The organism is Streptomyces sp. NPDC006691 (assembly GCF_042869955.1).
Lineage (GTDB): Bacteria > Actinomycetota > Actinomycetes > Streptomycetales > Streptomycetaceae > Streptomyces.
The window spans coordinates 1-224490 of the sequence record NZ_JBIAGW010000010.1; the positions used below are offsets into that span (position 1 = coordinate 1).

Sequence of the window (224490 nt, forward strand, 5' to 3'; positions counted from 1 at the left end):
TTACATTCCGAACCCGGAAGCTAAGCCTTTCAGCGCCGATGGTACTGCAGGGGGGACCCTGTGGGAGAGTAGGACGCCGCCGAACAATTTTTGGGGAAAGCCCCGCATCATGGTCTGTAGAAATATGGATCTGATGCGGGGCTTTTTCGCGTTGTGGCAGTATCGGTTTATGGAACACGTCATACGTCCTGTCCGCGCCGATGAGTGGCGCAAGGTCAAAGAGCTGCGGCTCGCGTCGCTCGCCGATCCTGCGGCCCCGGTCGCGTTTCTCGACACCTTCGAAAGCGCCTCCGCGCAGCCCGATGAGTTCTGGCAGGAGCGGGCCAGGAATGCGCAGAGCCCGTCCGTGCGGCAGTTCGTCGCCGAGGCTCCGGACGGCGCATGGGCCGGCAACGTGGTGGTGATCGTCGAGGCCGAAGGTGCCGATGACGTCTTCGGGAACCGGGTCGCCTCGCCCCAGGCGCATGTCGTCGGTGTCTTCGTACGGCCCGAATACCGTGGCATCGGGCTGACCGAGCGGCTCTTCGCGGCCGCCCTCGAATGGGCCTGGGCCCTGGAGGAGCCGCGGGTGAACCGGGTCCGCCTCTTGGTGCACGAGGACAACCCGCGCGCCCGGGGCTTCTACCGGAAGGCCGGCTTCGTGCCCACGGGGTTCACGGCGGTGCTGACCGATGACGGCGGCCGTGACCTTGAGATGGAGATTCTCCGGCCGTAGCGCCGACTACGTCAGGGCCTCGGTCCAGCGGGCCCGCGCCTGTTCGGGCGAGCGGAGCAGGACCAGGAGCGGGAGGTCCTGGCCCTGACCGGTCGACAGCAGCTCCGGTAGCCGGGGAAGCGGAGCCACGGCCGCGACGTCGTCGAGGACGAGCGTCATTGGTGGGTCGAGGCGACCGTCAGATGACCGTTCGGCCATGCGGCGGCCGCGCTCGACCACGTCTGAGGCGAGTGCCGTCAGGAGCGGCATCGCGGCGGGGTCGGACCGGGGATCCTCGATCGCTTCGCCCACCACATAAAGGGTGCCCCCTTCGTTCGCGAATGATTCCAGAGCGAGCGAATCTGCTCGGTTCGGTGTGCAGGCGTCCCGGATGTGGATCGAGGAGAGGCAGCCCAGGGCCCGGGCCGTCAACTGCTGGGCGATTTCCCGGCGTTCGGGGTAGGCCGTGAGGGCCGATTCCAGGAGGCCCGCGCTGCCGCTCTGCGCCTTGGGGTGCGTACGCAGGATCCGTACGGCCTCGTGGGCGGCCGTTCCCTGGGCCCAGCGGTGCAGTTGCTTCGTCGCTCTGCCGTCGCGGCTCTCCAGGGCGGCCGCGTGCAGCCAGCAGCGCAGCAGGGTCTCCGCGGTGTCCGCCATGGCGGCGTCCATGCGGGCCTGGGGGCGTACGGGCGCGAGGAGGGCGGCGGCCCGTGCCGCGGCGGTGTCCGCGTCCTCGCAGTCGGCGGTCGGGGACCAGTGGAGTCGGGCGGGGGTGTCACAGCGGTGGGTCGGATCGTAGACGTACACGGGGCCGAGCTTGGCCCGGGCGTCCTTGGTCTCTGCCCACAGGGTGGGGTCCGAGGTGACGATGAGGGCTGCGCCCTCCGCGTCCTGGATCGCCTGTAGGGCGCGGGGCCTTCGGGTCTCCGGAGGGCCGAAGTGGAGCCGGGAGTGCGGCTGTTCGGCCCGGGGGGTGGGGAACTGCTCGACCGCGCTCGGCGGGATGGGCACGCTCCAGGCCGGAGGGCTGGGCTCGGGAACCGCGGGTGCCGCCGGCGTGGGGGCGGGCGCGGTGGGCTGCTCGGTGCCGGAGGCCGACGGCTCGGCGGGGCCGCGGGCGGGCACCGGGATCCCGGGGACCGGAGCGACCGGGACGCCGGGGACGGGAGTCGGCGAGGCCTCCACGACGGCAGGTGCCGGGTGGGGGGACCGGGCGGAGGGAGCCACCGCGGGCACCGCGTCCTGTCTCGCTCTCGCTCGTACCGCCCGCCAGCGCGTGAACGTCCCCAGCGTGAAGATGGTCAGGACGATCAGGACCAGGAGTTCACCGATCAGGAGACCCCAGAAGAGACCGTAGCCCGGGAGGGCCGGGGGCGGGGTGTCCGGCCAGGCGGTCGCCAGGTCCTGGGGAGCCGTGACCAGGGATCTCAGGGCCATCGGGCTGTGCGTGAACGATACGCCTGGGGGCCAGGACCCATGGGTGAACAGGCCGGCCAGGCCCGTCGCCGTCCACACCAGGACCGTCAGGCCGAGCAAGAAGGCCAGGAGGCCGACCAGGAGGGAATCGGGGATGCCTCGCTGGTCGCCTCTCGGGGTGCCGGTTCCGCTCACTTCAGGCCACCGTGGACTCGGGGGAGTCGGATGCGGACAGGTGTTGTTCGATCATCGCGGCTCGGCGTTCCGTCTCCGATTCGAGCTGGGAGTCGAGCTCCGAGGCCAGGATGTCGTCCGACGCCGCGGACTCCGTCATCGCGCGGTCGGTGAAGACCAGCGGGCGTTCGCGTTCCGTGATCAGGTGCTTGACCACCTGGACGTTGCCGTTCACGTCCCATACCGCGATGCCCGGGGTGAGGGTCGGGATGATTTCCACCGCCCAGCGCGGCAGGCCGAGGACGCGGCCCGTCGCCCTCGCCTCGTCGGCCTTCTGCGCGTAGATCGTCCTCGTCGACGCCATCTTCAGGATGGCCGCCGCCTCCCTGGCCGCGGCTCCGTCCACGACGTCGCTCAGGTGGTGGACGACCGCCACGAAGGACAGGCCCAGGCGTCGGCCGAACTTCAGCAGGCGCTGGAAGAGCTGTGCCACGAAGGGGCTGTTGATGATGTGCCAGGCCTCCTCGACCAGGAAGATGCGCTTCTTCCGGTCGGGGCGGATCCAGGTGTGCTCCAGCCAGACGCCGACGATGGCCATCAGGATCGGCATCGCGATCGAGTTGCGGTCGATGTGCGAGAGGTCGAAGACGATCAGGGGGGCGTCCAGGTCGATGCCGATCGTCGTCGGGCCGTCGAACATGCCGCGCAGGTCGCCGTCGACCAAGCGGTCGAGGACGAGGGCGACGTCCAGGCCCCAGGCGCGTACGTCCTCTATGTCGACGTTCATCGCCTCGGCCGACTCGGCCTCCGGGTGGCGCAGTTGCTCGACGATGTCGGTCAGGACCGGCTGGCGGTCCGTGATGGTGGTGTTGACGTACGCGTGCGCCACCTTGAGGGCGAAGCCCGAGCGTTCGTCCAGGCCGTGCCCCATCGCCACTTCGATGATCGTTCGGAGCAGGGCGAGCTGGCCGGTCGTGGTGATCGCCGGGTCCAGGGGGTTGAGCCGGATGCCGCCGTCCATCGCGGTCATCGGGTCGAGCCGGATGGGGGTTATCCCCAGCTCGCGCGCGATGAGGTTCCACTCGCCGACGCCGTCCTCGCCCTGTGCGTCGAGGACGACGACCTGGCGGTCGCGGAACCTCAACTGCCGCAGGACGTACGTCTTCTCAAGCGCCGACTTGCCGTTGCCGGACTCGCCGAGCACCAGCCAGTGCGGGGCCGGGAGCTGCTGTCCGTACAGCTGGAAGGGGTCGTAGATGTAGCCCTTGCCGCTGTACACCTCACGCCCGATGATCACGCCGGAGTCGCCGAGGCCGGGGGCGGCCGTCGGCAGGTAGACGGCCTGGGCCTGGCCCGTGGAGGTGCGGACGGGCAGCCGGGTGGTCTCCACCTTGCCGAACAGCAGGGCGGTGAAGGCGTCGGAGACGAGAGACAGCGGATCTCGCATGGCGGGTACTGCCTCTCAACTAGCGGCGGATTCCGGTCGCGAACGGCAGGGTGTTGACGAAGGCCCGGTGGTGCTCGCGGTCGCACCACTCCAGCTTCAGATACGACTTGCCCGCGGAGGCTCTGATGGTCCGCTTGTCGCGGGCGAGGGCCTCCGGCGAACGCGAGGACACCGTGATGTAGCCGACCAGGTTGACGCCGGCGGCGCCGCTCGCGAGGTCCTCGCCGCGCTGGTCGAGACGGCCGTGGGCGGCGATGTCGCGCGGGTCGACGGTGCGGTTCATCTTGGCGGCGCGGGACGCCTCCGCCTCGTCGTTGGTCTTCTCCGTGAGCATGCGCTCGATGGCGACCTCGGTCGGCTCCAGGTCCATGCAGACGGCGACCGTGCGGATCACGTCCGGGGTGTGGACGAGCAGCGGGGCGAGGAAGTTGACGCCGACCGGCGTCATCGGCCACTCCTTCACCCAGGCCGTGGCATGGCACCAGGGCGCGCGTGTCGAGGACTCGCGGGTCTTGGCCTGGAGGTAGGTCGGCTCCACGGCGTCGAGCTCGGCCGGCCAGGCGTTGCGCTTGGTCATGGCCTGGATGTGGTCGATGGGGTGGTCCGGGTCGTACATGGAGTGCACGAGCGAGGCGAGCCGGCTCTGGCCGAGCGGCTGGCGTACGCGGATGTCCGCCTCGGCCAACCGGGCGCAGATGTCGGTGAGTTCACGTGCCATGACGACGGCGAGACCGGCGTCGCGGTCGAGCTTGCGGCCGTGCGGGTTGGCGGCGCGGGCCATCGCGTTGGCCTCGGCGGCCAGTTCACGGCTGTACTGCATGCAGGCCACGAGGTAGGCGCGGTGCTGCTCGCTGGAGGTCGACACCATCGACTGGAGCTGCTCGTAGGAGTCCTGGAGCCAGCCGGGGGCCTTGGTGTCGCCGCGCTGGGCGACGTCCTTGGCGTGCGCGTCGGGGTCGGCGGGCAGGGTGCGGGCCAGCATCTGAAGGCGCGTCACGAAGCCGTCGCCGTTGGCGACGTGCTTGAGCAGCGTGCCGAAGCGGTCGACGAGGGCCTCCTGGTCCTCGCTGTCGCGCAGGCCGACGCCGGGCCCTTCGATCTCGATGGCGGCGGTGACGGTACGCCGGTCCGCGTGCAGCAGGACCGCGATCTCGTCGGGGCCGAAGGGGGCGGCGAGCCAGTTGACGTGGCCGATGCCGGGCGGCGGGCCCACCTCGACCTCGCGCCCGTCGAGGCGTACGCCGGCCTCGGCCGCGCCGGAACGGAAGGCGGTGCCGCGACGGAGCGAGCGCTTGTAACTCCGGTTGATCTCAAACCACTTGTAGAACGTGCGGTGCTTGTACGGCAGGTACACCGCGGCGAGCGCCAGGAACGGGAAGCCCATCAGGAGCACGATCCGCAGCGACAGCACGGGGACGAGGAGCCCGCACATCATGCCGAGGAACGCGCCGCCGATGATCAGTACGATCTCGCCGGTCTCGCGGTTCTTGCCGACGACGGCCGACGGCCGGGCGCGGCCGATCAGATACGTACGGCGGGGCGCGACCGGTTGGGACTGGGTCGTCAACGCCCTCCACCTCCAGTGTTCTTGTTGCCTGCGGTGCCGCCGGAATTACGGCGGTGAGTGTGCGGCGTGCCGGACGTCGGGCCGGAGCCGCTGCGCGGCGGAGGTGCGGCGGAGGGGACAGATCCGCCGCCGACCCCGCCGCCGGAGCCCCGGCTGCTGTGGGCGGCCACGCCACCGGACATGGGGTTGGCGGGGCGGGCCTGGGCGGCGCCGCCCCCCTGGTTGCCCCGGCCGCTGTGGGTCTTGATGCCCTGCGAGACGAGGGCGGCGGGCGAGGAGATGAGGGCGGCGGCCTGGGAGCCGTCGGTGGCCTGCTTGCGGTTGGTGCGGGCCGAGGCGATCTCGTCGCCGAAGCCGGGCACGAACCGGTAGATCATCGCCGAGGCGAAAATGGCGAGCAGGATGATGGCGAGGCCCGAGACGACGGCCGAGAAGGAGTCGGGGCCCTTGCCGGAGGAGAGCGCTCCGGCGAGCCCGAGCACGATCACGATGACGGGTTTCACCATGATCACGGCGATCATGATGCCCGCCCAGCGGCGTACGTGGCCCCACATGTTCTTGTCGACGAGCCCCGCGTAGACGACGGTGCCGAGCAGCGCGCCGACGTACAACAGGGCGGCGCGGATGACCAGTTCGAGGAAGAGGACGCCCGCGGCGAGGATCGAGACGAGGGCGACGACGATCAGCATGATCGGGCCGCCGCCGATGTCCGTGCCCTTCTTGAGCGCGGCCGAGAACGAGCCGAAGAACACGTCCGACTGGTTGCCGGTCGCGTTGGCGATGGCCTCCGTGACGGCGTCCGTCGCCGATACGACGGTGTAGAGGATCAGCGGGGTGAACGCGGAGGCGAGCACGGTCAGCCACAGGAAGCCGACGGCTTCCGAGATCGCCGTCGAGAGCGGCACCCCGCGGATGGCCCGCTTGGCGACGGCCAGGAGCCACAGGACGAGGGTGAGGAAGGTGGCGGCGGCGAAGACGACGGCGTACTGGGTGCGGAAGCTGGGGTTGGTGAAGTCGACGGTCGCGGTCGACTTCACCGCGTCGGAGAGCTTGCCGACGATCCAGGCGGCGGCGTCGGCGCAGCCCTTTGCGAGGGAGGTGAGGGGGTCGGAGGCGGCGCTGCTGTCGCCGGGGGGCGGGGTGGTGCTCTTGCTTCCGCCGGATTGGCAGTACTGCTTGGCGGGCCCGATCAAAAGATCGCAGGGGTTGTTGCTGGCGCTCGGTGAGGGAGTCGGGGTCGGCGTGGGTGCAGGTGTGGGGGCCGCCACGGCTCGGGTCGCGAGCAGTACCGCTGTGGTCTGCACAGTCACGAACAACCCGGCGAGCAATCGGATGCGGGGGCGAGGACTACCTGGCATAGGTGAAGCCTCCGTACTCCTCGACGGCCTTGCTGATGACATCGGCGCTGGACGCAGCGACATCGCCGGGGACTGGGGCCGGCCCATCGACCTGAGTGTCGGTGGCGATCTTCCAGTCGTTGCTGGACCACTTCAGATCGAAGGTCCAGGTCTTCCACGTTGTGCGTACGGGGTCGGTCGAGCCCGGGCCGGACATGCCGATGAGGCCGGTGTACCAGACCGCGACTTTCGCGCTGTCCGCGCTGTAGCTCACCACCTTGGTGCCTACCGGGATGGTGCGGGACACGAATGTGTTGCCCTGAGGCGGATTGCCGTCCGCGTCGAGCCCGAGCTTCTTCAGGAAGTCGGTTGAGTAGGCGCCATCCTGAGGCCCTTTCAGGCCTTCGGCGGCTTCGCTGGTGTAGGTCGAGTCCACGATGCGGTGGCGGCTGTCCTTCTTGAACATGCCGGTGGACCCGAGCACCACGGCGTAGTTCGAGGCTGCCGACTGCGCCCCTTGCTCATCGTGGGCGAACCCAGAAGCGATCCCCCCCTGCTTCCCCGCCACCGGCTTCGTGCCCGTCGCCGCCGTCGGCTCGGCCGCGCCGGGCTTGGCCGGGTTGTCGGGGGTGGTGGCGGAGCCGTCGCCGCCTCTGTTGGCGAAGGCGATCGCGGCCACGAGCAGGACCACGACGCCGACCACCATCACGAGCGAGCGCGAGGTGCGCTGGGGGCGGCGGGCGCCGCCGTAGACGTCGCCGGTCGTCTCGGGCATGCGCGTACGGGTCTGCCGGGTGCCGCCGAGCGTGCTGAAGCGGTCGTCGCCGCGGCCGGGGTCGCCCCCGACGTGGCCCGGCTCGTCGTCGAAACTCATGCCTGCGCCCCCTCGGCCGTGTACGAATCCGCGTAGTACGACGGTAGCCGTGCTGGTTGCCGCGCGGGCGCGGTGTGGTGACTCGACATCAGGGAGACGCAACCTCTGCCGGTGGGCACGACGGACGGGTGGTGTGAGGGGGACGGAAGGGGTGGCGATGCGGCTGACGCGGGGTCAGACGGCCATCCCGTAAACGATGGTGAAGAGCGTGCCCAGGGAGCCGATGATGAAGACTCCGGTCAGGCCGGCCACGATCAGGCCCTTGCCCTGTTCGGCGCTGAAGGTGTCGCGCAGCGCCGTCGCTCCGATCCGCTGCTTGGCCGCACCCCATACCGCGATGCCGAGGCAGAGGAGGATGGCGACCGCCATCACCACCTCCACCATGATGCGGGCCTCGTTGCCGAGCGTCCCGAACGGCCCCCAGTTGGGGGCGATTCCGCCGATGATGGTGGTGATGTCGCCTTTTCCGGCTGCCAGGTACATGTAACTCACCGCCCCTGTCGGGTAGTTCGATGCCCCTGCCCCATGGCATGGGTCAGGTTCTATCTTCGCTGATGAAACCGGCGGAGTAGGACGCCTTGGCGCCTCTCTTTACCCGCCCCCGCACACATGTGCCCGTAGAACCGCCCTGACCTGCGGTGAATCGGCTGTATGCGAAAACGCGTATGGTCACTCTGTGTATCACGCAGGGTGACTCCGGGCAATGACTGTCGTTGTTACACCCTTGGGCCGCTTGTCGTGTCGGAGGCCGACGGCGCAGGTCGGAGCGACGGGCCGTTCATAGAAACTTCTCAGAAAAGGTTCATGGTCGCTCTCAGCCGGGGCAGCGAGAGTCAGAGTGTTCGCAGTCAGCAAGCACGCCCGCCGACCTCCAGGAGACGCACCGTATGAAGCGCACTGGCATCTTCGGGACGAGATTCGCGACCGGTCGCGGAAGGGTCGGCGCGCTGTCCGCCGCGGCCGTGCTCCTCGTCATACCGGCGCTGGGAGCCAGTGACGCGGGGGCGGCCGGCCGGACCGCGACGGCTCCGGCCACCGCCGACAACGCCCGGGTGGGGGCGCTGTTCAAGGGGGGCCTGGACGACGGGCACTACTGCACCGCGTCGGTGGTGCAGAGCTCGGGCCACGACGTCATCGTCACCGCCGCGCACTGCCTGCCCGCGGACGAGTCGGAGGGCGGCAAGGCGGTGTTCGCGCCCGCCTACCGGGACGGTTCCGCGCCGTACGGGACGTGGCCCGTGGAGTCGGTGTACGAGGAGGACAGCTGGACCGAGGACGGCGACCAGGACAGCGATGTCGCCTTCGCGGTCCTCGGGCCGGGCTCGCAGGGGGGCAAGCAGATCGAGGACGTGGTGGGCGCCGCCCCGCTGTTCGCGGGCCGGGCCACCGGGGAGTCCGCGACGCTGACCGGCTACCCGGCCGACACCGAGGTCCCGCAGGTCTGCGCGAACACGGCCGTGGCGTACGGGGACACCCAGCAGCGCATCGAGTGCCCCGACTTCCCGGGCGGCACCAGCGGCAGCCCGTGGGTCGTCGAGGGCGGGGCGGTGGCGGGGGTCATCGGCGGGTACCAGTTCGGCGGGGACGACCCCGACGTCTCCTACAGCATCGTCTTCGGGCCGAAGGTCAAGTCCCTGTTCCAGCTGGCGAACACCGCGGGTATGCCGAAGCCGGCGGCTCCGACCGCGTCCCCGTCCCCGGCCGCGCCGGCCCCGTCCGCGACGCCGGAGGCCAAGGCACCGGCGACCTCCGGGCCCGCCCCCGCGTCCTCCGGCGCCAAGTCCGCCCCCGAGGCGTGGACCGGACAGGTCCTGCGGTTGCTCACCGTCTTGATTCCCTGGAGCTGAGACCGGGGCGTACGGGCTCCGCGACGGTTGGCCGTGGGCCACGGCGAACACTCCCGCGCGGCCTGGACAGTGACGTACCGTCATATGGGCCCGGTGGATCGCGGCGGACCGGTGGATCACGGCCCTGTGGCGCGTCGGGTTCCTGGCCGAATGAGCGAGGGTCCGACACGAGTGCGGGCGAAGTGGCGGTGAACCGCGCCTCGATGGGGGAGGGTTGAGGGGTGCGCAGAGTCTGGGTGGTCGGCGGGATCGGGTTCGGGGTGTGCCTGAGCTTCGTCGCGCTGCTCGTCGTCGGTACGTACTCGGCCGCCGCCGGGCTCGCCTCCCGGGCGGGCGGGGCCGTCGGCCTCGCCAAGGGGGCCGTGCCCGCGCTCTACCAGCCGCTCGTGCAGAAGTGGGGCGACTACTGCCCCAGTCTCAACCCGGCGATGCTCGCCGCTCAGCTCTACTCGGAGAGCGGCTGGAAGACCACCGCCGTCAGCCCGGTCAACGCGCAGGGCATCGCCCAGTTCATGCCCGCCACCTGGGCGAGCCACGGGATCGACGGCAACGGCGACGGCAAACGGGACATCTGGGACCCGGCCGATGCCATTCCGTCAGCGGCGTCCTACGACTGCGAATTGGCCAAATACGTCAAGGACGTGCCCGGCGACGCGAGCGACAACATGCTGGCCGCGTACAACGCGGGCGCGTACGCGGTCATCAAGTACCAGGGCGTTCCGCCGTACAAGGAAACCCAGGGCTATGTGAAGACCATCCGCTCCCTGGAGAAGAGCTTCGCCGCCCCCGTCGGCCGGGTGCAGCCCTCGCAGCAGGCGGCCGGGGCGATCTACTACGCGCAGCAGAAGCTCGGCACGCCTTACCTCTGGGGCGGGGAGGGGACGCCCGAGCAAGGGGGGCGTTTCGACTGTTCGGGGCTTACGCAGGCCGCGTACCAGACCGTCGGGATCACGCTGCCGCGTGTCGCCAACGACCAGTACAACGCCGGCCCGCACCCCGCCCGCAACGAGCTGCTCCCGGGGGACCTGGTGTTCTTCTCGACCGACCTCGGCAACTCCAGGGCCATCCACCACGTGGGGCTCTACGTGGGCGGCGGATACATGATCAACGCCCCGTACACCGGTGCGGTCATCCGCTTCGACAAGATCGACGCGCCCGACTACTTCGGCGCCACCCGCGTCACCAAGGACGGCGCGGCGGCCCTGCCCACTCCCCAACCAGGGGCCTGAACAAGGCCCTTCGATGGCTGGAACTCTCCGTGAAGCCAAGGCCCTGAGCTGGGGCTATTCGTCACTCTTCGATAACGTCGAGGTGATCATTCAGTGGAGAGTGGAACGCGGCCGCCGCAGAAGGCGTTCCCTGGACAGTGACTGATGTACGTACTGACCACGGGGGTTGGTAGCAGGACGGATCAAGGCAAGGGGCCGCAGCATGGCTGGACTCGCATTCGACGGAGCGAATCCCGATGTCAGCCTGCTCTACGACATCAACGGACTCGCCAAGGACGCCCCCTCCTGGCTCGACCGGGCCATGGCCTTCGTCGGGGAGTACGGGATCCTGCTCGGCCTCGTGCTCGTCGTGCTGTGGTGCTGGTGGAGCGTGCGGCGCGCGGCGGACCGGCAGGCGGCGGTCGCGTCCGTCGCCGGGATCGTGTGGGCGCCGCTGGCCGCCGGGATCGCCGTCCTGGTCAACATCCCCATCCGCGGCTTCGTGCAGCGGCCCCGGCCCTTCCTGGACCACAAGGGACTCGACGTCCTGGTCGGCGGCAAGAGCGACTTCTCGTTCGTCAGCGACCACGCCACCCTCGCCATGGCCCTCGGCGCCGGACTGTTCGTCGCCAACCGGAAGTTCGGCCTGATCGCGCTCGGCCTCGCCCTGCTCGAAGGGTTCTGCCGGATCTACATGGGCGTGCACTACCCGACCGACGTCGTCGGCGGGTTCGCGCTCGGCACGGCGGTCACGCTGCTGCTCGCCCCGCTCGCCCAGCTGCTGCTCACCCCGGTCGTCGCGGCCGTCGCCCGCTCGCCGCGGCTCGGCCTCCTGGTGCATTCGCGCAAGGCCCTGACGGTGGTGCCGGCCGCGCCCGGCGGTGCGGTCGAGCACTCGGGGCCCGAGGAGCGCGACCTCGCGGCCTGACGTCCCCCGCCCGGCCCTGCTAGGGCCTGACGTCCCCCGCCCGGCCCTGCTTGTTCAGAGGGCCCGTCAGAGGGCTTGGGGGAAGTCGAAGAGCCGGTCCGGGTCGTACTGCTTCTTCAGCGCGGCCAGGCGCGGCGCGGCCGTGCCGTAGTAGGCCGTGCGCCAGTCGGTGAGCGCGGGGTCCGGGTAGTTCTGGTAGGCCGCGCCCGAGGCGTACGGGCGCATCGCGTCGTGCGTACGCGTCAGCCAGGACTGCTGGGTGGCGCCGGAAGTACCGGGCCGCCACGAGGCGATGTACTGGGCGAGCACCCGTGAGGTGCGGTGCACGAAGGCGGTGGCGCCGGGGTCGACCCGGTTGATCGCGCCGCCGAGCGCGGTGAGCACGACGGTCCCGCCGCCCCCGCCGTCGGCGGCCGGGATATCGGTGAACTCCCGTGCTCCGCTGAGGAGTTGACGTACTCCTGCCGCCGGTATCGCCCGGGTGAAGAAGTCGGACTTCGCAGCGTACGTCTCGCGCTGGAGGACTCCCTGCGGGCTGCGGCCCGGGGTCCGTCCGGGCAGATGGCACTGGGCCTGGCTGAAGGTGGAACACCCGCCGTAGAGCAGCATCGCGTCCTGGAACCCGGTGTGGTGCAGGGACACCGAGGAGGCGGAGGCGCCCGCCCGGTCGGCGAGGCGGTCCAGGGCGTTCTGGAGCTCGCCGTACGAGCCGAGGGAGAACGCGGAGACGGTCAGCGTCGGGTTGCCGCCGCCGGCACCGCCCGCCAGATGGGCGGCGGACCAGATCTCGTCGGCCTGGTCGGGCCCCCACTCCTGCCAGGCCGCGATCACCGCCTGCGCCTGGCGCCAGGGCCAGGTGAGATAGGCGGTGACGCCCTGCGGGGCCTCGTGCGTACGGAAACCGAGCCCGGTGACCACGCCGAAGTTGCCGTTGCCCGCGCCGCGCAGGGCCCAGAACAGATCGGGGTTCTGCTTCTCGCTCGCCGTCAGTTTTCGGCCATCGGCGGTGACGAGGCTCACGGAGGTCAGGCTGTCGCAGGCCAGCCCGTAGGCGCGGGCCGTGACGCCGTGGCCGCCGCCGAGGGTCAGGCCGGAGACGCCGACGGTGGGGCAGGAGCCGCCCGGGATGGTGCGACCGGTCTTGGCGAGGCCGGTGTAGACGTCGAGGAGGCGGGCGCCCGCGCCGATGGTGCCGTCGGCCGACACGGTGTTCAGCCGTGACACGTCGATGACCAGCCGGCCCGTCCCCGAGGACCAGCCGGCGTAGTCGTGGCCGCCGCTGCGGACGGATATCGGGGCGTGGTGGGCGCGGGCGTAGGCGAGGCACTCCTGGACGTCGGCCTCGTGCGCCACGTACGCCACGGCGTCGGGCTTCTGGTCGTCGAAGCGGGTGTTGTAGAGCTGGCGGGCGGCGGCGTAGTCGGCGTCGTCGGGACGGACGAGCTTGCCCTCCAGGGAGTGCGCCAGCGCGTTCCAGTCCGCCGGGGCCGAGGCGCTCGGTGCCGGGGCACGGCTCGCGGTGCCGGCGGGCGGCGGCGGGGCGGTGCCGGTCGGCGCGGGTTCCGGGTGCGCGGTGCTGCCGCAGCCGGAGGTGACGAGGGCGGCGGCGGTGCCGGTGGCGGCGGTCAGGAGGGTGCGGCGGCGCATGGGGGCTCCCGGGGGCGTGGGGGGCGCTGGGCTGGCTCCTTCCCCGGGCCGCCCCTTCCCGAACCGGGGGAAGGGTTCCGGGCCTCGGGCCCTCGGCTCAGCCGGCGGACGGGGTCGGGTTCGGGGAGGGGTGGGATTCGGCGTCCGTGCGGGCTCGGTCGCGGCTCCGGCGGGCCGGGCCCGTCCAGCCGCAGGAGCAACGGGCCACTGCGAAGCTGCCGCGTTCCGTGATGGTGGTCTGGTGGGGCACCTCACCACCGTACTGCGGGCGTGACGGCGGCCGTACCGCGGTCGTTAGGAGTACGGGCTATGCCAAGGGCGTTGGGGGTTCGGCGGCGATGGTGGTGCAACGGCACGGAGCCGGGCGAGCGGGTGCGATCGTGACCGCCGTACTGGTGGGCGGCGCGATCGCGGCGGCGGCCGGATGCGGTGGGAGCACCGCGGAGATGGCGAGCGGTCCCGCACCCGATCCGGCCGCGCTGGTGCGCTCGGCGGCCGACCGCCTGGTGGGGGCAGGCAGTTCACAGGCCACCACCTCCCTGGAGATGGCCACTGGGGGCACCCGGGTCACCATCCGCGGCGAGGGCACCTACGACTTCCGGCACCGGACCGGGCAGTTGACGGTGATGCTGCCCAAGGACGTCAAGGGCGCGGCGGAACAGCGCCCGATCACCGAGGTCCTCGCGCCGGGCGCGCTCTACATGAAGAACCGGGGAGCCGGGGTGCCCGCGGACAAATGGGTACGGGTCGACACGGCCGCGCTGGCCGACGGCAACCTGGTCACGGGCGGCGCCACGGATCCGTACGCGGCCGCCGAACTGCTGCGCGGCGCGCGGGACGTGACGTACGTCGGCGAGGAGAGCCTTGCCGGGGTGAGGGTGCGCCACTACCGGGGGAGCACGGCGCTGCCCGCGAAGGTGGCGAAAGGGTTCTCCACAGCCGTGGTGCCGTTCGACGCGTACTTCGACGAGTCGGGCCGGCTGTGCAAGGTGCGCCAGCAGTTCAGCTACGTCAACCGGGGCCGGCCCGTCGCGGTGGCCTCGACGACGCTCCTCTACGGGTTCGGGGCGGCGGTCGGCGTACGGCTGCCGGAGGCGCGGGACATCTACGACGGGAAGATCCAGCCGTAATCAGCCAGATATGGCCCCCTCAGGTGGGCCGGGGGTGGCGGAAATGGTCCGTCCGTGCCATGCGCGGTCCGTGTCCCCCTCCCTACGCTAGGAAGCCGAGCGGGCGACGGTGGAAGAGCGGAAGAGCGGGAAGAGGTCGAGGAAGAGGTGATGAGCGTGGCTTCGCTTCGCGGTGCGACCGTCCAGGACCACGTGGCCCTCGTCGAGATCGAACTGTGCGGTGAGTTGATGATCGCGGCGTCTGCGGCGGAGGGGGACCGGCTCAGTCCGGACCTCATCGACGAGGTCCTGAACGTCGGCCGCCCGTGCCCGCCCCCACCACCCGGGGCCAGGTCCCGGTAGCCCCTTGGTGCCGGTGCGGTGCCGGTGCGAGTGTGGGTGTCGGTCCGGGTGCCTCGGGGGTGCGGGTGCGCCGGGAGCGGGTGCGCCGGGAGTGCGGGAAGGCTGGGCACTGTTCGTCTGCGGACTCTGCGGACTCTGCGGATCGTGCGGGATTGCTCGCGCAGTTCCCCGCGCCCCTGAACCCCTTTTCGGGCTCGCACCGTGCGTGGCCGTTCGCGCAGTTCCCCGCGCCCCTGGCGGTACCGGTGCCGGCCGGTGCGGGGAACCTCGGCCCGTCATGGGGTCCCCGCCGGCCCTTGAGGCCTTGGGGGAGATGGAGGGCGAGCGCCGTTCAGGTGCGCATCATGCGGGCGATGGCCTTGGTGGCCTCTTCCACCTTCGCGTCGATCTCGTCGCCCCCCTTGACCGCCGCGTCGGCGACGCAGTGCCGCAGGTGCTCCTCCAGGAGCTGGAGCGCGAAGGACTGCAACGCCTTGGTGGACGCGGAGACCTGGGTGAGTATGTCGATGCAGTAGACGTCCTCGTCGACCATGCGCTGGAGGCCGCGGATCTGGCCCTCGATCCGCCGCAGCCGCTTGAGGTGCTCGTCCTTCTGCTGGTGATAGCCGTGCACGCCGCGGTCGTGATCGGTCACAGGGGTCTCGACCGGGGGGCCGGCTGCCTCGGTGGTCGTCATCGCGTCCTCCCGTTGTCTGCCAAGTGGTCTGCCATGTGCCCGGTGGCCTGCCGTGTGCCTGGTGGCCTGCCTTGTGGGGCAAGGGGAGTGATACCCCTCATGGGTATATGGTAACGAATTTCCGGATCCCTGGCGGGGGCCCGTGCTGATCACTGTGCCTGATGGGCGACACTGAAGAACGCCGGTTAGCCGTGGCCGGATGATGCGCCTAGCATCAGCCTGACCGAATCCCAAGCACTCCGAGGACCCCACGTGCGCTTTCGTCTGACCCCCAGGGAGACGAGCTTCTACGACATGTTCTCCGCATCCGCGGACAACATCGTCACGGGCTCGAAGCTCCTCATGGAACTGCTCGGAGCGGATTCCGCGTCCCGGGCCGAGATCGCGGAGCGTATGCGGGCAGCGGAGCACGCGGGGGACGATGCCACCCACGCGATCTTCCACCAGCTGAACTCCTCCTTCATCACGCCGTTCGACCGCGAGGACATCTACAACCTCGCCTCGTGCCTCGACGACATCATGGACTTCATGGAGGAGGCCGTCGACCTGGTCGTCCTCTACAACGTGGAGGAACTGCCCAAGGGCGTCGAGCAGCAGATCGAGGTACTCAACCGGGCGGCCGTGCTGACCGCCGAGGCGATGCCGAACCTGCGGACGATGTCCAATCTGACCGAGTACTGGATCGAGGTCAACCGCCTGGAGAACCAGGCCGACCAGATCCACCGCAAGCTGCTCGCCCACCTCTTCAACGGCAAGTACGACGCCATCGAGGTGCTCAAGCTGAAGCAGATCGTGGACGTACTCGAAGAGGCGGCGGACGCGTTCGAGCACGTGGCGAACACGGTGGAGACCATCGCCGTCAAGGAGTCCTGACCCGGTCATGGACACCTTTGCTTTGATCGTGACCATTGGCGTCGCGCTCGGATTCACGTACACGAACGGCTTTCACGACTCGGCGAACGCCATCGCCACGTCGGTCTCGACGCGGGCGCTGACCCCGCGGGCCGCGCTCGCGATGGCCGCCGTGATGAACCTCGCCGGTGCCTTCCTCGGCAGCGGCGTCGCCAAGACGGTGAGCGAGGGGCTCATCTCCACGCCCGAGGGCAACAAGGGGATGGGGATCCTGTTCGCGGCGCTGGTCGGCGCGATCATCTGGAACCTGGTCACCTGGTACTTCGGGCTGCCGTCCTCGTCGTCGCACGCCCTGTTCGGCGGCATGGTCGGAGCTGCCCTCGCGGGCGGTACGACCGTGTACTGGTCGGGGGTGCTCGACAAGATCGTCATCCCGATGTTCGTCTCACCGGTGGTCGGCCTGGTGGTCGGCTACCTGGTGATGTGCGCGATCCTGTGGATGTTCCGCAAGGCGAACCCGCACAAGGCCAAGCGCGGGTTCCGCATCGCGCAGACCGTCTCGGCGGCCGGCATGGCGCTCGGCCACGGCCTCCAGGACGCGCAGAAGACCATGGGCATCGTGATGATGGCGCTGGTCATCGCCGATGTGCAGGACGCCGGCTCGGAGATCCCGATCTGGGTCAAGATCGCGTGCGCGGCGATGCTGTCGCTCGGTACGTACGCGGGTGGCTGGCGGATCATGCGCACGCTGGGGCGGAAGATCATCGAGCTCGACCCGCCGCAGGGGTTCGCCGCGGAGGCGACGGGGGCGTCGATCATGTTCGGGTCGTCGTTCCTGTTCCAGGCGCCGATCTCCACGACGCATGTGATCACCTCGGCGATCATGGGTGTGGGGGCGACCAAGCGGGTCAACGCGGTGCGGTGGGGGGTCGCGAAGAACATCATTCTGGGGTGGTTCATCACGATGCCCGCGGCGGCGCTGGTCGCTGCGCTGAGCTATCTGCTGGTCCACGTCTTCTTCAGCTAGCCCCGCCTTTGGGCTCTGCCCTGGTCCTGACCCCGCGTTCCGGCTCCGCCGGGGGGCGGGGTTTTGGCGTTGGTGCTGTTGGCGCTGAGCTCCTGGGGCGCTGCCCCGGGCCCCGGGGGTTTGCCCCTCCCCGCCCCTTCCCGCAACCCTCCGGGGGTGGAATGGGGATGAATGGGGCGAATTGGGGTGGGTGGGCTTCCGGGGGTGCGCCCGGGGCCCCGCTTCTTCGGGTGCGGGGCGTGGGTGGCTGGTCGTGCCCACCGCGGTGGGGTCGCGCCGATGGCGTGGCCCCGAGCCCCTGAAAGCCCCTGAACCCCGTTTTTGTCCGCGGACCGTGCTCGCTTCTCGCGCAGTTCCCCGCGCCCCTAAAAGCCTTGGTGCTGGCCCGCATCGGGCATTTCAGCCCGACCATCCTTCCCTAAGCCATCCGGGGGTGAAACGAGGGTGGGTGGGCTTCCGGGGGCTGCGCCCCGGGTCCCGTTTGCGGGTGCGGACCGTGGTCGCTTCTCGCGCAGTTCCCCGCGCCCCTGAAGGCCGCGGTGCTGGCCCGCATCGGGCACTTCAGCCCGTCATGGGGGTCCCCCCTGGCCCTTAAGGCCTTGGGGGAGATTGAGGACGAGCGCCCTTTAGGCGCGACGGGGGTGCAGGGGGCAGAGCCCCCGCCCCCGCCCGGGGTTCGAGGGGCGCAGCCCCTCAAGGGGGTCTGGGGCGCAGCCCCAGGGAGCTGAACCCTTCAACCGGCCGCACGGGCGGGCGGGTGGGCAAACCCCCCGGGGTCTGGGGCGGAGCCCCAGGGAGCTGAACCCTTCAACCGGCCGCACGGGCGGGCGGGGTGGGGGGGCTTCCCCGGGGTCTGGGGCGGAGCCCCAGGGGCCCGGAGCCGACCAACCCCGGGTCACGGGCGGGCGGGTGGGCAAACCCCCCGGCGTAGGGAAAGGGCCCGCCTCCCGCGGGGCGGGAGGCGGGCCGTTCGTCTGGCGGTGGCACCGCCATGCAGCACCGCAGACGGTCGGGGACGGGCCGCGGCCTAGCCGAACCGGCCCGAGATGTAGTCCTCCGTGGCCTGCACGGAAGGGTTGGAGAAGATCCGCTCGGTCTCGTCGATCTCGATCAGCTTGCCGGGCTGCCCGACCGCCGAGAGGTTGAAGAAGGCCGTCCGGTCGGAGACCCGCGCGGCCTGCTGCATGTTGTGCGTCACGATCACGATCGTGAAGCGCTCCTTCAGCTCCCCGATCAGATCCTCGATCGCGAGCGTCGAGATCGGGTCGAGCGCCGAGCAGGGCTCGTCCATGAGCAGCACGTCCGGCTCCACCGCGATCGCCCGCGCGATGCACAGCCGCTGCTGCTGCCCGCCCGACAGACCGGAACCGGGCTTGTTGAGGCGGTCCTTGACCTCGTTCCAGAGGTTCGCGCCCTTGAGGGACTTTTCGACCACGTCGGCCAGCTCGCTCTTCTTGAACGTGCCGTTCAGCCGCAGCCCCGCCGCCACGTTGTCGAAGATCGACATCGTCGGGAACGGGTTGGGACGCTGGAAGACCATGCCGACCGTGCGGCGCACGGCCACCGGGTCGACCGCGGAGCCGTACAGGTTCTCGTCGTCCAGGAGGACCTTGCCCTCGACGCGCCCGCCGGGGGTCACCTCGTGCATGCGGTTCAGGGTGCGCAGGAACGTGGACTTGCCGCAGCCGGAGGGGCCGATGAAGGCGGTCACGGAGCGCGGCTCCACGGTCATCGAGATGTCGTCGATCGCCTTGTGGGCGCCGTAGTAGGCGGAGAGGCCCGATACGTCGATTCGCTTGGCCATGACTTGATCACTGCTTCTTTCGGGATGGCGAGACGGTCGCTGGGTGGCCCCGCCCGGCGGGGCCGAAGGGTGTCGCGTCAGCGACCGGTCTTGGGGGCCTTCCAGCGGGCGATGCCGCGAGCCACCAGATTGAGGATCATGACGAAGGCGATCAGGACCAGGGCGGCGGCCCAGGCGCGGTCGTACGCCGCGTCGCTGCCGACCCGGTACTGCTCCCAGATGTAGAAGGGGAGCGAGGACTGAGCACCCTGGAACGGGTTGGTGTTGATCAGCTGGTTGCCGAAGACCAGCAGCATGATCGGGGCGGTCTCACCGGCGATGCGGGCGATCGCGAGCATGACGCCGGTGGTGATGCCGCCGATCGCGGTCGGCAGGACCACCTTCAGGATCATGCGCCACTTCGGTACGCCGAGGGCGAGGGCGGCCTCGCGCAGCTCGTTCGGTACGAGCTTGAGCATCTCCTCGGTGGAGCGGACCACGACCGGCAGCATCAGGATGGCGAGGGCGAGCGAGCCCATGAAGCCCGAGGGACCCAGGTCGAACATCAGCATCAGGGTCAGGATGAACAGGCCGGCCACGATGGACGGGATGCCCGTCATGACGTCCACGAAGAAGGTCACGGCCTTGGCGAGCGCGCCCTTGCCGTACTCCACCAGGTAGACCGCGGCGAGCAGGCCGAGCGGGGCCGAGATCAGGGTGGCGAGGCCGACCTGCTCCAGGGTGCCGATCAGCGCGTGGTAGACGCCGCCGCCGGTCTCGAAGCCGGGGACGCCGGCCATCGAGTGGGACAGGAAGTATCCGTTGAGGACCTTGGTGCCGCGGCTGATCGTCGTCCACAGCAGGGAGGCCAGCGGGATCACGGCGAGGATGAAGCAGACCCAGACCAGGGAGGTCGCCACCCGGTCCTTGGCCTGCCGCTTGTTCTCGACGGCCGTGGTGACCGCGTACGAGACGAGGATGAAGAGCAGCGCCGCGATCAGGCCCCACTGAACCTTGCTGTGGAGGTCGAAGACGAGGCCGATGCCGACCGCGAGCGCGACGGAGACGACCGCGAAGCCGGCTCCCGCCCAGCGCGGAAGCGAGCGGGCGCTGAGGCTGCCCTTGTGGGGGGCCGGGGTGGCGGGCCGGGCGTCGGATACGGCTACGTGGCTCATGCGGGGCTCCCTTCGGGGGCTGCGGGGCGGAGGGCTCGGGGCTCGGCGAAGCACAGGGCTCGCGGCTCGGCGAGGCGGCGGCCTCGCGGCTCGGCGGGGCTCACGCGTTGGCCCCCGAGTACTCCTTGCGGCGCGCGATGATCATGCGAGCGGCGCCGTTGACCAGCAGCGTCAGCACGAAGAGGACGAGACCGGAGGCGATCAGCGCGTCCCGGCCGAGCTGGTTGGACTCGTCGAACTTCGCGGCGATGTTCTGCGCGAAGGTGCCGCCGCCCGGGTCGAGGACGTGCAGCGACAGGACGTAACTGGGGGACAGGACCGTGGCGACGGCCATCGTCTCGCCGAGCGCGCGGCCCAGGCCCAGCATCGAGGCGGAGATCACGCCCGAGCGGCCGAAAGGCAGGACGGAGAGGCGGATGACTTCCCAGCGGGTCGCGCCGAGGGCCAGGGCGGCCTCCTCGTTCATGCGCGGGACCTGGAGGAAGACCTCGCGGCTGACGCTGGTCACGATCGGCAGGATCATGATCGCGAGCAGGATGCCGACGGTGAACATCGAGCGTGCGACGCCGACTTCGGTCTTCTCGAAGACGTACGTCCAGCCCATGTACTGGTCGAGCCAGTCGTTGAGCCCGCCGAGGTAGGGCACCAGGAACAGGGCGCCCCACACGCCGTAGACGATCGAGGGCACCGCGGCGAGCAGGTCGACCACGTAGGCGAGGGGCGCGGCCAGCTTGCGCGGCGCGTAGTGCGAGATGAACAGGGCGATGCCGACGGCGATCGGAACCGCGATGACCATCGCGATGATCGAGCTGACGACGGTGCCGAAGAGCAGGACCGCGATGCCGAACACCGGCGGGTTGCCGGCCGGGTCCCAGTCGAAGGTGGTCAGGAAGTTGCCCTGGTCCTTCGAGATGGCGATGCCCGCCCGGACACTGAGGAAGATGGCGATGGCCGCCATGACGACCAGCAGGAAGATGCCGGAGCCCCGGGAGAGTCCGAGGAAGATCTTGTCGCCCGCGCGGCCGGTGGACTGCTTGCGGCGCTGCGCGGAAGCGGGAGCGGGTGGTGGCGGTGTGTCGGTTGCTATGGAAGAAGCCATGATCTTTCCGGTCTGTGGGCGGGGACTTGATGGGTCCCCTGGCGGCGGTGCACCGGATGGTGTGCGGCGGGGGCCGGATCGGGGCCCCCGCCCCACCTGAGCCGCCGGGTCTTCGGCCCGGCGGCTCAACTGTGGTTCTAGGAGAGGGAGTTGACCGTCTCAAGAACCTTGGCGTTGATCTCGGCCGGGATCGGGGCGTAGCTGGCGTCGGAGAGCAGCTTCTGGCCGTCCGCGCTGGCGGTGTAGGCCAGGAAGGACTTGACCGCGCCCAGCGTCGCCGGCTTGTTGCCCTTGTCGCAGGCGACCTCGTACGTGACGAGGACCAGCGGGTAGGCGCCGTCGGCCTTGGTCGTGTAGTCGAGCTTCAGGGCCAGGTCCTTGCCGGTGCCCGCGATCTTCGCGGCGGCGATGGCCTTGGAGGCGTTCTCGGCGGTCGCCTTGACCGGGGCAGAGGCGCCGGTGTTGATGTCGACCGTCTTGATGGACTGCGAGGCGGCGTAGGAGAGCTCGAAGTAGCCGATCGCGCCGTTGACCTGCTTGACCTGGGCGGCGACGTCGCCCGAGCCGGAGGCGGCCTGACCGCCGGAGGCGGCCCACTTCTTGGCCGGCGGGTAGGGCCAGTCGGTCTTGGCGGTCGCGGAGAGGTACTTGGTGAGGTTCTCGGTGGTGCCCGAGTCCGTGGAGCGGTGGAAGGCCTGGATCGCGAGGTCGGGGAGCTTGGCGCTCGGGTTGAGCTTGGTGATCGCCTCGTCGTTCCACTTGGTGATCTTGCCGTTGAAGATCTTGGCGATCGTGGAGGCGTCCAGGACCAGGCTGTCGACGCCCTCGACGTGGAAGCCGACCGCGATCGGGCCGCCGACCATCGGCAGGTTGATGCCCTGGCCGCCGGAGCAGACCTTCTTCGAGTCCTCGACCTGCTGCGGGTTGAGCGGCGAGTCGGAGCCGGCGAAGCCGACCGTGCCCTGGGTGAACGCGACGATGCCGTCACCGGAGGAGGACGACTTGTAGTTGACCTGCGCGTCCTTGCAGGCGGCCATGTAGTTCTTGACCCACAGGTCCATGGCGTTCTTCTGCGCGGACGAGCCGGACGCCAGGAGCTGGCCCTTGGCGCCGTCGCACTTCACGCTGGAGGCCGCCCCGGTGGTCTTGTCACCGCTGCCGCCCGTGCTCCCGCCGCCGCTGTTGTTGTCGCTGCCGCACGCCGTGAGGGCCAGGGCGCTGGACACGGCGATGACGCCGAGGGCGGTGGCGCGGAGCCGGTTCTTGCGCTGAAGCTTCACTTTCGGGTGTTCCTTCCGGGAGCCGCCGGTTTCCGTTCGTTGTACGGCGGCGTGCGTTGGATGGGCGGTGAGGGCGGGATGCCGTGCACCGTGTAAGGCCGAAATTAGGCAGAACAGGTGAAGTGGTCGGCGGGGAAGAGTTAACGGAAGGTGAACCGTGGCGGGCAGTGCGGTGCCGACCGTTACCGGTTCGTGTTCAGCAGGCATACGGAACCGCATCCGCGGTGGTCCCGCGCCCGCCCGGAACCGGCCCGGCGCCCCGCCCCGCCCCCACCGGGGCCGGGTTCCGGGCGGATCTCAGGCGGGCCTCAGGCGGACCTCAGGGCGGATCTCAGGCCGAGTGCAGCGCGTCGAGCAGCGCGAGGACCAGCTGGCGGTCGCGCGGGTGGGTCAGGCGGTGATGGGCGGCCGGCGGCGTCAGCCAGAGCAACCGGTCGACCTCGTCGTTCGCGGTGAAGCGCCCCTCGCCCGCCTCGGCGGCCCAGTACTGGACGCGTTTGGGGCGGCCCTGGCCGTCCGTGTAGTGGGCGGTGGGCAGCACCGCGCCCGGCGCGCACGCGAACCCGGTCTCCTCCAGGACCTCGCGCAGCGCGCCGTCCAGCGCGGTCTCGTCCCGCTTCAGCTTGCCTTTGGGGTGCGACCAGTCGTCGTACTTGGGCCGGTGCACGAGGCAGATCTCGATGCCGCCGTCGCCCCAGGGGGAGCGGCGCCACAGGACACATCCCGCGGCGAGGACGGTTCCGTCGGGTGCGGTACTCATGGGGCGGCCGTGGTCGCCGACGCTGCCGTGGTCGCCGGGGCGGCCGTGGACGCCGACGTGGCTGTGGTCGCTGACGCTGCTTGGGTCACCGCCACAGGCTGCCAGATCCGCTGGAAGGCGAAACGCGCGGCCTCCACCTCGTGCCGTTGATCGGCGTGCAGCACGCCGAGCGCGTACGCGGTGGCCGGGGCGATCCGGGGCGTGCGGGCCGCGGCGGACGCGGCCGCGGCGGCCTCGGCCGCGTCCCGGTGCCGGTCCAGGGCGCGGCCCGCGGCCAGCAGCCGCTCGGGTGCCTCGTGCTCGTCGAGCCCGTGGTGCAGTACCTCCTGCGCGTACCGGTGCAGCCGGAGCAGCAGCCGCACCTGGTGCCAGGGGCTGTCCTGGCTTTCGCTCTCCTGGACCAGGGCCTCCGCGTTGTACGGGTGCGCCGCCCGGGCCAGCGGCAGCGCGGCCACCGCCCGGTCCAGCCGGTCCTGGGCCTCCAGGGCCGCGGGCGCGAGCACCTCGCAGGCGTGGGCGGCGGCGGCCGGGGCCAGCGGCACCTCGCTGGCGAGCAGCGCGACCGCGTCCGCCACCGCGTGGAAGCGGGAGGAACCGAGCGCCTGGAGCGCCGACGAGTGGGCCCGGGTTCGGGCCAGGGTGAGCTGCCGGTCGAGCAGGGCGGCCGCGCGGGCCGCGCCCACGGTGAGCGTGCCGGTGTCGCCGCGTGGCGGTGGCACCCGGTGGCCGGACAGCCGGTGCAGGGCGTCCAGGAGCCGGGTGAGCCGGGCCGAGCAGGCGTGCTCGCCCGCCAACGTGCCGGACAGCCAGGCGAGTTCGGCCCGGAGCTGGTCGGCCCAGGCGGTTTCGAGGAGCGGCCGGAAGGTGTGCAGGGTCGCGCTGATGCGGCGGGCCGCGGCACGCAGGGCGTGGGCGGCCTCCTCGGTGGACTGGTTGTCGGGCCCCGCCTCACGGTGGAGGCGCAGGCCGCGCAGGAATTCCGCCGCCTGTTCGTGGAGATAGGGGGCGAGGATCTCGCCCGCCAGCTCCTGTCCGGCCAGGGGGGCGACTCCTGCGGGCCCGGTGGTCCCGGCGGGCCTGGCGATTCCGGCGGTCCCGGCGGTCCCGGTGAATCCGCCGGACCCGCTGGTCCCGGCGACTCCGGCGATTCCGGCGGTGTTCTCAGGGCGTTGCACGCCGGCGCCTCCGGGCGTCTATCAGCATCTCCTGTACGTTCCGCAGCGGCTGGCCCTCGGCGTCGGTCGAGTGCCGGGTCCAGTTCCCGTCGGCGCCCAGGTGCCAGGACGAGGTGCTGTCCGACATCCCGGTCTCCAGGAGCCGGCTCAGGGCCGCGCGGTGGGCCGGGTCGGCGACCCGGACCAGTGCCTCGATGCGTCGGTCGAGGTTGCGGTGCATCATGTCGGCGCTGCCGAACCAGACTTCGGGCTCGCCGCCGTTGCCGAAGGCGAAGACCCGCGAATGTTCCAGGAAGCGGCCGAGGATCGAGCGCACCCGGATGTTCTCCGAGAGCCCGGCGACTCCGGGCCGTATCGCGCAGATGCCGCGGACCCAGACGTCGACCGGTACGCCGGCCTGCGACGCCCGGTAGCAGGCGTCGATGACGGCCTCGTCCACCATCGAGTTGACCTTGATGCGGACGTAGGCGGGGCGCCCGGCGTGCTGGTGGGCGATCTCCTTGTTGATCCGCGAAACCAGGCCGTCCCGCAGGGACTTGGGGGCCACGAGCAGTCGGCGGTAGGTCTCCCTGCGGGAGTATCCGGACAGCCGGTTGAAGAGGTCCGAGAGGTCCGCGCCGACCTGCGGGTCGGCGGTGAGCAGCCCCAGGTCCTCGTACAGCCGGGCCGTCTTGGGGTGGTAGTTGCCGGTGCCGACGTGGCTGTAGCGGCGCAGGGTATCGCCCTCCTGGCGCACCACGAGCGACAGCTTGCAGTGCGTCTTGAGGCCGACGAGCCCGTAGACGACGTGACAGCCGGACTCCTCCAGCTTGCGCGCCCACTTGATGTTGGCCTGCTCGTCGAAGCGCGCCTTGATCTCGACGAGGACGAGCACCTGCTTGCCCGACTCGGCCGCGTCTATCAGCGCGTCCACGATCGGCGAATCGCCCGAAGTCCGGTACAGCGTCTGCTTGATGGCGAGCACGTCCGGGTCGGAGGCGGCCTGCTCCAGGAAGGCCTGCACCGAGGTGGAGAACGAGTCGTAGGGGTGGTGGAGCAGTACGTCCCGCTCGCGCACCGCCGCGAAGATGTCGGGCGCGGAGGCGGACTCGACCTCGGCGAGGTCGCGGTGGGTGCCCGCGACGAACTTGGGGAACTTCAGCTCCGGCCGGTCCAGCGCGGAGATCCCGAACAGACCGGTCAGGTCGAGCAGGCCGGGCAGCGGGTAGACCTCGGCGTCCGAGATCTTCAACTCCCTTACCAGCAGGTCGAGTACGTAGGGGTCGATGGACTCCTCGACCTCCAGGCGCACCGGCGGTCCGAAGCGGCGCCGCATGAGCTCCTTCTCCAGGGCCTGGAGCAGGTTCTCGGCGTCGTCCTCCTCGACTTCGAGGTCCTCGTTGCGCGTCACCCGGAACATGTGGTGCGCGAGCACCTCCATGCCGGGGAACAGCTCCTCCAGGTGCGCGGCGATGACGTCCTCAAGGGGTACGTAGCGCTGCGGCGAGGCCTCCAGGAAGCGGGAGAGCAGCGGCGGTACCTTCACGCGCGCGAAGTGGCGGTGGCCCGAGACCGGGTTGCGCACCACCACGGCGAGGTTGAGCGAGAGCCCCGAGATGTACGGGAAGGGGTGCGCGGGGTCCACGGCCAGCGGGGTCAGGACCGGGAAGATCTGCTGCCGGAACAGGGTGAAGAGCCGGGCCTGCTCCTTCTCGGTGAGGTCCGGCCAGCGGATGAGGTGGATGCCCTCGTCGGCCAGGGCCGGGGCCACGTCCTGCTGGTAGCAAGCGGCGTGCCGGGCCATGAGCTCGCGCGAGCGGGTCCAGATCAGGTCGAGGACCTCGCGGGGCTGGAGGCCCGAGGCGGACCGGGTGGCCACGCCGGTCGCGATGCGGCGCTTGAGTCCGGCCACCCGGACCATGAAGAACTCGTCCAGGTTCGAGGCGAAGATCGCCAGGAAGTTCGCCCGTTCGAGGAGCGGGGTCGCCGGGTCCTCGGCGAGCTCCAGGACGCGCTCGTTGAACGCGAGCCAGCTGCGCTCCCGGTCCAGGAACCGGCCCGAGGGCAGCTCGTCGCCCTCGCTCTCGTCCTCGTAGGCGTCCAGGTCCGCGTCGAGGTCCGGCTCCAGATCGGAGACGGCGGCCGCGAGTGTGTGCGGCCGGTGCGCGGCTATGGAGCCGACGGACGGCTGGGCGGGCTTGAGCGGGACATCGGCGCTGGGCTGCTGGCTCATGTCCCCATTGTTCCGCGCACCTGGGTCCTCCAGCGCGTCGGAGAGCGCGGGAGTGAGGGCCCGGGGGGTTCTGGGCGGGGGAACTGTTCCGTTCCGGGGGACGGGCGCCGGCGGCTTCATTACGCGAGCGTCGCAAGCGCGTCTGAATGGCTGGTTACGGGGACATGACGTGCGGGCAAGCGAACCCGGGCCCCGGGACGTCGGGGCATGCCCGCAACGCGTCTCCTCGGGTGGCCGGACCCCAGGATGCGGCGCTTGCCCGGCCGGGGCAAGCCGTCGTTCCGGCCGGGTCGGTGCCCCCGCTCCGGGCGGTCGGGCCCCAGGGCTGTGGCCGGTCCGGCCCCGGGGCTGTGGTCGATCCGGCCCCGGGCCTGCGGCCGATCCGGCGGCCCGGGGGCGGTGCCCGATCCGGCCTCAGGACTCCGCGCGGTACATCAGGTCCACCTCGTGGGTGGTGAAGCCGAGGCGCTCGTAGACGGTGACCGCCGCCGTGTTGTCGGCGTCGACGTACAGCATCGCGGTGGGCAGGCCCTCGGCCGCGAGGTGGCGCAGGCCGGTCGCGGTCAGGGCCTTGCCGAGGCCGCCGCCCTGGGCGTCCGGCCGGATCCCGACCACGTACACCTCGCCGAGCCGCTCCTCGGCGTGCACCTTCGTCCAGTGGAAGCCGACGAGTTCGCCGTCCTTCTCCGCGAGGAAGAAGCCCTTGGGGTCGAACCACGGCTCGGCCTTGCGGTCGTCGAGGTCGCGCTGGGTGAGCGAGCCCTGCTCGGGGTGGTGTGCGAAGGCCGCCGCGTTGACCGCGAGCCAGGCCGCGTCGTCCTCGCCCGGCGTGAAGGTGCGCACGGTGACGCCCTCGGGCCAGACCGGCTCGCCGATGCCGAGCGGGCTCAACGGCCGCCGCAGCTGGCGCAGTTCGCGGAACAGTGTGAGGCCGAGGACCTGCGCGAGGTGGCGGGCCGCCGGGTGGCCGCCGTGCGCCCACACCCGCAGCCGCTTGCCGCTCGCCCCGAGCAGCGCGCTGCCCAGCGCCCGGCCGTGCCCGTGCCCCCGGTGGGAGGGGTGCACGACGAGCTCGGCGGCGGGCGCCTCGACGGGGTCGACGTCCTCCAACTGCGCGTACCCGGCGAGCACCTCGTCCACGGTCAGCAGGAAGTGCCGCACGCCGGGCCGCCGGCCGCCGCGCAACTGGAGCCGCCCTTGCTCGGAGACCGCCTGCTGCCCGTCGGTACGGGCGGCTTCGGCGAGCAGATCGAGGACGGCCTGCGCCTGGACGGCACTGAGCTCGTCGAGCGTCTGGATGTCGCGGGAGGACGGCGAAGGGGCGGCTGCGTCTGTCATGGATACGAGAGTACGGCGGGGGACCCTACGGGCGGCGTCGCCGGTACGGGGTGGACGTGCCGGGCGGGTGGCGTCGCCGGTACGGGGCGAACGGCAACCAGCTCGTAACCCGCCACCCCCTGTTGCGCTACGCGCGTTGACCCTAGGCTGCGCCGGGACTTCACCGGAAACTCACAGGGGACTCAGAGAACACATGCCAGCGAAACCCCACATGAAGCGTGCCGCCACACGAATGTGGGCGGGGGCCGCCGGACTCGCCACCGTCGGAGCCCTCGTCGCCGCGATGCCCGCGGACGCGCACGAGCGCGGCCACGGACACCACCCGAAGCCGGACCGCACCGTCGACGTGCAACTCCTCTCCTTCAACGACCTGCACGGCAACCTGGAACCCCCGGCCGGCTCGGCGGGCGCGGTGACGGAGCGTCAGGCCGACGGGACCACCAAGTCCGTGCCGGCCGGCGGCATCGAGTACCTCGCCACCTCCCTGCGCACCGCCCGCAAGGGCCACCCGTACTCGATCACCGCGGCCGGCGGCGACATGATCGGCGCGAGCCCGCTGCTCTCCGGGCTGTTCCACGACGAGCCGACCATCGAGGCGCTCAACAAGCTGAAGCTCGACGTCACGGCCGTGGGCAACCACGAGTTCGACGAGGGCGCCACCGAGCTCGCCCGCATGCAGAACGGCGGCTGCCACCCCACCGAGGGCTGCTACGAGAAGGGCAAGAAGTTCCGCGGCGCGGACTTCCCCTACCTCGCGGCCAACGTGACGAACGAGAAGACCGGCAGGCCGATCCTCAAGCCGTACACGGTGTGGGAGAAGAACGGCGTCAAGATCGGCTTCATCGGCGTGACGCTCGAAGGCACCCCGAACGTCGTGACCGCGTCCGGCGTCAAGGGTCTCAAGTTCGCCGACGAGATCGAGACGATCAACAAGTACGCCAAGGAACTCGACCGCCAGGGCGTCAAGTCGATCGTCGCGCTGATCCACGAGGGCGGCATGCCGTCGAGCAACGCCTACAACGACAGCTGTGACAGCCAGGGCCCCGGCAGCGGCATCTCCGGCCCGATCGTGGACATAGCCAAGGGCATCACGCCCAAGGTGGACGCGCTGATCACCGGTCACACCCACCAGGCGTACGTCTGCACCATCCCTGACCCGGCGGGCAATCCGCGCCTGGTGACCTCGGCGGCCTCGTTCGGCAAGCTGTACACGGACACGACGCTGACGTACGACCGCCGCACGAAGGACATCGTGCGCACCGCGCCGAAGTCGCCGAAGCCGTCAACGTCTCTGTCGTTCCCGTCGTTCCCGTCGTTCCCGTCGTTCCCGTCGTCCCCGTCGTCCCCGAAATCGGCGAACCACATCGTCAGCCGGGACCAGGCGAAGGCACCCGACATGACCCAACTGATCGCCCGTTGGGGCAAGTTGGCGGCACCGATCGCCGGCCGTCCGCAGGGCTACATCTCGGCCGACATCAACGGCCGCGGCTCCGACGCCCTTGAGCAGCCCCTCGGCGACCTGATCGCGGACGCACAGCTGGCCGGGCTCTCCGCGCCCGACAAGGGCGGCGCGCAGCTCGCCCTGATGAACCCCGGAGGCATCCGCTCCGACCTCGTGTACAAGGCGAGCGGGAGCGAGGGGGACGGGGTGGTGACGTACGGCGAGGCGTTCACGGTCCAGCCGTTCACCAACATGATGAACGTGGTCGACCTGTCCGGTGCGCAGCTCCTGACGGCGCTCCAGCAGCAGGTCAGCGGGCCGAACGAGGCCTCCCCGAAGATCCTCCAGGTCTCCAGGGGCCTGACCTACACGCTCGACCTGACGAAGTCGGGCGCGGCGCGGGTGCTCGTCGACTCCGTCAAGCTGAACGGGGTGGCGATCGACCCGGCGAAGACGTACCGCGTCGCGATGAACGAGTTCCTGGCGGGCGGGGGTGACGGATTCCCGGCGCTGGTAGGCACGAACAAGCTGGTCGGGGCGTCGGACCTGGATGTCTTCGACGCGTACCTGGCTTCGAACTCTTCGGCTTCGGTGCCGATGGCTCCGCCGGTGGGTGGGCGGATCTCGGTGCTGAAGTAGCCCGTCCGGGCGGGTAGTTGGGGCGGCGGGCGTGAGCGGCCCGCCGCCCCCTTGTTTGCCCCTCCCCGCCCCTTCCCGAAACCCTCCGGGGGTGGAGTGGGGGCGGGTGGAGTCTTTCCGGGGCTGCGCTCCGGGCCCGCTTTTCATTTGCGGATCGTGGGTGGCTGGTCGCGCCCATCGTGGTGGGGCCGTGCCGATGGCGCGGCTCCGAGTCCCTGAAAGCCCCTGCACCCCGTTTTCGTCCGCGGACCGTGCCCGCTTCTCGCGCAGTTCCCCGCGCCCCTAAAGGCCTTGGTGCCGGCCCGCACCAAGGCATTTCAGCCCGTCCGCCTGATCGGTTCTGGCCCGCATCGGGCATTTCAGCCCGTCCGGCGATTGAGGACGAGCGCCCTTTAGGCGCGACGGGGGTGCAGGGGGCGCAGCCCCCTGCGGGGGTCCGAGGGGCGCAGCCCCTCGAAGGGGGTCTGGGGCGCAGCCCCAGGGAGCTGAACCCTTCGGCCCGGCCGCACGGGCGGGTGGGTGGGCAGACCCCCGGGGTCCGGGGCGGAGCCCCAGGGGGTCGGGGGCTCAGGGGGCCTCCGGAGGGGGCGTCGGGGCGCCGGGCAGGGTGACCTTGGCCAGCGTGCCGCCGCCTTCGGCGGGGGCCAGCGAGACCTCACCCCCCGCGTGCCGGATCGTACGGGCCACGATCGAGAGCCCGAGGCCCGAGCCGGGCAGCGCCCGCGCCGAGGGCGAACGCCAGAAGCGCTCGAAGACGTGCGGCAGGTCCTCCGCCGAAATGCCGGGCCCCTGGTCGCGGACGGTCAGGACCCCCCGGTCCAGGACCACCGTGACCGCCCCGTGCGGCGGGCTGAACTTGACCGCGTTGTCCAGCACGTTCACCACCGCCCGCTGCAACGCCGCCGGCTCGGCCCGTACGTACCAGGGCGCCAGTTGAGCCGTGATGGTGAGCTCGGGGCCCCGAAGCCGCGCCCGGTCGAGCGCGATCCGCGTGATGTCGTGCAGGCCCACCACTTCGAGGGGGCCCTCCCGGACCGCGTCCGGACGCGAGAGCTCCTGCAAGTCCCCGATGAGGGCGGCGAGTTCGGACATCTGCGCGGTCACGGACGCCATCAGCGCCTTGCGGTCGGCGGGCGGAATGGCCCGCCCCGTCTCCTCGCTCCGGGCGAGCAGCTCGATGTTGGTGCGCAGCGAGGTCAGCGGCGTACGCAGCTCGTGCCCCGCGTCGGCGATGAGCTGTGCCTGCCGGTCCCGGGAGGTGGCGAGCGCGGCGGTCATCGCGTTGAAGGACCGCGAGAGCCGGGCGATCTCGTCCTCGCCCTCGACGGGGATGCGGACCGTGAGGTCCTCGGTCCGGGCCACGTGCTCGACGGCCCCGGTCAGCTTGTCCACGGGCCGGAGCCCGGTCCGCGCGACCCACAGGCCCGCGGCCCCTGCCGCGAGGACGCCGATCCCGGCGACGGTGAACAGGACCCAGGCCAGCGTCGACAGCGGCTTGTCGACCTCTTTCAGAGGGCGGGAGAGCGAGTACGTGAGGGTGCCGATGGGCGTGCTCGCCAGCGCGGTGTACACCCGGACCGGGCTGCCGTCCGCCGCCCTGGCGTCGTGCCGGGCCCAGGGACTGAGCCCGAGCGCCACGTTGACGTCCTGCTGCTGCACGACGACCGCCTCGGAGCCCCGCCCCACGCACCGCGCGCCGTTGGGCTGCACGACCTGCACGTTGTACGCGCCGGGCCGCTGGTCCGCGCTGGCCTTGGTGGACCCCGAGGTGCACCGCTCCAGCGTCTGGGCCAGATAACCGAGGTCGGGCTGGACGTTGCGCAGCGAGTTGTCCATCTGCTCCTGCAACTGCGCGCGCGTCACGAACCAGCAGGCCACCGCGACCGCCGCCACCGCCACCGCGACAGCCGTCGCGACCAGCATCGCGAGCCGGGAGCGCAGCGGCATCGCGCGGTAGCGGCGCAGCACACGGTTCACACGGTTCACTCCGCGCCGCCGGGCCGGAGCGCGTACCCCACGCCGCGCACCGTGTGCACGAGCCGCGGCTCGCCGCCCGCCTCGGTCTTGCGGCGCAGGTACATCACGTACACGTCGAGGGAGTTGGACGAGGGCTCGAAGTCGAAGCCCCACACCGCCTTGAGGATCTGCTCGCGCGTGAGCACCTGGCGGGGGTGGGCCAGGAACATCTCCAGGAGGGTGAACTCGGTCCGGGTCAGCTCCACCACCCGGTTGCCGCGGGTGACCTCGCGCGTGGACAGGTCCATCCGCAGGTCCGCGAAGCTGAGGACGTTCCCGGCGTCCTGCCCGGCCGCCCCCGCGTCGACGGCGTACGAGCTGCGCCGCAGCAACGCCCGGATGCGGGCGAAGAGTTCGTCCAGCTCGAACGGCTTGACCAGGTAGTCGTCGGCTCCCGCGTCGAGCCCGGTGACGCGGTCGCCCACCGTGTCGCGGGCGGTCAGCATCAGGATCGGGGTGGTCGAGCTGGCCGCACGCAGCCGACGGGCCGCGGTGAGCCCGTCCATCCTCGGCATCTGGATGTCGAGGACGATCAGCTCGGGCTGGTAGGCCTCGGCCTTCGCGAGGGCGTCGAGGCCGTCCACGGCGACCTCGGTGCCGTATCCCTCGAAGGCGAGACTGCGCTGCAGCGCCTCGCGGACGGCGGGCTCGTCGTCGACGATCAGGATGCGCTGCGGTTCGTCCTCGGCGGGGCTCATGGGCGGTTTTCCTTCTGGTGCGTCTTGTCGGCTCGGGACCATCAGCCTCGCATGCGGACGGTGTGGCGCGAGGCGGCTCGCTGCCCCAGGAGGGTCAGTTGCCGCCCCACGCGGTTCTGGGTGCCGCCCGGGCGGCTCAGTAGCTGCCGCCGAAGCCGCCGGAGTTGTCGCTGCCCTGGCTGTTGTCGTTGCCGCCGGTGTCGGCGCCGCCGCTGCCGCCGTTGCGCAGGCTAGACAGGTCGGACTTGACGGTGTTGATCGGGATGGCGAAGCCGAGCCCGACACTGCCGGCCGACGAACCGCTCGCGCTGCTCGAACTCGGCGAGTACATCGCGGAGTTGATGCCGATGATGTTGCCGCTCATGTCGATGAGCGCGCCGCCGGAGTTGCCCGGGTTGAGCGAGGCGTCGGTCTGGAGCGCCTTGTACGTGGTCTTCGACGAGCCGGTGTCGCCGTTGAACTGCTGCCCGCCGAACTCGAACGGCCAGCCGCCCTGACCGCGCCCCTGGCCCTGGCCCTGTCCTTGCCCCTGGCCCTGCCCCTGGTTGCCCTGCTCCTTGGCGACGGTGACATCGCGGTCGAGCGCGGAGACGATGCCGCTGGTGACGGTGCCGGTGAGGCCCTCGGGGGAGCCGATGGCGACGACCTGGTCGCCGACCGCGATCTTGCTGGAGTCGCCGAGGGAGGCGGGCTTGAGGCCGCTCGCCCCGTCCAGCTTGACCAGTGCGAGGTCCTTGTCGGGGTCGGTGCCGACGACCTTCGCGGTGTACGTCTTGCCGTTGCTCAGCTTCACCTTGATGGAGGTCGAGCCGGAGATGACGTGGTTGTTGGTGATGATCTCGCCGTTGGCCGTGACGATCACGCCGGCGCCGGTCGACTCGCCCGAGCCGGACGTCGCGTTGATCTCGACGATGCTCGGCATGACGGCCTTGGCGACGCCGGAGACCGTTCCGTTGGTGCTGTTGGACGCGTTGGTCCCGCTCACCCCGGAGCTGACGCTCGTGCTGTCGTCGCCGACGTAGTGCTCGACGAAGCTCGCGGTGCCGCCGCCTATCGCGGCCGCGATGATGGCGACGGCCGCGATGAGCCCCACCGACCGCTTGGCGCGCCGCGGCTTGGGGGCCGGGGCGCCCGGCTCGCCGGCCGCGAAGTGGGCGGTTGCCGGGTACGGGGGCGGCGGCGGATAGGCGGCCGCGTAGGCCTCTGCCTCTCGCCGGGCGTCGTCCTTGGCCCGCTGCCAGGACTCGTCAGAGTGGTTCGGCTGCTGCTCGGGGTACTCGCCGCTGTGGCGGGGGCTCTCGGTCATGTCTATGACCTTCGCCACGGATGATGAGAGCAGTCTGAGGACGGGGTAAGAAGCCCGGCAGAACCGCGTTTGCCCGAAATAAAGACGCCTGCGCGGCGTCCGTCAACGGCTCGTGGGGCGGGCTAACCGCAGCCGCAGGAACGGCGCACGACGAGCCGCGAGGGGAACTGTTTGAGGCGTTCGCGGCGCGAGCCCGCGACCCGCAGTCCGTCGTCCAGGACCAGGTCCACCGCGGCCCGCGCCATCGCCGGCCGGTCGGAGGCGATCGTGGTCAGCGGCGGGTCGGTCAGGGCCGCTTCCTTGACGTCGTCGAAGCCGGCCACGGCCAGCTCGCCCGGCACGTCGATGCGCAGCTCGCGGGCGGCCCGCAGCACACCGATCGCCTGGTCGTCGGTCGAGCAGAAGATGGCAGGAGGCCGCTGGGGCCCGGCGAGGATCTCCAGGGCCACCTTGTAGGCGTCGTAACGGTTGTACGGGGCCTGGAAGAGGCGGCCTTCGAGCGAGCGGCCGGACTCCAGCATGGCCCGGCGCCAGCCCTCGACGTGGTCGGCCACCGGGTCGCCGACGGCCGGGGTCGACTCGACCCCGCCGAGGCAGGCGACGTACGCGTGGCCGTGTTCGAGCAGGTGGCGGGTGGCGAGCTGGGCGCCGCCGATGTCGTCGGTCACCACCGCCACGTCGTCGATCGCCTCGGGCCGCTCGTGCAGCAGCACCACCCGGGCGTCCCACGCGTCGATCTCGGCCGCGGCCCGCTCGCTGGGACCCTGGCTGACCAGGATCAGACCGGCGACCCGCATGCCGAGGAAGGCCCGCAGATAGTGGACCTCGCGGTCGTCGATGTAGTCGGAGTTGCCGACCAGGACCATTTTTCCGCGCTCGGACGCGGCCTGTTCCACCGCGTGCGCCATCTCCGCGAAGAACGGCTGGCGCGCGTCCGGGACGATCATTCCTATGAGGTCGGTACGCCGCGACGCCATGGCCTGGGCGACCCGGTCGGGCCGGTACCCCAGCTCCTTGATCGCGGCGAGGACACGCTCGCGCGTGGCCGGGGCGACCGGCCGGGGTCCGTTGTTGATGACATAGCTGACGACGGCGGTCGAAGTACCCGCAAGTCGTGCCACGTCGTCCCGCGTCACCTTGGCCACGCGCGGCAGTCTACGCGGGGTGACCCCCCTCTGGGCAGGGCGTATCGCAGGTCGTACCCCAGGTGTGATCTACCGTCCGGGTCACGACTTCGAGGAGCGCGCCGCCGCTTCCTTCGCCTCGGCGGTGGCCGCGTCCACGACCGCCTTCGCCTTGGCGTCCTCGGCGGAGCGCTCGGGCTTCTCCGGGGTCACGAAGCGGTAGCCCACGTTGCGTACGGTGCCGATCAGCGACTCGTGCTCGGGGCCGAGCTTGGCCCGCAGCCTCCGTACGTGGACGTCGACCGTGCGGGTGCCGCCGAAGTAGTCGTAACCCCAGACCTCCTGGAGCAGCTGGGCGCGAGTGAACACCCGGCCCGGGTGCTGGGCGAGGTACTTGAGCAGCTCGAACTCCTTGAAGGTCAGGTCCAGGACCCGCCCCTTCAGCTTCGCGCTGTACGTGGCCTCGTCGACCGAGAGGTCGCCGTTGCGGATCTCCATGGGGGAGTCGTCCGAGACGGCCTGCGCGCGGCCGGTCGCGAGCCGCAGCCGGGCCTCCACCTCGGCGGGGCCCGCGGTGTCGAGCAGGACGTCGTCGATGCCCCAGTCGGCGGTGACGGCGGCCAGCCCGCCCTCGGTGACGACCAGGACCAGCGGACAGCCGGGCCCGGTGGAGCGCAGCAGCTGGCACAGCGACCGCACGTGCGGCAGGTCGCGGCGGCCGTCGATCAGGATGACGTCGGCACCGGGGGTGTCGACGAGGGCCGGGCCCTCGGCGGGGGCGACCCGCACGCTGTGCAGGAGCAGTCCGAGGGCGGGGAGCACCTCCGTCGACGGCTGGAGGGCGTTGGTGAGGAGCAGCAAGGAGCTCATCGGGCTCCACCTGCCCAGGTAGTCCGCTTCGTATCGTGCACGGTTGGCTCGCCCATGACGTCGGTTCCTCCTGCTCGCTGAGAGCTCGGGGGCGTTGCGGCACTGCTTCGTACGTCCTGCGTTCTTCGTTCTTCGATCTCCTGGTCCCCGGCCCGCACGCACGGCCCGAGACCTGTGTGAGCGTTTGTTCACCCGTCCGTAACAACGACCGGGAAACACAAAAGGACCCGGGGGCTTCGGTGCCCGGATCCTCTGCCCAGCAGAATAGCCCACATGAATGCCGAGGCAGATGATCGATTTCACACTTCCGCTGTTTCCTCGATCACTCCCGGCCTCCGGCGCGCAACCCTGTGTACGACCGACGGTGTCCGGATCGAGGCGGTTCACACCCCCTGTGTGCAGGGTCACGTCCCTACCGCGATCGTGGTCGCGCACGGTTTCACGGGCTCGGCCGACCGGCCCGCCGTACGCCGGGCCGCGGGGGTGTTCGCGCAGTACGCGGGCGTGATCACCTTCTCGTTCCGCGGGCACGGCCAGTCCGGCGGCCGCTCGACGGTCGGCGACCGCGAGGTGCTCGACCTGGCGGCGGCCGTCGAGTGGGCGAGATCACTCGGGTACGGACGCGTGGTGACCGTCGGCTTCTCGATGGGCGGATCCGTGGTGCTGCGGCACGCGGCGACCCACCGGGGGAGCGCGGTGGGGCGCACGGAAGCAGTGGCGGCGGTCAGCGCGCCCGCCCGCTGGTACTACCGGGGCACGGCCCCCATGCGGCGGGTGCACTGGCTGATCACCCGGCGCGCGGGCCGGCTGGTCGGCCGCCTCGGCTTCGCCACCCGCATCCACTCCGAGGACTGGGACCCGGTACCGCTCTCGCCCGTCGAGGCCGTCCCGCTGATCGCGCCGACCCCGCTTCTCATCGTCCACGGCGACCGCGACCCGTACTTCCCGGTGGACCATCCGCGGATGCTGGCGGCGGCCGGACCTGCGTGCTTGTGGCTGGAGCCGGGCATGGGGCACGCCGAGAACGCGGCCGGTGACGAGCTGCTCGGGCGGATCGCGGACTGGCTCATCGCCGCTCGGGCCGCCGCGTAGCCCATCATGGAGGGCGACGAAAGGAGCCTGACCATGGCAGCGGGAACCATCCGCTTCTGGGCCGCGGCCAAGTCCGCCGCCGGTGTCGCCGAGGAGCCGTACGCGGCCCGGACGCTGGCCGAAGCCCTCGACGCGGTGCGCGAACGGCACCCCGGAGAGCTCACGCGCGTACTCCAGCGGTGCTCCTTCCTGGTCGACGGTGACCCCGTCGGCAAGCGGAAGCATGAGACCGTACGCCTTGCCGAGGGCGGCACGGTCGAGGTGCTCCCGCCGTTCGCAGGAGGGTGACCCCCACGTCATGAGCGAGCAGTACCCGTACCCGTATCAGCAGCAGCCACAGGCCCAGCCCCCGTACGACCAGTACGACCAGTACGGGCAGCCCGTGCCGGCACAGCCGCAGCCCCAGCCGCCGTTCCCGCAGGAGCCGTACCAGGACCACCAGCAGTACACGCAGACGTGGGAGGGGCAGACCTGGGACACCCAGTACCAGCCCACGATCCCGCCCGTGCAACAGCCGGTGCGCGATGAGCCCGTACAGCAGCAGTCGATGCAGCAGCCGGTGCAGCAGCCGGTCCAGCAGCATCAGCCGGTGGAGCCGTCCCCGCGCCGGGGGCGCCACGCCCAGCCCGTGCAGCCCATGCAGCCCGTGCAGCCCATGAGGCCGGCGCAGCCCGAGCCGTCGTGGGAGGAGCGTCCCGTCGACCCGGCGTACGCGCCGCCGCGGCACGCGGGCGCCGAGGAGACGGCCTACCTGCCGCCCCAGCCCGGCGCGGGGACGGCCTCCGTGCCGCTGCCGCCCGAGATGCCGATGGCCTCCGCGCCCGCTCCGGCCCCGGTCTACGAGCCCGCCACACCCCCGGCCGCCGTGCCGGCCGCCGCACCCGCGTCGGGTCCGGCCTACAGCCCGCCCACCACGGTCGGCAACGCGCGGATCACCGACGCCCAGCGGGCCCGCGCGGAGGGCCGCTCGCCGGTCATCGCGCCCGGCATGCAGCCCGCGGCCCTCACGGCGGTGCTCGGCCTGCTCCTCGCGGTGGCCGCGCCCATCGGCCCGTACGCCCTGGCCGTCCCGCTCGTCGCGCTCCAGGCGGTGACGGCGGCGGGCTGGTTCCGGCTCAACGGGATGTGGCCGGCCCGGCAGGGCATCGCGCTCGCCTTCGCGGGCGCGCTCGTCGCGGACGTGGCCCTGCTGGCTCTCGGCCGCGAGCACGCGCCCGCCGCGATCCTGGGCACGCTCGGCGTCTGGGTGCTGCTCACCCTCGTCCTCCAGCTCCGCTCGCACGCCGACCCCGACGAGCGGATGTACGGCCTGATGGCGACCGTCACCTCGGCGGCCCTCGCGGTCCTGGCGGGCGGCTACCTCGCGGCGCCGCCGCACGCGGTGTCCGTCGGCGCGGCCGCGGTGGCCGTCGCGGTCCTGGCCCGCGCCCTGCCGCTGCCGTCGGCCGTCTCCGTGGCGGTCGCGCTGCTCGCGGCCGCGGGCTCCGGCATCGCGGTGGGCGGACTGACCGGCATCGGCGCGTCCGGCGCGCTCCTCGGCCTCGGGGCCGGCGCCTGCGCGCTGATCGGGCTGCGGGTCGCCTCGTACGACTACCCGTCCCGGTTCGTCCACATGACGGCGGGCGTGGCCCTGCCGCTCACCGCGGCCGTGCCTGTGCTGTATCTCATCGGGCGGGCCGTGGCGTAGGGAACCGCGGCTAGTGTCGTGATCGTCGTTCAGAGGCATCGGCTTTTTCGCTTCTGATCCGACGTTTCTGATCCGACGTTTCTGATCAAAAGGTCGACGGCCGAGTGGCGGCCGAGTGGTGGGGGACACGTAGGCAATGCGCGCACTGCGAATACTTCTGGTCATCGCGATCGTCCTCGGCGGAATCTTCGTCGCCGTGGACCGCATCGCGGTGAACGTCGCCGAGTCGAAGACGGCCGACAAGATCAAGAGCAGCCAGCGGCTCGGCTCGACGCCCGACGTCGACATCAAGGGCTTCCCCTTCCTGACGCAGGTGCTCGGCAAGGAGCTGGACGAGGTCGACGTCTCGCTCTCCGGGGTCACCGCCACGGCCGGGGGCCACTCGGTGAACGTCACCGAGGTGACGGCCGAGCTGTACGCGGTGAAGATCGACAGCTCCTTCTCCTCGGCGGTGGCCGGCCGCGCCGACGGGGCGGCGAACATCTCGTACGCGGACCTCTCCAAGGCCGCGCCCAAGGGGGCGACGGTCGGTTACGCGGGGCCGGAGCGGGCCGCCAAGGGCCAGGTCAAGGTGTCGGGTCCGCTCACGGACCTCATCGAGGGCCAGGGCGTCACGCTGCCGGCGGCGGTGAAGGCGCTGCTCCAGGGGCGTACGGTCTCGGCCTACAGCACGGTCGGTCTGAACGGGGCGGGTTCGGTGCAGCTTCGGGCGGAGTCGCTGCCGACGTTGCCTGTGCCGGGGTTCGATGCGCGGTTGCGCAAGGCGGTCGACTACGACCTGAAGATCGACGGCATGCCGTCGAGCATCAAGCTCAGCAAGGTCACGGCCTCGGAGTCGGGCCTCCGCTTCTCGGGCGAGGGCAAGGAAGTCCGCCTCGCGGGCTGAACTCCCGGGGCTATGCCCCGGGCCTACGGGTTTGCCCCTCCCCGCCCCTTCCCGCAACCCTCCGGGGGTGGAGTGGGGGCGGGTGGGTTGCCGGGGCCCCGGGCTCGCTTTTTGGGTGCGGACCGTGGGTGGCTGGTCGCGCAGTTCCCCGCGCCCCTAAAAGCCTTGGTGCGGGCCGGCACCGGGCATTTCAGTCCGATCCTTCCCCAAGCCCTCCGGGGGTGGAGCGGGGGTGGGTGGGTTTCCGGGGCTGCGCGCCGGGCCTGCTTTTCGGGTGCGGACCGTGGTCGCTTCTCGCGCAGTTCCCCGCGCCCCTGAAGGCCTCGGTGCTGGCCCGCATCGGGCATTTCAGCCCGTCCGGCGTTTGAGGACGAGCGCCCTTAAGGCGCGATACGGGGTCCGGGGCGGAGCCCCGAACCGGGGTGCAGGGGGCGCAGCCCCCTGCGGGGGTTCGAGGGGCGCAGTCCCTCAAAGGGGGTCTGGGGGCGGAGCCCCCAGGGCCCGAACCCATCAACCCCGCCGCACGGGCGGGCGGGTGGGCGGGATGCCCGGGGTCTGGGGCACAGCCCCAGGTGGCCCGGAACCAACCAACCCCGGGTCACGGGCGGGCGGGTGGGCAACCCCCCAAACAACACACGGCCCGCATACTGAGACACCCCCGTCCGCAGGACAGGAGCACGGCCGGGGAAAGCCGGCCGGGGCAGAGCCGGAGGGGGCTTCGCGACCCCGTGCGTATCAGTATGCGGATGATCGAGTCTCAGTATGCGACACACCGGTGACACGCCCCACTCCCCCTCCCTACGATCGGACGCATGAAGCGACAGGCGGACCTCACGAAGCGGCGGGCAGTAGACCTGTGCCGCGTCGCCGCCATGCTCTGTCGCCCCTTCTGAGCGGGACGCTCACACTCCCGCATTCCCCGGGCCCCTCGGCCGTACCCAGGCCCCCAGGCCCACCCCTCGTGCCGCCGTACGCGCCCCGCAGCCGCGCGAAGCCGCCGTCGCCGAGGCCGCGTATCCGCACACCGCACCGCCCCCGCAGACTGCCCCGGAGGAGAAGAACATGAGCCGCAGTGACGTCCTGGTAGACGCCGACTGGGTCGAGGCCCACATCGAGGACCCGAAGGTCGCCATCGTCGAGGTCGACGAGGACACCTCGGCCTACGAGAAGAACCACATCAAGAACGCGATCCGGATCGACTGGACGAAGGACCTCCAGGACCCGGTCCGCCGCGACTTCATCGACCAGGAGGGCTTCGAGAAGCTCCTCTCCGCGAAGGGCATCGCGAACGACACCACCGTCGTCCTGTACGGCGGCAACAACAACTGGTTCGCCTCGTACGCCTTCTGGTACTTCAAGCTCTACGGCCACCAGGACGTGAAGCTCCTCGACGGCGGCCGCAAGAAGTGGGAGCTGGACTCCCGCGACCTCGTGGACGGCGACCAGGTCCCCAGCCGCCCGGCCACCCAGTACAAGGCCAAGCCCCAGGACGCCTCGATCCGCGCCTTCCGCGACGACGTCGTGAACGCGATCGGCTCCAAGAACCTCGTCGACGTGCGCTCGCCCGACGAGTTCTCCGGCAAGCTGCTCGCCCCGGCCCACCTCCCGCAGGAGCAGTCGCAGCGCCCGGGCCACGTCCCGTCCGCGCGCAACATCCCGTGGTCGAAGAACGCCAACGACGACGGCACGTTCAAGTCGGACGACGAGCTCAAGGCCCTGTACGAGGACGAGCAGGTCGACCTCGCGAAGGACACCATCGCGTACTGCCGCATCGGTGAGCGCTCGGCGCTGACCTGGTTCGTGCTGCACGAGCTGCTCGGCCAGGAGAACGTCAAGAACTACGACGGCTCGTGGACCGAGTACGGCTCCCTCGTCGGCGTGCCGATCGAGCTCGGCGCCAACAAGTAACCCGCACAGCCCGCTCAGCCCCCAGACCAGCAGAGACCGTAAGGAAGAACCCATGTGTGGAGCGAAGGCCGGCGGCCCCGACGCCTCGACGATCAAGCCCGGTGAGACCACGATCCAGGGCCAGGTGACCCGCGACGGCGAGCCCGTCACCGGTTACGTGCGCCTGCTGGACTCGACGGGCGAGTTCACCGCCGAGGTCCCGACCTCGGCCACCGGGCAGTTCCGCTTCTACGCGGCCGAGGGCACGTGGACCGTGCGCGCCCTGGTGCCGGGCGGCAGCGCGGACCGTACGGTCGTCGCCCAGACCGGTGGCCTCGCCGAGGTCGCCATCGCCGTCTGACCGACGGCAGCACGCCGTACCGGCCGGAGGGCCGCACCCCGGGGGTTGGACGCCTTGGAATGGGGTGCGGCCCTTCGTGCCGTCCGGCCGCCCGTACCAGGGAGCCGATCCCAGGGCGCCGATCCCAGGGCGCCGATCCCAAGGCGCCCATCCCGTCCGGCCTCTTCCCGTATCCGGCTCGGCTCCCCGGTCGTACGCTGGATGCATGTTGGCCCGACGTCGGCGCGGCTATTTCTGGATGATGGGCGGCTGCATCCTGCTCTTCGTGTCCGCCTGGGGATTCGTGCGCCTGTGGTCGGTCCCGGCGGCGGTCGGGATGTGCGTCGTCGCCATGGTGATCCCGCCCGTCGCGGCGATGGTCGCCAATCGGCGCGGCCCCGACGACCGCTGGTGGGACGACCCCTCGGGCGACCCGAAGTCGGACGAGTGGTGGGACGAGCTGGACGGCAAGAAGCGCCGCCCCTAGCCCCAGGACCGCGCCGGCCTCAGCCCACGGCCGCCGCCCGCTGTCCGCCGCCCCTCATCCGTCAGTACACGAGCGCCTGTACGCCGTCCGCCATGATCTCCTGCACGAAGACCTGCGCCCCCGCGATCCGTACGCCCTCCAGGACGTCCTGCTCCGTGATCTCCCGCCGGGTCGCGCACTGCGTGCACAGCGTGATCCGCCCGCCCGCCTGCACCGATGCGATGAGGTCCGGCAGCGGCGCGGCATGGGGAAGCGTGAATTCGGCGGCCCGGCCCGGCAGGGCGAACCAGGAGGACTCGCCGGTCAGCCAGAGCGAGACCTCGACTCCGCTGGCCACGGCCACCGCCGCCACGGTGAAGGCCTGCGAACACCGCTCGGGCGCGTCGGCACCGGCGGTCACCTTGATCACGAGCTTCTTGTTCGGCATATGCGGAACTGTAATCCGCCGGGTCACGACCTCCCCCCGTGGCCGTGAGTCCCTTGTGTGCCGTGGAGGGGGCACCGGTTGTGTCGTGCAGTACCAGCGGCAGCCGATCCCCTGGACGCCGCTCGCACAGCAGGGACGCGAGGGGCGCGCCACCGGCGGCGTACCTCACAGAGAGGGCCGGCCTCCCACCCATTAGGCTGGGGGCCGGCCCTGACCGCCCCTACACCCGCTCATGCGAGGAGCCCCCCGTGCTTGAGGCTGTTTTCTCCACCCTCCTTGTCCTGGTCTGCGTCGGCGTCCTCGCCTTCGCCGGTCTGACCGTCAAGAAGCTCTACCAGGGTCAGCGCTAACCCCCACCGCAACGAAGAGATCGCAGCCTCATGATCGAGATTCCGTCCGACCTCCACCCCGACCTGGTCCCCCTGGTCTTCCTCCTCGGTACGTGGGAGGGCGCCGGTGTCACCGACTTCCCGGGCGCCGAGAAGGCCAACTTCGGGCAGTCCGTGACCTTCTCCCACGACGGCCGCGACTTCCTGGAGTACGTCTCGCACTCCTGGATCCTGGACGCCGAGGGCAACAAGGTGAAGCCGCTGGAGTCCGAGTCGGGCTACTGGCGCATCGACAAGGACCGCAAGGTCGAGGTCGTCATGGTCCGTGACCAGGGCATCGTCGAGATCTGGTACGGCGAGCTCGCCCACCAGAAGCCGCAGATCGACCTGGTCACCGACGCCGTCGCCCGCACCGCGGCCTCCGGCCCGTACACGGGTGGCAAGCGGCTGTACGGCTACGTGAAGAGCGACCTGATGTGGGTCGGCGAGAAGGCGACCCCCGAGGTCGAGCTCCGCCCCTACATGTCGGCGCACCTGAAGAAGGTCGTCACCCCGGAAGAGGTGGCGGACATGGCCCGTGGCCTCGGCGACCTCCCGGACGACGGCATCGCCTTCTTCAAGTAGAGGCGAGCAGGACCGCAGAGCAGGACCGCAGAGCAGGACCGCAGAGCGGGATCGCACAGCGGGACGCACCGCAGGGCCGCTTTCGAAATCCGGGCTCCCTGCACCACGGGCGGGCGCCGCACTCCCTCCTACACTGGGAGCGTGGTGACCACCGACTGGCAGAGCGACCTCCGCAGGCGCGGGTACCGCCTGACCCCCCAGCGACAGCTCGTCCTGGAGGCCGTCGACGTGCTCGAACACGCGACGCCCGACGACATCCTCACCGAGGTGCGGAAGACGGCGGGCGGCGTGAACATCTCGACCGTGTACCGGACCCTGGAGCTCCTGGAGGAGCTGGGTCTGGTCTCGCACGCCCATCTGGGACACGGCGCCCCCACGTACCACCTGGCCGACCGGCACCACCACATCCACCTGGTGTGCCGGGACTGCACCACGGTGATCGAGGCGGACGTGTCGGAGGCCGCGGACTTCACCGCGAAGCTCCGGAACACCTTCGGCTTCGAGACGGACATGAAGCATTTCGCCATCTTCGGGCGCTGCGCGGACTGCGCAAAGAAGGCTTCAAGCGCCGAGTCGTAGGCTTGCCCGCATGAAGAGCCCTCTGCTGTCCCAGGCCGGCGCCGTCCCCGCCGAAGGGCGCGACGAAGGAGTCGCGGCGCACTACGGCGACCTGTTCCGCGAGCAGCGCGCGCTCGCCGGCGGAACCGGTCTGGTCGACCTCTCGCACCGCGGGGTCGTCACCGTCACCGGCGACGACCGGCTGAGCTGGCTGCACCTGCTGCTCACCCAGCACGTCAGCGAGCTGCCCGCCGGACAGGCCACCGAGGCGCTGGTGCTTTCCGCGAACGGACACGTCGAACACGCCCTGTACCTCGTCGACGACGGCACCACGGTGTGGATCCACGTCGAGCCCGACACCCAGGGCGATCTGATCGCGTACCTGGAGTCGATGAAGTTCTTCTACCGGGTCGAAGTGGCCGACCGCACCGAGGAGTTCGCGGTCGTGCACCTGCCGGCCGGCTCGATCGCCGAGGTGCCGGACGGGGTGGTCGTGCGCGAGACGGCGTACGGCCGTGATCTGTTCCTGCCGCGCGCCGATCTGGAGAAGTACGCGGCGCAGGCGGGCCCGCTCGTCGGGATCCTGGCGTACGAGGCGCTCCGGGTCGAGGCGCAGCGGCCCCGGCTCGGCTTCGAGACCGACCACCGCACGATTCCGCACGAGGTGGGCTGGATCGGCCCGGCCGTGCACCTCCAGAAGGGCTGCTACCGGGGTCAGGAGACGGTCGCCCGTGTCCACAACCTGGGGAAGCCGCCGCGTCGCCTGGTCTTCCTGCACCTGGACGGCAGCGAGGTGCTGCTTCCCGGGCACGGCACTCCGGTGCGGTTGGCGGCCGACGGTGCCGAGGGCCGCCAGCTCGGCTTCATCACGACCTCGGCCCGCCACCACGAGCTGGGTCCGATCGCCCTGGCCCTGGTGAAGCGGAACGTGCCGGTCGACGCGCCCCTCCTGGCGGGGAACACGGCTGCGGCCCAGGAGGTCGTGGTCGAGCCTTAGGCGGCCACGCCGGGTTCCGCTCCCGGTCCGGTCGTGGTCGAGCCGTGGGCCAGGCCGGGTCCCGGGTCTCAGACCTCGATCTGGAGCGTGAACGGGCCGTGGTTGGTGAGGGACACCCGCATGTCCGCGCCGAACCGGCCCGTCTCCACCCGGGCGCCCAGCGCCCGCAGCCGGTCCACCACCTCGTCGACGAGGGGTTCGGCGACCTCGCCGGGGGCGGCCGCGTTCCAGGTGGGGCGGCGGCCCTTGCGGGCGTCCCCGTAGAGGGTGAACTGCGAAATCACCAGCAAGGGCGCATTCACGTCGGAGCAGGACTTCTCGCCCTCAAGGATGCGAACCGACCACAGCTTGCGGGCGAGCTGTGCCGCCTTGTCCGGATCGTCCCCGTGGGTGACCCCGACCAGGACACAGAGGCCCTCGCCCTCGATCTCGCCGACCGTCTCACCGTCCACGACGACCTTCGCGCCGTCGACCCTCTGCACCACCGCTCGCATGCGCCCCAACCTATGCCACCGGCGCGGCCGAATTCCGCGCGGCTGAACGGGTGCAGTGCACCTGCACGTGCCGTACCCGGAGTGGCACGATGCGTACAGGCGGTGCTTCCCCTGGGTCCCCTGGGCCGGGGGAGACCCCATGCACCGGTCGAGGGGACGAAAGAGCATGAGCACATCAGGCGCCGGGCAGCCGTCCGGTCCCGTATCGCTGACCCGGACCAACCCGCGTACCGCCGTGCGACCGCCCGTGCAGCGGGCGGGCGGCACCCTGCCGCCCCAGCGCGACCACGACCTGGCCGCGCTCCGGCTGGTCGAGCTGCGCACGCTGCGCCGCCAGTCGCAGCGCGACGAGGCCGACCTCAGCTACGTCCGACGGCTGCTGCACGGCCGGATCGACATCCTGCGGGCCGAGCTGGCGCGGCGCACCGGGCCGCAGGCGCCGGTGGTGGAGCGGCTCGCCGAGATCCTCACCGACGCGCCGTCCTCGCACCGCGCCTCGGCCCGCCACGTCACGCTGTCGGCGCCGCGCAGCGAGGAGTACCGGCTGCTCGCCGCCGAGATGGACGCCGAGGTCGAGCTGTCGGACCTGGGCGCCCGTACGGACGACGAGCTGCACACCGCCACCGGGCGCCTCATCCGCTACGAGCAGCAGGTCTCGCGGCGTCGCAAGGAGGTCCAGCGCACCGCCGACGATTGCAGTGCGGAGATCGCCCGCAGGTACCGTGATGGGGAAGCACAAGTAGACGATCTGCTCATGTGACCCACCCGCATCGGAAGCGATCCCTCCGGGGCGGGTCACCCGCCCGGAAGGCCGCACCCCATGACCGCCGTGACGTCCCCGATACCCCCGGTCCTCGCCGAAGTCGTACGCTCCGGATTCGTCGAGGGCCATCATCGGGGCTCGCTGGTGGTGCTGGCGGCCGACGGCAGCGTCGAGTTCTCGCTGGGCGACCCGGCCGCGCCCGTCTTCCCCCGCTCGTCCAACAAGCCCATGCAGGCCGCCGCCGTGCTGCGGGCCGGTCTGGAACTGTCCGGCGAGCGCCTGGCCATCGCCGCGGCCAGCCACTCGGGGGAGGGCTTCCACCTCGATCTCGTCCGCAAGATGCTGGCGGAGCACGGCCTCACCCCGGACGACCTCCAGACCCCGCCGGACCTGCCGCTCGACCCCGCCGAGGCCGAGGCGTACCTGGCCGCCGGGCAGGTCCGCGAGCGAATCACCATGAACTGCTCCGGCAAGCACGCGGCCATGCTCGCGGCCTGCAAGCTGAACGGCTGGGACCAGGGCGGCTACCTCGACCCCACCCACCCGTTGCAGCGGCTCGTCCTGGAGTCCGTCGAGTCGGCCGCCGGTGAGCGGGTCGCCTCGGTCGGCACGGACGGCTGTGGGGCGCCGCTCATGGCGATCAGCCTGACCGGCCTCGCACGCGCCTTCCGCACCTTCGCGACGGCGGACGCGGGCACCGTCGAGGGCCGGGTCGCCGCGGCCATGCGCGCCCACCCCGAGTACGTGGCCGGCACCCGGCGGCCCGACACCTGGCTGATGCGCGAGGTGCCCGGCACCCTGTCGAAGATGGGTGCCGAGGCCGTGCAGGCGGTGGCCCTCGCCGACGGCCGGGCGCTCGCCTTCAAGGTCGACGACGGCGCGATCCGCGCGCTCGGCCCGATCCTGGCCCGCGCGCTCCGGCAGCTGGGCGTGGCGGGCCCGGTCGTGGACCGGATCGGCCGGGCGCCGCTGTTCGGCGGGGCCGCGGAGGTCGGCGAAATACGGGCGACATTCTGAGCCCGACCCGCCTAGCCTGGCCGCCATGAGTACTCCGGCCACGCCCGACATCGAGGTCCGTACCGTCGCCGACGACGAGTTCACCGACTGGATGAGGGCGGTCGACGTGGGATTCCTGCGGCCGTCCGCGGCGGACGAGGAGTACGTGAGCGGCCTGAAGGCCAACAGTGATCCGAGCCGGATCCAGGGCGCCTTCGACGCAGGGCGGTGCGTGGCCACGTTCCGCTCCTTCGCGCAGGAGCTGACCGCGGTCGGCGGCGCCGCGCTGCCGGTGAGCGCGGTCAGCGGTGTCACCGTCACGCCCACCCACCGCAGGCGCGGTCTGCTGACGCGGATGATGGCGACCGAGCTGGCGGCGGCCAAGGAGCGCGGCGAGGTCGCGTCCACGCTGATCGCCGCCGAGTACCCGATCTACGGCCGTTACGGGTACGGCCCGGCGTCCCACATCACCGAGTGGGAGATCGACACGAGCCGCGCCGGGCTCGACCCTCGCTGGGCGGCCCCGGCCGGCGGCGGCAGCGTCGAACTCGTGGACATGGCCGAGGCGGCCAAGCTCGGCGCCGAGGTGTTCGAACGTTTTCGGCCGACCCGGCCCGGCGCGATCAGCCGTGACCGGCGCTGGTGGGACCTGAGGACCGGCGTGGCCCGCGGCTACGGCCCCTGGACCGAGCCGTTCTTCGCGGTGTACCGCACCGCCGACGGCGACCCGGCCGGGTTCGTCGCCTACCGCGCCGACGACAAGTGGAGCGATGCCAAGCTGCCGGAGAACACGGCGACGGTGACGGACCTGATCGCCCTCACCCCCGAGGCCGAGCGCGCGCTGTGGCACTACCTGTGCTCCATCGACTGGATCCGCAAGGTGCGCACCGGCCGCCGCGCCCCCGACGACCTGCTGCCGCAGTACCTCCCGAACCCGCGCGCGGCCAGGATCGTCACCCACTCCGACTATCTGTGGCTGCGGCTGCTCGACGTCGCAGGGGTCCTGGAGGCGCGCACCTATGCCGCCGAGGGCGCGGTGGTCCTTGAGGTCGTGGACCCCGCGGGCCTCGCGGCGGGCCGCTTCCTGCTGGAGGCGGACGCGGCGGGTGCCCGCTGCACCACGACCACCCGGGCCGCCGAACTGACCCTGGACGTAAGGGAGTTGGCCTCCTTGTACCTCGGCGACGAGTCGGCGCGGCGGCTGCTCGCGCTCGGCCGGGCGGCCGAGGAGAGCGCGGGGGCGGCGACACGCACGGACGAGCTGTTCCGCACGGCCGGCCGCCCCTGGTGCCCCGACATGTTCTGACCCCCACCCCCGTGGGGGATCGGCACCGTGCGGCATGCGGCATGCGGCATGCGGCGTGCGGCTTGGGTCGCCGGTTACGGCGCGGGGTGTGAGCCGTCCGTCACGGCGTTGGGTGCGGCCCGCCCGTCACGGCTTGAGCAGCACCTTTCCGACCAGGGTGCGGTTCTGGACCGCCCGGTGCGCGTCGGCGGCGCGGGCGAGCGGGAACACCTCGCCGATCACCGGCCGCAGCCGGCCGGCCGCCGCCTCCTGGAGCACCCGGCCGAGCAGCGCGCGGCGGCGCTCCGGCGTCAGCTGTACGTCACCGATGCCGAGCAGGGTGATGCCGCGCCGTTCGGCCTCCGTCGGGTCGACGGCCGCGAACCCGGTGCCGCCGGGGGCGCCGTGTGCGGAGAAACGACCGCCGTCGGCGGTCAACGGGAAGGCCGCCAGGCCGAGTTGGCCGCCGACGCCGTCCAGGACGAGATCGACGCCGCTTTCGCCCAGCGCCGCCCGGGCCCGGCGGTCCCATCCCGAGCCGGCCGCGTCGATCACCTCGTCCGCCCCCAACTCCCGTACCAGCGAGGTCTTTTCGGCCCCGCGTGCCACGCCCACCACCCGGGCGCCGAGCGCGTGGGCGAACTGGACGAGCAGGGTGCCCATGCCACCCGAGGCGCCGGTGATCAGGACGGTCTCGCCCGGCTTGAGCGCGGTGGTGTCGAGGAGCGCGAGGGCGGTGACCCCGTCGTGCACCAGGGAGGCCGCCTCGCGCAGGCCGACGCCGTCGGGCACGGGGGAGAGGTGGGTGGCCGGGACCCTCACGAACTCCGCGTAGGTGTTGTCCGCACCGGACACCGCCACCCGGCGGCCGGCCAGCCCCTCGTCGACACCGGCGCCGACGGCGGTGACCGTGCCGGAGACGCCGCCGCCGGGCACGTAAGGGGGCTTGACGTGGAAGTACTCGCCGAAGGCTCCCGCGCGGATCTGGGTCTGCACGAAGAGGGTGTCGATGTGGTCGACGGCCACCACGGCCTCGCCCTCCCCGGCGACCGGGTCCGGCGCGCTCGCCGTCACCAGTACCTCGGGCCCGCCGAATTCCTTGACCTCTGCCACACGCATGTCGATCACTGCTCCCAGCCTGTTCACCCGTGCCGGTGCGCTGCCCGTGCCGGTGCGCTGCCCGCGCTGCCCGCGCTGCTCGTACGGCGAGTGTTCGACCTCAAGTGCGCTTGAGGTCAAGGACGGACGGCTGGTCGGTCCGTACTCCTGGTCGGCCCGTACTAACGGTGCCGGGATTCCCTTAAAGTGAGGGAAGCGAGGGACAGCGAGAGGCGAGGGAAGAGGGCTCGTCTCCGTCGGGCCCGGAACGGGAGTCACGCGTGGAGGGCAAGGAGCCGGGAACGGTCCGGCCGGGCGGGCGGACGGCCCGGGTACGGGCCGCCGTGCTGCGGGCGGCCGGGGACGCGCTGGTGGAGCACGGCTTCGACCGGCTCGACCTCGCGGATGTCGCGCGCCGGGCGGAGGTGGGCAAGACCACCGTCTACCGGCGCTGGTCCACGACGACGGGTCTGGTCGCCGACCTCCTGGACGACATGGCCGAGCAGTCCTCGCCGCGCGCGGACACCGGCTCGCTCGACGGCGATCTGCGGGCGAACGCCCGGCTCGTCGTCGGGACGCTGACCGACCCGCGGCAGGGTGCCCTGTTCAAGGCGGTGATCGCCGCCGCCACGTGCGACGACCGCGCGGCCGACGCGCTGCGCCGCTTCTACGCGACCCGCATCGAGGAGTGGGCGCCCTGCGTGACACGGGCCGCCGAGCGGGGCGAGGTGCCGCCCGGCACGGATGCCCGTGAGGTGATCCGTGCTGTCTCCGCCCCGCTCTACTACCGCTTCCTGGTGAGCGGCGACCCCCTGGACGAGCCGACCGCGGACCGCGCCGCGCTGGCCGCGGGGGCGGCTGCGCGGGCGGGTGCGTACGGGAGTTGAGGGGGCGGGTTCCTTGGCGGCGCTGGGGGCTGGGGCATCTCCGCCCGCTTGTGCAAGGGCGACGGTCCACCCTGGCCCTTGAGCCCTTGAGCCCTTGAGCCCTTGAGGCCTTGAGCCCTTGAGCCCTTGAGGCCTTGAGGCCTTGAGGCCTTGAGGCCTTGAGGCCTTGAGGCCTTGAGGGCGTTTGAGGACGTGCGCGCCCGTCCGCCCGAGCGCCCAAGCGTCGTCCGGGCGCGAACGGGGTCCGGGGCGGCGTGGAGCCCGGGGCTCAGCGGGGTTTGCCGAACCAGTGGGCGAGCGCCGGTACCAGCGCATCCGGCCCGGCCCAGCACACGTAGCCGTCCGGCCGGATGAGCATCGGCCCGGTGCCGGCGCCCGAGCCCACCCGGTCCACCCCATTCACCGGGTCCACCGGGTTCACCCGGTCCACCCCGTTCACCCGGTCCACCCGGTCCGACCAAGGCCCGGCGATCCTGGCGAACGCGTCGGCCGGATCGAGCAGGACGCCGCGCCCGGACCGCAGCAGCTCGTGCACCCGGGTCGGGCCGAGGTCCAGGTCGGGCGCGGCGTGGCCGACCAGGGGATGGGCCTCGGCGCCCGGCATCGGGTAGCGAACGGCCGTCCCGGACATCAGGCCGGCGAGATGCCGCTGTACGTCCGGGAGTTGGGCCAGGGCCGTGAAGACCTCGCGAGCGGCGAGCACGTCCGGGTCGCGGGTGCCGGCCCAGTCCATGAGGAGGCTCTGCGCCCGGACGTTGCGCAGGACGGCGGCCCCGGCCGGATGCCGTTCCGCGTGGTACGTGTCGAGCAGGTGCTCCGGAGCCCAGCCGTGCACCGCGGCGCCGAGCTTCCAGCCGAGGTTGAACGCATCCTGCATCCCGGTGTTCATGCCCTGTGCGCCGAGCGGAAGGTGGACGTGGGCGGCATCGCCCGCGAGGAACACCCGGCCGTGCCGGTACCGCTCGGCCTGCCGGGACGCGTTGGTGATGCGGCGGGCGTAGCGCAGTTCGAGCAGCCGCACCCCCGTGCCGAAGACGGTGGCGAGGCCGTCACGGACCTCGTCCTCGGTGACCGGTATCTCCCTCGACAGGGACCGGCCGGGACCGCCGAGTACCAGCCGCCGCAGCGGCCGGCCCTGCGCGTCGGTGCCGAGCGGGAACAGCGCCGCCCAGTGCCCGTCCTCGCGCCAGGTGTGCGAGCCGGCCTGATCGGCGCCGCTCAGCCGCACATCGGCGGCGACGATCGTCAACGTGCCGGGCTGCCCCGGGAACGCGTCCCGCAGCAGCGACCGTACGGTGCTGTGGGCGCCGTCGGCCGCCACGAGGTAACGGGCGCGGAGCGCCGAGCCGTCGGTGAAGGACGCGGTGACACCCTCGTGGTCCTGGGCGAGGCCGGACAGCTCGTGGCCCCGCCGGGCGTACAGGCCGCGCTCGGCCAGGTGCCGGTCGAAGAACCCCTCGATCACCACCTGCGGCACCGAACGCCACGGCAGCCGACGCCCGTTGGCGTGGAGCGGGAGCGGGATGCCCGCGAAGTGGCCGGTGGCCACGGGGTGGTCCCCGGTGGCCAATAAGGGCTCCAGGAGCCCTCGCTGGTCGAGCGCCTCCAGCGTGCGGGACTGTACGCCGCCCGCCTTGGACAGGTCGCTGCGCCGGGTCAGCTTGTCGACGAGAACGGTCGACACCCCCGCCGTCAGCAGCTCGTTGGCGAGCGTCATTCCGGTCGGCCCGGCGCCGACGACGAGCACATCGGTATCCATGGAACCTCCTCTGGCTGTGCGATCAGAACAGAGGCAACGCTCCGCCGCCCACCCCACCCGCACCAGAAAGCGGCCCCATCACGCCGGTATCCGACATGCACCGGCCGGTCTGCGGGGGAATCCGACAGCAGGCGCGATCCGGAGTCACGGCCGCGTGGGACAGGGCGGGGGCCCGGAGCCCGGGCCCGCTCGACCTTGGGCAGCCGCCTCTAGGGTGTTCATCGCGCAATGACTCGATCGGTTCGGAGACGCCATGACCATGCCCATACAGATGAAGTTGGTCGCGATAACGCTGGACTGCTCTGATCCGATGGCGCTGGCGGCGTTCTATCAGCAGGCAACCGACCATGAACTGCACCCGAAGTCGGATGCCGACTTCGCGGGCCTCAACGGCGAACACGGCCTCCTCATCGGGTTCCAGCGGGTCGACGACTACCGGGCTCCGAGCTGGCCCGGCCAGATCGTCCCCCAGCAGCTCCATGTCTGCTTCAAGGTCGAGGACTTGGACGCGGCCGAGGCCCGGCTACTGGAGTTGGGCGCGGGCAGGCCGGACCACCAGCCGCACGGCGACAAGGCGCGGGTCCTCACCGATCCGGCCGGGCATCCCTTCTGCATCATCAGAAGCTGATCGAGGGGTTCGAGGGCGCCCCGGTGCCGGTCAAGGTGAGGCAGCGTGAGCGCCACCGCGCCGGCGTGGCCGTCTCGCTCAAATCATCCCGCTCAGGCCGTCCCGCTCAAACCGAGGAGTCGCGCCGGGTGTCCGAGGTCATCCCCATCGGGGCAGCGGCGACCAGCAGCGCGGCGAACGCAAGGGGGGCGACCGACTGGTACCCCATCCAGACTTCGCCCCCGGCGCTGCTGCCCTGCCACGCCATCAGGAGGCCGGCCAGGGCCGTCAACACCCAGCCGGCGTCGTAGGCGATCATGAGCCGCGTGTAGGTGCGCATCGACCGGCTGCGCGTGTATCCGATCTCGAAGCCTCCGCCGATCAGCAGGGCCACACCCGAGACGACCATCAGCCAGGCCGGAGTGCCGAGCAGCCGGCCGAGCGGGGCGGCACCGGCGATGCAGACAGCGGCGAGCACCACCTTGAAGGCGCCATCGGCGATGGCTCCCACGGTCTGACGGGTCACTCGCGGTGCCACGACCTGGGTCATGAGCGTCCCCCTTGAAGTTTGTCCCCCCACCACTTCCATAACGAGATTACGGTAATAATCAACCTATGAGAATGACAAGAGCGGAGGCCAAGGAACGCAACCGCCGTGCCCTGCTGGACGCCGCGTTCCAGGTCGTGTCACGGGACGGATACCGGGCCAAGCTTGAGGAGATCGCCGAACGTGCCGGCTTGACCACCGGCGCCGTCTACTCGCTGTTCGGGAGCAAGAACGGTCTGGTGGTCGCCCTGGTCGCCGACCACCTGCGGCCGTACTACGAGGAGATCGAGCAGGTGGCTCCCGCCGAGCTCGATCTTCTGGAGGCGGTCGACGCCTTCGCCCGGTACTACCGGCGCAGTTGTGACGCCCCGGACGCACTGGCTCGCCTGTCGCTCCAGATCACCTTGCTGGACATGGCTCTGCACGACCCGGAGCTGGGCTCCCGGCTCGCCACGTCGGTCCGGTCGCAGGAGGACCATCTGGCCGCGCTGTTCACCGGAAGGTCGCACAACGGAAGCGTCGTGACGTCGCACCAGGCACAACGCCTGACCACCGCGCTCAGGGCACTCTTCGTCGGCCTCGGCCAGGGGGTCCCCCTCGGTCTCGCCCCAGCGGCCGACGAGCAGTACTTCGTCGACATGGCCCGCGCTCTGGCATCCGGGATGTCTCTCCTCGATCACGGTGCGGGTCCGGATGCATCGTGATGGCCGATCGGGCGAGGCGTGCGACCGGATGCCTCTCGATGCCCTGTGCCATCGGCCCCGAACCTCTTGGGCGAGCCGGTCAGGGTGATGTACGAATCAGCTGTTCTGGGCCCCCGTCGCGATCGAATCGCCGTTGGCCGTGGTGCTGCGATGTGGAAAGCCCCGAACCCGCCCTCACCGCTTCGGATCTGCACGTGGTGATGTGCTGTGTGATGTGCACCTTTACCTGTACGCCGTGCTGAGCTGCACTGTTGATGGGGAGTCGAACCCCCGCGTTGCTCTTGACGCGCCAGGAGTGGGCTGGAAAACCGCCGGCCCTCGGTGTGTGCACGCCTCCGAAGCAGCTACCTGCTCCACATCGTCCCTGCCTGCTGGACTGCTCAGTCCAGCAGATCGACCTCCCAGTTCGTGCGCTGGATCCGCACATCGACCTCGCGGATCTCCCGCGCGAGAACATCCGCCTGAGCGCGCAGTTCCGCGACCGGAAGCGCGGAAAGCATCATCAGTTCGGACCGGAGTTGCCGGCCGTATCCCCGCTCGCCGCTGCCTGCCGCCGCGTCCGCCGCCGCGGTGACCACGGAGTGTCGCAACCGCAGGACGTCCCGGCGCGCAAGAGCGTCGGTGAGCGTGCCGTCGGGACCCATCTCCACGGTGGCGTTGGTCCGGTTGATCCGCCGGATCAACGCTTCCAGAGCGCTCAGCACCTCACCGGCCTCAGCCAGCAACTGGGCGGCATTCTCGGCGGGCGCCTCCCCCTCCTGGTACCGCGCACTGCTGACGACGCGCGCTCGCAGCTGTTCTACACGGCGCGTCGCTTCCGCTCGTTCCGCCAGTGCCTCAGCAAGCTTCACCGTCTCCACCTCCCCCTCCATGAACTCGCACAAGTATACGAGTGCGAACCGGCGCATATGCACGCGGATTTCGCTTCACGGGAGCCCTGACCAGCCACTGGAGCTGGAGTGAGAGCGGACAGCCGCTGCGAGCACCACGAACCGCTGCGAGCACCACGAAGGAGAATCCGGCCATACGAACGAGAACGAGGGGGAACCCGACAGCTTCAGCGCGACAGAACACCGATCGACCAGCCGACCAGCCAGCCGACCAGCCGACCAGCCGGCCGACCGGCTTCGTCGGGACTCCGCCAGGCCGTTCGGGGAACCACGGGGGCTCGGGGCGTCTGCCGAACCCGGACGCGGTCAACGGACTGCTGCCTGCGGCAGACTCTGAGGCGGGGGCGGTGTGGTCGCACCGCTGCCGCTGGGACGACTTGCTCCTACGGGCGTCGGCAGGTGCTGGTCCCGGACCAGCGTGTTCGCACAGGTAGGTGCCGCAAGACCCGCAAGAAAACTCCGAATCCCACCACAACTCATCGCGAAGGATGAACTGATTCACCTGCCGCACCGCCGTGCTGCCGCACTCGCAAGGCGATGCGATCTTCGCGGTCTGACCAGTCACCCGGGCTCACCGACGTTCCACTCCTGAGGCAGATCCTCGCCGCAGAAGACGCATACGAAGTCCTCCTCCCGCACGATGTTGAGCTCCCGGCAGGAGTGGCATTGGCGAAAGACGACCTCGTGCGTGAATCCGGGCGGTCGATGGATCCCGATCCGATCCAGAGCCTTGGCCACGGCGGGCCATGAGCTGATGTCCGGGCAGTAGCCGGTCGACTGGTTGCTGACCTCCTCGACCGCCCACCGGCCGGACTCCTCGCGGAAGCTCATCTCACCGGCGCTCAGGACCTCTCCGCCGCCGGCACACACCACGTGCTCACTGCGGCGCGGAGCCAGTCGCAGCACCCCGTCGCCATCGACGACGAACGTGAACGGCTCGGCCAACTCGTCCAGGGTCAGCGCCGAGACCCACTCGCCGAAGTCTGCCGCCGTGTGGATGCTCCGACCCTCACCACCCGCCCGGACGAGCTCCTTCAGCTCAGCTGGACCCACATACCGATACCTCTGCCCCCGCGTCTCCACGCACACCAACCTAGTGGCTCACACAGCCAGGGCCTGGGGGATTACCGCTCGGCGACTACGGGCGACTGGTGACAGAAATCCCTGCGAAGTGACAGTTATCGCTGCGAGTCACATCAATGCGACGCAGCACCGCCGGCGGAGTGGCGCAGCGCACTATTGCAAGCATCTGCTTGCAATAGTTAGCGCGATGGGTGCACCATCGGGGCATGGCATCGCTCAACGTCGGCAATCTCGGCGAGTATCTGCGCGAGCAGCGGCGCAACGCACAGCTGTCGCTGCGGCAGCTCGCCGATGCCGCCGGGGTGTCCAATCCGTATCTGAGCCAGATCGAGCGCGGGCTGCGCAAGCCGAGCGCGGATATTTTGCAGCAGCTCGCGAAGGCGCTGCGGATCTCCGCCGAGACGCTGTACGTGCAGGCCGGAATTCTCGACGAGCGGTCTCCCGAGGCCGCGGGGACGCGGAGCGTCATTCTCGCCGACCCCTCGCTCAGCGAGCGTCAGAAGCAGGTTCTGCTCCAGATCTACGAGTCCTTCCGCAAGGAGAACGGGCTCGACGCCGACGAAACGGGCACCGAAAGCGCGGCCGACGGCAGCGATGCCGATGGCAGCGATGCCGACGGCAGCGATGCCGACCACCCTCAAGCGAGCAACTGAGCACTGATCCGGGAGGACAGTCATGGCCATCACCGATGACCTGCGCAAGACCCTCACCGACCCCACCCCCCTCTACTTCCTCGCCGGCACGGCGGACATCGCGGGGCAGCAGGCCAAGAAGGTTCCGGCGCTGATCGAGAAGATCCAGGCCGAGGCGCCCGAGCGCATCGAGGCCGTGCGGCGCACCGACCCCAAGGCCGTGCAGGAGAAGGCGACCGCACGGGTCAAGGAGGTGCAGAGCGTCGTCACGACGCGGGCCAACGAGCTCTTCGGGGCCCTCGACGGCGACCTGAAGAAGCTCGGTGAGAACGCCCAGGACCTGGCCCTGCGCGGCGTCGGCGTTCTCGCCGAGTACGCCGTCAAGGCGCGCGAGGGCTACGACTCGGTCGCCGAGCACGGCCAGGAGGTCGTCAAGCAGTGGCGCGGCGAGGCCGCCGACGAGATCGTCGAGATCGCCACCGTGGTCGAGCCCGACGCGGAGACGAAGGACGCGGCTCCGGCCCAGGGCACGGCCCAGGACACGGCCGTGGCCGGCTCGGACGCCGACCAGCCCGCCGCCAAGAAGGCCGCCCCGCGCAAGGCGCCGGTGAAGAAGACCACCGTCAAGTCCGCGGAGTAACGCCTTCCGCGGTGCACGCGCCGGTTCCGCGGGGCATGCGCCGGGTTTCGCGGGGCACGCGCCGGGTTCGCTGGTCGGGCACCGCGTTGGGTACGGGTCGGGCACCTTCAGGGTGTCCGGCCCGTTGAACCAGTACCTTGACCGCGAGGCGTTTTCCACACACATCAGTACTGACTAGGCGGTGCACGGCATGTTGCTCTCGGGATTCAGCCTTTTCACCTCGCTGCTGTCCATCGCGATGCTCGTCATCGCCGTGGTGGCGCTGGTCTTCGCCGTCATCGCCCGCGAGGACGCGTACCGCGCGGCCGAGAAGCAGACCAAGCCGTTCTGGCTGATCATCCTCGGCATCACGGTCGTGGTGAACCTGTTCGTGCCCGTGCTCTTCCTCCAGCTCGCCGGGCTCGTCGCCTCGATCGTGTTCATGGTGGATGTCCGGCCCGCGCTCCGGCAGGTCTCCGGCGGTGGCCGGGGCGGCCGTCGTGGCGGCGGCTCCAGCAGCGACGGTCCGTACGGGCCCTACAACGGCGGCCGGTAGGCGCGGGTAGGCGGATCCCCGCAACGGGCGGTTCCCAGAACCGGCGAGTGGATTTCTCAGGCGCGGCGGCCGTTCCGGTCGCCGCGTTTGCGTTCGAGCAGGACCACGGCCACGTCGTCCGTCAGCTCGCCGCCGTTGAGTTCGCGCGCCCGGGTCACCGCCGCTTCCAGGAGGGCCTCGCCGCGCAGGCCGGACGCCAGCTGGGTGTTGATCATCTCCAGCATCCCGTCCTGGCCGAGCCGCTGGCCGCTGCCCGCGTCGGTGCGGCCCTCGATCAGGCCGTCCGTATACATCAACAGGCCCCATTCCCGGCCCAGTTGAACCTGCCGGCGCGGCCAGCGGGCGCGCGGAAGCAGACCGAGGGCCGGGCCCCCGTTCTCGTACGGGAGCAGCTGCGCCCGGCCGTCCAGGGCGATCAGTGGCGCGGGGTGGCCGGCCAGGCACAGCCCGGCGCTGCGGCCGTCGGGCGCGATGTCGACCGTGCACAGCGTCGCGAATATCTCCTCGCTGTCGCGCTCGTGCTCCAGGACCTCCTGGAGGGTGGAGAGCAGGTCGTCCCCGCACAGCCCGGCGAACGTCAACGCCCGCCAGGCGATGCGGAGTTCGACCCCGAGGGCCGCTTCGTCGGGGCCGTGGCCGCAGACGTCGCCGATCATCGCGTGGACGGTTCCGTCGGGCGTGCGCACCGTGTCGTAGAAGTCGCCGCCGAGCAGCGCCCGGGAGCGGCCGGGGCGGTAGCGGGCCGCGAAGCGCAGGTCCGAGCCTTCGAGCAGCGGCGTCGGCAGGAGGCCGCGCTCCAGGCGGGCGTTCTCCTGGGCCCGCAGCTTCGACTCGGCCAGCTTGTACTGGGCCGTGTCGGCGCGCTTGCGCTCCACCGCGTACCGGATGGCGCGGCTCAGGAGCCTGCCGTCCAGCTCGTCCCGGAACAGATAGTCCTGCGCACCGACCCGCACCGCTTCCGCCGCCCGCTCCGCGTGCCCGGACGGGGTGAGGGCCAGTACGGCGTGGCGCGGCGCGAGGCGGAGCAGATGGCGCAGGGCCGCCAGCTCGTCGTCGGGGTCGCGGCCCGGCAGCGCCAGGTCGAGCAGGATGCAGTGGACGTCGTCGGTGAGCAGTCGCTCGGCCTCGGTGAGGTTGCGGGCGGTACGGATGCGGATCCGGGGGCCCGCCGCGTCCAGCAGTTCGTGCACGGTGAAGGTGCCCGCCGGGTCGTCCTCGATGACCAGCAGGTTGAGCGAGCCGTCGCCGGCGCTGCCCGGCGCGGCCTGAGGGGCGGCTCGCTGGTGCGGTACGGGTACGTGCTGGGATGCGGGCATCGTCGGTTCCGGAATCCTTCCCTCCCCCCGAGGGCGCGGGGGAGCGCCGGTCGGCGCCCCACCAGCCGGGACCCTAGCGCCATCCACGGGCGTGGCGGAATGGCGTTGGGTGGTTCATCACGTCCGACCGGATGGCATATGCCACATGCCTTATTTGTCCGGGCCTCAGGAAGTTGCGCACTGCCCCGGTCGACGGGGCCGGTGTGCCCCGGGTGCCGGTGCGCGGGTGCCCGGCTTGCCCGTGGGGCGTGCCCGTACCGGCGCTCCGCCGTTGCCCGGGCGTGCCCGTCCCGCACGGCCGTCCCGCCCGCACCCTCCCCCCCCCCGCTCCTTTCTCCGCCCCATTTCCCCACTGTTCGTCGGGACTGTTTGTCGGGCGCCTCGCTGTATGTCGGGTCGCACGACTACTTGTCGGGCCTCACGACGCCGAGTATCGGCATGGAGCCCGCGCCCGTGATCGTCACGGTCCGGCCCGGGCGGGGGGAGTGCACGATCGCGCCGTCGCCGATGTACATCCCGACGTGGGTGGCATCGGCGAAGTAGATGACGAGGTCGCCCGGGCGCATGTCCTTGATCGCCACGTGCGGCAGCTGGGCCCACTGCTCCTGCGAGGTGCGCGGGATGGGGTGTCCGGCCGCGAGCCACGCCTGTGAGGTGAGCCCCGAGCAGTCGAAGGTGTCGGGGCCGGCGGCGCCCCAGATGTACTTCTTGCCGATCTGGTCCGTGGCGAACTTCACGGCCTTCTTGCCCTGCTCGCTCGCGCTGCTGTTGATGTCCTTCAGGACGCCCGTGCTCAGCCAGGCCGTCTGCGAGTCGAACTCCTTCTTGCGTTCCAGCTCGGCCAGGCGCTCGCGCTCCTGCTCCTTCAGCTGGGACTGGAGTTTCTCGGCCGCCGCGATCTTCTCCGTTATGTCCTTCTTCGCCGCTTCCTTCTTGACCCGGTTGGCCTCCAGGTTCTTCCACTGGGCGGTGGCGTCCGCGCTGTACGCCGCCAAGTCGGCCTGGGTCTTGTTCAGTTCGCCGAGCAGGCCCTGGGCCGCCTGCTGGCCCTGGCGCAGTGAATCGGCCCCGTCGAGGAAGGTCTCCGGATCGCCGCTGAGCATCATCTGCGCGCCGAGCGGCAGGCCGCCGTTGCGGTACTGCATCCGTGCGGTGGCGCCCGCCTGGTCCTTCAGGCGCTGGATCTTCTCCTGGCCCTTCACGATCTCCTGGGCCAACTGGACGATCCGCGCGGACTGTTGCTTGGTCTTCTCCTCGGCGAGGTTGTACGCGTCGGTGGCCACGGCCGCCTGGCGGTACAGGTCGTCGATCTCCTTGCTCACCTCGTCGAGCGTCTTGGGCGCGCCCGGTGCCGTGGTCGACGGCGTCGGTGCCGGGTCGGCGAACGCCGTGCCCGGCGCGGCCAAAGCGGTCAGGGCGCACACCAAGGCGATCGCGGTCGCCAAACGGCGCTTCTTCGGCACTGAGAACTCCCCCTCCAGTCAACTCCGGCCCCACACCGGAACACCGGGCAACCGCATGTGATTTACCGTCAGTAACATCACACCGATGCCCGCGATGCTGCCACGCCCCCGGCCAAAACGACAGAGGCGCAGGGGCCCCGGACGAGCTCGTCCCCTTCGCGTGCGTCGCCGCCCGGCTCCCATCCGTCTGACGAACCCCGGGCTCCAGGCGTTCCTCGGGCCACGGGAGTTCACTCGTTAGACGACAGCGACAGCGGCAGCGGCAGCGACTGCCCCAGCGACAACGGCCGACGCAGCGACAACGGCCGACGCAGTGACAGCGGCCGACGGAGGGACAGCGGCCGACGCAGTCGCAGCGATGCCGCAGCCGCAGCCGCAGCGATGCCGGGCGCATCGCCCCCCCGCGATGCGGGCCTCAACGGGGCGCGAGCGCCGACCAGTTGACCGTCACTTCGCCCTGCCGCCAGCGCCGGGCGCCGTCCACGACCGGCCAGTCGCCCGCCAGATCCCGTACGGACTTGATCCAGCGCTGGCGCGCGCCGAGCGAGGCGTACGGGGCCGCCGCCGCCCACGCCCGGTCGAAGTCGCGCAGGAAGGCGTGCACCGGCTCGCCCGGCACATTGCGGTGAATCAGCGCCTTGGGCAGGCGTTCTGCCAGGTCGGAGGGGCGGTCCAGGGAGCCGAGCCGGGTTGCGAAGGTCACCGTTCGGGGGCCCGAACGGTCGAGCGCGACCCACACGTGGCGGCGGCCGATCTCGTCGCAGGTGCCCTCGACGAGCAGCCCGTCGGGCGCGAGCCGCTCGCACAGGCGGGCCCAGACCGCGGCCACCTGCGCCTCGTCGTACTGGCGCAGTACGTTCGCCGCGCGGATCAGCAGCGGCGGCTCGGGCAGCGGGACCTCGAAGCCGCCGTGCCGGAAGGTGAGGCCCTCGCGTTCGTACGGCTTGGCCGCGGCGACCCGGGCCGGCTCGATCTCGATGCCCACCACCGAGACGGCGGGGGCCGCGGTCCGCAGGCGCTGGAGCAACTCCACCGCGGTCCAGGGGGCGGCTCCGTACCCGAGGTCGACGGCGACCGGGGTCGACGCGCGGCGCAGCGCCGCCCCGTGCGCGTCCGCGATCCAGCGGTCCATGCGGCGCAGCCGGTTCGGGTTGGTGGTGCCGCGGGTGACGGTGCCGACGGGGCGTTTCGCGGGCGGGGCGGGTGGAGCCATGGGACGAGGGTAGGCGGCGCGAGCGGTGTCTTCGCAGGTCTGGGGCGGCGTACGCGGTGCCTCGCGGGTCCGGACGGAATGCGGAGTGCCCCTCGCGGGTCCGAGGGGCGCGCACGCGGCGATCCAAGGGAGTCGGGGTGGGGGGGCCAGGGCCAGGGCCGGCGGCAGGTACCACGGCCGGGGCAAGCGGCGGTGGTCGCGGCGAGTCCGGGCCTGCGCAAAGCGGTGCCCCGGCGGGTCCGGCAACATTTTGGCAAAGTGGAAATGAAAGAGAGGGTTCCGGTGTTCGGGGCTTTGGAGGGGCGTCCCGCATGCCCGATCCACGTCACAGGCAGTGCCCCGATACGCGTCCCAAGGCAGTGCCCCGAGCCGAGGAGGCCCTCGACGTGAGCCAGTACGTGTCCCGGTTCGCCGGCACCCTGGCGGGGCCGCCCAGGCTCCGGCTGCCCGGCGGCCACCGCAAGCCGCGGCGGGTCGCCATGCTCAGCGTCCACACCTCCCCGCTGCACCAGCCGGGTACGGGCGACGCGGGCGGCATGAACGTGTACATCGTCGAGCTCGCCAAGCGCCTCGCCGCGATCAACATCGAGGTCGAGATCTTCACCCGGGCCACCACGGGCGGGCTCGCCCCCGCCGTGGAGATGTCGCCCGGGGTCCTCGTGCGGCACATCGACGCGGGGCCGTACGAGGGGCTGGCCAAGGAGGAGCTGCCCGCGCAGCTCTGCGCGTTCACGCACGGCGTGATGACGGCCTGGGCGCGGCACCGGCCGGGCTACTACGACCTGGTCCACTCCCACTACTGGCTCTCCGGGCACGTCGGCTGGCTCGCGGCCCAACGCTGGGGCGTGCCGCTCGTGCACGCGATGCACACCATGGCCAAGGTCAAGAACGCGGCGCTCGCCGAGGGCGACACCCCCGAGCCGGCCGCGCGGGTCATCGGCGAGACGCAGATCGTGAACGCGGCGGACCGGCTGATCGCCAATACCGCCGAGGAGGCCGACGAACTCGTCCGCTTCTACGAGGCGGACCCCGGCAAGGTCGCCGTCGTGCACCCCGGGGTGAACCTCGACCGTTTCCGCCCGGCGGACGGACGCACCGCCGCGCGCGACCGGCTCGGGCTGCCGCGGGACGCCTTCGTTCCGCTCTTCGCGGGCCGCATACAGCCCCTCAAGGCGCCGGACATCCTGCTGCGCGCGGCGGCCGAGCTCCTGGACCGAGACCCTTCCCTGCGCTCGCGGATGATCGTGCCGATCGTGGGCGGGCCGTCAGGGAGCGGCCTGGCCAAGCCGGAGGGCCTCCAGAAGCTGGCGGCCAAGCTCGGCGTCAGCGACGTCGTACGGTTCAAGCCGCCGGTCGGCCAGGACCGGCTCGCGGACTGGTTCCGGGCCGCGTCCGTCCTGGTCATGCCCTCGTACAGCGAGTCGTTCGGCCTGGTCGCCATCGAGGCGCAGGCGGCCGGGACGCCGGTGGTCGCGGCCTCGGTCGGCGGGCTTCCGGTGGCGGTACGGGACGGCTCGACGGGCTTCCTCGTGCAGGGCCACGACCCCAAGGACTACGCGACCGCGCTGTACCGCTTCGTCCAGGAGCCCGCGCTGGTGGAGCGTATGGGCGGCGCGGCCGCCCGGCACGCGCAGTCCTTCGGCTGGGGAACGGCCGCGGCGGCGACGGCGGACGTGTACACGGCGGCGATGCAGGCGCACCGGCGGCGGGTGCGCTCGCACGGCTGAGGTCCTCCCGCCGGGCTCGGGGGCTTCGCGTAGGCTCGCGGCATGGCTGACGTGCGGCAGGTCATCGAGGCGGCGCTCAAGGACGCGGAGCTCTCGTGGGAGTCCCCGGAGCCGGGTGCGTACGTGGTGACGCTGCCGGGCACCCGCAAGCTCTCCACGACCTGCTCGCTGCGGGTCGGGGCGCACTCCCTCTCCGTGAACGCGTTCGTGGTGCGGCACCCCGACGAGAACGAGCCGGCCGTGCATCGCTGGCTCCTGGAGCGCAACCTCCGTCTGTACGGGGTGAGTTACGCGGTCGACCGGCTCGGGGACGTGTACCTGGCCGGGAAGGTTCCGCTCGCCGCCGTCACACCGGAGGAGCTCGACCGGCTGCTCGGGGTCGTCCTGGAGGAGGCGGACGGTTCCTTCAACACCCTGCTGGAGATGGGGTTCGCGTCCGCGATTCGGCGGGAGTACGCGTGGCGGGTGGCGCGGGGGGAATCTACGCGGAACCTGGAGGCGTTCGGGCGGGTTACGGGGGAGGCGGGGTAGGGGGTACGCCCACCGGCCCGCCTGTATGCGCAGGGCTGAGGGTGCGGCCCCGGGGCTCCGCCCCAGACCGCCTGAGGAGCTGCGCCCCTCGAACCCCGCGGTGGCTTCGCCCCCTGCACCCCTCCCGGGGCCCCGCTCCAACGCAAGCCCCCTCGGCGCACTCCCCCCTCACACCGCAGAGTCAGCCCGAACCTCAACCGCAACCGCCATCGGCGACGGCGGCGACGACAACGGCTACGACGACGGCGATGCCGCCCCACCCGGCAGGGCATCCACGCCCACCCGCATGTCCGACGCCGGGGCCGACGCCGGGGCCGACGCCGGGGCCGCCGACGCCGGGGCCGCTGCCCCAAGGCCCGCCGCCTCCGCCGACAGGCGTGCCTGACCCGCCGCCCCTGGGCAGGCCGCCTCCGCCCCCTCCGCCGGCAGGCTCCGCATCAGCCCCCAGTACCCCACCGCCGTCACCGTCCCCAGGACCGCGCACGTCCCCCACAGCCACCCGGCCCCGAAGTGGTCGATGACGTAACCCGACAGGAGCGGGGCGACCAGCGCCGCCACCGACCAGGACATCGTGTAGACGCCCTGGTAGCGGCCCCGGCCGTGGGTGGGGGAGAGGCGGACCACCAGGCCCGTCTGCGTGGGGGCGTTGACGATTTCTGCCAGGGTCCAGACGCAGATCGTCAGGGCGTACACCGCGACCGAACCGGCGAACGCCGTCAGGCCGAAGCCGTAGCCGGCGAGCAGCGCCGAGACGACCAGCAGGCGGCGCGGATCGCGGTGCTGGATGTAGCGGGTGACGGGGATCTGGACCGCCACGATCAGGATGCCGTTCACCGCGATGGCCAGACCGAAGTCCGCGCTGGAGAACCCGTCCGTGCCCATCGCGACCGGCAGCCCCACGTAACCCTGCTGGAAGATGAGGGAGATGAGGAAGGACAGGCCGACCACTCCCATGAAGCGGCCGTCGCGCAGCACCGTACCGATGCCGATCTGAGGCTCCGTCACCTTCTCCTCGGCCGTGCGTTGCGGGCGCGACTCGGGCAGCTTGAGGAACACCACGATCGCGCAGACCAGGGTCAATGACGCCTCGCCGAGGAAGCCGGCCAGGTAGCTGTACTGCGCGATGAACCCCGCCGCCATCGACGAGACGGCGAACCCCAGGTTGATCGCCCAGTAGTTGAGGGAGAACGCCCGCACCCGGTCCTCGGGCCGCACGATGTCCGCCATCATCGCCTGCACCGCGGGCCGTGACGCGTTGCTCGCCATCCCGACGAGGAAGGCCACGCCCGCGATCGCCGCCGGGTCCGTCATGAAGCCGAGCAGCGCGACGGAGAAGGCCGTCGCCGTCTGGGCGATGACGAGGGTGGGCCGGCGGCCGAGGCGGTCGGTCATGATGCCGCCGCCGATCGAGGAGACGACCCCGCCGAGCCCGTGCAGCGAGGCCACAAGTCCCGCGTACGAGGCCGAATAGCCCCGGTCCAGGGTGAGGTAGAGCGCCATGAAAGTGGCGACGAAGGCCCCGAGCCGGTTGATCAGCGTGCTGGTCCACAGCCACCAGAATTCTCGGGGCAGCCCCGAGACGGTCTCTCGTGCGGCGCGTCTCAGACTGGCGACGGACATACGGCTTCCCCCGGAACTGTGGCCTGCTGCTGTGGGTGGCGCAACCCTGCTGCTGTAAGTGGTGCAACGGATGCCCGCACGTTACAAGTGGCCCGGTTCCGGGGGCCAGTGAATTGACGGCGTCCGTCAATCGAGACGGGCCCGGGACCTTGGTCCCTGCGCGCGCGAGGGCCCCGGAACGTCGATTAGGCTCGGACGCATGGCCGACGCACCGTACAAGCTGATCCTGCTCCGCCACGGCGAGAGCGAGTGGAACGAGAAGAACCTGTTCACCGGGTGGGTGGACGTCAACCTCACGCCGAAGGGCGAGAAGGAGGCGGCGCGCGGCGGTGAGCTGCTCAAGGACGCCGGCCTGCTCCCCGACGTGCTGCACACCTCCCTCCAGAAGCGTGCCATCCGCACCGCCCAGCTCGCGCTGGAGTCCGCGGACCGCCACTGGATCCCGGTGCACCGCAGCTGGCGCCTGAACGAGCGCCACTACGGCGCGCTCCAGGGCAAGGACAAGGCGCAGACGCTCGCCGAGTTCGGCGAGGAGCAGTTCATGCTGTGGCGCCGCTCGTACGACACCCCGCCGCCCGCCCTTGAGGACGGCACGGAGTTCTCGCAGAGCGACGACGCCCGTTACGCGACGATCCCGCCGGAGCTGCGCCCGCAGACCGAGTGCCTCAAGGACGTCGTCACGCGCATGCTGCCGTACTGGTACGACGGCATCGTCCCGGACCTGCTGGACGGCAAGACCGTCCTGGTCGCCGCCCACGGCAACTCGCTGCGCGCGCTCGTCAAGCACCTCGACGGCATCTCCGACGCCGACATCGCGGGCCTGAACATCCCGACCGGCATCCCGCTGGTGTACGAGCTCGACGCCGACTTCAAGCCGGTCAAGCCGGGCGGCACCTACCTGGACCCGGACGCGGCCGCCGCCGCGATCGAGGCGGTCAAGAACCAGGGCAAGAAGAAGTAGCCCCGGCCCGAGTCCGTTGCCGAGCCCCCTGCCGCCGTTCGACCGGTGACGGGGGGCTCGCGGGTTTCCGGGCCGCGCTCGGCTCCCGGTCACGTTCTGTCATGGCCTCGGCACCCTCCGGTCGCCGTATTCCGACTCCGTGGATAGCCTCGAAAGGTGCATTTCGCCCGAAGTGGTGAACTGCGTTTCACCTGGGGGAGTCCGCCAAGACGGGAGTCCAGATCGTGAACACCACCCTGCGCAACCGCTGTGTCCGTACCTTCGCCGCCGGTGCGCTGTCCGCCGCCCTGCTGACCGCCGGGGCCGCCGGCACCTTCGCCTCGGCCGCCGCCAGCCCCAAGCCGAGCCCGTCCGCGTCCAAGACGACCGGCTCGATCACCGTGAAGGCGTCGTCCACGTCGGTGAAGGCCGGCGACAAGGTGACCTTCACGGGCCGCACCAAGGGCCTGCCCATAGGCACCAAGGTCGTGCTCCAGCACAAGAAGGGCAACAAGTGGACGACCCTCCAGGCCAGCACCGTGGTCAAGCAGGGCAGCAGCTACTCCCTCGACGCCAAGCTCAACGACAAGGGCAAGCAGGATCTGCGGATCAAGTACGACGAGGTCGTCTCGCCGACGGTCACCGTCACCGTGAAGTGACCCCGGCCCCGCCTCCGCCCTCACCTCTGCCCTCGCGGTAAGCAGTAAGCGGTGAGAGCGGTGAGCGGTGAGCGGTGAGCCGTTAGCCGTGAAGGGCCCCGCCCGAAACCGGGCGGGGCCCTTCGACTGCCGGTCCCCGTGGTTCAGCCGCCGCACTGGCAGGGCGCGCCCGACTGGCAGCCGCAGCCGCAGCCGGAGCCGCAGCCGCACGCGCCGATCAGGGGAAGCCGGACCACTTCGACAGGTGTGACGGGTGTTTCCTGACGTGGTTCGGTCGTGGGTGAATCGGCCATGGGTCCCTCCCGGGGGTAGGCAGCCGCAACGAGCCTTCGCCCATTGCATGCCCACTGGGGCGGGCGCATCAACGGCGCATGTGCGCAAGCTTGTTGGGAGGACCCCAGCGGCCGACCGGAGGCCGCAGGCCGCAGGCCGGAGGCCGGAGGCTGGAGGTCGGAGGCCGGAGGTCAGGCCCCTTCGACCTGTGCGGGCGGCTGGAGGTCGTCGGCGTGCTCGCCGGTGACCAGGTAGACCACGCGCTTGGCGACCGACACCGCGTGGTCCGCGAAACGCTCGTAGTAGCGGCCGAGCAGCGTCACGTCGACCGCCGTCTCGATGCCGTGCTTCCAGCGGTCGTCCATCAGGTGCTGGAACAGCGTGCGGTGCAGCAGGTCCATCTCGTCGTCGTCCTGCTCCAGTTGGAGGGCCAGGTCGACGTCCTTGGTGATGATGACCTCGGCCGCCTTGGCCATCAGGCGCTGGGCGAGCTGGCCCATCTCCAGGATGGTGGCGTGCAGGTCGTGCGGTACGGCACGCTCCGGGTAGCGCAGCCGGGTCAGCTTCGCCACGTGCTGGGCGAGGTCGCCCGAGCGCTCCAGGTCGGCGCTCATGCGCAGGGAGGTCACGACGATCCGCAGATCGGTGGCGACCGGCTGCTGGCGGGCCAGCAGGGCTATCGCGCGGGCCTCCAGATCGTGCTGGAGGTCGTCGACCTTCTGGTCGGCCGCGATCACGCTCTCGGCGAGCTTGAGGTCGGCGTCGAGCATGGCCGTGGTGGCGCGCCCGATCGCCGACCCGACAAGGCGGGCCATTTCGACCAGGCCCTCGCCGATCGAGTCCAGTTCCTCGTGGTACGCGTCCCGCATGGGTGTCCCTCTCTACAACGGTCTCCGGGGGGCCGGGGGTGCCTGTGACCCCCACGCTCCCACGTTCCGTCCAGTACGCGTCCGATTCGGCCACAGGAAGTGAACCGTCCCTATCACCTCGGTGAACTCTGGGCGACGAACGTTCGAGCGGCCACCCATTTGGCTGGGAGAGTGTCGGTGGCGCCGCATAACCTGGGTGCATGGACGTGAACGCGGCGGTCGCCGCATTGGCAGCGATCGCCGGGGTGTGCACTGGCGTGATCGCCATGCTGGCGTTCCGCTGGAGCGAGCGCGACCAGGCGCGGCCCACGCGGACATCCCTGCACACCGACGCCGTACTGCCCCCGGGCGTGGACACGGTCCTCTCCGTGCTGCGCTCCTCCGCCGTCGTCCTCGACGAGAGCGACTCGGTGGTCAAGGCCAGCTCGGCGGCCTACGCGCTGGGCCTGGTCAGGGGCGGCAAGCTGGCCGTCGAGCCCATGCTGCACATGGCCCGCGACACCCGGCGCGACGGCGAGATACGGCAGGTCGAGCTCGACCTGCCCCGGCGCGGCACCGGCCGCGGCGAGGCCCTCGCGGTCTCCGCCCGGGTCGCCCCGCTCGGCTCCCGGCTCGTGCTGCTCCTGGTGGAGGACCTCACCGAGGCCCGCCGCATCGAAGCCGTACGGCGTGACTTCGTGGCCAACGTCAGCCATGAGCTCAAGACCCCGACCGGGGCGCTCTCGCTGCTCTCCGAGGCCGTCATGGACGCCTCGGACGACCCCGAGGCGGTCACCCGCTTCGCCGGCCGGATGCAGATCGAGGCGACCCGGCTCACCAACCTGGTCCAGGAGCTCATCGACCTCTCCCGGGTCCAGAACGACGATCCCCTGGAGGACGCCGAGCCGGTCCGCGTCGACGAACTCGTCGCCGAGGCCATAGACCGCTCCCGGCACACCGCGTCCACCAAGCAGATCACCATGGCCGCGGGCGGCACCGCCGACCTGTACGTGTGGGGCAACCGCGGCCAGCTCGCCGCGGCCCTCGGCAACCTGGTCGAGAACGCGGTGAACTACTCGCCGGCCAGGACCCGGGTCGGCATCGCCGGGCGGCGCATCGCCGCGCCCGGTGGGGACCTGATCGAGATCGCCGTGACCGACCAGGGCATCGGCATCTCGGAGAAGGACCGCGAGCGCATCTTCGAGCGCTTCTACCGGGTGGACCCGGCCCGCTCCCGCGCCACCGGAGGTACCGGCCTGGGCCTCGCCATCGTCAAGCACGTGGCCGCCTCGCACGGCGGGGAGGTCACGGTGTGGAGCTCCGAGGGACAGGGCTCCACCTTCACCCTGCGGCTGCCGGAAGCCGGCGCCGTACGCGACCGCGCCTCGGCCGGGCGCGGTCCGGTCACGGTCGACGAGGACGACGACGTCCCGTACGAGACCTTCAGTTCCGCTGTGCCTCATTCACCAGCCATAGTTCCTGCCCCGGAGGTCCTTCCGTGACCCGAGTGCTCGTCGTCGAGGATGAGGAATCCTTCAGCGACGCCCTGTCCTACATGCTCCGCAAGGAGGGCTTCGAGGTCGCGGTGGCGGCCACCGGGCCCGACGGCCTCGACGAGTTCGAGCGCAACGGCGCCGACCTGGTCCTGCTCGACCTGATGCTCCCCGGCCTGCCCGGCACCGAGGTCTGCCGTCAGCTGCGCGGCCGCTCCAACGTCCCGGTCATCATGGTGACGGCGAAGGACAGCGAGATCGACAAGGTCGTGGGCCTGGAAATAGGAGCCGACGACTACGTCACCAAGCCGTTCTCCTCGCGCGAGCTGGTCGCCCGCATCCGCGCGGTGCTGCGCCGCCGCGGCGAGCCCGAGGAGGTCACCCCGGCCGCCCTGGAGGCGGGCCCGGTCCGCATGGACGTCGACCGGCACGTGGTCACCGTCTCCGGCGGCAAGGTCGACCTCCCGCTGAAGGAGTTCGACCTTCTGGAGATGCTCCTTCGCAACGCGGGCCGCGTGCTGACCCGTATGCAGCTCATCGACCGGGTGTGGGGCGCGGACTACGTCGGCGACACCAAGACGCTCGACGTCCACGTCAAGCGCCTGCGCGCCAAGATCGAGCCGGACCCGGGCGCCCCGCGCTACCTGGTCACGGTCCGCGGCCTCGGCTACAAGTTCGAGCCGTAGGCCGACGGCCGGACCAGGACATGAAGGAGGGCGGCCCCGGATCGAATCCGGGGCCGCCCTCCTTCTGCTGCCTGTGACGTGCCGTCTACGACTGGCTGCCTACGACAGGGTCAGTGATCGGTGCCGGTGCTGGCGCCCGTGGTGTGCGAGGGCGAGCCGGAGCCGGCGGGCTTGCCGCTGCTGCCCGCGTTCGGGTTGGCCGAGTTGGACGGCGTACCCGAGGGGCTGCCGGAGGCCTTGCCCGACGGCTCGCCCGAGGGGGTCTCCTTGGGCTTGGGGAGCTCGCTGGGGCCGACACCCTCGAAGTAGCTGGTCGCCGGGACCACGAAGGCGTCCAGGCTCACCGCGCCGGCCTTGCTGAACTGGAAGGTGACCTTCTGCGCGTCGCCGTTCTTGGCGGCCTCGCGGCCGTTGTCGACGACGGCGGAGGCGTTGTTCTTGCCGCCGAGGACGACCGAGCCGTGGCCGGGAATGGTGATCGCGCCGGTGCCCTTGGCGGGGGAGAGCTTGACCGCGGTGCTGCCGATCTGGACGGAGTCCAGGGTCTGCGGGTCGGTGCCGTTGTTGAACAGCGTCGCCGCGACGACGGCCGGGCCTTCGGCGTCGGCCTTCGGCTGGGTGACGACCGTAGCGTTCTGGATCTTGATTTCGCCGACGGTGACATAGGCGTTGTCCGCCTTGACCCCGAGCGTCTGGGCCTTGTTGCCCGCCGCGCAGGCGGAGAGGGAGGCGAGCGAGAACGCGATGGCAGAAGCGGCGAGGGCGCCGCGTCGAAGGCTGCGGCTCACGGCGGCGGCAACTCCTTGGACGTACGAGACGGACTGCTTCGGACGGACTGCGGGTCAGCCGGCCGCGTACCTAAGGGCCGGCTAAGGGTGTGTCAGCGGGCCTAGATTACCGAGCCGTCCCACGCGCCCCGCACCCGACCCGCCCCTACCGGCGACGGGCCCGGAGAAGTCGGGTGGATCATCGGCCGATCTCCGGTGGACGCCCTGCTGATCTCGCGCTTTCGTACGCCGTTCACATATCGGCGAGTGATCAATTCCCCGGCCCGCCACGCATTCCTTACCGAAAATCCACCGAGGCGGTCCGACCCGGCCGTTCGTTGATCAATTCCGGAAAGAATCCCGCACGGCCGAACGGGTGAACGGGCGCCGAACGGAGTAGATGAAGTTCACCGCCCGGACCCGGCAAACCGGGACGTTCGGCCTCCTGGAGGCCCTTCCGGGGGTGGGGAACGCACGCGTTTCGCTGCCCCTTCGCAGCCGCTCCGACCTGCGAATACCGCCTTCCCCGCGCCCCGCGCAGCACGTTCCTGTTGCTGTTGTCAAGCCCCGAGATATGCCCTGACCTGCGAAAACGCCATTCAGAAGAAGCAGTTTCCGTGTTACCCTGGATAGCCACGGAAGGGGTACCTGTCACATGACGTTCAAGGTTGGCGACACCGTGGTCTATCCCCATCACGGGGCCGCGCTGATCGAGGCCATCGAAACTCGTCAGATCAAAGGCGTGGACAAGACCTACTTGGTGCTCAAGGTCGCCCAGGGCGACTTGACTGTGCGCGTGCCCGCGGACAACGCGGAGTTCGTCGGCGTTCGCGATGTAGTTGGTCAGGACGGGCTGGACCGGGTCTTCGAGGTGCTGCGCGCGCCGTACGCGGAGGAGCCCACGAACTGGTCCCGTCGTTACAAGGCAAACCTTGAGAAGCTCGCCTCCGGCGATGTCATCAAGGTCGCCGAAGTAGTGCGTGACCTGTGGCGTCGTGAGCGCGAGCGCGGACTGTCCGCAGGTGAGAAGCGCATGCTCGCCAAGGCGCGCCAGATCCTGGTGAGCGAGCTGGCCCTCGCGGAAAACACCAACGAAGACAAGGCCGAGGCCCTTCTCGACGAGGTTCTCGCGTCCTGACGCCGTAGGGCCCGTCCGCTGGACAGGCCCTTGTTCCGGGGCCGCCGCCCTGGAATGCCCGGCTTTGCCGCGGTGCCCGCTGACCAGCAGTGAACATTGCTGTGTCGCCGGGCGCTGCGGCATGTTCGTATGCCCTCGCCGCGGGCGCCCGCACCCCATCCCCATGTCCCGGTCAACCTCATGCCCCGGTCGCCCTCGGTGCTCGCACTGTGTGTGCCGGACCCGGGCGGCCTGCCTGACCGGTCGTCACGGAAGGGCCGGTCAGGGCGTCGCGCCCGGCACTCCCCCAGGCTCCAGGAGCAGGGGGTACTCCCAGGCCACTACCCATGTCGTTTGAGGACACAAACCTTGTCTGACGAATCGCGCCCTTTCCGCACCGCCGCGGTCATTCCAGCGGCCGGACGCGGTGTGCGGCTCGGCCCGGGCGCCCCCAAGGCGCTCCGCGCGCTGAACGGCACTCCCATGCTCGTGCACGCCGTCCGGGCGATGGCCGCGTCGCGGTCCGTCTCGCTCGTCGTCGTGGTCGCCCCGCCGGACGGCGCGACCGAGGTGAAGAACCTCCTCGCCGAGCACGCCCTGCCGGACCGCACCGACTTCCTCGTGGTGCCCGGCGGCGAGAGCCGCCAGGAGTCCGTGAAGCTCGGCCTCGACGCGCTGCCGCCCGGCTTCGATGTCGTCCTGGTCCATGACGCGGCCCGCCCGCTGGTCCCCGTCGACACGGTCGACGCGGTCATCGAGGCGGTCCGCGACGGCGCCCCCGCCGTGGTGCCCGCCCTCCCGCTCGCCGATACGGTCAAGCAGGTCGAGCCGCGCACCGACGGCTCGCCGGAGCCGGTCGTGGCCACCCCCGAGCGAAGCCGGCTGCGCGCGGTGCAGACCCCGCAGGGCTTCGACCACGCCACGCTCGTGCGCGCCCACGAGAGCGTCACCGAGAACGTCACGGACGACGCGAGCATGATCGAGCAGCTGGGTCTGCCCGTCGTGGTGGTGCCCGGGCACGAAGAGGCGTTCAAGGTGACCCGCCCCCTCGATCTCGTACTCGCCGAGGCCGTACTCGCACGACGGAGGGCCAACGATGGCTTCTGAGACCCCGGCCGGCGCCGCTGCCGACGCCCCTGCTGCCGCCCCCCTGACCCCGCCGCTCCCGCTGGTCGGGATCGGCACCGACGTCCACGCCTTCGAGCGCGGCCGCGAGCTGTGGTGCGCGGGGCTGCTGTGGGAGGGCGAGGAGTACGGCCTGGCCGGGCACTCCGACGGCGATGTCGCCGCCCACGCCGCCTGCGACGCGATCTTCTCGGCGGCCGGCGTCGGCGACCTCGGCGCCCACTTCGGCACCGACCGCCCCGAGTGGTCCGGCGCGTCGGGCGTGCGCCTGCTCGCCGAGGCGGCCCGGATCGTGCGGGCCGAGGGCTACGAGATCGGGAACATCGCGGTGCAGGTCATCGGCGTACGCCCCAAGATCGGCAAGCGGCGCGAGGAGGCGCGGAAGGCGCTGTCGGCCGCCGCCGGGGCCCCCGTGTCGGTGTCCGGCACCACCACGGACGGGCTCGGTCTGACCGGCCGGGCCGAGGGGCTCGCGGCGATCGCCACGGCGATGGTGTACCGGTTGCCGTAGAAACGCGGCGGTCTGGGGTAGGAGAGGAGGCGACGATTCCGACCTCCTCCGGAAGGACCCGCACGTGTCCGTTCAGCTCAGCGACGACCTCAAGGCACTCCTCGACACCCCCGTCTTCGTCAACATCGCCACCATCCAGCCCGACGGAAGCCCCCAGGTGTCCCCGGTCTGGGTGAAGCGCGACGGCGACGACGTACTGATCTCGACGACCGTGGACCGGCGCAAGGAGAAGAACCTGCGCCGGGACCCCCGCGTCACCGTCCTCGTCCAGCCCTTCGACGCCCCGTACACGTACGCCGAGATCCGGGGCACCGCCGAGCTCACCACCGAGGGCGGCCAGGAGCTGATCGACGACCTCGCGATGAAGTACGTGGGCAAGAAGTACCGGGAATTCAACCCGGACTCGGTGCACGACGCCGAGCGGGTGGTCGTCCGGATCACCCCGCGCAAGATCGTCGGAAGCCTCTGAGACCCAACAGTCGCCAAATTGTGTGCCCCGAGGCCCGGAAAGGGTCGCGGGGCACTGGTATTGGGCCACTACCCTGGTGTGGTGACCATTCGCCTGTACGACACCAGCGCCCGGCAGATTCGTGATTTCGTCCCGCTCACGCAGGGCTGTGTCTCGATCTACCTCTGTGGCGCCACCGTCCAGGCGGCCCCGCACATCGGCCACATCCGCTCGGGGCTCAACTTCGACATCATGCGCCGCTGGTTCGAGTACCGCGGCTACGACGTCACGTTCATCCGCAACGTCACGGACATCGACGACAAGATCATCAAGAAGTCGGCCGAGCAGGGCCGCCCCTGGTGGTCGATCGGGTACGAGAACGAGCGCGCGTTCAACGACGGCTACACCGCGCTCGGCTGCCTCGCGCCCACCTACGAGCCGCGCGCGACCGGCCACATCACCGAGATGGTCGAGATGATGCGCGGCCTCATCGAGCGCGGCCACGCCTACGAGGCGGACGGCAGCGTCTACTTCGACGTGCGGTCCTTCCCCGAGTACCTGGCGCTGTCCAACCAGGACATCGACGAGCTGCGCCAGCCCGCCGAGGACGGCATCACCGGCAAGCGCGACCCGCGCGACTTCGCGATGTGGAAGGCCTCCAAGCCGGGCGAGCCCGACTGGGAGACCCCGTGGGGGCGCGGCCGGCCCGGCTGGCACCTGGAGTGCTCGGCGATGGCCCACAAGTACCTGGGCTCCGCCTTCGACATCCACGGCGGCGGCCTCGACCTGATCTTCCCGCACCACGAGAACGAGATCGCCCAGGCCAAGGCCTTCGGTGACGAGTTCGCCAGGTACTGGGTGCACAACGCCTGGGTGACGATGTCCGGCGAGAAGATGTCGAAGTCGCTCGGCAACAGCGTGCTGGTCTCCGAGATGGTCAAGCAGTGGCGCCCGATCGTCCTGCGCTACTACCTGGGCACCCCGCACTACCGGTCGATGATCGAGTACAGCGAGGAGGCCCTGCGCGAGGCCGAGTCGGCGTTCGCGCGCATCGAGGGCTTCATCCAGCGCGTGGTGGAGAAGGCGGGGGGCGTCGTCGAGCCCGCCGCTCAGGTGCCGCTCGCGTTCGCCGAGGCGATGGACGACGACCTGGGCGTGCCCCAGGCCCTCGCGATCGTCCACACCACGGTGCGCCAGGGCAACAGCGCACTGGCCGCCGACGACAAGGAAGCCGCGACCGCGCGCCTCGCCGAGGTCCGCGCCATGCTGGGCGTCCTCGGCCTGGACCCGCTGGACGCGCACTGGGCCGGCGAGACCGACCGGGGCGAGGACCTGCACGGGGCGGTCGACACCCTCGTACGCCTGGTCCTGGAGCAGCGCGAGGCCGCCCGCTCCCGCAAGGACTGGGCGACCGCGGACGCGATCCGCGACCAGCTGACCCAGTCCGGCCTGGTGATCGAGGACAGCCCCAGCGGCCCCCGCTGGACCCTCGGTCCGCGCTGAGCGGCAGCCTGATGTGCCGCCCGGGCGATCGGGCGGCACACTTCATATACGTACGTACACGATCTGCATCCGCATGTGGATCGCGGATTCACTGAGGAAATAGGTAGGTCATGGCCGGGAACAGCCAGCGCAGGAACCGCCGCACGTCCAACAAGAAGGGCGCTACGGTCGGCAGCGGTGGCCAGCGGCGCAAGGGCCTGGAAGGCCGGGGCCCGACGCCGCCCGCCGAGCAGCGCAAGAAGCACAAGAAGAACCGCATCGCGACCGCCAAGGCCAAGCAGGCCGCGACCCGCCGCCCCGCGCCCCGGCGCGGCGGCGCCAAGGGCACGTCCGAGATGGTCGTGGGCCGCAACCCGGTCTTCGAGGCGCTGCGCGACGGTGTCCCGGCGAGCACGCTCTACGTCCAGCAGTACATCGACAACGACGAGCGGGTCCGCGAGGCCCTCCAGCTCGCCGGCGAGCGCGGCAACATCAACCTGATGGAGGCCCCGCGCGTCGAGCTCGACCGCATGACCAACGGGCTCAACCACCAGGGTCTCGTCCTCCAGGTCCCGCCGTACGAGTACGCGGACCCGCAGGACCTGACCGCCCTCGCGTACGACAACGGCGAGGACCCGCTGATCGTCGCGCTCGACGGCGTGACCGACCCGCGCAACCTGGGTGCCATCGTCCGGTCCACCTCCGCCTTCGGCGGCCACGGCGTGGTCGTGCCCGAGCGGCGCGCGGCCGGCATGACGGCGGGTGCCTGGAAGTCGTCCGCGGGCACCGCGGCGCGTACGCCGGTCTCCCGCGTCACCAACCTGACGCGCGCCCTTGAGGCCTACAAGAAGGAAGGCCTCACGATCGTCGGTCTCGCGGCCGACGGCGAGCACACGGTCGAGGACCTGGAGCAGATCGGCGGGCCCGTCGTCATCGTGATCGGCAGCGAGGGCAAGGGACTTGGCCGACTCGTCGGCGAGACCTGCGACTACCGCGTGCGGATCTCGATGCCGGGTGGCGCCGAGTCCCTCAACGCCGGTGTGGCGGCGGGCATCGTGCTCTACGAGGCGGCCCGCCGACGCGCCTGAGCCGGGTGATCTTGACGGGTCTCGGACAGATTCGGACCCGTCAAGCAGTGTCCTAAACACCCGTCACTCGGTTAGATGAGTGTGGACACCAGAACGCCCCGGCCCGGGTTCGACGACCAGCCTGCCCTGAGCATGGCCAAGGTGGACTGCGACCCCGCGCAGGTCATCGTCAACCACGCGAGTTTCAGGGTGCAGCTTGCCCCCAAGTCGCTGCCGAAGCCCGTCATTTCGAGCACCGCGGTGCGCCGCAGGGCGCCCGTGGTGTGGAGCGGGAAGTCGGCGCCGGGGGCGAGCGGACTGCTCCAGGCGGTCCGCGCCACCTCCGTCGGCGGCGGTGGCGCGCGCTACGACACCGGCGCGACGCAGACCATCCCGCGCATCTCCGTCGACGACACGATGCCGACGCCGCTGGTCCCCGGACCCGGCGCCGGGCCGGAGACCGCGCTACTCCCGCAGATGCGCACGCCGTACGGTCAACAGCCCTATGCCCAGGGCGAGTTCGAGGACTTCGACGAGCTCGACGGCGGCGCCGACGACGGCTCGCCCGCCAAGCGGCGCGGCGCCGATCCGGTCCGGCACGCCTACTACCCCGGCCGCCGGATGAACCTCGGCGTCGTGCTGCTCCCGCTGCGCGTCTTCCTCGGCTTCATCTCCGTCTATGCCGGCATGGGCAAGCTGTGCGACCCCGTCTACTTCGACGGCGGCGAGCGCGGCTCGATGGTCAAGTGGCTGAATTCGCTGCACCCTTGGGCGCTCGCCGAGCCCCTGCGCGACTTCGCCCTCTCGCACCCCGTGGGTGCGGGTCTGACCGTCGCCTTCCTCCAAGTCGTCGTCGGCGTACTGACGATGCTCGGGCTGTGGCAGCGAGTGGCCGCCGTGTTCGGCGCGCTCCTGTCGGCGGCCCTGCTCGTCACGGTCAGCTGGCAGACCGTGCGCGCCTATGACGCGCCCGACATCATCTACCTCGCTGCCTGGTCCCCGCTGATCATCGCGGGCGCCCCGGTGTACTCCCTGGACGCCCGCCTGGCGGGCGAGGCCTGGCGCAAGCTCGGCCCGCGCTCCGAACTCTGGGAGCTGCGGCGGCGGGTGCTGCGCCGCGGCCTGGTCATGACGACCGTCGTCATCGGCCTCACCCTGACCACCGGCGCACTGCTCGGCGGCGCGGTCCGCTCCACCACCGTGGTGACCGTGCCGGGCCCCGACGACGACCCGACCAACTACCTGCCCGGCACCCCGCTGCCGAGCGAGACCGGCCCGGCGCTCGCGCCCCGGAACACCCCCAGGGCGGTCAAGCCCTCGCCCAAGGCGAAGAGTTCGGCGAGCCCGTCCCCGAAGGCGTCCAAGAAGCCGAAGGCGCACCAGACGGTCACGGCGGGCACCACCGGGCAGCCGAGCCACTCCGCCGGCACCGGCGGCCATGCCCCCTCCCACCACCGGGGCACCACGCCCCAGGCCCCGGCGGCACCCACCAGCGCGGGTCCGACGTCGTCGGGCGGTACGGGTTCCAGCGGTGGCGGCGGCACCAGCGGCGGAGGCGGCGGCGCCCGCAACCCGATCGGCGGCCTGCTGGGCTGACGCCCCCGACACACAGCAGGGGCCGGACACTTCACGTGTCCGGCCCCTGCGGCGTTCCCGTTCCGTCCGGTTGACGCGACGAACGCTCAACTCCCTTCGCCGGAAAGCTCCTTGGCGGCTTCGGTGAGGTCCTTGACGGTGTCGATGGCGCGCCAGTACGCGCCCTGCGGGAGCGGGAAGCCGGCCAGGCGGCGTTCGCGGGCGAGCCGGGGGAAGGTGGTCCGCTCGTGGTCGCCGACGTCCGGCAGCATCGCGGTGAAGGCCGCGGAGAAGACGTACACGCCCGCGTTGATGAGGTACGGCGAGGGCGGTGACTCGATGAAGTCGGTGATGTGGCCGAAGGCGTCGGTCTCGACGGCGCCCCACGGGATGCGGGGGCGGGCCAGGGCCAGCGTGGCGGTCGCGTCGCGCTCGCCGTGGAAGGAGGCCATCTCGCGGAGCGAGAAGCGCGTCCAGATGTCGCCGTTGGTGGCGTACCAGGGCCGGTCGTGGTGGGGCAGGGAGGCCGCCGCGTACTTGAGGCCGCCGCCCCGGCCCAGCGGCTCGTCCTCGACGACCGTGGTGACGCGCAGCGGCAGATCGGCCTTCGCCAGCCAGTCCTTCAGGACGTCGGCGAGGTGGCCGCAGGAGACCACGGCGTCAGTGACGCCCTCGGCGGCCAGCCAGGCGAGCTGATGGCCGATGATCGGGACCCCGGTGCCCGGGATCTCGACCATCGGCTTGGGGCGGTCGTCGGTGTAGGGCCGGAGCCGTGAGCCCTGGCCGCCCGCCAGAACCACGGCCTGAGTCGGAAAAGTCGCAGTCGTGCTCGCAGTCATGCGGTGAACGATAGGCGTCCCCGCAGCGGGACGTCACCGCTCCTGGGCCACGCCGGAGGCGAAGGAGGTGTCGCAGACGGGGCGGGAGAACGACTGGGCCTTCACGGGGCCGTAGTGCTCCACGGCGGCCCTGCCGAGCGCGCGGGCGATGGACATGCAGTGCTGGGCGAGTGAGGGACGGTGCTCGACCTCGCGCTGGAGGTGGGTCAGCGCGGTGCCGGGGTCCTTCTCCTGGAGTTCGGTCAGGAGCGCGTCGCGCAGCACGTCCTGCGGGGCACGGGACTTGGCGCGTACGGAGACGTTCTCCGAGGAGGCGGTCAGGATCTGCGATTCGTTTCCGGCCCAGTTGACCCGGGTGACCGCGAGCGTCCCGGAGAGGACGAGGACGACGGGCAGGACGAGGGCGAGAGTTCGGCCGATTCGGCGGGCTGTGTGCGTCACGGAGGCGAGCGTAGCGGGGAGTGATGATTTGGCGACATTTAGTCACTCCGTCGGGGGATGGTTCGACGTCGTTTTTCGAATGGCGTGTTGACGAACGCGATTCGAAATGACCGGCGTGCCGGGGTATTTGTCGACAACCGGCTGCGGCCCCGCACTCGCGTGCGGGGCCGCCACAACCGTAGACCCCCTGGTGGCGGCCGCCTCACGGTCTCAGTCTGTAAGGCGCTCGCCCGTAGAGGTGGAGAACACGTGGGTCTCACCCGGACGCGGGACGACGTGAAGCTGTGTGCCCTTGTCCGGCACCGCGCGGCCGTTGACGCGGACCACGAGGTCCTTGGTCTCGCCGCCGACCTCGGCGGAACCGTACACATAGCCGTCGGCGCCGAGTTCCTCGACGACGTTGACGGTGACGGCCAGACCGGCCGGCGCGTCCGCGGCCGCCTTGGTGAGGCCGGTCCCGGCGCCGCCGTTCTGCTCGACGATGTCGAAGTGCTCGGGGCGCACGCCGACGGTGACCGTACGGTCACCGCGGTCGGCGGCCGCGGCCAGCGCCTCACGGCTGACCGGCACCACGCTGTTGCCGAACTTCACACCGCCGTCGGTGATCGGCACCTCGACCAGGTTCATGGCGGGCGAACCGATGAAGCCGGCGACGAAGAGGTTGGCCGGTCGGTCGTACATGTTGCGCGGCGAGTCGATCTGCTGGAGCAGACCGTCCTTGAGGACGGCCACGCGGTCGCCCATCGTCATGGCCTCGACCTGGTCGTGCGTGACGTACACGGTGGTGATGCCGAGCCGGCGCTGGAGCGAGGCGATCTGCGTACGCGTCGAGACGCGGAGCTTGGCGTCGAGGTTGGAGAGCGGCTCGTCCATGAGGAAGACCTGCGGCTCACGCACGATGGCGCGGCCCATCGCGACGCGCTGGCGCTGACCACCGGAGAGCGCCTTCGGCTTGCGGTCCAGGTACTCGCTCAGGTCGAGGATCTTGGCCGCCTCCTCCACCTTCTTCCGGATCTCCGCCTTGTTCACGCCGGCGATCTTCAGGGCGAAGCCCATGTTGTCGGCGACGGTCATGTGCGGGTACAGCGCGTAGTTCTGGAACACCATCGCGATGTCCCGGTCCTTGGGCGGCAGGTGCGTGACGTCACGCTCGCCGATGCGGATCGCTCCGCCGTTGACGTCCTCCAGGCCCGCGAGCATGCGCAGGGAGGTGGACTTTCCGCAGCCGGAGGGACCGACGAGAACGAGGAACTCGCCGTCCTCGATCTCGATCTCAAGCCCGTCGACCGCGGGCTTGGTGGAGCCCGGGTAGATCCGGGTCGCCTTGTCGAACGTGACAGTGGCCATGACTGATGTGTCCCTTCACCGGCAGGAACGTGCCGGACGATCCGAGTAGAGGGAGAAGTGGTTTAGTCCACCTGGGTGGGCTGGGTCAGGACGCTACCCGGGGATGCCCGGCTTGTCAGCAGCCCGGCGCCCACCAAATTCCCGGCCGCACTCCCGCGAGCGTTGGTTACACTTCACGGGTTGCCTCCTTAGCTCAGCTGGCCAGAGCACCGCTCTTGTAAAGCGGGGGTCGTCGGTTCGAACCCGACAGGGGGCTCGTGGGCGAAGGGCCCCAGCCGGTCTCGGCTGGGGCCCTTCGGTGTCCGCCCCTGACGTCAGGCGGCTGGTCGTTCCCGGCTTGTTGCTCCGGGTGGTCGCTTCCGGGCCGGGCGACGGGCGAGCAGCCGGTCCATGTGGCTGATGGCCTCGCGCTGAGCGGCGTGGGTAGATGTCGAGAACGGCTCGACGAATCGCTCGCAGATCTCGTGCAGGTACCGTTACTCGATTGCGGACGGCCGCTGGCCGAGCGTCTCCGTTGGTCTCTGACGAGGGTCGCTGCCCTCCAGGGGCGCCTGGTGGGGGACCGCCAAGCGGTGACCGCGGCTTGTTGCTACGCGAAGAGTGGTCTGCAGGGCCTCGACCAAGGCCGTCGCCAAGCGCTCCAGCGTGGGCCGTTCAGTGTCCTCATCGCTGATCAGCTCCCGCCCGTGGGCTACCAGCTCGGCGGCTGTGTCCAGTTGGTGCGCTTCCACCTCGTCCGCCAAGCGGGACAGGTGGCTTGCGGGATCGTCCGTGCTCAGGAAGCACGGCTTGCCGTCCGGGCCTGGCCAGGGCAGGAGGCGGAGTTCGTCGTGGAGTGTCATCGTTCCGCCGGCCTTCCTGGCGTCGTGCGGTGGGTCGTGAAGAGAGCGTTGGCGCGGTCGCCGGGTAGGACGAGGTGGGCCGCTTCGGCTACGCGGCCCGTGATGTCGGTCGAGACCCGCGTGATCGCCAGGACGGCCAGTGTCGTGCTGAGGCGGAGGGTGGCAGCTTCACTCCGGGTCGGAAGGCGGGCGGCCACTGTCTCCTGAGTGTCGGCGAGTGCTGGGCGCACCTCGGCCAGGGCTGGCTTGACTGACCCCCAACAGGACACCTCCGCTTGCAGGTTGATCGGTGCCAGGTCGCGCGGGACGTAGACGCGGATCAGGCTGTGCGGCGATTCGCCCTCGTAGCCGACACAGAGGAGTTCGGTCAGCGGACTGTGTAGCGGCACCTTCAGGAGCGAGGCCAAGCCGCCTCGCGCCCGCGTCTTGGTCGCCCGCACCGTGACGCGGAGGGTCGCTCTCGGCACGTCCCGGTCGGTTGCCGTGTGGCCGCCGCCGACGTAGGTGAGCTGATGAAGGCGGCGGTGTACGAAGTTGCCCTTTCCGTGGACCTTCTCGATGAACCCTTCGCCCTGGAGAATCGCCAGAGCGTTGCGCAGGGTCGGTGTGCTGACCCCGTAGTGCGCTGCGAGCTGGGTTGCCCAGTTCTTCACGCGGACCCCTCGGCAGGCACGTCCCGGTCGGGCGGAGTGTGGCACGAGCACGTGCAGGCCTCGTAGATCACGGGGATGCCCCCCCGGTGCTGTCTGCGGTACTGCATGCGCACATTCGCCGTGCTGGCCGACCTGACAGGAGCCCGATCGGTATGGGGCTTCGGGAGTTCTCCGCGCGGTACGAGCCCGGAGACGTCGTGGCATCAGCGCACCTCTGCCGAGCGATACGGCGTCCTTGTCAGAGTGCGAACGACGGGCGGCACGGCATGCCGCCGAGCTCGTTGTTCGGGCGCCAATAGATATAGGCGGACGAGGGCTGTCTCCTCTCCGCGCAACACCCCGGTGCGCTTCTGCGGCCGCCGGGGAATGCGAGCCGCCCTGCGATCGCTACCGGCCCGTTGATCGGCCTTTACACAAAGGGCAGTTGAGGGGTGCTGGCGTTGTCTGCACCGCCTTTCTGTGAGCCGCGCGCGGATCTGCGAGGCCGCGCGGCGGATGTGGTTGAACACGATGGTGCTCCTCTCGCTGGTGGCCACTCCCGGGGAGTGGTCCGGCGCCCGGGCAGGCCTGTGTACGGCGGGCGGCTCCGTAACGTGCGGCCGTTCCGGCTGGTGGCCGGAAATCCGGCTCGGTCGGCCTTGACGACCACGCCTGAGGCAACATCTCTAGACAACTCCAGAATGGAGCTCCTGTCTAGAGATGTCAATGTGGATGTCTGGAGGTGTTCAGCGGGCGAGATCGCGGTCACACGCACAGAGCGAGCGCCCAAGCCATGGCCTAGGCTGTCTAGAGAAGAGAGGAAGGCTCCGGACATGGTCAACACCGACGAGGACCGTCGGCCGAAGTACCAGCGGATCGCGGACTCGCTGCGCGATGCGATCCAGTCGGGCGAGTACGGTCCCGGTGATCGACTTCCGGGGGAGAACGAGCTGATGGCCGCGCACAGCGTGGCGCGCATGACGGCTCGACAGGCGTTGAGCGTGCTCCGCGACGAAGGCATCGCCGAGGCCCGCAAGGGCGCAGGCGTGTTCGTCCGGTCCTTCCGCCCTCTCAGACGCCGGGGAATCCAGCGACTTGCCCAGGAGCAGTGGGGCAACGGTCGCTCCATCTGGTCCGTTGACACCGGAGAGCGTGCGCTCGAAGTTGATCAGGTGGCTGTCTCGGAGGAGCCGGTTCCTGCCCGTATCGGTGCCGTCCTGGAGTTGGATGAAGGCGAGGCCGTATGCGTCCGGCGGCGACGCTTCGTCCTGGACGGGAAGCCTGTGCTGCTGGCCACGAGCTACCTGCCGATGTCGGTGGTGGCCGGGTCCGCAATCACCCAGGCGGACACGGGGCCGGGCGGTACTTACGCCAGGCTCGCCGAACTCGGTCGTAAGCCCGTGCACTTCCGCGAAGAGATCCGCTCTCGGATGCCGTCGAAGGATGAGGCGGCGCGGTTGAGCATGGCGTCCGGCACGCCGGTCGTGCTCATCTGCCGCACGGCTTTCGCTGGGGAGGGGCAGCCGGTCGAGGTCAATGAGATGACTCTCGACGCGGCCTCGTACGTCTTGGAGTACGACTTCGATGCCTGATCGGGCAGACCCAGTTCGAGCCCGCCGGGCCACCCCGTAGACCAGAGGCGCCAACGCTGTCCCGTGGCGGGTCCTCCGTTAAGGTGCGGCCATGATCGACAAGGCCCCGGGCTGCACCGAGTGCAGTGAAGACATGAAGTCCGGGGGTTCGTCTTCTGTCTGCGGGAGGATGACGGGCTGCGGGTCTGCCGGTCGCTCTGGAAGTGTCCAGGTCGGCATCTTTGGTGGAGGTGGGCCGACCGGCTGGACGATCCCTGGGAGGTCTGTCCCCTGCCGCAGTTGTTTCGCTGACGTCGACGCGGGCGGCCGGTCGAGTCCTGTTGAGGCGCGAGTGTGCGCTGATCCGGCCGGATCCTGGACAATTGGCCGTAGTTACGGGGTGCGGGGAGAGGGGCAGTCAGCGCATGAGCCGGCGTTCCAGTGGGCTTGTCGGGGTCTGGGCCGAGGCGCAGCGGCAGCAGCAGCGGCAGCGGGAGGCGCAGCAGCGGGCTGTGGTGCAGCAGCAACGGCAGCAGCGGGCGTACGAGCGGGATCTCGCGCGGATGCAGCGCGAGCAGCAGGCGGCGTACCGGCAGGGGCGGGAGGCCGACGCCCGGCTGCGTACGGAGGAACTGGAGCAGCAAGTCGCCGCGCTGGGTGGGCTGTTGGCTGCGGGGTGCCGGGCCGAGCCCTTCCGGGTGGCGGCGCTGACTCGGGTGGAGGCGGTCGCGCCCTTCGAGCCCGGCTCGCTCGCGCAGCCGGTGCCCATGCCCGACCCGGCGCACTACCAGGCTCAGGGCGGCTGGACGGCGGGGCGGCGGGCGCAGGCTCAGCAGGAGGCGCAGGCCAGGTACCAGCACGACTGGCAGGCCGCGCAGGCCGCGGAGGCGCATCGGGTGCGGCAGCTCGCGGAGTACCGGGCGCAGTACGACGCGTGGGCGGCCGGACAGCTCGCGGAGGTTCGCGCGCACAACGCGGGGCTGGCTCAGCTGGTGGATGCGCTGAGGGCCGGCGAACCGGGCGCTGCGGTCGACTACTTCTCGGCCGCGCTGTACGCGTCGGGCGCCTGGCCGGAGGGGTTTCCGCGTCAGGTGGCCGCCGCCTTCGACCGGGGTGCGCGTCAACTCGTACTCGACTGGGAGTTGCCCCCGATCGACGTCGTGCCCGAGGTCAAGTCCGTTCGGTACGTGGCCAGTTCGGATCAGGAGAAGGAGACCGCCCGGCCCGTCACGCAGCGGCGTGCGCTCTACCGGGACGCGCTCGCGCAGTGTGTGCTGCTCGTGCTGCGCGATCTGTTCGCGGCCGATGAGTTCGGGGTGCTCGAATCGGTTGTCCTCAATGGGTTCGTTGATGACGTCGATCCTGCTACCGGGCGGCGTGCGGAGATCTTTCTCGCGGCGGTGAGCGTGCAGCGCGCCGCGTTCGCGCCGCTCAACCTCGGGCAGGTCAGCGCGGTGGACTGCCTGGTGGAGGCATTGCGCGGGCAGCTGTCGGCGCGGCCCGACCAGCGTGCGGCGGTACGTCCCGGGCGGCGGCCCGCCGACGTGGGTACGGGGGTCGTGTCGCACGGGGGCGGCGAGGAACCGGACCTGTTCACGATGGACCCCATCGAGTTCGAGGGGCTCGTCGCCGAGCTGTTCCGCGCGCGGGGGATGCAGGCGCTCACCACGCAGCGCTCCAACGACGGCGGGGTGGACGTCGAAGCGCTCGATCCGGACCCCATCAGCGGCGGCCGCATCATCGTGCAGGTCAAGCGCTACCGCAATACGGTGCCGCCGACCGCGGTGCGGGACCTGTACGGGACGGTGCAGGGGGCCGGGGCCAACAAGGGTGTCCTGGTGACGACTTCGGGGTTCGGGCCGGGGTCGTACGGGTTCGCCGAGGGCAAGCCGCTGACGTTGGTGTCGGGGGCGGAGCTGGTGGATCTGCTGCACCAGCACGGGTTGCGGGGGCGGCTCGGCGAGGGGGCCCCGGCCGGTCCCGGTGCCGCGGGGGCGGCCGGCGTTCCGGGCCCCCGGGCCGCGCGGGACGCGACCGTGCTGGATGTGCCGGTGCCGGGCGGGACTGTGCCGGACGCGGGCGCGGCGGGCGAGGTCGGGGACTTCAACCTCCTTGGCATGGTGTGGGCCGGGGCGGTCGCGGTCGATGTGTGTGCGCTGGTGTGTGCCGGGGCGCGGGTGCTGTCCGAGGATCAGTTCGTGTTCTTCAACAACCCTTCCAACCCGGGGAGTTCGGTGCGGATGGTGCCGGGGGTGGGAGGTGACCGGGCCGCGGTTCGGGTCGCCTTCGACGCGCTGCCCGAGGGGGCGGACCGGTTGGTCCTGGTCGCCGCCGTCGACCCCGAGGCCGCTCCGGGCGGGGATCTGGCGGGGTTCACCTCGGCGGCGATCTGTCTGCGGGACGCGGGTGGGGTTGAGCTGGATCGGTTGCCCGTTGCGGACGGGCGGCCGGGGGAGACGGCGCTGGTGCTGGGGTCGTTTCGGCGGCGGGGTGGGGGTGACTGGGACTTCGTCCCGGGTGGGAAGGGGTATCGGGGTGGGTTGGCGGAGTTGGTGGGGGAGTACGGGGTGGTTGTGGCGTAGGGGGCCTTCCCCACCCCGCCCCTTCCCTAGACCCTCCGGGGGTGAGAGTGGGGGCTGGGCTCGACTTCTGGGGCTGCGCCCCGGACCCCCTGAGGGGCTGCGCCCCTCGGACCCCCGCAGGGGGCTCCGCCCCCTGCACCCCCGTCGGGGCTCCGCCCCGGACCCCGTTCGCGCCTTGAGGGCGCTCGTCCTCAATCTCCCCCAAGGCCTTAAGGGCCGGGGGACCCCCATGACGGGCTGAAATGCCCGATGCGGGCCCGCACCAAGGCTTTTAGGGGCGCGGGGAACCGCGCGCCCAGCCACCCGGGCCGGCCCGAATCAAAGCCGGGTCGGGGGCGCGGGGAACTGCGCGCCCAGCCACGTACCGCCCGCGGACGAAGGCCCCCGGGGCGCGAGCCGCCACGCACCGCCCGCGTGTGCAGACGGACCTGGGGGTGGAGGAACCGTGCAAACAGGGGGCTGGGGCGCGCCCAGGATCGAATTAGTGCCGGCCCGCGATGCGGTCGGCCAGGGTGGCGAGGGGGTCGGTCGCGGGGCGGGGGCGCAGGAGTTCGCGGCGGTCCGCCGAGCGGTAGGCCGCGTACATACCCCGCACCCCCACCCACCGGAACGGCTCCGGCTCCCACGTGCGTACCTTGTGGTTGACCCAGGGGAGGGCCGTCAGGCCGGTGGGGCCGGCCTGGCCGGAGTCCTGGCGCACCAGGTCGCGCAACGTACGCGCCGCCAGGTTCGCCGTGGCCACGCCCGAGCCGACGTAACCGCCGGCCCAGCCGAGCCCCGTCGTACGGTCGAGCGTGACCGAGGCGCACCAGTCGCGCGGGACCCCGAGCACGCCCGACCAGGCGTGGCTGATCCGTACCCCGGCGAGCTGGGGGAAGAAGCGGACCAGGATCTCCCGCAGCGCCTCGACGGTCGCGGGCTGCGTGCGGCCGTCGTTGTCGGTGCGCGAGCCGAACCGGTACGGCACGCCCCGCCCGCCGAGCGCGATCCGGTCGTCCGCGGTGCGCTGCGCGTACATGTACGCGTGCGCCATGTCGCCGAGCGTCTCGCGCCCCGCCCAGCCGATCGCCTCCCACACCTCCGGCCCGAGCGGCTCCGTCGCGATCATCGAGGAGTTCATCGGCAGCCAGGCCCGCCGCTGCCCCTTGAGGGACGCGGTGAAGCCCTCCGTGCAGCGCAGGACGTACGGCGCGCGGACGGTTCCGTACGGGGTGACCGCGTGCCCGGGGCTGATCTCGGTGACCGGCGTCGACTCGTACACCCGCACGCCGAGGTCCTCGACCACCCGGGCCAGGCCCTTGACCAGCTTCACCGGGTGGATGCGCGCTCCGTGCGGGGTCCAGGTCGAACCGACCGCCCCGGCGACCCGGATCCGCTCGGCGGTCTCGCGCGCGCCGAGCAGCACCCGCTCCTTCTCGCCGAAGGCGACCTCGGCGGAGTGGAAGGCCTTCAGGCGTCCCAACTGGGCTGGTGTGTAAGCGACTTCGAGCACGCCGCCGCGGTGGATGTCGGCGTCGATCCCCTCCTCCTCGGCGACCCGCACCACCTCTCCCACCGTGTCGTTCATCGCCTCCTGGAGGCGTACCGCGCTCTCCTGGCCGTGCAGCTTCGCGTAACGGTCGCGGCCCGCGATGCCGTTGTAGAGCCAGCCGCCGTTGCGGCCGGAGGCGCCGTAGCCGCAGAAGCGGGATTCGAGGACCGCGATGTCGAGGAAGGGCGCCGCCTTCTTCAAGTAGTACGCCGTCCACAGGCCGGTGTAGCCGCCGCCGACGATCACCACGTCGGCGGTCGCGTCACCGGGCAGCGGCTCGCGGGGGGTGGGGAGGCCGTCGGTTGCGTACCAGAAGGAGATTCCGCCGTTGATCGCGCTCATGGGGCTTGTTCGTACACCCGCCTCCCGGAACTGTCCACCCATGGAATTCGCAGGTGGCGGGCCCGTTGCGGAATCCGTGGGACCAACGGCGGCGTGGGGCGGGACCTTTGGCGCGAGTGGTGGCGCGGGTGGGTGTTTAGTGTCGAAGGTCAGGTGGTTTTCGCCGGGTTCGTGCCGAAGGGTTGAGTCTTCATGGGTGTACGCAGTTTCCGTCGTGCCGCCGTCGCGGTGGTGGCGGCCACGGCCCTCGGTCTCTCGGCGGCCGCCTGTTCGTCCGGCTCCTCCGGCTCCGGATCGGGCGCGTCCTCGCAGGCCGAGCTGACCGCCAAGTCCTCCCCGGACGCGGCCACGCTGGCGAAACTGCCCGCCCAGGTCGAGGGTGCGGAAATCGTCGTCGGCGATCCGAAGGCGCCGCACACCGTGACGGTGTACGAGGATCCGCGCTGCCCGTTCTGCAAGCACTTCGAGGAGGGCGGCGCCGGAGCGGTCGCCCAGCTCGCGGCCGAGGGCAAGGTCAAGATCCGCTACACGATCGCCTCGTTCCTGGACGGCAACTTCGGTGGCGACGGCTCGAAGCGGGCGGTCAACGCGATGCGGGCGGCGGTCGAGCAGGGCAAGTTCCCCGAGTTCCACGCGGCGGTCTTCGCCAGCCAGCCGGAGAACGAGAGGGACGACGCCTTCACCGCCGACAACCTCCTGAAGATCGCTGACAAGGTGCCGGGACTGCGCGGGGCCGCCTTCGACAAGGCGGTGCGCGAGGACGCGTACAAGGACTTCGTGAGCGCGGCGGAGAAGGCCTTCGAGGACTCGGGCCAGACCAGCAGCCCCGTGGTCCTGATCGACGGCAAGAAGCCGGCCGGTGACGGCCGGGCGCTCTTCGACGCGGACGCGTTCAAGAAGGTGCTTGCCGAGGCGGGCATCTCCTAGCGGGAGCGGGCCTACCACTTGTCCCGTCCCGCGAGCCGCCCACCCGTACCTCCGGGCACGTGCGAGGGTGCCCCGGCCTGGCCGTCGGTGCCGCGCGCCGGCCGGGAGACGGACCGGCGGTAGCGGGCCGTCCGGGGCAGCCCGGACGGTTCGGCGGAGCCGGCCGGAGCGGTCTGGAGCCGGGTCCAGTAGTAGCTGAGCGCGGGCGCCTGCACGCGGGGGTAGAGGTGTCCGTAGCGCTGGAATCCATTGCGCACCGCGTGGGCGCCACGCTCGGTGATGGATACGTGTGGCTGGTCGGCGCGTTGTGGAAGGTGCCTCTGTACGAAGCGTCGCAGGACGAGCGCCTGTACGTCGTTGACGTGTGCGTAACGCTCTGTCCCGCTGAGCGGCATCCCTTCCTGCGTGTCGTGCAGGGCGACCATGAGGCGCCACTGGCGTACGTTCATGGCCTCGGACAGGAAGCGCGTCAGATGCTGCGCGGAGCGCCGGTGGGCGTCGGGAAGCTGCGCGTCGAGCGACTCCGCGCGGGTCCGGGCGCGTGCCGCGGCCCGCGCGCTCTGGGCGAAGGCCATGTCGGCCCTGAGGACCGCTTGTTCGTGCAGAAGCCCGCGGTAGGAGTCGAGTTCGGCGTTGACGAGCCGGCAGGACACGGCGAGGGACCGCTGGAGCAGCGGGGCGATGGCCAGCAGGTGGGGGTCGTCGGCATCGACGACGGCGGGGGTGTGCGTCGTGTGGGCCCGGCCGAAGATCTCGCCCAGGTGGTCGGCGAGCTCGTCCTGGCGGCGGCGTGCCGCCGGATGGGTGCGCAGGGCGCGGTCGACGACGCGCGGGGAGGTGCCGAACACGTCCGGCAGGGCGTTGCGCACGGACCCGTCGTCGCGGGCGGGCAACAGGGCGCTGTGCTCGATGTTCGTGTAGCCGCTGCGACTGATGGACAGGCGGCGAGCCGCCTCGGCGATGGTGAGACCGGCGTCGCACCGCAGCCGGCGGATGCTGGTGCCGGTGGCGTGAGGACGCAGCGCCTTGGGCGGGACGCCGAACAGGTCGGCGATGTCGGCGACCCGCTGGGGGTCGGGCCGGGAGGTCCCGTTCTCGTAGGCCAGGATGCGGCTCTTCGAGGTCCGCAGCGCCTTGGCGAGTGCGGCTGCGCTGAGCAACCTGCCCTCCACACGCCGTGTTTGACGCAGTTCTCTGAGCGCTTCCCCGCTGAAGTCGGCACTACCACGACCCACTGACAACTGCCTCCGCCCGCTCTTCGCCGCAGCCGTCTGCGGTACCGTTTAGACCCAGTTCCGTGTTAGGTCATTCAGTCGGATGGGTGCTTCAATCCCTTTTCGCAGCTCAATCCCTGTTCAGCGGTACCGTTTACGCCTAGATTGGGTTCACGCCGTACGGTCTGAGCGAGAGGCTTGCCTCGTTCGCGGGGAGGCTTGCACGGTTGGGACCTGAGGCTGGGGGCTGTTTCCTCCGGCCCGGTCGGCGTAGCCCGGCGACGAAGACTTACCGAAATGCAAGTGGACCCGTGTCTGGTTGGGAGCCTGAGCACGGGTCCACGGCGGCTACTTCGGTAACTGACGGCGGATGAGGTCCCTGTGCCTCATCCGCCGTTGCTGTGCGTTTCGAGTAGCAGGCGGACGAGCCAGAACAGGCACTCACCCACCATGCGGGCTCGACGCCTACGCAGCGCGCTTCCCGGGTCCGCCTCTTCGTGGACGCACCGCCGTACTTCCCCGCCCTGTGGTGCCGGTGCCGGGACCTCGGGGTCCGGCTCCTGCCCAGGGACGGCGTCGTCCCGGTCGCGCGGCCGCTCGGAGTCAGCCATCGAACCTTGCTCCTTCCTCTTGGGTGCCAGGGCCTTGTGGACCCTTAAGACGCCCACCGGCACTAGGCACAGGGAGGAGCTAGACGAAGACTACCGGGTCTCCAGGGCCCCTCAGGCAACGCCCGGAGAGCCGACCGGGCAACCGTCAAGGGGCTGAACGTCTCAACACGTATGAGTGCAATCGTAGTTACGACGTTACTGGCAGCTAATCTACACAACTGCGCTGTCTGCTCCTTCAGTTCGAAGCCGACGGGCGCCAACCAGCCTCAATCCAGAAGGATTTGTTACCGCCAAGTAGGTAAATGCCGATCGAGCAATTCACAGTGGCGATCATGAAAAGTTCTGTCGCTTAGCGCCTCGGACAGATCATCCGGCGTCCAGATGCGAAGAGTTGGGCGTCGGCGACGCCCCGGGGGGCACGGGCCGCCGCCGGTGCTGTGTGGCGGCGGCACGGCACGGCCGCATACCCGTCCGCGGCGGCCGGATTTGCTCCTGGGACCGCCCTTCGGGGCTTCAGGGTGTTGCGCTGCTGCCGGGCTTTCGGCGGAGCCGGTGGACGACCGTGTGGACGCTGTCGGCCGGGTTCCACGGCGGCCCGCCCTGCCCGCGGGTGAGCGGGTACCAGGCGAGCCCGACGAGCACGGACGCGAAGTGCCCCAGATCCGTGAAGGTGCGGCCGCTCACCAGCGGGGCGCCGTAGATGACGAGTACGCCGAGCAGATAGAGGAAGCGGTACGGATACGCGATCCGGTACGTGAGGACGGCGATGACCCCGGCCAGTGCGTAACTCACGCCCACATCAAGGGTGTTGACGGCCGATTGCGGCGCGTGGCCGTGCCGGATCGCCCACAGCAGGGCGCCCTCGCTGATGAAGGTGGCGGCCACGTGCGTACCGAAGGCCACGAGCAGCCAGCGCGCGGTGCCCAGCCAGCGTTCGGCCTGGGCGTGGAAGACGCTGTAGAGGACGGCGTACGAGAGCCAGGTGCCGCCGTCGATCCAGAACGCGCTCGCGATCAGGACCCGGCGGGGATTGGTCGACAGCTCGTGGATGTTGGTGGACCGCTGCCGCAGGAAGTCCGCCTCGAACTCCGGTGACATGTGGTGCATGGCGATGGTGGTGACGAACAGCGCGGCGAGCCAGAGGTAGGTGCCGGGCGCGCTGCGGATGTACCCACCGATGCGGCGGCCGAGGGAACGCAGCACGTGCCGGGCCGGTCGTGCGCCGGGGGGAAGGGGCCTCATGCCCCGATTCACGCACGGGGGCGGGGCGCGCGGGTGGACCGACATCCCGGGCCGCCGGAGCCGCCACCCGCGACTGGCCGGCTTCGGTGGCCGGCCACCGACATCGCCATCCGTGACTGGCCGGCTTCGGCAGCCGGGCCGCCGGAGCCGGTATGCGGGAGGGTTATCCGGTCCGGGCCGTCGGGGTCGGTCCGCATGACGAAATGGTCGCGCGGGGCGCCGGGCCCGGTGCCTACCCTTCGCCCATGATCCGTAACGCCACAGCCGCCGACGTCCCCGTGATCCACGAGATGATCCGCGAGCTCGCCGAGTACGAGAAGTCCCTGGACGAGGTCCGCGCCACCCCCGACCAGCTGCACGAGGCCCTGTTCGGAGAGCGCCCGGCCGCCTTCGCGCACATCGCCGAGAACGAGTCGGGCGAGCCGATGGGCTTCTCGATCTGGTTCCTGAGCTTCTCGACGTGGCGCGGGGTGCACGGCATCTACCTGGAGGACCTGTACGTACGCCCCGCGGCCCGGGGCGGCGGCCACGGCAAGGCGCTCCTCACCGAACTGGCCCGCATCTGCGTGGCCCGCGGTTACGAGCGCCTGGAGTGGTCGGTCCTGAACTGGAACACCCCGACGATCGACTTCTACGAGGCACTGGGCGCGCGGCCGCAGGACGAGTGGTCGGTGTACCGGCTCACGGACGGGGCGTTGGCGGAGCTGGGGAAGCCGGGGGCGGCTGGGGCGGCGGATGTCCAGGCGTAGCCGCTGACCGTCGCTCACCGGTCGTTGGCTGGTCGATGACCGGTCCACCATGCCGTCCACGCGGCCGGGCTCCGATCCTGTGCCGGGACGGAGCCGTGTCCGGCGGGGCGCGGGCGAGGGGCGGTGGACGTGGACGTGGACGTGGACGTAGCCGGGGCCGGGGCCGGGGCCGGGGACGGGGACAAGGACGGGGAAGCGTTCCGGCCAGCCCGCGTTCTCCTGGGGCAACTCGGGCTCCGGCGGCTCCTGTTCACGGCTTCACGGGGTGTTGCTGCGCCGGCGTGTGGTTCCTCGTTCGTGCGGTCCGGAGCGTCGGCGGTACGGCCCCGGCACCGGGCGCGGTTCCGGTCCCGGAAGGCGTACGGAAACGGGACGGAACGGGCGGCTGGAATGTGACATGTCCAGGGCGCGAATTTATGGAGTGTGCGGTTCCCCCGGTTCCGAGCAGGGGTGATTGTCAGTGCCATGGTCCAGCATGGGGATATGGCAGCGGCACGGAGTGCGAAGAAGACGGCGGCTACGGCGGGTGCCCGCAGGGCGGAGGTGCGACTGCCACCACTGGCGCCGTTCGGCGCGGGTGAACTGGAGCCGGAGGGCGACTATGACGGGCTTGAGTTCAGGGACCTCGACCTGTCGCGCCAGCAGGCGCACAGCTCGCGCTTCCTCGACTGCGGTGTGTACGGATGCGTCCTGGACGATACGCGGCTGACCGGAGCCCGGTTCGTCGACTCGGTGCTCTCCGGGATCCGTGGTGTGGGTACGGATCTGGCGCGGGCCGGCCTGCGCGATGTGGAGGTGCGCGACGTCCGGATGGGCGGGGTGCAGCTGCACGGCTCGGTCCTGGAGCGGGTGCTCGTCCGGGGCGGGAAGATCGACTACCTGAACCTGCGCGAGGCCGAGCTGCGCGATGTCGTCTTCGAGGGCTGCGTGCTCTCCGAGCCGGATTTCGGCGGGGCCTCCCTCGTACGGGTCGAGTTCCACGGGTGCGAGCTGCGCGGGGTGGACTTCACCGGGGCCCGGCTCAAGGACGTCGATCTGCGCGGGGCGACGCTGCTCGACATCGCGCGCGGGGTGGAGCGGCTCGCGGGGGCGGTCATCAGCCCCTCCCAACTCCTGGACCTGGCACCGGCGTTCGCGGCGCAGGTGGGGGTGCGGGTGGAGGCGTGAGCGTGGGTTTCGCTCCCGCGCCCCTTTCGGTCCCGCGTCCCTTTCGCTCTCGCGTGCCCAATGGCTTCCGCTTGCCTTGGACCGGCTCCCTCGGCCCCGGTACCTTCCGTCCTGGTTCCCTCGGCCCGGTTTTTTCAGGGCCGGCCGGGGTCAGTCGGTCCGGGGGAAGCGGGCCTGTAGGTCCCAGACGATCGGGTTCTCACCGAGGCCCTCGTGGAGGTCGGTCAGGTCCGCGATCAGGTCGTGCAGGAAGTCCCTTGTCTCGCGGCGGAGTTCGGTGTGCGAGAAGGTGAGCGGGGGCTCGTCGGCGGGCATCCAGTCCGCCTCGACGTCCACCCAGCCGAAGCGGCGCTCGAACAGCATGCGATCCGTCGACTCGGTGAAGTCGATCTCGGCGTACTGGGGGCGGGCGGCGCGGGAGCCGAGCGGGTCCTTGTCCAGGTTCTCGACGGTGTCGCACAGCGCCCAGGCGAAGTCGAGCACGGGCACCCATCCCCAGGCTGTGGATACCTCGCGGTCCGCCTTGGTGTCGGCGAGGTAGACGTCTCCGCAGAAGAGGTCGTGGCGGAGGGTGTAGACGTCTGCGCGGCTGTAGTCGATCCGGGTGGGGTCGGGGAAGCGGCGGGATAGGGAGTAGCCGATGTCGAGCACGCCTCGATGGTGCCATGGCTTGGGGCGTCTCCCCTTTGCGGCCCCCTGCGGCCCGCGCCCCTGTGGCCCTCCCTTGCGGCCGCCTCACTGTGGCCTGCTGTGCCTGCTGGGTGTCCTTTTCCCTGCCCTGCCCTTTCCCCGGGTTACCTGTGCGGCCCCGCCGCGTGGCCTTCTGGGGGGATCGGCTGCGGGCCGTGGGGGCCGTTCGCGCGGTTCCCCGCGCCCCTGTAGGTGGGCCGGGGGTTGCTGGTCGCGGCCTGATGGGGCAGAGCCGTGGGAGTGGCATGGTTCCGCGCTCTGTGGGGTGGGCCGGAGGATCGGCTGCGGGCTGTGGGGGCCGTTCGCGCGGTTCTCCGCGCCCCTGTAGGTGGGCCGGGGGTTGCTGGTCGCGGTTGCCTGGGGCGGGCCGTGGGAGTGGCACGGTTCCGGCGGGGCCTTATGGGGCCCCGGGCTCGCCCGCGGGCTGGCCGGGGGTGCGCGGGGGTAGGACCCCCGTGTCGCTGGCAGCGCCATCTTCCATTCGGCCGGCGGAGTTTGAGGGCGAGCGCTCTCAAGGCGCGAACCGGGACGGGGGCGGAACTCGCTGTGCGGGTCCGAGGGGCGTAGCCCCTCGGGCACTCCTTCTGGCCTACGGTGGTCGCATGGCGCTTTCGGCGAAGATGATCACGATTGACTGTGCGGAGCCCCGGGACCTCGCCGACTGGTGGGCGGGGGCCCTGGGAGTTGAAGTGGCCCAGGACTTCGGCGAGTTCGTCGTCCTCGCGGCCCAGCCGCTCGTCCTGGGCTTCCAGCGCGTGCCCGAGGAAAAGGTGGGCAAGAACCGCATCCATGTCGACTTCTCCTCCCCGGACCGCAGGGACGAGGTGGATCGGCTGGTGAAGATGGGGGCCACGATCGTCGGCGAGCACACCGCGCCGGGCCTGGCGTGGACCACCCTCCAAGACCCCGCCGGCAACGAATTCTGCGTCTCCGGCTGACCCGTCCCCTGCTGACCCGGCCCGGGTGCCCCGTCCCCCGCTGCCCCGTCCCCCGCTGCCCCGTCCCCCTGCCCCGTTGCCGGCGGATCGGCCGAGGGACATCACGGCGGGGGGGCTAGCCTCCCCGGGAGCTGATCATCCCCGCCAGCAGCACCCGGCGGCCGACCCATTAAGCACCTCGGCCCCCCCCGGCCCCCCGCACGCCCCCGTCAGGGAAGCAGGCGGTGTTCCTTGGCCACGGAAACCGCTCCCGCCCGCGTATCGACGCCGAGCTTCTCGTAGATGCGTCCCAGATGCGTCTTCACCGTCGCCTCGCTGATGAAGAGCGCCCGGGCGATCTCCCGGTTGCCGAGGCCGTTGGCCAGCTGGGCCAGGATGTCGAGCTCGCGCGGGGTCAGGGCGGGGCGGGAGCCGCCCCGCAACTGGCTCATCACCCGGCTCGCCACCGGCGGCGACAGCGCCGTACGCCCCTGCGCCGCCGCCCGGATCGCGGCGAACAACTCCTCGGGGCGCTCCGCCTTCAGGAGGTAACCGGTCGCCCCCGCGGCGATCGCCCGGGTGATGTCCGCGTCCGTGTCGTAGGTCGTCAGGACCAGCACGTGCACCCCGCTCCCCGCGATCCGCCGCGTCGCCTCGACGCCGTCGATGCCCGGCCCCAGCTGGAGGTCCATCAGCACCACGTCCGGCTTCAGCTTCGCCGCAGCGGCCACCGCCTCCTCGCCGGTGCCCGCCTCGCCGACCACCTCGATGTCCGGCTCGCTGCCGATGAGCGCGAGCAGCCCCGCCCGTACCACCGCGTGGTCGTCGCAGAGCAGGATCCGTACGGAAGGAGAACCCGCATCGGGGACGGTCATGGGCGCGGCTCCAAGGGGATCGCGGCGGACAGGACGGTGCCCTCGCCGGGGGAGGACTCGACGGTCAGGGTGCCGCCCAGCTGTAGTACCCGCGCGTACATCGCGGGCAGGCCGTGCCCCCGTACGCCGGGGGAGGGGGCCCGTACGCCGAGGGGGCCGGGCGTGAAGCCCCGGCCGTCGTCCGCGATGTCCAGGACCACTTGGTCGCCCAGGTAGGTGAGGGTCAGCGCCGCCGTCGTCGCGCCCGCATGCTCCCGTACGTTCGCGAGCGCACCCTGGGCGATGCGCAGCAGGGCCGAGCCGACGCGTTCGGGCAGCGCCGCGACCGGCGCCCCGTCGATGTGGCAGCGCACCTCGAACGCCCCCGACTCCGACTGCGACTCCGCCGACTCCCGCGCCGCGAGCGCCCGCAGCGCCTCGTCCAGGCCGCCGCCCTCCGCGAGGTCGGCGGGGGTCAGGTCGTGGACGAACCGGCGGGCCTCGGCAAGGTTGCGTTCCGCGATGGACTCGGCGGTACGGACATGGCGGCGCGCGGCGTCGGCGTCGGTGGCCCACACCCGGTCGGCCGCCTGGAGCAGCATCTGCTGACTGGACAGGCCCTGCGCCAGGGTGTCGTGGATCTCCATGGAGAGCCGCTGGCGCTCCGCGAGCGTGCCTTCGCGGCGTTCGGTGGCGGCGAGCTCGCGGCGCGTACGCAGCAGGTCGTCGATCAACTGCCTTTGCTGCTCGGCCAGTTCACGCTGACGGTCGGCCTGGCGCTGCATCTGGACGAACACGGCGGTCGCGATCGCCGCCACGGCGGGCGGGGCGAGGACGAGGTTCGGGTCGAAGCCGTTGGTGGAGAGCTCGACCTGGGCGATGACCACGAACGCGGTCAGCACCGCGACGAGCACCAGCGCCGCGCGCGGCCGCAGCGTACGCAGACCGGTGTAGAACAGCGGGACCGCGCACCACGCGAAGCTCGGCGCGAGCACCACCAGGACCATCCAGGTGGCCACGACCCCGCCGAGCCAGGCGAGCCGTCGCGGTGTCGGCCGCGAGCCCAGCGCGGGCCCCAGCACGTACAGCAGGGCCAGGGCCGTCGAAAGGGCGATGATCCAGGGGGTGCGCGCGTCCCCGGGATGCCGGATCAGGAAGCGGGCGAGCGAGGCGCCGAGCAGCAGGAAGAACGCCGCGTGCATGACCACCGGAAGCCATCGCTCGGTACCGGGAGGACCGGCCGCGTCGACAGTTGCGCCGGGGGCGTCGACGGCAGCGCGTACCGCGTGCCCGTCGCCGTCGCCGTCGCCGTCGCCGTGGATCATCCGCGTTCCTCCGTCCCGCCTCTCACCTGCCCGTACGCACGAGCCGCCCCCTCATCGTCACCCGCTCCGGCCACCCCCGCATCAACCGATCGGCTGACGGGACCATCCGCCGTACCGCGCCGCGGGAGCAGCCGGTACGCCGAGGGGGACGGGGCCTTCGCGCCGCCAGGATCGAAGCATGAACCTCACCAAGAAGAACAAGAAGCTCGCCCTGTCCGCCACCGCGCTCGCCATCGCCGCCGCCGGCACCTTCGGCGTCGTCACCGCCAACGCGGCCAACGCCACCGGCGCCGCTGCCCCTGCGGCGGCCCCCGCCTCCGGCCAGAACCTCACCACCTCCACCCACCTCACCGTGACCGCCGCCACCAAGGCCGCCCAGGCCGCCCTGAACGCGGCCGTCAAGGAGAACCAGAAGGTCTCCGTCGCCGTGGTCGACCGGGACGGCAACACCCTCGTGACGCTGCGCGGCGACGGCGCGGGCCCGCAGTCGCCGGAGTCGGCCGAGCGCAAGGCGTACACCGCCGTGTCCTGGAACGCGCCCACCTCCGAGCTGGCCAAGCGCCTCGCCCAGACCCCGAACCTGAAGGACATCCCCGGCACCCTGTTCCTCGCGGGCGGCGCCCCCGTCCAGGCGAAGGGTGCTCCGATCGCCGCCGTCGGCGTGGCCGGGGCCCCGAGCGGCGACCTCGACGAGAAGTTCGCACAGGCCGGCGTCGCCGCACTGGGGAAGTAGAACCCCGGGTGGCCCTCGGCCAAGGCCCTCAAGTAAAGCCCTGGTAGCGGAATCACGGCCCCCGGTCGCGGGTGGCCGTGTCGCCCGTAGGATCACAGACGTGGACAAAGGACCGGAGAGGCGGGCACTACCGGCACGGCTCGGGAGCAGCCGAGCACGCCGAACGCACCGCACCCGTCGCACCCGCCTCGCGGCCGTCGCGCTGCTCACCGCCCTCGCCGTCACGTCGTGCAGCGGCGGAGTGACCGGCACCCCGGGCTCCTCCGGCATACGCGACGCGCTCTTCCCCAAGCTCGGCAACGACGGCTATGACGTCCAGCACTACAGCCTGGACCTGGACTACGACTCGGGGAGCGGACGCCTCAAGGGCGGGGCCACCATCGTGGCCAAGGCCGTCAAGGACCTCAGCTCCTTCGACCTCGACTTCGCGGGCATGGACGTGGAGTCGGCCACCGTCGACGACGAGCCGGCCGCCGTCAACCGGGCCGGGGACGAGCTGACCCTGCGTCCCGAGGAAGACCTCACCGAGGGCGAGACGTTCACGGCGTACGTGCGCTACTCGGGCCGGCCCAAGACCATCACGGACCTCGACGGCTCGCAGGAGGGCTGGCTGCGCTCGCCCGGCGGACGCGTCCTCGCGCTCGGCGAACCGACCGGCTCGATGGCCTGGTTCCCGTCCAACAACCACCCGAGCGACAAGGCCACGTACGACATCAAGGTGACGGTGCCCGAGGGTCTCCAGGCCGTGTCCAACGGGGAGTTGGTGTCACGGACCGTCAACAAGGGCCGTGCGACGTTCAGTTGGCGCACGAAGGAGCCCATGGCCACCTATCTGGCGACCGTCGCGATCGGTCCGTACGAGATCGACAAGGGCACGACCAAGTCCGGCATCCCGATCTACAGCGCCATCGACCCCGGGGTGCGCAAGCAGACCGCCGACGTTGTCGCGCAGCTGCCGGACATGCTCGCCTGGGAGGAGAAGCGGTTCGGGCCCTACCCGTTCGCGTCCACCGGAGTGATCGTGGCGCCCGCGAAGGCCTCGGGCTACGCCCTGGAGACGCAGAACCGGCCGGTGCTGCCGCTGGACCACTTCGACGCCAGCACCCTCGTGCACGAACTGGCCCACCAGTGGTTCGGCGACTCCGTCACCCCGGCCGCCTGGCGGGACATGTGGCTGAACGAGGGCTTCGCGCAGTACACGGAGTGGCTGTGGAGCGAGGACCACGGCGGTCCGAGCGCACAGCAGATCTTCGACGGGGAGTACGCCAAGGAGGACGGCGACGAGATCTGGGCGTACCCGCCGGCCAAGCCGCCGACCGCATCCGATGTTTCGGGGCGGCCGGTGTACGTGCGCGGCGCCATGGTGGTCCACAAGATCCGCGAGGCCGTCGGTGAGGACAGGTTCCGCACCCTGGTCCAGGACTGGGTGCGCGTCCACCGCCACGGCAACGCCTCGACGAAGGACTTCACCCGCTTCGTGGACGACGAGGCGGGCCACCCCCTCTCGGCGGTGTGGGACACCTGGCTCTACGGAGACGGAAAGCCCGACACCCCGTAGGGTGCCGGGCCGAACTGCCCGTGGAGGCAGGCGCGTTGGAGCGCTACCTCAAGCGGTTCACTTCACGTTGATGGCGGTCCAGGCGGCGCCCACCGTCTTGTACTCGGTGCTGGTCGTGCCGTACAGGTCGCCCGCCGCCTTCAGGGTCGCGGCGCGCGCGGCCTTGTAGTTGGTGGTCGAGGTCATGTACGTCGAGAGCGCCTTGTACCAGATCTTGTAGGCCTTGACGCGGCCGATCCCGGTGACCTTGGAGCCGTCGTACGTGGGCGAGTTGTAGTTCACCCCGTTGATCGTCTTCGCGCCGCTGCCCTCGGACAGCAGGTAGAAGAAGTGGTTGGCGGGGCCGGACGAGTAGTGCACGTCCTTGTTGCCGACGCCGCTCGACCAGTAGTCGGCCGACGCGCCGTCCTTGCTCGGCTTGTCCATGTAGCGCAGCGGGGTGCCGTTGCCGTTGATGTCGATCTTCTCGCCGATGAGGTAGTCGCCCTTGTCCGAGGCGTTGTTGGCGAAGAACTCGACCGAGGTGCCGAACATGTCGCTGGTCGCCTCGTTGAGGCCGCCGGACTCACCGCTGTAGTTGAGCTTGGCGGTGGCCGCGGTCAGGCCGTGGCTCATCTCGTGGCCGGCCACGTCGAGCGCGGTGAGCGGCTTGTTGTTGCCCTGGCCGTCGCCGTACGTCATGCAGAAGCAGCTGTCGTCCCAGAACGCGTTGACGTACGCGTTGCCGTAGTGGACCCGGGAGTAGGCGGCCTTGCCGTTGCCCGCGATGCCGTTGCGGCCGAGCTCGGTCTTGTAGAAGTCCCACGTCTCGGCCGCACCGTAGTGGGCGTCGACGGCGGCGGTCTCGCGGTTGGACGGCGAGCCGTTGCCCCACGTGTCGGTGGACTTCGTGAAGAGCGTGCCGGTGCCGGAGCTGCCGCCCTTCAGGTCGTACGTCTTGTGACCGCCGCGGGAGGCGTCGGTGAGGCTGTAGGTCGAGCCGCTCTTGGTGGTGCCGAGCGTGACGGTGCCGGAGTACTCGCTGGTCCCGGTGCCGGTCTCGATCTCCTCGTGGGAGTAGAGCTGGGCGCCGGTGGTGGCGTCCGTGACGATGTCGCGGCGGCTCGGCGTGCCGTCCGGCTGGGTGCCGGTGACCGTGCGCTCGTACGCGAGGACGGGCTTGCCGGTGGCGGCCCAGACGACCTTGCGCGAGCCGGTGGGGGCGGCCTTGAGCGAGGTGGTGGTGGCGACGGCTATCTTCGCGTCGGTCGCCTTGTCGACGCCCTTGACGGCGCCGTCCTTCGCGGTGTGCACGACGAGGTCGCCACCGAGGACGGGCAGTCCGTCGAGGGTGCGCTCGTAGCGGGTGTGGACCGTGCCGTCGGCGTCCTTGATGACGTCGCGGACGACGAGCTTTTCCTTGGCGCCGAGCCCGAGATGCTGGGCGGTGGCGGGTGCCGCGTCCTGCGCCGCGCTCAGGGCGGCGGCGCGCTGGGTGGTGGTGAGGTCCAGCGCGGTGGCGCCGGCGGCGCGGTCGGTGGCACCGGCGGTGGAGCCTGCCTGGACGCCGACGACGACCATGGCGGCGGATGCAGCAAGAGCGGCGGCACGCAGAGTGGTTCGCACTCGGTGGTCTCCTTCACTCGTTCCGTGGGGGCGAAGGGGAGCCTGCCAGCCGATGACCACTTCTTGACAGTGACGCGACAACTATTCGACCTGATCGTGTCCGAAAACTGGTGGATGCTGTCCGCTGACCGACTAATTCAAGCCGCGGGTAGGGGAGTTGATGAGGGGGCGCATGTGCTCGGCGCGAGTGCGGAGGCCCCTTCGTCGGGCCCCTGCAAGCGCCGCGCCCGGCATGGGTGCCGCACCCGGCAAAAGGTGTCGAGCCGGGTGAAAGGTATCGAGCCGGGTGAAAGGTGCCCCGTGTGGCAAAGGTGGCCTCGTGCGGAGAAGTCGCGGCCGCGCACGTGAAGTTGCCCCGTACGCGCAGGTGCCCCCGCACGGCATGGGTGGCGTCGCGCACGTGAAGGTGCCCCGTACGCACAGGTGCCCCCGCGCGGCATGGGTGGCGTTGCGCAGGTGAAGGTGCCCCGTACGCACAGGTGCCCCCGCACGGCGTGGGTGGCGTCGCGCAGGTGAAGGTGCCCCGTGCGCGAAAGTGCCCCCGGCTTTCCCCGCCGGGGGCACCTCCGCGTCAACTGGCGCCGGAACGTCAGACGCTGACGCCGAAGTCCTGCGCGATGCCGGCCAGGCCCGAGGCGTAACCCTGGCCCACGGCACGGAACTTCCACTCGGCGCCGTTGCGGTACAGCTCGCCGAAGACCATCGCGGTCTCCGTCGCGGCGTCCTCGCTCAGGTCGTAGCGGGCGATCTCGGCGCCGCCGGCCTGGTTCACGATGCGGATGTAGGCGTTGCGCACCTGGCCGAAGTTCTGCGAGCGCGTCTCGGCGTCGTAGATGGAGACCGGGAAGACGATCTTGTCGACGTCGGCGGGCAGGCCCGCCAGGTTGACGTTGATCGCCTCGTCGTCGCCCTCGCCCTGACCGGTGGTGTTGTCACCGGTGTGGACGATGGTCTGGTCCGGCGTCGACTTGTTGTTGAAGAAGACGAAGTGGCCGTCCGAGTAGACCTTGCCCGTGGCGTTCACCGCGATGGCCGAGGCGTCCAGGTCGAAGTCGGTTCCGGTGGTGGTGCGGACGTCCCAGCCGAGGCCGACCGTGACGGCGGTCAGGCCCGGGGCCTCCTTGGTGAGCGAGACGTTGCCGCCCTTGGACAGGCTTACAGCCATGGGATGTCCCCTTCATCGTGGTGTGCGGGCTTCGAGCCGTCCCGAAGCTACCGTCATCTCCCCTAACGTCGGCAGGGGACCGAGAGGTTCCATCCCGCTTTGCTTTCTTTGCCAAAGGGGCGTCAAGGGCGGTCGAGGCCCGGCGTCCAGGCCTCCTGGCGGGGGACCGGGCGGCCGCCGCAGGGGCCCCGAGGGCCTGCCGACGGCGAAAAGCGCGTGACGAGGTGCCGCGCACCCGGCACCATGGATGTCATGTCCGGGCCCTATTTCATCCGCGGCTCCGTCTCCCTCCCGGAGGCCGAGCTGATCTGGCGTTTCTCCAGGTCGTCAGGGCCCGGCGGCCAGCACGTCAACACCAGCGACTCCCAGGTGGAGCTCCGCTTCGACCTGGCGAAGACCGAGGCGCTGCCGGAGGTCTGGAAGGCCCGCGCCCTGGAACGGCTCGCGAGCCGGCTGGTGGGCGGTGTCGTCTCCGTACGCGCGTCCGAGCACCGCTCGCAGTGGCGCAACCGCGAGACCGCGGCCGTCCGCCTCGCGTCCCTGCTCGCCGAGGCGACCGCCCCGCCGCCCAAGCCGCGCCGGGCCACGAAGATCCCGCGCGGCATCAACGAGCGCCGCCTGCGCGAGAAGAAGGCGCGGGCCCAGACGAAGAAGGGCCGCTCGGGGCGGGACTGGTAGGCGAGCGCCCGGGCCGCCGGTGCGGGTCCCGGGCGGTTGCCGGCGGCCGGTCCGGCCTTGGCGCCGACCACGGGCGCCGGGCATGCGGAGCCGCCTGTCGCGGGTGTACGGAGCCGGCGCCCGCAGGAGTCCGACTGCGGCCCCTATGCCCCCTCGGCGACCAGCGTCACCAGACGCTGCGTATCGGACAGGTCCGGCAGGACCGCGAACGGCCCACAATCGCGCAGCTCGTCCTCGCCGCTGTTCCCCGTCGCCACGGCAATGACCCGCACCCCGTTGGCGCGCCCTGCCTGGACGTCGGCCGGTGTATCGCCGATCAGTACCGTGTCCGCCGCCGAGGCGCCGGAACGTTCCAGGGCGAGCCGTACCAGATCGGCCCGCTCCTCCTCGTCTTCGCCATAAGCGCCGAGCTCCCAGCGAATGTGCCGGTCGAGCCCGAACACGGTCAGCTTGATCTCCGATACGGCTCGTACGTTTCCCGACACCACGGTCTGCGTCACGCCCACCGCGTCAAGGGCCTCGACCGCTGCGGCAGCTCCGGCCAGCGCATGCCCGCGCTCGCGCAGTTCACCCGACCGCACCAGATGCTCGTCTGCCAGGGCCTCGGCGAACGACTCGAACTCCGCTCGCCCGGTGGCCAGTCCGTGCAGCTTTGCGGTCTCCCGGAAGATGACCGGCTCCGTAATTCCGTCGATCTTCGCCTGTTCCCGCATCGGCTGCCCAGTCACGCGCAGGAACGCCGCAGCCGACAGCTCCCGCCCCACCCCACGCGTCGAGATCAACGTGTGGTCGATGTCCCACAACACCAGCCGCATGCCCGGCCTCCCCAACTGCCCGAATCCCACAGGGTATCGAGCCTGTACGTCAACGGTCACAGACAGTGCCCAAAGAGCGTGCGATCCCCTTAGGCTGACGGAACACCCACCATGCCGGGAGGGGACGAGCACGACATGGAGCCACCGAGACTCCCGATCGGTGAGCGGATCGCGTACTACCGCACCACGAAGGGCAACCGCACACAGGCCGCCATCGCCGGCCTGTGCGGCATCAGCGAGCGCTACTTGTCCCTCATCGAGAACGGCGCGCGCGTGCCCTCCGCCGCCGTGCTCGCCCGTCTCGCCGCCGAACTCGGCGTACCCGTCGCCGCCCTCCTCACCGAGCACCCCCCACCCGAACTCTCGGCACCCGTGACCGACGAACCAGCCGTCGCACGCGCACTCATGGGCTACGGCCCGGCCCGTTCCGGCGAGACCGTCGAGCCCGCTGTGCTCCGTGAAAGGGTCGAACAGGCGTGGCGGATCTGGCAGACCTCACCGACGCGCTTCACTGGCATCGCCGCCGTGCTACCCGCCCTCATCGAGGACGTCGAGCACGCGGTGCGCGTCCACCGTGACGGCAACGACCCGGAGACCCGCCGTGCTGCCCTGCGCACCTCCGTCGACCTGTACGGGCTGCTGCGCTCCTACTGCCGCCGCGTTGGCCGCCTCGACCTGTCCCTGATGGTCGCCGATCGGGCCGTCCGCGCCGCCGAAGACGCCGACGACCCGGTTCGCATCGCTGCGGCATCCTGGAACCTCGGCCACGTCCTGCTCTCCGATCCCCGCGACGAAGCTGTCGAAGAGGCCTCGGACATCGCACTCAATGCCGTCAGTCATCTCAATCGCGAGACCAGAACCCCTCGGATCAGCGCCATCCAAGGTGCCCTGGAACTCGTCGCCGTTGTTGCCGCGGCCCGCCGCCACAAGTGGTGGAACGCCCGCGAACGCCTTGCGGAGAAAGCCGTCCCTCTGGCGAGGAAGGCCGGGGAGGGCAACGTGCAGCACACCGTCTTCGGGCCCACGAACGTGGAACTGCACGCCCTCAGTGTCGAGATGCTTGCCGGTGAGTCCGCCGAAGCGCTGCGAGTCGCGGACGAAGTCGACATCGAAGCTCTGCCCAGCCGGGAGCGGCAGTTCACTTTCACCTTGGAGGTCGCTCGCTGCTACGCCATGCGTCGGGACGACGCCGCGGTCCTCGTCCATCTCCTCGCTCTGGAGGAGCTGTCGCCCGAGGATCTCTCACGCAGTCCGACGGCGATCACCCTCATCGCAGAACTGCGCAAGCGGGTACGTCCCACCTATCGCCGCCAGGTCGACAGCCTTGCCGCGCGCCTCCACATGACCTGACCCGAACTCCCGGTTCAGCCGAACTCTCCGTTCGGGTGGCGGGCCTGATCCGCCCTTACCTTCGCTCCATCCCAGTGAAGGAACCGGAGCAGATGATGAACGTGCCCCGCAGAACGGCCCCCACCCAGCCCAACGTGCGAGTCGCCCGACCAATCCTGGTCGGTGACGAGAGCGCCGTCCACACCCCCGGCGGCCCGGCATGAGCACGGCAGACGTACGGGAGGTCACCGCGTGGCTCGCGGGCCCGGAGCCCGGGGCCGTACCGACGCTTCGGGAGTGGGAGCGCAGCCCGGCCGCGGCTCCCGTGATCGCGCTCGGGGCCCGGTTCGAGGCCGTGCGGATCGCCGACGCGGTCGTGCACGCCGCCGTCAGCAGCACCGCGCACGCGACTCTGGCCTGGTTCCTGGCGGAATACCTCCAGGGCGCGGTCATCCGCGGTACGGGCCTGTACTACGCGCTGGTCCCGACCCGGACCGCACGGGACTGGCAGGCCCCGGCGAGCCGTTGCCTGGGCCGGGGGGCCGGGCTGGCGATTCCGCACCCCACCTGTCGGCGGGGGCCGCGTACGCACTGGGTCGTGCCGCCGGAACACGAGGGGGACGTGTGCGATCCCGTCCGGGTCGCCGACCTGGCGCGGGTCGGGCAGGAACGGCTCCTCGCCCGGCCGGCGCCGAGAAGGTGGCCGGCCCCGCACGCCCCGGCCGTGCTCGACGGGGGAGCCGCGTCGTGAAGCAGTGGGACTACGTCGTGTACGAACGCGAGGGCCGCACCGGGCTCATCACCCTCGACCTCGGCGACGACCTGATGAGGGTGGCGTTCCTGCGGCCGCCCCCGTGGGGCCGGTTGCGTGAGGCCACGATCCGGACCGGCGACCTGAGACCCGCCTCGGCCCAGCAGACGGAAGCCGCCCGTGCGGCCGGGCTGACGCCGGAGTCTCAGAGGAGCTTCCTGCCTGGCCGCGGCTGTGGGGATCGCCCGGCGGACCCGGACAGCGGCCGGGTCAGCCCAACTGCCGGTACCGCCCCCGGAAGTACGTGAGCGGGCCGCCCTCCGCGCTGGGCAGGGCCGCCGTCAGGACGCGGCCGATGGCCAGGGTGTGGTCGCCCGCCTCCACGCGCTGCTCGGTGCGGCACTCCAGGGTCGCGAGCGCGCCGCCGACCAGGGGGGCGCCGCTCGTCTCGCCCCGGGTGTACGGGATGTCCTCGAACAGCAGGCGGTCGCTGATCCGGCCCTTCATGGCGAACCGGCCCGCGATGTGCCGCTGGCTCTCGGACAGCAGGGACACCGCCCACAGCGGCTGTTCGGCGAGGAGGTCGTCCATGCGCGAGCCGTTGCGCAGCGAGATGAGGACGAGGGGCGGGTCGAGGGAGACCGAGAGGAAGGCCGTCGCGGTCATGCCGACGTCCTCGCCGCGCGGGCCGTCGTCGGTGTCGTGCGCGGTCACCAGGACGACGCCTGCGGCCAGTCGGGACATCGCGGCACGGAACTCGTCATTGCTCACCCCCACAGGATGCGGGGTTTCCGGAGCAAGTGCGGAAAGGGCGGCGGTCAGGGGTGTCTGCAACACAAGCGGAACGCTAGTCTCCTGCCACCGCGCGGCGCATCGGGCCTTGGGACCAGGCGGGACCTAGGTCCCTGGGCCGAGGCGGATCCGGCCGCGGTGCACTGGTGTGAAGGGGCCGTCGTTCTCGGCCCGTTCTCAGTTTGCGTTCAGGAAAGGTAGGGGGCAAAGACGGAAAGAACGGCCAACCCCCCATCATCTGCTGTGACTTGAGTCACAGAGGGCACTATTTGTTGACCCTGTGTACCGGCTAGACAGCTCGCTGTGATTCAGTGGCTGGACAGTGCACGAAGGAATGCCGATCTGAAGCCAGGAGTTGCTGTCGAGGTCTCGGGGAGAGCGAGCAATGGAGACCGAGTCGGAGCCCTACGTCCGTCTTGCGACCCTGCGGCAGCTGCACCAGGTGGTCGGGGAGCTCAACACGGCCCGCAGCCTCGCGGACACGCTGCAGACCGTTGCGGACGGCGTCATCGCCGGGCTCGGCTACGAGCTGGCCTGTGTCAACCTCGTACGCCCCGACGGTGACCTGGTCGTCGCCGCCTTCGCGGGCAACGCCGCGGCCGAAGCCCTGATCACCGGGCGGGTCGGCTCGCGCCCCTCCTGGGAGCGCCGCCTGTCGATGGGCGAGGACTGGGACGGCCTGCGCTTCATCCCGCACACCGAGGGCTGGGTGCTCCTGGAGGACGACGTACCGCAGTGGTACACCGAGGGCCCCGACCCCCGGTTCGAGGACGAGTGGCACCCGCAGGACCGCCTCTACGCCCCGATGTACTCCGCGGGCGGCACCCAGGAACTCCTCGGCGTCATCTCCGTCGACAAGCCCCGCAACGGCCGCAAGCCCGGCGCCTGGGGGCGGGAAGCCCTCCAGATGTACGCCTCGCAGGCCGCGATTGCGATCAGCAACGCCCGGCTGCGCGCAAACATGCAGCGCGCCCTGGTCCGCCTGGAGCGGGAGCAGCAGGCGCTGCGCGCGAGCGAGGAAAGCTTCCGGCAGGCCTTCGAGTACGCGCCCTCGGGCATGGCCATCGCCGAGATGGGCGGCGACCAGCACGGGCGCCTGCTGCGCACCAACGACGCGCTGTGCCGGCTGCTCGGGCGGCCCGCCTCCGTCATGCGGCGCTACTCCTTCGCCGACCTCGTCCACCCCGAGGACATAGGGACGCTCCTGCGCACCTCCGCCGAGGGCGGCCGGGCCGAACTGCGGCTCGGGCGGCGCGACGGCACCTATGTGTGGGTGTCGCTGCGCAACTCGGTGGTCGCCGACACCGCCGACGGGCCGCGCTTCCTGCTCACCCACGTCGAGGACATCGAGGACCGCAAGCGGCACGAGCTCCAGCTCGCCCACCGCGCCTCGCACGACGCCCTCACCGGCCTGCCCAACAGCGCCGAGCTGCGCGCGCGGCTCTCCGCCCGGCTCTGCCCCCGGCCGCACTCGGTCGGCCCGGCGGCCGCAGCCGAGTCCCTGGACGCGGCCTACGGCCGGCCGCCGGGAGCGGCCGAGGCCGAGGTCCACGGGCACGCCTTCCGCGCCGACGGCTTCGACTTCGAGGCGGTGCCCGGCGGCGGACCGTACGACCACCACGTCCACACCGTGGCCCCCGACAGCGAGATCGACGACGGCGCGAAGGGGCTCGCGGTGCTCTTCTGCGACCTCGACGGCTTCAAGTCGATCAACGACAGGTTCGGCCACCACACCGGCGACGCCGTCCTGATCGAGGTCGCCCGGCGCCTCACCACCGGCGTCCGCGACGGCGACACCGTCGCCCGGCTCGGGGGTGACGAATTCGTCGTCCTCGCCGACGGGCTCGGCGCGGCGGACGCCGCCGACCTGGCGGTTCGGCTCCGCAACGCGATCATTCCGCCCATCCGGGTCGACGGCCGGGCGGTCCGCGTCGGGGCCAGCTTCGGCATCGGCTGGGCCAGCTGCGGGATGTCCGTCGAGGAGGTCCTGCGCTCCGCGGACCAGCGGATGTACATCGAGAAGCGCTCCCGCTCCAAGGTCCACCGCCGCGCGGGCTGACCGCGGCCCGGCCCGGACGGTGTGTGCTCGGGGCCAGATCGGGCAGTGGTCCGTTCGGGGTAGGCTCGGCCGGTCGGCGACGGCTGGCGGACAGTGAGGAGTGACCCCGGATGACGACGCCCGGCAACAACGGCGCGAACACCCCCGAGGACGACGATCCGTTCGGCTACCTCTATGAGGACGGGCAGGCGCAGGGCGCCAACCCGCCTCGCAACGGTGGCGGTTACGGCTACCCGGGTCCGACGGTGGGGCAGCAGCAGCCCGGAGTCCCCAGGACGTCGTACAACCAGGTGCGCACGGTCGGTGAGCGCAAGTACGGCGGCCAGATCCCGCAGCAGCAGTACCAGGGACCCCCGCAGTATCAGGGCCCGCCGCAGCAGGGGGCCGCGCAGCAGTACGGGCAGCCGACCGCGCAGTACGCGGCGCCCGAGAACTACGCCGGCGGCCCGCCCCGGCAGGGCCCGCCCCCGCAGCAGAACGGCGGTGGCGGCCGGGGCCCCAACACCAAGGGCCTGCTGATCGGAGCGGTCGCCGTGGTCGCGGCCGTCGTCATCGGCATCGCGGTGGCGCTGGCCAGCAACGGCGGCGACAAGGACAAGAAGGACAACACCGCCAATCCGGGCAATTCGGCGTCCGGTCAGACCTCGCCCACGCCGAGCGGCGACCCGTCGTCCACGCCCTCCGGCTCGACGGAGCTGCCCAAGGGCGACGCGGCGACGCTCACGCTCGGCGGCTCCGCGCAGGTCGGCACCAACGTGCCGGGCGCCAAGGGCACGGGCGGCGCGTTCGTCGGCAACTTCAACAACGTGGGCGCCTCGGTCACCTGGAAGGCCAAGGTGCCCAAGGCCGGCTCGTACCGGCTGAACCTGCGCTTCGGCGTGCCCGGTACGGACGCGAACGCGACGATAACGCTCAACGGCAAGGCCGAGTCGCGCCCGATCAACATGAAGAACTACGCGCACGCCGCGGCCGGTGACTGGGCCAAGGGCTGGGCGACCACGTACGCGAACGTGACGCTCGCCAAGGGCGACAACGAGATCAAGCTGTCCTGCGAGCAGGGCAACCAGTGCAACGCCAACCTCGATCAGCTCTGGCTGACGGCCGACTGACGGATCGTCAGCTCTGCTGGAACGCTCGGCTCAGGACGCGTGCTCGCTCACGCGCACCGAGCCGAGCGTTTTCTCGTATGTCGCGCGATCGAAATCGCCCGCCGTGGGCGCCGCCACGGTCGCCGCCGACAGGGCCACCGCGCGCGTCAGGCGCCCGGGCCAGTCCAGGCCCTCGACCAGACCCGACAGCAGACCGGCCACCGCCGAATCGCCGGCGCCCGTCGGATTGCCGCGCACCACGGCCGGCGGCGCCGCCTGCCACAGGCCGTCGGGGGAGACGGCGAGCAGTCCATCGGCGCCGAGCGAGGCGACCACCGTGTGCGCCCCGCGCCTGCGCGCGTCCCGCGCCGCCCGCAGCGGCTCGCGCGAACCGGTCAGCTGCGCCAGCTCGTCGGCGTTGGGCTTGACCAGATCGGGCCGGGCCGCGATCCCGCGCCGCAGCGCCTCGCCGCTGGTGTCCAGGAGCACCGGAACCTTCGCGCCGCGGGCCTGGCGCACCAGCTGTGCGTACGCCCCCACCGGCAGACCCGGCGGCAGACTCCCGCACAGCGCCACCGCGTCCGCGCCCTCCAGCAGCCTTCCGTACGTGACGAGGAAGGCCTCCCACTCGGCGGGCGAGACGAGCGGTCCGGGCTCGTTGAGCTGGGTGGTGTCGCCGGTCGCCGCGTCCACCACGGCGATGGTCCGCCGGGTGGCGCCCCCGATGGAGACGAGCTCGTCGACGGGCGCGTCCTTGGCGAGGAGCGCGCGCAGCACCTCGCCGCTCGGGCCGCCCACGAATCCCGTGACGACCGCCTCGTGCCCGAGCGCGGCGAGCACCCGGGCGACGTTGAGGCCCTTGCCGCCGGGGCGCTCCGTGACCTCGTCCACGCGATGGCTCGCGTGCGGTACGAGGGCGGGGACGCGGTAGGTGATGTCCAGTGCGGTGTTCAGCGTGACGGTCAGAATCACCCGGTGATCATGTCAAACGGACGGCGGCAGGCCCAGCCCCCGGACCGGCCGCCGTGCGAAAGACGTGCGGCCGGGGCTCAGCCGAGCTCGGGCTCGACGACCCAACTGCCCTTGTGCAGCACGCCCTTGACGCTGAACTCGGCGTCCAGGACCACCAGGTCGGCGTCCTTGCCGGGCTCCAGCGAGCCGACCTTGCCGTCGAGGCCGAGCAGCCGGGCCGGGTTCGCCGACAGCGCCCGTACGGTGTCCTCGACCGAGATGCCGTCGACCGTCACCGAGCGCTTGAACGCGCGGTCCAGGGTGAGCGTGGAGCCCGCGATCGAGCCGCCTTCCACGAGCCGGGCCACGCCCTCCCTGACCTCGACCTCCAGCGGGCCCAGGTGGTAGAGGCCGTCGCCGAACCCGGCCGCGTCCATCGCGTCGGTGATGAACGCGACGCGGCCCGCGCCCTTGTGGTGGAAGGCGAGCTCCAGGGCCGCGGGGTGCAGGTGCGTGCCGTCGTTGATGAGCTCGACGGTGATCCGGTCGTCCTCCAGGAGCGCCGCGATCGGACCGGGCTCGCGGTGGCCGAGCGGGGGCATCGCGTTGAAGAGGTGGGTGGCCACGGTGGCGCCCGCGTCGATCGCCTCGACGGTCTGCTCGTACGAGGCGTCGGTGTGGCCGATCGCGGCGATGACGCCGTGCTCGGCGAGCAGCCGCACCGAGTCCAGGCCGCCGGGCAGCTCGGTGGCGAGCGTGAACATCTTGGCGGTGCCGCGCGCGGCGTCCATCAGCTTGCGGACCTCGGCCGGGTCCGGGTGGCGCAGCAGGCTCTCGCTGTGCGCGCCCTTGCGGCAGGGCGAGATGAACGGGCCCTCGAAGTGGATGCCGGCCAGATCGCCCTGCTCGACCAGCTCGGAGAGCAGCCCGGCGCGCTGCGCGAGCACGTCCATCTCGCCGGTCACCGTGGAGGCGACGACGGTGGTCGAGCCGTGCAGGCGGTGGGTGTGGACGCCCTTGAGGACGTCCTCGACCGTGCCGTTGGTGAAGGAGGCGCCGCCGCCGCCGTGATTGTGCATGTCGACGAAGCCGGGAACGATCCAGTGGCCCGACAGGTCGAGCGAGGCCGCATCGGCCGGGGCGGCTCCGGCGATCACGGTGCCGTCGACGATCACGCGTCCGTTCTCGACGACCCCGGTCGGGAGGACGACACGGGCGCCGGAGAGAACTTTCGATGCGGCCATCAGGCGGTTACCTCACTGGAGTCGGAGTCGGCACTGGGGTTGGGGTCGGCACTGGGATCGGAGTCGGGGGCCGGGTCGGCGCTCGGTCCGCCGGTGCCGGCGGTCTTGGCGTTCTCAACGGTCCTGGCGGCAGTGGCGGGTCGGGTGGCTTCCGCCACCAGGTCCCAGGCGAGCAGGCCCGCGCCCAGGCACCCGGCGGTGTCCCCGAGGGCCGCGGGGACGATCTCGGGCAGCTTCTGGAACGTCACCCGCTCCTCCACCGCGGCCCGGAGCGGTACGAACAAGGTTTCCCCGGCTTCGGCCAGTCCGCCACCGATGATCAGCACCCGGGGGTCGAGCAGGGTGAGCGCGGTGACCAGACCGTCGGCGAGCGCCTCGATCGCGTCGCGCCACACGGCGATCGCGCGGGGGTCGCCCGACTCGACGGCCTTGGCGCAGTCGGCGGCGTCCGCGGCCGGGTCGCCGCTGGCCTCGGCCCAGGCCAGCGACACCGCGGAGGCCGAGGCGAGGCGCTCAAGACAGCCCCGCTGGCCGCACGGGCAGGCGACGCCGCCGGGGCGTACGACGATGTGGCCGATCTCCCCGGCGAAGCCGTGCGCGCCCGGCTCGACCCGGCCGTCGATGCCGATGGCGCCCGCGATCCCGGTGCCGAGCGGCACGAACAGGAAGCGGTCCGCGCCCCGGCCCGCGCCGACGCGGCCCTCGGCCAGACCGCCGGTGCGCACGTCGTGGCCGAGCGCGACCGGTACCCCGTGCAGCCGCTCGCTGAGCAGCCGCCGCATCGGTACGTCCTGCCAGCCCAGGTTCGCGGAGTACGCGGCGATCCCGTTCTCGGCGTCGACGATGCCGGGCACGGCCACACCGGCCGCCACCGCGCTCTCGCCCAGGTGCTCCTCGCCGTACGCCCGCAGATCCTCGGCGAAGGCGAGGATCGACTCGACCACGGCTTCGGCCCCGCGCTCCCTGCCGGTGGGCCTGCGCGCCTCGTGCAGCAGCCTGGGGGGGCTGGGGGCAGTGTCCCCGGACAGCGCGGTGTCCGCCCCGACCAGGGCGGCTTTCATCCCGGTGCCGCCCACATCCAGGGCGATGACGTGTCTCACGGAGGACAGTCTCGCGCCAACACCCACTAAAGGTCTAGTCCACTCGCCGGAAGAAAGAGAAAGCGCTTTCTGCGCTGAAAGTTTCCCAATGTACTCTTGCTCCGGGCGTTGCGGAAGCGATATGCGACTGGTGTAGACCTCATTCCCCCGTATGAGGGAAAATCGCAGCTCAATACAGGACGTCACGGGGGACCGGCTGGATCCGCCAGGATCACAACGAGGGTGGGATAGCGCGTGCGCAGGCGCTTCTTGGGCTTGACCGCGGCGGTTGCCGCATTCGGTATGACGGCAGTGCTCTCGGGATGTGGCGGGCAGAGCGGGTCCGGTGACGTCACCCTCAAGCTGGTGGCCGCCGACTACGACATAGCCGGCGGCAACACCACGAAGACGTACTGGCACGACGTGGTGGCCGACTTCGAGAAGAAGAACCCGAACATCAAGGTCGACGTCCAGGTCTTCTCCTGGGACGTGGTCGACGCCAAGGTCGCCGAGATGGTGAAGGCGGGCAACGCCCCCGACATCGCGCAGATCGGCGCGTACTCCGACTACGCGGCGAGCGGCAAGCTCTACAGCGTCGACCAGCTGCTCTCGATCCCCGTCGAGGCCAACTTCCTCTCCCCGCTCGCGGACGCGGGCAACGTCAAGCGCGTTCAGTACGGCATGCCGTTCGTGGCCTCCACCCGGCTGCTCTTCTACAACCAGACGCTCTTCGACCAGGCCCACATCAAGGCGCCCACCACCTGGGCCGAGATCGCGTCCGACGCCAAGGCGCTCAAGGCCAAGGGGGTGAAGACCCCCTTCGCGCTGCCGCTCGGCAGCGAGGAGGCACAGGCCGAGACAATGATGTGGATGCTCAGCGGCAACGGCGGCTACACCAACACCGTCGACGGCTACGACATCGACTCGCCCGAGAACATCCAGACCTTCGACTGGCTGAAGACCAACCTGGTCGAGCCCGAACTGACCGGGCCGGTCGCCCCCGCCAAGCTGAACCGGCAGGCCGCGTTCGACGCGTTCGCGAAGGGGGAGGTCGGCATGCTGAACGGCCACCCCTCGCTGATGGAGCAGGCGAAGAAGAAGGGCATCAAGTTCGGCATGGTCCCGCTGCCCGGCCCCAACGGCCAGGCCAAGGCGGCGATGGGTGTCGCCGACTGGATCATGGGCTTCAAGCAGGGCGGGCACCGGGCGCAGATCGGCAAGTTCCTGGACTTCACGTTCTCCGACGACAACGTGCTCAGGTTCGCCGACCAGTACGACCTGCTGCCGTCCACGGTGTCGGCGTCCTCGGCGATGGCGGCGGACGCCAAGCACAAGGAGCTGAAGCCGTTCCTGGCCGCACTGCCGACGTCCGAGCTGCCGCCGGTCGGCAAGACGTCGTGGCCGAAGGTGAGCGAGACGGTGAAGAAGAAGATCGGTACGGCTGTGGCGCCCGGGGGGTCGCCGAAGGCGGTTCTGCAGGACATCGCGAAGGTGGCGCTGGACGCGGAGAACGCCGAATAGCCCTGGCTTCCTCGGGGCCCCCGGCCCCGAACCCCGGGGGGTTTTCCCACCCGCCCGCCCGTGGCTCGGGGTCGGTTGGGTTCCGGCTCCCTGGGGCTGCGCCCCAGACCCCGGGGGTTTGCCCACCCGCCCGCCCGTGCGGCGGGTTGGGTGAGCTGAGCCCTGGGGCTGCGCCCCAGACCCCTGCGGGGGCTCCGCCCCCTGCACCCCCGTTCGCGCCTGGACGGCGCTCGTCCTCAATCTCCCCCAAGGCCTTAAGGGCCAGGGGGACCCCCATGACGGGCTGTAGGTGCCCCAGCACCGGTACGGCCAGGGGCGCGGGGAACTGCGCGAGAAGCGACCGTGGTCCGCAGCCGACAGGGGCCTTTAGGGGCGCGGGGAACTGCGCGAACAACCACCCACGGTGCGAGGACGTAAACGGGTTTAGGGGCGCGGGGAACTGCGCGACCAGCCCCGCACGGCCTGCGGACGAAGCACGAAGGACGCAGACGAGGCCGCGCCTCCGGGGTCCGGGGCGGAGCCCCAGCCACGTCCGCCTCCGGGGTCCGGGGCGGAGCCCCAGCCACGTCCGCCTCCGGGGTCCGGGGCGGAGCCCCAGCCACGTCCGCCTCCGGGGTCCGGGGCAGAGCCCCAGTCACCCGCGCCTCCGGGGCCCGGGGCGGCTACCGTGGGCGGCATGGCAGACGACGACCTGGACGCCCGCGCCCGCGCCGTCCTCCGGATGGAAGCGCAGGCCTGGTCCACACCCGGCGCCAAGGAACGGGCCATCCGCGAGGAGCTCGGGGTGTCGCCCACCCGCTACTACCAGCTCCTCAACGCCCTCCTCGACGACACCCGCGCCCTGTCCCACGACCCGGTCACGGTCAACCGCCTCCGCCGGATCCGCGACGAACAACGCGGGCGGCGCTGACCAGAGCCGAGCCGGACGGGCCGGCGCCGGGCCCCACGCCCCGTTGCGCCACACGTGCCCCCGTCCGCCACCGGCCGGCTCCCCGATAGGGTCACCCGCATGGGAAGCCAACCGGAACCCCTGCCGACCCCCGCCACCCCGTCCGGCCGTGACGGCCTCGCGGCGATCCTCGCGCGGCCCGAGAAGGCCGTCGTGGCCATCGACTTCGACGGCACGCTCGCAGAGATCGTCGCCGACCCCGAGCTGGCCCGGGCCCACCCCGACGCCGTACCCGCGCTCGCCGCGCTCGCCCCGCACGTGGCCTCCGTGGCCGTGATCACCGGCCGCCCGGCCGGTGTGGCCGTCCGCTACGGGGGCTTCGCCGGCGTACCCGGCCTGGAGCACCTGGTGGTCCTGGGCCACTACGGCGCCGAGCGCTGGGACGCGGTCACCGGCACCGTCCACACCCCCGCGCCCCACCCCGGCGTCGCCGCCGCCCGCGCGGAACTCCCCGGGTTCCTGGAATCGCACGGGGCCTGGCGCGGCACGTGGGTGGAGGAGAAGGGCCAGGCCGTGGCCGTCCACACCCGCCGGGCCGCCGACCCCCAGGCCGCCTTCGAAGCCCTGCGCGACCCTCTCGCACAGCTGGCCGCCCGGCACGGCCTGGTCCTCGAACCCGGCCGCATGGTCCTTGAGTTGAGGCCCCCCGGCATGGACAAGGGGGTGGCGCTCGCGGCGTACCTGCGCGAGGTGGGCGCCGAGTCCGTCCTGTACGCGGGCGACGACCTCGGCGACCTCCCCGCCTTCGCCGCCGTCGAGAAGCTCCGTTCGGACGGCACCCCGGGGCTGCTGGTGGCGGCGGACACGGTGATCCCCGAACTGGCCGAGCGGGCCGACCTCTCCCTGAACGGGCCCGCAGCGGTAACGGCGTTCCTGACAGCCCTTGCCCAGCACCTGTAGCCCTGGCCCAGCACCTGTAGCCCGCCGCGCGCCCTCCGGGGTCGAGGGCGGCGCCCAGGCAGGCCCTAGCCCCCCAGCGCCTCCAGCTGGTCCAGGAACCACCGCCGGGGCGGCAGCGCCGTGCCGGCCGCCGCCAACCGCTTCGTGCGCTCGGCCCGTTCCCCCTCCGGCAGGGACAGCGCCGCGTGCAGCGCCGACGCCGTCCCCGTCACGTCGTACGGGTTCACGACCAGCGCGTCGTCCCCCAGCTCCGCCCACGCCCCCGCCTCCCGCGAGAGCACGAGCGCACAGCCCGCGTCGGAGACCACCGGGACTTCCTTCGCGACGAGGTTCATGCCGTCGCGGACGGGATTCACGAGGGCGACGTCCGCGAGCCGGTACGCCGCGAGGGAGCGCGCGAAGTCGTCCTGGACGTGCAGCACGACCGGGGTCCAACCAGGCGTTCCGTAAAGGGAGTTGATCTCCTCGGCGACCCGGGCGACCTCAGCCGTGTAGTCCCGGTACACCGCGAGGTCCTGCCGCGAGGGGTACGCGAACGCGACGTGCACGACGCGCTCGCGCCACTCGGGGTGCGTGTCGAGCAGATGCCGGTAGGCGAGCAGCCCGCGCACGATGTTCTTGGACAGCTCGGTGCGGTCGACCCGCACGATCGTCTTGCGGCCCGCCCCGATCTGCTCGCGCAGGGCCGCCATCCGGTCCTCGACATCGGCCTCGTGCGACCGCTTCCGCAGGAAGTCGCCGTCCGCGCCGAGCGAGTGCACGGCGATCTCCGTCGTACGCTCCTGCCCACCGGACCCACCGGACCCACCGGACCCACCGGACCCACCGGACCCCCCGGCCGCCCCGTGCCGGAAGAAGCGGCGCCCCTGCGCGTCGGGCCCGGACACCTCGCCCGCCTCCGCGGGCAGCACGCCCGCCACCGAGTCCAGGAACGCCGACGCCCACCGCCGGGTGAGGAACCCGAGCCGGTCGGCCCCCAGCATCCCGCGCAGCAGCTGCTCGGCGATGTCGTCGGGCAGCATCCGGAAGTAGTCCACCGGCGCCCACGGCGTGTGCGAGAAGTGGCCGATGCGCAGGTCGGGCCGGAGCTCGCGGAGCATGCCCGGCACCAGCGCCAGGTGGTAGTCCTGCACCAGGACCCGCGCCCCGTCCGCCGCCTCGGCCGCCAGCGCCTCGGCGAAGGCCCGGTTGTACGCCTCGTACGACGCCCACTGCCGCCGGAACTCCGCGTCGAAGACCGGTTCCAGCGGGATCTGGTACAGCATGTGCTGGACGAACCACAGCACCGAGTTAGCGATGCCGTTGTACGCGTCGGCGAACACCTCGGGGTCGATGTCCAGCATCCGGACGCCCTGCTCGCCCACGCCCTGCCGTACGGCCGCGCGGTCGCCCTCGCCGAGCGCGGCACACACCCACACCGAGTCCACGTCGGAGCCGATCGCGCTGAGCCCGGAGACCAGCCCGCCCCCGCCCCGCTTGGATTCGAGGGACCCGTCGTCCTTCAGGGTGTACGAAACGGGGCCTCGGTTGGAGGCGACGAGGACCTGAGCCCGGGGAGTTTCCTGCGCGGTGACCATATTGCGGAACCTAGCCCGCCCCGCATTACCTCAAACACCCGTACGCCCACCCCCATGGGAAGGAACCGGCCACCCCCTCCGCCACCGGGCCCGCTCGTCCTCGGAGAGGGGCCGTGCGGAGGCGGGGGTGGCCGAGCGGAATGCCCGCCGGTAGGCGGACGGGGTGATGTCCAGGGCGGTGCGCATGTGCTGCCGCAGGTTGGCGCCGCTGCCCAGGCCGGCCCGGGCGGCGATGTCGTCGACGGGCAGTTCGGTCGACTCCAGCAGATGGCGGACGTGGGCCAGGCGGGCCGAGGCGAGCCACTCGGCCGGGGAGAGTCCCGTCTCCTGCCGGAAGCGCCTGGTGAAGGTCCGTACGCTCATGTGGCAGTGGGCCGCGAGGTCCTGGAGGGAAAGCCGCCGATCCAGGTGTTCCGTCATCAGCGTCCGCGCCCGGGCCGTCGAGGTGCCCGCGTCCTCCCGGACCGGGTGCTCGACGTACTGCGCCTGCCCTCCGTCCCTCATGGGCGCGACGACGTTGTACCGCGCCACCCGGTTCGCCACGGAACTGCCGTGGTCCTCCCTGACCAGGTGCAGGCACAGGTCGATGGCGGCCGCGCCGCCGGCCGACGTCAGGATCCCGCGATCGGCGATGTAGAGCGGGTCGGTGTCGAGGTCGACCGCGGGGAAGAGCCGCCTGAACTGCTGCGCGTAGCGCCAGTGGGTCGCGGCCCGGCGGTCCTCCAGCAGGCCGGCGGCCGCGAGCACGAACGAGCCGGTGCACAGGGACACCACCCGGGCACGGCGCCGGGCCGCACGGCGCAGCGCTTCGGCGACGGGGGCGGCCACCGTGCCGCCGTCCAGTACCTCCGGGCAGCGGGTGCCGGCGACGATCACCGTGTCGGCGTGCTCCAGCAGGGACAGGTCGCCCTGCGGTGTGACGCCGTACCCGTTCACCGTCGGTACGGGGGAGCCGTCCGGGGTGAGGGTGCGCACCTCGTAGGCCGCCGTGCCCGCGCGGGTCTCGACCGCGGCCAGCATCTGGGCCGGGATGCTCAGGTCGAAGGCCACCACCGGTGCGAGAGCCAGCACGGCCACAAGATGCGGAGTCGCCACAGTCATGGCCCGATAGTTGCACATAGTGACTCTCGGGCCACTTCTGGGCCGCTCGTGATCGGCAGAGACTGAGATCAGTTCCGCACATCAGGCCGGGCAGCACCCGGTCGAACACCCGGAAGGTGCTCATCCAGCCATGACCGTCCCCGCTGTGGATCCCGAGATCCAGACCCTGCTCGACACCGCCGACACCGGCGTCTTCCCCGTCCGTGGCCTGGACGCCGTCCTCGCCGACCCCCAGCGCTACGCCCTGCTGCGCGCACACCCCGACACCCCCGTCGACGACCGGGTCGAGGTGCGAGACCTGTACATCCCCGGCCCCGCAGGGCCACTGCGACTGCGTGTCTACCGCCCGGACACCACCGAGGACCTGCCGATGATCCTCTACATACACGGTGGTGCCTTCACCTACGGATCCCCCGAGGCCGAAGAGGGACGCTCCCTGCGCTACGCCCGCGACGCCCACGCCGTCGTCGTCTCCGTCGACTACCGCCTCGCCCCCGAACACCCCTACCCGGCCGCGGCCGACGACGCCTACGCCGCTCTGACCTGGATCGCCGACAACCCGGCCGAACTCGGCGCGGACCCCACACGCATCGCGCTGGCCGGCGGCAGCGCCGGCGGGAACATCGCCGCCTCCACCGTGCTCCGCGCCCGCGACCAGGCGGGTCCGCACCTGCTCTTCCAGTCCCTGACCTACCCCAGCGTGGACGGCGGTCTCACCACCGCCTCGGCACGGGAGTTCACCGATACCCCGGTCTTCGACCGGGCCGCGCTGGAACGGGCCGTGCGGTACTACGCGAAGGACGGCCACGCCGACCCGTACGCCTTCCCGATCCGCGCCACCGATCTCAGCGGCCTGCCGCCCGCCTACATCGCCGTGGCCGAGATCGACCCGCTGCGCGACGAGGGCCGCGACTACGCCGCCCGCCTGTCCGCCGCCGGCGTCACCACCGAACTCGTCCAGGTCCCCGGCGCCGTCCACGGCTTCGACCTCCTCTTCCCCGGGGCCCGGATCAGCGAACGCAACCTCACCGACCAGGTACGCGCCCTGCGCGAGGCCCTCCACCCCCGAGAGTCCGCCGGGGCCGCGCGCTGACCCGGCCGAAGCCGCGGCCGCCCGGGCCGCGCGGCGGACCACGCCGCCCGGGCCGCGCGGTGGACCACGCCGCCTAGGCCGCGCGGTGGACCGCGTACTCCTCGATCTCCCGCATCGGCGGCCGCTCCTCGGTGTCCACCGCGTATGTCCGCGGTACGAAGCCGTGCTCGCCCCGCTCGAACTGGGTCAGCTCGGGCCGGACGAGATGGCCGCGCGACAGCCGCGACTGCGCGGTGCGGTAGATCGCGGCGGCCATCCGGCCGAGCGCCTGCCCGTCCTGGTGGCGGTGCTTGCGCACGCCCACGTCGACCTGGGCCAGCGCGTCCAGGCCCACCGTGTGCAGCGCGTCCACCAGCAGCGCGAGCTCCACGCCGTACCCGACGGGGAAGGGCAGCCGCTCAAGGAGCGAGCGCCGGGCCGCGTACTCGCCGCCCAACGGCTGGACGATTCCGGCCAGTTGGGGCCAGTGCAGATTGAGCAGCGGGCGCGCCACCAGCTCGGTGACCCGGCCGCCCTGGCCGGCCCCGGTCCCGAAGGGGCGGTCGTACATCGCCTTGACGAACGCCACGTCCGGGTCGGTCAGGAGCGGTCCGACGATGCCGGAGACGAACCCGGCGTCGAAGTCCTTCAGGTCGGCGTCGATGAAGCACACGATGTCGCCGCTGGTCACGAGCAGCGAGCGCCACAGCACCTCGCCCTTGCCGGGCAGCGCCGGGAGGCGGGGCAGGATCGCGTCGCGGTGCACGACCCGGGCGCCGGCCTTCGCCGCGACCTCGGCCGTACGGTCGGTGGAACCGGAGTCGACGACCACCAGCTCGTCGACCAGCGGCACGGCCTCCGTCATCAGCTCGCGCCGGATCGCGGCCACGATCTCACCGACCGTGCCCTCCTCGTCCAAGGCGGGCAGGACCACACTGACCGTGGTCCCCGTGCGGTGCTTCGCGGCCAGGATCCGCTCGATCGGTCGCTCGGCCGCGGCCCAGGAACGCCTGCTCAGCCAGCGTTCCACCTCTTCCAGCACGGCTCCTGGCCTCCTTGTGTGATCCATCTCGCGGTTCGGACGACTATCTCAACCGTCCAGGGCTTCGGTTACAGTCTTGAACAACGCGGATGACCGTCGCATGTCGGGGGTCGTCGTCACGCTGACAATCGAATACCGCTCATCCAGAGGGGCAGAGGGATACGGCCCGTTGAAGCCCCGGCAACCCTCCAGTCGGTTCTCGTCGATCGCGTCGGTCACGACACGGTCCGGACACGAGGCCACCGGCTAGGGAAGGTGCCAAATCCGTCTCATGGCGAAGTTCGTCATGAGGAAGATGAGGAGAAAGGGCCTCCCCTCCATGTCTGCTCAGACTGTTGAAACCCGCACCGCCGTCGACCTCGGTCCGGCATCCGGACTCTCCTGCCGCGAGTGCGGCCAGCGTTTCGAACTCGGGCCGATTTTCGCCTGCGAACTGTGTTTCGGACCGCTCGAAGTGGCCTATGACCTGCCGCTCGGCGACCCCGAGGCGCTGCGCAAGCAGATCGAGGCCGGCCCCGAGAACATCTGGCGTTACGCCCCGCTGCTGCCCGTCCCCGCGGACGTCGCCGACAAGCCGAACCTGAACCCGGGCTTCACCAAGCTCGTCAAGGCCGAGAACCTGGCCCGAGAGCTGGGCGTCGAGCCCGGCAAGCTGTTCGTCAAGGACGACTCCGGCAACCCGACGCACTCCTTCAAGGACCGCGTCGTCGCCCAGGCCCTGGAGGCCGCCCGCGCCTTCGGCTTCACCACGCTCTCCTGCTCCTCCACCGGAAACCTGGCCGGCGCGGTCGGCGCCGCCGCCGCGCGGGCCGGCTTCCGCTCCTGCGTGTTCATCCCGCACGACCTGGAGCAGGGCAAGGTCGTCATGGCCGCGGTGTACGGCGGCGAGCTCGTCGGCATCGAGGGCAACTACGACGACGTGAACCGGTTCTGCTCCGAGCTCATCGGCGACCCGCTGGGCGAGGGCTGGGGCTTCGTCAACGTGAACCTGCGTCCGTACTACGGCGAGGGTTCCAAGACGCTGGCGTACGAGATCTGCGAGCAGCTCGGCTGGCGGCTGCCGGACCAGCTGGTCATCCCGATCGCCTCCGGCTCCCAGCTCACCAAGATCGACAAGGGTCTCCAGGAGCTGATCAAGCTCGGCCTGGTCGAGGACAAGCCGTACAAGATCTTCGGCGCGCAGGCCGAGGGCTGCTCCCCGGTGTCGACCGCCTTCAAGGCCGGTCACGACGTCGTGCGCCCGCAGAAGCCGGACACCATCGCCAAGTCGCTCGCCATCGGCAACCCGGCGGACGGCCCGTACGTCCTGGACATCGCGCGCCGCACCGGCGGTGCCGTGGAGGACGTGAACGACGAGCAGATCGTCGACGCCATCAAGCTGCTCGCCCGCACCGAGGGCATCTTCGCGGAGACCGCGGGCGGTGTGACGGTCGGCGTCACCAAGAAGCTCATCGAGGCCGGCCTCCTCGACCCGTCGCTCACCACGGTCGTGCTCAACACCGGTGACGGGCTCAAGACGCTGGACGCGGTGGCCGCCACGTCCCAGGCGACCGCGACCATCCGCCCGAGCCTGGACGCCTTCCGCGACGCGGGCCTCGCCCACTGAGCCACTGCTGATCGACTAGGAGCACCGAACCATGAGCGTGAACGTCCGCATCCCCACGATCCTGCGCACCTACACCGACGGCAAGGCCGAGGTCGCCGCCGAGGGCACCACCCTCGCCGAGGTCCTCGCCGACCTGGAGAAGAACCACACGGGCATCGCCGCCCGCGTCCTGGACGACCAGGGCAAGCTGCGCCGCTTCGTCAACGTGTACGTCAACGACGACGACGTGCGCTTCGAGCAGGGCCTGGAGACCGCCACCCCCGAGGGCGCCGGCGTCTCGATCATCCCGGCCGTCGCGGGCGGCTGAGCCGCGCCGCGTTTAACCCGAGTCGTACTCGGAGTTGCTCTTGAGTTGCCCCTGAGTTGCCCCCTCCGCACGAGAAGCGGAGGGGGCAATTCAACATGGTTGAGCGGGGTAGAGTTGGGGAAGCCCCTTCGCTTCGAGTGCCAAGTGCATATGAGAACGCGACAACATGGGGTCAAAGTGTGAGAGCCCTTTGCGCAGTAAGTGCGCTTTGTCCGGCCCGACTTGCCCCGGAATGCAGAATAAATGGCATTCCGCTCCCCGTGCGTGCCCGGAATTCTCGTCCGATTGACCTGTTGCAGAGGGCAGTTGGACAGATACATTCAGCCGCGGTCGACGCGTTCCGGCGCACACCCTCTCCTGTCGGAGGGTGCAGGTCTGACCCGGGTCCGCGAAGTGTGGTCCCGTGCAAGGGCCAGTAATAGGGGAGTTAGGCATGGCTCAGGGCACCGTCAAGTGGTTCAACGCGGAGAAGGGGTACGGCTTCATCGCGGTCGACGGTGGTGCGGATGTTTTCGTCCACTACAGCGCGATCCAGATGGACGGTTACCGCACCCTTGAAGAAGGTCAGCGAGTCGAGTTCGAGATCTCGCAGGGCCAGAAGGGTCCGCAGGCGGACATGGTCAAGCTCGCCGTCTGATCTCGGCGCGATCGACCAGCGACGCAAGCAAACTTGAAGGGGGCCACCCGAGAGGGTGGCCCCCTTCGAGCACCCCCGGCCCCGCTGCGGCCCGGCTCCACCGCGGCGAGCGCGAACGGTGGGGTGCTGACTCGCCTACAGGATTGCGGGGGCTGTGGCATGTGCGCGGCATCGCCGCGAGGGCGGCGGGGCGCTGGGTCACCTTCAGGGGCGCGGGGAACTGCGCGAACAGCCACGCACGGTCCGCGGGCGGGAACGGGGTGTTGGGGGCGCGGGGCAGTCATCATGTGCGGTTTCGCCGCGTGGGCGCGAGGTGGCGGGGTGCTGGGTCACCTTCAGGGGCGCGGGGAACTGCGCGATCAGCCACGCACGGTCCGCGGGCGGGAACGGGGTGTTGGGGGCGCGGGGCAGTCATTATGTGCGGTTTCGCCACGTGGGCGCGAGGTGGCGGGGCGCTGGGTCACCTTTAGGGGCGCGGGGCAGGGACATGTGCGGGGCTTCGTCACGGTGGGCGCGAACAACCACGCACGGTCCGCGGCCGAACCGATCCAGCCGGGGCGCGGGGGCGGAGCCCCGCCGGAAACCGGGGCCGGGGGCCCGTGAGGCACCAGTAGGGCACCCCGAAGACCCCGTGCGGCAGCCCGAAGAGAAGGCACCCGGTTCCAGAGACTCGCTTGCACTCGCAGGGGCCGAGTGCTAATCATTGGGCTTAGCACTCTCCCAGTGAGAGTGACAGAACTTGGATCGGGTCAGTGAGGTCCGCAGACCGCGTGGGGCAAGGAACCACAAGGGATGCAGGCCGTCCGTCGCGGGCACCGGCGCGATCCACGAAGAACGCCACCCCTGTCCGGGAGGACCACTTCACATGGCCAAGATCATCGCGTTCGACGAGGAGGCACGGCGCGGTCTCGAGCGCGGGATGAACCAGCTCGCCGACGCCGTCAAGGTCACCCTCGGCCCCAAGGGCCGCAACGTCGTCCTTGAGAAGAAGTGGGGCGCCCCCACGATCACCAACGATGGTGTTTCCATCGCCAAGGAGATCGAGCTTGAGGACCCGTACGAGAAGATCGGCGCCGAGCTGGTCAAGGAAGTCGCCAAGAAGACGGACGACGTCGCCGGTGACGGAACGACCACCGCGACCGTCCTCGCTCAGGCCCTGGTGCGCGAGGGTCTGCGCAACGTCGCCGCCGGCGCCAACCCGATGGCCCTGAAGCGCGGCATCGAGAAGGCCGTCGAGGCCGTCTCCGCCGCCCTCCTGGAGCAGGCCAAGGATGTCGAGACCAAGGAGCAGATCGCTTCCACGGCCTCCATCTCCGCCGCCGACACCCAGATCGGCGAGCTCATCGCCGAGGCGATGGACAAGGTCGGCAAGGAAGGCGTCATCACCGTCGAGGAGTCGCAGACCTTCGGTCTTGAGCTTGAGCTCACCGAGGGCATGCGCTTCGACAAGGGCTACATCTCGGCGTACTTCGCCACCGACATGGAGCGTATGGAGGCGTCGCTCGACGACCCGTACATCCTGATCGTCAACTCGAAGATCAGCTCGGTCAAGGACCTGCTGCCGCTCCTTGAGAAGGTCATGCAGTCCGGCAAGCCGCTGCTGATCATCGCCGAGGACGTCGAGGGCGAGGCCCTGTCGACCCTGGTCGTCAACAAGATCCGTGGCACCTTCAAGTCCGTCGCCGTCAAGGCTCCGGGCTTCGGCGACCGCCGCAAGGCCATGCTCGGTGACATCGCCATCCTCACGGGCGGCACCGTCATCTCCGAGGAGGTCGGCCTCAAGCTGGAGAACGCCGGTCTCGACCTGCTCGGCCGCGCCCGCAAGGTCGTCATCACCAAGGACGAGACGACGATCGTCGACGGCTCCGGTGACAGCGACCAGGTCCAGGGCCGCGTCAACCAGATCCGCGCCGAGATCGAGAACTCGGACAGCGACTACGACCGCGAGAAGCTTCAGGAGCGCCTGGCGAAGCTCGCCGGCGGTGTTGCGGTCATCAAGGCCGGTGCCGCCACCGAGGTCGAGCTCAAGGAGCGCAAGCACCGCATCGAGGACGCCGTTCGCAACGCGAAGGCGGCCGTCGAGGAGGGCATCGTCGCCGGTGGTGGCGTGGCCCTGCTCCAGGCCTCCGCGGTGTTCGAGAAGCTTGAGCTTGAGGGCGACGAGGCGACCGGCGCCAAGGCCGTGAAGCTGGCCCTGGAGGCCCCGCTCAAGCAGATCGCCGTCAACGGTGGTCTTGAGGGCGGCGTCATCGTCGAGAAGGTGCGCAACCTGCCCGTCGGTCACGGCCTGAACGCCGCGACCGGTGAGTACGTCGACATGATCGCCGAGGGCATCATCGACCCGGCGAAGGTCACGCGCTCCGCGCTCCAGAACGCCGCCTCCATCGCGGCGCTCTTCCTCACCACCGAGGCCGTCATCGCCGACAAGCCGGAGAAGGCCGCCGCGGCCGCTCCGGGCGGTATGCCGGGCGGTGACATGGACTTCTGAGCCACGGCTCAGTAGCTCCACGCAGGCAGCGGTACACAGCGGTCCACAGCGGTACACAGCTGTACGCGCGCCGAGGGCGGCACTCCCCATCGAGGGGGTGCCGCCCTCGGCGTTTCCGTACCACCCGAACCAGGGTGGTAGGGAATTCCGAACCATCGAAGGTGGTACTGGCTCCATGGTGCGGGTAGGCGGATGGGGGCTAGCTTGGTGATCAGAGGGGCAGCCACGGACCGCCCCAACTGACGCACATCCGGGGGACCTTCATGACCAGCACACGACTGCGAATCCGCTCCGCCGCGGCCGTGGCCCTGACCGTCCTGGCGGCCGGCGGCGTCGCCGCGTGCGGCCCGCTGGACGACCAGACGTTCAAGGACGACGCGACGGTCAAGGACCAGATCACAGCGGTACGCATCGACGGGAATTCGGACGGTTTCCGGGTGCGCGGCAAGAAGGACCTGGCGAAGGTGTCCGTGCACCGCGAGGTCACCTACCGCGGCAAGGCGAAGCCGACGGAATCGACGTACCGAGTGGAGAACGGCGTGCGCGTGCTCGGCGGCTGCGCGGGCCACTGCGCGGTCGACTACACGGTGGACGTGCCGGCCGGAGTCCCGGTCACCGGTTCCACCAGGGCGGGCGCGCTGAGCCTGTCCTCGGTCGGCCAGGTGCGGGTGTCCACGAGTGACGGCGCGGTGAAGGTACGGGGTGCGACGGGCCCGGTCGACATCCGCACGAGCAACGGATCGATCGACGCGAACGGCCTGAAGGGCACGGGCATCACGGCCATGGCGTCCAACGGCTCGATCTCCCTCACCCCCGACACCGCCCAGAACGTCACGGCCCAGACCTCCAACGGCAGCATCACGGTGACGGCCCCCCGCGCGCCCTACCGAGTCTCGGCCCAGACCGGCCACGGCCACAAAACGCTCGGCATACCGGATGACCCCTCCGCCATCCACCACCTGAACCTGACCAGTGGCAACGGCGGCATAACCCTGAAGTCCTCGAACTAGCCCACCAACGGGCCGGCGAACGAGCACTTCTGCCGCTCCGCACCCGACATTGGCCTGTTCCTGCCCCTCTTTGCGAGAGCACGACTGGGAACCGCAATTGCCGCTCGTTAGAGTTGCGTTGCGTGTGAAAACGGTGCTGTACGGGGGAGGGTGTTTTGCCACCAAACGGGGGTGGAGCGGCATCGGAGTCGCCGGACTGGCCTTTCAACGTCCTTGAGGTGGCGCAGTCGGCCGCCGGGGACGTGGTCACCGAGCTGACGTCGTTCACGAAGTTCCAGCAACGCGTGGACGAACTGATCCGAAACCTCAAGGGTTCTCCGGCCGGACCCGGTGAGGTGGGCCAAGAGCGGCTCGCCCGAGACCAGTTCGGGGGCGGGGGCGGCGCGTTCGCGGAAGCCACGGGCCTGTTCAGCTCGTACGAGACGGTGATCACCGAATTGGAGAGCCTGTCCAAGCTGCTGGCGGACTCGATCGAGGGCATGGGCATCGCAGTACTGGCCTCGCACAAGGGCTACCAGAACATCGACGCGGACGTCCGCAAGCGGATGGCGGCGATCGCGGTGGAGACCAAGAAACACTACGGCGGCGACTACCACCCCGCTCAGCCCAAGCCGGACAAGCCGAGTCAGCCGGACCAGCCGCCGACGGGCGGCGACGCCGGAGGGACGATCTGATGGGCAACGGCACCCCGTTCGAGGGCATGAGCCACGAAGCCATGCTCGCCTGGCTCGACCAGGCGAACAGCGGCACCGTGCAGGGCGCGGCCGACCGTCTGCTGGCAGCGTCCAAGGAGATCCGAAAGATCGCGGACGACCTGAAGGTCCGCCCCCAGTGGGTCGACTGGAAGGGCGCGGGCGCGGACGCGTTCCGCACCTGGACCGCGGACCTGGCCAACGCGACGCTGCGCCTGGGCGACTTCAGCGAGGGTTCCTCAACTTGGCTGGGCCATGCCTCCGACGCGATCGCCTCGGCCCAGGCAGCCATCCCCCGCGACAAGCCGGGCGCGGAGGGTAACTTGGCCGCGGCCCAGAAGGCCCACAACGACCCGGACGCGGCAGCGATCAGCAGGAAGTCGACGGCCGAACTGGCAGCGCTGGAAGCGGACAAGGAGAAGGTGCGGCAGGAGGCCGTGGCCCAGATGCGCAAGCTGGGGCAGGCGTACCAGCAGTCTGCGACGCAGATGAACGGCTTGGAGCGGCCTCGGTTTCCGCCGCCGCCGCAGTCGATTGTGCCGGAGGTGGATGGCGCGTCCGATCGAGGCGGCTCCTCGGTGCACTACAAAGGTGTGGCTGACAGCGCCTCTCAGTCCGGCCGCACCGGCTGGGGGCATTCTGAGCAAACCCACGCTGTCGTCTCTGGCAGCCCCAACCCAAGCCACTACTCGACGCCTGTCTCGCCTGTCCAGCCCTCGTTGGGGAATGCACACCAGCCTGCACGGATGGACGTCGACTCGGTGCCCACGCTGCTGCCGACAGCACCGCCGCCTAGCTCCACGGGGAGCGGACCGGGCCCTAGCTCAGGCCACGGCGGTGAGGCGTCGACAGTGCACATGCCTCCACCCGTTTTCGATGGAGGATCGCGTGTGCCTTCAGGGCCCTTGGGTACGGGTCGGGCTACGGCCGTAGAGGGGCCTCTGGCCCGGACTGGGCAAGTATCGTCCGGACGCAGCAGCGTGCGTATGCCGAGCGACAGCCCAGGAATCGTCGGCGGTCGTCCCGTCCCAGCAGGGCCAGATCGGCCAAAGGGCAGCGTTCCCAAGGGAAACGTCGTCGGGGCGGAAGACGCAGGCAGCCATGGCGCGGCTCGACCCGCTGTGGGAGTCGGCCCTGCGGGGCAGACAGCGGGGCGACCGGGAGCAATGCCCGGCCGCGGGGCGCTGACTCCCCGCAGTGGGGTGAGCGGTGGAAGCGCCCAGCAGCCGGGACGGACCGCTAGCCCCCGTTCCGTATCCGGAGCGGCCGAGGAACGAGGAGGCATCTCTGGCGGAAGGCCGGTTGCCGGGAATCCGGGCAGCGGAGCTCATTCTCGAAAACGCCGCCCGCAGCGTGAGACGGGCGGGGAAGGCCGTGGCTATCTCGTCGAGGACGATGAGACGTGGCTGCGCGAGGACTCACGTGTTGTGCCGCCGGTCATCGACTGATGCGTCCAGGAAAGGCGCGGTGGGAACCCATGTCAAGGAACGCTGCCCGACGCAGTCGCGGGTCAGCTGCGCTAGCGGCGTCGTGCGGACTGTTGTTGGTGGGTGTCACTGCTGTGCCTGCCTTGGCGGAGTCGACGCGCGGGGAACAGTGGTTTCTCGATGCCATGAAGGCCGAACAAATGTGGCGGACCAGCACAGGTAAGGGCATCACTGTCGCTGTGATCGATTCAGGCGTCGATCCCACCAATCCCGACCTAACAGGGCAGGTTCTGCCGGGTAAGGATTTTGCACACGGCCAGCCGGGAGACGCACACGTCGACTACGAGGGCCATGGCACCGGTATGGCGGGGCTGATCGCTGGAACTGGGGCTGCCAACGGCGGAAAAGGTGCTTTCGGCCTTGCTCCAGGGGTAAAGATTCTTCCGATCCGCATGCCGAAGTCGGGGGAAGCCGCGAACCAGGCCGAAGGCAACAAGCGGTTCAATGAGGTTGCCTCCCAGGCGATCCGCTACGCGGCCGACCACGGTGCCCAAGTCATCAACATGTCCTTGGGGACGGGCAGAACCGAAGGCTCACCACAACTGACCGCAGCAGTGAAATACGCCTTGGCAAAGGGATCTTTGGTCTTCGCGGCGGTGGGGAACCGCGGCGATAGCGGCAATGAGATCGAATACCCGGCTGCCACACCGGGCGTGGTGGGCATTGGGGCGGTCGGCAAGGACCTCCGCAAGACCGCGTGGTCCGAATACGGTGCTCAGGTAGACATGGCCGCACCGGGAGAGGGCATGGTGCACCCGTGCGGAGGTGAGACCGGTCTATGTAAGACCGACGGCACCAGCGACGCGACCGCCCTGGCCTCCGCCTCCGCCGCGCTGATCTGGGCCAAGCACCCCACCTGGACGAACAACCAGGTCCTGCGGGTCATGCTTAACACGGTCGGCGGGCCGACAGACGGTGCCAAGCGGAACGATTCGATCGGCTACGGGATCGTGCGCCCCCGGGTCGCCCTGGAGAACCCCGGCGACCCCGGTCCGGCGAACGTATACCCTCTGCCCGACCTCACCGAGTCAGCCCCGCCTTCCTCGCCGAGCCCCGCCGGGAGGGCCGCCGGTGCGCCCGCCGGCGACGTAACGCCCCCGGCTGCCGAGGCAGGCGGAAGCAAGGCGTCAACTTACGTTCTGCCCCTGGGAATTGGGGTCGCCGCACTGGCGCTCATCGGGGGCCTCCTCCGTCTTTGGTTCGTCCGAACCCAACGCCGCAAAGCGGCAGCCACTCGGAATCAACTGCACTCGCAGGGAGCGGGGTTGGGCTGGTCGGGGCAGGAGGGCGACGGGCGAACGGGGGGATTTTGAGATGACATGGAACGAGTGGGAGCAGCTGAAGGCCGACGCGACAGTGCGGCGCCAAAACCAGCTCCGGCTGGCCGGCGCGGGAAGCAGCACGGGGAGCGGCGCGGGAAGCGGCGCCGGTGATCTGAAAACGAGTGCCTCGCGGAAAGAGGCTGCGGTCAAGGCATTGCGGGAGCACATACGGCCCGGGACGGACAAGGCTGGTCGCCATGTCGACGAGGGGTCGGTATCGGTTGCCCGGGCGTTCTCGGGCTGGGCATTCGGTTCTGCGCTCGGCGACGCGCAGAACGAATGGCGGTTGCAGGTCGACAGCCTCATGGGCCGCCTGGCTTCCGACCAGGCGGCGCTGGAGCAGACCAAGCAGGACTTCCAGCAGATCGACCACGGGGTGCACAGCCGACTCGCGCAGATAGACACCCCGCCCGACCCGCGGCGCGAGGTCTAGGGGAGGGGACGGGGCGAGCATGCTTACGTACCAAGATGTGGTCACTGCCCGAATAGGTGTGTTGACAGATCTGGCCCAGGCTTGGGACGACATGGCCGACGGGTTCACCGAGCCCGGGAGCCTGTACGAGGCTCGGGTGGAAGGCGTGGGGAACGACGGGGCCTGGGTCGGGGTCAGCGCGGACGCGGCGTTGTCGCAGTTCGCCGCGACGCGTAAGCAGTTCTCCGACGCCCAGGTGGAAGCGCGCGCAATCGCTTCGATTCTGCGGGACGCCCACGGGCAGTTCGTCCAGCGGATAAGGCATGTCCAGGATCTTGTAGAACAGGCGCAGAAGAACGGAATACACGTCGACGGCCGAGGCCAGGCGGTCTACGACCCCGGCAGCCTGAGCCCCTACAGGACCGACTACGACGCGACCGTAAAGCAGGGGAAGGAGGCCGCGGAGACTTGGACGCAGAGCATCAAGGACGCGGTCAGGGCAGTCGACGACGCCGACCAGGGCGTCAAGCTGGCCCTTCAAAAGGCGGCCGGCATCAAGAGCTTCATGGAGCGTGCGGCCGCACAGGCTCTGGGACTTGATGCCCACTCCTTCAACGGGGACGCGCTCGGCGACATCGAGGTGTACGAGGCCCGCGAAGCCAAGATGTACGCGGACCAGGTTCTGGCCGGCAAGAGGCCGGACGATCTGGAGGAGTGGGAACGCCTCATGCGCGACAACTCCGGTGACCGGGTCTTCAGCCAAACCCTCTTGGACTCGCTCGGCCCGGACAACACCCTCAAGCTGTCCAACAAGATCGACGACTTGGCCTACTTCGACGATGCCAAGCGCAAGGGCTCCTACCTGCGTATCAACAGTTCCTTGGCCGACTCGCTGGCAACTGCGACGCGCGTCCCGGAGTTCTACGACCCCATGGGAAATCGACTGCAGTTCGGAACGGCTGCCTACAACCAGCAGTTCGGAGTCTGGCAGGGGTCCAAGGAAGCACAGTTCTATAACCGGTGGCGCGAGGCGCTGCGCGACCATGGCGTTGACCATTACGACCTCGAATCGGTAAGTGACAAGGTCAAAGTGGGCCCGGGGCATGGCCAGCAGGTGCGGGGCTATCAGAGCCTGGCCACCCTCATGCAGCAGGGACATGGATACTCCCCGCAATTCGTCGCGGACGTCACCGATGACATGATTGAGATGGAAAAGCGGGATCCGAACGTTTGGGGCCTGTACGGGAATTTCGACAGCAAGAATGGTGACGCCTGGTTCGCGAACGATCCCGTCGATGCCATGCTCGGCGTCATGTCGCACAATGCAGAGGGAGCTGCTGGTTACCTCGACCCTGGAACGGAAGAGGGAAAACGGCGCTATGAATACCTGCTGGGCAACGGCAGTGGTAGTCGTGACTGGGACGTCACCAACACCACCAACTGGGACGGATCGGGTGGCAAAGTGGAGACTCGCGGTCCAGGCATACCTGATGGCGATACCCGTCAGGGATTGGGTGACGCCTTGGTCGCAGCTGCAACCGGCATCGATCCCGCAGGAACTCACGGCGGCGCTACGCCACACTCGGACGTCAACAATCGAGTATTCGAGCGTTCGCTGGAGTTTCTGTCCAAGCAGGGCAACGATATGCCTGCCGCTCTACGAGACGACATGGCAAAGATCATGACCAATCACGGGGACAGTGTGTATGCCACGATGAGTAACCCGAGCGGGCATACGCCACTCAACCAGGGACAGGTCATGGAAATGACCAAACAGATCTCACGAAGTGAAGAATCCTATGGGATGCTCCACGAGGGTATGAACTACGCCATCGTGGCCGGCTTTCATGACAGCAGTAGGAGGCCGGAGGACACGCTGGAAGCGGCGGGATATGCGGTTGGGTTCATGGAGGAAGGCCGCTACAGCGCGCTTAAGGGTGACCAACACGACTACACCTGGGACAAGGCGTGGAGCTATCACACATCGGGAGCGCTCCTCAACTTCCTTCCCGTAATAGGCGACATTGCGCAGCGCGGTGCCGACGTTGTTACCACCGCCTGGATCATGGATGAGCAGAAACACCAGGCGGACCAGTTGACCAGTGACAGTCAGCAGACGTACATACGGCGTCAGAATCAGCTCAATGCGCTCGCTGATCAGTGGTATGCGAGGAATTCCACATGGGCGGACGCGCAAACGGGCTACTCGGCCCACGAGGGAATCTACAAGAAAATAGCAGCGGCAGCCAATGATGGAAACGCCATGGCGGACGGCCTCGCGGGGAGCCATTGATGAGGGCGGCCCTTCGGGCCCTGGCCGCCGCACTTGTGCTTGCCTTGGCGGCAACTGGATGTAGCAAGGGAATTGACGTACCGAAGACCTTCTGCGACGTACCGGTGTCGGGTGAGTCCTTGTCCCCTCTCCTGCCCGGTGAGGGGGACGTCAAGGTGTCGAAGAGTGAGCTGCGGGACGTCATCTGCAACTTGAGCGTCGACGGGGTGCAGACCCTAAATGTCAGGATCGCGAAGATCGAGAAGCAGCTGCCGCCCGAAGACTGGAAGAATGCGCAGGCAGAGTTCATGCGGGGCGCTCGCCGAACGATGCAATTTCCGGGCACTGCTGTCATCGGCGCCAACGGAGGCCTGGCCACGACCAGTTGTGGGCCTCCTGCCTCGTATCTGCTGTTCGATGTCGCTTTCACGGGAAAGCGGGTCGAAGACTCTGAAGCGGGCGTGCAGAGGCTTCAGCGATTCCTTGAGGATTTCGTTCCTCATGCTAAGAAGAAGCTGGGTTGCACGGGTTAGCACCCGAGGCCGGGGTGATGATCTCGGGTGGCCCTGGAGAAGCCCGGCGCCCCCGGGCCGGCGCACGTCCATTCGTCGCCGGACCCGCCGTCGTCAGGTGCCCAGCCGCGCCCGCGGCACCGAGCCCGGTCGGCATCCCGGCCAAGGTCGATGCGCCCCAGGTGAAGGAGGTCGCTTGCTCCACCCGTCGGAGCGGCAGTCGATCCGAGGGAGGGAGAGCACAGCCGGTTGGTTTGTAAGCTCGTGCGGTTCAATCACCTCAGGCACCTCATGCAGCTCGTGCAGCTCATGAACCTCGTGCAGCTCATGAACCTCGTGCAGCTCGTGCAGCTCGTGCAGCTCGTGCAGCTCGTGCAGTTCAAGCAGTCCGTGCGGCTCAGACGGGCGTGCCCGCCCGACGTCGGGCCACCGCTGCCGCCCTGGCCTCGGCGGCGTGGGCTCGAACCCGTTCGGACGGGAGGGGCGGGCCCGACGGACGTGGTTCGGGTTCGCCTCGGCAGGGGCCGCATACGCCGCCCGGCAGGGCCTCGGCGCGGCCCGGCGCACCGCACCTCGCGCACTCCAGAATGCGCAGCACCGGACGCGTCGGCGGGGGCGGCGGCGGTTCCGGGGGCAGCTTGTCGATGAGCCGGGCCCGGGTGAAGGCAGCCGGGCTGTGGACCGGGGTCGGCAGGCCGGAGGTCAGGGCACGCAGTACGTCTTCATCCGTCGCCCCGCGCTCGAACCACGCGGACGCCAGCGGTGCCAGCTCCGCGCAGTCCCTCGCCGAGAGGGAGAGCGGCGGTGCGGCACGCCCCAGCGCGGCCAGCAGGATCAAAGCCCGGCTCCGGAGGGCCTGTTGGGCGGCCGGAGGGGCAGGGTGGGCGACCGTTGGAGCAGATGGGGTGATCGGGGGAGCGGAGTACGGCGGCGGGGATGGCGGTGGTTGTGGCGGTGAGGAGGAACCTTCGCCGACACCCCCACGGGTGAATTCCGCCCACCACGCGTCGTCCCGGGCCGTACGTGAGAACCACGTACGGGTCACCCAGCGCGCACTGTCCGAGCCGCGCAGGTGTTCCCGTCCCCGGCGCAGGTGTCCGGCCTGCACGAGGCGCTGAAGCGCGGTGCGCAGGGCGCACTGCCCGTACGGAAGCACCTTGGCCAGCATCTTCACGGACATGTCCGCGCCCTCGGGAAGCCGGTCTATGTACCCGGCGACAGCTGCTTCGCGCGGCGGAAGGTGCATGAAATCGTCATTTGTGCGCGGGTGTTGATCGGGAACGCGCCGTTTTCCGTAGCCCGGACTGGCCATCGGATGCCGGTCTGGATGCGCGGCGAAGGGGTCGGCACTAAAGTGGCTGTCAGCCATCGGATCGCCTAACGATCGAGGTGGTCGCACCGCCGGATCGGTCTTTTCGATCTTGCGGTCAAGCCCCCGGAGGTGTTCGCAGCACCGAAGGGGGCTATTTGTTGTCTGGGACGCTAGACGCTCGTCACCCTCTGTGGCAAGTCGAACGCGGAATGTGCCGATCGCTCTTCACTGCACCCAACTCGCAGGGTGGGAGGGTGGGTTGAGGCCCTCCACCCATTCGATTTCCAGCACGGCTCGGCGCCCGGCGCGTGAGCTTCGAGCCGTAGCGGAGAGAGCCGGTCACCTCGGGAGGTGACCGGCTCGGCCCGGCTTGGCGAACTGTGTTTTCAGGCGGCCGCGTTGGACTCCTTCACGTCGGCGATGAAGGCCGACCACGCATGGGCTCGGAACACGAGCGTCGGGCCGTGGGGGGCGGTCTTCGAGTCCCGGACGGGGACGATGTGGGGCATGTCGTCACGGACTTCGAGGCAGTCGCCGCCGCTGCCGCCGCTGTGCGTCGACTTGCGCCAGCGGCCCACCTCAAGGCAGTTGCCGCCGTCGCCGCCGCTGTAGCTGGACTTCTGCCAGCGGGCCATCTCCAGACAGTCGCCGCCCTCGCCGCCGCTGTAGCTGGACTTGTGCCACGTGGCCTTGCTCAGGTCGTACTCAGGGCTGATCTTCATGGGCGTAATCCTCCGCCACTGATTCGATCAGGGCCAGGGATTGTTGTGGTGACAGTGCGCTGGCCCCGACCAAATCGTAGGTCAGCTCGTACCGACTGACGGTCGCTGGATCGTCCTGCAACCGACCAGTGCCGAGGCCCTGAAGGTAGGCCAGTGGGGGAGCCCCATCGAAGGCCATGAGTTTGAGCGAACCTTCCAGGGCCATATGTGCACCCGCCGAATACGGCAGCACCTGCACGATGATCCGATGCTGGAAGCCGAGGGCCGCCACGTGGGCCAGGGCCTCGGCCATCACCGCGCGACCGCCGACCTCCCTCCTCAGCACCGCCTCATCAAGCACCGCCCACAACAGGGGGGTTGTTGGGCGCGCCAAAAGCTGGGCTCGCTCCAGCCGAGCCGATACGAGGTCGTCGATGGCGGCTTCGGGGGCGGTGGGTTGGTACGCACGACAGACGGCCCGCGCATACGCCTCAGTCTGAAGCAGCCCCGGAATCAGCAGCGGCGCGTACTCGCGGATCGTCGTCGCGACCGCCTCCGCTTCCGCCGCCTCCGCGAAGTGGTCCGGGTACTTGGACTTCGCCGCCGCGACGCAGTTGCGGGTGAAGAAGCCCTCCGTACCGAGGATTTCGTCGATCTGGCGGGCGTATTCGAGGTGCATGCGCCGCGTGCCGGCTTCGAGTTGGCCGATGAAGGAGCCGGAGACGAAGAGGGGCTGGCCGAGTTCGTCCTGGGTGAGGCCGCACTTTTCGCGGGCGAAGCGGAGTTCGGCGCCGAGGAAGGCGCGGGGGGAGGATGAGGGGTCGAGGTCCTTGGGTCCAGGCATGGGCAACTCCCGCGACATGAGGGGTTGTTGGGTTGCCGTCGCTGGTCAGGCTAGCGGCACTCGGCCACGCTGGGTGAGGAAAGTTGAACACTCGGTGTGCAGGAGGGCAAGGCGGATGGCACTGACGGCAATGGAGCGGGTGCGGGCGGCGGAGGACGCCGTGGAGCAGCTGCGTACGGAACTGGGGCGGGCCGGGGTGGTGCTGCCGTCGCTCAGGATCGACCCGCTGACGTGCGGGGGACACGTCCTGTTCCCGCTGGTGGACCTGGGGCGCTGCAACATGGACATGGCGCTGCGCCTGGTGGCCGTACTGGCCGGGACGTACAGCGCGGACGGGGCGCCGCCCGACGGTGGCGCGCAGTCGCCCCGTCCGCACTGACGCCGCACCCCGGCGCCCCCGCACCCCGCATCCCGAACCAATGGCGCGGGACCGGTCTCACAGGCCGGGGGCGAGAAGTGTGAGGCGCAGCAGGGCGGAGAGTGCGAGGGCGGCGGGGATGGCGTACCACCAGGCTCGGAGCCATCGGGCCTTGACCGTGGCCCAGGTCAGCAGTGCCAACAGGACGGAACCGGGCAATGCGAGGCCGGCGGCGAGGTGGGAGCCGGTGACGGCGTCGTGGTCCCAGGGGCCGGCGGGTTCGATCGCGTACGCGATGTACGCGAAGTATCCCGTTGCCAGGGAGATCAGCGTCAGGGTGGCGGCGCAGACGGCGGTGCCCAGCCGGTTCCCCGGCCGGGTGGGTCGCTCACGGCTGCGGGCCGCCGAGTCGTGGTTCATTCCGGCATTGTCCGCGGGGCGGGCGGCTTCCGTCGACGCGCCGGAGAGCCCCGACGCGTCGGAGAGACCCGAGGGGCCCGAGAGACCAGAGGGCCCGAAAGGCCCGAGGGGTCCGAGGGGGAATGCCGGCGCCGGGACGGAGCCGGACTGCCGCCGCCGCGCCGGATGATTCCAGCGCGGCGGCGGCGGCACTCAGGGGTGGTGGTGCGCAACGGCCAAACCCGAAGGCCTAGTTGTGGCTGTTGCGGCGGCGTCGGAGCCAGACCAGGGTCGCGCCCGCGCCGAGCAGGAGTACGGCCGCTCCCGCGAGCGTGGCGATCTGGGTGCCGGTGTTGGCGAGGCCGCCACTGGCGTGCTGGTCGCCGGGGGCGGGCTGGTGGCCGCCCTGGCCGGAGGGGGCCGGTGCCGGGGTGGACGGCGGAGTGGAAGGCCCGCCGCCGCCCGTGTGGCTCGGGGTCGGGGTGGGGGTGGGGTTGCCGCCCGTGCCGGTACCGGTGTGGGCGGCGGTGTTGCCGCCGAGGGCGAGGAGCGCCCTGTTCTCCGCGTCGTCCGTCATCGCCTTGACGGAGATGTCGGTCGTACGCGGCAGGTTCTTGTGCTCGGCGGTGAACTTGGCCTGAGTGACGTTCTGCTTGGGCGACTTGGAGAAGTCGACGCCGCCTGCCACACAGGTGCCGGGGCGGCCGGCCTTCTCGCAGGGGTAGCTGTAGTCGCCCTCGGTGAAGGACTTCACGTACTCCTTGTACGTCTGCGTGGGCGTCCACGAGGCGTTCTTGCCGCGCAGGGGCCAGTCGGTCACCTTGTTGCTGTTGATGACCGCGTGGTAGTCCGTCGGCGACTTCGCGTCCTGCTGGCGGATCCACTCGGCGGCGACCCGCGCGTTGTAGACGGTGCGCAGGTCCGCGTACTTGGCGTCGGTGTTCACCTTCTTCTCGATGTCCGGCACGATCATCGTGTCCATGAGCTCCTGGACGCGCTGGTGCTGGGCCTCGGTGAGGTTACAACTGCCGTTCGGCTGGGGTGTCTTGAAGTCCTGCGGGACCGAGTTGACCTTGAGCGGTGCGTCGAGGATGTACAGGCCGCCGTCCTGCTCGCGCACCTCGGCGGGCTTGGGCACGATCCAGTTGCGTACGCCGTGGGTGCAGGGGATGTGCTCCGCCGCGAGCTTGTCGAAGAGCTGCTTGCCGATGCCGGTGCGGGGGTCCATGTCCTTGGCGTAGTCGTGCTTCATCTCCAGGTCGGCCTGGAGCAGGACGCGGCCGGCGTCGGTGGTGCCGAACGTCTTGTCCATGACCCGGTCGGGCTCGTCCGGGTTGAGGTTGACCCAGAACTTCTCCGGGGTCAGGGCGAGCCAGGTGAAGAACGAGTCGGAGATCAGCTCGGCCCGTTGTCGGCCTCCGTAGCCGAGGCCCGAGGACTCGTCGACCTTGTTGGCGGAGAACGAGTAGTTCAGGCCCTGACCCTTGACCGGCTTGCCGACGTAGCGCAGTTCCAGGGTGGAGAAGTCGACGCCGCCGGGGCCGCGCACGCGCAACCCCTCGGGGTCGGCTGCGCGGATGCGGTCCATCTGGCGCTTCATGTCGGCCGGGTTGGGCGGTGACTGCCGGATGACGTCGGCGCCGCGTCCGATGCTGCGCGCGGTGTCCTGCGCGGTGTACTTGCCGGGCTTGAACTCGGCCTCCGGCGTGGAGACATGCTCGTACGTCGTCACCCGCCCCGGTCCGCCGAGCTTCTTGAGGCTGTCGGTGTAGCGGAGCGTGTCCGCGGACTGCTCCTGGCCGAAGGCGTAACGGAGCTTGTAGTCCTTGTACTTGGGGTCTTTCAGGAAAGCGCGGTCCTTCGGCGCCTGCGAACTGTCGTGGTTGCCGCCGGACTTGATCTCAAGGACTTCCTTGGTCTTGTGATTGACCGCGTCGAAGCGCCGCGTGTACGGCTTGCCGGTGTCCGGGTCGGTGACGGTGAGGCTCTCCTCGCAGATCCAGTCGGGACCGATGAGACCCAGGTCCTTGACGACCTTGCCGTGGAAGGCCTCGCCGCGCGGGTTGCGCCCGTACACCTCGATGTAGGCCTCGTTGAGCCAGTTGCCGAAGCCGCCGTACTTGGTGTCGGTGTTGCCGTTGCGCGACAGGTAGTCCTTGTACGTGGCGTAGACCCGCTCGGGGGTGCCCTCCGCGTACTTCTTGTAAGGCAGGGTGAGCCTGTCGAGAATCCGGTCGCGTGCGGCGGGATCGTCGGGCAGCGTCAGGCCGTCCATGGCCTGGCGCTGGTTGGGGAATCCGTAGGAGTCCCAGTCGGTCTCGGGGCGCACCGCGTCGCCCTTGGCCCACGGCAGCTTGCCGGGATCGGTGGGCTTGCCCTTGAGCTTGAACATCTGCTCGCAGGGCATGGCCTTCGTCGCGGCGTCGGCGGTGCCCTGGAGCTGCGGAAGTCCGCTGACGGAGAGGATGCCGACGGTGGCGAGCGCGACCGTGGCGCGCGCCCACAGGTGCTGTCGGCGCGTGGATGTCGATACGGATATCGCCGATATCCGGGAGTTCGGTTGGTTCACGCGGGCGTGTCTTTCCCCGGGAGCCCGAAGAAGAAGTGGGCGTGCAGCGTGCCGCGACACCAGGGGCCCCCGTGCTCGATGGCGTCGCGCAGCACCACACGCTAGCCCCCTCGACCCACAGGGGCCCCACAGTTTTCCGGCCCGTCGAAATCCCAACTCCGCATCTCCACAGGGCTCTTACACCTCTCCCGTACGCTCGGGTCCCATGAGCGAGTTCGATCGGCATCGGCAGTGGACGGACCATCCGCGGCTCGGCGCATGGCTGGCGGAGCAGGAGGCGGCCTTCGGGGAGTGGGCCGCGTCGCACCCCGGGGACTGGGACTTCTCCGCGTCCTCGGTCGACGCGCTGGAGCGTGCGGTACGGGCCGACTTCGCGGGGGTCGCGTGGGAGGACGTGCGAGCCGCCCAGCACACCCCGGCCATGACGGCCCCCGCGTGGTACCTCGGCGAGGTGTGCGTGCGGGCGGGCGCGGTGTGGAAGGTCAACCCGGCGACGGACTTCGAGTCGGGGGCGTGGGACGGCCCGTTCGTCGGCGTCCCCGGGGACCCCATGGAGAACCCGGACCACGAGGACCTGTACGAGGACGAGGACTACTACCCGGCGGCGGTCCCGGTCCCCGAGCTCCGCGCCATGTTCTTGAAGGACCCCGGGGCCTGGCGGCTGCGGGATGTGGTGACGGAGTTCGAGGAGTGGGCACGGGAGCGCGGCTGACGTCCAACTGAGGCAGTTACAGATCGAGTTCGGGTCCGACCGTGCTCGCCTTGGTGAAGACGGAGACCGGGTACTGGGTGTCGCAGTACTTGTTGCCGGTGGAGACGACGCCGATGAGGACCCCGTTCTCGACGAGCGGGCCGCCGGAGTCGCCGGCGCAGATGCTGTCGGCGGTCCCCTTGGCGGGCAGCCCGCACACGCGCAGGGCAGGGTCGTCGCCGGGGTTGGTGAAGGGCTGACAGCCGGTGAGGGGGGCGAGCGTGAGGGTGGCCTGCTTGAGCTTCTGCCCGGGGACGCCGGTGTCGGTCAGGCCCCACCCGTAGACGGTGGCGCGGCGCCCGTCCGCGTACAGCGCGGCGTCCTTCTTCGTGGCGACGCGGACGGGGCGGTACGGGAGGGGCCTGTCCAGGGTGATGAGGGCGGCGTCGTGGTCGAGGGTGGAGATGTCGAACTTCGGGTCGACCTTGATCGCTTCGACGTGCCGGGTCTGCCCGGCGCGGGTGGTGAGGTCGGTGCGGCCACCGATGACCGTCAGGGCCTTCGGATCGGGCGAGTTCTCGACGCAGTGCCCGGCGGTGAGCACCTTGTCCGGCGCGACGAGCGCCCCGCCGCACCACTGGGAGCCGTCCGGGTTCTGGAGCACGACCATGAAGGGGTGCGCGGCGGTGCTGGTGACGGTACCGCCGCGCACGGCGGCGGCTGGGGTGGCGGAGACGGGGATGAGCGCGGTGGCGGCGAGGGTGGTGAGGGCGATGGCGGCGAGGAGGGTGGTGGCTGGGCGGGGGCTGGGCTTGCGCATGGTCAACTCCGGTCATCCGTAGGTCAGATGACGCCCACCTTGCGTCCTGCGGTGGGCGGACCGCCAGGGGGGAGGGGGGAGCCGGGCCAGGGGTGGTGGAGCCAGGGGTGATGGGGGCCAGGGGTAAAGGGGGCCAGGGGTTGATGGGCGCCGCCCGGCCCGGCGACCCGCGCGGCCGAGGTCAGGCCCTGGCCGGTTCCACGGGGGCCGGGGTGGGGGGCTCCGTCGGGGTGGGGGCCGCGTTCAGGTCGGTCAGGGTCGCTTTGGTGAAGCCGAAGTAGTACGTGGCCAGGAAGCCCACCGCGTAGCCCACCAGGAGGCCGGCCGCGTAGATCGCGATCGTCGTGCCCAGGCCGTGGTTGCCCTGGAGGAGGGGGAACAGGGCCCAGCCCGAGGGGCCGATCGCCGTGGAGCCCACCGTGTCGCCCAGCATCGAGAACAGGCCGACGAACGCGCCGCCCGCCGCGCCGCCCGCGCACGCCGTGACGAAGGGGCGTCCGAGGGGGAGGGAGACGCCGTAGATCAGGGGCTCGCCGACGCCCAGGAAGCCTGCCGGGAGCGCGGACTTGATGGTGGCGCGCAGGGGCTCGTTGCGCTTCGCGCGCAGGTACACCGCCATCGCGCAGCCCACCTGGCCCGCGCCCGCCATCGCCAGGATGGGGAGCAGGACCGTGTAGCCCTGCTGCTCGATCAGGGTGGTGTGGATCGGAATCAGAGCTTGGTGCAGCCCCAGCATCACCAGGGGCAGGAACAGGCCGCCCAGGACCAGCCCCGCGAACGCGCCCGTGTGGTCCAGGAGCCAGTTCGCCCCGTGACCGATGCCCGTCGAGACCTCGCCCGCCAGGAACATCAGGCCGTAGAGGGTGACCAGGCCCGAGATCAGGACCGTGAGGGTCGGGGTCACCAGGACGTCCAGGGCCTCGGGGACCCAGCGCCTGCACCACCTCTCCACGTACACCGCGAGCAGCGCCGCGCCCAGCGCGCCGAGGACGCCGCCCTGGCCAGGGGCCAGCGTCTGGCCGAAGACGGTGATCTTCGCTACGCCCGCGAACACGATGATGGACGCCACCGCCCCGCCCAGGATCGGCGTACCGCCGAACTCCCGCGCCGTGTTGTAGCCGACGAACACCGCGATCAGCGCCATGAAGCCGGAGGCGATCGCGGCGAGCGCGGGGGTCACGCCCGGCAGCCAACCCAGGTTCACCAGAAGGCCGTTGAGGCCCGCGATGATGCCGCAGCCGATGAGGGCCGGGATCAGCGGGACGAAGATGTTCGCCACCTTGCGGAGGAAGAGTTTGAAGGGGGTGGCGTTCTTCGCCTTCCGGGCCGCCTTCAGTTCGGCTCCCCTGGCCGCCAACTGCTCTGGCGTGGCGGCCTGTTGGGACTCACCCTCCGCCGCCACCAGCGCCTCAAGCTCGGGGGTCACCCTGGCCACCGTGCCGGGGCCGAGCACGATCTGGTACGTGTCGTCCTCGACCACGCCCATCACCGCGGGCAGCGCCTTCAGCGCGTCGTCCTGGACCAGCGAGCGGTCCTTCAGGCCGAGGCGGAGGCGGGTCATGCAGTGGGCGATGGAGTCGATGTTCCGGGCACCGCCGACGAGCGGGAGGATCGCGGCGGCTGTGGCGCGGTTCTTGTTCTCTGGTGCCATGGTGCGGGTGCCTTGCTGTGCGGGTGCGTTGTTGTACGGGTGCCTTGTCGTGCGGGTGCGTGGGCGCCTTGCTGTGCGGGTCCTGGATGCGCGGGTGCGTGGGCGCCTTGTTGTGCGGGTCCTGGCCGGCTGGGGTGGGGGTCAGGGGGCCGCGTGCAGGGCCGCGCGGAGATGGCCTCGGGATTCGGCGAGGAGGTGGGCGGCGGTGGTGCCCTCGACGCCGCCGAGGATGACCAGGATCGCGTTCTTCACCTCGCCGTCCGTCGCGGCCAGCGCGGCCTCGATATCGGCGTCGTCCGCGCCGGTGGCCAGGGCCACGATGCGGCGCGAGCGGGCGCGCAGCTTCTCGTTGGACGCCCGCACGTCGACCATCAGGTTTCCGTAGGTCTTGCCCAGCCGGATCATGGTGATCGTCGAGATCATGTTGAGGACCAGCTTCTGCGCCGTGCCCGACTTCAGCCGGGTCGAGCCGGTCAGCAGCTCCGGGCCCACCACGACCTCGATGCCATGCTCGGCCGCCGCCGCGAGCGCGGAGCCCGCGTTGCAGGACAGCCCGATCGTGAGGGCGCCCACGCGCCGCGCGTGCTCGACCGCGCCGATCGCGTACGGGGTGCGGCCCGAGGCCGAGATGCCGACGACGGTGTCGCGGTCGGTCAGGCGCAGCGCTTCCAGGTCCTCGGCCGCCAGCTGCTTCGAGTCCTCGGCGCCCTCGACCGCCCTGACCATCGCGGACGGGCCGCCCGCGATCAGGCCGACGACCTCCGACGGGTCGGTGTTGAAGGTGGGCGGGCACTCGCTGGCGTCCAGGACACCGAGCCGACCGGCCGTGCCGGCGCCCGCGTAGATCAGCCGGCCGCCCTGCGACATCCGCGCGGCCGTGGCGTCGATCGCCGCCGCGATGTCCGGGAGCCGCTCGGCCACGGCGGCGGGGACCGTGGCGTCCTCGGCATTCATGATCCGGGCGATCTCGGCGGTCGGCAGCCGGTCGATCTCCGCGAGGTCGGGCCGGAACGCCTCGGTGGTGAGGGTGGCCAGCTCGGCGCGGAGTTCGGCGTAGTCCTGGGTGGTCATGGTGACGGCGGCTCTTTCTCTGCGGTTCGCGGTCTGCGGTCTGCGGTCTGCGGTCTGCGGTCTGCGGTTCGCGGTTCGCGGTTCGCGGTTCGCGGTTCGCGGTTTGCGTACGGTTCCGGTGGGTGTGGGTGTGGGTGTGGGTGTCGGGCCGGCGGGGCTAGCGGGTGCGCGGATTGTGGCGGTGGGCGAGTGCCTCGTACGAGGCGGACAGGGCCGGGGCCGCCGTTTCGTACGTGCGCTGCGCGATGCCGATGAACAGGCAGTCCACGACGAGGAGTTGACTCGTACGGGACGACATGGCGGCCGGCCGCAGCTCGCTCTCACGGGCCGTGGAGGTCGTCAGTACGTGGTCGGCGTACTGCGAGATCGGGCCGTCCGGACGGCCGGTGATCGCGATCGTGGTGGCGCCGTGGTCGAAGGCGACGCGCAGCGGCTCGATGACGTCGCCGGTCGAACCGGAGTGGGTGATCGCCACCGCCGCGTCGCCCGAGCGCAGCTGCACCGCGTTGGTGACGGCGAGATGCGGGTCGGTGTGGGCGTGCGCGATGAGCCCGATGCGCAGCAGCTTCTGCGCGAGGTCCTGGCCGACCAGCGAGGAGGCGCCCACGCCGTAGATGTCGATGCGCCGGGCGCTCGCCAACACGCCTACCGCAGCGCCGAGTTGGACGGTGTCGAGAGCGGCCGCGGTGTCGGCGAGGGTCTGCTGTTCGTCGTAGGCGAGCTTGGCCACGACGTCCGCGATCGGGTCGTCCACGGCTATGTCGGCGGTGACCGCGGGGGCCCGTCCCGACTGCTGCTGGGCGGCGAGGCCGGCGAGCGCGAGGCGCAGGTCGCGGTAGCCGGGGTAGCCGAGCAGGCGCGCTGTGCGCACCACGGTGGCCTCGCTGGTGCCGGTGAGCTCGGCGAGGCCGGTGACCGTGAGGGCTGCGCAGCCGGCCGGATCGCCGGCCACGGCCTCGGCGACCCGCTGCATGGAGCGGGTCATGGACGGCGCGAGCGTCCGCACCTTGGCGGCGAGGGCCGCCGGTGCGGGCGGGGCGCTGTCGCTTCCGCTGAAACTTTCCTTCAGGTCGTTGGTCACTCTTGAAAGATATTTTCGCGGCTTCCCGTGGTCAACCCCCTTTGGTCCCGTCGCCGCCCGGCCCTACGTCCCGGACGGAGGGAGTGGCGGCGGCCCGTGCGCCGGGAGTGACAATGGAGGGCATGGACGACGTACAACCCATCCAGCCCCTCGAACAAGCACTGCATGCCGCCCGCGCCCTGGTCCTGGCGGATCTGGCGGCGCGCGACGTGGCGCACGCGGACGTCGTCTCGATGGTCGAGGACGCGGTGACCCACCGGCGCTGGTGGGTGGAGCAGTGGCCCGAGGGCACGGAGTTCGTGGCGGGGCTCGTCGCACAGGACGTCCAGGACGCGCTCCTGGAGCGGTACGGGCGCTGGCCGCTCTGCCCGGTGTGCGACGTGGGCGATCCGCACGCCCTCGACGTGGAGCCGGAACTCGGGCCCGACCCGCACTGGGTGTGCGGCAAGGCGGGCGTCGTGGTGGCCTCGGTCGGGGGGCTGGGCGGGCTCGGCGGGCCCGGCGCGCCCCGTGGACCCGGTGGACCCGGCGAATGACCCTCTACATCGACCCGCCGACCTGGCCGGGGCACGGCCGCATGTGGTCGCATCTCGTCAGCGATGTCTCGTACGAGGAACTGCACGCGTTCGCGGCGTCCATCGGCTGCCCGCCGCGCGCCTTCGAGCGCGATCACTACGACGTCCCGTCGCACCGGTACGCGGACGCGGTCCGGGCGGGTGCACGCGAGATCGGCTCGAAGGAACTCGTACGTCGTCTGACGGAGGCGGGGCTCAGACGCCCCAAGGGGCGGCCCGCCTGAGGCGACGAGCAGGGGCCCGTGGGGCCCGCCGGGACCCGGCCGGGGGACTCCGCTGGCCGGAACTTGTCGCCGGTTCGGCTGCGGCCCGTAGCCAGACGACTGCGGATCGGCTAACTTCCTTGCCAGTAGTCGTGGTTCCGAAGTCTCAGCGCCCGCGGTTTACGCCGTGGGCGTTTGCCTTGCAGCAATGTCCGAGGACCAGGGCGATCACCTCACCCAGGGGTACTGACAAGCCAGTACCCCGCGATCCTCGACAGGGGAAACACATGGCAAGCGGCACCGTCAAGTGGTTCAACGCCGAAAAGGGCTTCGGTTTCATCGCGCAGGACGGCGGCGGCCCGGACGTCTTCGTCCACTACTCCGCGATCAACGCCACGGGCTTCCGTGAGCTCCAGGAGAACCAGCCGGTCAACTTCGACGTCACCCAGGGCCCGAAGGGCCCGCAGGCGGAGAACGTCACCCCCGCCTAAGCAGTGAGTGACCCCGGCCCGCCGGGGGAACGAACACCGAAGCGCCCCGCACCCGGGAGACCGGATGCGGGGCGCTTCGCCGTGTGCGGGACGGGTCACACCTCGGCGGGGGCGGCCACGCGGGCCTGCTCCGCCGAGCGGGCCACGATGCGGGACCGCGACTTGTGCAGGCGCAGCGAGACCGTGACGAGGACGAGGGCGACGACCGTCATCGCGGCGCCCGCCCAGGCGGTGGCCGCGAAGCCCATGTTCGCGCTGATCACGAGGCCGCCGAACCAGGGGCCCGCGGTGTTGCCCAGGTTGAACGACGACGTCGTGGTCGCACCGGCCAGCGTCGGGGCGGCACCGCCGACGTTGAACATCCGGGCGTTGAGCGCGGGGGCCGTGTAGAAGGCCGAGAGGCCGATCAGGAACGACAGCGTGATCGCGACGGCCGGCGTCGAGGCGAACAGCGCGAGCGCGACGAGGAACACCGTCGAGGCGGTGATGCCGCTGAGCAGCACGCCGAAGAGGTGCGCGTCGGCGACCCGGCCGCCGATCGTCGTGCCGATGAGCGCGCCCACGCCGAACAGGCCGAGCACGGCCGGAACCCAGCCCGCGTCCACGTGCGCGACGTCCGTGAGGAGCGGCTTGAGGTAGCTGAACGCGCAGAACACGCCACCCGCGGCGAGCGCGGTGACCGCGACCGAGAGCAGCACCTGCGGATCGCGGTAGATCCTCAGCTCGCGGCCGAGCCGGGGCTTCTCGGCGGGGAGCGGGATGCGGGGGATCCGGGTCAGGATGCCGACCAGGGCGATCGCGGAGGCGGCGCCGACCGCCCAGAACGCGGAACGCCAGCCGAGGCCGTCACCGAGCAGCGCGCCGAGCGGCACGCCCAGGACGTTCGCGATCGACAGGCCGCCGATCATGACGGCCATCGCGCGGGCCCGGGCGTTGACCGGGACCATCGCGATGGCGACCGCGGCGCCGACCGCCCAGAACCCCGCGCAGGCCAGCGCGGACACGATCCGGGAGGCGAAGAGCAGGGCGTAGTTCGGGGCCAGTGCGCCCGCGACCTGGCCCAGGCCGAACACCGTGATCAGCGAGACGAGGGTGGTGCGGCGGGGCAGCCGCAGGGTGGCCACCGCGAGCAGCGGGGCGCCCACGACCATGCCGATCGCGAAGGCGGAGATCAGCAGGCCCGCCTGCGGGATCGAGACGTTCATGTCGTCCGCGATGTCCGGGAGCAGCCCCGTGAGCATGAACTCGCTCGTGCCGAGGGCGAAGACGGAGAGGCCGAGGATGTAGACGGCGAGCGGCATACGGGCTGCGGCTGAGGCGGTCGATCCGGTCGATCCGGTCGATCCGGTCGGGCCGGGGGGTGGGGAGGCGGGCGCGGGCGTGGGTATGGGCTCGGCGGGCATATCGGGTGCCAACGGCGTCGGCCGGATCCGTATTCCCGGGGGCGGCCGGTTCGGCGCGCCCCGAACCGGGCGGCGTGGCTCGGAACGGCCGCGCCACTGGATCCGGTCGGCGCGGCTCCAGCCGGCCGCGCCACTCGAACCCGCGGGCGCGCCCCGAACCGGCCGGGTGACCCGAACCGGCTGGTTCGGCGCTACTGCTGGGTGGTGGTCGCGATGCCCTGTCGGTCGTCTCGGGTCCGCTCGAAGAGGTGCTGGGCCTCGCGGCCGCCGATCGGGCGGGGGGTGTCGCCGATGCGGCGGAAGCCGGCCCGTTCCAGGACACGCTGCGAGGCGGTGTTGTCCACGTCCGTGGTCGCGTACACCGTCTCGACGTCGGGCTGGGCGAGTGCCCAGGCCGTCAGTGCGGCCAGCGACTCGGTGGCGTACCCGTGGCCGCGTACGGACTCCGCCAGGTCGTAGCCGATCTCCGCGCGGCCGTCCTCGGGCGGGCCGTGGAAGCCGATCCCGCCGATCGCCCGGCCGTCCTCGGCGCGGACGATGACGTACGCGCCCCAGCCCGTGCGGTGCCGGCCGGTGGCCATGCCCGCCAGCATCTTCGCGGCGGCGAAGCGGCTGCCCTCGTGCGGGCCGCCGGGTGCCCAGTCCCAGCCGCCGGAGCCGCCGTCCTGCAACTCGGCCGCCGCGGCGCGGGTCAGCTCGTGCAGCGCGATGCGGTCGGCCTTGACGGTCACGGGGAGCACGCGGGGTACCTGCTTTCCGTCCGGGGGCGGGCGGGCGAGCGGTGGGTGGCTCGCGCGCGGTGGGGTCGGTCGGGCTCTGCTGGTTCGCGCGCGGTGGGTGCGCGCGTGGGTCGTCCGGGGCCGATTATGCGGTCAGCAGGGTCAGTTCCGCCTCAAGATTCTCCCGGGCCGTGGTCTCCCACTCGCGTTCGCCGTACGGGGTACGGAACAGCCTTGGCAGCGCCAGCAGTTGGGACAGCACCTCGGCGCGGCCGGTGCGGAACGCCTCGCCCGGTACGAAGGCGTACTCCTCGCGTACGGCGGCGGCGTAGGCGGCGTACGCCTCCGGGGCGGCGGCCAGGATCGCGAGGTCCGCGTCGCACAGGACGGCGCCGTTCGTGTCGCCGTCCTCGGGGTCGTGGGTGACGGTGAGACGGACCAGGCGCACGACCTCGGCGGTGTCCTGCGGGCTCAACCCGGCTTCGCCCAGGGCACGTTCGGCCAGGCGGGCCGAGCGCTCCTCGTTCTCCGAACGGTCCGGGAAGTACACGGCGTCGTGGAACCACGCAGCGAGGCGTACGAGGTCGGGGGCGTCGGCGTACTGCTCCAGTACGTCGATGTGGTCCAGGACGGCCGTGAGGTGCGCGGTGTCGTGGTAGCGGCGCTGCGGTTCCGCCCAGCGGGCGAGGAGGTTCTCCCCGTACGGGGCCGGGTCGACGGGGGCGGCGTCGGCGGGGCGGGCGGCGAGGAGGGTGCGGTGCCAGCGGGCGCGGAGGGGGTTGGTGTGCGGCATGCGGCCGAGGGTATCGGGGGCGGCTTGCCCCCTCCCAGAACCCGTTCCCGGCCGCGGACCGTGCGTGGCCTCGTCGCGCGGTTCCCCGCGCCCCTTGAGCCCGTTCCCGTCCGCGGGCCGTTGCGTGGCTGGTCGCGCGGTTCCCCGCGCCCCTGTGGTGGCCCTGAAGGCTTCGGTGCGGGCCGGTGGAGGCATCTTCAGCCCGTCCATTGGGGTCCCCCCTGGCCCGTAGGGCCTTGGGGGGAGATGGAGGGCGAGCGGCCGTTCAGGCGCGAACGGGGGTGCGGGGGCCCCAGCCCCCGGGGGCTGGGCCGCAGTCCCCGGGGGCTGGGCCGCAGTCCCGGGGGCCGGAGCCAAACCGCCTCACGCGGCAGCTGGGGCCCGCTGGCCCAGGATGCAGAACTCGTTGCCCTCGGGGTCCTCAAGGACGACCCACGACTGCTCGCCCTGGCCGATGTCGACGCGCCGGGCGCCATGGGCCACCAGGCGGGCCACCTCCGCGGCCTGGTCGTCGGGCCTGAAGTCGAGGTGCAGTCGGCTCTTGGACTTCTTGGCCTCGGCGAGGCGTACGAAGTCCAGGCCGGGCACGCGGTCCGGTGCGGGGCGGATCTCGAACTCGTCGTCGGAGGCGTGGACCACGACCCAGCCCAGCGCGTCGGCCCACCACTGCCCCAGGGCCGCCGGGTCTGCCGAGTGGACGATTACCTGTTCCCATTCCAAGGTCATCCGGGGAGCATAACCGGGGCCCCGCCGGGGCGGCGCTCAGTTTTCGGTGGGCCGGAAGCGGCGCAGGCGCAGGGAGTTGCCGACCACGAAGACCGAGGAGAAGGCCATCGCGGCCCCCGCGATCATCGGGTTCAGCAGGCCCGCCGCGGCGAGCGGCAGGGCGGCCACGTTGTAGGCGAAGGCCCAGAACAGGTTGGAGCGGATCGTGCCCAGCGTCCGGCGCGAGAGCCGGATCGCGTCCGCAGCCGAGCGCAGGTCGCCGCGCACCAGGGTCAGGTCGCCCGCCTCGATGGCGGCGTCCGTGCCGGTGCCCATCGCCAGGCCCAGGTCGGCCTGGGCGAGGGCGGCCGCGTCGTTGACGCCGTCGCCGACCATGGCGACCGAACGGCCCTCTGCCTGAAGGGACTTGATGACGTCCACCTTGTCCTGCGGCATGACCTCGGCGTACACCTTCTCGATGCCGACCTCGGCCGCGACCGCCTCCGCGACGGCCCGGTTGTCGCCGGTCAGCAGGATCGGGGTGAGGCCGAGCGCGCGCAGCCGCTCGATCGCCTCGGGGCTGGTCTCCTTGACGGCGTCGGCGACCTCCAGGACCGCGCGGGCTTCGCCGTCCCAGGCGACCGCGATGGCGGTGCGTCCCGCCGCCTCGGCCTGCTCCTTCGCCTTCTTCAGGGCCGGGGGGAGTTCCATGGCCCACTCCGCCAGGAGCTTCTCGCGGCCGGCCAGGACCGCGTGCCCCTCGACGACGCCCTGGACGCCGAGGCCGGCGATGTTGGCGAAGTCCTCGGGGGTGGGCAGCGTACCGGCCTCGGCCGTGGCGCCCTCCGCGACCGCGCGGGCGATGGGGTGCTCGGAGGAGTGCTCCAACGCCCCTGCCAGGCGCAGGACTTGGGACCTCTCGGTGCCGTCGGCGGTGTGGACGGCGAGCAGCGTCATGCGGCCGGTGGTCACCGTGCCGGTCTTGTCCAGGACGATCGTGTCGACCTTGCGGGTCGTCTCCAGGACCTCGGGTCCCTTGATCAGGATGCCGAGCTGGGCGCCCCGGCCCGTACCCACCATGAGGGCGGTCGGAGTGGCGAGCCCCAGGGCGCAGGGGCAGGCGATGATCAGTACGGCGACGGCGGCCGTGAACGCGGCGGTGAGGCCGGAGCCGGTGGCGAGCCATCCACCGAGGGTGGCGAGCGCGAGGGCGATCACGACCGGCACGAAGACGGCCGAGATCCGGTCCGCGAGCCGCTGGGCCGCGGCCTTGCCGTTCTGCGCGTCCTCGACCAGCCTGGCCATGCGGGCGAGCTGGGTGTCCGCGCCGACCCGGGACGCCTCGACAACGAGCCGGCCGCCGGCGTTGAGGGTGGCGCCGGTGACGGCGTCCCCGGGGGCCACCTCCACCGGGACGGACTCGCCGGTCAGCATGGAGGCGTCGACGGCGGACGAGCCCTCGACGACCGTGCCGTCCGTGGCGATCTTCTCGCCGGGCCGCACCAGGAAACGGTCCCCCACCTTCAACTCGCCTGTGGGTACGGTCCGTTCACTTCCGTCCGCGCCGAGCACGGTGACGTCCTTGGCGCCCAGTTCGAGCAGCGCCTTCAGGGCCGCGCCCGCCTTGCGCTTGGAGCGGGCCTCGAAGTAGCGCCCGGCGAGGATGAACGCGGTGACCCCGGCGGCGGCCTCCAGATAGATGTTGCCCGCACCGTCCGAGCGGCCGATGGTCAGCTCGAAGGGGTGGGTCATGCCGGGGTGGCCCGCCGTGCCGAAGAACAGGGCCCACACGGACCACAGGAACGCGGCCGACGTGCCGACCGAGATCAGGGTGTCCATGGTCGCCGCGCCGTGCCGGGCGTTGGTCCAGGCGGCCCGGTGGAAGGGCCAGGCGGCGTACGTCACGACCGGGGCGGTCAGAGTCAGCGAGAGCCACTGCCAGTACGCGAACTGGAGGGCCGGGACCATCGACATCGCGATCACCGGCACGGCGAGGGCGATCGCGGTCAGCAGCCGTTGGCGCAGCGGGCGCAGCTCGTCGGCCGCCCGCCCGGCGCCGCCGTCGTCCGCCCCGGCCGCGGCAGTCGCCCCGGCGCCGGTCCGTGCGGGAGCGGGCTCCTCGGCCGTGTAGCCGGTGGCCTCGACGGTGGCGATGAGGTCGGCGACGGACACGTCCTCGCGGAAGGTGACCTTCGCCTTCTCGGTGGCGTAGTTGACGGTGGCCTCGACCCCGTCCATGCGGTTGAGCTTCTTCTCGATCCGGGCCGCGCAGGACGCACAGGTCATGCCGCCGATGGCGAGCTCTACATCGGCGGCGGCGCCGGGTGCTGCGCCGGGTGCGGTGGTGGTCATGGCTGCGACTCCTTGTGGCCGGTGATACCGGCGGGACGCTTCTCGATACCCCCAGGGGGTACCACCTTCGGGTTCATGTATACCCCCCAGGTGTATGGGATGCAAGGGCCGGGGCTGGCCGGGTCAATACCCGGCGGGGGTATCAATGGCCGGTGAGTCTCCTGGCCCGGGGGTGCACGGGCGGGCTCCGCTCGGGCTTCCGGCTCGGCGGGAAGGTCCGCACGGCCGTGTTTTACCGTCCGCGTGGATGGGCATCTCGCGGCGTAGGCTAGTGAATGGACTAGACCTATTTGGGCCGAGCCGGGCCCGGGTTACGGAGGAATGGGGTCAGATGAGCAACCGCGCACTGCTTGAGGTGATCGCGCTCGACGCGCAGGACGCCGTCGCGGCCCAGGCCGGCGGGGCGGACCGTCTTGAGCTGGTCACCGACATGGCGGCGGACGGGCTGACCCCGCCCCTGAAGACCTTCGCGGCGATCCGCGCGGCCGTCGACATCCCGTTGCGAGTCATGCTGCGGGCGGCGGACGGGTTCGCGGCGGGGGACGTCGACGCGCTGGTACGGGACGCGGAGGCGCTGCGGGCCGAAGGGGCGGACGAGTTCGTGCTCGGGTTCCTCGACGAGACCGGGGGGCCCGACCTGGCAGCGGTACGGGCGCTGGCCGCCGCGCTCGACGGGTGCCGCTGGACCTTCCACCGGGCCATCGACCGGGCCGCGTCCCGCGACGCCCTGCGCAAGGAGCTGGCGGGGCTGCCCGGGCTCGACACGTACCTGACGGCGGGCTCGGCGCGGGGCGTCGACGACGGGCTGCCGGTGCTGCTCGCGGAGGCGGGGCGTCGGGGTGAGCCCGGGTACGAGCCGCGGATCCTGGTGGGGGGTGGGCTTTCCCTAGCCCACCTGCCGGTGTTGCGTCGGGCGGGGATCGACGCGGTGCACATCGGCGGGGCGTCCCGTCCTGGCGGGTGGTCCGCCCCGGTTTCCGCCGCGGCCGTCGCGGAGTGGCGGGCGGCGCTGGACGCGTAGCTGGGCTCGGCCCCGGGGGTCCCCGTGACGGGCTGTAGGTGCCCCACACCGAGGCATTCAGGGGCGCGGGGAGCAGGCCGAAGATGCCGGCGCCGACCGACACCAGTACTGCCGGGGGCGCCGGGAACCGCGCGACCAGCCACCCGCGGTGCGAGGGCGGAAGCGGGGTTGGGGGTGTGGGGAACCGCGCGAGTGGGGCTAGGCCAGTTGGGGCGGTAGGGGGGAGGCGTGGATCACGGTCAGGCCTGATACCGCTCGGGTCAGGGCGACGTACAGGCGCCGCAGGCCCGTTCGTTCGTCGGGTTCGGCGGCCACCAGGGTCGCGGGGTCGTCCAGGACCACGTAGTCGTACTCCAGGCCCTTGGCCAGGGAGGCCGGGACCAGGGTCAGGCGGGACTCGGCGGTCGTCTCCTCGCCGGGCGCCAGGCAGGGGAGGCCCGCGGCCTCAAGTGCCGCCGCCAGCGCGGGGATTCGGTGGTCTGCGGCGATCAGCCCGATGGAGCCCTCGTGGGCCAGCGACTCCCCGCACGCGGCCACCACGTCCGCGTCCGGGTCCGAGGACTCCCGCACGTCGAGGGAGCCCGGCGTCTCGCGCACCGACTCCACCGGGGCCAGTCCGGGGGAGATCGACGGCAGCAGCTTCGAGGCGTACGCGATCACCTCGCGCGGGACGCGGAAGCCGGCCGTCAGCTCCTCCACCACCGCCTCGCCCTTCCCCAGGTGACGCAGCGCCTCGGCCCAACTCGCCGTCGCCCAGGGCGTGGTGCCCTGCGCCAGGTCGCCGAGGACCGTCGCCGAACCCGTCGTGCAGCGGCGGCCGACCGCGCGGTACTGCATGGGGGAGAGGTCCTGCGCCTCGTCGAGCACGACATGGCCGAGCGAATGGGTGCGGGCCACCAGGTCGTTCGTCTCGTCGATCAGGACCGCGTCCGCCGCCGACCACTTCGCCGACTTCACGCTGCGCGCCGGCTTCGGGGCGAGGATCGTCTTCTGCTCGTCGGCGGTGAGGACGCCCTCCGCGTGGGCGGCCAGGAAGTCCGGTTCGTTCAGCAGCCGCAGCACCAGCTTCGCCGGGTCCACCGGGGGCCAGATCGTCTTCACGGCTGCCTTCACCGCCGTGTTCCGGGCCACCGCGTCCTGCACCCGGTCGTCCGGCGCCTCGCCCGCCTGCTCCATCCGGACCAGGACCGTGTGGGCGATCCGCTGCGGCAGGGCTTCCCGCGCGGCTCCGTAACGAATGTCCCGCGTCCTCAACTCCTCCACGATCTCCGCGAGTTCGTGGGCCGGGACACGCCAGCGGCGGGAACCTCGTACCACCACCAGGGGTTCGGTGGGGGTGGTGACGTGGGACCAGACCGCGCGGCGCAGTACCTCGGCCATGCGGGCGTCGCCCTTGACGACGGCCGACTCGGCGGGGTCGGTGCCGCGCACCTCGATGCCCGCCGTCACCAGGTCGTCCACCGTCGCCTGCTTGACCTCCAACTCGCCCAGGGCGGGCAGCACTTGCTCGATGTAGTGCAGGAAGGACTTGTTCGGGCCGATGACCAGTGTGCCCGTGCGGGCCAGGCGGTCGCGGTGGGCGTAGAGGAGGTAGGCGACCCGGTGCAGGCCCACCGCGGTCTTTCCGGTACCGGGACCACCCTGCACGCAGACGCTGCCGCTCAGGCCGGAGCGGACGATCTCGTCCTGCTCGGGCTGGATCGTCGCGACGATGTCGCGCATCGGGCCCACGCGGGGGCGTTCGATCTCGGCCTGGAGCAGTTTGCTCGTCCGCGTCGATTCCGTCGGGTCGGTGAGGTGTTCGTCCTCGTACGCGGTCAACTCGCCGCCGGTGTAGCCGAATCGGCGGCGCAGGCCGACGTCCAGCGGGTCCTTCTTCGAGGCGCGGTAGAACGGCTGCGAGACGGGGGCGCGCCAGTCGATGACCATGGGGTCGCCGTCGGCGTCGTGGACGTGGCGGCGGCCGATGTAGAACCTCTCCCCTTCGGCGCCCTCGGCGAGGTCCGCGCCGGGGGCGTGCAGGTAGTCGAGGCGGCCGAAGAAGAGGGGGGTGTGCGAGAGGTCGGCGAGGGCCTTGATGCGGTCGTCGATCTGGCGCTGGAGGACGGCGGCGTTCACCCAGTTCGCGGTGACGTCCTTGATGTCGAGCGACTCGACGTCTTCGCGCATGGCGCGGAGGGCGGCGCGGGAGCGGGTGAGGTGGGTGCGTTCGTGACCGAGCGGGTCGGGGTCGGGGTCGTGCCTCTGCACGGGGTGCCTCCGGCGGTTTTGGGGGAGGGGAGATTTTAGGCGCGGGGTGGGGTGGGGGGCCAATGGTTTTCCCCGCGCGGGGGCGACCGGTGAGCCGTGGTGCACCTTTGGGGGGTGCGGGGTGCGGGGTGCAGGGTTCGGGGTGCGAAGGTGGGGTGCTGCGACGCGGGCGGCCCCGCACGGTCCGCAGTCGAAGGCCCGGTCGGCAAGGTCGGCAAGGCCGGCAAGGCCGGCAAGGCTTGCGAGGCCGGCAAGGCTTGCGAGGCCGGTGAGGCCCGCAGTGGCCGCCCCGGCCGAAGGCCGTCGCTCAGCGGCTGGGCAGGAACGACACGTCCAGGGACGGGACCCGTTCCGGGTCCGCCAGGATGTTCAGTTCCGTCACGCGGCCGTCCGCACCCAGCGTGAAGGCCAGGACCGAGAACGCCCGGCCTTCCGAGACCGCGGCGATGCCGGGCATTCCGTTGACCAGGACGACCCGGTTGAGGGGAGCGAACCTGCGGAAGGTGTAGGCCTGTTCGGCCACTGTCCGGGCCCCCCGCACCAGCTTCGTGCCCGGCGCGGCGCCCGCGTCCGCGCGCAGCACCACGTCCGGGTCGAGCAGCGCGAGCAACGCTTCGAAGTCGCCGCCGCGCGCCGCGGCGATGAACGCCTCGACCACCTCGCGCTGACGGGCGCGGTCGGTCGAGGGTGAGGGCGTGCGGCCCTGCACCCGGCGCCGGGCCCGGCTCGCCAGCTGGCGCGTCGCCGCCGGCGTCTTGTCGACGATCGTCGCGATCTCCTCGAACGGCACCGCGAACAGGTCGTGCAGGACGAAGGCGAGCCGCTCCGCGGGAGCCAGGGTTTCGAGGACCACCATCAGCGCCAGGCCCACCGAGTCGGCGAGCAGCACTTCCTGTTCCGGGTCCACCACGTCGACCGGGCCCAGCAACGGATCCGGTACCCGTACGTACTCGTACTCCTGGACGTCGAGCGCCGCCTCCCGCCGGGTGCCGCGCGAGCGCAGCACGTTCAGGCAGATCCGCGCGACGATCGTGGTCAGCCAGCCGCCCAGGTTGTCGACCGCGCCGCTGTCGGCCCGGCTCGCCCGCAGCCAGCCCTCCTGGACGGCGTCCTCGGCCTCGCTGAGGGAGCCGAGCATCCGGTACGCCACCGCGCGCAGATGGCCGCGGTGCTCCTCGAAGCGCTGGGCGAGGTGTTCGACGTCGTCGTCCATCCTTGGTGTTCCTCCGTCGCGTTGCGTGGTGGCGTGGTCGCGCACATGATCCGTGGTGCGGTGATGCGGGGCTCAGCTCTGACAGGGGGGAGGGGGCGGGTGTGACGGGCGGGCCCGTCCGGATCGTCGGCCCCGGGTCCCTCGTCCCGCGCGCGGGAGGCGATCGGTCATACCCGTAGGGGACGGTGTCGGACCAGAGGACTACGCCGGGGGCGGGGAGGTTCAGCCCCGGGGTCGATGTGCCCGGGTTGTCCGAGTTCCATCATGGAGACATGAGTGCAGCGACCTTCACCCCAGCCCCCTCCGTCCGCCCCGGCGCCCCGAACGGGGCCACCGCTTCCGGCGCCGCCCCACACCGTACCCACAAGATCGGCAATGTCGTCCGGGCCGCGAAGGTTCTCGCCGGTGCCGCGTTCAGCGTCGTCGTCATGGGCGAGTACGCCGAGGAGGCCGGGGTCCGGCGGCGTCAGCACTGACGCCGCCCCACGCCCGTGCGGGCTCGCGTAGCCCGCTGTGATGTTCCGCCCCGCTAGGGTCACTTCGTGTGACCGAACGTTCACCGCGCGCCAATGCCGGGGCCCTGCTCGTACTGTCGCTCTCGCTCGCAGCGCTCGCCGCGCTCTGTGCCGCCCTGCGCATCCCCATGGCGGACGCCCTGGTCTACCGGGCCGAGGGGGCCGCCGTCGCGAACGGCACCTCGCTGTACGGGTTCACCGTCACCTCGTGGCACCTGCCCGCCACCTACCCCCCGTTCGCGGCCCTCGTCTTCGTACCGAGCGCCTTCGTGCCGCTTCCCGTGCTGAAGGTGGCCTGCTGCGTCGGCAACACCGCACTGCTCGCGGTTCTCGTTCTGCTCTCCTGCCGGTTGGCCGGCCTCCGGCCCCGGCGCCATCACGCGCTCGTCGCCGTCGCTCTCGGACTGTGGCTGGAGCCCGTCTTCCAGACGCTGCTCTTCGGGCAGGTCAACCTCGCGCTCGCCTGCCTCGTGCTCTGGGACCTCTCCCGGCCGGCGCACGCCCCCGACAACGGCTTCGGCAAGGGGCTCGGCAAGAGGTTCGGCAAGGTTTTCGGCAAGGGGTTCGGGGTCGGGATCGCCGCCGGGATCAAGATCACCCCGCTGTTCTTCGTCCTGTATCTGCTGGTGCGGGGCCGTCGACAGGAGGCCGTCACCGCGCTCGCCGGATTCGGGACGACGATGCTCCTCGGGGCGCTCGTACTCCCGCGCGCCAGCGTCGAGTTCTTCACCCGGCGGCTCTTCGAGACCGGGCGGGTGGGCAAGGCGTGGATCGTCGACAACCAGTCCCTGCAAGGGCTGATCGCGCGGTCGCTGCACACCGCCGAGCCCGGCGCGGTGTGGGCGGTGGCGGCCGTCGCCGTCGGCGCCGCCGGGCTGTGGACCGCCCGCCGTGCCGACGAACCCCGGGCCCTGCTCGCGGCCGCCTTCACCGCGCTGCTGATCTCACCCATCAGCTGGTCGCACCACTGGGTGTGGTGCGTTCCGCTGATCGCCGTGCTGTGGGCCGAGGGGCGCACGCGTACGGCCGTCGCCGTCGCCCTCGTCTTCACCGCCCGCAGCCTGTGGCTCGTACCGCACGCGGGCGCCCACGACCTCCAACTCCCGCTGTGGCAGCAGCCGTTGGCGTCACCGTACGCACTGGTCGGGCTCGCGGTGATGGGCTGGGCGGGGTGGACGGCCCGGCAGTCCTTCGCCGCCGGGGCCGCCCCGACGTCCGGCGAAGTCCGGAGCGGGCCTTCCGGTCCAGGCCGGAACGGGCCTTCCGGGGAAGGCCCGTCGGACGCTTCTCCCGCGGGTCAGTTGTCCGCGAGGAGTTCGTCCGCGTCCATGATCCGGTAGGCGTAGCCCTGTTCGGCCAGGAAGCGCTGGCGGTGCGCCGCGAAGTCCTGGTCGATGGTGTCGCGTGCGACCACCGAGTAGAAGTGCGCCTGGTGGCCGTCCGCCTTCGGACGCAGCACGCGGCCTAGGCGCTGGGCCTCCTCCTGGCGGGAGCCGAACGTGCCCGACACCTGGATGGCGACCGTCGCCTCCGGCAGGTCGATCGAGAAGTTCGCCACCTTGGACACCACGAGCACGCTGATCTCGCCCTCGCGGAACGCGCCGAAGAGCTTCTCGCGCTGCGCGTTGGTCGTCTCGCCCTTGATGACCGGTGCGTTCAAGTGCTCGCCCAGCTCGTCGAGTTGGTCGATGTACTGGCCGATGACGAGGATCTGCTGGCCCGCGAACCGTCGTACCAGTGCCTCCGTGACCTTGCGCTTGGTCGCGGTCGTCGCACAGAAGCGGTACTTCTCCTCCGTCTCGGCGGTCGCGTACGCGAGGCGCTCGGAGTCCGTGAGGTTGACGCGGACCTCGACGCAGTCGGCGGGCGCGATGTAGCCCTGCGCCTCGATCTCCTTCCACGGCGCGTCGAACCGCTTCGGCCCGATCAGCGAGAACACGTCCGACTCGCGGCCGTCCTCGCGGACCAGCGTCGCGGTCAGGCCGAGCCGGCGGCGGGCCTGGAGGTCGGCGGTGAACTTGAAGACCGGCGCGGGCAGCAGGTGGACCTCGTCGTAGACGATCAGGCCCCAGTCGCGCGAGTCGAACAGCTCCAGGTGCGCGTAGACGCCCTTACGGCGGGTGGTGAGCACCTGGTACGTGGCGATCGTGACCGGGCGGATCTCCTTCTTCGTACCGCTGTACTCGCCGATCTCGTCCTCGGTCAGGCTGGTGCGCTTCACCAGCTCGTGCTTCCACTGGCGGGCCGAGACCGTGTTGGTGACCAGGATCAGCGTGGTCGCCTTCGCCTCGGCCATCGCCCCGGCGCCGACCAGCGTCTTGCCCGCGCCACAGGGCAGCACGACCACGCCGCTGCCGCCGTGCCAGAAGCCCTCGACGGCCTGCTTCTGGTACGGGCGCAGGGCCCAGCCGTCCTCGGCGAGCTCGATGGGGTGCGCCTCGCCGTCCACGTACCCGGCGAGGTCCTCGGCCGGCCAGCCCAGCTTCAGCAGGGTCTGCTTGATCTGGCCGCGCTCGGAGGGGTGCACGGCGACCGTGTCCGGGTCGAGGCGGGCGCCGACCAGCGGGGTGACCTTCTTCGAGCGCAGGATCTCTTCGAGGACCGGCCGGTCGGTCGAGGTCAGCACCAGGCCGTGGACGGGGTGCTTGCTGAGGGTGAGGCGGCCGTAGCGGGCCATCGTCTCGGCGATGTCGACGAGCAGGGCGTGCGGCACGGGGTAGCGCGAGTACTCGACCAGCGCGTCCACGACCTGCTCCGCGTCGTGCCCGGCGGCGCGCGCGTTCCACAGGCCCAGCGGCGTCACCCGGTAGGTGTGGATGTGCTCCGGCGCCCGCTCCAGCTCCGCGAAGGGCGCGATGGCACGGCGGCAGGCGTCGGCCTGCTCGTGGTCGACCTCCAGGAGCAGGGTCTTGTCGCTCTGGACGATGAGTGGTCCGGTCACCTGGGGCGTGTCCTTCCGACGGATGGCCACCCGGGGAGGGCGGGCAAACTTCCAGTCTGCCGCATCGGCGGCCCGGGCGGGGCACGCACCGGAGACGGACGGGGGCCGGACCGGGTGCGGACCCGGTGCGTACGGGAGCCGGACCGGGTGCGCACGGCGGGCCTGCGGGGACGTACGCGCGCTACGTACGGCGGGTCTGCGGGGGACGTACGGCGGGTCAGCGGGGGGATCGGTGCGGACGGGCGGGCGGGGCGCCTGGTGGTGGGACCCTGGAGGGGTAGGCCAACACGGGGTGGCCCGACCATAGGCGGGTGATCCCGGCAGGTCTAAGGTCTGGAATCCAGGACCAGAACGATGGGGGCGCCAGGCCGTGGAACAGGACAACGACGTCGTCGGCTGCCCCGGAGTGCTCCACGTGGCCACTCGTGGAACCGCCGGGCCCGGTGAGGTCGTGGTGAGCGTCAGAGGTGGCACGGAGGCCTTCCTCGCCTGGTCGGAGGAGCCCCTGCCGAGGGGGGCGACCGTGCTCGTGATCGGATCCCGTGGCACCCGCCAGGTGGACGTCATCGAGTGGGCCGATCCGTTGGATGCGTTGGGCGGTTTCACCGCCGACGCCGGCTAAGGAGACAAAGGATGTTCGGTTACCGGGTGCCCGCCCCCGACGAGGCAATGCTGATCTCGGGTGGCAGGCGCGGACTCGGGGGCGCCCCGTTCCGCGTAGTGACCGGCCACGGCAAGTTCGTCCTGCCGATTTTCCGCAAGACCCGCTTCCTCACGCTGTCGATGTGCGAGGCCGAGGTCACCGAGACGTGCGTGACCAAGCAGGGCATCGCGCTGCACGTGCGCGCCGTGATCGCGTTCAAGGTCGGCAACGACAACGAGTCCATCGTCAACGCGGGCCAGCGCTTCCTGTCCGACCAGGACCAGATGTCGGTCCTGACCGGCCGGATCTTCGCCGGTCACCTGCGGTCCATCATCGGCTCGATGACGGTCGAGGAGATCGTCACCGAGCGCCAGAAGCTCGCGGCGGAGGTTCTGGAGACCTCCAAGACCGAGATGGCGAAGATCGGCCTCATCGTCGACTCGCTCCAGATCCAGTCCATCGACGACGGCGATGTCGGCTACATCGACGCGATGTCCGCGCCGCACAAGGCGGCCATCCAGCGGGCCGCGCAGGTCGCGCAGGCGCAGGCCACGCAGGCCTCGGTCGAGGCGGAGCAGGTCGCGGCGCGCAACCAGGCGGAGTACGCGCGGCAGACGGCGGTCGTGAAGGCGGAGTACTCGGCGGAGATCGACCGCGCGCAGGCGCAGGCCGCGCAGGCCGGCCCGCTCGCCCAGGCGCACGCCCAGCAGGAGGTGCTCCTCGCGCAGACCGAACTGGCCCAGCGCGCGGCCGAGCTCCGCCAGCAGCAGCTCGTCGCGGAGATCGTGAAGCCGGCGCAGGCCGAGGCCGAGCGCATCAAGGTGCTCGCGATCGCCGAGGCCGAGCGGATGAAGATCCAGGCGGAGGCGGCGGCGTCGTACGACCGCGTCGCGCTCGACCGGATGCTGATCGACCAGTTGCCGCTGATCGTGAAGGAAGCGGCGGGGGGTCTGGCGGGGGCGAACGTCAACGTCCTGAACGGGGCGGACGGGTTGGGCGAGATCGCGGCCGGGCTCGTCGGGCAGGGCCTGACGATCCTCGACTCCGTCCGGCAGAACCTCGGCGGTTCCGGCGACCGCGACTCCAAGGGCCCGGCCCAGCTGTCCCTGCCGGGGCTGCTGTCGGGGTCGGGGTCGGGGTCGGGTTCGGGGTCGGGTGACGGGGCCGCGAAGCGGGACGGGTCGGTGGACATCGACTAGCCCGTTGCGGCGGGCCTCGCGGGGGCGGGCCTTGGGGGCCCCGCGGTGCGGGCCTTGGGGTGCGGGGCGGGGCGGTTGTGCGTCGTCGTGGGGCCGTTTGTCGCTTGCCCTTCGACCGGGGAGGGGGGTGGTTGCTCGTGGGTTTTGCCCCTCCCCGCCCCTTCCCGCAACCCTCCGGGGGTGGAGTGGGGGTAGGTCGGCTTTCCGGGGCTGCGCCCCGGGCCCAGCTTGTTCGGGTGCGGGTCGGTGGGTGGCTGGTCGCGCAGTTCCCCGCGCCCCTAATAGGCCTCGGTGCTGGCCGGCCATCGGGCACTTCAGCCCGCCGGGCTGAGCGGTACGGGCGCCCCCATCGAGCACTTCAGCCTGTCGGCTGATTGGTATGGGCCCCATCGGGCTCTTCAGCCTGTCCGGCTGATCGGTACGGGCCCGCATCGAGGCACTTCAGCCCGTCCGGCGATTGAGGACGAGCGCCCTTAAGGCGCGATACGGGTTCGGGGCGGAGCCCCGAACCGGGGGTGCAGGGGGCGCAGCCCCCGCCCGGGGTTCGAGGGGCGCAGCCCCTCAGGGGGTCTGGGGCGCAGCCCCAGGGGCCGGAGCCTTCAACTCGGCCGCGCGGGCGGGTGGGTGGGCAAACCCCCCGGGGTCTGGGGCGGAGCCCCGGGGCGCCGGCCGGCCGACCCGGGCTCACGGGGGCGGCCACCCTGGGGTCACGGGGGCGGCCACCCTGGGGTCATGGGGGCGGCCACCCTGGGGTCATGGGGGCGGCCACCCTGGGGTCACGAGGGCGGCAACCCCCGGCGGCCTACGCCGGGTCGTCGGCGAGTTCGGCCACGCCGGTGATGCGGTGGAGCGGGTACGTACGGACCTCGTCCGCCGTGTGGTCGTACGCGGTGACGAACCCACCCTCCACCCGCACCGGAGCGATGACCCGCTGACTGGCGGAGCCCTCCGCGTTGACGTACCCGATCCACACCGCCGAGCCCGTCATCGCCGCCGCCTGCACCGTGGCCAGCGTCTCCGCCGGTGAGGTACGCGGGAGCGAGCCGTCCGTGCGGGCCGCCTCGGGCTGGTCCTTGCGGACGACCGTGGCCGCCGTGTCGCCCGCCCGGATCGCCCGTACCGCCGCGTCGAGCAGCGTCTCGTCGGGCAGCGGCGGCCCGTCCGGGACCGGCACGGGGGCCGTGCGGCGCGGAGTGCGGCGGGCGTCGGCGCGGGTGATCAGCACATCGCCCTCGGCGGATTCGGCGGCCGGCGCGTAGCCCATCGAACGCAGCCCGTCGAGCAGCGCCCCCGGCTCGGCCGTGGTCGCCAGGACCGTCGGGGCCAGGCGGCGCAGACGCAGCGCCTGGCTGCGCTTGTCGGCCAGGATCTCGCCCAGCATCGCCTCGTCGTCGCAGCGTACGTACGCCGAAGCGGCGCCCACCCGCAGGTGGCCGTGTCTGCGGGCCACGTCGTCGATGAGGTAGCTGAGCGGCTGCGGCACCGGCGTACGGCTGTGCTCGGTCAGGAAGGCTTGCAGGTCGGAGGCGGTCTGGCCGGCGTCGAGGGCGCGACGTACCGAGCCCGCCGTGAAGCGGTAGACCGTCGCGCCGCCCTTGGACTCGATGTCCGCGAGCACCCCCAGCATCGCCGCCAGCGGGCGCCGCAGCGGCCCCGGCGCGACCGCCGTCAGGTCCGCCTGGAGCAGGACGTGGTCGACGGGCTCGGGCAGGTGGGGGGCCAGCGCCCGCGCGGCGAGCACGCCGAGTGCCCCGCGTTCGACGGCGCCGGCGGCCGGGGTCAGCAGCGTGCGGCCATGCGTGGTGAGCGCGCCCCGGCCGGTCACGCCGATCAACTCGGCCTCGGACAGGGCCCATTGGGCGAGCCGCGAGCGCAGGTCATCGGGTCCGCTGCGGGCCGGGTGCTCCCAGCGCAGCCGGGCGAGCAGCGACGCGGGGTCGGGCGAGGTGGCCTCGGGCAGCGTGCTGAGCAGGGTCAGGACGCGGCGGCGGACCTCGGGCGCGGGCGAGCGGTCGAGGTCGGGGCCGAGCGCGGCGAGGGTACGGCCCTTGGTGTCCTGCTCGCCGACGAGCCCGGCGGTGCGGGTGGCGCCCAGCCAGGCCACCGCGAGCCGGGACCAGCGTTCGGCGGGCGGCAGCTCCAGCCAGTCGTCGTACTCGGGGGTCGGCGCATAGCGCTCGTCCGCCTCGCCGTCCGACGCCAACAGGCCTGCCGCGTAAGCGAGTTCGAGCCAGAACGCGGCGATCGGCTCACTGCTGTCCAGGGCGGTCGCGGTGCGCTTGAGGTCCCGTACGGACAGACCGCCGGCGCGCAGCACGGCGGGGCCGCCCTCGTTCCACTCGGCGAGCAGGTCCTCGACGGTGGTCAGCGCGGTGAACGCCTGGCCCGCGGCGGTCGCGTCCACAACCTGTGGACGGTACTCGCGCAACGGCGCGACGGCGGGCGGCACCGGCTCGGTGGTGCGGTGCGCGCGCCCGGCGCGCAGATGCAGGGCGACCTCGCGCGGCAGCACCAGGGTGCGGGCGGTCGCCGGGAGCAGCAGACCGTGGTCGCGCAGCCAGCGCACCGGGGGCGGCGGATCGGCGGACACCTCGCCGTACGGCGGCCCCCACACCAGCCGGTCCAGGACCGTCAGGGCGTCGGACGGGGCGCTGTCGAGGAGCTCCGCCATGCGCGTGCGGTCGGTGAACAGCGAGGTCAGCGCGGCCACCGCGGACACCGGATCGTGGGTGGCCGGGAGCCCGGCGGCCTGGAGGATCTCCTGGACGCGCCCCGGAGACATCCCCGAGGTCGCCTCGGCGACGGTCGGGCCGAGCCCGGTGGGCGAGGGATGCGTGGGGGAGGGCGCGAGCAGTTCGCGGGCGGTACGCACCAGGCGCAGCCGGTCGTCGCCGCCCCACACCAGGGCCTGTTCGCGCAGCGCGGCGAGCGCGCCGGGCAGCGCGGCCTCGACCTCCGGGTCGCCGTCGTCGCCGGCGAGCAGCTCGCGTACGGCGTCGTACGGAGCCGGATCCGGGGCCACCGCGAGGACCTGCGCGGTCTGGAGCGCGAACGTGTCGAGGCGTTCCAGGGCCCGTACGACGGAGGCCCGGGTGCCGGCCCGGGTGGCCAGCTGGGTGAGGTCGCCCGGCACCGGGCTGAGCAGATCGGGGCGGGTCCGCAGCAGCGCGGCGAGCGATTCGTCGGGGCGGGCGCGCAGGGACTCGGCGAGGGTACGGGGTGCCGAGGCGGCGGTGCGCGCTGCCGCGGCAGCTCTGTCCGTAGCGCCGGTCGATCCTTCGGGCACGTGCGCCTCCTGATTGCGCTCGCCGGTCCCCATCCGCCCCACGGTAGCCCGTGCGCGCTACCGTCAGGACCCGTAGCCGGTGTCCGAAACGCGACCGGACCGGCGGACGGCGGCTCTCAGGGTGGCCGCGGGGCGGGCTCGCGGAGGGGAAACGCGCGTGGGGATCGAGAGCGACCAGCTGGTCTACGACTATCTGAGCCGGGTCGGCGACCTGGCCCAGCAGCGGCAACTGCCTTCCGGTGACCGGATGCGCCTGGTGTCGTCGCTGCGCAACGAGATCGACCGGCAGCGGGCGAAGTACGGGACGGAAACCCCGGCGACGGTACGGCGGGTGCTCGGGCGGTTCGGAACGCCGGAGGAGCTGGTGGAACGGGCCGCCTCCGGCGCGGGCCTCGACCTGGGCGCGGGCTCGCCCTCCTCCCCCGCCCCGCCTGCTTCTTCCGGTTCCTCCTCCGGTTCCGCCTCCGGCGCGTCGTACGCGGTCCCGGAGCGCTCGCCCGCCTCGGAGCGGGCCGTGCCGGCCCAGCGGGACCGGCTCTTCCCGGGGCGGGCCAAGCGCGTGCCGCGGCCGCGTCGGCGCGAGGTGGCGGAGGAGCCTCCCGCGCCCTCCGTTCCGGCGCCGCCGCACCTCGCGGGGATGGACGAACTGGGCCGCCAGGGCGACGAGCCCGACTGGTGGCGGCTGGGGCCGCCCGGCCCGCTCGGGGGCGACTCCGTCGCGGGGTTCGTCGGCGGGGTCGAGATCCCGGAGATATTGCGGCCGCCGGTGGAGGACGAGGACGGGGACGCGGACGAGGAGGGCGGCGCCGAGGGCGAGGGCGAGGGCGAGTCGGAGGACGCCGACCTCGTCGAGGCGCCCCCCTTGCGGCGGCGCCGCCTGCGTCTGCGCCGCCCCGCCGAGAGCCGGGCCGCCGCGCTGACGAACCCCCTCCTGCTCCTCGCGGCGGCGCTGCTCGTGGCGGGCGCGCTGTTCGGCCTGTGGCTGGCCCTGGGCGCGGGCTGGCTCCTGGCGTACGCGTCCCGGCGGCTGACCCGCGCGGAGTCGAAGTGGGCGGTCTTCGGGGTGCCCGGCCTCACGCTGGTGGGGGGTCTGGTGTGGCTCTGGGGCCGCCAGGACGGACGCTGGGGCGATCCGATCGCCCAGGGCGAGATGGGGGTCGCCCTGTCGGGGATGTGGCCGTGGCTGATCCGGATCGCGGCGGTGGGGTCGGCGGCGTTCCTGGTCTGGCGGTCCCGGCGGGGCGTGCGCTGAGGGGTGGGCGGGGGTGCGGGGGGCTCCGCCCTGTGGCTCGGGGGGAGGTGGGTTCGGCTGGGCCGGGTGTGCGCTGGGGCTTCGCGCCGGGCCCGTGGTTTTGCCCCTCCCCGCCCCTTCCCGTAACCCTCCGGGGGGGTGGGATGGGGCGGGTCGACTTTCCGGGGCTGCGCCCCGGGCCCTGCCTGTTCGGGTACGGACCGTGCCCGCTTCTCGCGCAGTTCCCCGCGCCCCTAACCCCGTTTCCGTCCGCGGACCGTGCCCGCTTCTCGCGCAGTTCCCCGCGCCCCTAACCCCGTTTCCGTCCGCGGACCGTGCCCGCTTCTCGCGCAGTTCCCCGCGCCCCTGAAGGCCTCGGTGCTGGCCCGCATCGGGCACTTCAGCCCGTCCGGCGATTGAGGACGAGCGCCGTTCAGGCGCGAACGGGGGTGCAGGGGGCGGAGCCCTTGCAGGGGGTTCGAGGGGCGCAGCCCCTCGAAGGGGGTCTGGGGCGCAGCCCCAGGGAGCTGAACCCTTCGGCCCGGCCGCACGGGCGGGTGGGTGGGCAAACCCCCCGGGAGGTCAGAGGTGGGGCAACTTGCCGAGTTCGGCCAGCACTTGGGTGGCCGCGGTGTAACCGATGCCCTGGATCCAGAGCTGATCGTCCACGCTCCGCACCCGCCCCGCCCGAACCGCCGCCAACCCCCTCCACAGCCCGCTCGCCAGCGTCCGAGTCGCCCCCGCCTTCCCGGGGTCGCCGTACGTCGCGTAGAAGATCACGTCCGCCGCCGCGAGATCGATCCGCTCGGGGCTCACCTCGTACGCGAACCCGCCCTTCGCCCTGTCGACGATGGCCGGCCGCCCGAGGCCCACGTCCGCCAGGATCGTCGCGATGAAGTTCTGCCGCCCGTAGATGCGGATGTCCGCGCCCTCGACGAACCGTACGACGTTCACCTTCAGCGCCGCCGCCTTGGCGGGACCGCCGAGCTGTGCCGTCAACTCCCTTACCCGCGAACCGTATTCGGCCGTCACCCGCCCCGCCTCGGACACCCGCCCCAGCGCCTGCGCGTGTACTGAGAAGTTCCGCTTCCAGGGGTAGCCCGTGGACTCCGTCATCACCGTCGGCGCGATCTTCGACAGATCCCCGTACTTGTCCCCGTGCCGCACCTTGCTGGTCAGGATCAGGTCCGGCCTCAGCGCCGCGATGGACTCCAGGCCGGGGTTCATCATCGCGCCCACGTCCTTGATCCCGGCGAGCCGGTCCTTGGGGAGGTAGTCGAGGAACCCGGAGTCGGCGTCCGTGTGCGTCGCGCCGACCGGGCGGACGCCGAGCGTGATCGCCGAGTCGAGTTCCGCCGTGTCGAGGACGACGACCCGCTCCGGACGGGACGTGACCCGTACGTCTCCCATCACGGTCTTCATGACATGTGAACTGCCTCCCCCTGCGGGGGAGTTGGAGCGGCCCGAGGCCGTGCAGGCCGCCAGCGCCAGCGCTGGCGCGCCGAGCAGCAGGCCACGGCGGCGAAGCGTCATCCGGGAATCCTCTCCTCGGGGACCTCGGGGACCTCGGGGACCTCGGGGACCTCGGGGTCCTTGCGATGGGCTTCCCTCGGGGGCGAGTAGGGGGCGCCGGGTACCACCAGGGGTGAGCCCGTCACCGGGTCCGGGACCACCACCGAGTCCAGGCCGAACACCTCGCGTACGAGTTCCGCCGTCACCACCTCCTCGGGGCGCCCCTCGGCGACGATCCGCCCCGCCTTCATCGCCACGAGGTGGTCGGCGTACCGCGCGGCCTGGTTCAGATCGTGCAGGACCATCACCACCGTACGGCCCCGCTCGTGATTCAACTGCCGTACCAGGTCCATGACTTCGACCTGATGGGAGATGTCCAGATAGGTCGTCGGCTCGTCGAGCAGGAGGACGTCCGTCTCCTGGGCCAGGGCCATCGCGATCCACACCCGCTGGCGCTGACCCCCCGACAGCTCGTCGACCGGGCGGTCGGCGAGGGCCGTCACGTCCGTGCGGTCCATCGCGTCGGTGACCGCCCGCTCGTCCGCGTCCGACCACTGCTGCCACCAGTGCTGGTGCGGCTGGCGCCCACGCGAGACCAGGTCGGCCACGGTGATCGCCTCGGGCGCGACGGGCGACTGCGGAAGCAGGCCGATCGCCTGGGCGATCCGCTTGGTGGGGATGCGCGCCAGCTCCGTACCGTCGAGGAGCACCGCGCCGCCCCGCGGCTTGAGCAGGCGGCCGAGCGCACGCAACGTGGTTGATTTACCGCAGGCGTTGGGGCCGACGATCACCGTCACCCGCCCGTCCGGCACCGCGAGGTCGAGGCCGTGCACGACGGTTCGGTCCTCGTAGGCGAGGGTCAGCTCGCGGGCCGTCAGCCGGCTGGTCATCTACTTTCCTCCAGTCGTACGGCTGCGCACGATCAGCCAGATCAGATACGGGGCGCCGATCACCGCGGTGAGCACGCCCACCGGCAGCTCGGTCGGCGAGAACAGCTTGCGGGCGAGCAGATCGGCGAGCACGACGACGACCGCGCCCGTCAACGCCGAGCAGAACAAGGGTATTTGGGCGGTACGCGTCATCCGGCGGGCGATCTGCGGGGCGAGCAGCGCCACGAAGTCGACCGGCCCGGCCGCGCCCGTCGCGACGGAGGCCAGGACCACGCCGATGACGACCAGGCCGAGCCGCACCCGGCCCAGGCGCACGCCGAGCGCGGTCGCCGTGTCGTCGTCGAGGGAGACCGTGCGCTGGGCGCGGGCCGCCCACAGCACGGCCGGCACCAGCGCGAGCAGCACCCAGCCGAGCGGCGCGGCCTCGTCCCAGCCGCGCCCGTTGAGCGAGCCCGTCATCCAAATCTGGGCCTGCTGGGCGACCAGGTAGTCGCCCTTGGTCATGAACAGGGTGGTGAGGGAGCGCAGCGCGATCGCGAAGCCGATGCCGATCAGGACGAAGCGGGTGGCGTGCAGGCCGCCGCGCCAGGCGAAGACGTACACGAGCGCCGCCGCCAGAATTCCGCCGACGACGGACAGGTACGGCAGCACGGTGTACGAGGTGACGCCGAACGTCATCGCGCCCACGGTCAGCGCGGAGGCACCCTGGATGATGCCGATGATGTCGGGGCTGGCCAGCGGGTTGCGCGCGACGGTCTGGATGAGTCCACCCGCGATGCCGAACGCGGCGCCGACCATCAGGCCCACCACCATGCGGGGCAGCCGCAGGGTGCCGACGACGAGTTCGGCGCCCGAGTCCTGGCCGGTCAGCACCTTGAGCACCTCGCCGGGCGGCACGAAGCTCTCGCCGACGCAGAGGTAGGCGACGCAGAGCGCGGCCAGGAGGACGAGGAGGGAAGTGCCCACCGCCGTCGCTCTGCGGTGCAGCAGGAAGGCGGCCCGGCCGGCCCGTACGACGGCGTATCCGGCGGGGCGGACGCGCGGCCCGGCGGAGGAGAGGGCGCTCATGCGGGGACCGCCTTCCTGCGGACCAGTGTGACCAGGAACGGCACGCCGATCAGGGCCGTCATCACGCCCGCCGGGATCTCGCTCGGCGGGAACACGATCCGGCCGACGGTGTCGGCGACGAGCAGCATCACCGGGCCCACGAGCGCCGCCATCGGCAGCACCCAGCGGTGGTCGCTGCCCACGATGGCGCGGGCGATGTGCGGGATCGCGAGGCCGATGAAGGCGATCGGCCCGGCCGCCGCCACCCCGACGCCGGTCAGGACGGTCGCCCCGATGCCGCCCAGGATCCGTACCGTGGCGACGTTCTGGCCGAGGCCCTTCGCGACGTCCTCGCCGAGCGCGAGGGCGTCGAGGCCGCGCGCCACCCAGGCGACCAGAACGACCCCGACCAGCAGGAACGGCCATATCTGGTGGGCTACTTGGGCATCGCGGCCGGCGAGCGAGCCGACCTGCCAGAAGCGGAACTCGTCGAGCGCCGCGGCTTTCGTGGTGAGCACGCCCATCGTCACGGACACGAGCAGCGCGTTGATCGCGGCCCCGCCGAGCGCGAGCTTCACCGGGGTCGCGCCGCCGCGCCCGCTGGAGGCGATCGCGTACACCACGACGGAGGCGATGGCCGCACCCGCGAACGCGAACCACACGTACCCCGTCAGCGTGTGCACGCCGAGGAACGCGATCGCCAGGACCACCCCGACCGAGGCACCCTGACTGATGCCGAGGATGCCGGGGTCGGCGATGGGGTTGCGGGTGATGCCCTGGAGGACGGTGCCCGCGACCGCGAGGGCGGCGCCGACCATCAGGCCGATGAGGGTGCGCGGCACCCGCAGTTCGCGGACGACCTCGGCGTTGGGGGTGTGCGCGCCGCCGAACAGCGCGTCCAGGACCTCCGACGGCGGGATCGGGCGCGCGCCCACGGTGAGCGAGAGCAGGACGGCGACCAGCAGGGCCGCGACGGCCGCCGCCGTCGCGAGCACGCGTCTGGTCCGGCGGGGTGCGGCGGCTGGCATAGGGCCCATCACAGTCGGCGTTTCGAGAATCGGGTCGGGCCGGCGTGGGGTGCGCGGCTTCGGTAAGGCTTGGCTAACTACCGGGTCAGTCTAGGGGGCCGGTTCCGTCGCCCGTCTGGGCACAATGGCCTTCATGCCCCTCGACGCACCCACGGTCGGCTTCGACCTCGACATGACCCTGATCGACTCGCGACCCGGCATCCACGCCGTCTACCAGGAGCTTTCCGCCAGGACCGGGACGTTCATCGACGCCGACCAGGCCGTCAGCCGGCTGGGCCCGCCGCTCGACTGGGAGCTGCGGCACTGGTTCCCCGAGGAGCGGATCGCGGAGATGGTCCTCGCCTACCGTGAGATCTACCCCACACGTGCGATCCTGCCCACCCCCGCGCTGCCCGGCGCGGCCGACGCGGTGCGCGCGGTGCAGGAGCTCGGCGGACGGGCCGTCGTCGTGACCGCCAAGAACGCGCCGCAGGCCCGGCTGCACCTGGACCACCTCGGCATCGCTCCCGACGAGGTCGTCGGCGGGCTGTGGGCGGAGGGCAAGGCGACTGCGCTGCGCGAGCACGGCGCGGCCATATACGTCGGCGACCACCTCGGCGATGTACTCGGTGCGCGGGCCGCGGGCGCCCTGTCCGTCGGGGTGCCGACCGGGCCGATCGGCGCGACGGAGCTGCGCGAGGCCGGCGCCGATGTCGTCCTCGACGATCTGACGTCATTTCCGGCCTGGTTGAAGGATTACGCCGCCGAACGTGCTTGACAGCCGGGCCTCGTACTCGTGTACGGGGCCGGCCGGTTCGGGTGGGCTGTCGGCCCGGTCAGACGCGGGCCCGGCGGCGCTGCTCCCCGATGGTGAGCAGCACGCCCGCCCCCGCGATCAGGAAGCCGACGCCCATCAGCATGCAGACCAGATAGGCGACGGACGGGAACGGCGCGGTGTGCAGGAACAGCGGTGCCACGGTGATCAGTGTGGCGAGCGCGCCGACGAAGAACACGACGACGCCGACGCGAACCAGCCGATCACCGGTGGTGAGGGCGTCGCGGTCGGTCCTGGCCTGGGTTTCGGTACTCACCCCGCCAGGGTAGTTCCCTGCTCGTAAGGACAGGCCGGGACGTCTTGTCAGCTGCCCCTGGACCATTAGCCTTGGTGTCGGCGGGTCGGAAGGCGACCCGCTGTCGTGCTATCCAGAGCCGTTTTCGGCGCCCCCGCACACAACGACGAGTACGAGGACGAGGACAGACGTGCCTACCGGCAAGGTCAAGTGGTTCAACAGCGAGAAGGGCTTCGGCTTTCTCTCCCGCGACGACGGCGGCGACGTCTTCGTCCACTCCTCCGTGCTCCCCGCCGGGGTCGACGCACTCAAGCCCGGCCAGCGCGTCGAGTTCGGCGTCGTCGCCGGTCAGCGCGGCGACCAGGCCCTGTCCGTGACGGTCCTCGACCCGGCCCCCTCGGTGGCCGCGGCCCAGCGCCGCAAGCCCGACGAACTGGCCTCCATCGTCCAGGACCTGACCACGGTCCTGGAGAACATCACACCCATGCTGGAGAAGGGCCGCTACCCCGACAAGGTCGCCGGCAAGAAGATCGCGGGCCTGCTGCGCGCGGTGGCGGACCAACTGGACGTCTAGTCCCGTCGCCGGATCAGGCGACCAGTCGCAGGGTCGGGCGACCCTGTCGCCGGTGCGGGCGACTCCGCTTCCGGTTCAGGCGACTCCACTTCCGGTGCGGGCGACTCCGCTTCCGGTTCAGGCGAACGACAGCGCATCGCGGCCGAGGGGCGGCACGAGCCCCTCGGCCGCGGCGCGTGTCAGCAGCCCCCGTACCGCGGCGTAGCCGTCCTCGCCGAGGTCGGCGGTGAACTCGTTGACGTACAGCCCGATGTGCCGGTCGGCCACGGCCGGGTCCATCTCCTGGGCGTGCTCCAGTACGTACGGCCGGGACGCCTCGGGGTCCTCCCAGGCCAGCCGCACGGAGGTGCGGGCCGACTCGGCGAGCCGGCGCAGCGTGTCCGCGCCCAGCGAGCGCTTGGCGATGATCGCGCCGAGCGGGATGGGCAGTCCGGTGGTCGACTCCCAGTGCTGGCCCATGTCGGCGAGGCAGTGCAGCCCGTAGTTCTGGTACGTGAAGCGGGCCTCGTGGATGACGAGTCCGGCATCCACCTTGCCGTCGCGCACCGCGGGCATGATCTCGTGGAACGGCATGACGACGACCTCGCCGACCCCGCCCGGCACGACGTCCGCGGCCCACAGCCGGAACAGCAGGTACGCCGTCGACTTCTCGCTCGGCACCGCAACCGTCTTGCCGGTCAGGTCGGTTCCCGCTTCCCGGGTGAGGACCAGCGGGCCGCAGCCCCGGCCGAGCGCGCCGCCGCACGGCAGCAGCGCGTACTCGTCGAGGACCCAGGGCAGCACCGCGTACGACACCTTGAGGACGTCGAACTCGCCGCGTTCGGCCATGCCGTTGGTGATGTCGATGTCGGCGAACGTCACGTCGAGTGCGGGCGCGCCCGGCACCCGGCCGTGCGCCCACGCGTCGAAGACGAAGGTGTCGTTCGGGCAGGGAGAGTAGGCGATCTTCAGCGCCGGTTCAGTGCTCATGCGAGGTCCAACTCTCCAATACGGGCGGAAGCTTCCCGAATGCGTCGGTGAGGGCGGCGAGGGCGCCGCCGATCCGCCAGGCCGAACGGTCGCGCGGGCCAACGGAGTTGGAGATCGCGCGGATTTCGAGGGCCGGCAGGCCGTACTGGTCGGCGGCCTCGGCGACACCGAAGCCCTCCATCGCCTCGGCGACGGCGGACGGATGACGGGCCAGGTGCTCGGCGGCGCGCTCGGCGGTACCGGTGGCGGTGGTGACGGTGAGGACCGGGCCGGCGAGGGCGCCGATGGCCCGGGCCACGTCCTGGCACAGACCGCGCGGGGCGGCGAGCCGGTCGCGGCCGAAGCCCAGTTCGGTGACGGGGAGGAAGCCCTCGGGGGAGCCGGCACCCAGGTCGGCGGCGATCAGACCGGAGGCCACGACGAGCGAGCCGAGCGGCGCGACCCCGGGGAAGCCGCCGCCGATGCCGGTCGAGATCACCAGGTCGTAGCCGGGGTCCTGGGCGCGGCCGAGCGCGACGGCGGTGCCCGCGGCCGCGGCGGCGGGGCCGACGCCCGCCGGGTAGACGTGGATCTCGTGCCCCGCGCGGCCGTACCGGGTCAGCGGCGAGGGGGAGAACTCGGGCCCCGCGAACGGCGCGCGCCGGATGAACTCCTCGTCCAGGCGCGCGTACCCGGCGACCGCGAGGCCGGCGGCGACGGAGTCCGACTCCGCCGCCACCGCGGTCACGACCAGTACGCGCATCAGGCAGGGCCCGGTCGTCAGGAGTTGGTGCGCTTGAGCGTGAAGCTCCAGACCGACTCGGGCTTGTTGTCCTTGTCGACCTGCACGATGCTGACCTTCTTCTCCTTCGGGGCGGCACCGCCCTGGCCGCTGGCGAAGACGTCGGCGTTGGGGAAGCTCCGGTAGGTCTGGGCGGACGCCTCGGTGATCGGGCTGCCGTCGAGCAGTGCGATCCACTTGCTGCCGTTCTCGACGACCTTGGGGTCGACCCCCAGACGCAGGGTCGAGCCCGGCGCGTAGTCGATCGACTTGGCGTCCTTGACGCCGCTGAGGCAGCCGGTGAGCTTGGACTCGGCGAGCGGCTTGCCGTCCTCGCCGCGGCAGGACGCCTCGGCGTTGACGGAGTTGGTGCCGACCGTCACGGTCGCGAGAGGCGTCGGCTTGTCGCAGGCGGAGAGGACGAGGAGTCCGGCGGAGGCGGCGGCGAGTGCGGCGCCGGCCCGGCGGGTCCTACCGGAATTGAACGCAACGGTCATGGAGCGAAGGCTATCGGTCGCCCCGAGCCACGCCGCGCGGGGGTGCGGCGTGCGGTGTGGCGCGGGCCCGCCGACCCCGTGGCGGGCCGTCCGCCCACGCTCGTACGGGTCCCGTCCGGCCGCACTCGCACGGGTCCCGTCCGGCCGTTCACGTACGGGTCCCGTCCGGCCGCACTCGTACGGGTCCCGTCCGGCCGTTCACGTACGGGGCCGGTCCGCCCACTCTCGTACGGGCCCGATCCCGACGGCTCAGGCCACCCGGGGGTGGGGCGTGCCGCGGCGGGCCGCGCCGAGCAGGCCGCGTACCGAGACGGCGGCGCCCAGCGCCAGCAGGGACGCGGCCACCGACATGCCGAGGAGCCCGTTCAACGGAAGCGCTATGCCGATGGCGCCGCCGAGGACCCAGGCCACCTGGAGCAGCGTCTCCGAGCGGGCGAACGCGGAGGTGCGGACCTCCTCGGGCACATCGCGCTGGATCATCGCGTCCAGGGACAGTTTGGCCAGGGCCTGGGTGAGCCCCGCCGTCGCGCCGAGGACGGCCACCATCACCCCGCTGAAGAACGCCGCCGACAGGACGGCGACGCCCAGCGCGATCGTCAGCATCGTCACGATCAGCACCTCGGGCCCGCGCGCCTTGAGGAGCGAGCCGACCGCCGTGCCGAGCGCGTTGCCGACGCCCGCCGAGACGCCGACGATGCCGAGCGAGACGGCCGCGCTCTGCCCGGACAGCGGGTGCTCGCGCAGCAGGAACGCCAGGAAGAAGATCAGGAACCCGGACAGCGCGCGCAGCGCGGCATTGGCGTACAGACCGCTCTGCACGGACACCCCGACCGTCCGCAGACTGGGCTTCTGACCGCCCCGGTCGGACAGCCGGGCCTTGGTCTCGCCCTTGGCCGAGTCGACCTTCGCGGGCAGCGTGAAGGCCAGGAACGTACCCCCCATGAAGACGCAGCACGCCCCGTAGAGCGGCCACTCGGGCCCGATGCGGGACAGCCCGGCGCCGATCGGGGCGGCGGCGCCGGTGGCCAGCAGGCCGGCGAGGGTGACCCGTGAGTTCGCCTTCACCAGGGAGAAGCGCGGTGGCAGCAGTCGCGGCACCACGGCGCTTCTGACCACGCCGTACGCCTTCGACGCGACCAGCACGCCGAGCGCGGCGGGGTAGAGCTCCAGGCCGCCGGTGGCGACCGCGCCCGACATGGTCACGGCGAGCAGCGCGCGGGCCAGCATCGCGCCGGCCATGGCGGCGCGCCGGCCGTGCGGCATCCGGTCGAGCAGCGGGCCGATGACGGGCGCCAGGAGGGTGAACGGGGCCATCGTGATCGCCAGGTACAGGGCGACCCGGCCGCGTGCCTGGTCGGTCGGCACGGAGAAGAACACGGTCGAGGCGAGCGCCACGGTGATCATGACGTCGCCGGCGCCGTTCACCGCGTGCAGCTCGATCAGTTTGCCGAGGCCCGACTCACCGGCACCGTGCGCATGGGTGGCTTTTCTGATCGAACGCGCCGTCCCCGTGAACGGCAGATGCAGGGCGCGACCGACCGCCCGTCCTGCCTTGCCCAGGCGGCCGGACCCGTCCGAAGAACCTGACGACCTCGCGGTTGCCACCCCGCCATAGTGCCCCAAGCCCGTCCGACCCGAACCAGGATTCGGACGTGCAGGTGGGCCGGGGGCCACGAAGGGGGTAGCGTGACAGGCGCGCCGCCCGCGGCTGCCCAAGGCCGCGCGCCTCTCCGTGATCCCGCAGAATGGGTCGCAGAAGGTGCGCCTCCACGCTCATACGGAGCAGGGGGGACCCCCTTGGTCAGTGAACTGGACAGCCGCTGGGCAGTTGATCGCCCGGGCGCGGACGTTGACGCGGCCCCCTGGTCCGCTCCGCCCGCCCCGTACGCATTCGGCTCCCCGGCGCACCCGTGAGACGGCGTAGGAGAGAAGCGAGACCTGTGAGTGCTGCGACGACGCGAAGCCGTACCCCTGACCGCCTGTGCGCCGAGGCGGTCGACCTAGCCCGCGAGGCGGCGGAGGAAGCCGCCGCGCCGGGTGTGGTCGGCGAGCACGTGACCCTCGTCTCGGAGGGGGACCGGGTCGTCACGCACTTCTTCGAGTGCAAGGAACCCGGTTACCGGGGCTGGCGCTGGGCCGTGACGGTGGCACGCGCCTCCCGCGCCAAGCTGGTCACCCTCGACGAGACGGTCCTGCTGCCCGGGCCCGACGCCCTCCAGGCCCCCGAGTGGGTGCCGTGGAGCGAGCGGCTGCGCCCCGGCGACATGGGCCCCGGCGACCTGCTTCCGACCGAGGCCGACGACCTGCGCCTCGAACCCGGCTACACCGGCGAGGACGTGCCGCCGCCGAACTCCGCGGTCTCCGAGGAGATGGCCGAACGGGTCGACGCGGAGGACGCCGAGCTGGCGGACCGGTCCGACGCGGCCCCCGCGGGCACCGCGCGCGGCTCCATCGCGGCCGTCGCCGACGAGCTCGGCATGCGGCGGGCGCGGGTCCTTTCGCGGTACGGGCTGCACGCGGCGGCCGACCGCTGGGAGGAGTCCTTCGGCGGGAAGACCGCGATGGCGCAGGCGGCGCCGGCCTCCTGCGAGTCCTGCGCGTTCCTCGTCCCGATCGCGGGGTCGCTCTCGCAGGCGTTCGGCATCTGCGCGAATGAGTTCGGTCCGGCGGACGGGCGTGTCGTGGCGCTCGACTACGGGTGCGGGGGGCATTCGGAGGCTGCGGTCATGCCGAAGCCGCCGCGTCCGGCTGCGCCGGTCCTGGACACGATCGCCCCCGACCCGCTGCCGCTCCGTCCCTCCCGCGACGGCTCGGTTCCGGAGACGCCGGACCCCACGGAGGATCTGGGCCACTCGTAGCCCTGGGCCCGCGGGGCCCTGGGGGCGGGCCTTTCGCCCACCCTCCCGCCCGTTGCTCGGCGCTGGCGGTTTCCGGCCCTCTGGGGCTCCGCCCCTGGCCCCGGGGGGTTTGCCCACCCACCCGCCCGTGACTCGGGGTTGATGGGTTCCGGACCCTGGGGCTGCGCCCCAGACCCCATGCGGGGGCTCTGCCCCCCTGCACCCCCGGGGGGTTTGCCCACCCGCCCGCCCGTGCGGCGGGGTTGATGGGTTCAGCCCCTGGGGCTGTGCCCCAGACCCCCTTTGAGGGGCTGTGCCCCTCGGACCCCCGCAGGGGGCTGCGCCCCCTGCACCCCTGGTTCGGGGCTCCGCCCCGGACCCCGTATCGCGCCTGAAGGGCGCTCGTCCTCAATCGCCGGACGGGCTGAAGGTGCTCGATGCGGGCCCGTATCGATCAGCCGGGCGGGTTGGAGAGGCCTCCACCGGCCCCCATCGATCAGCCGGGCGGGCTGGAGATGCCTCCACCGGCCCGTACCGGTCAGCCGGACGGTTGAAGGTGCCCGGTGCTGGCCAGCACCGAGGCCTTTAGGGGCGCGGGGAACTGCGCGACCAGCCACCCACGGTCCGCACCCGAAAAGCGGGGCCCGGGGCGCAGCCCCGGCAGCCCACCCACCCCCATTTCACCCCCGGAGGGTTTAGGGAAGGGGCGGGGAGGGGCCAAACCCCGGGGCCTGGGGCAAAGCCCCAGCCCACCGCCGCCGCGGATCCCCGGCCAGCGCACCGCCGGGCCAGCGCACCCGGACAGCGCACCCGGACAGCGCACCCGGACAGCGCACCCCAGGCAGCCCACCCCCAGGCCGACGCACCCGGCCAGCACCACCCCCCCCGGGAGCCCACGCGGAGCAGCCGCAAACGCCGTAGCGGGAAGAGGCCGGGCGGAGGCCGGGCAGCGGCCGGGCGGAGGAGGATCCCGGGGTCTGGGGCGAGCCCCAGGGGAGGGGGATTGAGGGGGCGGGCCCGGCGCGCGGTACCTTCGGGCCGCGGTCCCGGCACGCGGGGCAGGACAGAGCGGAGTACGGCGTGATCGTCATGGCGATGGGGGCCGAAGGGGCCGACCCCTTCGGGACGGCGCGGCTGCGGCGCGGGGTCCTGAACGCCTGGGGCGCGGCCCCGGCCAGGTTCCGCGAGGACGCCAACGCCGAGGAGGACCTCGCCCTCGGCGGCTACCGCGACCGACTGGTCGTGGAGCTCGCCCAGAACGCCGCCGACGCCGCGGCCAGGGCGAACACCACGGGCAGGCTGCGGCTCACCCTGCACCCGGCCACCGCCGACACCCCCGCCGTGCTGGCCGCGGCCAACACCGGCTCCCCGCTGGACGCCGTCGGCGTCGAGTCCCTGTCCACGCTGCGCGCCAGCGCCAAGCGCGCCGACACCGAGGTCGCCGTGGGCCGCTTCGGCGTCGGCTTCGCCGCGGTGCTCGCCGTCAGCGACGAGCCCGCCGTGGTGGGACGTACCGGCGGCGTGCGCTGGTCGCTCGCCGAGGCCCGCGAACTGGCCGCCGACGCGGCCCTCGCCAGCCCCGGCCTGGGTGACGAACTGCGGCGCCGCGACGGACACGTACCGCTGCTCAGGCTGCCGCTGCCCGCCGAGGGCGCCGCCCCCGAGGGCTACGACACCGTCGTAGTGCTGCCGTTGCGCGACGGCACCGCCGAGGACCTCGTACGCCGCCTGCTCGACGGCATCGACGACGCCCTGCTGCTGACCCTGCCCGGCCTGACCGAGATCGTCGTCGAAACCCCGGACGCCACCAGGGTGTTGAGGCGGTCCGTGCACGAGGCGTACGTGCACATCGACGACAGCCGCGACGAATCCATTCATCGGTGGCGGACCGTCAGCCACCACGGTCCCCTCGCAAAGGACCTGCTCGCCGACCGGCCCGTCGAGGAGCGGCTGCGTCCGCACTGGACGGTGACCTGGGCGGTTCCGGTCGACGAGGCAGGCGCGCCCGAGCGGCCCCGTACCGCCGCGGTGGTGCACGCGCCGACCCCCACCGACGAGCCGCTCGGCGTGCCCGCGCTGTTGATCGCCTCGTTCCCGCTCGACACCGCGCGCCGTCACCCGGCGCCCGGCCCGCTCACCGACTTCCTGGTGCAGCGCGCGGCCGACGCGTACGCCGAACTCCTGGGCGCCTGGCGGCCGGTGTCGACCGGCGTCGTCGACCTGGTGCCGGGGCCGCTCGGGCGGGGCGAAGTGGACGGCGCCCTGCGCGCGGCCGTGCTGGAGCGGCTGCCCCGAGTCGCGTTCCTGGCGCCCGCCGCGCCCACCGAGGAGCTCGTCGCGCTGCGCCCCTTCGAGGCGGAGGTCGTCGAGGGCGCGGGTGTGGACACCGTGCGGGTGCTCGCCGAAGTGCTGCCCACGCTGCTGCCCGCCGGGCTCGAACGGCGCACCGAGCTGAGGGCGTTGGAGGTCGGTCGGCTCTCGCTCGGCGACGCCATCGAGCGGATCGCGGGGGCCGAACGGGACCCCGAGTGGTGGCACCGGCTCTATGACACGCTCGCCGGCGTCGACCCCGACCGGCTGTCCGGGCTTCCGGTGCCGCTCGTGGGCGGCCGTACCGCCATCGGCCCTCGGCAGATCCTGCTTCCGCTCGCCGACACCCCCGCCGACCTGGGCCGTCTCGGCCTGAAGGTGGCCCACCCGGACGCGGCCCACCCGCTGCTCGAAAAGCTCGGCGCGCTGCCCGCCACTCCGCGCGCCGTACTGACGACCCCTCAGGTGCGGGCCGCGGTGGCGGCTTCGCTCGACAGCGGGGAGATCTGGGACGAGGACGCCGGGCTCGACGCCGAGGAACTCGCCGACACGGTGCTGACGTTGGTGCGCGAGGCGAACCTCGAACCCGGCGACGAACCCTGGCTCGGTGCGCTCGCCCTGCCCGACGAGGACGGCGAACTGGCCCCGGCCGGTGAGCTCGTACTGCCCGGCTCGCCCTTCGCCGCCGTCATCCGTGAAGGTGAACTCGCTGAAGTGGACGGGGAATTGGCGGAGCGCTGGGGCGAGCAGCCGCTCACCGCGTGCGGGGTCCTCGCCACGTTCGCCCTCGTACGCGCCGCCGATGTCGTCCTTGACCCGGACGAACTGGAGCCCCGCGAGGGCGACTTCGCCGAGCCCGACGACGCGGGGCTGCTCGACGCGGTGGACGTGTGGTGCGAGGACGTTCTGGACCGGCTGCCCGAATCGCCGGTGCCGCCCGTCGCCACGGAGATCGTCGCGGTCCGCGACCTCGACCTGGTCGACGACGACGCCTGGCCGCGGGCGCTCGCGCTGCTCGCGCGGCCGCCGCTGCGGGACGCCCTGATCCAGCCGGTGCGCGTCCTGCTGCCCGACGGCACGACGGAGTCCGTACGCCCTTACACCGCGTGGTGGCTGCGTGACCACCCGGTGCTGGCCGGCCGCCGCCCCGCGGGCCTGCGCGCGGCCGGCTCCGACCCGTTGCTCTCCGGTCTGTACGAGTCCGTGGACGCGACCGGCTTCGACGACACGCAGGTCCTGCGGGCACTGGGCGTACGCACCTCGGTGGCCGCACTGCTCGACGAGCCGGGCGGCGCGGCGGAACTCCTCGGCCGCCTGGCCGACCGGGACCGTCCGGTGTCTGCCTCCCAACTCCACGCCCTCTACACGGCGTTGGCGGACCTCGACCCCGAGCAGGTCACGCTGCCGGACGAGTTGCGCGCGGTGGTGGACGGGGAGGTGCGGGTGGTCGACGCGGCGGACGCGGTGGTGGCGGACGCCCCCGACCTGCTGCCGCTCGCCGCCGGCCTGCCCCTGCTGCCGGTCGCCCCCGCGCGGGCGGCCGAGCTCGCGGAACTGCTCCAGGTGGGGCGGCTCGGTGAGGCGGCGGCCGCGGAGGTGACGTCCGAGGGCGCCGAGCACGCCGTGCCGGACGCGGTGCGGGCCCTGCTGGGACCGGGTGCGCCTGCGACGTACGTCGAGCACGAGGAGCTCCGGGCGGGTGGGGTGGAGCTGGACTGGCGCCGCTCGGCGGATGGCACGGTCCACGCGTCCACCCTGGAGGGGGTGGCGGCGGGCCTTGCCTGGGCGGCCGCCCAGTGGCCCCGCCGCTTCGAGGTGGCGGCGCTGCTGGAGGACCCGTCCCGGACGGGGGAGCTGGCGACGGCGCGGTGGTTCGACTAGGGGGTGCGTTTGCTCCGCGGTGGCGGGGTGCGCTGGCCGGGTGCGTCGGCCTGGGGTGCGCTGCCTGGGGGTGGGCTGGCCGGGTGCGCTGGCCCGAGGTGGGCTGCCTGGGGTGCGGCTGTCCGGGGTGCGCTGGCCCGAGGTGGGCTGCGTGGGGTGCGCTGGCCCGGCGGTGCGCTGGCCGGGGGTGCGCCTGCCTGGGGGTGCGCTGCGGCGGTGGGCTGGGGCTTTGCCCCAGGCCCCGGGGCTTGGCCCCTCCCCGCCCCTTCCCTAAACCCTCCGGGGGTGAAATGGGGGCGGGTGGGCTTCCGGGGGCTGCGCCCCGGGCCCCGCTTTTCGGGTGCGGGTCGGTGGGTGGCTGGTCGCGCAGTTCCCCGCGCCCCTAAAGGCCTTGGTGCTGGCCAGCACCGGGCACCTTCAACCGTCCGGCTGATCGGTAGGGGCCGGTGGAGGCATCTCCAGCCCGCCCGGCTCGCTGATCGATACGGGCCGGCATCGGGCACTTCAGCCCGTCCGGCGATTGAGGACGAGCGCCGTTCAGGCGCGATACGGGGTCCGGGGCGGAGCCCCGAACCAGGGGTGCAGGGGGCGCAGCCCCCTGCGGGGGTCCGAGGGGCGCAGCCCCTCAAGGGGGTCTGGGGCGCAGCCCCAGGGGCCGGCACCCACCAACCCGGGGCCACGGGCGGGAGGGCGGGCAAACTCCCCGGGGGTCTGGGGCGCAGCCCCAGGGGCCGGACCTTCAGCCCGGCCGCACGGGTGGGTGGGTGGGCGAACCCCCCGGGTCCGGGGCGGAGCCCAGGGGGCAGGGTTGGCCCGGGTCGGGGCGGAGCCCAGGGGGCTAGTCCGGCCAGCGTTGGGTTACGCGGCGCCATGTCAGCTCAAGCAGCGCCGACGCCAGCACCGCGATGCCGACGGCAGTCCACGGCATCACCGCCCCCACCAGCTTCAGCGCGAAGAAGTTCTGTAGCCACGGCACCGCGAGGACCAGCAGGAACGCCACCCCCATGGCGACGACCAGGGCGATCCGCCACCACGTGTAGGGGCGGGCGATGATCGCCAGGACCCACATGGAGACCAGGAAGAGGGTCAGCGTCGTGACGCTGGTCTCCGCGTCCAGGTCGCCGGGCCCGGTGTAGTACGCCCGCGCGATCATGTACGTCACGAACGTGGCCACCGCCGCGATGACCCCGCTGGGAATCGCGTACCGCATCACCCGCCGCACGAAGTGCGGTTTGGCGCGCTCCTTGTTGGGCGCGAGGGCGAGGAAGAACGCCGGGATGCCGATGGTGAAGGTGGACAGGAGGGTCAAGTGCCTTGGCAGGAAGGGGTATTCGACCTGGAAGCAGACCACGAGGACGGCCAGCAGGACCGAGTACACCGTCTTGGTGAGGAACAGCGTGGCCACCCGCGTGATGTTGCCGATCACGCGGCGCCCCTCCGCCACCACCGAAGGCAGCGTCGAGAAGCTGTTGTTGAGCAGGACGATCTGGGCGACGGCCCGCGTCGCCTCCGAGCCCGAGCCCATGCTCACGCCGATGTCGGCGTCCTTCAGGGCCAGGACGTCGTTCACGCCGTCGCCGGTCATCGCGACGGTGTGCCCGCGTGACTGGAGGGCCGCCACCATGTCGCGCTTCTGCTGCGGGGTGACCCGGCCGAAGACCGAGTTGGAGTCGAGGACATCGGCCATCTCACCCTGGTCGGTGGGCAGTTGGCGGGCGTCGACCGTGTCGGCCGCGCCGTGCAGGCCGAGCTTCCCGGCGACCGCGCCGACGGACACCGCGTTGTCACCGGAGATGACCTTGGCCTTGACGTTCTGCTCGTCGAAGTAGCGCAGGGTGTCGGCCGCGTCCGGCCGCAGGCGCTGTTCCAGGACGACGAGCGCGGTGGCCTTGGCGTCGGAGGCGACGGCGGGGTCGTCGAGGTCGCGCGACGCGCGGGCGAGCAGCAGGACGCGCAGGCCCTGCTCGTTGAGCGCGTCGACCTCCGCGAGCGCCGGGTCGCCCGACTTCAGCAGGACGTCGGGCGCGCCCAGGAGCCAGGTGCTGTTCTCGCCGTCGCCCTCGCTGAACGCGGCGCCGCTGTACTTGCGGGCCGAGGAGAACGGCAGCGACTCGGTGCAGCGCCACACCTCGCTGTCCGGGTAGGCGTCGATGATCGCCTGGAGGGAGGCGTTGGGCCGCGGGTCGGATTCGCCGAGGGCGCCGAGCACCTTGCGTACGTACGTCTCGTCCGCGCCGTTGAGGGGGCGCAGCTCGGTGACGTCCATGCCGCCCTCGGTGAGCGTGCCCGTCTTGTCGAGGCACACCACGTCGACGCGGGCCAGGCCCTCGATCGCGGGCAGTTCCTGCACCAGGCACTGCTTGCGGCCGAGCCGGATGACGCCGATCGCGAAGGCGACCGAGGTCAGCAGGACGAGCCCCTCCGGGATCATCGGCACGATGCCGCCCACGGTGCGGGCGATGGAGTCCTTGAAGTTGTTGTCCTTGACCACCAGCTGGCTGATGACCAGGCCGAGCGCGGTGGGGATCATCATCCACGTGACGTACTTGAGGATGGTGGAGATGCCGCTGCGCAGCTCGGAGTGGACGAGCGTGAACCGGCTCGCTTCCTCGGCGAGTTGAGCCGCGTACGCCTCCCGGCCGACCTTGGTGGCGGTGAACGCGCCGCCGCCCGCGACCACGAAGGCGCCCGACATCATCTTGTCGCCGGCCTTCTTCAGGACCGGGTCGGCCTCACCGGTCAGGAGGGACTCGTCGACCTCCAGGCCGTCCGCCTCGACCGCCTCGCCGTCCACCACGATCTTGTCGCCGGGCCCGAGCTCGATGACGTCGCCGAGCACGATCTCGGAGGTGGATACCTCCACGGCCCGCCCGTCGCGCCGCACGGTCGGCTTGGCCTCGCCGATGACCGCGAGCCCGTCCAGGGTCTTCTTGGCCCGCATCTCCTGGATGATGCCGATGCCGGTGTTGGCGATGATGACGAAGCCGAAGAGGCTGTCCTGGATCGGCGCGACGACCAGCATGATCGCCCAGAGCACACCGATGATCGCGTTGAACCGGGTGAAGACGTTGCCGCGGACGATCTCCGCGGTGGAGCGACTGCTGCGTACGGGAACGTCGTTGACCTCGCCGCGCGCCACCCGTTCGGCGACCTCGGCCGTCGTCAGACCGCCGGCCCGCCGCGCCGTCGCGGGGCACTTCATGGGGTGGACGGGGTCGAGTTCCGCCCCGGCGTCGATGTTGGCGGGCTGCGTCATGATTTCGACGGTACGGCGGGTTCGGGCGCTTCACCTGCCGGGAAGGCCGAACATCCGACCCTGGGAGGAGGCGAATGGTCCTCCGGCCGTACACAGGTCCCGCGGGTTACTGACTTTCGGCCCTTGCGCCCGTCCCGGTGCCGTCCGCCTGCTGTGCGGCGTGCCGCTTGAGGGCTGCGTCGCGGCCGCGGACGTACCAGATGCCGATGAGGCCGAGGCCGCCGCCGGCCAGGCAGGTCCACACCCACCACAGGTGGCCGTGGTCGTCGAACCAGCGGTAAAAGGGGAGCTGGACGAGGAAGAGGACGAACCAGAGGATCGTGCCGCCGGTGATGGTGGCGACCACGGGGCCCTCAAGGGGCTCCGGCGCCTCGTGCTGGGGTGTCCACTTCGCCATGCGATCAGTGTAGGGCGCGCTCTTTCGCCTCCTTTCGCGGGAATCCGGACACCGGAGGAGGCCGGGTCGGGCGCCGGGATCCACCTGGTCCGGGCCGCTCGGGCCCTTGGTGCGGCAGGGGTCTACGCGCGGAGATGGTGATCTTCGACTTATGTATTCATACTGAAACGGCTTACGGCTGACTCATTCTGTTCGTTAAAACGTCCAAAGAAGTTCGGGTACGTGCCGTTCCCCCGCCCCTTCACGACTGAGGTTCCGCATGCCCTCCTCGGCCCCCGACACGGTCGACGCCGCAGCTCAGCCGCCGGTGCCCCACAAGCCGACCAACGGCCTCGACCGCTACTTCAAGATCTCCGAGCGGGGTTCCACCCTGGCCCGTGAGGTACGTGGCGGATTCGCGACCTTCTTCGCGATGGCCTACATCATCGTGCTGAACCCGATCATCCTCGGCAGCGCCAAGGACATGTACGGGCACCAGCTCGACAGCGGTCAGCTGGTCACCGCGACCGTGCTCACCGCGGCCTTCACCACGCTGCTCATGGGCGTCATCGGCAATGTGCCGATCGCGCTCGCGGCGGGGCTCGGCGTGAACACCGTCGTCGCCCTCCAGCTGGCGCCCCGGATGAGCTGGCCCGACGCCATGGGCATGGTCGTCCTGGCCGGCTTCGTGGTGATGCTCCTGGTCGCCACCGGGCTGCGCGAGCGCGTCATGAACGCGGTGCCGCTCGGCCTGCGCAAGGGCATCGCGATCGGCATCGGCCTGTTCATCATGCTGATCGGCCTGGTCGACTCGGGCTTCGTCTCGCGCATGCCGGACGCCGCGCACACCACGGTTCCGCTCGAACTCGGCGGCAACGGGCACCTGCTCGGCTGGCCGGTCCTGGTCTTCGTCCTCGGCGTACTGCTCACGCTCGCGCTGATGGTCCGCAAGGTGCCGGGCGCGATCCTGATCTCCATCGTCGCCATGACCGTCCTCGCGATGATCATCAACGCGGTGGCGACCGTGCCGTCCTGGGGGCTGACCACCCCGAAGTGGCCGGGCAACCCCCTCGACACCCCGGACTTCGGGCTCGTCGGCCAGGTCAGCCTGTTCGGCGGCTTCTCCAGGGTCGGCGTCCTGACCGGCATCCTCTTCGTCTTCACCGTGCTGCTCTCGTGCTTCTTCGACGCGATGGGCACGATCATGGGCATCAGCGACGAGGCTGGTCTGACCGACGCGCAGGGCAACATGCCCGGCATGAACAAGGTCCTGTTCGTCGACGGCATCGCGGTCGCGGTCGGCGGCGCGTCGTCCTCGTCGGCCACCACCTGCTTCGTGGAGTCCACGGCGGGCGTCGGCGAGGGGGCCCGTACGGGCCTGGCCAACGTGATCACCGGCGGCCTGTTCACCGTGGCCCTCTTCCTGACCCCGCTCGCCACGATGGTGCCCTCGCAGGCCGCCACGCCCGCGCTGCTCGCCGTCGGCTTCCTGATCCTGTCCGGCTCGATCCGGGAGATCGACTGGGCGGACTGGACGATCGCCATCCCGGCCTTCGTGACGATGCTGATGATGCCGTTCACGTACTCGATCACCAACGGCATCGGGATGGGGTTCATCACCTTCACGGTGCTGCGGCTGGTGGCGGGCCGGGCTCGCGAGATCCCGATCGCGATGTACGTCGTTTCGGCGGTGTTCGGCTTCTACTACCTGATGCCGGCGCTGGGCTTGACCTGATCCGGGGGGTTTGCCCACGTGCCCGCCCGTTGCTCGGGGTTGGTGGGTTCGGGCCCCCTGGGGCTCCGCCCCGGGCCCCGGGCATCCTTCCCGCCCTCCCGCCCGTGCGGCCGGGTTGATGGGTTCGGGCCCTGGGGGCTCCGCCCCCAGACCCCCTTTGAGGGGCTGCGCCCCTCGGACCCCCGCAGGGGGCTGCGCCCCCTGCACCCCGGTTCGGGGCTCCGCCCCGGACCCCGTATCGCGCCTTAAGGGCGCTCGTCCTCAATCGCCGGACGGGCTGAAATGCCCGATGCGGGCCAGCACCAAGGCCCTTTTTAGGGGCGCGAGGAACTGCGCGAGAAGCGGGCACGGTCCGCAGACAGAAACGGGGTTCAGGGGCGCGAGGAACTGCGCGAGCAAGCGACCACGGCCCGCAGACGGAAACGGGGTTGAGGGGCGCGGGGAACTGCGCGACCAGCCACCCACGGTTTGCAGCCGAGAGCGGGTTGGGGGGCGCGGGGAACTGCGCGAATCGCCCCCGTGGAGCGGGGTACCCAGCCAATGCCAGCCCCGTGGCGCGGGGCACCACGCGAACCGGCCCTCCCGCTGGCGCCCGGCACCCAGCAAAGCGAGCCCCCCCGCTGGCGCCGGGCACCCAGCAAAGCGAGCCCCCCGGCAGCGAGAGGCACCCAGCGAAGCCCCCCGGCGACCCGGGGCACTCAGCAAAGCGAGCCCCCCCCCGCGGCGCGGGGCACCTCGCGAGCGGGCACCCGGGGCGCGCGGCCCGCGGCCCGCGGCGCGGCTACGCCGCCCCGTAGAAGCGCTCCGTCTCATCGACCGCCGCCTGGAAGCGTTCGTCGAAGTCATCGCGGACGAGCGTCCGGACCACATAGTCCTGGACGCTCATGCCGCGTTTCGCGGCGTGGTGCTTGAGCCGGTCGAGCAGCTCACCGTCTATGCGCAGGCTGAGCACGCTGGTCCCCATGGAGCGAGGGTCGCCGTCCGCCAGGGCATCGTGCGTCACTTTTCGCAGCCAACTCACTCGTTCGGGTGATGTGTGCCGCGATGTGTGCCGTGATGGGGCCCGTGACGCCGGTGTGGCGCTCGACACCTGGACTTAACCCGGTGGTATTTAGCCAGAGTAATGAGTTATGCTAACGAACATGTCTGACCTGTCCCACGGCAGTGGCGAGGACGCCGCCGCCGTGAACTCCCTGCGTTCGGCCGTCATGCGTCTTGGCCGACGCCTCAAGCACCAGCGTGTTGACGAATCGCTCAGCCCGACCGAGATGTCGGTGCTCGGCACCCTTGCCCGCTGCGGTTCGGCCACCCCCGGTGAGCTGGCTCGCAGGGAGCACGTACAGCCGCCGTCGATGACCCGAATCGTCGCACTGCTGGAGGCGAAGGGCCTGGTCAGGCTGGAGCCGCACCCCGACGACCGCCGCCAGAAGGTGGTCAGCCAGACCGAAGAGGCCGAGGCGATGCTCGAAGAGAGCCGCCGCAAGCGCAACGTCTGGCTGGCTTCCCTCGTGGAAGGTCTGGACGAGGACGAATGGGCGAAGCTGCGCGCGGCCGCCCCCGTCCTGGAGAAGCTCGCACATCTGTAAACGCGCATCACTAGGAGGCGAGCCCTTTTGAGTACGGGATCCGGAGCAGACTCCGCCCCCGCACCTACCCCCACCTACAACAAGCGTGGCGGGGGGACGTTCTCCTCGCTTGCGGTACGCAATTACCGACTGTTCTTCTCCGGTGCCATCGTGTCCAACATCGGCACCTGGATGGCCCGGATCACCCAGGACTGGCTGGTCCTGACGATCACCGGCTCCTCGGTGGCGGTGGGCATCACCACCGCCATGCAGTTCCTGCCGATGCTTCTGTTCGGCCTGTACGGCGGCGTCATAGCCGACCGGTTCGCCAAGCGGAACATCCTGTTCGTGACGCAGGCGGCGATGGGCCTCGGTGGTCTGTTCCTCGCCGTGATGACCCTGTCCGGGCACGTCCAGGTGTGGCACGTCTATCTCACGGCCTTCTTCACCGGTCTGGTCACCGTCGTCGACAACCCGACCCGGCAGTCCTTCGTCTCCGAGATGGTCGGACCCGACCGGGTGCGCAACGCGGTCAGCCTCAACTCGGCGAACTTCCAGTCCGCCCGGCTCGTCGGCCCCGCCGTCGCCGGTGTCGTGATGGCGGCCGTCGGACCCGGCTGGGCGTTCCTCGCCAACGGCCTGTCCTTCACCGCCCCGCTGATCATGCTGTCGCTGATGCGGACCAAGGAGCTCCAGCCGACCCGCCTCGCCCCGCGCGGCAAGGGCCAGCTGAAGGAAGGGCTCGCGTACGTCTCCGAGCGGCCCGAGCTGATCTGGCCCATCGTGCTCGTCGGCTTCGTCGGCACCTTCGGGTTCAACTTCCCGATCTGGCTGAGCGCGTTCGCCTCCGACGTCTTCCACGGCGACTCCGGCATGTACGGCTTGTTCAACAGCCTGATGGCGATCGGCTCGCTGGTCGGCGCGCTGCTCGCGGCCCGTCGCTCCAGCACGCGACTGCGGATGCTGGTGCTCGCGGCGGTGCTGTTCGCGGTGCTCGAACTCGCGGCCGCCGGCGCGCCCGACCTCGGTCTGTTCATGGCGCTGCTCATCCCCGTCGGCATCCTGGGCCTCACGGTGAACGTGACCGCCAACGCCTCGGTGCAGATGGCCACGGATCCCGAGATGCGGGGCCGGGTGATGAGCCTGTTCATGATGGTCTTCACCGGCGGCACCCCGCTGGGCGGCCCGCTCTTCGGCTGGCTGACCGACGTCTACGGCGTCCGCGTCAGCCTCGCGCTCGGCGGCCTCATCTGCGGCGCGGCGGCGGTCGGGGTCGGCCTGATGCTGGCCCGCGCGGCCAATCTGCGCCTGAAGGTCGACGTACGCCCGGGCCACCGGCACCTGGAGTTCGTTCCGCGGGACCGGACCCTCGTGGCCGCCGCCTGACGACCCGGGCGAGCGCGCGAAAAGCCTCACGGACCCGGCTCGACCCGGCCCGGCCCCCGCACCCCGGGGGCCGGGCCGTTTCCGTACGGTCTGCGGGCGGGTGCCTCGGGCGTACGAGGCCGGCGGGTACCTCGGGCGTACGGGCCGGCGGGCGAGGCCCTGCGCGTACGAGCACGGGGTTGGCGGGCGAGGCCTTGCGTGGACGGGCACGGGGTCGGCGGGCGAGGCCCTGCGCGTACGGGGCGTCATGCGGTGGCCGGACCCCGCCGCGTGCCGCGACAGCCGGGGGCGATCTTGGTTGACTGTCCCCATGCGCCTCTTCGCCGCCGTACTGCCCCCTGCCCGGGCCGTGGACGAACTAGGGCTCGCCGTAACGGAGTTGACCGAACTCCCCGGTGCGAACGGGCTGCGCTGGACCGGACGCGAGGGCTGGCACCTCACCCTCGCGTTCCTGGGCGAGGTCGACGAGGCGGTCCTGGACGAGCTGCACGAGCGGCTGCGCAGGGCGGCCCGTCACACCGACCCGTTCGCACTGCGCCTGCGCGGCGGCGGCCGCTTCGACGGGCGCGCCCTGTGGGCCGGCGTCGCGGGCGGCCTCGACGAGCTGCGGCTGCTCGCCGAACGCGCCGACGCCGCCGCCCGCCGCTCCGGCGTCCCGATGGACCAGCACCGCCGCTATGTGCCGCACCTCACCCTGGCCCGCTCGCGCACGCCGATGGACCTCGGGCCCTACGTCGGCGGGCTCGCCGCGTTCGAGGGAAGCCCCTGGCAGGTCACCGAGTTGGCGCTGATCCGCAGCAGTCTGCCGCGCTCGGGTGTCGCCGGGGAGCGGCCCCGCTACGAGGCGGTCGCCCGCTGGCCGCTCGGCCGGGACGGTTAGGCTCAAGGGGTGGACCCGAAGACCAGGAACCGGATCATGGCCGGTGTGCTCGTGCTGATGTTCGTCGTCGTGGCGGTGGCGGCCGCCGTCGGCTGACCGCGCCCGCCACGCCACCTCCGTACCCCCCAGGGCGAAGGCCTCCGGCGACGGCCCGGTGCCGGTGGGTCCGATGCCGGTGTCGATGCCCGTTCCGCTGTCGGTGTCGGGACCCGTGTGTGTGCCCGTGCCGGGGCAGACGTCGTCGAGCGCGGCCAGGAACCCTCTTCAGCGATCCGCAGTTCCTGGAGGTGCCCAAGTGACAGCCCTCGTACGCGCCCCACGTACCGCACGTGCCGTGCGCGCCGCAGCGTTGGCGGGATGTGTGCTGGTGCTGGCGGCGGCCTGCGGGGGCGCGTCCGGCGGCGCCCACGCTTCGGACACGGCCACGCCCCCGCCGCCCTCCCGTTCTCCCGCGCCCCCGGCCGACAAGGGCCCCCGGTGCGAGGGCACTCCGACCGCGAAGGGCGCGCACGTCCTGCGCGGCGGTTCGGAGGTACTGCCCGGCGGGGCCGGGCCGGTGCTGTACAGGGAGGGTGGCTCGGACGGTACGCACCGGACGGCGACCCTGACCAACGGTACGGGGATGGGTGCCGCGCAGGCAGGCACCGAGTCCTGGCCGGTGCGGACCGGTCAGGCCCTCAGGGTCGGCGGCAAGGCCTTCACCGTTTCCCAGATCTGCACCTACCGGGTCGTACTCACGCCGAAGGACGGGACGGCTGGGGCCCCGCGTCCTGTGCCCAACGCCGTTGACCCGGAGTGGCCGCCCCTGACGGACGGCCGTCTGCGCCTGCGCTGGCACGTCCCGAACACGGAGAAGCACGGCCTGATCAGCGTCGTGCTCGATGACGTCGAGGCCGACCCGGACCGTGCCTCCATCACGATCCCCAGCCGCGTCGGCGGCGGCGCCGGCTACGCGGACGCCCGCGTTGGGGACACTCTCGAATTCGCCGGCAGGCTCTGGAAGTTGAACTCGATCGACGCGGGCGACGGCAGTCCCGCGATGGACAACCCGCGCTCGGGGCACGTGGATCTCCAGCCGATCGGGCCGTCCCGTTGACCCGCTGTCCGGATGCCCGGCTGTCCGGCCGACCCCCTGACCTCCTGACCCGCTGACCGGCCGGGTCCCCGCCTCGCGAGGCGGAGGCCCGGCCGGTGTGCCGGGAACTACCAGGCGAAGGCCTCGGGGGACGGTCCCGGGCCGGGGAAGATGTCGTCGAGCGCGGTCAGGAACCCCTCGGGCAGGTCGAGTTCGACCGCCCGCAGCGCCGAGTCCAGCTGTTCCGCCGTGCGGGGTCCCACGATCGGGCCCGCCACTCCGGGCCGGGTGAGCAGCCAGGCCAGGCCCACCTCGGCGGGGTCCAGGTCGTGCTTGGCGGCGAGGTCCTCGTACGCCTGCACCCGCGCTCGCACCGCCGGGTCGGTGAGGGCCTGGGCCGCGAGGCCGCCCTGGGAGCGCCCGGTCGCGCCCTCCCGCTCCTTGCGCAGGATGCCGCCGAGCATGCCGCCGTGCAGCGGCGACCAGGGGATGACGCCGAGTCCGTATTCCTGGGCTGCCGGGACGATCTCCATTTCGGCGCGGCGTTCGGCGAGGTTGTAGAGGCACTGTTCGCTGACGAGGCCGAGTCGGCCGGTGCGGGTGGCGATCTCGTTGGCCTGGGCGATCTTGTAGCCGGGGAAGTTGGACGAGCCGGCGTAGAGGATCTTGCCCTGGGTGATGAGGACGTCGATGGCCTGCCAGATCTCCTCGAAGGGGGTCAGGCGGTCGATGTGGTGGAACTGGTAGAGGTCGATGTAGTCCGTTCGCAGGCGCTTGAGGGAGGCCTCGACGGAGCGGCGGATGTTGACCGCCGACAGCTTGTGGTGGTTGGGCCAGGGCTCGCCCGCGGCCATGTTCCCGTTGAGCTTGGTGGCGAGGACGGTCTTGTCGCGCCGGTCGCCGCCCAGGGCGAACCAGCTGCCGATGATCTCCTCGGTACGGCCCTTGTTCTCGCCCCAGCCGTAGACGTTGGCCGTGTCGAAGAAGTTGATGCCGGCGCCCTGCGCGGCGTCCATGATGGCGTGGCTTGCCGCCTCGTCGGTCTGCGGTCCGAAGTTCATCGTCCCCAGGACGATCCTGCTCACCTGGAGACCCGTGCGTCCGAGCTGCGTGTACTTCATGGGAGACCAGCCAACGTCTTCGAGCGTGCTCAAGGCAAGAGGCCGGGCCGGGAGTTCCCATCCGGGACCGGGGCCCGGATCGGGGCCCGGGACGGGGGAGGATCTCGTCGAGCGCGCCGATCAGTTCCTCGTCGAGCTCCAACTCCACGGCGCGCAGTGCCGGTTCGAGGTGGGCGGCGGTACGCGGGCCGACGATGGTACTGGTGGCGACGGGCCGCGAGAGCGGCCGAGCGAGGGCCACCCCGCCCGGGTCGAGTGCGTGCTTGGCCGGCAGGTCCTCGTACGCCTGGACCCGGGCCCGTACGGTCGGGTCCGGTCGGACGGCAAGGCCGACGGCGGAGCGGCCGATCCCGGTGCGTGAGCCGGCACCCTCGCGCTCCTTGCGCAGCGTGGCCACCGAGCAGCCCCTGGTGCGGCTGCGACCAGGGGAGGACGCCGAGTCCGTATTCCTGGGCTGCCGGGACGATCTCCATCTCGGCGCGGCGTTCGGCGAGGTTGTCAGCAAGTGCTACGACCGGCTCAACTCCCGCCCCTGGAGGTGCACTTCGGAGGCGGGAGCGGGCGGCGTTCGGTCGCGCGGTCGCGCGGTCACGTGGTCACTTCGAGCCGACGGGGCCGACGTACGTACCGGGGTGGGTCGCGCCGTCCTGGAGCAGGACCGAGGAGTAGGTCCAGGGCAGGGTGTGGGAGTGGGTCTCGTTCGGTGGGGTGATCACGATCGACTTCGGCCGGAACTCCTGCCCGTCCCCCTGGTCGAACGGCAGGTAGAAGATGACGAAGGTGGTCGTCGCGCCGGGCCGTACGGTGACCGTCGAGGGGGACTCCGAGGTCTGGCGGGGCAGTGACCACCGGGTCGGGCCGCCGACGAGGTCGACGCCCGGATAGCCCTTCATCGCACAGGACTTGGCACCCTTGTTGGTGAGTGTGATGGTGACCGCGCCCTGCGAGCCCTTCGACCGGGCTCCGCTGCCCGGGGCGACGGCGAAGGTGAGCTGGGCGGTCTGGCAGTGGGCGGTATCGGCGCCGGTGCCCGTGCCCGTACCGGTGCCGGGCCCCGCGTTGGTGCCGCTACCCGTGCTGCCGCCGGAGGGGGCCATGCTCCGGCCGCCGTCGACACCGGGGGAGCCGGTGACGGTGGCCGTCGCGGTGCCGGTGCCGCTGCCGTCCGTGGCGCCGGCGGTGCTGCTCGGGGTGTCCGTGGCGACCTTGCCGGAACCGCCGCCGTCGCCGCCGCAGGCGGTCAGGGTCAGGGTCAGCGTCAGGCCAAGGCCGGTGGCCAGGGAGACGATCGCGGCCAGGGGGGAGGTGCGCGGAGGCAACACGGCGATCCTTTCGTTGGGGCGGCCCGGTCTGCCAGGGCCGGTGGGGCGGCCCGCGTTTCGGGGTTCCGGTCGAGAGCTGGGACGATGGTGGGGTCCGGGACGCGAGGATTCGTTGAGGAGAGACTTCCATGCCGGTGTGGCCCAGCGCGACGACTCGGTCGCGCGCACGCGGGGCGGTGCGGTGATGGACGCCGTGGACCGCGCGTTCGCGGCGGCGCTGTACATCGAGGGTGACGCGGCCCTGGACACCGGCGCCTCGCTGCTCGCCGCCGCACCGGACGCCGATGCCGAACTCGCCCTGAGGGGACGGGAGTTCGTACGCCGGGCCTGGGACCGGGGCTGGCAGCCCGCCGATGTCGTACGGATCGTACGGCGTGACCTGGACGAGCCGCAGGTACGCATCCTGGCCGGGCTGGTCCGCGAGGAGCTGTCCCGTTACGAGCGGCTGCCCGCGCGCTGGCAGGGGCAGGTCGAGGAGCTGCCGCACGAGGCGTGGCGGGCCGACCGCTTCTCGTACGCCACGGCCGTGCTTGAGCTGTACCGGGTCCTGCTCGCCCTCCCCGCGATCGAGCCGGCCGGGCCCGCGCCCGGTGCCTCGGTGCTCGGGCCGCCGGTGCACGGCGAACCGAAGACGCTGGCCCGCATCCGGGCGCTGCTCGCCAAGGCCGAGGCGACGGGGTTCCCGGAGGAGGCGGAGGCGCTCACCGCGAAGGCGCAGGAGCTGATGGCGCGGCACAGCGTGGACGACGCGCTGCTCGCGGAGCGCGGGGCGGGCGGGGAGGTGCCGGGGGCCTGCCGGATCGGGGTGGACGCGCCGTACGAGACCGCGAAGGCGATCCTGCTCGACGCGGTGGCCTCCGCCAACCACTGCCGGGCGGTGTGGAACTCCGAGCTGGGCTTCTCGACGGTCGTCGGGTTCGAGGGCGACCTGGAGGCGGTCGAGCTCCTCCACACCTCGCTCCTCGTGCAGGGCACGGCGGCGATGACGGCGGCGGAGGCGGCGCAGCGGGCGGGTGGGCGCAAGCGCACGAAGACGTTCCGGCAGTCGTTCCTGCTGGCGTACGCCGGGAGGCTCGGCGATCTGCTCGCCGAGACGGCGCGGGGGGTGGAGGCGGAGTTCGGGGGTGAGCTGCTTCCGGTGCTCGCGACGCGGGCGGTGGCGGTGGCGGGGCGGGCGGAGGAGATGTTTCCCCGGACGGTGTCGACGCGGGTGCGGGGGGTGTCCGACGAGTCGGGCTGGCGGGATGGGCGGGCGGCGGCGGACCGGGCCCACCGGGGTCGCATGCGCGGCCTGGGGGGTTAGGCCGGGGCCCCCTGGGGCTCCGCCCCTGGCCCCGGGGGGTTTGCCCACCCGCCCGCCCGTGCGGCCGGGTTGATGGGTTCGGGCCCTGGGGCTGTGCCCCAGACCCCCTGAGGGGCTGCGCCCCTCGGACCCCCGCAGGGGGGGCTGCGCCCCCTGCACCCCGGTTCGGGGCTCCGCCCCGGACCCCGTATCGCGCCTTAAGGGCGCTCGTCCTCAATCGCCGGACGGGCTGAAGTGCCCGATGCGGGCCAGCACCGAGGCCTTTGGGGGCGCGGGGAACTGCGCGAGAGGCGACCACGGTCCGCGGACGGAAACGGGGTTGAGGGGCGCGAGGAACTGCGCGAGAAGCGATCACGGTCCGCACCCGGAAGGGGACTGAGGGGCGCGAGGAACTGCGCGAGAGGCGGGCACGGTCCGCACCCGGAAGGGGATTGAGGGGCGCGGGGAACTGCGCGAGAGGCGGGCACGGTCCGCACCCGGAAGGGGATTGAGGGGCGCGGGGAACTGTGCGGCCAGCCTCGCACGGTCCGCACTTGCATCGCGGGCCCGGGGCGGAGCCCCGGAAGATCGCTCCTCCGCTCCCACCCCCGGCGGGTTTAGGGAAGGGGCGGGGAGGGGCCAGGAACCGGGGCCCGGGGCGGAGCCCCGGCGGGACGTTCACCGACCCGGAGCCACGCCGCGGCGGCCCGTACCCGGCCGGGGCCGGTAGCCTCGGGATCATGGGTTGGGTCCGGGCGCTGAAGGAGACCGCCCGCTCGGGGCTGAAGGTCGAGCGGCGCCGGCTCGAACCCCTCGTCGCCCTGCGCGGCGCAGCCGGCCTCGCCATCGTCGTCGGCATCAGCCTCACCTTCTTCGGCCCCTCCGTCGCCGCCAGCTCGGCATTCGGCGCGTTCCAGGGCGCCATCGCCACCTACCAGCGCAGCTGGCGCCCCCGGCCCGTACTCGCCCTCGCCTCCGGCCTTTCCCTCGCGATCTCCACCTTCCTCGGCTATCTCGTCGGCACTCACTCCCCGTTCTTCCTGCTGCTGCTCGCCCTGTGGACGTTCGTGGCGGGCCTCGCCTGGGCGGTCGGCCCGACCGTCGGGGTGATCGCCTCCTCGAACGTGGCGATCATGCTGGTGACCGTCACCCTCCCCAGCACCGTCGCCGAGGCCGCCGGGCACGCCGGAATGATCGCGGTCGGCGGGGTCGTCCAGGCCGCGCTCGTCGTCCTGTTCCCCATCCGCCGCTGGGGCGCCCAGCGCGACGCGCTCGCGGACGCCCTGGCCGCGGTCGCCGACTACGCGCGCAGGCTGCGGCACGACCCGGTCGCCCCGTTCGACCCCGAGCCCCTCATGACCGCCCGGCTCGCCGCCGCCGTCACCCCGCGCGAGGCCCGCCGCCGCCCCGCCGAACTGCACGGCGCCCGGGGCGTCGCCGAGCGGATCCGGCCGGTGCTCGCCTCGCTCGCCGACCCCGCGCTCGGCGTGCCCGAGGAGGGCGAGGAACGCCACCGGGTAAGGGAGTTGCTCGCCGCCGCGGGCACCGTACTGGACGCCGCCGCCCGGGCCGTGCGGCACGGTGAGGCCCCCGTCATCCCGCCCGCGGCCCAGGCCGCGCTCGCCACCCCCGACACCGGAGCCATCCTCACCGGGCCCGCCCGCCGCGCCGCGGGACGGCTCACCACGCTGCTCGCCGATGTCGTCGAAACCGCCCGGGGCAGCGGCACCGGACAGGGCGCGGAACCCCTGCTGCGCCCCACCCTGCCGCGCCTGCTCCCGTCCGCCCTGCGCACCATGCGCGCCGAGCTCGGCCGGCGCCGCTCGCCGGTGTTCCGGCATGCGGTACGGGTCTGCGTGGTGGCGACGGTGGGCTATCTGCTCGGCTACGTCCTGCCGTTCGGCCACGGCTACTGGGCCCCGATGGCCGCCGTGATGGTGATGCGCCCGGACTTCACGCTCACCTACGCCCGCGCCGTCGCCCGCTTCGGCGGCACCCTCGTCGGCGTCGCCCTCGCCACCGGCATCGTCCAGCTCACCCACCCCGATACGAGCCTCTCCGCCGCCATCGCGGTGACCTGCGCGTTCCTGGCGTACTTGCTGATGCGTACCGGCTACGCGGTGCTGAGCGGGTGCGTCTCGGCGTACGTCGTCTTCCTGCTGGGCATGGGCGGCCTCCAGTGGACCCAGACCGTGCCCGACCGGGTGTTCCTGACGCTGATCGGCGGGGCGCTCGCGATGGTGTCGTACGCGGTCTATCCGGCCTGGGAGACGCCCCGCCTGCGCACCCGCCTCGCCGACTGGCTCGCCGCGAACGGCCGTTACGCCTCCGCCGTCGTCCTCCACTACGCCGATCCGGACCGCGGCACGGGCGAGTTGCGCCAGGCGCTGCTCGATACGCGCGAGGCCCGTATCGCCTGGCAGGAGGCGCTCGACAAGGCCACTCACGAACCGGTCCGCCACCGGGGCCTCTCGCACCTGGCGGCCGAGGAATCGGCGCACGCGCTCAGCCAGTTGGGGCGTACGGCGATGCTGATGGAGGCGCATCTGCCGGACCGGGACGCGGTGCCGGTGCCGGCCGCCGCGAAGCTCGCCGAGGCGTTGCGCGAGGCCACCGAGGAGGGCGCGAAGGCGGTGCGCGAGCGTCGCGTCCCGCGATGGGACGAGGTCGAGCAGGCGCTGGAGGCCTGGGACGGCGAGGGCGTGCCCGACCGCGTGGTGCGGCGGGGCGCCGGTCTGGTCCTGCACTGCCTCGACGACCTGACGGACGCCCTCACCGCCTCCAACTCGCCTCAGCCGTAAGCCCGTTGGGCTGTTGTCGGAGCCTGACGGGTGTCGGGCGCGTTACGGCGCGGGCAGGCGGCCGCTCCGATCCGCCGGCGGTACTGGATCCACGTATGTGACCCCCGAGATGCGGCGCGATGCCCCGACCGCATGCCGTCCGCGAGCGCCTGCCGCGGGGGGACGGCGGAAAGTCTGAACCAGGCGGCGCCGGAGTGCGTCTCTTATTCGTGCACGAGGAGTACGAAGGGGACGGCCCGGCGCGCCTGCCGCGGCGCGAGGTGCGGCGAGCGGCTGTAACCGCTCGGGCACCCCGCGTGCACGTGCATCTTCCCATGCAGGCGCACATGAACACAGCTATGATCCGGGGCAGTTGACCATTCACAGTTGCACGTCTGCACATCCCGGGAGCGACCTTGCACCACGCGTACAACGGCATGGCCGCAGCGGAGCTCCAGGGTGCCGCGTGGCAGAAGAGCCGGCACAGCAACTCGCAGGGATCCTGCGTCGAGTTCGCCAAACTTCCGGGCGGCGGGGTGGCGGTGCGCAATTCGCGTCACCCCGACGGGCCCGCCCTCGTCTATACGAGAGCCGAGATCGAAGCCATGCTGCTCGGGATCAAGGACGGCGAGTTCGACCATCTGATAGCCGACTGACGGCTGACGGCTGACGGCTGACGGCTGACGGCGGTCGGCTGACGGCGGTCGGCGGGCAGAGGGCAGAAGAGGCAAGGCCGCAGGGTGGGGCGACCGTTCGCGGTCGCGCGTTGACAGGTGTCAGCCGGGCCGCAGGGATGGCCGGGGCCGGGCCGCAGAGATCGCCCAGGACAGCCGGATCGCAGGGGTGCCGAGGGCGGCCCGGCCCGCCCTCGGCGTTGCGTGCTGACCGGGGCGCCGGCGCCGCCGAGGTGGGCCGGGTCGGTCGGGTCGGTCGGGTCGGGCGGTCAGTCCGAGGGGGGCAGCCGGAACAGGGCCCAGACGACCTTGCCGCTGATCGCCCCGGACAGTGGGTGCCAGCCCCAGCTGTCGGCGAAGGACTCCACCAAGAACAGGCCGCGGCCCGACTCGGCGCCGAAGTCGTCGCCCGCCCGCTCGATCGGGCTCTCGTCGCTGGGGTCGCGCACCGCGCACACCAGACGGCTGGTCCAGCGCATCAGGTGCAGCCGCACCGGGACCTCGGTCTCGCGCGGGATGTCGGCGGGCAACGCGTGCCGCAGCGCGTTGGTGACGAGTTCCGAGACGACCAGGGCGACATCGTCGAAGCGCTCGCCGAGGCCCCACTGCGTGAGTGTCGAACCGGTGAACTTCCTTGCTCCGCGCACCGCTTCGTAGCGCGCGGGCAGCGCACAGGACGCGGAACCCGCCACGGTCGAGGGGTCGAAGGGGGGAAGCGCCTGCCTTAAGGGGTCGTAAGGCTCCAGCATGGTCGATCCATTCGTCCCCATGCGAGGCACTCCCGGGTTCGCGGCCGTGGCGGTACAGGACGCAAGCGACTAGACGCAGTTGAGCACGCAGGTGCGCGAGGACCATGGTTCCCAATGCTTCGGCCCGATGCAAGGGCAGATGCACGTGCACGCGACCGACCTGTCCCTGCCCGTGCCGTTTCTTGCTCATTTCTTCCTCAGAAGTTCCTCAGGCCGATTTCACTCCTTGACCATTTCCGTAATCACGCGGGTACGGGGTGAAGCGTTTTGATGGCAGACTGCCCACCACCATTGGATGGGGAGGACGGCGAAGTGACCGCAGGGGAGGCATGGGGATCCCCCCGGCCGAGTGCAGTCGAGGCCGGCGGAGGTTCGGTGGTCCGGCGCATTCTGCTGGGCTCTCAGCTGAGGCGCCTGCGCGAGTCGCGCGGCATAACCCGGGAAGCGGCCGGCTATTCGATCCGGGCGTCCGAGTCCAAGATCAGTCGTATGGAGTTGGGGCGGGTGAGCTTCAAGGCCAGGGATGTCGAGGACCTGCTCACGCTCTACGGTGTCGGCGACGAGGCGGAGCGCATGTCGCTGCTCAGCCTCGCGAAGGAGGCCAACATCGCGGGCTGGTGGCACAGTTTCGGCGACGTACTGCCGGGCTGGTTCCAGACGTACATCGGTCTGGAGGGCGCGGCCTCGCTCATTCGCATCTATGAAGTCCAGTTCGTACACGGCCTGTTGCAGACCGAGGCGTACGCCCACGCGGTGGTCTCGCGGGGCATGCACGGTGCACCGGCCGCCGAGATCGACAAGCGCGTCGCGCTGCGTCTCGAACGTCAGAAGGCCCTGGTGTCGGAGCGGGCGCCCCAGTTCCACGCCGTCCTGGACGAGGCGGCGCTGCGGCGCCCGTACGGCGAACGGGACGTCATGCGGGGCCAGTTGAAGCATCTCATCGAGATGTCGGAGCAGCCCAACATCAACCTCCAGGTGATGCCGTTCAGCTTCGGCGGGCACGCGGGCGAGAGCGGCGCCTTCACGATGCTGCGGTTCCCCGAGTCCGACCTGTCGGACATCGTGTATCTCGAACAGCTCACCTCCGCACTGTATTTGGACAAGCCCGAAGAGGTGGGCCAGTACGAGCGGGCGATGGCGCGGCTGCAACAGGACAGTCCCGGCCCCGAGGAAAGCCGCGATCTTCTGCGCGGACTCCTTCAACTCAGCTGACTCATCAGTAGGATGACGTCACATCAGGCCAGTGACGCGGTTGACCGCGCGGAGCCGGCGGACACAGCAGTAGGGGATGGCATGTCCTTCTTCACCGACCTCGCCAACCAGTTCATAGACGGCCAGTGGCGCACCGGCAGCGGGTCGTGGGACATCATCGACTTCGATCCGTACAACGGGGAGAAGCTCGCCACCATCACCGTGTCCACCGTCGAGGAGGTCGACGAGGCCTATCGCGCGGCCGAGCGGGCCCAGCGGCAGTGGGCCGACACCAACCCGTACACCCGACGGCTCGTCTTCGAGCGCGCCCTGCGCATCACCGAGGAGCGCGAGGCCGAGATCATCGAGGCCATCATCAGCGAGCTGGGGGGCACCCGGCTCAAGGCGGTGTACGAGGTCCATCTCGCCAAGGAGTTCCTGCGCGAGGCGATCCAGCTGGCGCTGCGCCCCGAGGGCCGCATCCTGCCGTCCCCGGTCGACGGCAAGGAGAACCGGGTCTACCGGCTGCCGGTCGGTGTGATCGGGGTGATCAGTCCCTTCAACTTCCCGTTCCTGGTGACCATCAAGTCCATAGCCCCGGCACTGGCGTTGGGCAACGCGGTCGTCATCAAGCCGAACCAGAACGCGCCGGTGGTCGGCGGCGGGCTGATAGCGAAGATCTTCCAGGACGCGGGGCTGCCCGCGGGTCTGCTGAACGTCCTGGTCACCGACATCGCCGAGATCGGCGACGCGCTCATCGAGCACCCCGTCCCCAAGGTGATCTCCTTCGCCGGTTCGGACCGCACCGGGCGGCACGTCGCCTCGATCGCCGGCAGCCACTTCAAGCGCGTCATCCTGGAACTGAGTGGCAACAGCGCACTTGTTGTACTCGACGACGCCGACCTCGACTACGCCGTGGACGCGGCTGTTTTCAGCCGTTTCGTCTACCAGGGGCAGGTCTGCATGGCCGCCAACCGGATCCTGGTCGACCGGTCGGTGGAGGAGGCGTTCACGGGCAAGTTCCTCGCCAGGGTGGCCTCGCTCAGAACGGGCGACCCGGCCGACCCGGCCACCGACATCGGCCCCGTCATCAACAACTTCCAGGCGGAGGCGCTGACTTCACTGGTCGAGCAGGCCCTCGCCGAGGGTGCCACCGCACTGGTGCGGGGCCGCACGCGCGGCAACCTGGTGGAGCCCACCGTCCTGTCGGGCCTGCCCGCCGACTCTCCCGTACTGCGCCAGGAGATCTTCGGCCCGGTCGCCCTGCTCATCCCCTTCGACGGGGAGGAGGAGGCCGTACGCATCGCGAACGACAGCCCGTACGGACTCAGCGGGGCCGTGCACACCGCCAATGTGGAGCGCGGGGTGCGGTTCGCCAGGCGGATCGACACCGGGATGATGCACGTCAACGACTCGACGATCCAGGACGAGCCACTGGTCGCCTTCGGCGGCGAGAAGTACTCGGGGCTCGGGCGGCTCAACGGTGACTCCACGGTCGAGGCGTTCACGACCCAGAAGTGGATCTCGGTGCAGCACGAGCGGAGCCCGTTCCCGTTCTGACGGGCCCGCGCGGTTCCGACGGGCCCGCGTGGTAAGCGAGTTGTCCGGACGCTCCGACACCCGTCATAGAGGACAGGAGCTGACCTCTATGACTCCTACCGTGTCTCTTGTCGGCACAGGGCAGGCGCGGAAGAAGGCGGTTGGATCATGGTTACTCACGTTCCCTCGGAGACGTACGGCGACGAGCGCGGCGCCCTCATCAACTTCGTGGAGGCCCAGCGCGGCGGGCTGCGCCGGGCGCTCATCGGGCTCACCGACGAGCAGGCCGCGAGCCGCCCCAGCGCGAGCGGGCTGTCCCTGTCCGGGCTGGTCAAGCACGTCGCCGAGACCGAGCTGAACTGGCTGCGGATGGCGCAGCAGCGGCCCAACGACAAGCAGCGCGACCAGTCCAACTGGCACGAGAGCTTCGTGCTGATCGGGGACGAGACCGTCGAGGGCATGCTGGCCTTCTGGGCCGAAGTGGCCGTCGAGACGGAGGAGTTCATCCGCAAGGTGCCCTCCCTCGACGACACGTTCCCGCTGCCCGCGGCACCGTGGTTCCCCAAGGACGGCCGGGTCTCGATGCGCTGGCTGATGATGCACCTCGTCGAGGAGATGGCCCGGCACGCCGGGCACGCGGACATCATCCGCGAGTCGCTCGACGGGAAGACGGCGTTCGAGCTGGTGGCGCTCGCAAACGGCTGACGTCCGCGCGGGAGGGCCGGGGTCATATTCTTGCGGTCATGTCAGCCATCCGACTCCTCGTCCTCGGTTCGGTACGTCAGCACGGCCGGGCGCACGGCTATCAGGTGCGCAACGACTTGGAGTACTGGGGTGCCCACGAGTGGTCCAACGCCAAGCCGGGCTCGATCTACCACGCGCTCAAGCACATGGCGAAGCAGGACGTGCTCCTCGCGCACGAGGTGGCGCCCAGTACGGCGGGCGGGCCGCCGCGCACCGAGTACGAGCTGACGGAGGCGGGGCGGGCGGAGTACTTCCGCCTGCTGCGCGAGGCGCTCGCGTCCTACGACCAGAAGATGGACGTCCTGTCGGCGGCGATCGGCTTCATGGTCGACCTGCCGCGCGCGGAGGTGATCGCGCTGCTGCGGGACCGGCTGGGGAAGCTGGCGGCGTGGCGCGGCTCGGTGACGGAGTACTACGCCCCGGAGGGCGGCCCGGCCCAGCTCGGCCACATCGGCGAGATCATGAACATGTGGGTGCACTCCGCGGATGCGGAGGCGGGGTGGACGCGGGGGCTGATCGCCCGGATCGAGGGCGGGGCGTATGCCTTCAGGGAGGACTGACCCCGCGACCAGCCACGCACGGTGGACGGGTCAGTGGTGGAAGGCCGTGGCTTCGGATTCGGAGCGGCCCAGCGGAGCGGCCTGGCGGCGGAGCTCCGGCAGCAACCGCCCCAGGTCCTCCAGGAGCAGCGCCCCGAGATCGGAGGAGAACCCGTTGCGGCACACCACCCGCAGCACCGACAGGTCCTCCCGGTTCGCCGGAAAGGTGTAGGCCGGCACCAGCCACCCCCGCTCCCGCAGCCGCCGCGACACGTCGAACACGTCGTAACTCCGCACCTCCGGCGCCGTGGTGAAGGCGAACACCGGCAACTCGTCCCCTCGGGTGAGGAGTCGGAAGTCGCCGAGCGCCTCGATCCGCTCCGCGAGCCCGCGCGCGACGTCCCGCGTGGTCTGCTGCACCGCCCGGTAGCCCTCGCGGCCGAGCCGCAGGAACGTGTAGTACTGGGCCACCACCTGAGCCCCGGGCCGCGAGAAGTTCAGCGCGAACGTGGGCATGTCGCCGCCGAGGTAGTTCACCCGGAAGACCAGCTCCTCGGGGAGCTCGGCCGCCGTGCGCCACAGCGCCCAGCCGACCCCGGGGTAGACGAGCCCGTACTTGTGGCCCGAGGTGTTGATGGAGGACACCCGCGGCAGCCGGAAGTCCCACACCAGGTCCTCGTCTAGGAAGGGCGCCACCATCGCCCCGGACGCCCCGTCGACATGGACGGGGATGTCCAGACCCGTACGCTCCTGCAAATCGTCGAGCGCCGAGCACAGTTCGGCGATCGGCTCGTAGGACCCGTCGAAGGTCGAGCCGAGGATGCCGATGACGCCGATCGTGTTCTCGTCGCACAGGGCCGCGGCGGCCTCGGGGTCGAGGTGGAAGCGGTCCCCTTCCATGGGGACCTGCCGCGCCTCGACCTCCCAGAACGTGCAGAACTTCTCCCAGCACACCTGCACGTTCACACCCATGACCAGATTGGGCCGGGCGTCGCGCGAGGGGTAGCGGTCCGCGTTGCGCTTCATCCAGCGCCGCTTGAGCGCCATCCCGGCGAGCATGCACGCCTCGCTCGACCCGGTGGTCGAGCAGCCGACCGCGGTGTTCGGGTCCGGGGCGTGCCACAGGTCGGCGAGCATCGCCACGCACCGCCGCTCCAGCTCGGCGGTGCGCGGGTACTCGTCCTTGTCGATCATGTTCTTGTCCCGGCACTCCGCCATGAGCACCCCGGCCTGCGGTTCCATCCAGGTGGTGACGAAGGTCGCCAGGTTGAGCCGGGCGTTCCCGTCGAGCATCAGCTCGTCGTGCACCACCTGGTACGCGGTCGCGGGGGCCAGCGGCCGGTCGGGCAGCCGGTGCCGGGGCGGCGCGGAGGTCATCGAGCCGACCGGGTCGGCCTCCCCGAAGAAGGGGTTCAGGGCGAGCCGCCCGTACTCCTTCTCGTCGGTGCGGTCCTTCTCGCTGCCGCCTCGGTGCAGTGCCATGGACGGTCAACCACCTTTCGCAGGGCGGGGGTTGGGAGTGGCGCTGTCAGTTGCGGGCCAGGATCACGGCGGTTCCGTACGCGCACACCTCGGTGCCCACGTCCGCCGCCTCCGTCACGTCGAACCGCATCATCAGGACCGCGTTCGCACCCCGTGCCTTCGCCTGTGCCACCAGCCGCTCCATCGCCTGGTTGCGGGTCTCGACCAGCGTCTTGGTCAGGCCCTTCAGCTCGCCGCCGATCATCGACTTGAGGCCGGCGCCGATCTGGCTGCCCAGGTGGCGGGAGCGTACGGTCAGGCCGAAGACCTCTCCGATCACCTGTTGCACGGTGTACCCGGGTACGTCGTTCGTGGTGACCACCAGTACGTCCGACTGCGGAGTCTGGCCGCCGCCGTATTCCTCGATGCCCATCGGGTTCCCCTTCGGTAGCGCTTGTCGGCCCTTCCAGCCTGCCCCTGGAACCTCGCTTTCGCGCGTTACGTTGATAACTTTGGCTGCCGACGGCAGACAGCCCGCCCGACACCCACACCAGGAGCCCGGTACCCGTGACCACCCTTGCCCTCGGACCGAGCTGGCTGGACCCCGACTACCTGTTGCAGACCTTCGGCCTGGTCGGCCTGCTGATCATCGTGTTCGCCGAGTCCGGCCTGCTCATCGGCTTCTTCCTGCCGGGCGACTCGCTCCTGTTCACCACCGGCCTCCTGGTCACCACGGGCAAGCTGGACACCCCGCTGTGGCTGGTGTGCGTCCTGGTGGTCTTCGCCGCGGTCCTCGGGGACCAGGTGGGCTATCTGTTCGGCAAGAAGGTCGGCCCCTCGCTGTTCAGCCGGCCCGACTCGAAGCTCTTCAAGCAGGAGAACGTCGAGAAGGCGCACGAGTTCTTCGAGAAGTACGGCCCCAAGTCGCTGGTCCTGGCCCGCTTCGTGCCGATCGTGCGGACGTTCACGCCGATCATCGCGGGCGTCAGCGGCATGAACTACCGCTCGTTCGTCACCTTCAACGTCATCGGCGGCACCCTGTGGGGCGCGGGTGTCACGCTGCTCGGCGCCGCGCTCGGCAACGTCGAGTTCGTGCACAAGAACATCGAGCTGATCCTGGTCGCGATCGTGCTGATCTCGGTCGTCCCGATCGCCATCGAGTTCCTGCGGGCCCGCTCCAAGGCGAAGAGGAACCCGTCGGCCGAGGGCCCGGGCGGCCCCGGCCAGTCCCCGCAGCGCGGCGGCCGCCACGCCAAGCGGTAGGCCTTCCGCGGGGGAGGGGGCGGGCAGCGCGTTCGGCCGAGCCGGGCGACCCCGTGCGGCGCCTCAGAAGCCTCGGGTGCGCTTCGCGGCCGCGCGGCCCGCGCCGGGGGCCCGGAGGAAGAGCCGGGCGATCTCGTTTCCGAGGTTCACGCCGATCGCGATGGCCAGGGCCAGCGCCGCCGCCTTGGCGAGCGAGGTGACGCCCTGGTTGAGATGGTTCTGGGCGATCGCCAGGACACCGAAGTAGGTGGCGCTACCGGGCAGCAGCGGGCCGATCGCGGCGGTGACGTACAGCAGCGCCGAGGTGTGCCAGTACCGCGAGAGCAGCTGCCCGAACAGGCCGACCAGGCCGGCCGCGATGGCCGTGGCCATGATCGGTGAGCCCTTCGCGGTGACCGCGATCGAGGCGTAGACCACCCAGGCGACACCGCCGTTCGCGGCCACGATCAGGACGGTGGAGCGGTCCTGCTGGAGCAGGACCGCGAAGGTCAGACAGAGCAGGATCGACGCGAGGGTCTGGAGGATCGGCCGGTCGATGGGCTGGAAGGTGCCCTCGGGGTTGAGCTTGGCGTGGAACTGGAGCCCCCCGTACAGGACGGTCAGGACGCCGACGACGATCGCGACGAAGAAGTACCCGACTTCGAGCAGCCGGGCCGCCGCGGTGACGTAGAAGCCGGTCAGACCGTCCTGGACGGCCGCCACCAGGGCCCGTCCGGGGATCAGGGCGAACAGGCCACCGGTGATGACCGCGGGCGCGCTGAGATCCCACTGGAGCAGGCTGAGCGCCACGCCCATCGCGGCGGGCGGCATCGCGGCCACGGCGAACTGGTAGAACTCCGGCAGCCCGCGGGACGCGCACAGCCAGGCGAGCCGGTCGCCGAGCACCGCGCCGACCGCCGCCACCATGAAGACCGTGATGCCGCCGCCGAGCAGCACGGAGGCCGCGCCGGCGAGCAGCCCGCAGGCCGTAGTGAGGGCCCAGCCCGGGTAGGGGTGGCGGTTGCGGCGGATCTCCGCGAGGCGCCGGTAGGCCTCTTCGAGGGAGACCTCGTGGTCCTCGCTGGTCATGTCCGTGACGAGCCGGTGCACGGCCGCCAGACGGGTGTAGTCGGTGCCGCGGCGGCGCACGGTGCGGTTGGCCGTCACCGGGTCGTCCACGAGCGAGGGCTGGTGGGTGATGGCCAGCATGGTGAAGGTGACCGTCGGCTCGCAGCGGTCCAGGCCGTAGCTGCGGCAGATCGCGAACATCGCGGCCTCGACGTCCTCGGCGCCCTCGCCGCCCGCGAGCAGCAGCTCGCCGATACGCAGCACCAGGTCGAGGACGCGGGGCACCGCGGGGCCGGTGTCGTCGTGCTTCTGGATCGGCTCGGCCACCGGCCGGTCGCCGACCGGCATGCGCAGCATGGTGCGCATCCGGTCCTGCCAGGGCGCGTCCTTGGACAGCCGCACTAGCGGCATGGACCCGGTGGTGGCCATCGGGTTCGGCTCGCGCGCGGTGTAGGCGCTGGGCGTGGTGAACGCGGAGGCCGGCTGATCGGCGGGCGCCTCGACCACCGGGGTGGCGAGCCCGGCGGGCAGCGCGAACTCGGAGGTCGGCGACTCCTCCTCGGGCACCTGCGGCTGCTCCACGCCCTCGGGAGGCGTGAAGGCGCTGCGGGCTTCGTCGGACTGGGGCTTGCGGTCCTCGACCACATCCTGCTGCTCGGCCACCACTGATCCCTCGCCTCCCTCCGGCCGCTTGCGTGCGCCTGCCCAGTATGTGGGCCGTCATGACCGGAGACGACTGCGGGCGGCCCACCCCGGAGGTGAGCCGCCCGCAGTCGTTACGGAAGTACGCGCGTCAGTGCGCGCCACCCTGCGCCTCAAGGCGCTTGTAGGACGCCTCGACCTCGGCCTCGGCCTCGACGCGGCCGACCCAGTCGGCGCCCTCGACGGACTTGCCGGGCTCCAGGTCCTTGTAGACCTCGAAGAAGTGCTGGATCTCCAGGCGGTCGAACTCGGAGACGTGGTGGATGTCGCGCAGGTGCTCGACACGCGGGTCGGACGCCGGGACGCACAGCAGCTTGTCGTCGCCGCCGGCCTCGTCGGTCATCCGGAACATGCCGATGGCGCGGCACTTGATGACGCAGCCCGGGAAGGTCGGCTCGTCGAGCAGGACCAGGGCGTCCAGCGGGTCGCCGTCCTCGCCGAGGGTGTTCTCGACGAAGCCGTAGTCGGCCGGGTAGCTGGTCGAGGTGAAGAGTCGACGGTCCAGGCGGATCCGGCCGGTCTCGTGGTCGACCTCGTACTTGTTCCGCGATCCCTTCGGGATCTCGATGGTGACGTCGAACTCCACGGGTGGCTCTCCTCCATGATCAGCACATGCATTGGACGGGGCTGCGTCGCCGCCGTGTTCCGGGCTGGACGCAGTTCTGGTGATTAAGTGTCCCTCACGCAGGTGTGTGATCGCGAAAGGGGCTGGTCTCCGGTGCCGGGACCCAAGACATGGCAGCTCACAGCAGGTGCGGCGGCGGTCGGCCTGGCACTGTCGGCCGGAGCCGTGGCCCTCGCCGGACCGTGGGACTCAGGCCAGCGTACGGCCGAGCGGGTACGGGCCGCATCGCGGGCGGCCGGGGGTGGCGCACATCACCAGCGCCCCACGGATCCGGACGCTCCGGCTCCGGCCCCGAGCGCGCCCGGCGTCCTCGCGGCCCTCGGCGTCCCCGGCGGCGCCCCCGTTCCGGCCGCCCTGCCCGCGGCCCTCGCCCCGCTGCTCGGCGACCCGGCGCTCGGGGCGCAGCCGGCGGCCTCGGTCGTCGACACCGCGACCGGCCAGGAGCTGTACGCCTCGCGCCCGGACGCGGCCATGACGCCGGCCTCCACCATCAAGATCGCCACCGCGGCCGCGGCCCTCACCGCGCTCCCGGCGGACCGCCGCTTCGCGACCACCGTGGTCGCCCCCGAGCAGGGGAGCGCGCTCACGCTCGTCGGGGGCGGCGACCCCACCCTGGACACGGCCCGGCTGACCGCGCTCGCCGACGGCACCGCCCGCGCGCTGCGGGCCCGCTCCCTCGACCACGTACAACTGGCTTACGACGCCTCGCTGTTCAGCGGGCCCTCGGTGCATCCGATCGGGCCCAACGAGAACCTGGCACCGGTCGTCGCCCTCATGACGGACGAGGGGCGCGTCGGAGGCGCGGGCGCCTCGGACGGCGGGCCCGCCGCGCGCACCGCGGACCCCGCGGGCGACACCGCCCGGGCCTTCGCCCGGCTGCTGCGGGACCGCGGCGTGCGGGTCGACGACCCGGTGGCGGGCGCCAGGCCCGCCGGGGCGAAGGAACTGGCGAGCACGCTGTCGGCGCCGCTGCCCGATGTCGTCGAGCGGATGCTGACCAACAGCGACAACGACATCGCCGAGGCCCTGAACCGCCAGACGGCGATCGCCACCGGCAGGCCCGCGAGCTTCGACGGGGGCGCCGAGGCCGTGGCCGACCGGCTCGGCAAGCTCCAACTCCCGCTCACCGGAAGCGTGTTCACGGACGGCAGCGGGCTCAACCGCGCCGACAAGGTCACCGCGGGTCTGCTGACCCGGCTGCTCGCCAGGGCCGCGGACCCGGCCCGCCCCGAACTGCGCCCGATCCTCACCGGCCTGCCGGTCGCCGGTTTCACCGGCACCCTCAGCGCCCGCTACGGCTCCGCCTCCGCCGCGACCGGCCTGGTCCGGGCGAAGACCGGCACCCTGGGCGGCGCCGGGGTCAACACCCTGGCCGGCACGGTCGTGGACGCGGGCGGCCGCCTCCTGGCGTTCGCCTTCCTGTCCGCCGGCACGCCCGGCGCCGACCCCGCCCCCGCGCAGCGGGCCCTGGACCGGCTCGCCACCCGGCTCACCGCGCACTGACGGGTGCCGACCGGGTTCCCTCACGGTGTCGACCACGTACGGTTGACGCATGACTGGCATCGGCGGTGCAGGTACCTCTGGGATGGTCGACTGGAACCTCGCGGTCGCGACCGCGACCCGACTGGTGCGGCCGGGCCCCGACGTGAGCCGCGACGAGGCACGTGAGATCGTCGCCGAGCTCCGTCGGCACGCCAAGGCCGCCGAAGAACACGTACGGGCGTTCACCCGGATGATCCCGGAGGGCGTCGAACCCGAGGACACCCCGGTCCTGGTCGTCGACCGGGCCGGCTGGGTGAAGGCCAACGTGGCCGGCTTCCGCGAGGTGCTGCGGCCGCTGCTCGACAAGATGCAGGAGCGCCGCGGCAACAGCCCCGGCGGGGCCGTGCTCGGCGCGGTCGGCGGCAAGGTCACCGGCGTCGAGCTGGGCGCGCTGCTCAGCTTCCTGTCCTCGCGGGTCCTCGGCCAGTACGAGACCTTCGCGCCCCCGAGCCGTGACCTGCCCTCGGCCCCCGGCGGCGGCGGGCGGCTGCTGCTCGTCGCGCCCAACATCGTCCACGTGGAGCGCGAACTCGACGTCGCCCCGCACGACTTCAGGCTCTGGGTGTGCCTCCACGAGGAGACCCACCGCACCCAGTTCACGGCCGTGCCCTGGCTGCGCGACCACCTGGAGAGCGAGATCCAGTCATTCCTCGACCAGACCGAGGTCGATCCCATGACCGTCCTGGAGCGGCTGCGCGAGGCCGCCCAGTCGCTCGCGGGCGGCCGTCCGGAGGGCGAGGAGGACGAGGGCCGCTCCCTGGTCGAGCTGGTGCAGACGCCGGCCCAGCGCGAGATCCTCGGCCGGCTGACAGCGGTGATGTCCCTCCTGGAGGGGCACGCCGACTACGTCATGGACGGGGTCGGGCCGCAGGTCGTGCCCTCGGTGGGGGAGATCCGCGAGAAGTTCCAGCAGCGCAGGGCCAAGGGCGCCTCCCGGCTCGACATGGCGCTGCGCAAGCTCCTCGGCCTCGACGCCAAGCTGCGCCAGTACCGCGACGGCGAGCGCTTCGTGCGGGCCGTGGTGGAGGAGGTGGGCATGGACGGCTTCAACCGGGTGTGGACCTCGCCGAACACGCTTCCGACGAAGTCCGAGATCGCGGCGCCCGCGGACTGGGTCGCCCGGGTCCACCGCCGCGCCGAGTCCTGACCCGAAAGCCGCCGGTGGGCGGGTGTCAACGCGGGAATCACCCATCCGAGGGACCGTGGGGCATGGGTAGGCGTGCAATGCTCGGGTAACGGCTCTGTTCTGTCACCATCTACGCACTCTGTGTGACGGAACAGCCCCGGTCGTCACCCCGCTCCTCCGATCCCCCCGCTTCCTCTCCGCGCCGAGGCACCCCCCAACTTCACCGAAGGGCACCGGACATGGGTCCCCATCCTGCGGTCGCAGCGATACGCCTGGCGGTTCGCCGCGTACTCCACGACGTACTGAACGAACACTCCCGCGACCACGAGGCCGTCGCCACCGCCGTGACCGCGGGGGCCCCCGCCGGTCCCGGGACCGGCGGCCGCAGCACCGCGCCCGAGCCCCTCGTGCTCGTGGCCTGCTCGGGCGGCGCCGACTCCATGGCGCTCGCCTCCGCCCTCGCCTTCGAATCCCGCAAGCTCTCGCTGCGCGCCGGCGGCATCACCGTCGACCACGGCCTCCAGCACGGCTCCGACCTGCGCGCCGCCGAGGTCGTCTCCCGCATGACCGGCCTGGGCCTGGACCCCGCCGAGGCCGTCGCCGTGCACGTGGGCCGCGAGGGCGGGCCCGAGGCCGCCGCCCGGGACGCCCGCTACGCCGCCCTGGACGATGCCGCCGAGCGCCACGGCGCCGCCGCGGTCCTGCTCGGCCACACCCGCGACGACCAGGCCGAGACCGTGCTCCTCGGCCTCGCCCGCGGCTCCGGCACGCGCTCCCTGTCCGGCATGGCCGCCGTCTCGGGGGCGGCCGGCCGCTACCGGCGCCCCTTCCTGGAGATCGACCGCCAGACCGCCCGCAAGGCCTGCATGGTGCAGTCGCTGCCGGTCTGGGACGACCCGCACAACGCCGACCCCGCCTACACCCGCTCCCGGCTGCGCCAGGAGGGGCTGCCCGCGCTGGAGAAGGCGCTCGGCAAGGGCGTCGTCGAGGCCCTGGCCCGCACCGCCCAGCTCTCCCGCGACGACGCCGACGCCCTGGACGCCTGGGCCCTCCAGGCCGAGGCGACCGTGCGGGACGACAGCGGGCTCCTGGAGTGCGCGAAGCTCTACGCGCTGCCGCCCGCCGTGCGCCGCCGCATCGTGCGCCGGGAGGTCATCGGGGCGGGCGCGCCCGCCGGTTCGCTCTTCGCCCGCCATGTGGAGGAGGTCGACAAGCTGATCACCAGCTGGCGCGGCCAGCGGGCCATCAATCTCCCGGGCCGCGTCGTCGCCCGTCGGCAGGGTGGCAGACTGGTCATTCGGCAGAGCTGAGCTCACGCACGTAACTCGGCTCCCGCACGGACCAACCGAACCCCCCAAGAAAGCGGCCCGGGTGAACGAGAAGGACATGGGCACCGACCTCCAGTCGGTGCTCATCACCAAGGAAGAGATCGACGCGAAGCTGGCGGAGCTGGCCGGGAAGATCGACGCGGAGTACGCGGGCAAGGACCTGCTCCTCGTCGGCGTTCTCAAGGGCGCCGTCATGGTCATGGCGGATCTGGCCCGCGCGCTGTCCACCCCGGTCACCATGGACTGGATGGCCGTCTCCTCGTACGGTGCGGGCACCCAGTCCTCCGGCGTCGTGCGGATCCTCAAGGACCTGGACACCGACATCAAGGGCAAGCACGTCCTGATCGTCGAGGACATCATCGACTCGGGCCTGACCCTGTCGTGGCTCCTTTCCAACCTCGGATCGCGCGAGCCCGCCTCGCTGGAGGTCTGCACGCTGCTCCGTAAGCCGGATGCCGCAAAGGTCGCGATCGACGTGAAGTGGATCGGTTTCGACATTCCGAATGAATTCGTCGTCGGTTACGGCCTCGACTACGCCGAGAAGTACCGCAATCTCCCCTTTGTCGGCACGCTCGCGCCGCACGTGTACGGCGGCTGACGCAACCCGGGCCGTTCGGGGAACCACAGCCCGCCTCCCGCCGTTGGAGCAGGGGAAGGACCCTTTCACCCGTACCGTGCGACCACGGGTGACAATGCTGGGGTACCGTCCGAAGAACAGTCTTTACACACAGTCTTAGTCACACTCACAGCAGCATTTACCTACGGGCAGGAGGGACGGGGCGTTCTCGCTCCGTATGGATGGACGTGAAGCGATACTTCCGTGGGCCGGTCATGTGGATCGTGCTGGCCGTCCTCGCCGTGGTCGTGTTGATGCAGGTCGTCGGCTCGTCGGGCGGCTACAAGACGGTCGACACATCCGATGTCGTACAGGCGATCAACAACAAGCAGGTCGAACAGGCCAAGATCACCACTGGTGACAGTCAGGTCATCAAGATCGACCTGAAGGACGGCCAGAAGGTCAAGGGCAGCAGCAAGGTTCAGGCCAACTACATCGGTGACGCCCAGGCGACCGACATGGCCAACCAGCTCCAGACCGGAGTGAAGGGCGGTGACATCCCGAAGGGGTACACCGTCTCGCCCGACAAGCAGAACCCGTTCCTCGGGATCCTGCTGTCCCTGCTCCCCTTCGTCCTCATCGTCGTGGTCTTCCTGTTCCTGATGAACCAGATGCAGGGCGGCGGCTCCCGAGTCATGAACTTCGGGAAGTCCAAGGCCAAGCTCATCACCAAGGACACCCCGAAGACGACCTTCGCCGACGTGGCCGGGTCCGACGAGGCCGTCGAGGAGCTCCACGAGATCAAGGAGTTCCTCCAGGAGCCGGCGAAGTTCCAGGCCGTCGGCGCCAAGATCCCCAAGGGTGTGCTGCTGTACGGCCCGCCCGGTACGGGCAAGACGCTGCTCGCCCGCGCCGTCGCGGGTGAGGCCGGCGTTCCCTTCTACTCGATCTCGGGTTCCGACTTCGTCGAGATGTTCGTCGGTGTCGGCGCCTCGCGCGTGCGTGACCTCTTCGAGCAGGCCAAGGCGAACGCCCCGGCGATCGTCTTCGTGGACGAGATCGACGCCGTGGGCCGGCACCGCGGTGCGGGTCTCGGCGGCGGTCACGACGAGCGCGAGCAGACGCTCAACCAGCTGCTCGTCGAGATGGACGGCTTCGACGTGAAGGGCGGCGTCATCCTGATCGCCGCCACCAACCGGCCCGACATCCTCGACCCGGCGCTGCTGCGCCCCGGCCGCTTCGACCGCCAGATCGCGGTCGACCGCCCGGACATGCAGGGCCGTCTGGAGATCCTCAAGGTCCACCAGAAGGGCAAGCCGGTCGCCCCGGACGTCGACCTGTCGGCCGTCGCCCGTCGTACCCCCGGCTTCACCGGCGCCGACCTGGCGAACGTGCTGAACGAGGCGGCGCTCCTAACGGCGCGCAGCGACAAGAAGCTGGTCGACAACCACGCCCTCGACGAGGCGATCGACCGCGTCGTGGCGGGTCCGCAGAAGCGGACGCGGATCATGTCCGAGAAGGAAAAGAAGATCACCGCGTACCACGAGGGCGGTCACGCCCTGGTCGCCGCGGCTTCCCCCAACTCGGACCCGGTCCACAAGATCACCATCCTGTCGCGCGGCCGGGCCCTGGGTTACACCATGGTTCTGCCGGACGAGGACAAGTACTCGACCACCCGCAACGAAATGCTCGACCAGCTGGCGTACATGCTGGGCGGGCGCGCGGCCGAGGAGCTCGTCTTCCACGACCCGACGACGGGCGCGGCCAACGACATCGAGAAGGCCACGGCCACCGCGCGAGCGATGGTCACGCAGTACGGCATGACCGAGCGTCTGGGCGCGATCAAGTTCGGCGGCGACAACACCGAGCCGTTCCTGGGCCGGGAGATGGCGCACCAGCGCGACTACTCGGAAGAGGTCGCGGCGCTCGTCGACGAAGAGGTCAAGAAGCTCATCGAGACGGCGCACAACGAGGCCTGGGAGATCCTGGTCGAGAACCGCGACATCCTCGACAACCTGGTCCTCCAGCTCCTGGAGAAGGAGACGCTGGGCAAGGAGCAGATCGCCGAGGTCTTCTCCGGCATCGTCAAGCGTCCGGCCCGTCCGGCCTGGACCGGCTCCTCGCGGCGTACGCCGTCGACGAGGCCGCCGGTGCTCTCGCCCAAGGAGCTGGCGCTCACCAACGGCGCCACCACCAGCACCAACGGCTCCACGCCCCTGGAGACGCCGACGGAGGCCGTCCCGGCCCCCGAGGACCGTCCCGAGAGCTGAGCACCGGGGGCCGCCCCGGCCCCGGAATGCACACCGCGCCCCCCAGGTTCTAGCCTGTGGGGGCGCGGGTGTTTTCCGGCCACGCGCATGGATTGACAGTCGAGGAACGAGGCACAGATGACCGACCCGGTGACGCTGGACGGCGAGGCCAAGATCGGTGAGTTCGACGAGAAGCGGGCCGAGAACGCGGTGCGCGAGCTCCTCATAGCCGTCGGCGAGGATCCGGACCGCGAGGGCCTCCAGGAGACGCCGGCGCGCGTGGCGCGGGCCTACCGGGAGATCCTGGCGGGTCTGCGGCAGACGCCCGAGGAGGTCCTGACCACGACCTTCGACCTCGGTCACGACGAGATGGTCCTGGTGAAGGACATCGAGATCGTCTCCCTGTGCGAGCACCATCTGCTGCCGTTCCACGGGGTGGCCCACGTCGGCTACATCCCCGCCGAGTCCGGCAAGATCACCGGTCTGTCGAAGCTGGCCCGCCTGGTGGACGTGTTCGCCCGCAGGCCCCAGGTGCAGGAGCGCCTCACGACCCAGGTGGCGGACTCGCTGATGCGCATCCTCGACGCGCGCGGCGCCATCGTGGTGATCGAGGCCGAGCACATGTGCATGTCGGTGCGCGGCATACGCAAGCCCGGCGCGAAGACGACGACGTCGGCGGTGCGCGGCCAGCTCCGTGACCCGGCGACGCGCAGCGAGGCGATGAGCCTGATCATGGCGCGCTGAACCGCAGGAGGACGGCCCGCTGGGCCGGATGACATCGGACGGCCCCGCACCCGCTGCCTCGGCAGGGGTACGGGGCCGTCCGGCGTTGCTTGGTGACGGTGCGTCAGATGATGAGTGGCTGACGGTATGTCAGGTGATGGCGCCTCAGGTGACCGGTGCCGTGCTGTCGTCCTCGTCGTCGGGCAGCTTGCAGACGCGCTCCAGGAACAGCGCGGCGGCCACCACCGCGATGCCGGCGAGGACCGAGAAGCCGGCGTAGATCGCCTGGTCGCGGCGGGCCGGGACGTCGAGGTAGCTGAGCAGATAGACGCCCGTGCCGCCGTACATCCCGCACACCAGGGCCGCGACCAGGGCGCTGGCCTGGCCGAAGACCACCGCGCGGGCCGCCATCAGGGGCTCCACGCCCTTGGCGCCCGGGCGGCGCTCGCGCTGGGCCCGCAGCCTGGCCCGGATGGACAGGCCGGTCGCCAGCAGGACGACGGCGATCACGCCGAGCACGATGGGCGCCGCGAGCGGCACGCTCGGCAGGGTGGAGACCGAGTCCCACAGCCGGGCGCCCGCCCAGGAGAGCACCCCGGCGATGACGAACAACCCGGCCAGCACGCCCAGGCGCAGTTGCTTCACGGAGTAGGGCCCTTCGCGTCTTGAGTGATCGACCTCAGAAGCGTAACGACTACTCGGGCAGGCGGAGTTCCAGATCGGCGCGCGGCTGTACGCCGACGCGGCCGACGCCGGTCAGCAGGTCGGCGATCGCGCCGTGGCCGGGCAGCTGGGCCTCGGGGTCCACGTCGAGCCACGGGGCGAGCACGAAGGCGCGCTCGTGGGCGCGGGGGTGGGGCAGCGTGAGGACCGGGTCGTCGGAGACGACGTCGGCGTACGCGACGATGTCGACGTCGATGGTGCGCGGGCCCCAGCGCTCGTCGCGAACGCGGTCGTAGGCCTCTTCGATGGCGTGGCCGCGCTCCAGGAGCGAGGCCGGGGGCAGGGTCGTCTTCACGACGACGACCGCGTTGAAGTACGAGGGCTGGGAGCCGGGGTCGACGCCCCAGGGCTCGGTCTCGTACACCGGCGAGACCGCTTTGACGCGCAGGCCCGGGGTGTCCTCCAGGGCGTCGATGGCGCCCTGGAGCGTCTCCAGGCGGTTGCCCAGGTTGGACCCGAGGGCGATGACCGCGCGGCGCGGGTTGGAGAGCGTGACGTCCGCCGCGTCCACCTGCTCGACCACGGAGGCGGGTACCGGCTGTACGGTCGGGTCGCTCTGCGCGGCCCCCTGCGAGAACACGGTCATACTCGGCTCCGGGTGATCGTGATGGTCACGTCGTCGAACGGGACGGTGATCGGCGCGTCGGGCTTGTGGACGACCACCTCCACCTCCTGGACCCCTTCGTGCTTGAGGCACTGCTGGGCGATCCGCTCGGCGAGCGTCTCGATCAGGTCGACGGGCTCGCCCTGGACGACGTCCACGACCTCCTCGGCCACCACGCCGTAGTGCACGGTCTTCGCCAGGTCGTCGTCGGCCGCCGCGAGGCGGGTGTCGAGGCCGAGCACCAGGTCCACGATGAAGGTCTGGCCCTCTTCGCGTTCCCGGGGGAAGACGCCATGGTGCCCACGGGCCTTGAGGCCGCGCAGCGCGACACGATCCACGCGAATCACTCCTGCTGTCGTTGGTCAGACGGGCATGCGGCCGCGTGCGGGCGGCACGGTGCCCACATTCGAATCTACCTGCGGGCACTGACACTGCTCGCCCACGGGGGCTATGGACAGATCCAGACAGGCCTGGTAGCCGCCCCTACCCGATGGCTCCGGGTTCAATCCCCCGAGGCTTCGGGTTCAACCCTCCGAAGTCCCCAAACCTGCCCGGATTCAGTCCTCTTCCGGCTCGTCGTCGCCCGATTCGGCCAGTACCGGCGAACCGTGGTGGGACCACAGCCGCCAGCCCTCGGATGTGCGGCGGAACACATTGGTGGCGACCACGAGCTGGCCCACGAGCGGGCCCAGTTCGCCGCTCTCCTCGGCCGGGCCGCCGCTGAGGATGTTCTCGGTGCAGGTGACCAGCGCGGTCTCGCCGAGGATGACGACCTTGACATCGGTCAGGAAGAACTGGATGTACTCCGTGTTCGCCATGATCAGGGCGTACGAGCGGAGCACCTCGCCGCGCCCGGAGAGCACCGGCCAGCCCGGGTGGACGCAGGAGATCCCGGTGTCGCCCGCCTCGGTGGCGTCCAGCCACAGGGCGGACAGCTCGTCGAAGTCGCCCCGCTCCAGGGTCTCGTAGAACGCGGTGTTGGCACGCTCGACCGCCTCGCTCTCGGTGCGCGGGCTCACCGGGCTCCCTCGACGGCGCGTGCCACACGGACGGCGTCGGCGGTGGCCCGCACCTCGTGGACGCGGACCGCCCACGCGCCCTCGTGGGCGGCGATGGCGGAGACGGCGGCGGTGGCCGCGTCGCGCTCGCGGGCGGGCGGAGGGGCGCCCTCGTGGCCGGCCAGGACGCGGCCGAGGAAGCGCTTGCGGGAGGCGGCGACCAGGACCGGGCGGCCGAGCGCGCGCAGTTCGGCGAGGTGGGCGACGAGCGCGAGGTCGTGGTCGGCCTGCTTGGCGAAGCCGAGGCCGGGGTCGATGACGAGCCGCTCGGGGGCGATGCCGCCCTCGATGACGGCCTCCATACGGGCGCGGAGCTCCGAGACGACCTCGGCCACCACGTCGTCGTACACCGCGCGGGCGTTCATGTCCTGGCTGAAGCCGCGCCAGTGCATGACGACGAAGGGGGCGCCGGTGGCGGCGACGGCGGGGATCATCGCGGGGTCGGCGAGACCGCCGCTGACGTCGTTGACCAGGACCGCGCCGGCGGCGATCGCCCGCTCGGCGACCCGGGCGCGCATGGTGTCGACGGAGACGGTGACGCCCTCGGCGGCCAGCCCCCGTACGACGGGGATGACGCGGCGCAGCTCCTCGCCCTCGTCCACGCGGGAGGCGCCGGGGCGGGTGGACTCGCCGCCGACGTCGACGAGGTCGGCGCCCGCCGTGACGAGGTCGAGGCCGTGCTTGACCGCGGTGGAGGTGTCGAACCACCTGCCGCCGTCGGAGAAGGAGTCGGGCGTCACGTTGACCACGCCCATGACAGCGCAGCGGTCCCACTCGGGCAGGCCTTCGACGGACCCCCGCCCGTTCCACTTACTCATACGTCAAGCGTAGGCGTCACCCGGACGTTCCCGGACCACGCTCGGAGGTGGCGAAAAGACGCTGGAGGAGATCGTGCAGGGCGACCCGGTCGGCGTCGGGAAGCCCGTCCAGGGCGGAGTGGGTGGCGAGCATGCCGGTGCGGACGGTCTCCACGGTGCGTACGCCCGCGTCGGTCAGGACGACGTTCTTGACGCGGCGGTCGGTGGGGCTCGGCTCGCGGCGCACGAGGGCCCGGGCCTCCAGGCGGTCGATGATTCCGGTCACGTTGGAGGCGTCGCAGTGCAGCGTGGTGGCGAGCGAGCGCATGGAGGCGGGGCCCCGGCGCAGCACGGTCAGGGTCTTGGCCTGGCTGGACGTGAGGCCCTCGTCGGCGGCGGCCGAGGTGAAGTCGCCGTAGAAGCCGGCCAGGGAGTCCCAGATGGCGTCCATGAGCGCGGCGTTGCTGACGGCTTTGCTGACCGCGGTCGGGCGGCTGGTTCCTGGCATGGCGCCCACTGTACCCGCGGGCCGGGCGAAACTTGACTACCTCAACCTTCGACGTTTACCTTCATTCAGTTGCTTGAGGTAATCAAGCTTCCATGTGTTCAAGTACCTGCTCCTGAGTCCCCCGAGTGCCCCTGAGCACTCGGGAGTGCTTACTCCTGCCGTACGGAAGAAGAAGTGACCACTAACCAACGCCCCAGCGGCGGTACCGGGCTCGTCCTGGTCCTCGGCCTTGCCGCCATGGTCGTCTCGATGATGCAGACCCTGGTCGTGCCGATCCTCGGGATCATCCAGAACGACCTCGGCACCACCACCTCGGGCGTCAGCTGGGTCACCACCGCGACCCTGCTCTCGGCGGCCGTCTTCACCCCGCTGCTCGGCCGCTTCGGCGACATGCACGGCAAGAAGCCGACGCTGATCGGGGTGCTCGTGGTCATGGTCGTGGGCTCCGTGCTCGCCGCCACCACCAGCTCGCTCGTCCTGCTGATCATCGGCCGGGTGCTCCAGGGCGCGGCCACCGCGATCTTCCCGCTGGCCCTCTCCGTCCTGCGCGAGGAGATACCGCCGCAGAAGCTGCACGGCGCGATGGCGCTGGTCAGCGGCACGCTCGCGTTCGGCAGCGGGCTCGCGCTCGTCGGTGCCGGGCTGCTCACGCAGGGCTCGAACCCCGACTACCACCGGGTGTTCTGGCTCGCCGTGATCCTCGCCGTCCTCGCCCTGGTCGCGGTCATCGTCGTCGTGCCGGCCTCCCGCAGCAAGACGGGCGGACGCACCGACGTGCTCGGCGCGGCCACCCTGGCCGCCTTCCTCGTGCTGCTCCTGCTGCCCATCTCGCAGGGACACGAGTGGGGCTGGTCCTCCGGCCGTACGATCGGGCTCTTCGTCGGCGCGGTCGTGATGGCCGGGGTGTGGGTCCTGGTCGAGCGCAAGGTCGCGGCGCCCATGGTCGACATGCGGATGTTCGCGCACCGGCCGGTGCTCTTCACGAACCTGGCCGGGCTGCTGCTCGGCTTCGCGATGTTCTCCCAGTTCATCGGCGTCTCGTACCTGGTGCAGATGCCGGACCGGCTCACCGGGTACGGCTTCTCCGCCTCGGTGCTGCGGGCCTCCGTCGAGTACCTGCTGCCGACCACGCTGGTCTCGCTGGTCGCGGCGCCGCTCGGCGGGCAGCTGGTCGGACGGATCGGGGCGCGCTTCACGCTCGCGGCGGGTGCCGCCTTCGGCGTGCTCGGCTTCGCCTGGCTGACCGGGGCGCACGACTCGACGGCGTCCGTGATCATGGCGGGCATGCTGATCGGGGCGGCGATCAGCTTCGGGTACGCGGCGATGCCGGCGCTCATCGTGGCGAGTGTCCCGCACCACCAGACGGGGATCGCGAACGGGATCAACTCGATCTCGCGGTCGGTCGGTTCCGCGATCGCCAGCGCGGTGATCACGTCGCTGCTCGCCTCGAAGGTGCTGTCCGGCCTGCCGGCCGGGGTGCCTCCGCTGCCGGCGGAGAGCCAGTTCACGCTCAGCTTCGCGCTGGCCGGGGTCGCGTTCGTGCTCGTGGTGGGGGTAGCTCTGGTGGGGTTGTCCTCCGACGGGTTGCGTGGGCGGCGGGTCACGGCGTCCTCGGAGTCCCCGGACCCGGACCCGGACCCGGAGCCCGAGCTCCAGCGGGCCTGACCCTCGGGTGCCGGCCCCTCGGGTGCCGGCCCCCGCGCCCCCTGGGCTCCGCCCCGGGGGGTTTGCCCACCCGCCCGCCCGTGCGGCCGGGTTGATGGGTTCAGCCCCTGGGGCTGCGCCCCAGACCCCCTGAGGGGCTGCGCCCCTCGGACCC

202 protein-coding genes, 1 tRNA gene, 1 rRNA gene, 1 pseudogene and 1 riboswitch are annotated in these 224490 nt (G+C 71.3%); of the genes and pseudogenes, 107 read left to right on the forward strand and 98 right to left on the reverse strand.

Going from position 1 to position 224490, the window contains the following annotated elements:
• Together rrf and ACFYNP_RS21945 are read left to right on the forward strand one after the other, a co-directional pair.
• Positions 1–85 (forward strand): 5S ribosomal RNA (gene rrf, locus ACFYNP_RS21940); the annotation flags it as partial.
• Positions 86–169: 84 nt separating this feature from the next.
• Complete coding sequence (locus ACFYNP_RS21945) at positions 170–715, forward strand: GNAT family N-acetyltransferase (RefSeq protein ID WP_388787766.1); 546 nt, start codon at positions 170–172, stop codon at positions 713–715.
• A 6-nt stretch (positions 716–721) separates the two neighbouring features.
• Here the strand turns inward: ACFYNP_RS21945 and ACFYNP_RS21950 are convergent, their stop codons facing one another.
• The 6 genes from ACFYNP_RS21950 to ACFYNP_RS21975 all read right to left on the reverse strand — a co-directional run bounded on the left by ACFYNP_RS21950 (position 722) and on the right by ACFYNP_RS21975 (position 7992).
• Entirely contained in the window at positions 722–2305 is a 1584-nt protein-coding gene (locus tag ACFYNP_RS21950) for a type IV secretory system conjugative DNA transfer family protein (protein WP_388787412.1), read from the reverse strand.
• Position 2306: 1 nt separating this feature from the next.
• Positions 2307–3731: an ATP-binding protein gene (locus ACFYNP_RS21955; protein WP_388420544.1), complete on the reverse strand. Its 1425-nt coding sequence runs from the start codon at positions 3729–3731 to the stop codon at positions 2307–2309.
• 19 nt (positions 3732–3750) lie between these two features.
• Entirely contained in the window at positions 3751–5298 is a 1548-nt protein-coding gene (locus ACFYNP_RS21960; RefSeq protein ID WP_167158194.1) for an SCO6880 family protein, read from the reverse strand.
• Positions 5295–6656 carry a hypothetical protein gene (locus ACFYNP_RS21965; protein WP_388787415.1) on the reverse strand — a complete coding sequence of 454 codons (1362 nt, stop codon included), beginning with the start codon at positions 6654–6656 and terminating at the stop codon, positions 5295–5297. Before ACFYNP_RS21965 ends, ACFYNP_RS21960 begins: the two co-directional genes overlap by 4 nt.
• The gene (locus ACFYNP_RS21970; RefSeq protein WP_388787418.1) at positions 6646–7509 is read right to left on the reverse strand and encodes a hypothetical protein; all 864 of its coding nucleotides are present in this window, start codon (positions 7507–7509) and stop codon (positions 6646–6648) included. The genes ACFYNP_RS21965 and ACFYNP_RS21970 overlap by 11 nt, the downstream gene beginning before the upstream one ends.
• Before the next feature lie 174 nt (positions 7510–7683).
• Complete coding sequence (locus tag ACFYNP_RS21975) at positions 7684–7992, reverse strand: hypothetical protein (protein WP_053729027.1); 309 nt, start codon at positions 7990–7992, stop codon at positions 7684–7686.
• A gap of 404 nt (positions 7993–8396) precedes the next feature.
• Between ACFYNP_RS21975 and ACFYNP_RS21980 the strand changes: the two genes are divergently transcribed.
• From ACFYNP_RS21980 to ACFYNP_RS21990, 3 genes are all read left to right on the forward strand, one after another.
• Positions 8397–9356 carry a trypsin-like serine peptidase gene (locus ACFYNP_RS21980; protein WP_388787421.1) on the forward strand — a complete coding sequence of 320 codons (960 nt, stop codon included), beginning with the start codon at positions 8397–8399 and terminating at the stop codon, positions 9354–9356.
• 221 nt (positions 9357–9577) lie between these two features.
• Positions 9578–10585: an NlpC/P60 family protein gene (locus ACFYNP_RS21985; protein WP_388787424.1), complete on the forward strand. Its 1008-nt coding sequence runs from the start codon at positions 9578–9580 to the stop codon at positions 10583–10585.
• 202 nt (positions 10586–10787) lie between these two features.
• Positions 10788–11492 carry a phosphatase PAP2 family protein gene (locus tag ACFYNP_RS21990; protein ID WP_388420549.1) on the forward strand — a complete coding sequence of 235 codons (705 nt, stop codon included), beginning with the start codon at positions 10788–10790 and terminating at the stop codon, positions 11490–11492.
• A gap of 66 nt (positions 11493–11558) precedes the next feature.
• Here ACFYNP_RS21990 and ACFYNP_RS21995 read toward each other — a convergent pair whose 3' ends face one another.
• On the reverse strand, positions 11559–13139 hold the full coding sequence (locus ACFYNP_RS21995) for an FAD-binding oxidoreductase (RefSeq protein ID WP_388787427.1): 1581 nt from the start codon (positions 13137–13139) through the stop codon (positions 11559–11561).
• A gap of 338 nt (positions 13140–13477) precedes the next feature.
• On the opposite strand from ACFYNP_RS21995, the gene ACFYNP_RS22000 reads away from it, so the two are divergent.
• Entirely contained in the window at positions 13478–14269 is a 792-nt protein-coding gene (locus tag ACFYNP_RS22000; RefSeq protein WP_388787429.1) for a hypothetical protein, read from the forward strand.
• Between the two features lie 150 nt (positions 14270–14419).
• Positions 14420–14611 carry a hypothetical protein gene (locus tag ACFYNP_RS22005; RefSeq protein WP_388787432.1) on the forward strand — a complete coding sequence of 64 codons (192 nt, stop codon included), beginning with the start codon at positions 14420–14422 and terminating at the stop codon, positions 14609–14611.
• A 331-nt stretch (positions 14612–14942) separates the two neighbouring features.
• On the opposite strand, the gene ACFYNP_RS22010 is transcribed toward ACFYNP_RS22005, so the two are convergent.
• Positions 14943–15287, reverse strand: a complete 345-nt coding sequence (locus ACFYNP_RS22010) for a metal-sensitive transcriptional regulator (RefSeq protein ID WP_345259546.1) — start codon at positions 15285–15287, stop codon at positions 14943–14945.
• Between the two features lie 252 nt (positions 15288–15539).
• Between ACFYNP_RS22010 and ACFYNP_RS22015 the strand changes: the two genes are divergently transcribed.
• Together ACFYNP_RS22015 and ACFYNP_RS22020 are read left to right on the forward strand one after the other, a co-directional pair.
• Entirely contained in the window at positions 15540–16160 is a 621-nt protein-coding gene (locus tag ACFYNP_RS22015; RefSeq protein WP_053729022.1) for a DUF47 domain-containing protein, read from the forward strand.
• 7 nt (positions 16161–16167) lie between these two features.
• Complete coding sequence (locus tag ACFYNP_RS22020; RefSeq protein WP_100577830.1) at positions 16168–17166, forward strand: inorganic phosphate transporter; 999 nt, start codon at positions 16168–16170, stop codon at positions 17164–17166.
• 1027 nt (positions 17167–18193) lie between these two features.
• On the opposite strand, the gene pstB is transcribed toward ACFYNP_RS22020, so the two are convergent.
• From pstB to mshD, 8 genes are all read right to left on the reverse strand, one after another.
• Positions 18194–18970, reverse strand: a complete 777-nt coding sequence (gene pstB, locus ACFYNP_RS22025; RefSeq protein WP_388420553.1) for a phosphate ABC transporter ATP-binding protein PstB — start codon at positions 18968–18970, stop codon at positions 18194–18196.
• 77 nt (positions 18971–19047) lie between these two features.
• Positions 19048–20124, reverse strand: coding sequence for a phosphate ABC transporter permease PstA (gene pstA / locus ACFYNP_RS22030; RefSeq protein ID WP_388420554.1), 1077 nt, complete (start codon positions 20122–20124; stop codon positions 19048–19050).
• A 100-nt stretch (positions 20125–20224) separates the two neighbouring features.
• Positions 20225–21223 (reverse strand): phosphate ABC transporter permease subunit PstC, encoded by a 999-nt coding sequence (gene pstC, locus ACFYNP_RS22035; protein WP_388420555.1) that lies wholly within the window; start codon positions 21221–21223, stop codon positions 20225–20227.
• A 137-nt stretch (positions 21224–21360) separates the two neighbouring features.
• Positions 21361–22503, reverse strand: coding sequence for a phosphate ABC transporter substrate-binding protein PstS (gene pstS / locus ACFYNP_RS22040; RefSeq protein WP_100577826.1), 1143 nt, complete (start codon positions 22501–22503; stop codon positions 21361–21363).
• A gap of 331 nt (positions 22504–22834) precedes the next feature.
• Positions 22835–23263, reverse strand: coding sequence for an NUDIX hydrolase (locus tag ACFYNP_RS22045; RefSeq protein WP_388420556.1), 429 nt, complete (start codon positions 23261–23263; stop codon positions 22835–22837).
• Positions 23260–24438, reverse strand: a complete 1179-nt coding sequence (locus tag ACFYNP_RS22050; protein ID WP_388787435.1) for a CHAD domain-containing protein — start codon at positions 24436–24438, stop codon at positions 23260–23262. The genes ACFYNP_RS22045 and ACFYNP_RS22050 overlap by 4 nt, the downstream gene beginning before the upstream one ends.
• Positions 24425–26650 (reverse strand): RNA degradosome polyphosphate kinase, encoded by a 2226-nt coding sequence (locus tag ACFYNP_RS22055; protein ID WP_199846579.1) that lies wholly within the window; start codon positions 26648–26650, stop codon positions 24425–24427. The genes ACFYNP_RS22050 and ACFYNP_RS22055 overlap by 14 nt, the downstream gene beginning before the upstream one ends.
• A 414-nt stretch (positions 26651–27064) precedes the next feature.
• Complete coding sequence (gene mshD / locus ACFYNP_RS22060; protein WP_388787437.1) at positions 27065–27988, reverse strand: mycothiol synthase; 924 nt, start codon at positions 27986–27988, stop codon at positions 27065–27067.
• Positions 27989–28181: 193 nt separating this feature from the next.
• Here mshD and ACFYNP_RS22065 point away from each other — a divergent pair, with 193 nt between their 5' ends.
• A complete protein-coding gene (locus ACFYNP_RS22065) occupies positions 28182–30068 on the forward strand; it encodes a bifunctional metallophosphatase/5'-nucleotidase (RefSeq protein ID WP_388787440.1) in 1887 nt (628 codons plus the stop codon).
• A gap of 567 nt (positions 30069–30635) precedes the next feature.
• Here the strand turns inward: ACFYNP_RS22065 and ACFYNP_RS22070 are convergent.
• From ACFYNP_RS22070 to ACFYNP_RS22090, 5 genes are all read right to left on the reverse strand, one after another.
• Entirely contained in the window at positions 30636–32036 is a 1401-nt protein-coding gene (locus tag ACFYNP_RS22070) for a sensor histidine kinase (protein WP_388420566.1), read from the reverse strand.
• Between the two features lie 14 nt (positions 32037–32050).
• Positions 32051–32782 carry a response regulator transcription factor gene (locus ACFYNP_RS22075; protein ID WP_388787443.1) on the reverse strand — a complete coding sequence of 244 codons (732 nt, stop codon included), beginning with the start codon at positions 32780–32782 and terminating at the stop codon, positions 32051–32053.
• A gap of 136 nt (positions 32783–32918) precedes the next feature.
• Positions 32919–34088, reverse strand: coding sequence for a S1C family serine protease (locus ACFYNP_RS22080; protein ID WP_388787446.1), 1170 nt, complete (start codon positions 34086–34088; stop codon positions 32919–32921).
• A 122-nt stretch (positions 34089–34210) separates the two neighbouring features.
• Positions 34211–35233, reverse strand: a complete 1023-nt coding sequence (locus tag ACFYNP_RS22085) for a LacI family DNA-binding transcriptional regulator (RefSeq protein ID WP_388420560.1) — start codon at positions 35231–35233, stop codon at positions 34211–34213.
• Between the two features lie 81 nt (positions 35234–35314).
• Positions 35315–36082 (reverse strand): response regulator transcription factor, encoded by a 768-nt coding sequence (locus tag ACFYNP_RS22090; RefSeq protein ID WP_388420561.1) that lies wholly within the window; start codon positions 36080–36082, stop codon positions 35315–35317.
• Between the two features lie 273 nt (positions 36083–36355).
• Here ACFYNP_RS22090 and ACFYNP_RS22095 point away from each other — a divergent pair, with 273 nt between their 5' ends.
• The 8 genes from ACFYNP_RS22095 to ACFYNP_RS22130 all read left to right on the forward strand — a co-directional run bounded on the left by ACFYNP_RS22095 (position 36356) and on the right by ACFYNP_RS22130 (position 42461).
• On the forward strand, positions 36356–37174 hold the full coding sequence (locus ACFYNP_RS22095; RefSeq protein ID WP_388787448.1) for an alpha/beta hydrolase: 819 nt from the start codon (positions 36356–36358) through the stop codon (positions 37172–37174).
• A gap of 33 nt (positions 37175–37207) precedes the next feature.
• Complete coding sequence (locus tag ACFYNP_RS22100) at positions 37208–37462, forward strand: MoaD/ThiS family protein (protein ID WP_100577815.1); 255 nt, start codon at positions 37208–37210, stop codon at positions 37460–37462.
• A 10-nt stretch (positions 37463–37472) separates the two neighbouring features.
• Positions 37473–38861, forward strand: a complete 1389-nt coding sequence (locus ACFYNP_RS22105; protein ID WP_388787451.1) for a hypothetical protein — start codon at positions 37473–37475, stop codon at positions 38859–38861.
• Positions 38862–38997: 136 nt separating this feature from the next.
• Positions 38998–39747 (forward strand): DUF2993 domain-containing protein, encoded by a 750-nt coding sequence (locus ACFYNP_RS22110; RefSeq protein ID WP_388420564.1) that lies wholly within the window; start codon positions 38998–39000, stop codon positions 39745–39747.
• Positions 39748–40559: 812 nt separating this feature from the next.
• Positions 40560–40640 (forward strand): Ms5788A family Cys-rich leader peptide, encoded by an 81-nt coding sequence (locus ACFYNP_RS22115; protein ID WP_350751515.1) that lies wholly within the window; start codon positions 40560–40562, stop codon positions 40638–40640.
• Between the two features lie 169 nt (positions 40641–40809).
• Positions 40810–41655, forward strand: coding sequence for a sulfurtransferase (locus ACFYNP_RS22120; protein ID WP_100577813.1), 846 nt, complete (start codon positions 40810–40812; stop codon positions 41653–41655).
• Positions 41656–41707: 52 nt separating this feature from the next.
• Entirely contained in the window at positions 41708–41995 is a 288-nt protein-coding gene (locus ACFYNP_RS22125; RefSeq protein WP_030362227.1) for a DUF1416 domain-containing protein, read from the forward strand.
• A 121-nt stretch (positions 41996–42116) separates the two neighbouring features.
• Complete coding sequence (locus tag ACFYNP_RS22130) at positions 42117–42461, forward strand: DUF3099 domain-containing protein (protein ID WP_388787769.1); 345 nt, start codon at positions 42117–42119, stop codon at positions 42459–42461.
• Positions 42462–42522: 61 nt separating this feature from the next.
• Here ACFYNP_RS22130 and ACFYNP_RS22135 read toward each other — a convergent pair whose 3' ends face one another.
• Positions 42523–42888: a DsrE family protein gene (locus ACFYNP_RS22135; protein WP_100577811.1), complete on the reverse strand. Its 366-nt coding sequence runs from the start codon at positions 42886–42888 to the stop codon at positions 42523–42525.
• 380 nt (positions 42889–43268) lie between these two features.
• On the opposite strand from ACFYNP_RS22135, the gene ACFYNP_RS22140 reads away from it, so the two are divergent.
• From ACFYNP_RS22140 to ACFYNP_RS22150, 3 genes are all read left to right on the forward strand, one after another.
• Entirely contained in the window at positions 43269–43841 is a 573-nt protein-coding gene (locus ACFYNP_RS22140; protein WP_100577809.1) for an FABP family protein, read from the forward strand.
• A 141-nt stretch (positions 43842–43982) separates the two neighbouring features.
• Entirely contained in the window at positions 43983–44420 is a 438-nt protein-coding gene (locus ACFYNP_RS22145) for a Fur family transcriptional regulator (RefSeq protein WP_388787455.1), read from the forward strand.
• Between the two features lie 10 nt (positions 44421–44430).
• Positions 44431–45396 carry a YgfZ/GcvT domain-containing protein gene (locus ACFYNP_RS22150; protein ID WP_388787458.1) on the forward strand — a complete coding sequence of 322 codons (966 nt, stop codon included), beginning with the start codon at positions 44431–44433 and terminating at the stop codon, positions 45394–45396.
• 68 nt (positions 45397–45464) lie between these two features.
• On the opposite strand, the gene dtd is transcribed toward ACFYNP_RS22150, so the two are convergent.
• Positions 45465–45890, reverse strand: coding sequence for a D-aminoacyl-tRNA deacylase (dtd, locus tag ACFYNP_RS22155; RefSeq protein WP_345259556.1), 426 nt, complete (start codon positions 45888–45890; stop codon positions 45465–45467).
• Positions 45891–46056: 166 nt separating this feature from the next.
• Here dtd and ACFYNP_RS22160 point away from each other — a divergent pair, with 166 nt between their 5' ends.
• The 3 genes from ACFYNP_RS22160 to ACFYNP_RS22170 are packed head-to-tail and all read left to right on the forward strand — an operon-like array spanning position 46057 to position 48955.
• Positions 46057–46650, forward strand: a complete 594-nt coding sequence (locus ACFYNP_RS22160; protein ID WP_388416815.1) for an ABC transporter substrate-binding protein — start codon at positions 46057–46059, stop codon at positions 46648–46650.
• A gap of 60 nt (positions 46651–46710) precedes the next feature.
• Positions 46711–47670 carry an asparaginase gene (locus ACFYNP_RS22165; RefSeq protein ID WP_388787461.1) on the forward strand — a complete coding sequence of 320 codons (960 nt, stop codon included), beginning with the start codon at positions 46711–46713 and terminating at the stop codon, positions 47668–47670.
• Positions 47671–47695: 25 nt separating this feature from the next.
• Positions 47696–48955, forward strand: a complete 1260-nt coding sequence (locus tag ACFYNP_RS22170) for a GNAT family N-acetyltransferase (RefSeq protein ID WP_388787464.1) — start codon at positions 47696–47698, stop codon at positions 48953–48955.
• Positions 48956–49081: 126 nt separating this feature from the next.
• On the opposite strand, the gene ACFYNP_RS22175 is transcribed toward ACFYNP_RS22170, so the two are convergent.
• Positions 49082–50173, reverse strand: coding sequence for a zinc-binding dehydrogenase (locus tag ACFYNP_RS22175; protein WP_388787467.1), 1092 nt, complete (start codon positions 50171–50173; stop codon positions 49082–49084).
• A gap of 140 nt (positions 50174–50313) precedes the next feature.
• Between ACFYNP_RS22175 and ACFYNP_RS22180 the strand changes: the two genes are divergently transcribed.
• The gene (locus ACFYNP_RS22180; RefSeq protein WP_388787471.1) at positions 50314–50919 is read left to right on the forward strand and encodes a TetR/AcrR family transcriptional regulator; all 606 of its coding nucleotides are present in this window, start codon (positions 50314–50316) and stop codon (positions 50917–50919) included.
• Positions 50920–51187: 268 nt separating this feature from the next.
• Here the strand turns inward: ACFYNP_RS22180 and ACFYNP_RS22185 are convergent, their stop codons facing one another.
• Complete coding sequence (locus tag ACFYNP_RS22185; RefSeq protein ID WP_388787474.1) at positions 51188–52678, reverse strand: FAD-dependent monooxygenase; 1491 nt, start codon at positions 52676–52678, stop codon at positions 51188–51190.
• Between the two features lie 259 nt (positions 52679–52937).
• Between ACFYNP_RS22185 and ACFYNP_RS22190 the strand changes: the two genes are divergently transcribed.
• Positions 52938–53306 carry a VOC family protein gene (locus ACFYNP_RS22190; RefSeq protein WP_388416864.1) on the forward strand — a complete coding sequence of 123 codons (369 nt, stop codon included), beginning with the start codon at positions 52938–52940 and terminating at the stop codon, positions 53304–53306.
• A 106-nt stretch (positions 53307–53412) separates the two neighbouring features.
• Here ACFYNP_RS22190 and ACFYNP_RS22195 read toward each other — a convergent pair whose 3' ends face one another.
• Positions 53413–53835 (reverse strand): hypothetical protein, encoded by a 423-nt coding sequence (locus ACFYNP_RS22195; protein ID WP_388787477.1) that lies wholly within the window; start codon positions 53833–53835, stop codon positions 53413–53415.
• 71 nt (positions 53836–53906) lie between these two features.
• Between ACFYNP_RS22195 and ACFYNP_RS22200 the strand changes: the two genes are divergently transcribed.
• The gene (locus ACFYNP_RS22200) at positions 53907–54536 is read left to right on the forward strand and encodes a TetR/AcrR family transcriptional regulator (protein ID WP_388416861.1); all 630 of its coding nucleotides are present in this window, start codon (positions 53907–53909) and stop codon (positions 54534–54536) included.
• A 380-nt stretch (positions 54537–54916) separates the two neighbouring features.
• Here ACFYNP_RS22200 and ACFYNP_RS22205 read toward each other — a convergent pair whose 3' ends face one another.
• Together ACFYNP_RS22205 and ACFYNP_RS22210 are read right to left on the reverse strand one after the other, a co-directional pair.
• Positions 54917–55387, reverse strand: a complete 471-nt coding sequence (locus tag ACFYNP_RS22205) for a DIP1984 family protein (RefSeq protein ID WP_388416858.1) — start codon at positions 55385–55387, stop codon at positions 54917–54919.
• Between the two features lie 600 nt (positions 55388–55987).
• On the reverse strand, positions 55988–56479 hold the full coding sequence (locus tag ACFYNP_RS22210) for a hypothetical protein (RefSeq protein ID WP_388416794.1): 492 nt from the start codon (positions 56477–56479) through the stop codon (positions 55988–55990).
• 236 nt (positions 56480–56715) lie between these two features.
• Between ACFYNP_RS22210 and ACFYNP_RS22215 the strand changes: the two genes are divergently transcribed.
• The 3 genes from ACFYNP_RS22215 (at position 56716) to ACFYNP_RS22225 (ending at position 58316) form a co-directional block, all read left to right on the forward strand.
• Entirely contained in the window at positions 56716–57162 is a 447-nt protein-coding gene (locus ACFYNP_RS22215) for a helix-turn-helix domain-containing protein (protein WP_388787480.1), read from the forward strand.
• Between the two features lie 22 nt (positions 57163–57184).
• The gene (locus tag ACFYNP_RS22220; protein WP_388416788.1) at positions 57185–57781 is read left to right on the forward strand and encodes a hypothetical protein; all 597 of its coding nucleotides are present in this window, start codon (positions 57185–57187) and stop codon (positions 57779–57781) included.
• Positions 57782–57971: 190 nt separating this feature from the next.
• Positions 57972–58316, forward strand: coding sequence for a DUF2516 family protein (locus tag ACFYNP_RS22225; protein ID WP_388787483.1), 345 nt, complete (start codon positions 57972–57974; stop codon positions 58314–58316).
• A 56-nt stretch (positions 58317–58372) separates the two neighbouring features.
• Here ACFYNP_RS22225 and ACFYNP_RS22230 read toward each other — a convergent pair whose 3' ends face one another.
• From ACFYNP_RS22230 to ACFYNP_RS22240, 3 genes are all read right to left on the reverse strand, one after another.
• Positions 58373–59632: a PP2C family protein-serine/threonine phosphatase gene (locus tag ACFYNP_RS22230; RefSeq protein ID WP_388416782.1), complete on the reverse strand. Its 1260-nt coding sequence runs from the start codon at positions 59630–59632 to the stop codon at positions 58373–58375.
• Between the two features lie 404 nt (positions 59633–60036).
• Positions 60037–61095, reverse strand: coding sequence for an NlpC/P60 family protein (locus ACFYNP_RS22235; protein ID WP_388787485.1), 1059 nt, complete (start codon positions 61093–61095; stop codon positions 60037–60039).
• A 415-nt stretch (positions 61096–61510) separates the two neighbouring features.
• Positions 61511–62308, reverse strand: a complete 798-nt coding sequence (locus tag ACFYNP_RS22240; RefSeq protein WP_388416776.1) for a class I SAM-dependent methyltransferase — start codon at positions 62306–62308, stop codon at positions 61511–61513.
• A 386-nt stretch (positions 62309–62694) separates the two neighbouring features.
• Here ACFYNP_RS22240 and mshA point away from each other — a divergent pair, with 386 nt between their 5' ends.
• Positions 62695–64035, forward strand: a complete 1341-nt coding sequence (mshA, locus tag ACFYNP_RS22245) for a D-inositol-3-phosphate glycosyltransferase (protein ID WP_388416772.1) — start codon at positions 62695–62697, stop codon at positions 64033–64035.
• A gap of 42 nt (positions 64036–64077) precedes the next feature.
• Positions 64078–64566, forward strand: coding sequence for a YbjN domain-containing protein (locus ACFYNP_RS22250; protein WP_376212798.1), 489 nt, complete (start codon positions 64078–64080; stop codon positions 64564–64566).
• Between the two features lie 234 nt (positions 64567–64800).
• On the opposite strand, the gene ACFYNP_RS22255 is transcribed toward ACFYNP_RS22250, so the two are convergent.
• Complete coding sequence (locus tag ACFYNP_RS22255) at positions 64801–66186, reverse strand: MDR family MFS transporter (RefSeq protein ID WP_388787488.1); 1386 nt, start codon at positions 66184–66186, stop codon at positions 64801–64803.
• 199 nt (positions 66187–66385) lie between these two features.
• Here ACFYNP_RS22255 and ACFYNP_RS22260 point away from each other — a divergent pair, with 199 nt between their 5' ends.
• Complete coding sequence (locus ACFYNP_RS22260; RefSeq protein WP_362727630.1) at positions 66386–67147, forward strand: phosphoglyceromutase; 762 nt, start codon at positions 66386–66388, stop codon at positions 67145–67147.
• Between the two features lie 224 nt (positions 67148–67371).
• Complete coding sequence (locus ACFYNP_RS22265; RefSeq protein ID WP_388416764.1) at positions 67372–67785, forward strand: hypothetical protein; 414 nt, start codon at positions 67372–67374, stop codon at positions 67783–67785.
• Positions 67786–68249: 464 nt separating this feature from the next.
• Here the strand turns inward: ACFYNP_RS22265 and phoU are convergent, their stop codons facing one another.
• Positions 68250–68927, reverse strand: a complete 678-nt coding sequence (gene phoU / locus ACFYNP_RS22270; protein ID WP_100577791.1) for a phosphate signaling complex protein PhoU — start codon at positions 68925–68927, stop codon at positions 68250–68252.
• Positions 68928–69127: 200 nt separating this feature from the next.
• Between phoU and ACFYNP_RS22275 the strand changes: the two genes are divergently transcribed.
• A complete protein-coding gene (locus ACFYNP_RS22275) occupies positions 69128–70408 on the forward strand; it encodes a sensor histidine kinase (RefSeq protein WP_388416761.1) in 1281 nt (426 codons plus the stop codon).
• Entirely contained in the window at positions 70405–71085 is a 681-nt protein-coding gene (locus ACFYNP_RS22280; protein ID WP_017242433.1) for a response regulator transcription factor, read from the forward strand. Before ACFYNP_RS22275 ends, ACFYNP_RS22280 begins: the two co-directional genes overlap by 4 nt.
• Before the next feature lie 110 nt (positions 71086–71195).
• On the opposite strand, the gene ACFYNP_RS22285 is transcribed toward ACFYNP_RS22280, so the two are convergent.
• Positions 71196–71873, reverse strand: coding sequence for a DUF461 domain-containing protein (locus tag ACFYNP_RS22285; protein WP_388787491.1), 678 nt, complete (start codon positions 71871–71873; stop codon positions 71196–71198).
• Positions 71874–72507: 634 nt separating this feature from the next.
• On the opposite strand from ACFYNP_RS22285, the gene ACFYNP_RS22290 reads away from it, so the two are divergent.
• The 7 genes from ACFYNP_RS22290 to ACFYNP_RS22320 all read left to right on the forward strand — a co-directional run bounded on the left by ACFYNP_RS22290 (position 72508) and on the right by ACFYNP_RS22320 (position 79198).
• Positions 72508–72990: a CarD family transcriptional regulator gene (locus ACFYNP_RS22290; RefSeq protein WP_003953493.1), complete on the forward strand. Its 483-nt coding sequence runs from the start codon at positions 72508–72510 to the stop codon at positions 72988–72990.
• 348 nt (positions 72991–73338) lie between these two features.
• Positions 73339–74076, forward strand: coding sequence for a 2-C-methyl-D-erythritol 4-phosphate cytidylyltransferase (gene ispD / locus ACFYNP_RS22295; RefSeq protein ID WP_388416755.1), 738 nt, complete (start codon positions 73339–73341; stop codon positions 74074–74076).
• A complete protein-coding gene (gene ispF / locus ACFYNP_RS22300) occupies positions 74066–74605 on the forward strand; it encodes a 2-C-methyl-D-erythritol 2,4-cyclodiphosphate synthase (RefSeq protein ID WP_388787494.1) in 540 nt (179 codons plus the stop codon). The genes ispD and ispF overlap by 11 nt, the downstream gene beginning before the upstream one ends.
• 64 nt (positions 74606–74669) lie before the next feature.
• Positions 74670–75074: a PPOX class F420-dependent oxidoreductase gene (locus ACFYNP_RS22305; protein ID WP_388416749.1), complete on the forward strand. Its 405-nt coding sequence runs from the start codon at positions 74670–74672 to the stop codon at positions 75072–75074.
• Positions 75075–75155: 81 nt separating this feature from the next.
• Entirely contained in the window at positions 75156–76556 is a 1401-nt protein-coding gene (gene cysS, locus ACFYNP_RS22310) for a cysteine--tRNA ligase (RefSeq protein ID WP_388787497.1), read from the forward strand.
• Positions 76557–76666: 110 nt separating this feature from the next.
• Entirely contained in the window at positions 76667–77623 is a 957-nt protein-coding gene (gene rlmB / locus ACFYNP_RS22315; protein ID WP_388416743.1) for a 23S rRNA (guanosine(2251)-2'-O)-methyltransferase RlmB, read from the forward strand.
• 75 nt (positions 77624–77698) lie between these two features.
• Positions 77699–79198, forward strand: a complete 1500-nt coding sequence (locus ACFYNP_RS22320; protein ID WP_388416740.1) for a DoxX family protein — start codon at positions 77699–77701, stop codon at positions 79196–79198.
• An 86-nt stretch (positions 79199–79284) separates the two neighbouring features.
• On the opposite strand, the gene ACFYNP_RS22325 is transcribed toward ACFYNP_RS22320, so the two are convergent.
• The 3 genes from ACFYNP_RS22325 to ACFYNP_RS22335 all read right to left on the reverse strand — a co-directional run bounded on the left by ACFYNP_RS22325 (position 79285) and on the right by ACFYNP_RS22335 (position 81804).
• Positions 79285–80016 carry an NDP-sugar synthase gene (locus ACFYNP_RS22325; RefSeq protein ID WP_388416737.1) on the reverse strand — a complete coding sequence of 244 codons (732 nt, stop codon included), beginning with the start codon at positions 80014–80016 and terminating at the stop codon, positions 79285–79287.
• A gap of 33 nt (positions 80017–80049) precedes the next feature.
• Positions 80050–80457 (reverse strand): hypothetical protein, encoded by a 408-nt coding sequence (locus ACFYNP_RS22330; RefSeq protein ID WP_100577781.1) that lies wholly within the window; start codon positions 80455–80457, stop codon positions 80050–80052.
• Between the two features lie 210 nt (positions 80458–80667).
• Complete coding sequence (locus ACFYNP_RS22335) at positions 80668–81804, reverse strand: ABC transporter ATP-binding protein (RefSeq protein ID WP_100577780.1); 1137 nt, start codon at positions 81802–81804, stop codon at positions 80668–80670.
• A gap of 182 nt (positions 81805–81986) precedes the next feature.
• Between ACFYNP_RS22335 and ACFYNP_RS22340 the strand changes: the two genes are divergently transcribed.
• A tRNA-Thr gene (locus tag ACFYNP_RS22340) sits at positions 81987–82060 on the forward strand.
• A 582-nt stretch (positions 82061–82642) separates the two neighbouring features.
• On the opposite strand, the gene ACFYNP_RS22345 is transcribed toward ACFYNP_RS22340, so the two are convergent.
• On the reverse strand, positions 82643–83299 hold the full coding sequence (locus ACFYNP_RS22345) for a GntR family transcriptional regulator (protein ID WP_388787500.1): 657 nt from the start codon (positions 83297–83299) through the stop codon (positions 82643–82645).
• Positions 83300–84111: 812 nt separating this feature from the next.
• Here ACFYNP_RS22345 and ACFYNP_RS22350 point away from each other — a divergent pair.
• On the forward strand, positions 84112–84870 hold the full coding sequence (locus ACFYNP_RS22350; RefSeq protein WP_388787503.1) for a GntR family transcriptional regulator: 759 nt from the start codon (positions 84112–84114) through the stop codon (positions 84868–84870).
• Positions 84871–85274: 404 nt separating this feature from the next.
• Positions 85275–87431, forward strand: coding sequence for a restriction endonuclease (locus ACFYNP_RS22355; RefSeq protein WP_388787506.1), 2157 nt, complete (start codon positions 85275–85277; stop codon positions 87429–87431).
• A gap of 481 nt (positions 87432–87912) precedes the next feature.
• Here ACFYNP_RS22355 and ACFYNP_RS22360 read toward each other — a convergent pair whose 3' ends face one another.
• Positions 87913–89304 (reverse strand): NAD(P)/FAD-dependent oxidoreductase, encoded by a 1392-nt coding sequence (locus ACFYNP_RS22360; RefSeq protein WP_388416688.1) that lies wholly within the window; start codon positions 89302–89304, stop codon positions 87913–87915.
• Between the two features lie 192 nt (positions 89305–89496).
• Here ACFYNP_RS22360 and ACFYNP_RS22365 point away from each other — a divergent pair, with 192 nt between their 5' ends.
• The gene (locus ACFYNP_RS22365) at positions 89497–90231 is read left to right on the forward strand and encodes a DsbA family protein (protein WP_388416685.1); all 735 of its coding nucleotides are present in this window, start codon (positions 89497–89499) and stop codon (positions 90229–90231) included.
• Between the two features lie 11 nt (positions 90232–90242).
• Here the strand turns inward: ACFYNP_RS22365 and ACFYNP_RS22370 are convergent, their stop codons facing one another.
• Positions 90243–91466: a helix-turn-helix transcriptional regulator gene (locus tag ACFYNP_RS22370; protein ID WP_388787509.1), complete on the reverse strand. Its 1224-nt coding sequence runs from the start codon at positions 91464–91466 to the stop codon at positions 90243–90245.
• A 1103-nt stretch (positions 91467–92569) separates the two neighbouring features.
• Positions 92570–93298, reverse strand: coding sequence for a rhomboid-like protein (locus ACFYNP_RS22375; RefSeq protein ID WP_388787512.1), 729 nt, complete (start codon positions 93296–93298; stop codon positions 92570–92572).
• A 245-nt stretch (positions 93299–93543) separates the two neighbouring features.
• Here ACFYNP_RS22375 and ACFYNP_RS22380 point away from each other — a divergent pair, with 245 nt between their 5' ends.
• A complete protein-coding gene (locus tag ACFYNP_RS22380; RefSeq protein ID WP_388787515.1) occupies positions 93544–94047 on the forward strand; it encodes a GNAT family N-acetyltransferase in 504 nt (167 codons plus the stop codon).
• A 483-nt stretch (positions 94048–94530) separates the two neighbouring features.
• Entirely contained in the window at positions 94531–95214 is a 684-nt protein-coding gene (locus tag ACFYNP_RS22385) for a pentapeptide repeat-containing protein (protein ID WP_388787518.1), read from the forward strand.
• Between the two features lie 150 nt (positions 95215–95364).
• On the opposite strand, the gene ACFYNP_RS22390 is transcribed toward ACFYNP_RS22385, so the two are convergent.
• Positions 95365–95865, reverse strand: coding sequence for a hypothetical protein (locus ACFYNP_RS22390; protein WP_189765548.1), 501 nt, complete (start codon positions 95863–95865; stop codon positions 95365–95367).
• Between the two features lie 641 nt (positions 95866–96506).
• Here ACFYNP_RS22390 and ACFYNP_RS22395 point away from each other — a divergent pair.
• Entirely contained in the window at positions 96507–96842 is a 336-nt protein-coding gene (locus ACFYNP_RS22395; protein ID WP_388416664.1) for a VOC family protein, read from the forward strand.
• Positions 96843–97051: 209 nt separating this feature from the next.
• Here the strand turns inward: ACFYNP_RS22395 and ACFYNP_RS22400 are convergent, their stop codons facing one another.
• Positions 97052–97696, reverse strand: coding sequence for a response regulator (locus ACFYNP_RS22400; RefSeq protein WP_388787522.1), 645 nt, complete (start codon positions 97694–97696; stop codon positions 97052–97054).
• The gene (locus ACFYNP_RS22405) at positions 97693–99000 is read right to left on the reverse strand and encodes a sensor histidine kinase (protein ID WP_388787525.1); all 1308 of its coding nucleotides are present in this window, start codon (positions 98998–99000) and stop codon (positions 97693–97695) included. The genes ACFYNP_RS22400 and ACFYNP_RS22405 overlap by 4 nt, the downstream gene beginning before the upstream one ends.
• Before the next feature lie 178 nt (positions 99001–99178).
• On the opposite strand from ACFYNP_RS22405, the gene ACFYNP_RS22410 reads away from it, so the two are divergent.
• Positions 99179–99733, forward strand: coding sequence for a heme-binding protein (locus ACFYNP_RS22410; RefSeq protein WP_388787528.1), 555 nt, complete (start codon positions 99179–99181; stop codon positions 99731–99733).
• A gap of 100 nt (positions 99734–99833) precedes the next feature.
• Entirely contained in the window at positions 99834–101291 is a 1458-nt protein-coding gene (locus ACFYNP_RS22415) for a M1 family metallopeptidase (RefSeq protein ID WP_388787531.1), read from the forward strand.
• Positions 101292–101348: 57 nt separating this feature from the next.
• Here the strand turns inward: ACFYNP_RS22415 and ACFYNP_RS22420 are convergent, their stop codons facing one another.
• Entirely contained in the window at positions 101349–102851 is a 1503-nt protein-coding gene (locus ACFYNP_RS22420; RefSeq protein WP_388416852.1) for a M4 family metallopeptidase, read from the reverse strand.
• A gap of 634 nt (positions 102852–103485) precedes the next feature.
• Positions 103486–104061, reverse strand: coding sequence for a TerD family protein (locus tag ACFYNP_RS22425; protein WP_388416649.1), 576 nt, complete (start codon positions 104059–104061; stop codon positions 103486–103488).
• A 243-nt stretch (positions 104062–104304) separates the two neighbouring features.
• Between ACFYNP_RS22425 and arfB the strand changes: the two genes are divergently transcribed.
• Positions 104305–104739, forward strand: coding sequence for an alternative ribosome rescue aminoacyl-tRNA hydrolase ArfB (arfB, locus tag ACFYNP_RS22430; protein ID WP_161252702.1), 435 nt, complete (start codon positions 104305–104307; stop codon positions 104737–104739).
• A gap of 143 nt (positions 104740–104882) precedes the next feature.
• On the opposite strand, the gene ACFYNP_RS22435 is transcribed toward arfB, so the two are convergent.
• Positions 104883–105554, reverse strand: coding sequence for an HAD family hydrolase (locus tag ACFYNP_RS22435; RefSeq protein WP_388787534.1), 672 nt, complete (start codon positions 105552–105554; stop codon positions 104883–104885).
• Positions 105555–105689: 135 nt separating this feature from the next.
• On the opposite strand from ACFYNP_RS22435, the gene ACFYNP_RS22440 reads away from it, so the two are divergent.
• The 3 genes from ACFYNP_RS22440 (at position 105690) to ACFYNP_RS22450 (ending at position 107942) form a co-directional block, all read left to right on the forward strand.
• Positions 105690–106904 (forward strand): helix-turn-helix domain-containing protein, encoded by a 1215-nt coding sequence (locus ACFYNP_RS22440; protein WP_388787537.1) that lies wholly within the window; start codon positions 105690–105692, stop codon positions 106902–106904.
• A gap of 199 nt (positions 106905–107103) precedes the next feature.
• Positions 107104–107634: a hypothetical protein gene (locus ACFYNP_RS22445; RefSeq protein WP_388787540.1), complete on the forward strand. Its 531-nt coding sequence runs from the start codon at positions 107104–107106 to the stop codon at positions 107632–107634.
• On the forward strand, positions 107631–107942 hold the full coding sequence (locus ACFYNP_RS22450) for a hypothetical protein (RefSeq protein ID WP_388787542.1): 312 nt from the start codon (positions 107631–107633) through the stop codon (positions 107940–107942). Before ACFYNP_RS22445 ends, ACFYNP_RS22450 begins: the two co-directional genes overlap by 4 nt.
• Here ACFYNP_RS22450 and ACFYNP_RS22455 read toward each other — a convergent pair.
• Positions 107905–108471: a flavin reductase family protein gene (locus ACFYNP_RS22455; protein WP_388416633.1), complete on the reverse strand. Its 567-nt coding sequence runs from the start codon at positions 108469–108471 to the stop codon at positions 107905–107907. The genes ACFYNP_RS22450 and ACFYNP_RS22455 overlap by 38 nt on opposite strands.
• Positions 108472–108811: 340 nt before the next feature.
• Here ACFYNP_RS22455 and cdgB point away from each other — a divergent pair, with 340 nt between their 5' ends.
• The gene (gene cdgB, locus ACFYNP_RS22460) at positions 108812–110485 is read left to right on the forward strand and encodes a diguanylate cyclase CdgB (protein ID WP_388787545.1); all 1674 of its coding nucleotides are present in this window, start codon (positions 108812–108814) and stop codon (positions 110483–110485) included.
• Between the two features lie 110 nt (positions 110486–110595).
• Complete coding sequence (locus ACFYNP_RS22465) at positions 110596–111594, forward strand: CBM35 domain-containing protein (protein WP_388787548.1); 999 nt, start codon at positions 110596–110598, stop codon at positions 111592–111594.
• 30 nt (positions 111595–111624) lie between these two features.
• Here ACFYNP_RS22465 and ACFYNP_RS22470 read toward each other — a convergent pair whose 3' ends face one another.
• The 3 genes from ACFYNP_RS22470 to ACFYNP_RS22480 all read right to left on the reverse strand — a co-directional run bounded on the left by ACFYNP_RS22470 (position 111625) and on the right by ACFYNP_RS22480 (position 114868).
• On the reverse strand, positions 111625–112545 hold the full coding sequence (locus ACFYNP_RS22470; RefSeq protein ID WP_388787551.1) for a 1-phosphofructokinase family hexose kinase: 921 nt from the start codon (positions 112543–112545) through the stop codon (positions 111625–111627).
• Between the two features lie 77 nt (positions 112546–112622).
• The gene (nagA, locus tag ACFYNP_RS22475; protein ID WP_388787554.1) at positions 112623–113768 is read right to left on the reverse strand and encodes an N-acetylglucosamine-6-phosphate deacetylase; all 1146 of its coding nucleotides are present in this window, start codon (positions 113766–113768) and stop codon (positions 112623–112625) included.
• On the reverse strand, positions 113768–114868 hold the full coding sequence (locus tag ACFYNP_RS22480) for an ROK family protein (protein ID WP_388787557.1): 1101 nt from the start codon (positions 114866–114868) through the stop codon (positions 113768–113770). The genes nagA and ACFYNP_RS22480 overlap by 1 nt, the downstream gene beginning before the upstream one ends.
• 282 nt (positions 114869–115150) lie before the next feature.
• On the opposite strand from ACFYNP_RS22480, the gene ACFYNP_RS22485 reads away from it, so the two are divergent.
• The 3 genes from ACFYNP_RS22485 to otsB all read left to right on the forward strand — a co-directional run bounded on the left by ACFYNP_RS22485 (position 115151) and on the right by otsB (position 118217).
• Positions 115151–116368, forward strand: a complete 1218-nt coding sequence (locus tag ACFYNP_RS22485) for an extracellular solute-binding protein (protein ID WP_388787560.1) — start codon at positions 115151–115153, stop codon at positions 116366–116368.
• Positions 116369–117044: 676 nt separating this feature from the next.
• Entirely contained in the window at positions 117045–117278 is a 234-nt protein-coding gene (locus ACFYNP_RS22490) for a DUF3263 domain-containing protein (protein WP_388407174.1), read from the forward strand.
• 99 nt (positions 117279–117377) lie between these two features.
• On the forward strand, positions 117378–118217 hold the full coding sequence (gene otsB / locus ACFYNP_RS22495; RefSeq protein WP_388787563.1) for a trehalose-phosphatase: 840 nt from the start codon (positions 117378–117380) through the stop codon (positions 118215–118217).
• 65 nt (positions 118218–118282) lie between these two features.
• On the opposite strand, the gene ACFYNP_RS22500 is transcribed toward otsB, so the two are convergent.
• On the reverse strand, positions 118283–119794 hold the full coding sequence (locus ACFYNP_RS22500) for a trehalose-6-phosphate synthase (RefSeq protein WP_388787566.1): 1512 nt from the start codon (positions 119792–119794) through the stop codon (positions 118283–118285).
• Positions 119795–119824: 30 nt separating this feature from the next.
• Complete coding sequence (locus tag ACFYNP_RS22505; RefSeq protein WP_388787569.1) at positions 119825–120895, reverse strand: GlxA family transcriptional regulator; 1071 nt, start codon at positions 120893–120895, stop codon at positions 119825–119827.
• Positions 120896–121025: 130 nt separating this feature from the next.
• Here ACFYNP_RS22505 and ACFYNP_RS22510 point away from each other — a divergent pair, with 130 nt between their 5' ends.
• Complete coding sequence (locus ACFYNP_RS22510) at positions 121026–121988, forward strand: alpha/beta hydrolase (RefSeq protein WP_388407164.1); 963 nt, start codon at positions 121026–121028, stop codon at positions 121986–121988.
• A gap of 73 nt (positions 121989–122061) precedes the next feature.
• Here ACFYNP_RS22510 and ACFYNP_RS22515 read toward each other — a convergent pair whose 3' ends face one another.
• The gene (locus ACFYNP_RS22515) at positions 122062–123009 is read right to left on the reverse strand and encodes a glucosyl-3-phosphoglycerate synthase (RefSeq protein ID WP_388787572.1); all 948 of its coding nucleotides are present in this window, start codon (positions 123007–123009) and stop codon (positions 122062–122064) included.
• 136 nt (positions 123010–123145) lie between these two features.
• Positions 123146–123311, forward strand: a riboswitch (SAM riboswitch).
• Between the two features lie 17 nt (positions 123312–123328).
• Between ACFYNP_RS22515 and thrC the strand changes: the two genes are divergently transcribed.
• The 10 genes from thrC (at position 123329) to ACFYNP_RS22565 (ending at position 135775) form a co-directional block, all read left to right on the forward strand.
• Entirely contained in the window at positions 123329–124615 is a 1287-nt protein-coding gene (thrC, locus tag ACFYNP_RS22520; protein WP_388787574.1) for a threonine synthase, read from the forward strand.
• A gap of 31 nt (positions 124616–124646) precedes the next feature.
• Positions 124647–124922, forward strand: coding sequence for a MoaD/ThiS family protein (locus ACFYNP_RS22525; RefSeq protein ID WP_388407158.1), 276 nt, complete (start codon positions 124647–124649; stop codon positions 124920–124922).
• 433 nt (positions 124923–125355) lie between these two features.
• A complete protein-coding gene (locus ACFYNP_RS22530; protein ID WP_005315736.1) occupies positions 125356–125559 on the forward strand; it encodes a cold-shock protein in 204 nt (67 codons plus the stop codon).
• Positions 125560–126424: 865 nt separating this feature from the next.
• Positions 126425–128047, forward strand: coding sequence for a chaperonin GroEL (gene groL, locus ACFYNP_RS22535; RefSeq protein ID WP_100577753.1), 1623 nt, complete (start codon positions 126425–126427; stop codon positions 128045–128047).
• Between the two features lie 263 nt (positions 128048–128310).
• Complete coding sequence (locus ACFYNP_RS22540) at positions 128311–129057, forward strand: DUF4097 family beta strand repeat-containing protein (RefSeq protein WP_388787577.1); 747 nt, start codon at positions 128311–128313, stop codon at positions 129055–129057.
• 218 nt (positions 129058–129275) lie between these two features.
• Complete coding sequence (locus ACFYNP_RS22545) at positions 129276–129731, forward strand: hypothetical protein (protein ID WP_388407151.1); 456 nt, start codon at positions 129276–129278, stop codon at positions 129729–129731.
• Positions 129732–131310: 1579 nt separating this feature from the next.
• Positions 131311–132549 carry a type VII secretion-associated serine protease mycosin gene (mycP, locus tag ACFYNP_RS22550; protein ID WP_388787580.1) on the forward strand — a complete coding sequence of 413 codons (1239 nt, stop codon included), beginning with the start codon at positions 131311–131313 and terminating at the stop codon, positions 132547–132549.
• 1 nt (position 132550) lies between these two features.
• On the forward strand, positions 132551–132991 hold the full coding sequence (locus tag ACFYNP_RS22555) for a hypothetical protein (protein WP_388787583.1): 441 nt from the start codon (positions 132551–132553) through the stop codon (positions 132989–132991).
• Between the two features lie 19 nt (positions 132992–133010).
• Positions 133011–135263 carry a hypothetical protein gene (locus ACFYNP_RS22560; protein ID WP_388787586.1) on the forward strand — a complete coding sequence of 751 codons (2253 nt, stop codon included), beginning with the start codon at positions 133011–133013 and terminating at the stop codon, positions 135261–135263.
• Entirely contained in the window at positions 135263–135775 is a 513-nt protein-coding gene (locus ACFYNP_RS22565; protein ID WP_388787589.1) for a hypothetical protein, read from the forward strand. The genes ACFYNP_RS22560 and ACFYNP_RS22565 overlap by 1 nt, the downstream gene beginning before the upstream one ends.
• A gap of 376 nt (positions 135776–136151) precedes the next feature.
• Here the strand turns inward: ACFYNP_RS22565 and ACFYNP_RS22570 are convergent, their stop codons facing one another.
• The 3 genes from ACFYNP_RS22570 to ACFYNP_RS22580 all read right to left on the reverse strand — a co-directional run bounded on the left by ACFYNP_RS22570 (position 136152) and on the right by ACFYNP_RS22580 (position 138611).
• Entirely contained in the window at positions 136152–137066 is a 915-nt protein-coding gene (locus tag ACFYNP_RS22570) for a hypothetical protein (RefSeq protein ID WP_388787772.1), read from the reverse strand.
• Between the two features lie 386 nt (positions 137067–137452).
• On the reverse strand, positions 137453–137788 hold the full coding sequence (locus tag ACFYNP_RS22575) for a DUF397 domain-containing protein (RefSeq protein WP_388787592.1): 336 nt from the start codon (positions 137786–137788) through the stop codon (positions 137453–137455).
• The gene (locus tag ACFYNP_RS22580) at positions 137772–138611 is read right to left on the reverse strand and encodes a helix-turn-helix domain-containing protein (protein WP_388407133.1); all 840 of its coding nucleotides are present in this window, start codon (positions 138609–138611) and stop codon (positions 137772–137774) included. The genes ACFYNP_RS22575 and ACFYNP_RS22580 overlap by 17 nt, the downstream gene beginning before the upstream one ends.
• 115 nt (positions 138612–138726) lie before the next feature.
• Between ACFYNP_RS22580 and ACFYNP_RS22585 the strand changes: the two genes are divergently transcribed.
• Positions 138727–138990, forward strand: coding sequence for a hypothetical protein (locus tag ACFYNP_RS22585; protein ID WP_388407131.1), 264 nt, complete (start codon positions 138727–138729; stop codon positions 138988–138990).
• Positions 138991–139047: 57 nt separating this feature from the next.
• Here the strand turns inward: ACFYNP_RS22585 and ACFYNP_RS22590 are convergent, their stop codons facing one another.
• Both ACFYNP_RS22590 and ACFYNP_RS22595 read right to left on the reverse strand, forming a co-directional pair.
• Complete coding sequence (locus ACFYNP_RS22590; protein WP_388407129.1) at positions 139048–139389, reverse strand: hypothetical protein; 342 nt, start codon at positions 139387–139389, stop codon at positions 139048–139050.
• Positions 139390–139618: 229 nt separating this feature from the next.
• Entirely contained in the window at positions 139619–141937 is a 2319-nt protein-coding gene (locus ACFYNP_RS22595) for an LPXTG cell wall anchor domain-containing protein (RefSeq protein ID WP_388787595.1), read from the reverse strand.
• 205 nt (positions 141938–142142) lie between these two features.
• Between ACFYNP_RS22595 and ACFYNP_RS22600 the strand changes: the two genes are divergently transcribed.
• Entirely contained in the window at positions 142143–142649 is a 507-nt protein-coding gene (locus tag ACFYNP_RS22600) for a hypothetical protein (protein WP_388407125.1), read from the forward strand.
• Between the two features lie 16 nt (positions 142650–142665).
• Here ACFYNP_RS22600 and ACFYNP_RS22605 read toward each other — a convergent pair whose 3' ends face one another.
• The 4 genes from ACFYNP_RS22605 to ACFYNP_RS22620 all read right to left on the reverse strand — a co-directional run bounded on the left by ACFYNP_RS22605 (position 142666) and on the right by ACFYNP_RS22620 (position 147251).
• Complete coding sequence (locus ACFYNP_RS22605; protein WP_388787598.1) at positions 142666–143448, reverse strand: S1 family peptidase; 783 nt, start codon at positions 143446–143448, stop codon at positions 142666–142668.
• Positions 143449–143629: 181 nt separating this feature from the next.
• Positions 143630–145099 (reverse strand): PTS transporter subunit EIIC, encoded by a 1470-nt coding sequence (locus tag ACFYNP_RS22610; protein ID WP_388787601.1) that lies wholly within the window; start codon positions 145097–145099, stop codon positions 143630–143632.
• Positions 145100–145240: 141 nt separating this feature from the next.
• Positions 145241–146170: an N-acetylmuramic acid 6-phosphate etherase gene (gene murQ / locus ACFYNP_RS22615; protein ID WP_388787603.1), complete on the reverse strand. Its 930-nt coding sequence runs from the start codon at positions 146168–146170 to the stop codon at positions 145241–145243.
• Positions 146171–146327: 157 nt separating this feature from the next.
• Entirely contained in the window at positions 146328–147251 is a 924-nt protein-coding gene (locus ACFYNP_RS22620; RefSeq protein WP_388787606.1) for a MurR/RpiR family transcriptional regulator, read from the reverse strand.
• A 122-nt stretch (positions 147252–147373) separates the two neighbouring features.
• On the opposite strand from ACFYNP_RS22620, the gene ACFYNP_RS22625 reads away from it, so the two are divergent.
• The 3 genes from ACFYNP_RS22625 to ACFYNP_RS22635 all read left to right on the forward strand — a co-directional run bounded on the left by ACFYNP_RS22625 (position 147374) and on the right by ACFYNP_RS22635 (position 148520).
• Entirely contained in the window at positions 147374–147787 is a 414-nt protein-coding gene (locus tag ACFYNP_RS22625) for a hypothetical protein (RefSeq protein ID WP_388787609.1), read from the forward strand.
• Complete coding sequence (locus tag ACFYNP_RS22630) at positions 147784–148050, forward strand: DUF4031 domain-containing protein (protein ID WP_100577742.1); 267 nt, start codon at positions 147784–147786, stop codon at positions 148048–148050. Before ACFYNP_RS22625 ends, ACFYNP_RS22630 begins: the two co-directional genes overlap by 4 nt.
• Positions 148051–148316: 266 nt before the next feature.
• The gene (locus ACFYNP_RS22635; RefSeq protein ID WP_388407111.1) at positions 148317–148520 is read left to right on the forward strand and encodes a cold-shock protein; all 204 of its coding nucleotides are present in this window, start codon (positions 148317–148319) and stop codon (positions 148518–148520) included.
• A 95-nt stretch (positions 148521–148615) separates the two neighbouring features.
• On the opposite strand, the gene ACFYNP_RS22640 is transcribed toward ACFYNP_RS22635, so the two are convergent.
• The 5 genes from ACFYNP_RS22640 to ACFYNP_RS22660 form a co-directional block, all read right to left on the reverse strand.
• A complete protein-coding gene (locus ACFYNP_RS22640; protein ID WP_388408440.1) occupies positions 148616–149821 on the reverse strand; it encodes a Cmx/CmrA family chloramphenicol efflux MFS transporter in 1206 nt (401 codons plus the stop codon).
• Positions 149822–150114: 293 nt separating this feature from the next.
• Positions 150115–150663, reverse strand: a complete 549-nt coding sequence (locus ACFYNP_RS22645) for a GNAT family N-acetyltransferase (RefSeq protein WP_388787612.1) — start codon at positions 150661–150663, stop codon at positions 150115–150117.
• A 124-nt stretch (positions 150664–150787) separates the two neighbouring features.
• Positions 150788–151435 (reverse strand): hypothetical protein, encoded by a 648-nt coding sequence (locus ACFYNP_RS22650; RefSeq protein ID WP_388407105.1) that lies wholly within the window; start codon positions 151433–151435, stop codon positions 150788–150790.
• Between the two features lie 363 nt (positions 151436–151798).
• Complete coding sequence (locus ACFYNP_RS22655) at positions 151799–152161, reverse strand: VOC family protein (protein WP_388407102.1); 363 nt, start codon at positions 152159–152161, stop codon at positions 151799–151801.
• Positions 152162–152197: 36 nt separating this feature from the next.
• Positions 152198–154492 carry a heavy metal translocating P-type ATPase gene (locus tag ACFYNP_RS22660; protein ID WP_388787615.1) on the reverse strand — a complete coding sequence of 765 codons (2295 nt, stop codon included), beginning with the start codon at positions 154490–154492 and terminating at the stop codon, positions 152198–152200.
• Positions 154493–154823: 331 nt separating this feature from the next.
• On the opposite strand from ACFYNP_RS22660, the gene ACFYNP_RS22665 reads away from it, so the two are divergent.
• On the forward strand, positions 154824–155513 hold the full coding sequence (locus ACFYNP_RS22665; protein ID WP_388407096.1) for a copper homeostasis protein CutC: 690 nt from the start codon (positions 154824–154826) through the stop codon (positions 155511–155513).
• A 198-nt stretch (positions 155514–155711) separates the two neighbouring features.
• On the opposite strand, the gene ACFYNP_RS22670 is transcribed toward ACFYNP_RS22665, so the two are convergent.
• Entirely contained in the window at positions 155712–157682 is a 1971-nt protein-coding gene (locus ACFYNP_RS22670) for a HelD family protein (protein ID WP_388408437.1), read from the reverse strand.
• Between the two features lie 388 nt (positions 157683–158070).
• A complete protein-coding gene (locus ACFYNP_RS22675; protein WP_388407093.1) occupies positions 158071–158976 on the reverse strand; it encodes a sigma-70 family RNA polymerase sigma factor in 906 nt (301 codons plus the stop codon).
• A gap of 272 nt (positions 158977–159248) precedes the next feature.
• On the opposite strand from ACFYNP_RS22675, the gene ACFYNP_RS22680 reads away from it, so the two are divergent.
• On the forward strand, positions 159249–159452 hold the full coding sequence (locus tag ACFYNP_RS22680) for a hypothetical protein (RefSeq protein ID WP_388407090.1): 204 nt from the start codon (positions 159249–159251) through the stop codon (positions 159450–159452).
• 68 nt (positions 159453–159520) lie between these two features.
• On the forward strand, positions 159521–160831 hold the full coding sequence (locus ACFYNP_RS22685; protein WP_388787618.1) for a glycosyltransferase 87 family protein: 1311 nt from the start codon (positions 159521–159523) through the stop codon (positions 160829–160831).
• On the opposite strand, the gene ACFYNP_RS22690 is transcribed toward ACFYNP_RS22685, so the two are convergent.
• Complete coding sequence (locus ACFYNP_RS22690; RefSeq protein ID WP_382598983.1) at positions 160789–162432, reverse strand: DNA repair helicase XPB; 1644 nt, start codon at positions 162430–162432, stop codon at positions 160789–160791. The two genes, ACFYNP_RS22685 and ACFYNP_RS22690, sit on opposite strands and share 43 nt — an antisense overlap.
• Before the next feature lie 370 nt (positions 162433–162802).
• Here ACFYNP_RS22690 and ACFYNP_RS22695 point away from each other — a divergent pair, with 370 nt between their 5' ends.
• A complete protein-coding gene (locus ACFYNP_RS22695) occupies positions 162803–163054 on the forward strand; it encodes a hypothetical protein (RefSeq protein WP_100577732.1) in 252 nt (83 codons plus the stop codon).
• An 11-nt stretch (positions 163055–163065) separates the two neighbouring features.
• On the forward strand, positions 163066–164274 hold the full coding sequence (locus ACFYNP_RS22700; protein ID WP_388787621.1) for an SPFH domain-containing protein: 1209 nt from the start codon (positions 163066–163068) through the stop codon (positions 164272–164274).
• A gap of 802 nt (positions 164275–165076) precedes the next feature.
• Here ACFYNP_RS22700 and ACFYNP_RS22705 read toward each other — a convergent pair.
• The gene (locus ACFYNP_RS22705) at positions 165077–167593 is read right to left on the reverse strand and encodes a helicase-associated domain-containing protein (protein WP_388787623.1); all 2517 of its coding nucleotides are present in this window, start codon (positions 167591–167593) and stop codon (positions 165077–165079) included.
• A 124-nt stretch (positions 167594–167717) separates the two neighbouring features.
• Here ACFYNP_RS22705 and ACFYNP_RS22710 point away from each other — a divergent pair, with 124 nt between their 5' ends.
• Positions 167718–168812: a hypothetical protein gene (locus tag ACFYNP_RS22710; RefSeq protein ID WP_388787626.1), complete on the forward strand. Its 1095-nt coding sequence runs from the start codon at positions 167718–167720 to the stop codon at positions 168810–168812.
• A gap of 561 nt (positions 168813–169373) precedes the next feature.
• Here the strand turns inward: ACFYNP_RS22710 and ACFYNP_RS22715 are convergent.
• From ACFYNP_RS22715 to ACFYNP_RS22730, 4 genes are read right to left on the reverse strand one after another with little or no spacing between them, the layout of a single operon-like run.
• Entirely contained in the window at positions 169374–170324 is a 951-nt protein-coding gene (locus ACFYNP_RS22715) for an ABC transporter substrate-binding protein (RefSeq protein ID WP_388787628.1), read from the reverse strand.
• Positions 170321–171193: an ABC transporter ATP-binding protein gene (locus ACFYNP_RS22720; protein WP_388787631.1), complete on the reverse strand. Its 873-nt coding sequence runs from the start codon at positions 171191–171193 to the stop codon at positions 170321–170323. The genes ACFYNP_RS22715 and ACFYNP_RS22720 overlap by 4 nt, the downstream gene beginning before the upstream one ends.
• Entirely contained in the window at positions 171194–172261 is a 1068-nt protein-coding gene (locus ACFYNP_RS22725) for a FecCD family ABC transporter permease (protein ID WP_388787634.1), read from the reverse strand.
• Positions 172258–173268, reverse strand: coding sequence for a FecCD family ABC transporter permease (locus ACFYNP_RS22730; RefSeq protein ID WP_388787637.1), 1011 nt, complete (start codon positions 173266–173268; stop codon positions 172258–172260). The genes ACFYNP_RS22725 and ACFYNP_RS22730 overlap by 4 nt, the downstream gene beginning before the upstream one ends.
• A 124-nt stretch (positions 173269–173392) precedes the next feature.
• Between ACFYNP_RS22730 and ACFYNP_RS22735 the strand changes: the two genes are divergently transcribed.
• The gene (locus ACFYNP_RS22735; RefSeq protein ID WP_388407065.1) at positions 173393–174025 is read left to right on the forward strand and encodes an HAD family hydrolase; all 633 of its coding nucleotides are present in this window, start codon (positions 173393–173395) and stop codon (positions 174023–174025) included.
• A 58-nt stretch (positions 174026–174083) separates the two neighbouring features.
• Here ACFYNP_RS22735 and ACFYNP_RS22740 read toward each other — a convergent pair whose 3' ends face one another.
• Positions 174084–174371: a hypothetical protein gene (locus tag ACFYNP_RS22740; RefSeq protein WP_388408434.1), complete on the reverse strand. Its 288-nt coding sequence runs from the start codon at positions 174369–174371 to the stop codon at positions 174084–174086.
• Between the two features lie 136 nt (positions 174372–174507).
• Between ACFYNP_RS22740 and ACFYNP_RS22745 the strand changes: the two genes are divergently transcribed.
• Complete coding sequence (locus ACFYNP_RS22745) at positions 174508–174891, forward strand: cold-shock protein (protein WP_388407062.1); 384 nt, start codon at positions 174508–174510, stop codon at positions 174889–174891.
• Between the two features lie 117 nt (positions 174892–175008).
• Here the strand turns inward: ACFYNP_RS22745 and ACFYNP_RS22750 are convergent, their stop codons facing one another.
• From ACFYNP_RS22750 to ACFYNP_RS22765, 4 genes are all read right to left on the reverse strand, one after another.
• Positions 175009–175860 carry a 1,4-dihydroxy-6-naphthoate synthase gene (locus tag ACFYNP_RS22750; RefSeq protein ID WP_388407060.1) on the reverse strand — a complete coding sequence of 284 codons (852 nt, stop codon included), beginning with the start codon at positions 175858–175860 and terminating at the stop codon, positions 175009–175011.
• Entirely contained in the window at positions 175850–176602 is a 753-nt protein-coding gene (locus ACFYNP_RS22755; protein ID WP_388787640.1) for a futalosine hydrolase, read from the reverse strand. Before ACFYNP_RS22755 ends, ACFYNP_RS22750 begins: the two co-directional genes overlap by 11 nt.
• Before the next feature lie 17 nt (positions 176603–176619).
• Positions 176620–177117 (reverse strand): DUF2771 domain-containing protein, encoded by a 498-nt coding sequence (locus tag ACFYNP_RS22760; RefSeq protein WP_388407055.1) that lies wholly within the window; start codon positions 177115–177117, stop codon positions 176620–176622.
• 249 nt (positions 177118–177366) lie between these two features.
• Positions 177367–178722, reverse strand: a complete 1356-nt coding sequence (locus ACFYNP_RS22765; protein ID WP_388787643.1) for an MFS transporter — start codon at positions 178720–178722, stop codon at positions 177367–177369.
• Between the two features lie 335 nt (positions 178723–179057).
• Here ACFYNP_RS22765 and ACFYNP_RS22770 point away from each other — a divergent pair, with 335 nt between their 5' ends.
• Together ACFYNP_RS22770 and ACFYNP_RS22775 are read left to right on the forward strand one after the other, a co-directional pair.
• Entirely contained in the window at positions 179058–179975 is a 918-nt protein-coding gene (locus ACFYNP_RS22770) for a DUF3027 domain-containing protein (RefSeq protein ID WP_388407050.1), read from the forward strand.
• Between the two features lie 1068 nt (positions 179976–181043).
• A complete protein-coding gene (locus ACFYNP_RS22775; RefSeq protein WP_388787775.1) occupies positions 181044–184145 on the forward strand; it encodes a sacsin N-terminal ATP-binding-like domain-containing protein in 3102 nt (1033 codons plus the stop codon).
• Between the two features lie 838 nt (positions 184146–184983).
• Here ACFYNP_RS22775 and ACFYNP_RS22780 read toward each other — a convergent pair.
• The gene (locus ACFYNP_RS22780; protein WP_388787646.1) at positions 184984–187401 is read right to left on the reverse strand and encodes a cation-translocating P-type ATPase; all 2418 of its coding nucleotides are present in this window, start codon (positions 187399–187401) and stop codon (positions 184984–184986) included.
• A gap of 106 nt (positions 187402–187507) precedes the next feature.
• Positions 187508–187798 (reverse strand): DUF2530 domain-containing protein, encoded by a 291-nt coding sequence (locus ACFYNP_RS22785; RefSeq protein ID WP_388787649.1) that lies wholly within the window; start codon positions 187796–187798, stop codon positions 187508–187510.
• Between the two features lie 259 nt (positions 187799–188057).
• On the opposite strand from ACFYNP_RS22785, the gene ACFYNP_RS22790 reads away from it, so the two are divergent.
• Positions 188058–189512 (forward strand): NCS2 family permease, encoded by a 1455-nt coding sequence (locus tag ACFYNP_RS22790; RefSeq protein WP_388787651.1) that lies wholly within the window; start codon positions 188058–188060, stop codon positions 189510–189512.
• A gap of 781 nt (positions 189513–190293) precedes the next feature.
• Here ACFYNP_RS22790 and ACFYNP_RS22795 read toward each other — a convergent pair.
• Positions 190294–190476 carry a ribbon-helix-helix protein, CopG family gene (locus tag ACFYNP_RS22795; RefSeq protein ID WP_388420644.1) on the reverse strand — a complete coding sequence of 61 codons (183 nt, stop codon included), beginning with the start codon at positions 190474–190476 and terminating at the stop codon, positions 190294–190296.
• Positions 190477–190654: 178 nt separating this feature from the next.
• Here ACFYNP_RS22795 and ACFYNP_RS22800 point away from each other — a divergent pair, with 178 nt between their 5' ends.
• The 4 genes from ACFYNP_RS22800 to ACFYNP_RS22815 all read left to right on the forward strand — a co-directional run bounded on the left by ACFYNP_RS22800 (position 190655) and on the right by ACFYNP_RS22815 (position 194439).
• Entirely contained in the window at positions 190655–191098 is a 444-nt protein-coding gene (locus ACFYNP_RS22800) for a MarR family winged helix-turn-helix transcriptional regulator (protein ID WP_388787654.1), read from the forward strand.
• 27 nt (positions 191099–191125) lie between these two features.
• Positions 191126–192463 carry an MFS transporter gene (locus ACFYNP_RS22805; protein WP_388420643.1) on the forward strand — a complete coding sequence of 446 codons (1338 nt, stop codon included), beginning with the start codon at positions 191126–191128 and terminating at the stop codon, positions 192461–192463.
• A gap of 310 nt (positions 192464–192773) precedes the next feature.
• Positions 192774–193343 carry an RNA 2',3'-cyclic phosphodiesterase gene (gene thpR, locus ACFYNP_RS22810; RefSeq protein ID WP_388787657.1) on the forward strand — a complete coding sequence of 190 codons (570 nt, stop codon included), beginning with the start codon at positions 192774–192776 and terminating at the stop codon, positions 193341–193343.
• A 334-nt stretch (positions 193344–193677) separates the two neighbouring features.
• Entirely contained in the window at positions 193678–194439 is a 762-nt protein-coding gene (locus ACFYNP_RS22815; protein ID WP_388787660.1) for a hypothetical protein, read from the forward strand.
• 107 nt (positions 194440–194546) lie between these two features.
• On the opposite strand, the gene ACFYNP_RS22820 is transcribed toward ACFYNP_RS22815, so the two are convergent.
• The 3 genes and pseudogenes from ACFYNP_RS22820 to ACFYNP_RS22830 all read right to left on the reverse strand — a co-directional run bounded on the left by ACFYNP_RS22820 (position 194547) and on the right by ACFYNP_RS22830 (position 196858).
• Positions 194547–195539 (reverse strand): aldo/keto reductase, encoded by a 993-nt coding sequence (locus tag ACFYNP_RS22820; RefSeq protein WP_388787662.1) that lies wholly within the window; start codon positions 195537–195539, stop codon positions 194547–194549.
• An 82-nt stretch (positions 195540–195621) separates the two neighbouring features.
• Positions 195622–196036, reverse strand: a pseudogene (locus ACFYNP_RS22825) (aldo/keto reductase); the annotation flags it as partial.
• Between the two features lie 99 nt (positions 196037–196135).
• Positions 196136–196858, reverse strand: a complete 723-nt coding sequence (locus tag ACFYNP_RS22830) for a DUF4232 domain-containing protein (RefSeq protein ID WP_388420639.1) — start codon at positions 196856–196858, stop codon at positions 196136–196138.
• Between the two features lie 187 nt (positions 196859–197045).
• Between ACFYNP_RS22830 and ACFYNP_RS22835 the strand changes: the two genes are divergently transcribed.
• The 3 genes from ACFYNP_RS22835 (at position 197046) to ACFYNP_RS22845 (ending at position 201579) form a co-directional block, all read left to right on the forward strand.
• Positions 197046–198164: a DUF2786 domain-containing protein gene (locus ACFYNP_RS22835; RefSeq protein ID WP_388787778.1), complete on the forward strand. Its 1119-nt coding sequence runs from the start codon at positions 197046–197048 to the stop codon at positions 198162–198164.
• 719 nt (positions 198165–198883) lie between these two features.
• On the forward strand, positions 198884–200944 hold the full coding sequence (locus ACFYNP_RS22840) for an FUSC family protein (protein ID WP_388420280.1): 2061 nt from the start codon (positions 198884–198886) through the stop codon (positions 200942–200944).
• Positions 200945–201339: 395 nt separating this feature from the next.
• Positions 201340–201579 carry a DUF397 domain-containing protein gene (locus tag ACFYNP_RS22845; protein WP_053724624.1) on the forward strand — a complete coding sequence of 80 codons (240 nt, stop codon included), beginning with the start codon at positions 201340–201342 and terminating at the stop codon, positions 201577–201579.
• Between the two features lie 287 nt (positions 201580–201866).
• On the opposite strand, the gene ACFYNP_RS22850 is transcribed toward ACFYNP_RS22845, so the two are convergent.
• Positions 201867–202367: an ATP-binding protein gene (locus ACFYNP_RS22850; protein WP_388420281.1), complete on the reverse strand. Its 501-nt coding sequence runs from the start codon at positions 202365–202367 to the stop codon at positions 201867–201869.
• A 291-nt stretch (positions 202368–202658) separates the two neighbouring features.
• Here ACFYNP_RS22850 and ACFYNP_RS22855 point away from each other — a divergent pair, with 291 nt between their 5' ends.
• The 4 genes from ACFYNP_RS22855 to ACFYNP_RS22870 all read left to right on the forward strand — a co-directional run bounded on the left by ACFYNP_RS22855 (position 202659) and on the right by ACFYNP_RS22870 (position 206380).
• Entirely contained in the window at positions 202659–203558 is a 900-nt protein-coding gene (locus ACFYNP_RS22855) for a helix-turn-helix domain-containing protein (protein ID WP_388420282.1), read from the forward strand.
• 81 nt (positions 203559–203639) lie between these two features.
• Positions 203640–205097, forward strand: a complete 1458-nt coding sequence (locus ACFYNP_RS22860; protein WP_388787665.1) for an aldehyde dehydrogenase family protein — start codon at positions 203640–203642, stop codon at positions 205095–205097.
• 147 nt (positions 205098–205244) lie between these two features.
• The gene (locus ACFYNP_RS22865; RefSeq protein WP_388787668.1) at positions 205245–205781 is read left to right on the forward strand and encodes a DinB family protein; all 537 of its coding nucleotides are present in this window, start codon (positions 205245–205247) and stop codon (positions 205779–205781) included.
• 38 nt (positions 205782–205819) lie between these two features.
• Positions 205820–206380 (forward strand): PadR family transcriptional regulator, encoded by a 561-nt coding sequence (locus ACFYNP_RS22870; RefSeq protein ID WP_388420285.1) that lies wholly within the window; start codon positions 205820–205822, stop codon positions 206378–206380.
• A gap of 30 nt (positions 206381–206410) precedes the next feature.
• Here ACFYNP_RS22870 and ACFYNP_RS22875 read toward each other — a convergent pair whose 3' ends face one another.
• On the reverse strand, positions 206411–207841 hold the full coding sequence (locus tag ACFYNP_RS22875; protein WP_388420286.1) for a glutamate decarboxylase: 1431 nt from the start codon (positions 207839–207841) through the stop codon (positions 206411–206413).
• Positions 207842–207887: 46 nt separating this feature from the next.
• Positions 207888–208253 carry a YbjQ family protein gene (locus ACFYNP_RS22880; RefSeq protein ID WP_388420287.1) on the reverse strand — a complete coding sequence of 122 codons (366 nt, stop codon included), beginning with the start codon at positions 208251–208253 and terminating at the stop codon, positions 207888–207890.
• Between the two features lie 134 nt (positions 208254–208387).
• On the opposite strand from ACFYNP_RS22880, the gene ACFYNP_RS22885 reads away from it, so the two are divergent.
• Positions 208388–209083 carry a DedA family protein gene (locus ACFYNP_RS22885; RefSeq protein ID WP_388420288.1) on the forward strand — a complete coding sequence of 232 codons (696 nt, stop codon included), beginning with the start codon at positions 208388–208390 and terminating at the stop codon, positions 209081–209083.
• Positions 209084–209146: 63 nt separating this feature from the next.
• Here ACFYNP_RS22885 and ACFYNP_RS22890 read toward each other — a convergent pair whose 3' ends face one another.
• Together ACFYNP_RS22890 and ACFYNP_RS22895 are read right to left on the reverse strand one after the other, a co-directional pair.
• Positions 209147–210796 carry a threonine/serine exporter family protein gene (locus ACFYNP_RS22890; protein ID WP_388420289.1) on the reverse strand — a complete coding sequence of 550 codons (1650 nt, stop codon included), beginning with the start codon at positions 210794–210796 and terminating at the stop codon, positions 209147–209149.
• Positions 210797–210923: 127 nt separating this feature from the next.
• Complete coding sequence (locus ACFYNP_RS22895; protein WP_100577700.1) at positions 210924–211418, reverse strand: inorganic diphosphatase; 495 nt, start codon at positions 211416–211418, stop codon at positions 210924–210926.
• 132 nt (positions 211419–211550) lie between these two features.
• Between ACFYNP_RS22895 and dacB the strand changes: the two genes are divergently transcribed.
• The 6 genes from dacB (at position 211551) to folE (ending at position 219002) form a co-directional block, all read left to right on the forward strand.
• On the forward strand, positions 211551–212960 hold the full coding sequence (gene dacB / locus ACFYNP_RS22900) for a D-alanyl-D-alanine carboxypeptidase/D-alanyl-D-alanine-endopeptidase (RefSeq protein ID WP_388787670.1): 1410 nt from the start codon (positions 211551–211553) through the stop codon (positions 212958–212960).
• Positions 212961–213009: 49 nt separating this feature from the next.
• Complete coding sequence (locus ACFYNP_RS22905) at positions 213010–214146, forward strand: zinc-dependent metalloprotease (RefSeq protein ID WP_385020048.1); 1137 nt, start codon at positions 213010–213012, stop codon at positions 214144–214146.
• Between the two features lie 218 nt (positions 214147–214364).
• Entirely contained in the window at positions 214365–215435 is a 1071-nt protein-coding gene (tilS, locus tag ACFYNP_RS22910) for a tRNA lysidine(34) synthetase TilS (protein WP_388420291.1), read from the forward strand.
• A gap of 76 nt (positions 215436–215511) precedes the next feature.
• Positions 215512–216051 (forward strand): hypoxanthine phosphoribosyltransferase, encoded by a 540-nt coding sequence (gene hpt, locus ACFYNP_RS22915; RefSeq protein ID WP_120727895.1) that lies wholly within the window; start codon positions 215512–215514, stop codon positions 216049–216051.
• A gap of 200 nt (positions 216052–216251) precedes the next feature.
• Positions 216252–218279, forward strand: coding sequence for an ATP-dependent zinc metalloprotease FtsH (gene ftsH, locus ACFYNP_RS22920; RefSeq protein WP_388420292.1), 2028 nt, complete (start codon positions 216252–216254; stop codon positions 218277–218279).
• Between the two features lie 117 nt (positions 218280–218396).
• On the forward strand, positions 218397–219002 hold the full coding sequence (folE, locus tag ACFYNP_RS22925; protein ID WP_359838918.1) for a GTP cyclohydrolase I FolE: 606 nt from the start codon (positions 218397–218399) through the stop codon (positions 219000–219002).
• A 144-nt stretch (positions 219003–219146) separates the two neighbouring features.
• On the opposite strand, the gene ACFYNP_RS22930 is transcribed toward folE, so the two are convergent.
• The 6 genes from ACFYNP_RS22930 to ACFYNP_RS22955 form a co-directional block, all read right to left on the reverse strand.
• Complete coding sequence (locus ACFYNP_RS22930; protein WP_388420293.1) at positions 219147–219626, reverse strand: DUF3180 domain-containing protein; 480 nt, start codon at positions 219624–219626, stop codon at positions 219147–219149.
• Between the two features lie 49 nt (positions 219627–219675).
• Positions 219676–220290, reverse strand: coding sequence for a 2-amino-4-hydroxy-6-hydroxymethyldihydropteridine diphosphokinase (gene folK / locus ACFYNP_RS22935; RefSeq protein ID WP_388420294.1), 615 nt, complete (start codon positions 220288–220290; stop codon positions 219676–219678).
• Positions 220287–220646 carry a dihydroneopterin aldolase gene (gene folB / locus ACFYNP_RS22940; RefSeq protein ID WP_053731208.1) on the reverse strand — a complete coding sequence of 120 codons (360 nt, stop codon included), beginning with the start codon at positions 220644–220646 and terminating at the stop codon, positions 220287–220289. Before folB ends, folK begins: the two co-directional genes overlap by 4 nt.
• Positions 220647–220865: 219 nt before the next feature.
• On the reverse strand, positions 220866–221327 hold the full coding sequence (locus ACFYNP_RS22945) for a nuclear transport factor 2 family protein (RefSeq protein WP_100577692.1): 462 nt from the start codon (positions 221325–221327) through the stop codon (positions 220866–220868).
• On the reverse strand, positions 221324–222184 hold the full coding sequence (gene folP, locus ACFYNP_RS22950; RefSeq protein WP_388787674.1) for a dihydropteroate synthase: 861 nt from the start codon (positions 222182–222184) through the stop codon (positions 221324–221326). The genes ACFYNP_RS22945 and folP overlap by 4 nt, the downstream gene beginning before the upstream one ends.
• 16 nt (positions 222185–222200) lie before the next feature.
• Positions 222201–222671 carry a MarR family winged helix-turn-helix transcriptional regulator gene (locus ACFYNP_RS22955; protein ID WP_388420297.1) on the reverse strand — a complete coding sequence of 157 codons (471 nt, stop codon included), beginning with the start codon at positions 222669–222671 and terminating at the stop codon, positions 222201–222203.
• A gap of 174 nt (positions 222672–222845) precedes the next feature.
• Here ACFYNP_RS22955 and ACFYNP_RS22960 point away from each other — a divergent pair, with 174 nt between their 5' ends.
• Complete coding sequence (locus tag ACFYNP_RS22960) at positions 222846–224336, forward strand: MFS transporter (RefSeq protein WP_388787676.1); 1491 nt, start codon at positions 222846–222848, stop codon at positions 224334–224336.
• Positions 224337–224490: the final 154 nt, after the last annotated feature.

Excerpts from the sequence above, each read along its gene's own strand:
- ACFYNP_RS22360 (WP_388416688.1), bottom strand. The coding sequence starts at position 89,304 with ATGAGCGCGATCAACGGCGGAATCTCCTTCTGGTACGCAACCGACGGC.
- ACFYNP_RS22215 (WP_388787480.1), top strand. The coding sequence starts at position 56,716 with ATGGCATCGCTCAACGTCGGCAATCTCGGCGAGTATCTGCGCGAGCAG.
- ACFYNP_RS22750 (WP_388407060.1), bottom strand. The coding sequence starts at position 175,860 with ATGAGCACTGAACCGGCGCTGAAGATCGCCTACTCTCCCTGCCCGAAC.
- ACFYNP_RS22590 (WP_388407129.1), bottom strand. The coding sequence starts at position 139,389 with ATGAACCACGACTCGGCGGCCCGCAGCCGTGAGCGACCCACCCGGCCG.
- ACFYNP_RS22735 (WP_388407065.1), top strand. The coding sequence starts at position 173,393 with ATGGCCTTCATGCCCCTCGACGCACCCACGGTCGGCTTCGACCTCGAC.
- ACFYNP_RS22240 (WP_388416776.1), bottom strand. The coding sequence starts at position 62,308 with ATGGCTCCACCCGCCCCGCCCGCGAAACGCCCCGTCGGCACCGTCACC.
- ACFYNP_RS22010 (WP_345259546.1), bottom strand. The coding sequence starts at position 15,287 with ATGACGACCACCGAGGCAGCCGGCCCCCCGGTCGAGACCCCTGTGACC.
- ACFYNP_RS22835 (WP_388787778.1), top strand. The coding sequence starts at position 197,046 with ATGGACGCCGTGGACCGCGCGTTCGCGGCGGCGCTGTACATCGAGGGT.
- ACFYNP_RS22230 (WP_388416782.1), bottom strand. The coding sequence starts at position 59,632 with ATGCCCGCATCCCAGCACGTACCCGTACCGCACCAGCGAGCCGCCCCT.
- ACFYNP_RS22005 (WP_388787432.1), top strand. The coding sequence starts at position 14,420 with ATGAGCGTGGCTTCGCTTCGCGGTGCGACCGTCCAGGACCACGTGGCC.
- ACFYNP_RS22190 (WP_388416864.1), top strand. The coding sequence starts at position 52,938 with ATGCCCATACAGATGAAGTTGGTCGCGATAACGCTGGACTGCTCTGAT.
- ACFYNP_RS22580 (WP_388407133.1), bottom strand. The coding sequence starts at position 138,611 with ATGCCTGGACCCAAGGACCTCGACCCCTCATCCTCCCCCCGCGCCTTC.
- ACFYNP_RS22660 (WP_388787615.1), bottom strand. The coding sequence starts at position 154,492 with ATGACCACCACCGCACCCGGCGCAGCACCCGGCGCCGCCGCCGATGTA.
- thpR (WP_388787657.1), top strand. The coding sequence starts at position 192,774 with ATGCGCCTCTTCGCCGCCGTACTGCCCCCTGCCCGGGCCGTGGACGAA.
- cdgB (WP_388787545.1), top strand. The coding sequence starts at position 108,812 with ATGGAGACCGAGTCGGAGCCCTACGTCCGTCTTGCGACCCTGCGGCAG.
- ACFYNP_RS22290 (WP_003953493.1), top strand. The coding sequence starts at position 72,508 with ATGACGTTCAAGGTTGGCGACACCGTGGTCTATCCCCATCACGGGGCC.
- ACFYNP_RS22465 (WP_388787548.1), top strand. The coding sequence starts at position 110,596 with ATGACGACGCCCGGCAACAACGGCGCGAACACCCCCGAGGACGACGAT.
- ACFYNP_RS22905 (WP_385020048.1), top strand. The coding sequence starts at position 213,010 with ATGACTGGCATCGGCGGTGCAGGTACCTCTGGGATGGTCGACTGGAAC.
- ACFYNP_RS22570 (WP_388787772.1), bottom strand. The coding sequence starts at position 137,066 with ATGGCCAGTCCGGGCTACGGAAAACGGCGCGTTCCCGATCAACACCCG.
- ACFYNP_RS22625 (WP_388787609.1), top strand. The coding sequence starts at position 147,374 with ATGGACGACGTACAACCCATCCAGCCCCTCGAACAAGCACTGCATGCC.
- mshD (WP_388787437.1), bottom strand. The coding sequence starts at position 27,988 with ATGACAGACGCAGCCGCCCCTTCGCCGTCCTCCCGCGACATCCAGACG.
- ACFYNP_RS22665 (WP_388407096.1), top strand. The coding sequence starts at position 154,824 with ATGAGCAACCGCGCACTGCTTGAGGTGATCGCGCTCGACGCGCAGGAC.
- ACFYNP_RS22820 (WP_388787662.1), bottom strand. The coding sequence starts at position 195,539 with ATGAAGTACACGCAGCTCGGACGCACGGGTCTCCAGGTGAGCAGGATC.
- ACFYNP_RS22140 (WP_100577809.1), top strand. The coding sequence starts at position 43,269 with ATGATCGAGATTCCGTCCGACCTCCACCCCGACCTGGTCCCCCTGGTC.
- ACFYNP_RS21980 (WP_388787421.1), top strand. The coding sequence starts at position 8,397 with ATGAAGCGCACTGGCATCTTCGGGACGAGATTCGCGACCGGTCGCGGA.
- folK (WP_388420294.1), bottom strand. The coding sequence starts at position 220,290 with ATGACCGTGTTCTCGCAGGGGGCCGCGCAGAGCGACCCGACCGTACAG.
- ACFYNP_RS22485 (WP_388787560.1), top strand. The coding sequence starts at position 115,151 with ATGACGGCAGTGCTCTCGGGATGTGGCGGGCAGAGCGGGTCCGGTGAC.
- ACFYNP_RS22275 (WP_388416761.1), top strand. The coding sequence starts at position 69,128 with ATGGACGTGAACGCGGCGGTCGCCGCATTGGCAGCGATCGCCGGGGTG.
- ACFYNP_RS21955 (WP_388420544.1), bottom strand. The coding sequence starts at position 3,731 with ATGCGAGATCCGCTGTCTCTCGTCTCCGACGCCTTCACCGCCCTGCTG.
- ACFYNP_RS22440 (WP_388787537.1), top strand. The coding sequence starts at position 105,690 with ATGGAGCCACCGAGACTCCCGATCGGTGAGCGGATCGCGTACTACCGC.
- ACFYNP_RS22150 (WP_388787458.1), top strand. The coding sequence starts at position 44,431 with ATGAAGAGCCCTCTGCTGTCCCAGGCCGGCGCCGTCCCCGCCGAAGGG.
- ACFYNP_RS22700 (WP_388787621.1), top strand. The coding sequence starts at position 163,066 with ATGTTCGGTTACCGGGTGCCCGCCCCCGACGAGGCAATGCTGATCTCG.
- ACFYNP_RS22840 (WP_388420280.1), top strand. The coding sequence starts at position 198,884 with ATGGGTTGGGTCCGGGCGCTGAAGGAGACCGCCCGCTCGGGGCTGAAG.
- groL (WP_100577753.1), top strand. The coding sequence starts at position 126,425 with ATGGCCAAGATCATCGCGTTCGACGAGGAGGCACGGCGCGGTCTCGAG.
- ACFYNP_RS22505 (WP_388787569.1), bottom strand. The coding sequence starts at position 120,895 with ATGACTGTGGCGACTCCGCATCTTGTGGCCGTGCTGGCTCTCGCACCG.
- ACFYNP_RS22185 (WP_388787474.1), bottom strand. The coding sequence starts at position 52,678 with ATGGATACCGATGTGCTCGTCGTCGGCGCCGGGCCGACCGGAATGACG.
- ACFYNP_RS21990 (WP_388420549.1), top strand. The coding sequence starts at position 10,788 with ATGGCTGGACTCGCATTCGACGGAGCGAATCCCGATGTCAGCCTGCTC.
- ACFYNP_RS22410 (WP_388787528.1), top strand. The coding sequence starts at position 99,179 with ATGAACCTCACCAAGAAGAACAAGAAGCTCGCCCTGTCCGCCACCGCG.
- ACFYNP_RS22565 (WP_388787589.1), top strand. The coding sequence starts at position 135,263 with ATGAGGGCGGCCCTTCGGGCCCTGGCCGCCGCACTTGTGCTTGCCTTG.
- ACFYNP_RS22115 (WP_350751515.1), top strand. The coding sequence starts at position 40,560 with ATGAAGCGACAGGCGGACCTCACGAAGCGGCGGGCAGTAGACCTGTGC.
- ACFYNP_RS22860 (WP_388787665.1), top strand. The coding sequence starts at position 203,640 with ATGTCCTTCTTCACCGACCTCGCCAACCAGTTCATAGACGGCCAGTGG.
- ACFYNP_RS22350 (WP_388787503.1), top strand. The coding sequence starts at position 84,112 with ATGGTCAACACCGACGAGGACCGTCGGCCGAAGTACCAGCGGATCGCG.
- ACFYNP_RS22100 (WP_100577815.1), top strand. The coding sequence starts at position 37,208 with ATGGCAGCGGGAACCATCCGCTTCTGGGCCGCGGCCAAGTCCGCCGCC.
- ACFYNP_RS22165 (WP_388787461.1), top strand. The coding sequence starts at position 46,711 with ATGACCGCCGTGACGTCCCCGATACCCCCGGTCCTCGCCGAAGTCGTA.
- ACFYNP_RS22075 (WP_388787443.1), bottom strand. The coding sequence starts at position 32,782 with ATGAGCCCCGCCGAGGACGAACCGCAGCGCATCCTGATCGTCGACGAC.
- ACFYNP_RS22510 (WP_388407164.1), top strand. The coding sequence starts at position 121,026 with ATGACCGTCCCCGCTGTGGATCCCGAGATCCAGACCCTGCTCGACACC.
- ACFYNP_RS22630 (WP_100577742.1), top strand. The coding sequence starts at position 147,784 with ATGACCCTCTACATCGACCCGCCGACCTGGCCGGGGCACGGCCGCATG.
- ACFYNP_RS22870 (WP_388420285.1), top strand. The coding sequence starts at position 205,820 with ATGTCAGCCATCCGACTCCTCGTCCTCGGTTCGGTACGTCAGCACGGC.
- ACFYNP_RS22365 (WP_388416685.1), top strand. The coding sequence starts at position 89,497 with ATGGGTGTACGCAGTTTCCGTCGTGCCGCCGTCGCGGTGGTGGCGGCC.
- tilS (WP_388420291.1), top strand. The coding sequence starts at position 214,365 with ATGGGTCCCCATCCTGCGGTCGCAGCGATACGCCTGGCGGTTCGCCGC.
- ACFYNP_RS22790 (WP_388787651.1), top strand. The coding sequence starts at position 188,058 with ATGCCCTCCTCGGCCCCCGACACGGTCGACGCCGCAGCTCAGCCGCCG.
- ACFYNP_RS22865 (WP_388787668.1), top strand. The coding sequence starts at position 205,245 with ATGGTTACTCACGTTCCCTCGGAGACGTACGGCGACGAGCGCGGCGCC.
- dtd (WP_345259556.1), bottom strand. The coding sequence starts at position 45,890 with ATGCGAGCGGTGGTGCAGAGGGTCGACGGCGCGAAGGTCGTCGTGGAC.
- ACFYNP_RS22385 (WP_388787518.1), top strand. The coding sequence starts at position 94,531 with ATGGCAGCGGCACGGAGTGCGAAGAAGACGGCGGCTACGGCGGGTGCC.
- folE (WP_359838918.1), top strand. The coding sequence starts at position 218,397 with ATGACCGACCCGGTGACGCTGGACGGCGAGGCCAAGATCGGTGAGTTC.
- ACFYNP_RS22800 (WP_388787654.1), top strand. The coding sequence starts at position 190,655 with ATGTCTGACCTGTCCCACGGCAGTGGCGAGGACGCCGCCGCCGTGAAC.
- ACFYNP_RS22395 (WP_388416664.1), top strand. The coding sequence starts at position 96,507 with ATGGCGCTTTCGGCGAAGATGATCACGATTGACTGTGCGGAGCCCCGG.
- ACFYNP_RS22170 (WP_388787464.1), top strand. The coding sequence starts at position 47,696 with ATGAGTACTCCGGCCACGCCCGACATCGAGGTCCGTACCGTCGCCGAC.
- ACFYNP_RS22020 (WP_100577830.1), top strand. The coding sequence starts at position 16,168 with ATGGACACCTTTGCTTTGATCGTGACCATTGGCGTCGCGCTCGGATTC.
- hpt (WP_120727895.1), top strand. The coding sequence starts at position 215,512 with ATGGGCACCGACCTCCAGTCGGTGCTCATCACCAAGGAAGAGATCGAC.
- ACFYNP_RS22525 (WP_388407158.1), top strand. The coding sequence starts at position 124,647 with ATGAGCGTGAACGTCCGCATCCCCACGATCCTGCGCACCTACACCGAC.
- ACFYNP_RS21965 (WP_388787415.1), bottom strand. The coding sequence starts at position 6,656 with ATGCCAGGTAGTCCTCGCCCCCGCATCCGATTGCTCGCCGGGTTGTTC.
- ACFYNP_RS22425 (WP_388416649.1), bottom strand. The coding sequence starts at position 104,061 with ATGGCTGTAAGCCTGTCCAAGGGCGGCAACGTCTCGCTCACCAAGGAG.
- ACFYNP_RS22080 (WP_388787446.1), bottom strand. The coding sequence starts at position 34,088 with ATGACCGAGAGCCCCCGCCACAGCGGCGAGTACCCCGAGCAGCAGCCG.
- ACFYNP_RS22065 (WP_388787440.1), top strand. The coding sequence starts at position 28,182 with ATGCCAGCGAAACCCCACATGAAGCGTGCCGCCACACGAATGTGGGCG.
- nagA (WP_388787554.1), bottom strand. The coding sequence starts at position 113,768 with ATGGCCGCATCGAAAGTTCTCTCCGGCGCCCGTGTCGTCCTCCCGACC.
- ACFYNP_RS22135 (WP_100577811.1), bottom strand. The coding sequence starts at position 42,888 with ATGCCGAACAAGAAGCTCGTGATCAAGGTGACCGCCGGTGCCGACGCG.
- ACFYNP_RS22110 (WP_388420564.1), top strand. The coding sequence starts at position 38,998 with ATGCGCGCACTGCGAATACTTCTGGTCATCGCGATCGTCCTCGGCGGA.
- ACFYNP_RS22715 (WP_388787628.1), bottom strand. The coding sequence starts at position 170,324 with ATGACGCTTCGCCGCCGTGGCCTGCTGCTCGGCGCGCCAGCGCTGGCG.
- ACFYNP_RS22260 (WP_362727630.1), top strand. The coding sequence starts at position 66,386 with ATGGCCGACGCACCGTACAAGCTGATCCTGCTCCGCCACGGCGAGAGC.
- ACFYNP_RS22160 (WP_388416815.1), top strand. The coding sequence starts at position 46,057 with ATGAGCACATCAGGCGCCGGGCAGCCGTCCGGTCCCGTATCGCTGACC.
- ACFYNP_RS22090 (WP_388420561.1), bottom strand. The coding sequence starts at position 36,082 with ATGAGCTCCTTGCTGCTCCTCACCAACGCCCTCCAGCCGTCGACGGAG.
- ACFYNP_RS22055 (WP_199846579.1), bottom strand. The coding sequence starts at position 26,650 with ATGAGCCAGCAGCCCAGCGCCGATGTCCCGCTCAAGCCCGCCCAGCCG.
- ACFYNP_RS22755 (WP_388787640.1), bottom strand. The coding sequence starts at position 176,602 with ATGCGCGTACTGGTCGTGACCGCGGTGGCGGCGGAGTCGGACTCCGTC.
- ACFYNP_RS21975 (WP_053729027.1), bottom strand. The coding sequence starts at position 7,992 with ATGTACCTGGCAGCCGGAAAAGGCGACATCACCACCATCATCGGCGGA.
- ACFYNP_RS22225 (WP_388787483.1), top strand. The coding sequence starts at position 57,972 with ATGTTGCTCTCGGGATTCAGCCTTTTCACCTCGCTGCTGTCCATCGCG.
- ACFYNP_RS22730 (WP_388787637.1), bottom strand. The coding sequence starts at position 173,268 with ATGCCAGCCGCCGCACCCCGCCGGACCAGACGCGTGCTCGCGACGGCG.
- arfB (WP_161252702.1), top strand. The coding sequence starts at position 104,305 with ATGGATGTCATGTCCGGGCCCTATTTCATCCGCGGCTCCGTCTCCCTC.
- ACFYNP_RS22530 (WP_005315736.1), top strand. The coding sequence starts at position 125,356 with ATGGCTCAGGGCACCGTCAAGTGGTTCAACGCGGAGAAGGGGTACGGC.
- phoU (WP_100577791.1), bottom strand. The coding sequence starts at position 68,927 with ATGCGGGACGCGTACCACGAGGAACTGGACTCGATCGGCGAGGGCCTG.
- ACFYNP_RS22335 (WP_100577780.1), bottom strand. The coding sequence starts at position 81,804 with ATGGCCACTGTCACGTTCGACAAGGCGACCCGGATCTACCCGGGCTCC.
- ACFYNP_RS22120 (WP_100577813.1), top strand. The coding sequence starts at position 40,810 with ATGAGCCGCAGTGACGTCCTGGTAGACGCCGACTGGGTCGAGGCCCAC.
- pstB (WP_388420553.1), bottom strand. The coding sequence starts at position 18,970 with ATGGCCAAGCGAATCGACGTATCGGGCCTCTCCGCCTACTACGGCGCC.
- ACFYNP_RS22585 (WP_388407131.1), top strand. The coding sequence starts at position 138,727 with ATGGCACTGACGGCAATGGAGCGGGTGCGGGCGGCGGAGGACGCCGTG.
- ACFYNP_RS21945 (WP_388787766.1), top strand. The coding sequence starts at position 170 with ATGGAACACGTCATACGTCCTGTCCGCGCCGATGAGTGGCGCAAGGTC.
- ACFYNP_RS22325 (WP_388416737.1), bottom strand. The coding sequence starts at position 80,016 with ATGACTGCGAGCACGACTGCGACTTTTCCGACTCAGGCCGTGGTTCTG.
- ACFYNP_RS22045 (WP_388420556.1), bottom strand. The coding sequence starts at position 23,263 with ATGAGTACCGCACCCGACGGAACCGTCCTCGCCGCGGGATGTGTCCTG.
- ACFYNP_RS22670 (WP_388408437.1), bottom strand. The coding sequence starts at position 157,682 with ATGCGCGAAGACGTCGAGTCGCTCGACATCAAGGACGTCACCGCGAAC.
- ACFYNP_RS22775 (WP_388787775.1), top strand. The coding sequence starts at position 181,044 with ATGGCGATGGGGGCCGAAGGGGCCGACCCCTTCGGGACGGCGCGGCTG.
- ACFYNP_RS22610 (WP_388787601.1), bottom strand. The coding sequence starts at position 145,099 with ATGGCACCAGAGAACAAGAACCGCGCCACAGCCGCCGCGATCCTCCCG.
- ACFYNP_RS22880 (WP_388420287.1), bottom strand. The coding sequence starts at position 208,253 with ATGGGCATCGAGGAATACGGCGGCGGCCAGACTCCGCAGTCGGACGTA.
- ACFYNP_RS22555 (WP_388787583.1), top strand. The coding sequence starts at position 132,551 with ATGACATGGAACGAGTGGGAGCAGCTGAAGGCCGACGCGACAGTGCGG.
- pstA (WP_388420554.1), bottom strand. The coding sequence starts at position 20,124 with ATGAGCCACGTAGCCGTATCCGACGCCCGGCCCGCCACCCCGGCCCCC.
- ACFYNP_RS22875 (WP_388420286.1), bottom strand. The coding sequence starts at position 207,841 with ATGGCACTGCACCGAGGCGGCAGCGAGAAGGACCGCACCGACGAGAAG.
- ACFYNP_RS22780 (WP_388787646.1), bottom strand. The coding sequence starts at position 187,401 with ATGACGCAGCCCGCCAACATCGACGCCGGGGCGGAACTCGACCCCGTC.
- ACFYNP_RS22125 (WP_030362227.1), top strand. The coding sequence starts at position 41,708 with ATGTGTGGAGCGAAGGCCGGCGGCCCCGACGCCTCGACGATCAAGCCC.
- otsB (WP_388787563.1), top strand. The coding sequence starts at position 117,378 with ATGGGAAGCCAACCGGAACCCCTGCCGACCCCCGCCACCCCGTCCGGC.
- ACFYNP_RS22850 (WP_388420281.1), bottom strand. The coding sequence starts at position 202,367 with ATGGGGACGAATGGATCGACCATGCTGGAGCCTTACGACCCCTTAAGG.
- ACFYNP_RS22655 (WP_388407102.1), bottom strand. The coding sequence starts at position 152,161 with ATGACCTTGGAATGGGAACAGGTAATCGTCCACTCGGCAGACCCGGCG.
- ACFYNP_RS22725 (WP_388787634.1), bottom strand. The coding sequence starts at position 172,261 with ATGAGCGCCCTCTCCTCCGCCGGGCCGCGCGTCCGCCCCGCCGGATAC.
- ACFYNP_RS22640 (WP_388408440.1), bottom strand. The coding sequence starts at position 149,821 with ATGCCGCTCGCCGTCTACATCCTCGGCCTCTCCGTCTTCGCCCTCGGC.
- ACFYNP_RS22095 (WP_388787448.1), top strand. The coding sequence starts at position 36,356 with ATGAATGCCGAGGCAGATGATCGATTTCACACTTCCGCTGTTTCCTCG.
- ACFYNP_RS22785 (WP_388787649.1), bottom strand. The coding sequence starts at position 187,798 with ATGGCGAAGTGGACACCCCAGCACGAGGCGCCGGAGCCCCTTGAGGGC.
- ACFYNP_RS22575 (WP_388787592.1), bottom strand. The coding sequence starts at position 137,788 with ATGAAGATCAGCCCTGAGTACGACCTGAGCAAGGCCACGTGGCACAAG.
- ACFYNP_RS22320 (WP_388416740.1), top strand. The coding sequence starts at position 77,699 with ATGAGTGTGGACACCAGAACGCCCCGGCCCGGGTTCGACGACCAGCCT.
- ACFYNP_RS22000 (WP_388787429.1), top strand. The coding sequence starts at position 13,478 with ATGGTGGTGCAACGGCACGGAGCCGGGCGAGCGGGTGCGATCGTGACC.
- ACFYNP_RS22105 (WP_388787451.1), top strand. The coding sequence starts at position 37,473 with ATGAGCGAGCAGTACCCGTACCCGTATCAGCAGCAGCCACAGGCCCAG.
- ACFYNP_RS22220 (WP_388416788.1), top strand. The coding sequence starts at position 57,185 with ATGGCCATCACCGATGACCTGCGCAAGACCCTCACCGACCCCACCCCC.
- ACFYNP_RS22435 (WP_388787534.1), bottom strand. The coding sequence starts at position 105,554 with ATGCGGCTGGTGTTGTGGGACATCGACCACACGTTGATCTCGACGCGT.
- pstC (WP_388420555.1), bottom strand. The coding sequence starts at position 21,223 with ATGGCTTCTTCCATAGCAACCGACACACCGCCACCACCCGCTCCCGCT.
- ACFYNP_RS22200 (WP_388416861.1), top strand. The coding sequence starts at position 53,907 with ATGACAAGAGCGGAGGCCAAGGAACGCAACCGCCGTGCCCTGCTGGAC.
- ACFYNP_RS22445 (WP_388787540.1), top strand. The coding sequence starts at position 107,104 with ATGAGCACGGCAGACGTACGGGAGGTCACCGCGTGGCTCGCGGGCCCG.
- ACFYNP_RS22195 (WP_388787477.1), bottom strand. The coding sequence starts at position 53,835 with ATGACCCAGGTCGTGGCACCGCGAGTGACCCGTCAGACCGTGGGAGCC.
- ftsH (WP_388420292.1), top strand. The coding sequence starts at position 216,252 with ATGGACGTGAAGCGATACTTCCGTGGGCCGGTCATGTGGATCGTGCTG.
- ACFYNP_RS22955 (WP_388420297.1), bottom strand. The coding sequence starts at position 222,671 with ATGCCAGGAACCAGCCGCCCGACCGCGGTCAGCAAAGCCGTCAGCAAC.
- ACFYNP_RS22720 (WP_388787631.1), bottom strand. The coding sequence starts at position 171,193 with ATGACCAGCCGGCTGACGGCCCGCGAGCTGACCCTCGCCTACGAGGAC.
- ACFYNP_RS22400 (WP_388787522.1), bottom strand. The coding sequence starts at position 97,696 with ATGACCGTCCCCGATGCGGGTTCTCCTTCCGTACGGATCCTGCTCTGC.
- ACFYNP_RS22380 (WP_388787515.1), top strand. The coding sequence starts at position 93,544 with ATGATCCGTAACGCCACAGCCGCCGACGTCCCCGTGATCCACGAGATG.
- ACFYNP_RS22500 (WP_388787566.1), bottom strand. The coding sequence starts at position 119,794 with ATGGTCACCGCGCAGGAAACTCCCCGGGCTCAGGTCCTCGTCGCCTCC.
- ACFYNP_RS22635 (WP_388407111.1), top strand. The coding sequence starts at position 148,317 with ATGGCAAGCGGCACCGTCAAGTGGTTCAACGCCGAAAAGGGCTTCGGT.
- murQ (WP_388787603.1), bottom strand. The coding sequence starts at position 146,170 with ATGACCACCCAGGACTACGCCGAACTCCGCGCCGAGCTGGCCACCCTC.
- ACFYNP_RS22490 (WP_388407174.1), top strand. The coding sequence starts at position 117,045 with ATGGCAGACGACGACCTGGACGCCCGCGCCCGCGCCGTCCTCCGGATG.
- ACFYNP_RS22600 (WP_388407125.1), top strand. The coding sequence starts at position 142,143 with ATGAGCGAGTTCGATCGGCATCGGCAGTGGACGGACCATCCGCGGCTC.
- ACFYNP_RS22255 (WP_388787488.1), bottom strand. The coding sequence starts at position 66,186 with ATGTCCGTCGCCAGTCTGAGACGCGCCGCACGAGAGACCGTCTCGGGG.
- thrC (WP_388787574.1), top strand. The coding sequence starts at position 123,329 with ATGTCTGCTCAGACTGTTGAAACCCGCACCGCCGTCGACCTCGGTCCG.
- ACFYNP_RS22795 (WP_388420644.1), bottom strand. The coding sequence starts at position 190,476 with ATGGGGACCAGCGTGCTCAGCCTGCGCATAGACGGTGAGCTGCTCGAC.
- ACFYNP_RS22650 (WP_388407105.1), bottom strand. The coding sequence starts at position 151,435 with ATGCCGCACACCAACCCCCTCCGCGCCCGCTGGCACCGCACCCTCCTC.
- ACFYNP_RS22250 (WP_376212798.1), top strand. The coding sequence starts at position 64,078 with ATGGCTGACGTGCGGCAGGTCATCGAGGCGGCGCTCAAGGACGCGGAG.
- folP (WP_388787674.1), bottom strand. The coding sequence starts at position 222,184 with ATGAGTAAGTGGAACGGGCGGGGGTCCGTCGAAGGCCTGCCCGAGTGG.
- ACFYNP_RS22605 (WP_388787598.1), bottom strand. The coding sequence starts at position 143,448 with ATGCGCAAGCCCAGCCCCCGCCCAGCCACCACCCTCCTCGCCGCCATC.
- ACFYNP_RS21995 (WP_388787427.1), bottom strand. The coding sequence starts at position 13,139 with ATGCGCCGCCGCACCCTCCTGACCGCCGCCACCGGCACCGCCGCCGCC.
- ACFYNP_RS22540 (WP_388787577.1), top strand. The coding sequence starts at position 128,311 with ATGACCAGCACACGACTGCGAATCCGCTCCGCCGCGGCCGTGGCCCTG.
- ACFYNP_RS22760 (WP_388407055.1), bottom strand. The coding sequence starts at position 177,117 with ATGACCGTTGCGTTCAATTCCGGTAGGACCCGCCGGGCCGGCGCCGCA.
- ACFYNP_RS21970 (WP_388787418.1), bottom strand. The coding sequence starts at position 7,509 with ATGAGTTTCGACGACGAGCCGGGCCACGTCGGGGGCGACCCCGGCCGC.
- ACFYNP_RS22355 (WP_388787506.1), top strand. The coding sequence starts at position 85,275 with ATGAGCCGGCGTTCCAGTGGGCTTGTCGGGGTCTGGGCCGAGGCGCAG.
- ACFYNP_RS22420 (WP_388416852.1), bottom strand. The coding sequence starts at position 102,851 with ATGGTCGTCGTCGGCGTCCAGGCAGGCTCCACCGCCGGTGCCACCGAC.
- ACFYNP_RS22375 (WP_388787512.1), bottom strand. The coding sequence starts at position 93,298 with ATGAGGCCCCTTCCCCCCGGCGCACGACCGGCCCGGCACGTGCTGCGT.
- rlmB (WP_388416743.1), top strand. The coding sequence starts at position 76,667 with ATGGCCGGGAACAGCCAGCGCAGGAACCGCCGCACGTCCAACAAGAAG.
- ispF (WP_388787494.1), top strand. The coding sequence starts at position 74,066 with ATGGCTTCTGAGACCCCGGCCGGCGCCGCTGCCGACGCCCCTGCTGCC.
- ACFYNP_RS22560 (WP_388787586.1), top strand. The coding sequence starts at position 133,011 with ATGCTTACGTACCAAGATGTGGTCACTGCCCGAATAGGTGTGTTGACA.
- ACFYNP_RS22405 (WP_388787525.1), bottom strand. The coding sequence starts at position 99,000 with ATGATCCACGGCGACGGCGACGGCGACGGCGACGGGCACGCGGTACGC.
- ACFYNP_RS22675 (WP_388407093.1), bottom strand. The coding sequence starts at position 158,976 with ATGGACGACGACGTCGAACACCTCGCCCAGCGCTTCGAGGAGCACCGC.
- ACFYNP_RS22705 (WP_388787623.1), bottom strand. The coding sequence starts at position 167,593 with ATGGGGACCGGCGAGCGCAATCAGGAGGCGCACGTGCCCGAAGGATCG.
- ACFYNP_RS22680 (WP_388407090.1), top strand. The coding sequence starts at position 159,249 with ATGAGTGCAGCGACCTTCACCCCAGCCCCCTCCGTCCGCCCCGGCGCC.